General features: G+C 57.1%; 207 protein-coding genes, 1 pseudogene and 1 other annotated feature (1 of these 209 cut by a window edge). Of the genes and pseudogenes, 87 read left to right on the plus strand and 121 right to left on the minus strand.

Going from position 1 to position 230,686, the window contains the following annotated elements; all coding sequences use genetic code 11:
- Positions 1-130 precede the first annotated feature (130 nt).
- Positions 131-496 carry a DUF1801 domain-containing protein gene (locus ACJ8HA_RS09255; RefSeq protein WP_142590579.1) on the plus strand — a complete coding sequence of 122 codons (366 nt, stop codon included), beginning with the start codon at positions 131-133 and terminating at the stop codon, positions 494-496.
- Between the two features lie 51 nt (positions 497-547).
- On the opposite strand, the gene serS is transcribed toward ACJ8HA_RS09255, so the two are convergent.
- The 5 genes from serS to lrp all read right to left on the minus strand — a co-directional run bounded on the left by serS (position 548) and on the right by lrp (position 8,387).
- The gene (gene serS, locus ACJ8HA_RS09260; protein ID WP_089180737.1) at positions 548-1,840 is read right to left on the minus strand and encodes a serine--tRNA ligase; all 1,293 of its coding nucleotides are present in this window, start codon (positions 1,838-1,840) and stop codon (positions 548-550) included.
- 109 nt (positions 1,841-1,949) lie between these two features.
- Positions 1,950-3,236, minus strand: coding sequence for a replication-associated recombination protein A (locus tag ACJ8HA_RS09265; RefSeq protein WP_049208098.1), 1,287 nt, complete (start codon positions 3,234-3,236; stop codon positions 1,950-1,952).
- A 67-nt stretch (positions 3,237-3,303) separates the two neighbouring features.
- Positions 3,304-3,915, minus strand: coding sequence for an outer membrane lipoprotein chaperone LolA (gene lolA, locus ACJ8HA_RS09270; protein WP_004928303.1), 612 nt, complete (start codon positions 3,913-3,915; stop codon positions 3,304-3,306).
- A 197-nt stretch (positions 3,916-4,112) separates the two neighbouring features.
- A complete protein-coding gene (locus ACJ8HA_RS09275) occupies positions 4,113-7,772 on the minus strand; it encodes a DNA translocase FtsK 4TM domain-containing protein (protein ID WP_442515304.1) in 3,660 nt (1,219 codons plus the stop codon).
- A 120-nt stretch (positions 7,773-7,892) separates the two neighbouring features.
- The gene (lrp, locus tag ACJ8HA_RS09280; protein WP_004928318.1) at positions 7,893-8,387 is read right to left on the minus strand and encodes a leucine-responsive transcriptional regulator Lrp; all 495 of its coding nucleotides are present in this window, start codon (positions 8,385-8,387) and stop codon (positions 7,893-7,895) included.
- 654 nt (positions 8,388-9,041) lie between these two features.
- Between lrp and trxB the strand changes: the two genes are divergently transcribed.
- From trxB to infA, 7 genes are all read left to right on the plus strand, one after another.
- Positions 9,042-10,013: a thioredoxin-disulfide reductase gene (trxB, locus tag ACJ8HA_RS09285; RefSeq protein ID WP_049204246.1), complete on the plus strand. Its 972-nt coding sequence runs from the start codon at positions 9,042-9,044 to the stop codon at positions 10,011-10,013.
- Between the two features lie 76 nt (positions 10,014-10,089).
- Entirely contained in the window at positions 10,090-10,977 is an 888-nt protein-coding gene (locus ACJ8HA_RS09290) for a LysR family transcriptional regulator (RefSeq protein WP_089180735.1), read from the plus strand.
- Positions 10,978-11,070: 93 nt separating this feature from the next.
- The gene (gene gstA / locus ACJ8HA_RS09295) at positions 11,071-11,688 is read left to right on the plus strand and encodes a glutathione transferase GstA (RefSeq protein WP_049204244.1); all 618 of its coding nucleotides are present in this window, start codon (positions 11,071-11,073) and stop codon (positions 11,686-11,688) included.
- 175 nt (positions 11,689-11,863) lie between these two features.
- Complete coding sequence (cydD, locus tag ACJ8HA_RS09300; RefSeq protein ID WP_049204243.1) at positions 11,864-13,630, plus strand: heme ABC transporter permease/ATP-binding protein CydD; 1,767 nt, start codon at positions 11,864-11,866, stop codon at positions 13,628-13,630.
- A gap of 2 nt (positions 13,631-13,632) precedes the next feature.
- The gene (cydC, locus tag ACJ8HA_RS09305; RefSeq protein ID WP_043137717.1) at positions 13,633-15,372 is read left to right on the plus strand and encodes a heme ABC transporter ATP-binding protein/permease CydC; all 1,740 of its coding nucleotides are present in this window, start codon (positions 13,633-13,635) and stop codon (positions 15,370-15,372) included.
- A gap of 29 nt (positions 15,373-15,401) precedes the next feature.
- Positions 15,402-16,127 carry a leucyl/phenylalanyl-tRNA--protein transferase gene (gene aat / locus ACJ8HA_RS09310; RefSeq protein ID WP_025302262.1) on the plus strand — a complete coding sequence of 242 codons (726 nt, stop codon included), beginning with the start codon at positions 15,402-15,404 and terminating at the stop codon, positions 16,125-16,127.
- 105 nt (positions 16,128-16,232) lie between these two features.
- Positions 16,233-16,451, plus strand: coding sequence for a translation initiation factor IF-1 (infA, locus tag ACJ8HA_RS09315; protein WP_002211347.1), 219 nt, complete (start codon positions 16,233-16,235; stop codon positions 16,449-16,451).
- Between the two features lie 205 nt (positions 16,452-16,656).
- On the opposite strand, the gene clpA is transcribed toward infA, so the two are convergent.
- Together clpA and clpS are read right to left on the minus strand one after the other, a co-directional pair.
- Positions 16,657-18,936, minus strand: coding sequence for an ATP-dependent Clp protease ATP-binding subunit ClpA (clpA, locus tag ACJ8HA_RS09320; protein ID WP_025302261.1), 2,280 nt, complete (start codon positions 18,934-18,936; stop codon positions 16,657-16,659).
- Positions 18,937-18,963: 27 nt separating this feature from the next.
- Positions 18,964-19,284 (minus strand): ATP-dependent Clp protease adapter ClpS, encoded by a 321-nt coding sequence (gene clpS, locus ACJ8HA_RS09325; protein WP_141997706.1) that lies wholly within the window; start codon positions 19,282-19,284, stop codon positions 18,964-18,966.
- A gap of 355 nt (positions 19,285-19,639) precedes the next feature.
- On the opposite strand from clpS, the gene cspD reads away from it, so the two are divergent.
- Positions 19,640-19,861, plus strand: coding sequence for a cold shock-like protein CspD (gene cspD / locus ACJ8HA_RS09330; protein ID WP_004928349.1), 222 nt, complete (start codon positions 19,640-19,642; stop codon positions 19,859-19,861).
- 87 nt (positions 19,862-19,948) lie between these two features.
- On the opposite strand, the gene macB is transcribed toward cspD, so the two are convergent.
- Both macB and macA read right to left on the minus strand, forming a co-directional pair.
- Positions 19,949-21,895 (minus strand): macrolide ABC transporter ATP-binding protein/permease MacB, encoded by a 1,947-nt coding sequence (gene macB, locus ACJ8HA_RS09335; protein WP_049204241.1) that lies wholly within the window; start codon positions 21,893-21,895, stop codon positions 19,949-19,951.
- On the minus strand, positions 21,895-23,010 hold the full coding sequence (macA, locus tag ACJ8HA_RS09340; RefSeq protein WP_043137722.1) for a macrolide transporter subunit MacA: 1,116 nt from the start codon (positions 23,008-23,010) through the stop codon (positions 21,895-21,897). The genes macB and macA overlap by 1 nt, the downstream gene beginning before the upstream one ends.
- Positions 23,011-23,204: 194 nt before the next feature.
- Here macA and ACJ8HA_RS09345 point away from each other — a divergent pair, with 194 nt between their 5' ends.
- A complete protein-coding gene (locus ACJ8HA_RS09345; RefSeq protein ID WP_197828590.1) occupies positions 23,205-24,158 on the plus strand; it encodes a VirK/YbjX family protein in 954 nt (317 codons plus the stop codon).
- A 14-nt stretch (positions 24,159-24,172) separates the two neighbouring features.
- Here the strand turns inward: ACJ8HA_RS09345 and ACJ8HA_RS09350 are convergent, their stop codons facing one another.
- Positions 24,173-25,831 (minus strand): ATP-dependent endonuclease, encoded by a 1,659-nt coding sequence (locus tag ACJ8HA_RS09350; protein ID WP_025302257.1) that lies wholly within the window; start codon positions 25,829-25,831, stop codon positions 24,173-24,175.
- A gap of 187 nt (positions 25,832-26,018) precedes the next feature.
- Between ACJ8HA_RS09350 and ACJ8HA_RS09355 the strand changes: the two genes are divergently transcribed.
- The 5 genes from ACJ8HA_RS09355 to ltaE all read left to right on the plus strand — a co-directional run bounded on the left by ACJ8HA_RS09355 (position 26,019) and on the right by ltaE (position 32,816).
- Positions 26,019-26,915 (plus strand): lysine exporter LysO family protein, encoded by an 897-nt coding sequence (locus tag ACJ8HA_RS09355; RefSeq protein WP_025302256.1) that lies wholly within the window; start codon positions 26,019-26,021, stop codon positions 26,913-26,915.
- Between the two features lie 180 nt (positions 26,916-27,095).
- On the plus strand, positions 27,096-28,745 hold the full coding sequence (gene hcp, locus ACJ8HA_RS09360) for a hydroxylamine reductase (protein WP_149570458.1): 1,650 nt from the start codon (positions 27,096-27,098) through the stop codon (positions 28,743-28,745).
- A gap of 56 nt (positions 28,746-28,801) precedes the next feature.
- Complete coding sequence (gene hcr / locus ACJ8HA_RS09365) at positions 28,802-29,803, plus strand: NADH oxidoreductase (RefSeq protein WP_099817609.1); 1,002 nt, start codon at positions 28,802-28,804, stop codon at positions 29,801-29,803.
- A gap of 199 nt (positions 29,804-30,002) precedes the next feature.
- Positions 30,003-31,724 carry a ubiquinone-dependent pyruvate dehydrogenase gene (poxB, locus tag ACJ8HA_RS09370; RefSeq protein WP_089195715.1) on the plus strand — a complete coding sequence of 574 codons (1,722 nt, stop codon included), beginning with the start codon at positions 30,003-30,005 and terminating at the stop codon, positions 31,722-31,724.
- A gap of 75 nt (positions 31,725-31,799) precedes the next feature.
- A complete protein-coding gene (gene ltaE, locus ACJ8HA_RS09375; protein ID WP_043137739.1) occupies positions 31,800-32,816 on the plus strand; it encodes a low-specificity L-threonine aldolase in 1,017 nt (338 codons plus the stop codon).
- Between the two features lie 29 nt (positions 32,817-32,845).
- Here ltaE and ACJ8HA_RS09380 read toward each other — a convergent pair whose 3' ends face one another.
- Positions 32,846-33,541, minus strand: a complete 696-nt coding sequence (locus tag ACJ8HA_RS09380; RefSeq protein ID WP_025302251.1) for an N-acetylmannosamine-6-phosphate 2-epimerase — start codon at positions 33,539-33,541, stop codon at positions 32,846-32,848.
- The gene (locus tag ACJ8HA_RS09385) at positions 33,538-35,094 is read right to left on the minus strand and encodes a PTS transporter subunit EIIC (protein ID WP_025302250.1); all 1,557 of its coding nucleotides are present in this window, start codon (positions 35,092-35,094) and stop codon (positions 33,538-33,540) included. Before ACJ8HA_RS09385 ends, ACJ8HA_RS09380 begins: the two co-directional genes overlap by 4 nt.
- Before the next feature lie 167 nt (positions 35,095-35,261).
- Between ACJ8HA_RS09385 and ACJ8HA_RS09390 the strand changes: the two genes are divergently transcribed.
- Entirely contained in the window at positions 35,262-36,089 is an 828-nt protein-coding gene (locus ACJ8HA_RS09390) for a MurR/RpiR family transcriptional regulator (protein WP_025302249.1), read from the plus strand.
- Here ACJ8HA_RS09390 and ACJ8HA_RS09395 read toward each other — a convergent pair whose 3' ends face one another.
- On the minus strand, positions 36,090-36,437 hold the full coding sequence (locus ACJ8HA_RS09395; RefSeq protein ID WP_049208096.1) for a DUF1294 domain-containing protein: 348 nt from the start codon (positions 36,435-36,437) through the stop codon (positions 36,090-36,092).
- A 150-nt stretch (positions 36,438-36,587) separates the two neighbouring features.
- Between ACJ8HA_RS09395 and ACJ8HA_RS09400 the strand changes: the two genes are divergently transcribed.
- Together ACJ8HA_RS09400 and ACJ8HA_RS09405 are read left to right on the plus strand one after the other, a co-directional pair.
- Entirely contained in the window at positions 36,588-38,027 is a 1,440-nt protein-coding gene (locus tag ACJ8HA_RS09400) for a DUF2867 domain-containing protein (protein WP_025302247.1), read from the plus strand.
- 158 nt (positions 38,028-38,185) lie between these two features.
- Entirely contained in the window at positions 38,186-39,196 is a 1,011-nt protein-coding gene (locus ACJ8HA_RS09405; protein WP_004928393.1) for an NAD-dependent epimerase/dehydratase family protein, read from the plus strand.
- Here the strand turns inward: ACJ8HA_RS09405 and ACJ8HA_RS09410 are convergent, their stop codons facing one another.
- Positions 39,197-40,033 carry an N-acetylmuramoyl-L-alanine amidase gene (locus ACJ8HA_RS09410; protein ID WP_442515305.1) on the minus strand — a complete coding sequence of 279 codons (837 nt, stop codon included), beginning with the start codon at positions 40,031-40,033 and terminating at the stop codon, positions 39,197-39,199.
- A 187-nt stretch (positions 40,034-40,220) separates the two neighbouring features.
- On the opposite strand from ACJ8HA_RS09410, the gene ACJ8HA_RS09415 reads away from it, so the two are divergent.
- Positions 40,221-41,735, plus strand: coding sequence for a DUF3300 domain-containing protein (locus ACJ8HA_RS09415; RefSeq protein WP_442515306.1), 1,515 nt, complete (start codon positions 40,221-40,223; stop codon positions 41,733-41,735).
- Positions 41,736-41,784: 49 nt separating this feature from the next.
- Here ACJ8HA_RS09415 and ACJ8HA_RS09420 read toward each other — a convergent pair whose 3' ends face one another.
- The gene (locus tag ACJ8HA_RS09420) at positions 41,785-42,108 is read right to left on the minus strand and encodes a heavy metal-binding domain-containing protein (protein ID WP_004928400.1); all 324 of its coding nucleotides are present in this window, start codon (positions 42,106-42,108) and stop codon (positions 41,785-41,787) included.
- 159 nt (positions 42,109-42,267) lie between these two features.
- Here ACJ8HA_RS09420 and ACJ8HA_RS09425 point away from each other — a divergent pair, with 159 nt between their 5' ends.
- The 6 genes from ACJ8HA_RS09425 (at position 42,268) to artJ (ACJ8HA_RS09450) (ending at position 46,893) form a co-directional block, all read left to right on the plus strand.
- Complete coding sequence (locus ACJ8HA_RS09425) at positions 42,268-42,810, plus strand: lipoprotein (protein ID WP_043137760.1); 543 nt, start codon at positions 42,268-42,270, stop codon at positions 42,808-42,810.
- Between the two features lie 264 nt (positions 42,811-43,074).
- A complete protein-coding gene (gene artP / locus ACJ8HA_RS09430) occupies positions 43,075-43,803 on the plus strand; it encodes an arginine ABC transporter ATP-binding protein ArtP (RefSeq protein ID WP_016928352.1) in 729 nt (242 codons plus the stop codon).
- Between the two features lie 32 nt (positions 43,804-43,835).
- A complete protein-coding gene (gene artJ, locus ACJ8HA_RS09435) occupies positions 43,836-44,567 on the plus strand; it encodes an arginine ABC transporter substrate-binding protein (protein WP_060447493.1) in 732 nt (243 codons plus the stop codon).
- A gap of 8 nt (positions 44,568-44,575) precedes the next feature.
- On the plus strand, positions 44,576-45,292 hold the full coding sequence (artQ, locus tag ACJ8HA_RS09440; RefSeq protein ID WP_025159684.1) for an arginine ABC transporter permease ArtQ: 717 nt from the start codon (positions 44,576-44,578) through the stop codon (positions 45,290-45,292).
- Positions 45,292-45,960, plus strand: a complete 669-nt coding sequence (gene artM / locus ACJ8HA_RS09445) for an arginine ABC transporter permease ArtM (protein ID WP_025302241.1) — start codon at positions 45,292-45,294, stop codon at positions 45,958-45,960. Before artQ ends, artM begins: the two co-directional genes overlap by 1 nt.
- Before the next feature lie 198 nt (positions 45,961-46,158).
- Positions 46,159-46,893 carry an arginine ABC transporter substrate-binding protein gene (gene artJ / locus ACJ8HA_RS09450; RefSeq protein WP_015377297.1) on the plus strand — a complete coding sequence of 245 codons (735 nt, stop codon included), beginning with the start codon at positions 46,159-46,161 and terminating at the stop codon, positions 46,891-46,893.
- Positions 46,894-46,925: 32 nt separating this feature from the next.
- On the opposite strand, the gene rlmC is transcribed toward artJ (ACJ8HA_RS09450), so the two are convergent.
- From rlmC to ACJ8HA_RS09495, 9 genes are all read right to left on the minus strand, one after another.
- Positions 46,926-48,056, minus strand: coding sequence for a 23S rRNA (uracil(747)-C(5))-methyltransferase RlmC (rlmC, locus tag ACJ8HA_RS09455; protein WP_049205958.1), 1,131 nt, complete (start codon positions 48,054-48,056; stop codon positions 46,926-46,928).
- 69 nt (positions 48,057-48,125) lie between these two features.
- A complete protein-coding gene (locus ACJ8HA_RS09460; protein ID WP_049205956.1) occupies positions 48,126-48,605 on the minus strand; it encodes a YbjO family protein in 480 nt (159 codons plus the stop codon).
- Between the two features lie 104 nt (positions 48,606-48,709).
- Positions 48,710-49,555 carry a putrescine ABC transporter permease PotI gene (gene potI / locus ACJ8HA_RS09465; RefSeq protein ID WP_025302238.1) on the minus strand — a complete coding sequence of 282 codons (846 nt, stop codon included), beginning with the start codon at positions 49,553-49,555 and terminating at the stop codon, positions 48,710-48,712.
- Positions 49,552-50,514: a putrescine ABC transporter permease PotH gene (potH, locus tag ACJ8HA_RS09470; protein WP_038629107.1), complete on the minus strand. Its 963-nt coding sequence runs from the start codon at positions 50,512-50,514 to the stop codon at positions 49,552-49,554. The genes potI and potH overlap by 4 nt, the downstream gene beginning before the upstream one ends.
- A 24-nt stretch (positions 50,515-50,538) precedes the next feature.
- Positions 50,539-51,672: a putrescine ABC transporter ATP-binding subunit PotG gene (gene potG / locus ACJ8HA_RS09475; RefSeq protein WP_043137773.1), complete on the minus strand. Its 1,134-nt coding sequence runs from the start codon at positions 51,670-51,672 to the stop codon at positions 50,539-50,541.
- Between the two features lie 122 nt (positions 51,673-51,794).
- Complete coding sequence (potF, locus tag ACJ8HA_RS09480) at positions 51,795-52,904, minus strand: spermidine/putrescine ABC transporter substrate-binding protein PotF (protein ID WP_043137777.1); 1,110 nt, start codon at positions 52,902-52,904, stop codon at positions 51,795-51,797.
- Positions 52,905-53,310: 406 nt separating this feature from the next.
- Positions 53,311-53,790: a YbjN domain-containing protein gene (locus tag ACJ8HA_RS09485; RefSeq protein ID WP_004938666.1), complete on the minus strand. Its 480-nt coding sequence runs from the start codon at positions 53,788-53,790 to the stop codon at positions 53,311-53,313.
- 136 nt (positions 53,791-53,926) lie between these two features.
- Positions 53,927-54,829, minus strand: coding sequence for a 30S ribosomal protein S6--L-glutamate ligase (rimK, locus tag ACJ8HA_RS09490; RefSeq protein ID WP_025302234.1), 903 nt, complete (start codon positions 54,827-54,829; stop codon positions 53,927-53,929).
- A 33-nt stretch (positions 54,830-54,862) separates the two neighbouring features.
- Positions 54,863-55,177, minus strand: a complete 315-nt coding sequence (locus ACJ8HA_RS09495; RefSeq protein ID WP_025302233.1) for a YbjC family protein — start codon at positions 55,175-55,177, stop codon at positions 54,863-54,865.
- Positions 55,178-55,407: 230 nt separating this feature from the next.
- Here ACJ8HA_RS09495 and ACJ8HA_RS09500 point away from each other — a divergent pair, with 230 nt between their 5' ends.
- Positions 55,408-55,671: a GrxA family glutaredoxin gene (locus tag ACJ8HA_RS09500; protein WP_004938676.1), complete on the plus strand. Its 264-nt coding sequence runs from the start codon at positions 55,408-55,410 to the stop codon at positions 55,669-55,671.
- Between the two features lie 39 nt (positions 55,672-55,710).
- Here the strand turns inward: ACJ8HA_RS09500 and ACJ8HA_RS09505 are convergent, their stop codons facing one another.
- The gene (locus tag ACJ8HA_RS09505; protein WP_442515307.1) at positions 55,711-56,100 is read right to left on the minus strand and encodes an inner membrane protein YbjM; all 390 of its coding nucleotides are present in this window, start codon (positions 56,098-56,100) and stop codon (positions 55,711-55,713) included.
- A gap of 294 nt (positions 56,101-56,394) precedes the next feature.
- Between ACJ8HA_RS09505 and ACJ8HA_RS09510 the strand changes: the two genes are divergently transcribed.
- Positions 56,395-58,083: an aspartate:alanine antiporter gene (locus tag ACJ8HA_RS09510; RefSeq protein ID WP_049205954.1), complete on the plus strand. Its 1,689-nt coding sequence runs from the start codon at positions 56,395-56,397 to the stop codon at positions 58,081-58,083.
- A 476-nt stretch (positions 58,084-58,559) separates the two neighbouring features.
- Here ACJ8HA_RS09510 and ACJ8HA_RS09515 read toward each other — a convergent pair whose 3' ends face one another.
- The 4 genes from ACJ8HA_RS09515 to eco form a co-directional block, all read right to left on the minus strand.
- Entirely contained in the window at positions 58,560-59,303 is a 744-nt protein-coding gene (locus tag ACJ8HA_RS09515) for an ankyrin repeat domain-containing protein (protein WP_442515308.1), read from the minus strand.
- A gap of 89 nt (positions 59,304-59,392) precedes the next feature.
- Positions 59,393-60,166, minus strand: coding sequence for an ankyrin repeat domain-containing protein (locus ACJ8HA_RS09520; protein ID WP_281041569.1), 774 nt, complete (start codon positions 60,164-60,166; stop codon positions 59,393-59,395).
- Positions 60,163-61,644 (minus strand): phospholipase, encoded by a 1,482-nt coding sequence (locus ACJ8HA_RS09525; protein WP_089195709.1) that lies wholly within the window; start codon positions 61,642-61,644, stop codon positions 60,163-60,165. The genes ACJ8HA_RS09520 and ACJ8HA_RS09525 overlap by 4 nt, the downstream gene beginning before the upstream one ends.
- Positions 61,645-62,047: 403 nt before the next feature.
- The gene (gene eco, locus ACJ8HA_RS09530; protein WP_033642514.1) at positions 62,048-62,560 is read right to left on the minus strand and encodes a serine protease inhibitor ecotin; all 513 of its coding nucleotides are present in this window, start codon (positions 62,558-62,560) and stop codon (positions 62,048-62,050) included.
- A gap of 291 nt (positions 62,561-62,851) precedes the next feature.
- Between eco and ACJ8HA_RS09535 the strand changes: the two genes are divergently transcribed.
- Together ACJ8HA_RS09535 and ybjG are read left to right on the plus strand one after the other, a co-directional pair.
- Positions 62,852-63,586, plus strand: a complete 735-nt coding sequence (locus ACJ8HA_RS09535; protein WP_049205939.1) for a phosphatase PAP2 family protein — start codon at positions 62,852-62,854, stop codon at positions 63,584-63,586.
- Positions 63,587-63,591: 5 nt separating this feature from the next.
- Positions 63,592-64,197 (plus strand): undecaprenyl-diphosphate phosphatase, encoded by a 606-nt coding sequence (gene ybjG / locus ACJ8HA_RS09540; protein WP_025302225.1) that lies wholly within the window; start codon positions 63,592-63,594, stop codon positions 64,195-64,197.
- A 36-nt stretch (positions 64,198-64,233) separates the two neighbouring features.
- Here the strand turns inward: ybjG and ACJ8HA_RS09545 are convergent, their stop codons facing one another.
- On the minus strand, positions 64,234-65,070 hold the full coding sequence (locus tag ACJ8HA_RS09545; protein WP_049295313.1) for a hypothetical protein: 837 nt from the start codon (positions 65,068-65,070) through the stop codon (positions 64,234-64,236).
- Between the two features lie 213 nt (positions 65,071-65,283).
- Between ACJ8HA_RS09545 and deoC the strand changes: the two genes are divergently transcribed.
- The 4 genes from deoC to ACJ8HA_RS09565 all read left to right on the plus strand — a co-directional run bounded on the left by deoC (position 65,284) and on the right by ACJ8HA_RS09565 (position 70,620).
- Positions 65,284-65,964 (plus strand): deoxyribose-phosphate aldolase, encoded by a 681-nt coding sequence (deoC, locus tag ACJ8HA_RS09550; protein WP_089195707.1) that lies wholly within the window; start codon positions 65,284-65,286, stop codon positions 65,962-65,964.
- Positions 65,965-66,116: 152 nt separating this feature from the next.
- Positions 66,117-66,881 carry a DNA-binding transcriptional repressor DeoR gene (deoR, locus tag ACJ8HA_RS09555; protein ID WP_025302222.1) on the plus strand — a complete coding sequence of 255 codons (765 nt, stop codon included), beginning with the start codon at positions 66,117-66,119 and terminating at the stop codon, positions 66,879-66,881.
- A 979-nt stretch (positions 66,882-67,860) separates the two neighbouring features.
- Complete coding sequence (locus tag ACJ8HA_RS09560) at positions 67,861-69,159, plus strand: HAAAP family serine/threonine permease (protein WP_004938697.1); 1,299 nt, start codon at positions 67,861-67,863, stop codon at positions 69,157-69,159.
- A 93-nt stretch (positions 69,160-69,252) separates the two neighbouring features.
- Positions 69,253-70,620 (plus strand): L-serine ammonia-lyase, encoded by a 1,368-nt coding sequence (locus ACJ8HA_RS09565; protein WP_025302221.1) that lies wholly within the window; start codon positions 69,253-69,255, stop codon positions 70,618-70,620.
- Between the two features lie 54 nt (positions 70,621-70,674).
- Here ACJ8HA_RS09565 and ACJ8HA_RS09570 read toward each other — a convergent pair whose 3' ends face one another.
- The 9 genes from ACJ8HA_RS09570 to ACJ8HA_RS09610 form a co-directional block, all read right to left on the minus strand.
- Entirely contained in the window at positions 70,675-71,340 is a 666-nt protein-coding gene (locus ACJ8HA_RS09570) for a response regulator transcription factor (protein WP_049295312.1), read from the minus strand.
- Entirely contained in the window at positions 71,337-72,725 is a 1,389-nt protein-coding gene (locus ACJ8HA_RS09575; protein WP_193403096.1) for an FKBP-type peptidyl-prolyl cis-trans isomerase N-terminal domain-containing protein, read from the minus strand. The genes ACJ8HA_RS09570 and ACJ8HA_RS09575 overlap by 4 nt, the downstream gene beginning before the upstream one ends.
- Positions 72,722-73,144 (minus strand): hypothetical protein, encoded by a 423-nt coding sequence (locus ACJ8HA_RS09580; protein WP_060447509.1) that lies wholly within the window; start codon positions 73,142-73,144, stop codon positions 72,722-72,724. The genes ACJ8HA_RS09575 and ACJ8HA_RS09580 overlap by 4 nt, the downstream gene beginning before the upstream one ends.
- Positions 73,145-73,168: 24 nt before the next feature.
- Complete coding sequence (locus tag ACJ8HA_RS09585) at positions 73,169-73,723, minus strand: fimbrial protein (protein WP_060447510.1); 555 nt, start codon at positions 73,721-73,723, stop codon at positions 73,169-73,171.
- Positions 73,724-73,773: 50 nt separating this feature from the next.
- Positions 73,774-74,412, minus strand: coding sequence for a fimbrial protein (locus ACJ8HA_RS09590; RefSeq protein WP_038629099.1), 639 nt, complete (start codon positions 74,410-74,412; stop codon positions 73,774-73,776).
- Positions 74,413-74,483: 71 nt separating this feature from the next.
- Complete coding sequence (locus ACJ8HA_RS09595) at positions 74,484-75,248, minus strand: fimbria/pilus periplasmic chaperone (protein ID WP_089195705.1); 765 nt, start codon at positions 75,246-75,248, stop codon at positions 74,484-74,486.
- A gap of 81 nt (positions 75,249-75,329) precedes the next feature.
- A complete protein-coding gene (locus ACJ8HA_RS09600; RefSeq protein ID WP_075201352.1) occupies positions 75,330-77,864 on the minus strand; it encodes an outer membrane usher protein in 2,535 nt (844 codons plus the stop codon).
- 47 nt (positions 77,865-77,911) lie between these two features.
- Positions 77,912-78,448, minus strand: coding sequence for a fimbrial protein (locus ACJ8HA_RS09605; protein WP_025302213.1), 537 nt, complete (start codon positions 78,446-78,448; stop codon positions 77,912-77,914).
- A gap of 78 nt (positions 78,449-78,526) precedes the next feature.
- Complete coding sequence (locus ACJ8HA_RS09610) at positions 78,527-79,048, minus strand: fimbrial protein (RefSeq protein WP_025302212.1); 522 nt, start codon at positions 79,046-79,048, stop codon at positions 78,527-78,529.
- Between the two features lie 665 nt (positions 79,049-79,713).
- Between ACJ8HA_RS09610 and ACJ8HA_RS09615 the strand changes: the two genes are divergently transcribed.
- The 3 genes from ACJ8HA_RS09615 to ACJ8HA_RS09625 all read left to right on the plus strand — a co-directional run bounded on the left by ACJ8HA_RS09615 (position 79,714) and on the right by ACJ8HA_RS09625 (position 81,608).
- Complete coding sequence (locus ACJ8HA_RS09615) at positions 79,714-80,046, plus strand: hypothetical protein (RefSeq protein WP_025302211.1); 333 nt, start codon at positions 79,714-79,716, stop codon at positions 80,044-80,046.
- 232 nt (positions 80,047-80,278) lie between these two features.
- Complete coding sequence (locus ACJ8HA_RS09620; RefSeq protein ID WP_038630232.1) at positions 80,279-81,097, plus strand: fimbrial protein; 819 nt, start codon at positions 80,279-80,281, stop codon at positions 81,095-81,097.
- 19 nt (positions 81,098-81,116) lie between these two features.
- Positions 81,117-81,608: a fimbrial protein gene (locus ACJ8HA_RS09625; RefSeq protein WP_225735588.1), complete on the plus strand. Its 492-nt coding sequence runs from the start codon at positions 81,117-81,119 to the stop codon at positions 81,606-81,608.
- Between the two features lie 97 nt (positions 81,609-81,705).
- Here the strand turns inward: ACJ8HA_RS09625 and ACJ8HA_RS09630 are convergent, their stop codons facing one another.
- Complete coding sequence (locus tag ACJ8HA_RS09630) at positions 81,706-82,911, minus strand: serine hydrolase (protein ID WP_043137823.1); 1,206 nt, start codon at positions 82,909-82,911, stop codon at positions 81,706-81,708.
- A gap of 466 nt (positions 82,912-83,377) precedes the next feature.
- Between ACJ8HA_RS09630 and ACJ8HA_RS09635 the strand changes: the two genes are divergently transcribed.
- Together ACJ8HA_RS09635 and ACJ8HA_RS09640 are read left to right on the plus strand one after the other, a co-directional pair.
- Positions 83,378-84,745, plus strand: a complete 1,368-nt coding sequence (locus ACJ8HA_RS09635; protein ID WP_442515309.1) for a pyridoxal-phosphate dependent enzyme — start codon at positions 83,378-83,380, stop codon at positions 84,743-84,745.
- A gap of 12 nt (positions 84,746-84,757) precedes the next feature.
- Positions 84,758-85,903, plus strand: a complete 1,146-nt coding sequence (locus ACJ8HA_RS09640; RefSeq protein WP_025302206.1) for a trans-sulfuration enzyme family protein — start codon at positions 84,758-84,760, stop codon at positions 85,901-85,903.
- Positions 85,904-85,962: 59 nt separating this feature from the next.
- Here the strand turns inward: ACJ8HA_RS09640 and ACJ8HA_RS09645 are convergent, their stop codons facing one another.
- Positions 85,963-86,985 (minus strand): isopenicillin N synthase family dioxygenase, encoded by a 1,023-nt coding sequence (locus ACJ8HA_RS09645; RefSeq protein WP_089180718.1) that lies wholly within the window; start codon positions 86,983-86,985, stop codon positions 85,963-85,965.
- A complete protein-coding gene (locus tag ACJ8HA_RS09650; protein ID WP_072008235.1) occupies positions 86,930-87,166 on the minus strand; it encodes a hypothetical protein in 237 nt (78 codons plus the stop codon). Before ACJ8HA_RS09650 ends, ACJ8HA_RS09645 begins: the two co-directional genes overlap by 56 nt.
- A gap of 107 nt (positions 87,167-87,273) precedes the next feature.
- Here ACJ8HA_RS09650 and ACJ8HA_RS09655 point away from each other — a divergent pair, with 107 nt between their 5' ends.
- A complete protein-coding gene (locus ACJ8HA_RS09655) occupies positions 87,274-87,930 on the plus strand; it encodes an HAD family hydrolase (protein WP_025302204.1) in 657 nt (218 codons plus the stop codon).
- An 89-nt stretch (positions 87,931-88,019) separates the two neighbouring features.
- Positions 88,020-88,640: a glutathione S-transferase family protein gene (locus ACJ8HA_RS09660; RefSeq protein ID WP_043137833.1), complete on the plus strand. Its 621-nt coding sequence runs from the start codon at positions 88,020-88,022 to the stop codon at positions 88,638-88,640.
- A 13-nt stretch (positions 88,641-88,653) separates the two neighbouring features.
- On the opposite strand, the gene ACJ8HA_RS09665 is transcribed toward ACJ8HA_RS09660, so the two are convergent.
- Complete coding sequence (locus ACJ8HA_RS09665; RefSeq protein WP_442515310.1) at positions 88,654-89,754, minus strand: PQQ-dependent sugar dehydrogenase; 1,101 nt, start codon at positions 89,752-89,754, stop codon at positions 88,654-88,656.
- A gap of 131 nt (positions 89,755-89,885) precedes the next feature.
- On the opposite strand from ACJ8HA_RS09665, the gene ACJ8HA_RS09670 reads away from it, so the two are divergent.
- Positions 89,886-90,305 (plus strand): GNAT family N-acetyltransferase, encoded by a 420-nt coding sequence (locus ACJ8HA_RS09670; RefSeq protein ID WP_025302201.1) that lies wholly within the window; start codon positions 89,886-89,888, stop codon positions 90,303-90,305.
- 11 nt (positions 90,306-90,316) lie between these two features.
- Positions 90,317-91,300, plus strand: a complete 984-nt coding sequence (locus ACJ8HA_RS09675) for a magnesium and cobalt transport protein CorA (RefSeq protein ID WP_043137840.1) — start codon at positions 90,317-90,319, stop codon at positions 91,298-91,300.
- A 74-nt stretch (positions 91,301-91,374) separates the two neighbouring features.
- On the opposite strand, the gene ACJ8HA_RS09680 is transcribed toward ACJ8HA_RS09675, so the two are convergent.
- From ACJ8HA_RS09680 to speB, 4 genes are all read right to left on the minus strand, one after another.
- Entirely contained in the window at positions 91,375-92,187 is an 813-nt protein-coding gene (locus ACJ8HA_RS09680) for a nitrilase-related carbon-nitrogen hydrolase (protein WP_049207929.1), read from the minus strand.
- Positions 92,184-93,611, minus strand: coding sequence for a purine-cytosine permease family protein (locus tag ACJ8HA_RS09685; RefSeq protein ID WP_049205896.1), 1,428 nt, complete (start codon positions 93,609-93,611; stop codon positions 92,184-92,186). Before ACJ8HA_RS09685 ends, ACJ8HA_RS09680 begins: the two co-directional genes overlap by 4 nt.
- Positions 93,612-93,627: 16 nt before the next feature.
- A complete protein-coding gene (locus ACJ8HA_RS09690) occupies positions 93,628-95,013 on the minus strand; it encodes a sodium:solute symporter (RefSeq protein ID WP_049205893.1) in 1,386 nt (461 codons plus the stop codon).
- Between the two features lie 77 nt (positions 95,014-95,090).
- Positions 95,091-96,023: an agmatinase gene (speB, locus tag ACJ8HA_RS09695; protein ID WP_043137848.1), complete on the minus strand. Its 933-nt coding sequence runs from the start codon at positions 96,021-96,023 to the stop codon at positions 95,091-95,093.
- Positions 96,024-96,272: 249 nt separating this feature from the next.
- On the opposite strand from speB, the gene ACJ8HA_RS09700 reads away from it, so the two are divergent.
- Positions 96,273-97,178 carry a LysR family transcriptional regulator gene (locus tag ACJ8HA_RS09700; protein WP_025302195.1) on the plus strand — a complete coding sequence of 302 codons (906 nt, stop codon included), beginning with the start codon at positions 96,273-96,275 and terminating at the stop codon, positions 97,176-97,178.
- On the opposite strand, the pseudogene ACJ8HA_RS09705 reads toward ACJ8HA_RS09700, so the two are convergent.
- Positions 97,169-98,346: pseudogene (locus ACJ8HA_RS09705) on the minus strand (MFS transporter). The gene ACJ8HA_RS09700 and the pseudogene ACJ8HA_RS09705 sit on opposite strands and share 10 nt — an antisense overlap.
- Before the next feature lie 137 nt (positions 98,347-98,483).
- Here ACJ8HA_RS09705 and ACJ8HA_RS09710 point away from each other — a divergent pair.
- Positions 98,484-99,368 carry a LysR family transcriptional regulator gene (locus ACJ8HA_RS09710; RefSeq protein ID WP_442515311.1) on the plus strand — a complete coding sequence of 295 codons (885 nt, stop codon included), beginning with the start codon at positions 98,484-98,486 and terminating at the stop codon, positions 99,366-99,368.
- Between the two features lie 15 nt (positions 99,369-99,383).
- Here ACJ8HA_RS09710 and ACJ8HA_RS09715 read toward each other — a convergent pair whose 3' ends face one another.
- Positions 99,384-100,208, minus strand: a complete 825-nt coding sequence (locus ACJ8HA_RS09715; protein WP_127146388.1) for an SDR family oxidoreductase — start codon at positions 100,206-100,208, stop codon at positions 99,384-99,386.
- Between the two features lie 229 nt (positions 100,209-100,437).
- Here ACJ8HA_RS09715 and hisL point away from each other — a divergent pair, with 229 nt between their 5' ends.
- From hisL to hisIE, 9 genes are all read left to right on the plus strand, one after another.
- Entirely contained in the window at positions 100,438-100,485 is a 48-nt protein-coding gene (hisL, locus tag ACJ8HA_RS09720; protein WP_100396937.1) for a his operon leader peptide, read from the plus strand.
- Positions 100,461-100,587: a sequence feature (His leader region), on the plus strand. (Overlaps the previous gene by 25 nt.)
- 71 nt (positions 100,588-100,658) lie before the next feature.
- Positions 100,659-101,558, plus strand: a complete 900-nt coding sequence (gene hisG, locus ACJ8HA_RS09725) for an ATP phosphoribosyltransferase (RefSeq protein WP_015377256.1) — start codon at positions 100,659-100,661, stop codon at positions 101,556-101,558.
- A 4-nt stretch (positions 101,559-101,562) separates the two neighbouring features.
- Positions 101,563-102,870, plus strand: a complete 1,308-nt coding sequence (hisD, locus tag ACJ8HA_RS09730; protein WP_025302191.1) for a histidinol dehydrogenase — start codon at positions 101,563-101,565, stop codon at positions 102,868-102,870.
- A complete protein-coding gene (hisC, locus tag ACJ8HA_RS09735; protein WP_442515312.1) occupies positions 102,867-103,955 on the plus strand; it encodes a histidinol-phosphate transaminase in 1,089 nt (362 codons plus the stop codon). The genes hisD and hisC overlap by 4 nt, the downstream gene beginning before the upstream one ends.
- Entirely contained in the window at positions 103,952-105,019 is a 1,068-nt protein-coding gene (hisB, locus tag ACJ8HA_RS09740) for a bifunctional histidinol-phosphatase/imidazoleglycerol-phosphate dehydratase HisB (RefSeq protein ID WP_015377254.1), read from the plus strand. Before hisC ends, hisB begins: the two co-directional genes overlap by 4 nt.
- Positions 105,019-105,609: an imidazole glycerol phosphate synthase subunit HisH gene (gene hisH / locus ACJ8HA_RS09745; RefSeq protein ID WP_197818958.1), complete on the plus strand. Its 591-nt coding sequence runs from the start codon at positions 105,019-105,021 to the stop codon at positions 105,607-105,609. The genes hisB and hisH overlap by 1 nt, the downstream gene beginning before the upstream one ends.
- 5 nt (positions 105,610-105,614) lie before the next feature.
- Complete coding sequence (hisA, locus tag ACJ8HA_RS09750; RefSeq protein WP_025302188.1) at positions 105,615-106,352, plus strand: 1-(5-phosphoribosyl)-5-[(5-phosphoribosylamino)methylideneamino]imidazole-4-carboxamide isomerase; 738 nt, start codon at positions 105,615-105,617, stop codon at positions 106,350-106,352.
- The gene (gene hisF / locus ACJ8HA_RS09755) at positions 106,334-107,110 is read left to right on the plus strand and encodes an imidazole glycerol phosphate synthase subunit HisF (RefSeq protein WP_033637764.1); all 777 of its coding nucleotides are present in this window, start codon (positions 106,334-106,336) and stop codon (positions 107,108-107,110) included. Before hisA ends, hisF begins: the two co-directional genes overlap by 19 nt.
- A complete protein-coding gene (hisIE, locus tag ACJ8HA_RS09760; RefSeq protein WP_043137867.1) occupies positions 107,104-107,724 on the plus strand; it encodes a bifunctional phosphoribosyl-AMP cyclohydrolase/phosphoribosyl-ATP diphosphatase HisIE in 621 nt (206 codons plus the stop codon). Before hisF ends, hisIE begins: the two co-directional genes overlap by 7 nt.
- A gap of 73 nt (positions 107,725-107,797) precedes the next feature.
- Here the strand turns inward: hisIE and gndA are convergent, their stop codons facing one another.
- The 33 genes from gndA to galU form a co-directional block, all read right to left on the minus strand.
- A complete protein-coding gene (gene gndA, locus ACJ8HA_RS09765; RefSeq protein ID WP_025302186.1) occupies positions 107,798-109,204 on the minus strand; it encodes an NADP-dependent phosphogluconate dehydrogenase in 1,407 nt (468 codons plus the stop codon).
- Between the two features lie 146 nt (positions 109,205-109,350).
- Positions 109,351-110,067, minus strand: coding sequence for a glycosyltransferase (locus ACJ8HA_RS09770; RefSeq protein WP_080350752.1), 717 nt, complete (start codon positions 110,065-110,067; stop codon positions 109,351-109,353).
- A gap of 73 nt (positions 110,068-110,140) precedes the next feature.
- Positions 110,141-111,055: a glycosyltransferase family 2 protein gene (locus ACJ8HA_RS09775; RefSeq protein WP_164062723.1), complete on the minus strand. Its 915-nt coding sequence runs from the start codon at positions 111,053-111,055 to the stop codon at positions 110,141-110,143.
- Entirely contained in the window at positions 111,056-112,300 is a 1,245-nt protein-coding gene (locus ACJ8HA_RS09780) for a glycosyltransferase family 4 protein (protein ID WP_089195694.1), read from the minus strand.
- Positions 112,300-114,264 (minus strand): HAD family hydrolase, encoded by a 1,965-nt coding sequence (locus ACJ8HA_RS09785; protein ID WP_197812785.1) that lies wholly within the window; start codon positions 114,262-114,264, stop codon positions 112,300-112,302. Before ACJ8HA_RS09785 ends, ACJ8HA_RS09780 begins: the two co-directional genes overlap by 1 nt.
- A 24-nt stretch (positions 114,265-114,288) precedes the next feature.
- Entirely contained in the window at positions 114,289-115,263 is a 975-nt protein-coding gene (locus ACJ8HA_RS09790) for a methyltransferase domain-containing protein (protein WP_089180713.1), read from the minus strand.
- Between the two features lie 2 nt (positions 115,264-115,265).
- Positions 115,266-116,483, minus strand: a complete 1,218-nt coding sequence (locus ACJ8HA_RS09795) for an ABC transporter ATP-binding protein (protein ID WP_072070345.1) — start codon at positions 116,481-116,483, stop codon at positions 115,266-115,268.
- Positions 116,473-117,252 (minus strand): ABC transporter permease, encoded by a 780-nt coding sequence (locus ACJ8HA_RS09800; RefSeq protein ID WP_049295298.1) that lies wholly within the window; start codon positions 117,250-117,252, stop codon positions 116,473-116,475. Before ACJ8HA_RS09800 ends, ACJ8HA_RS09795 begins: the two co-directional genes overlap by 11 nt.
- 1 nt (position 117,253) lies before the next feature.
- A complete protein-coding gene (gene rfbD / locus ACJ8HA_RS09805; RefSeq protein WP_197812786.1) occupies positions 117,254-118,135 on the minus strand; it encodes a dTDP-4-dehydrorhamnose reductase in 882 nt (293 codons plus the stop codon).
- Positions 118,136-118,669, minus strand: coding sequence for a dTDP-4-dehydrorhamnose 3,5-epimerase (rfbC, locus tag ACJ8HA_RS09810; protein WP_142590608.1), 534 nt, complete (start codon positions 118,667-118,669; stop codon positions 118,136-118,138).
- Between the two features lie 553 nt (positions 118,670-119,222).
- Complete coding sequence (galE, locus tag ACJ8HA_RS09815; RefSeq protein ID WP_049295295.1) at positions 119,223-120,236, minus strand: UDP-glucose 4-epimerase GalE; 1,014 nt, start codon at positions 120,234-120,236, stop codon at positions 119,223-119,225.
- Positions 120,237-120,607: 371 nt separating this feature from the next.
- On the minus strand, positions 120,608-121,981 hold the full coding sequence (cpsG, locus tag ACJ8HA_RS09820) for a phosphomannomutase CpsG (protein WP_043142826.1): 1,374 nt from the start codon (positions 121,979-121,981) through the stop codon (positions 120,608-120,610).
- A gap of 12 nt (positions 121,982-121,993) precedes the next feature.
- Complete coding sequence (locus ACJ8HA_RS09825; RefSeq protein WP_043142822.1) at positions 121,994-123,418, minus strand: mannose-1-phosphate guanylyltransferase/mannose-6-phosphate isomerase; 1,425 nt, start codon at positions 123,416-123,418, stop codon at positions 121,994-121,996.
- A 274-nt stretch (positions 123,419-123,692) separates the two neighbouring features.
- A complete protein-coding gene (locus tag ACJ8HA_RS09830) occupies positions 123,693-125,069 on the minus strand; it encodes a TolC family outer membrane protein (RefSeq protein WP_025302177.1) in 1,377 nt (458 codons plus the stop codon).
- Between the two features lie 2 nt (positions 125,070-125,071).
- Positions 125,072-126,403, minus strand: a complete 1,332-nt coding sequence (locus tag ACJ8HA_RS09835; protein WP_025302176.1) for an HlyD family type I secretion periplasmic adaptor subunit — start codon at positions 126,401-126,403, stop codon at positions 125,072-125,074.
- Positions 126,404-126,455: 52 nt separating this feature from the next.
- Positions 126,456-128,228 carry a type I secretion system permease/ATPase gene (locus ACJ8HA_RS09840; RefSeq protein WP_025302175.1) on the minus strand — a complete coding sequence of 591 codons (1,773 nt, stop codon included), beginning with the start codon at positions 128,226-128,228 and terminating at the stop codon, positions 126,456-126,458.
- Between the two features lie 390 nt (positions 128,229-128,618).
- The gene (locus tag ACJ8HA_RS09845) at positions 128,619-131,624 is read right to left on the minus strand and encodes a beta strand repeat-containing protein (RefSeq protein ID WP_442515313.1); all 3,006 of its coding nucleotides are present in this window, start codon (positions 131,622-131,624) and stop codon (positions 128,619-128,621) included.
- A gap of 1,366 nt (positions 131,625-132,990) precedes the next feature.
- Positions 132,991-134,820, minus strand: a complete 1,830-nt coding sequence (locus ACJ8HA_RS09850) for a hypothetical protein (RefSeq protein WP_197823930.1) — start codon at positions 134,818-134,820, stop codon at positions 132,991-132,993.
- A 67-nt stretch (positions 134,821-134,887) separates the two neighbouring features.
- Complete coding sequence (locus tag ACJ8HA_RS09855) at positions 134,888-136,054, minus strand: hypothetical protein (RefSeq protein WP_197823929.1); 1,167 nt, start codon at positions 136,052-136,054, stop codon at positions 134,888-134,890.
- Positions 136,055-136,110: 56 nt separating this feature from the next.
- Positions 136,111-137,505 carry an undecaprenyl-phosphate glucose phosphotransferase gene (gene wcaJ, locus ACJ8HA_RS09860; RefSeq protein WP_049205980.1) on the minus strand — a complete coding sequence of 465 codons (1,395 nt, stop codon included), beginning with the start codon at positions 137,503-137,505 and terminating at the stop codon, positions 136,111-136,113.
- A 157-nt stretch (positions 137,506-137,662) separates the two neighbouring features.
- The gene (locus ACJ8HA_RS09865; protein WP_080287164.1) at positions 137,663-138,757 is read right to left on the minus strand and encodes a glycosyltransferase; all 1,095 of its coding nucleotides are present in this window, start codon (positions 138,755-138,757) and stop codon (positions 137,663-137,665) included.
- Between the two features lie 21 nt (positions 138,758-138,778).
- Entirely contained in the window at positions 138,779-139,828 is a 1,050-nt protein-coding gene (locus tag ACJ8HA_RS09870) for a glycosyltransferase family 4 protein (RefSeq protein WP_049205847.1), read from the minus strand.
- 55 nt (positions 139,829-139,883) lie between these two features.
- Positions 139,884-141,002, minus strand: a complete 1,119-nt coding sequence (locus ACJ8HA_RS09875; RefSeq protein ID WP_235211398.1) for a glycosyltransferase — start codon at positions 141,000-141,002, stop codon at positions 139,884-139,886.
- A gap of 43 nt (positions 141,003-141,045) precedes the next feature.
- Entirely contained in the window at positions 141,046-142,062 is a 1,017-nt protein-coding gene (locus tag ACJ8HA_RS09880) for a polysialyltransferase family glycosyltransferase (protein ID WP_049205843.1), read from the minus strand.
- 52 nt (positions 142,063-142,114) lie between these two features.
- Entirely contained in the window at positions 142,115-142,621 is a 507-nt protein-coding gene (locus tag ACJ8HA_RS09885) for an acyltransferase (RefSeq protein ID WP_072008281.1), read from the minus strand.
- A complete protein-coding gene (locus ACJ8HA_RS09890; RefSeq protein WP_238969193.1) occupies positions 142,618-143,856 on the minus strand; it encodes an oligosaccharide flippase family protein in 1,239 nt (412 codons plus the stop codon). Before ACJ8HA_RS09890 ends, ACJ8HA_RS09885 begins: the two co-directional genes overlap by 4 nt.
- Complete coding sequence (locus ACJ8HA_RS09895; RefSeq protein ID WP_049205839.1) at positions 143,857-146,097, minus strand: N-acetylneuraminate synthase family protein; 2,241 nt, start codon at positions 146,095-146,097, stop codon at positions 143,857-143,859. It lies immediately after the preceding gene.
- A gap of 3 nt (positions 146,098-146,100) precedes the next feature.
- Positions 146,101-146,790: an acylneuraminate cytidylyltransferase family protein gene (locus ACJ8HA_RS09900; RefSeq protein ID WP_043142452.1), complete on the minus strand. Its 690-nt coding sequence runs from the start codon at positions 146,788-146,790 to the stop codon at positions 146,101-146,103.
- A gap of 90 nt (positions 146,791-146,880) precedes the next feature.
- Complete coding sequence (wzc, locus tag ACJ8HA_RS09905) at positions 146,881-149,034, minus strand: tyrosine-protein kinase Wzc (protein WP_442515314.1); 2,154 nt, start codon at positions 149,032-149,034, stop codon at positions 146,881-146,883.
- 12 nt (positions 149,035-149,046) lie between these two features.
- Complete coding sequence (locus ACJ8HA_RS09910; protein ID WP_072008271.1) at positions 149,047-149,481, minus strand: arsenate reductase/protein-tyrosine-phosphatase family protein; 435 nt, start codon at positions 149,479-149,481, stop codon at positions 149,047-149,049.
- 10 nt (positions 149,482-149,491) lie between these two features.
- Positions 149,492-150,628 carry a polysaccharide export protein gene (locus tag ACJ8HA_RS09915; RefSeq protein WP_043142459.1) on the minus strand — a complete coding sequence of 379 codons (1,137 nt, stop codon included), beginning with the start codon at positions 150,626-150,628 and terminating at the stop codon, positions 149,492-149,494.
- A gap of 415 nt (positions 150,629-151,043) precedes the next feature.
- Entirely contained in the window at positions 151,044-151,946 is a 903-nt protein-coding gene (locus ACJ8HA_RS09920) for a sugar phosphate nucleotidyltransferase (protein WP_043142447.1), read from the minus strand.
- Between the two features lie 53 nt (positions 151,947-151,999).
- Entirely contained in the window at positions 152,000-152,896 is an 897-nt protein-coding gene (gene galU / locus ACJ8HA_RS09925; protein WP_049205978.1) for a UTP--glucose-1-phosphate uridylyltransferase GalU, read from the minus strand.
- 609 nt (positions 152,897-153,505) lie between these two features.
- Between galU and ACJ8HA_RS09930 the strand changes: the two genes are divergently transcribed.
- Positions 153,506-155,089, plus strand: coding sequence for a TerC family protein (locus ACJ8HA_RS09930; RefSeq protein ID WP_025302162.1), 1,584 nt, complete (start codon positions 153,506-153,508; stop codon positions 155,087-155,089).
- Positions 155,090-155,120: 31 nt separating this feature from the next.
- Here ACJ8HA_RS09930 and dcuC read toward each other — a convergent pair whose 3' ends face one another.
- From dcuC to udk, 4 genes are all read right to left on the minus strand, one after another.
- Positions 155,121-156,473, minus strand: coding sequence for an anaerobic C4-dicarboxylate transporter DcuC (dcuC, locus tag ACJ8HA_RS09935; RefSeq protein ID WP_442515315.1), 1,353 nt, complete (start codon positions 156,471-156,473; stop codon positions 155,121-155,123).
- A 172-nt stretch (positions 156,474-156,645) separates the two neighbouring features.
- Positions 156,646-158,478, minus strand: a complete 1,833-nt coding sequence (asmA, locus tag ACJ8HA_RS09940) for an outer membrane assembly protein AsmA (RefSeq protein WP_149570210.1) — start codon at positions 158,476-158,478, stop codon at positions 156,646-156,648.
- A 44-nt stretch (positions 158,479-158,522) separates the two neighbouring features.
- A complete protein-coding gene (dcd, locus tag ACJ8HA_RS09945; RefSeq protein WP_019454407.1) occupies positions 158,523-159,104 on the minus strand; it encodes a dCTP deaminase in 582 nt (193 codons plus the stop codon).
- Between the two features lie 125 nt (positions 159,105-159,229).
- The gene (udk, locus tag ACJ8HA_RS09950) at positions 159,230-159,871 is read right to left on the minus strand and encodes a uridine kinase (protein WP_004938922.1); all 642 of its coding nucleotides are present in this window, start codon (positions 159,869-159,871) and stop codon (positions 159,230-159,232) included.
- A gap of 230 nt (positions 159,872-160,101) precedes the next feature.
- Here udk and ACJ8HA_RS09955 point away from each other — a divergent pair, with 230 nt between their 5' ends.
- On the plus strand, positions 160,102-160,731 hold the full coding sequence (locus ACJ8HA_RS09955) for a phosphatase PAP2 family protein (RefSeq protein WP_025302159.1): 630 nt from the start codon (positions 160,102-160,104) through the stop codon (positions 160,729-160,731).
- Positions 160,732-160,776: 45 nt separating this feature from the next.
- On the opposite strand, the gene apbC is transcribed toward ACJ8HA_RS09955, so the two are convergent.
- Entirely contained in the window at positions 160,777-161,889 is a 1,113-nt protein-coding gene (gene apbC, locus ACJ8HA_RS09960; RefSeq protein ID WP_043142439.1) for an iron-sulfur cluster carrier protein ApbC, read from the minus strand.
- Between the two features lie 159 nt (positions 161,890-162,048).
- On the opposite strand from apbC, the gene metG reads away from it, so the two are divergent.
- The 8 genes from metG (at position 162,049) to sanA (ending at position 171,800) form a co-directional block, all read left to right on the plus strand.
- Entirely contained in the window at positions 162,049-164,076 is a 2,028-nt protein-coding gene (gene metG / locus ACJ8HA_RS09965) for a methionine--tRNA ligase (protein WP_049208866.1), read from the plus strand.
- A 221-nt stretch (positions 164,077-164,297) separates the two neighbouring features.
- Positions 164,298-165,365, plus strand: coding sequence for a sugar ABC transporter substrate-binding protein (locus tag ACJ8HA_RS09970; RefSeq protein ID WP_049205821.1), 1,068 nt, complete (start codon positions 164,298-164,300; stop codon positions 165,363-165,365).
- 131 nt (positions 165,366-165,496) lie between these two features.
- Positions 165,497-166,708: an MFS transporter gene (locus ACJ8HA_RS09975; protein WP_368908454.1), complete on the plus strand. Its 1,212-nt coding sequence runs from the start codon at positions 165,497-165,499 to the stop codon at positions 166,706-166,708.
- A 138-nt stretch (positions 166,709-166,846) separates the two neighbouring features.
- Complete coding sequence (locus ACJ8HA_RS09980) at positions 166,847-167,254, plus strand: CidA/LrgA family protein (protein WP_049208868.1); 408 nt, start codon at positions 166,847-166,849, stop codon at positions 167,252-167,254.
- A complete protein-coding gene (locus tag ACJ8HA_RS09985) occupies positions 167,251-167,946 on the plus strand; it encodes a CidB/LrgB family autolysis modulator (RefSeq protein WP_019454415.1) in 696 nt (231 codons plus the stop codon). Before ACJ8HA_RS09980 ends, ACJ8HA_RS09985 begins: the two co-directional genes overlap by 4 nt.
- A 137-nt stretch (positions 167,947-168,083) precedes the next feature.
- Positions 168,084-168,968, plus strand: coding sequence for a cytidine deaminase (gene cdd / locus ACJ8HA_RS09990; protein ID WP_442515316.1), 885 nt, complete (start codon positions 168,084-168,086; stop codon positions 168,966-168,968).
- 221 nt (positions 168,969-169,189) lie between these two features.
- On the plus strand, positions 169,190-170,887 hold the full coding sequence (locus tag ACJ8HA_RS09995; protein ID WP_025302151.1) for an NAD-dependent malic enzyme: 1,698 nt from the start codon (positions 169,190-169,192) through the stop codon (positions 170,885-170,887).
- Positions 170,888-171,056: 169 nt separating this feature from the next.
- Positions 171,057-171,800: an outer membrane permeability protein SanA gene (sanA, locus tag ACJ8HA_RS10000; RefSeq protein ID WP_004938948.1), complete on the plus strand. Its 744-nt coding sequence runs from the start codon at positions 171,057-171,059 to the stop codon at positions 171,798-171,800.
- A 126-nt stretch (positions 171,801-171,926) separates the two neighbouring features.
- On the opposite strand, the gene ACJ8HA_RS10005 is transcribed toward sanA, so the two are convergent.
- From ACJ8HA_RS10005 to ACJ8HA_RS10040, 8 genes are all read right to left on the minus strand, one after another.
- On the minus strand, positions 171,927-172,319 hold the full coding sequence (locus ACJ8HA_RS10005) for a tautomerase family protein (protein ID WP_043142430.1): 393 nt from the start codon (positions 172,317-172,319) through the stop codon (positions 171,927-171,929).
- 235 nt (positions 172,320-172,554) lie between these two features.
- Positions 172,555-173,565 carry a galactose/methyl galactoside ABC transporter permease MglC gene (gene mglC, locus ACJ8HA_RS10010; protein WP_004938953.1) on the minus strand — a complete coding sequence of 337 codons (1,011 nt, stop codon included), beginning with the start codon at positions 173,563-173,565 and terminating at the stop codon, positions 172,555-172,557.
- Positions 173,566-173,576: 11 nt separating this feature from the next.
- Positions 173,577-175,085: a galactose/methyl galactoside ABC transporter ATP-binding protein MglA gene (gene mglA, locus ACJ8HA_RS10015; protein ID WP_004938959.1), complete on the minus strand. Its 1,509-nt coding sequence runs from the start codon at positions 175,083-175,085 to the stop codon at positions 173,577-173,579.
- Between the two features lie 99 nt (positions 175,086-175,184).
- A complete protein-coding gene (gene mglB / locus ACJ8HA_RS10020) occupies positions 175,185-176,177 on the minus strand; it encodes a galactose/glucose ABC transporter substrate-binding protein MglB (protein ID WP_025302149.1) in 993 nt (330 codons plus the stop codon).
- Positions 176,178-176,441: 264 nt separating this feature from the next.
- Positions 176,442-177,479, minus strand: a complete 1,038-nt coding sequence (galS, locus tag ACJ8HA_RS10025) for an HTH-type transcriptional regulator GalS (RefSeq protein ID WP_173889043.1) — start codon at positions 177,477-177,479, stop codon at positions 176,442-176,444.
- A gap of 126 nt (positions 177,480-177,605) precedes the next feature.
- On the minus strand, positions 177,606-178,778 hold the full coding sequence (yeiB, locus tag ACJ8HA_RS10030; protein WP_442515317.1) for a DUF418 domain-containing protein YeiB: 1,173 nt from the start codon (positions 178,776-178,778) through the stop codon (positions 177,606-177,608).
- 79 nt (positions 178,779-178,857) lie between these two features.
- Positions 178,858-179,523 carry a GTP cyclohydrolase I FolE gene (gene folE, locus ACJ8HA_RS10035; protein WP_004938969.1) on the minus strand — a complete coding sequence of 222 codons (666 nt, stop codon included), beginning with the start codon at positions 179,521-179,523 and terminating at the stop codon, positions 178,858-178,860.
- Positions 179,524-179,766: 243 nt separating this feature from the next.
- A complete protein-coding gene (locus ACJ8HA_RS10040; RefSeq protein ID WP_043142422.1) occupies positions 179,767-180,924 on the minus strand; it encodes a YbfB/YjiJ family MFS transporter in 1,158 nt (385 codons plus the stop codon).
- 105 nt (positions 180,925-181,029) lie between these two features.
- Between ACJ8HA_RS10040 and ptrR the strand changes: the two genes are divergently transcribed.
- The 3 genes from ptrR to fghA are packed head-to-tail and all read left to right on the plus strand — an operon-like array spanning position 181,030 to position 183,962.
- Positions 181,030-181,950 (plus strand): putrescine utilization regulator PtrR, encoded by a 921-nt coding sequence (gene ptrR, locus ACJ8HA_RS10045; protein WP_049208871.1) that lies wholly within the window; start codon positions 181,030-181,032, stop codon positions 181,948-181,950.
- Positions 181,951-181,980: 30 nt separating this feature from the next.
- Entirely contained in the window at positions 181,981-183,105 is a 1,125-nt protein-coding gene (locus tag ACJ8HA_RS10050) for an S-(hydroxymethyl)glutathione dehydrogenase/class III alcohol dehydrogenase (protein WP_043142415.1), read from the plus strand.
- A gap of 14 nt (positions 183,106-183,119) precedes the next feature.
- Complete coding sequence (fghA, locus tag ACJ8HA_RS10055; protein ID WP_015377214.1) at positions 183,120-183,962, plus strand: S-formylglutathione hydrolase; 843 nt, start codon at positions 183,120-183,122, stop codon at positions 183,960-183,962.
- A 39-nt stretch (positions 183,963-184,001) separates the two neighbouring features.
- Here fghA and ACJ8HA_RS10060 read toward each other — a convergent pair whose 3' ends face one another.
- The 8 genes from ACJ8HA_RS10060 to ACJ8HA_RS10095 all read right to left on the minus strand — a co-directional run bounded on the left by ACJ8HA_RS10060 (position 184,002) and on the right by ACJ8HA_RS10095 (position 191,831).
- Positions 184,002-184,310 carry a CcdB family protein gene (locus ACJ8HA_RS10060; RefSeq protein WP_025302144.1) on the minus strand — a complete coding sequence of 103 codons (309 nt, stop codon included), beginning with the start codon at positions 184,308-184,310 and terminating at the stop codon, positions 184,002-184,004.
- Between the two features lie 2 nt (positions 184,311-184,312).
- Entirely contained in the window at positions 184,313-184,555 is a 243-nt protein-coding gene (locus ACJ8HA_RS10065; protein WP_079449478.1) for a type II toxin-antitoxin system CcdA family antitoxin, read from the minus strand.
- A gap of 81 nt (positions 184,556-184,636) precedes the next feature.
- Positions 184,637-185,545 (minus strand): glutathione ABC transporter permease GsiD, encoded by a 909-nt coding sequence (gene gsiD / locus ACJ8HA_RS10070; protein ID WP_442515318.1) that lies wholly within the window; start codon positions 185,543-185,545, stop codon positions 184,637-184,639.
- Between the two features lie 9 nt (positions 185,546-185,554).
- Complete coding sequence (gsiC, locus tag ACJ8HA_RS10075) at positions 185,555-186,475, minus strand: glutathione ABC transporter permease GsiC (protein ID WP_025302141.1); 921 nt, start codon at positions 186,473-186,475, stop codon at positions 185,555-185,557.
- A gap of 52 nt (positions 186,476-186,527) precedes the next feature.
- A complete protein-coding gene (gene gsiB, locus ACJ8HA_RS10080; RefSeq protein ID WP_025302140.1) occupies positions 186,528-188,063 on the minus strand; it encodes a glutathione ABC transporter substrate-binding protein GsiB in 1,536 nt (511 codons plus the stop codon).
- Positions 188,064-188,086: 23 nt separating this feature from the next.
- The gene (locus tag ACJ8HA_RS10085; RefSeq protein WP_442515319.1) at positions 188,087-189,961 is read right to left on the minus strand and encodes a dipeptide ABC transporter ATP-binding protein; all 1,875 of its coding nucleotides are present in this window, start codon (positions 189,959-189,961) and stop codon (positions 188,087-188,089) included.
- A gap of 19 nt (positions 189,962-189,980) precedes the next feature.
- Positions 189,981-190,937 (minus strand): isoaspartyl peptidase/L-asparaginase family protein, encoded by a 957-nt coding sequence (locus ACJ8HA_RS10090; RefSeq protein ID WP_025302138.1) that lies wholly within the window; start codon positions 190,935-190,937, stop codon positions 189,981-189,983.
- A gap of 357 nt (positions 190,938-191,294) precedes the next feature.
- Positions 191,295-191,831: a DUF924 family protein gene (locus tag ACJ8HA_RS10095; protein WP_089180699.1), complete on the minus strand. Its 537-nt coding sequence runs from the start codon at positions 191,829-191,831 to the stop codon at positions 191,295-191,297.
- Between the two features lie 157 nt (positions 191,832-191,988).
- Between ACJ8HA_RS10095 and moeA the strand changes: the two genes are divergently transcribed.
- Together moeA and moeB are read left to right on the plus strand one after the other, a co-directional pair.
- A complete protein-coding gene (gene moeA / locus ACJ8HA_RS10100) occupies positions 191,989-193,227 on the plus strand; it encodes a molybdopterin molybdotransferase MoeA (RefSeq protein ID WP_043143418.1) in 1,239 nt (412 codons plus the stop codon).
- Between the two features lie 2 nt (positions 193,228-193,229).
- Positions 193,230-193,985 (plus strand): molybdopterin-synthase adenylyltransferase MoeB, encoded by a 756-nt coding sequence (gene moeB / locus ACJ8HA_RS10105; RefSeq protein WP_049295269.1) that lies wholly within the window; start codon positions 193,230-193,232, stop codon positions 193,983-193,985.
- Between the two features lie 51 nt (positions 193,986-194,036).
- Here the strand turns inward: moeB and ACJ8HA_RS10110 are convergent, their stop codons facing one another.
- Entirely contained in the window at positions 194,037-195,629 is a 1,593-nt protein-coding gene (locus ACJ8HA_RS10110; protein ID WP_025302134.1) for an ABC-F family ATPase, read from the minus strand.
- 181 nt (positions 195,630-195,810) lie between these two features.
- On the opposite strand from ACJ8HA_RS10110, the gene ACJ8HA_RS10115 reads away from it, so the two are divergent.
- A complete protein-coding gene (locus tag ACJ8HA_RS10115; RefSeq protein WP_025302133.1) occupies positions 195,811-196,455 on the plus strand; it encodes a hypothetical protein in 645 nt (214 codons plus the stop codon).
- Entirely contained in the window at positions 196,452-196,667 is a 216-nt protein-coding gene (locus ACJ8HA_RS10120) for a hypothetical protein (protein WP_025302132.1), read from the plus strand. The genes ACJ8HA_RS10115 and ACJ8HA_RS10120 overlap by 4 nt, the downstream gene beginning before the upstream one ends.
- A gap of 86 nt (positions 196,668-196,753) precedes the next feature.
- On the opposite strand, the gene ACJ8HA_RS10125 is transcribed toward ACJ8HA_RS10120, so the two are convergent.
- Positions 196,754-197,665: an alpha/beta hydrolase family protein gene (locus ACJ8HA_RS10125; protein ID WP_238969187.1), complete on the minus strand. Its 912-nt coding sequence runs from the start codon at positions 197,663-197,665 to the stop codon at positions 196,754-196,756.
- 91 nt (positions 197,666-197,756) lie between these two features.
- Here ACJ8HA_RS10125 and ACJ8HA_RS10130 point away from each other — a divergent pair, with 91 nt between their 5' ends.
- Positions 197,757-198,188 carry a hypothetical protein gene (locus ACJ8HA_RS10130; protein WP_025302130.1) on the plus strand — a complete coding sequence of 144 codons (432 nt, stop codon included), beginning with the start codon at positions 197,757-197,759 and terminating at the stop codon, positions 198,186-198,188.
- Here the strand turns inward: ACJ8HA_RS10130 and cynR are convergent.
- A complete protein-coding gene (cynR, locus tag ACJ8HA_RS10135; protein WP_442515320.1) occupies positions 198,112-199,062 on the minus strand; it encodes a transcriptional regulator CynR in 951 nt (316 codons plus the stop codon). The two genes, ACJ8HA_RS10130 and cynR, sit on opposite strands and share 77 nt — an antisense overlap.
- 114 nt (positions 199,063-199,176) lie before the next feature.
- On the opposite strand from cynR, the gene ACJ8HA_RS10140 reads away from it, so the two are divergent.
- The 4 genes from ACJ8HA_RS10140 (at position 199,177) to ACJ8HA_RS10155 (ending at position 201,380) form a co-directional block, all read left to right on the plus strand.
- Positions 199,177-199,830 (plus strand): carbonic anhydrase, encoded by a 654-nt coding sequence (locus ACJ8HA_RS10140; RefSeq protein WP_049203432.1) that lies wholly within the window; start codon positions 199,177-199,179, stop codon positions 199,828-199,830.
- A 19-nt stretch (positions 199,831-199,849) separates the two neighbouring features.
- Positions 199,850-200,320 carry a cyanase gene (cynS, locus tag ACJ8HA_RS10145; protein WP_049208879.1) on the plus strand — a complete coding sequence of 157 codons (471 nt, stop codon included), beginning with the start codon at positions 199,850-199,852 and terminating at the stop codon, positions 200,318-200,320.
- Between the two features lie 233 nt (positions 200,321-200,553).
- The gene (locus ACJ8HA_RS10150; RefSeq protein ID WP_004939031.1) at positions 200,554-200,811 is read left to right on the plus strand and encodes a YjhX family toxin; all 258 of its coding nucleotides are present in this window, start codon (positions 200,554-200,556) and stop codon (positions 200,809-200,811) included.
- A gap of 62 nt (positions 200,812-200,873) precedes the next feature.
- A complete protein-coding gene (locus tag ACJ8HA_RS10155; RefSeq protein ID WP_060447547.1) occupies positions 200,874-201,380 on the plus strand; it encodes a GNAT family N-acetyltransferase in 507 nt (168 codons plus the stop codon).
- A gap of 32 nt (positions 201,381-201,412) precedes the next feature.
- Here ACJ8HA_RS10155 and ACJ8HA_RS10160 read toward each other — a convergent pair whose 3' ends face one another.
- Positions 201,413-201,910 carry an AAA family ATPase gene (locus tag ACJ8HA_RS10160; RefSeq protein WP_049295266.1) on the minus strand — a complete coding sequence of 166 codons (498 nt, stop codon included), beginning with the start codon at positions 201,908-201,910 and terminating at the stop codon, positions 201,413-201,415.
- 168 nt (positions 201,911-202,078) lie between these two features.
- Entirely contained in the window at positions 202,079-202,975 is an 897-nt protein-coding gene (locus tag ACJ8HA_RS10165; RefSeq protein ID WP_025302124.1) for a LysR family transcriptional regulator, read from the minus strand.
- A gap of 132 nt (positions 202,976-203,107) precedes the next feature.
- Here ACJ8HA_RS10165 and ACJ8HA_RS10170 point away from each other — a divergent pair, with 132 nt between their 5' ends.
- Entirely contained in the window at positions 203,108-203,839 is a 732-nt protein-coding gene (locus ACJ8HA_RS10170) for an isochorismatase family protein (protein ID WP_060447548.1), read from the plus strand.
- Positions 203,840-203,871: 32 nt separating this feature from the next.
- Here ACJ8HA_RS10170 and ACJ8HA_RS10175 read toward each other — a convergent pair whose 3' ends face one another.
- Positions 203,872-204,219: an antibiotic biosynthesis monooxygenase family protein gene (locus ACJ8HA_RS10175; protein ID WP_025302122.1), complete on the minus strand. Its 348-nt coding sequence runs from the start codon at positions 204,217-204,219 to the stop codon at positions 203,872-203,874.
- Positions 204,220-204,393: 174 nt separating this feature from the next.
- Here ACJ8HA_RS10175 and ACJ8HA_RS10180 point away from each other — a divergent pair, with 174 nt between their 5' ends.
- The 5 genes from ACJ8HA_RS10180 (at position 204,394) to ACJ8HA_RS10200 (ending at position 210,123) form a co-directional block, all read left to right on the plus strand.
- Positions 204,394-205,077 carry an ArsR/SmtB family transcription factor gene (locus tag ACJ8HA_RS10180; RefSeq protein ID WP_442515321.1) on the plus strand — a complete coding sequence of 228 codons (684 nt, stop codon included), beginning with the start codon at positions 204,394-204,396 and terminating at the stop codon, positions 205,075-205,077.
- 74 nt (positions 205,078-205,151) lie between these two features.
- Entirely contained in the window at positions 205,152-205,859 is a 708-nt protein-coding gene (locus ACJ8HA_RS10185; protein ID WP_025302120.1) for a glutathione S-transferase N-terminal domain-containing protein, read from the plus strand.
- Positions 205,860-205,989: 130 nt separating this feature from the next.
- Positions 205,990-207,417, plus strand: coding sequence for an alkaline phosphatase (phoA, locus tag ACJ8HA_RS10190; RefSeq protein ID WP_089180693.1), 1,428 nt, complete (start codon positions 205,990-205,992; stop codon positions 207,415-207,417).
- A gap of 461 nt (positions 207,418-207,878) precedes the next feature.
- Positions 207,879-209,459: a malate dehydrogenase (quinone) gene (gene mqo, locus ACJ8HA_RS10195; protein ID WP_049203423.1), complete on the plus strand. Its 1,581-nt coding sequence runs from the start codon at positions 207,879-207,881 to the stop codon at positions 209,457-209,459.
- Between the two features lie 205 nt (positions 209,460-209,664).
- Positions 209,665-210,123: a helix-turn-helix domain-containing protein gene (locus ACJ8HA_RS10200; protein ID WP_025302117.1), complete on the plus strand. Its 459-nt coding sequence runs from the start codon at positions 209,665-209,667 to the stop codon at positions 210,121-210,123.
- 58 nt (positions 210,124-210,181) lie between these two features.
- Here the strand turns inward: ACJ8HA_RS10200 and ACJ8HA_RS10205 are convergent, their stop codons facing one another.
- From ACJ8HA_RS10205 to ACJ8HA_RS10220, 4 genes are all read right to left on the minus strand, one after another.
- The gene (locus ACJ8HA_RS10205) at positions 210,182-211,219 is read right to left on the minus strand and encodes a fimbrial protein (protein WP_025302116.1); all 1,038 of its coding nucleotides are present in this window, start codon (positions 211,217-211,219) and stop codon (positions 210,182-210,184) included.
- A complete protein-coding gene (locus ACJ8HA_RS10210) occupies positions 211,216-213,777 on the minus strand; it encodes a fimbria/pilus outer membrane usher protein (protein ID WP_025302115.1) in 2,562 nt (853 codons plus the stop codon). Before ACJ8HA_RS10210 ends, ACJ8HA_RS10205 begins: the two co-directional genes overlap by 4 nt.
- Before the next feature lie 75 nt (positions 213,778-213,852).
- Complete coding sequence (locus ACJ8HA_RS10215; protein ID WP_025302114.1) at positions 213,853-214,581, minus strand: fimbrial biogenesis chaperone; 729 nt, start codon at positions 214,579-214,581, stop codon at positions 213,853-213,855.
- An 81-nt stretch (positions 214,582-214,662) separates the two neighbouring features.
- A complete protein-coding gene (locus ACJ8HA_RS10220; protein ID WP_041034152.1) occupies positions 214,663-215,220 on the minus strand; it encodes a fimbrial protein in 558 nt (185 codons plus the stop codon).
- 472 nt (positions 215,221-215,692) lie between these two features.
- On the opposite strand from ACJ8HA_RS10220, the gene ACJ8HA_RS10225 reads away from it, so the two are divergent.
- From ACJ8HA_RS10225 to ACJ8HA_RS10235, 3 genes are all read left to right on the plus strand, one after another.
- Positions 215,693-216,409 carry an EAL domain-containing protein gene (locus tag ACJ8HA_RS10225; RefSeq protein ID WP_016928483.1) on the plus strand — a complete coding sequence of 239 codons (717 nt, stop codon included), beginning with the start codon at positions 215,693-215,695 and terminating at the stop codon, positions 216,407-216,409.
- 21 nt (positions 216,410-216,430) lie between these two features.
- Complete coding sequence (locus ACJ8HA_RS10230; protein ID WP_004939094.1) at positions 216,431-217,021, plus strand: LuxR family transcriptional regulator; 591 nt, start codon at positions 216,431-216,433, stop codon at positions 217,019-217,021.
- Positions 217,022-217,207: 186 nt separating this feature from the next.
- Positions 217,208-218,833 (plus strand): FMN-binding glutamate synthase family protein, encoded by a 1,626-nt coding sequence (locus ACJ8HA_RS10235; RefSeq protein WP_060432723.1) that lies wholly within the window; start codon positions 217,208-217,210, stop codon positions 218,831-218,833.
- A 109-nt stretch (positions 218,834-218,942) separates the two neighbouring features.
- Here ACJ8HA_RS10235 and betA read toward each other — a convergent pair whose 3' ends face one another.
- From betA to betI, 3 genes are all read right to left on the minus strand, one after another.
- Entirely contained in the window at positions 218,943-220,610 is a 1,668-nt protein-coding gene (gene betA, locus ACJ8HA_RS10240; RefSeq protein ID WP_043137153.1) for a choline dehydrogenase, read from the minus strand.
- Between the two features lie 134 nt (positions 220,611-220,744).
- Entirely contained in the window at positions 220,745-222,217 is a 1,473-nt protein-coding gene (gene betB, locus ACJ8HA_RS10245) for a betaine-aldehyde dehydrogenase (protein WP_025302110.1), read from the minus strand.
- Positions 222,218-222,231: 14 nt separating this feature from the next.
- Positions 222,232-222,834 carry a transcriptional regulator BetI gene (gene betI / locus ACJ8HA_RS10250; RefSeq protein ID WP_025302109.1) on the minus strand — a complete coding sequence of 201 codons (603 nt, stop codon included), beginning with the start codon at positions 222,832-222,834 and terminating at the stop codon, positions 222,232-222,234.
- Between the two features lie 400 nt (positions 222,835-223,234).
- Here betI and ACJ8HA_RS10255 point away from each other — a divergent pair, with 400 nt between their 5' ends.
- Entirely contained in the window at positions 223,235-225,274 is a 2,040-nt protein-coding gene (locus ACJ8HA_RS10255) for a choline transporter (RefSeq protein ID WP_004939112.1), read from the plus strand.
- 44 nt (positions 225,275-225,318) lie between these two features.
- Here ACJ8HA_RS10255 and ACJ8HA_RS10260 read toward each other — a convergent pair whose 3' ends face one another.
- The 4 genes from ACJ8HA_RS10260 to ACJ8HA_RS10275 are packed head-to-tail and all read right to left on the minus strand — an operon-like array spanning position 225,319 to position 227,589.
- The gene (locus tag ACJ8HA_RS10260) at positions 225,319-225,789 is read right to left on the minus strand and encodes a YkgB family protein (protein WP_004939115.1); all 471 of its coding nucleotides are present in this window, start codon (positions 225,787-225,789) and stop codon (positions 225,319-225,321) included.
- 51 nt (positions 225,790-225,840) lie between these two features.
- Entirely contained in the window at positions 225,841-226,131 is a 291-nt protein-coding gene (locus tag ACJ8HA_RS10265) for a pentapeptide MXKDX repeat protein (RefSeq protein ID WP_442515322.1), read from the minus strand.
- A gap of 59 nt (positions 226,132-226,190) precedes the next feature.
- Positions 226,191-226,967 (minus strand): molybdopterin-dependent oxidoreductase, encoded by a 777-nt coding sequence (locus ACJ8HA_RS10270; protein ID WP_049295259.1) that lies wholly within the window; start codon positions 226,965-226,967, stop codon positions 226,191-226,193.
- Positions 226,968-226,977: 10 nt separating this feature from the next.
- Positions 226,978-227,589, minus strand: coding sequence for a cytochrome b/b6 domain-containing protein (locus ACJ8HA_RS10275; RefSeq protein WP_049295258.1), 612 nt, complete (start codon positions 227,587-227,589; stop codon positions 226,978-226,980).
- Positions 227,590-227,739: 150 nt separating this feature from the next.
- Between ACJ8HA_RS10275 and ACJ8HA_RS10280 the strand changes: the two genes are divergently transcribed.
- Complete coding sequence (locus ACJ8HA_RS10280) at positions 227,740-228,453, plus strand: response regulator transcription factor (protein WP_141997590.1); 714 nt, start codon at positions 227,740-227,742, stop codon at positions 228,451-228,453.
- A 3-nt stretch (positions 228,454-228,456) separates the two neighbouring features.
- Positions 228,457-229,923, plus strand: coding sequence for a sensor histidine kinase (locus ACJ8HA_RS10285; protein WP_025302103.1), 1,467 nt, complete (start codon positions 228,457-228,459; stop codon positions 229,921-229,923).
- A 13-nt stretch (positions 229,924-229,936) separates the two neighbouring features.
- Here the strand turns inward: ACJ8HA_RS10285 and ACJ8HA_RS10290 are convergent, their stop codons facing one another.
- Positions 229,937-230,686 carry the 3' portion of a heavy metal sensor histidine kinase gene (locus ACJ8HA_RS10290; RefSeq protein WP_442515323.1) on the minus strand. It continues 669 nt past the right edge of the window, so 750 of the gene's 1,419 nt are visible here — the last part of the coding sequence; the start codon falls outside the window, past its right edge — the gene reads right to left on this strand; it ends in the stop codon at positions 229,937-229,939.

Consider the following 230,686-nt stretch of genomic DNA (forward strand, 5'->3'; position numbering starts at 1 on the left):
CGCGCATCATGCCACTGGCGATAAAAAAGTCAATCGCCTCTTATCATTCCACCGCACGATTTGTTTCCGGCTAACCGGCTGAAAAAGCGCTATGCTCAGCGCAGAGCGAATTTGACGACGGAGAAGCAAGATGAGTCAGGCAAATGATGCGGCGGTAGAGGCCCTGCTGGCGGACATCGGCAGCACGCAAGGTGACCTGCTGGCCATTATGCAGCAGGTGCGGCGGATTGCTGCGGCGAGCGGCAACGGCGTAACCGAATCGGTCAAATACGGCGGCATCATGTTCTCGCATAGCCAATTTTTCTGCGGCGTTTTCGCCTACCGCAATCACGTCACGGTGGAGTTCGGCCACGGCTACCGATTGGAAGATCGTTATCACCAGCTCGAAGGCAGCGGCCAGTATCGGCGGCACATCAAGCTCCACTCGCCCGACGAGGTGAAAAGCAAGCATCTGGCGGACTACATTCAACAGGCTTATGCGCTGGCGACGGGCTGAATTCTCGACATAAAAAAAGCGCCCGCAGGCGCTTTTTTCGTGGTTTGCCGTTTAGCCGATGTATTCCAGGCCGCCCATATAAGGACGCAACACTTCAGGCACCTGAATGCGACCGTCGGCCTGCTGGTAGTTTTCCAGCACCGCCACCAGCGTACGGCCGACCGCCAGGCCGGAACCGTTCAGCGTGTGGACCAGACGCGGCTTCTTGTCGGCCTTGCTGCGGCAGCGAGCCTGCATGCGGCGCGCCTGGAAGTCCCACATGTTGGAGCAGGACGAGATCTCGCGGTAGGTGTTCTGCGCCGGCAGCCACACTTCCAGATCGTAGGTCTTGCAGGCGCCGAAGCCCATGTCGCCGGTGCACAGCAGCACCTTGCGGTAAGGCAGGTTCAGCAGCTGCAGCACTTTTTCCGCATGGCCGGTCAGCTCTTCCAGGGCATCCATCGAATCTTCCGGACGGACGATCTGCACCATTTCGACCTTGTCGAACTGGTGCATGCGGATCAAACCGCGGGTGTCACGGCCGTAAGAACCGGCTTCCGCACGGAAGCATGGCGTGTGCGCGGTCATCTTCAGCGGCAGAGTTTCCTCTTCGACGATCTCGTCGCGCACCAGGTTGGTCAGCGGCACTTCCGCCGTTGGGATCAGCGCGTAGTTGCTGCTGTCGGCTTCTTCTTCCAGCGGACGGGTATGGAACAGGTCTTCGCCGAACTTCGGCAGTTGGCCGGTACCGTACAGCGTGGCGTGGTTGACCAGGTAAGGCACGTAGGCCTCCAGGTAGCCGTGCTGCTCGGTGTGCAGATCCAGCATGAACTGGGACAGCGCGCGGTGCATGCGGGCGATTTGCCCCTTCATGACCACGAAGCGCGAACCGGTCAGCTTAACCGCGGCGGCAAAATCCAGCCCGCCGGCCATTTCGCCCAGATCGACGTGATCGCGCACCGCGAAGTCGTACTGGCGCGGTTCGCCCCAGCGGGCGACTTCCAGGTTTTCACTGTCGTCTTTACCATCCGGCACGGCGTCGTCCGGCAGGTTAGGCAGCGTCAAGGCGTAATCGCGGATCTCGCTCTGCAGCGTGTCCAGCTCTGCCTTGGCGGCATCCAGCTTGTCACCCAGCTCGTTCACTTCGCGACGCAGCGGCTCGATGTCTTCCCCACGCGCTTTGGCCGCGCCGATGGATTTCGATCGGGAGTTGCGTTCCGCTTGCAGCGTTTCAGTTTCTACCTGCAGAACTTTGCGGCGTTCTTCCTGCGAACGCAGCAGATCCAGATCGAGTTTAAAGCCTCGGCGAGCCAGTTTGACGGCGACTGCGTCTAGCTCATTACGCAGCAGATTGGGATCGAGCATGCTAATCCTGTGCTTGTTGTTATTGAAAGAAGTGTTGTTGTTCTATGCGGCTGATTTATAGCCGCATAAAAGAAGAGTGATACCCGCTAACCTTACCGCAACGGCCTCGCTAGCGGTAGCGTTTTGTCGGGCTATTTTGATCCTGCTCAGCCAGCCATGCCAACTTTTCGCCGATTTTCCCTTCAAGCCCACGCGAGGTCGGTTGATAGTAGCGTGTCTTGGCCATTTCGGGCGGGAAATAGTTCTCGCCGGCGGCGTAGGCGTTGGGTTCGTCGTGGGCGTAGCGGTACTCCGCCCCCAGCCCCATCTCCTTCATCAGCTTGGTCGGCGCGTTGCGCAGGTGCTCCGGCACGTCATAATCGGCCTGCTCTTTGGCGTCGCGCATGGCGGCCTTGAACGCGGTGTAAACCGCGTTGCTCTTCGGCGCGCAGGCCAGGTAAACAATCGCCTGCGCGATGGCGCGCTCGCCCTCTGCCGGCCCCACGCGGGTGAAACAATCCCAGGCGGCGATCGCCACCTGCATGCCGCGCGGATCGGCGTTGCCCACGTCTTCAGAGGCAATCGCCAACAGACGGCGCGCCACATAGAGCGGATCGCCGCCGGCGGTAATAATGCGCGCATACCAGTACAGCGCGGCGTCCGGCGCCGAACCGCGCACTGATTTATGCAGCGCGGAAATCAGGTCGTAATAACGGTCGCCCTTGTTGTCGAAGCGCGCGCTGCGCTCGCCTGAAACCTCTTTCAGCAGCTCCGGCGTCAGCACCCGCACGCCTTTGGCATCGATCTCCGCCATGTCCGCCATCATTTCCAGGCTGTTCAGCGCCCGGCGCGCATCGCCGCCCACCAGCTCGGACAGCAGGCGCCGCGTTTCCGCCGGCAACTCGACGTTCTGATTGCCAAAGCCGCGCGCCTTGTCGCTCATCGCCTGATCCAGCACCTGGCCGATATCTTCGGCGGTCAGCGCCTTCAACAGGTAAACGCGGGCGCGGGACAACAGCGCCGAGTTCAGTTCGAACGACGGGTTTTCGGTGGTGGCGCCGATAAAGGTGATGGTGCCGTCTTCGATGTGCGGCAGGAAAGCGTCCTGCTGGCTCTTATTGAAACGGTGCACTTCGTCGACGAACAGGATAGTGCGGCGGCCGGCGTCGCGATTTTGCCGCGCCCGCTCGATCGCCTCGCGGATCTCCTTGATACCGGAGGTCACGGCGGAGATCCGTTCGACATCCGCCTGACCGTAACGGCCGATCAGCTCTGCCAGCGTCGTCTTCCCGGTGCCCGGCGGCCCCCATAAAATCATCGAGTGCAGCTGCCCGGCCTCGATGGCGCGCGGCAGCGGCTTGCCGGCGGCCAGCAGGTGCTGCTGGCCGATATACTGCGCCAGCGTGGTCGGCCGCATACGCGCGGCCAACGGCTGGAACTCATTCTGGGAAAAATCGAGCGACAGATTATTACTCACTTGCACCTCACTGGCGCTGGTCGTCCAGCGTCACCCCCTTCGGCGGGGTAAATTTGAATTTGGCCGGATCGGCGGCGACGTTCTGCTGGCTTTTCAGCGTGTAGGAACTGCGCTGACCGTCCTGCTCCACCGCGGCAAAGCTGCGGATGGTACCGCTGTTGGTCACGCTGATGGCGAATTGCTTCAGGTTGCCGCTGGCAGACTTCGGCGTCAATTCGAAATCATCGCCCTTTTGCTTCACGTTGTACTGCTTCCAGTCGCTGGCGTTATTGCGGGTGATCAGCATAAACGGCGTATTGCCGGTGGCGTTCTTCAGCCAGGTCGCCGTCACCTGCTCGACGAACGGGTTGTAGAACCACAGGGTCTGGCCATCGGAAACCAGCACGCTCTCATCGGGTGACGTCATGTGCCAGTTGAACAGGTTCGGCCGCTTCACCCACAGCTCGCCTTCACCCTGTTGCACCGCGGCGCCTTCGGCGCTGGTCACGGTTTGCGAGAAGCTGGCGTGGAAACTGTTCACCTTCGCCAGGCGACTTTGCAGATCCTGTGCGGCATCGGCCAGCACGGAGGTAGAAGCGAATCCCGAAAGCAGACAGCAGGCAACTAACAGTTTTTTCATTATTCCAGATACCTTATGAAATGCGTTAACCGCAGGGCGACGCCGTGCGGGTCAATCAACCCTTTACTCCGTTACTTTACCTGAAGCCGGCGATCGGCCGGTAGGCCAATGTTCCGAGAAGAAACGGGTTTACGCTTCTTTGCACAAGGGCCGCTTAAGCGGCCCTTTCTTATTGAATTGCAATGGCTAAGCGACCATCAATCGTGCCGCGGCGGCGCCAGCACCTCGCGGTTGCCGTTGTGCCCCTGCTCGCTGACGATGCCCTGCGCCTCCATCTGTTCGATGATGCGCGCGGCGCGGTTATAGCCGATACGGAACTGGCGCTGTACGCCGGAGATGGAGGCTCGGCGTTTATCCACCACGAAATCCACCGCCTGGTCAAACAACGGATCCAGCTCTTCGTCGCCGTCCATCCCGCCACCGGCACCGCCCTCGCCATCTTCGCCGCCGCTGAGAATGCCCTCTTTATATTGGGGCCGCTCGCGCGCTTTCCAATCCTTGACCACCGCGTGCACTTCCTGATCGCGCACGAATGCGCCATGTACACGCACCGGGATCGAGGAGTTCGGCGCCAGATAGAGCATGTCACCCATACCCAGCAAGGACTCGGCGCCCCCCTGATCGAGGATGGTGCGGGAGTCGATCTTGCTCGACACGGTAAAGGCGATACGCGTCGGAATGTTGGCCTTGATCAGGCCGGTGATCACATCCACCGAAGGACGCTGGGTTGCCAGCACCAGGTGGATACCCGCCGCACGCGCTTTTTGCGCCAGGCGAGCGATCAACTCTTCAACCTTCTTGCCAACCGTCATGATCAGGTCGGCGAATTCGTCGACCATCACCACGATGTACGGCTCTTTCTCCAACACCGGCGGCGTGATGTCCATGCTGTCGGTCGGTTTCCAGAACGGATCCGGGATCGGACGCCCCATCGCTTCGGCCTGATCGACACGCTCGTTGTAGCCGGCCAGGTTACGCACGCCCAGGGCAGACATCAGTTTGTAGCGGCGTTCCATCTCACCCACGCACCAGCGCAACGCGTTGGCGGCGTCTTTCATGTCGGTGACCACATCGGTCAACAGGTGCGGAATACCTTCGTAAACCGACAGCTCCAGCATTTTCGGGTCGATCATGATAAAGCGCACTTCTTTCGGCGTGGCCTTATACAGGATGCTCAGGATCATGGCGTTGACCCCGACCGATTTACCGGAGCCGGTAGTACCGGCGACCAGCAAGTGTGGCATTTTGCCCAGATCGGCCACGACCGGTTCGCCGGAGATGTCTTTACCCAATACGATGGACAGCGGCGACGGATTGTCGCGGAAGGCCGGGCAGTCCAGCACTTCGCGCAGATACACCGTTTGCCGCTTGGCGTTCGGCAGTTCCAGACCGACATAAGGCTTACCGGGGATCACTTCCACCACGCGCACCGCCGAAGTCGACAGCGAGCGCGCCAGATCGCGCGACAGGTTGGAAATGCGCGCCGCTTTAACGCCCGGCGCCAGATCCAACTCGAAGCGGGTGATGACCGGCCCCGGCAGGATATCCACCACGTCGGCTTTTACGCGGTAATCGGCCAAACTGGCCTCCACCAGGCGCGCTTTCTGTTCCAGCGCGAAGGAGTCGACCGGCTCCACCTCTTTCGGCGCTTCGGTCAGCAGATCCAGCGTCGGCAGCGGCGTAGTCGGCTTCTGCAGCGGCTGATCGTTGCGCATCAGGAACGGGTGAATCAAGCTGTCCATCGCCGGGTGCGGCTCGGCCGGAGCTTGCTGAGGCTGCTGCTGCACCGGTTGCTGTGGTTGCTGATATTGCTGCTGCGACGGCTGTTGATACTGCTGTTGTTGCTGCGGCTGCTGATAAGATTGCTGCTGCGGCTGTTGGTATTGTTGCGGCTGCGTATGCGGTTGCTGGGCAGCCGGCGCCGCAGGCTCAAACTGGCCAAACGGCACGTCGTCCTCTTGCTCGCTTTGCTGTTCAATGCGCTCTTCAAGCTGTGGGGACAGCGTGAACATCGGCTCGCTCGGGCCATCGTCCACTAAATCCGCCATCGGCGAGAAGCTGAAAGCATTGCGGGTATCAACCGGGCTGGCGGCCGGCGCCTGCGGGGCAGTCTCTTGCTGGCCATAACGCGCCTGCTGCTGCTCGGCGAAAGCCTGACGCAGCGCAGCCTCTTGCCGCGCCTCTTCATCGTCCTGTTGGACTTCACCGTAACGTTGGTTCTGTTGTTCGGCGAACGCCTTGCTCAGCTCGGCTTCCTGCTGAGCCTGTTCATCATCCTGCTCCGGCGCGTAGCTTTCGCCATAGCGCTGGCTTTGCTGTTCGGCGAACGCCTGGCGCAGCGCGGCTTCTTGCTGCGCCTCTTCTTCCTGCGGGCTCACCGCCGTCGGCTGTTGAGGCTCCGCCTGGCGCTGTTCCTGTTCGGCAGCACGCTGCGAAGGCAGCTTGATGCCGTAGGAAGCCAGCTCACGACGGGTCGGAATACGCACCGGATTCGGCCGCGGCAACTCAGGGCCGATACCCTGTTTAACCTGAGAATTGCCGTCGCTGGTCGCCGTGAAGGCCGGCATAAAGGTCGCCGCCGCGGCGCCCACAGCGGCAGCGGCTGCCGTATCCAGTTGTGGCTTGGCGCCGGTGGCGCTGAAACCACCTGCTCCGCTGACGTCGGCACTGTCGCGCTGCGCGGCGGTAAAATCAAAGGGAGAACGCGCTGCCGGCTGCGGGGCCGGCTCTTGCCAATTGCCCAGGCGCGGCTCATCGTCATCCTGATAAGGATCGACAGGGCGCGTCGCCTTAGGCGCTGGTGTTTCTTCCGGGATTTCGAAGGAATACAGCGGCGGCGTGGCGTCTTGCGCCGGGGTGCTCACCGGGTGCTGATTGACCGAGGCCGGCGCGGCCGGCGCCACCGTTACCGACGGCGCCTGTGTGGCGATCGGCGCGGCAACGGGCTCGTGGATCTCTGCCTTCACCGCTGGTGCAGGCGAAGCCGCCGGCGCGATTGGCGCGGCGTCGGCTTCAACCTCACTATCGTCGGCTCGCAGGCCGCTGAGCAACGGATCGGCGGCGTCTTCCCCCGCCTCTTTGGCGCTTTCGGTGACCGAGGGTGCGGAGAACAGCACGTCGTCATCGGCAGCCGCGGCTCCGGCGGCGGTCGCCGCAACCGCTGCAGCGGCGCCCTTCCCTGCCTGCTCAGGCTCGTCGTCAACGTAACGCTCGTCATCCTCGAAATAGCGATCTTCGCGGCGTGAGCGATTGGTCATCACCGTCGCGACGCCCAACACCGCACCGCCGATCTTCTCGGCGATCACCAGCCAGGACCAGCCGGTAAACAGCGTCAGCCCCGCAGCCCACACGCACAGCAGCGCCAGCGTAGCGCCGATGCCGTTGAACCACGGCAACATGGCGTTGCTCAGCAGGCTGCCGATCACGCCGCCGGAAGCGAAGTAATAGAGATCGTCAACGTTCAGCGCCGCCAACCCGCAGGAGGTAAGCACTAACGCCAAGGTACCGATCAGGCGCAGGGAGAGCGCGAAATAGTCGACGTAGTCTTTGTTGCCGCGTTGGCGATAGGCTGCCCAGCACAGGATCAGCATGATCGGCGGTATCGCGTAGGCGAGCACCCCGAAGGTGAAGAACAGCGTGTCGGCCAACCAGGCCCCAACACCGCCGCCCAAATTGTGAATCGGCTCATGCCACGCGGTCTGCGACCAGCTTGGGTCAGACGGATTGAAACTGACCAACGCAGCCATGAGGTAAACGGCAAAAATCGCTACCACGATAAGCGCAGCCTCCAGCAAACGCCGGCCACTGCTGAGTCTTTTCAGGGTAACTTCTTTATCTTCTGTATATTCCTGGCTCAAGAAAGGCTCTCCAGGTTCCTGTTAGCTGACATAGCAACAGCGCCGAGAAGCTTCCCCGGCGCCGAAACTGTATGAATAAACAGGAGTGTAACCAATTTAATCAGGTTTTGCACCTGCACCTTACCGTGTTTTGATAACCAGACGGTTACTCTGTTTCACTTCTTCCATCACTACGTAGGTACGGGTGTCGTTAACCCCCGGCAAACGCAGCAAGGTTTCGCCCAGCAGTTTGCGGTACGCCGACATGTCCGGTACGCGGGTTTTCAACAGGTAGTCGAAATCACCGGAAACCAGATGACACTCCTGAATCTCTTCAAGCTTCTGCACTGCCGAGTTGAATTGCTCAAACACATCCGGCGCGCCACGGTTCAGCGTGATCTCCACGAAAACCAGCAGGGACGCATCCAGATAATGCGGGTTAAGCAATGCGGTATAGCCATGAATGAAACCCTGGCGCTCGAGACGGCGCACGCGTTCTAAACATGGTGTCGGGGATAACCCCACGCGCTTCGAAAGCTCGACGTTCGAAATACGCCCATCCTTCTGCAGCTCATTCAGGATGTTGCGGTCGATACGGTCGAGATCTTTACCCGGGCGTTTCTTGTTGTCTGCCATTATTATTGTCTCTCTTATTTTCTTCCGTGCACTTGCCACACCCTAGCCAACGTCAATGTGTAAGGGTTCGTTCCAAGCGAAGACCCGATGCCTGTCATGTGCTTCTTCACTACCATCATTCCACGCCGCGCAGCCTGTCTGTCCAACCCCGCGCGACGCCGGCAACGACGTTTAGGTCGAGAAAAAATCAGCAAACGCTTGCGCGCCCTGCTCCGCACATCCACCACGCATTGCCGCCTCGCGGCGCAAATACGTACGATTTGCTGGTGTTACGGGGATAATTTCTTCTTCCTATGATGTTTTCGCAAATGCGCAGCGGATTGTCAAAGTAAAAGAAGCAAAATCAGAACAACGTACCGTCATGAAAAGTCTGCATCCCATTTTTGGTTATGAATCGCTGGCAGATAAACCCCGGTAGGGAGCGGCTGAAGTCGCAGAATGCGCCGTTTTTGCGCGGTTGGCGATTCGGTAGCCGAATGCGGCTTTGATAAGGTAAATTTCTGCGTTCGGCGTACGATTTGCCGACAGCGGGCGCATTAATAGGCGACAACTATCATACAAATCGTTAACAACGTCGCCCGGCGCTTTTTTTAATGCGCCATTTTCCCTACAATCGGCTTCATTGTCCGCCATTGTGGAATAAAGAGGTTATTCATGGGCACGGCTAAACATAGCAAATTACTGATTCTGGGCTCCGGCCCGGCCGGTTACACCGCCGCCGTCTACGCGGCGCGCGCCAACCTGAGCCCGGTGCTGATCACCGGTCTGGAGCAAGGCGGCCAGCTGACCACCACTACCGAAGTGGAAAACTGGCCGGGCGACGCCGAAGGCCTGACCGGTCCGGCGCTGATGGAGCGCATGCGCGAACACGCGGAGAAGTTCCAGACTGAGATCGTCTTCGATCATATCAACAGCGTCGATCTGCAGCAGCGTCCGTTCCGCCTGTTCGGCGACAGCGGCGAATACAGCTGCGACGCGCTGATCATTGCGACCGGTGCCTCCGCCCGCTACCTTGGCCTCCCTTCCGAAGACGCCTTCAAGGGCAAAGGCGTTTCCGCCTGTGCGACCTGCGACGGTTTCTTCTACCGTAACCAGAAAGTCGCCGTGGTCGGCGGCGGCAACACTGCCGTTGAAGAAGCGCTGTACCTGTCCAACATCGCCGCCGAGGTTCACCTGATCCACCGCCGCGACAGCTTCCGTTCAGAGAAGATCCTGATCGACCGGCTGATGGAAAAAGTGAAAAGCGGCAACATCGTGCTGCACACCGACCATACGCTGGACGAAGTGCTGGGCGATGAAATGGGCGTGACCGGCGTGCGTATCCGCAGCACCAAAGCGGAAAACGAAACCCGTGAACTGGAACTGGCCGGCGTGTTCATCGCCATCGGCCACAGCCCGAACACCGGCATCTTCGGCGGCCAGCTGGAGCTGGAAAACGGCTACATCAAGGTGCAGTCCGGCATTCACGGCAATGCGACCCAAACCACCATCCCCGGCGTCTTCGCCGCTGGCGACGTGATGGATCACATCTACCGTCAGGCGATCACCTCCGCCGGCACCGGCTGTATGGCGGCGCTGGACGCAGAGCGTTACCTGGACGGCATCGCCGGCGCAGAAGTCTGCTAAGACGTTCTCTTCATCAGCGAAAAGCGGCTCTCGAGCCGCTTTTTTTTGTCTTCAGCCCCCAGGAGGATGCACGCCGATGCATAATCTTCTTCACTGGCGCTTGCTGGTTGCCGTCGCCGACAACGGCACCATCACTCAGGCTGCGGCGCTCTGCGGCATGACGCAGTCTGCCGCCAGCCAGGCCATCGCTCAACTGGAGACGATGCTGAGCACCCGGCTTTTGGTGCGCCAGCCACACAATGTCGTCCTGACCCAAAGCGGCCTGCAGATCGTCGCCCATGCCCGCACGATGTTGGAAGGACTGCGGGCCATTCAACAATGCGCGCAGCAAGCCGGTAATGCGCACGCGGGCAAAATACGCCTGGCCAGTTTCCCGTCGGCATTTAGCACGCTGTTGCCGCCGCTGCTGCGCAAGTTTCGCCGTCTGTATCCCGACATTGAGCTGATTACGCTCGAGGGCACCGACCACGAAGTGGAGAGCTGGTTAACATCGGCAACGGCAGACATCGGCGTGGTGCTCAATCCGGCACCGGAGCGGCTGTGTTTCCCTTTGGGGGAAGACACCTGGTTAGCGGTCGTGCCCAGCGCGCACCCGCTGGCGCGAGCGCGGCGGCCGGTGGCGCTGGATGCCCTGTTCCGGCTGCCTTTCATCCTGGCGACCGGCGGATGTGATGTGAATGCGCAAAGTTTGGCGCAGCAGTCGGGCCTGGCACTGGCCGATATCCGCGCCACCGTCAGCGACTGGCAAACGGCGTTGACGCTGGTCAGAGAAGGCACGGGCGTTGCGCTGATGCCCGCGTCGGTGATCCCGCCCGATGCGCTCGGAGTTTGCGCTCTGCCGCTCGTTGCGCCGGTTTATCGTCGTTTCGGCCTGGCCTGCTCATCCGAGGCGGCGGTCCTACCGCCCGTCCAAACCCTGCTGAATTACCTGCGCAAACAGGAGCAAACCCTGGCCAGTCGCTGAGCTAATAGCGGCTTTCTGAAATTTCCATTTTCCCGCCGGCATCCGCGTCGGCATGCTGTGGCAAGCGCTCTCATTGACCCACAAGGAAATAGCATGAAGCTGTATTTTGCTCCCGATGCCTGCTCGCTGGCCCCACATATCGTCCTGCGGGAATTAGCGATCCCTTTCACCCTGGTCAGGGTAAACAATCGCAGCAAGCGCTGCGCCGACGGTGAGGATTTCTATCGCATCAACCCAAAAGGTTACGTCGCCGCCCTGCAGCTGGACGACGGCAACGTGATCACCGAAGGCCCCGCCATCGTTCAATACCTCGCCGACCAGCGCCCAGAGAGCCGGCTGGCACCGCCACCGACGGCCTTTGAGCGGGTAAGGCTGCAGGAATGGCTTAATTTCATCACCAGCGAGATCCATGCCGGTGCCGCCCCCTTGTTCAATGATGCCCTGCCCGAAGATGCCAAGGCGTTGCTGCGCGACAAGTTGAGACGGCGATTGGGTTATCTCGCGCAAGCGTTGGCACAACAAACTTACCTATTGGGAACGTATTTCAGCGTCGCTGACGCTTATCTGTTTACCGTGTTGCGCTGGATGGCGCGCTTCGAGATTTCGCTGAGCGAGTGGCCACCGCTCCAGCATTATGTGACGCGGATCGCAGAGCGAGCGTCGGTGCGCGCCGCTCTGGAAGCCGAGGCCACGAGTGAGCAAGTCAAATAGTCGGTAACGCGTCTGTTATAGCCACATTTGGCCGCTTTATTATTTTCAGTCTGCCGGGTGACGAGGTAACATGGGACCTCGCTTGTTTGTCGCCGATTGCGCCAAACACTATTATTTAACAGTACGTTAACCCAGCCTGTAACAAACGGGCACCGGCGACGCAGACGCATATCTGATGAAAAAAAACAGACAGCAACAGTTAACCCGTTGGCTTAAAACCCAGAGTTCGTTGGCGCAGCGTTGGCTGCGCCTTTCCATGCTGTTGGGGCTGTTCAGCGGCCTGCTGATCGTGGCGCAGGCGTGGCTGCTGGCCAGCCTGCTGCACGCCCTGATCATCGAACATACCCCGCGCGAACAGCTGATCCCTTCGTTTATCTGGCTGGCCGCCGCGTTCGCGCTACGGGCGCTGTTAAGCTGGCTGCGGGAACGGGTCGGTTTCCTGTGTGGCCAGGTGATCCGTCAGCGCATGCGCCAGCAGGTGCTGGATAAACTGCAGCAGCTCGGCCCGGCCTGGATCCAGGGCAAACCGGCGGGCAGTTGGGCCAGCATCATCGTCGAGCAGATCGAGGATATGCAGGACTATTACTCGCGCTATCTGCCGCAGATGTATCTGGCAGTCTTCATCCCGCTGCTGATCCTGATCGCCGTCTTCCCGATCAATTGGGCCGCAGGCATCATTTTGCTGGCGACCGCGCCGCTGATCCCGCTGTTCATGGCGCTGGTCGGCATGGGAGCCGCCGATGCCAACCGCCGCAACTTCGTGGCGCTGGCGCGATTGAGCGGCAACTTCCTCGACCGCCTGCGCGGCCTGGACACCCTGCGGTTGTTCGACCGCGCGCAGGCCGAAACGGCGCAGATCGCCAAATCCTCCGAAGACTTCCGCAGCCGCACCATGGAAGTGCTGCGTATGGCCTTCCTCTCTTCCGGCGTGCTGGAGTTCTTCGCTTCGATTTCCATCGCCGTGGTGGCGGTGTACTTCGGCTTTTCTTACCTCGGCGAACTCAACTTCGGCAGCTACGGCCTCGGCGTAACGCTGTTTTCCGGTTTTCTGGTGCTGATTCTGGCGCCGGAGTTTTTCCAACCGCTGCGCGATCTCGGCACCTTCTACCATGCCAAGGCGCAGGCGGTCGGCGCGGCGGAAGCGCTGGAAACCTTCCTCAGCGCCGAAGGCGAGCAGATGGGCAACGGCACGCGGCAACTGCCCGCCGATCAACCGCTGACGCTGCAGGCGAACGCATTGGAAATCCTGTCGCCGAACGGCGTACTGCTGGCCGGGCCGCTGAGTTTCACCCTGCAACCGCAGCAGCGCGTAGCGCTGGTCGGGCTGAGCGGCGCCGGCAAAAGCTCGCTGCTCAATCTGCTGCTCGGCTTCCTGCCCTACCGCGGCTCGTTGACCGTCAACGGCATCGAGCTGCGTGAACTGTCCGCAGAAAACTGGAGGCAACAGCTGAGCTGGGTCGGTCAGAACCCACACCTGCCGGCGCAAACCTTGCGCGCCAATATCCTGCTGGGCTGCCCGCAGGCCGACGAAGCGCAGCTGCAGCAGGCGGTGGAACTCGCCTACGTCAGCGAACTGTTGCCGTATCTGCCGCAGGGGCTCGACACCGAAGTAGGCGACAACGCCGCCCGCCTGTCGGTCGGCCAGGCGCAGCGCGTGGCGGTCGCCCGGGCGCTGATCGGCCCGCGCCGCTTGCTGCTGCTGGATGAACCGGCCGCCAGTCTCGATGCCCACAGCGAACAACGGGTGATGCAGGCGTTGAATGCCGCTTCGCATCAGCAAACCACCCTACTGGTCACGCACCAGTTGGAAGACACCGAAGACTACGATCAGATCTGGGTGATGGATAACGGGCGCATCGTGCAACAGGGCGATTACGCCACCCTCAGCGCCCAGCCGGGCCTGTTCGCCACTCTGATCGCCCATCGCCGCGGGGAGCTTTAATCATGCGCGTTTTGCTGCCGTTTTTGGCGTTGTATCGCCGCCATAGCCTGCTGATTAGCCTGGGCATCCTTTTGGCGATCGTCACCCTGCTGGCCAGCATCGGCCTGCTGGCGCTTTCCGGCTGGTTCCTGGCCGCCTCTTCGCTGGCCGGATTGGCGGGCCTGCTGACCTTCAACTACATGCTGCCGGCCGCCGGCGTGCGCGGCGCGGCGATCTTCCGCACCGCCGGGCGCTACGCCGAGCGCGTGGTCAGCCACGACGCCACCTTCCGCGTGCTGTCGCACTTGCGAGTGTTCACCTTCAGCAAGATCCTGCCGCTGGCGCCGGGCGGCATCGCTCGCTTTCGCCAGGCCGACCTGCTCAACCGCCTGGTGGCGGACGTGGACACGCTGGATCACCTTTATCTGCGGGTGATCTCGCCGCTGATCAGCGCGGCGGTGGTGATCCTGGTGGTCACCTACGGCCTGAGCTGGCTGGATCCTGCGCTCGCCCTGACGTTGGGCGGCATTCTGTTGCTGCTGTTGCTGCTGGTGCCGCCGGTGTTCTACCGCGCCGGCAAACCGATCGGCGGCCAACTCACCGCGCTGCGCGGCCAATACCGTACCGACCTGACCGCCTGGCTGCAGGGGCAGGCGGAACTGGTGGTGTTCGGCGCCGTCAACGACTTCCGCCAGACGCTGAACGCCACCGAACAGCGGTGGCAACGCCGCCAGTGGCAGCAGGCCTCGCTGAGCGGCAAGGCGCAGGCGCTGATGATCCTCGCCAGCGGGCTGACGGTGACGCTGCTGCTGTGGCTGACCGCCGCCGGCATCGGCGGCGATACCCAGCCCGGAGCCCTGATCGCGCTGTTTGTCTTCGCCGCACTGGCGTCGTTCGAAGCGCTGATGCCGGTCGCCGGCGCCTTCCAGCACCTCGGCCAGGTGATCGCCTCCGCCACGCGGGTCAAACAGATCATCGATCGTCAGCCGGAGGTCACCTTCCCTGCCGTCGGCCCGGCCGCGGCCGATCGCGCTCAGCTCAGCCTGCAGCAGCTGAGTTTCACCTATCCCGATCAGCCGCAACCGGTGCTGCGCGACGTCACGCTCGAGGTCGCGGCCGGCGAACACATCGCCTTGCTCGGCCGCACCGGCTGCGGCAAGTCCACCCTGCTGCAGCTGCTGACCCGCGCCTGGCGCACCGACGGCGGCAAAATTCTGCTCAACGGCGAACCGCTGGAGGATTATGATGAAACCACGCTGCGTCGGATGACCACGGTCGTCAGCCAGCGAGTGCATATCTTCAGCGATACGCTGCGGGAAAACCTGCGGTTGGCCGCACCGAATGCCGACGACGCTCGCCTGAGTGACGTACTGCAGCAGGTTGGGCTGGGCAAATTGCTGGACAGCGACGGCGGGCTGAACGCCTGGTTGGGCGAAGGCGGCCGGCAGCTGTCCGGCGGCGAACAGCGCCGACTGGGTATCGCCCGCGCGCTGCTGCATCCGGCCCCGCTGCTGCTGCTTGACGAACCGACCGAAGGGCTGGACGCCGAAACCGAACAGCAGATCCTGGCGCTGCTGCGCCGGCATTGTCAGGGCAAGACGCTGATCCTGGTGACGCACCGTTTGTACGGCCTGGAACATCTCGACCGCATTTGCGTAATGGATGACGGCCAAATTGTCGAACAGGGCGATCACGCCACCCTGATGCGCCAGCAGGGCCGCTATGCACGCTTTCGCAACCGTATCAGCAACCTGGCGCCGTAATCGGCCCGTAGAGGACGCAGAGACCTTGTATGCGCATCGTTAAGCTTTCCCCCCAGTCGCTGGCGTTTCCCTCGCCTGAGGGCGCCCTGCGCGATCCCAACGGCCTGCTGGCGATCGGCGGCGACCTCACGGCGCCGCGACTGCTGGCGGCCTACGAGCGCGGTATCTTCCCCTGGTACTCGCCGGGGGAAGCGATTCTGTGGTGGTCACCCGATCCGCGTGCGGTGCTGTTCCCTGCCGAATTTCATCTCAACCGCAGTCTGAAACGCTTTTTGCGCCACGATCCGTTTCGCATCACGCTCAATCACGATTTCGCCACGGTGATTGCCGCCTGCGCCCACCGGCCGGATGAAGGCACCTGGATCGGCCCGGAGGTGCAGCGTGCCTATCAGCATCTGCATCGCCTCGGCTACGCGCACTCGGTGGAGGTATGGCAGGATGATCAACTGGTCGGCGGCATGTACGGCGTGGCGCAGGGCGCGTTGTTCTGCGGCGAATCGATGTTCAGCCGCGTCACCAACGCCTCAAAATGCGCATTGATGGCCTTTTGCCGCCATTTTGCCGCTTATGGCGGGGAATTGATTGACTGCCAGGTGCTGAACGCTCACACTGCCCGCCTTGGCGCGCGTGAAATTCCGCGCCGTCAATTTTTGCAGCAGCTCAGCACCCTTCAACGGCGGCCTTTGGCGTCGGCGTGCTGGGCGCCGCAAGTCATATCCCCACAGCCGGTTGAACCGCCCTCTCCAGTAAACTAATTGATGGAAACGGTGCAATGTTCACCGACACATCTTTACATAATGGGGGTTTTTCGGCATTATCTTGCCGGTTAAAAACTAAGGTAGTTAGACCTAGAGGATTCGATGGCCAAAGAAGACAATATTGAAATGCAGGGCACCGTTCTTGATACGCTGCCGAACACCATGTTCCGCGTTGAATTGGAAAACGGGCACGTGGTAACCGCACACATCTCCGGTAAAATGCGTAAAAACTATATCCGCATCCTGACGGGCGACAAAGTCACTGTAGAGCTGACCCCGTACGACCTGAGCAAAGGCCGCATTGTCTTCCGTAGCCGTTAATCGGCTCACCGCGCGCCACATGCTGGCGGCATCGAGGATGTAATCCCTCGGGAGCCCTTTCCGTTTACCCCCGCAGCGACGTTACACAACGGGTTGCAGGTGCGCAGGTAAACTGAGAGGGCTCACTCGTTTCTGTTGTACGGTGAATCTCACCCATAAAAAAAAGCGATGCCGAAGCATCGCTTTTTCTTTGCCTGAAGCGGCCTTAATGCACCGCACCCTCGTCCGCCTTGCGCTTGGCGGCACTGAGGAAGTGGTAGGTCAGCTGTTTCTTGTCCTTGTCCAGCTCGACCTTCACGGAACCGCCGTCCACCAGCGAACCGAACAGCAGCTCGTTGGCCAACGGTTTCTTCAGGTTTTCCTGCATGACGCGCGCCATCGGACGAGCGCCCATCGCACGGTCGTAGCCCTTCACCGACAGCCAGTCGCGTGCTTCGTCGCTCACTTCCAGCGAGACGCCCTTCGCATCCAGCTGCGCCTGCAGTTCGACGATAAACTTGTCGACCACCTGCTGGATCACCTCGGTAGACAGATGGTTGAACCAGATGATGTTGTCCAGACGGTTGCGGAACTCTGGCGTAAACACCTTCTTGATCTCTTCCATCGCGTCGGTGCTGTTGTCCTGCTGCACCAGACCGATCGATTTGCGTTCGGTTTCCCGCACCCCGGCGTTGGTGGTCATCACCAGGATCACATTGCGGAAGTCCGCCTTGCGGCCGTTGTTGTCGGTCAGCGTGCCGTTGTCCATCACCTGCAGCAGCAGGTTGAACACGTCCGGGTGCGCCTTCTCGATCTCATCGAGCAGCACTACCGCATGCGGATGCTTGATCACCGCATCGGTCAGCAGCCCGCCCTGATCGTAACCGACATAGCCCGGAGGCGCGCCGATCAGACGGCTGACGGTATGCCGCTCCATGTACTCGGACATGTCGAAACGCAGCAGCTCGATATCCATCGCCTTGGCCAACTGTACGGTGACCTCGGTTTTCCCGACCCCGGTCGGCCCGGCGAACAGGAAGGAACCGACCGGCTTGCGCTCGTGGCCCAGACCGGCGCGGCTCATCTTGATGGCTTCCGTCAGCGCTTCGATCGCCTGATCCTGGCCGAATACCAGCATCTTCAAACGATCGCCCAGGTTTCTCAGCACGTCGCGATCGCTGGCCGACACGGTTTTCTCCGGGATACGAGCGATGCGCGCCACCACGGATTCGATATCGGCCACGTTGACGGTTTTCTTGCGCTTGCTGGCCGGCATCAGTCGGCTGCGGGCGCCCGCCTCGTCGATCACGTCTATCGCCTTGTCCGGCAGATGACGATCGTTGATGTATTTCACCGACAGCTCCACCGCGGCGCGGATCGCCTTGGCGGTATAACGCACGTCGTGATGCGCTTCATATTTGGTCTTCAGGCCGTTGATGATCTGAACGGTCTCTTCCGCCGTCGGTTCAGTGATATCGATCTTCTGGAAACGGCGCGCCAAAGCGCGATCCTTTTCGAAGATGTTGCTGAACTCCTGGTAGGTGGTCGAGCCGATCACCCGGATCTTGCCGCTCGACAGCAGCGGTTTGATCAGGTTGGCGGCATCCACTTGCCCGCCGGAAGCCGCACCGGCACCGATGATGGTGTGAATTTCATCGATGAACAGGATGCTGTTCTGATCCTGTTCCAGCTGCTTGAGCAGCGCCTTGAAGCGTTTCTCGAAGTCGCCGCGGTATTTGGTGCCGGCCAGCAGTGAACCGATATCCAGCGAATACAGCGTGCAGTCCGCCATCACTTCCGGCACGTCGCCCTGCACGATACGCCAGGCCAGGCCTTCGGCGATGGCGGTCTTGCCCACGCCGGATTCGCCGACCAACAGCGGGTTGTTTTTACGACGACGGCACAGCACCTGAATCGCGCGCTCCAGCTCACGATCGCGGCCGATCAACGGATCGATGCCGCCCACACGGGCCAACTGATTGAGGTTGGTGGTGAAGTTTTCCATACGGTCTTCCCCTCCGGACTGCTCTTCGTTCACCGGGTTTTCCGCATTCGGCGCTTGGCCCGGCTCGTCTTTACGCGTGCCATGTGAAATGAAGTTCACCACGTCGAGACGGCTGACGTCGTGCTTGCGCAGCAGATAAGCCGCCTGCGACTCCTGCTCGCTGAAGATGGCCACCAACACGTTGGCGCCGGACACTTCGCTGCGGCCGGAAGATTGCACATGGAAGACCGCACGCTGCAACACGCGCTGGAAGCTGAGCGTCGGCTGAGTGTCGCGCTCTTCTTCGCCGGCGGGCAGCGTCGGTGTGGTTTGTTCGATGAAGGCTTCCAGCTCCTGGCGCAACGCGGCCAGATCCACCGTACATGCCTCAAGCGCTTCTCGCGCGGCAGGGTTGCTCAGCAACGCCAGCAACAGGTGCTCCACGGTCATAAACTCGTGTCTGTGCTCACGCGCCCTGGCGAAAGCCATGTTGAGACTGAGTTCCAGTTCTTGATTGAGCATAAGCACCTCCCCAATAGATTGCCTTATTCAGGCTTTTTCCAGCGTACAAAGCAACGGATGCTCGTTCTCCCTTGCGTACCGGTTCACATTGACGACTTTGGTTTCCGCCACCTCGGCGGTAAAAACACCACAGATCGCCTTGCCTTGATAGTGGACCGTGAGCATCAGTTGCGTTGCGCGTTCAATATCATAAGAAAAGAACTTTTGCAGAACGTCAATCACAAATTCCATCGGTGTGTAATCGTCGTTGTTAAGTATAACTTTATACATAGACGGCGGTTTTACCGCATCGATTTGTTTTTCTTCGGCCAAGTGTTCAAAATTTAGCCAGTCGTTGTTATTGCCCATCGCTGCTCATCTTCTCTGCTCTGCCCTCTGATATGGGGGCAGGTTTCGGTTATTCAAAGTGGGGATAGTTACTATTTTATCATCTTCGGCATCGTCCCGCCGCACTGTAACGTGCGCAAAAAAACGGGCCAATTGTGACTGAATCGTGGCAATAGCGTTACCTGCTTCAAACTTTGGTGAACTGCTCCCCGCCGACAAAAGCCGATCCCTTGACGCCCCGATCATTTGCTCTAGAGTGTAAATTCGTGGCTGGTGGTCTTTTAACCACCCCTTGTCCACCCTGCTACCCGCCTACGGCGGGTGCGAATTCAGTTATTCATCTCACTTAAAATAGCGTTGCGAGGGATGTAAAAGCATGGAGACGGGTACTGTTAAATGGTTTAACAACGCCAAAGGCTTTGGCTTCATCTGCCCAGCCGGCGGTGGCGAAGATATTTTCGCGCATTACTCCACCATCAAGATGGATGGTTACAGAACGTTGAAGGCAGGCCAGCAGGTCAGCTTCGACGTGCATCAAGGGCCAAAAGGGAACCATGCCAGTCTTATTGTGCCGGTGGAAAGCGAGGCGCTGTCCTAAACGCTTCCGGCAGCGTCGCGCTGCATTGACCCTGACTGCGATAAAAATGCCAGCCGCCGTGTGACTGGCATTTTTTATGCCTTTTACTTACTCGCGCGCCAGCGCATCGATCGGATTCAGCCGCGCGGCATTGCGCGCCGGCAGATAGCCGAACACCACGCCGATACCGGTGGAACAGAGGAACGCGCTCAGCAACGCCGCCGGCGGGAAGCTGATCTGCCAGCCCGGCAATACCAGCTGCACCGCCAGGCCGATGGCGAACGACAGCGTAATCCCCAGCGCGCCCCCCACCAGGCAGACCAACACCGCCTCGATCAAGAACTGTTGCAACACGTCGCCGGAACGGGCGCCCACCGCCATGCGGATGCCAATCTCGCGCGTGCGCTCGGTCACCGACACCAGCATGATGTTCATCACGCCGATGCCGCCGACCACCAGCGAAATCACCGCCACCAGCGTCAGGAACAGCTGCAGCGTGCGGGTGGTTTTCTCTGCGGTTTGCACCAGGCTGTCCATGTTATAGGTGAAGAAGTCCTTTTTGCCGTGGCGCAGCGTCAACAGGCGTGACAGCTGCTGTTCCGCTTCCTTGCTGTCGTAGCCGTCGCGAATGCGCACGGTGATCGAGTCGAAATAATTGTTGCCCATCAGCCGGTTGGCCATGGTGCTGTAAGGCACCCACACGTTCAGCGTCTTGCTGCTGCCGAACATCGACTGCTTCTCCTTGGCCACACCGACCACCGTCGCCGGCATGTTGCCCACCAGAATCACCTCGCCCACTACGTTCTTCTGGTGCGGGAACAGCCGCCGTTGGGTATTGGCGTCGATCACCACCGTCTGCGCCTGAGACTGCACCTGCATCGGATCGATGCCGACGCCCTGGGTAAAGCTCATACCGTACACGCGGAAGAACTGTTCGCTGACGCCGTTGACATTGGCCGCCGCGTCGACGTTACCCAGCCGCAGCCGCATGCTGCTGCTGATGCTCGGCGACAGCGCGCTGATATACGGCTGTTCGCGCAGCGCATCGAGATCGCCGTATTTCAGCGATTGCCTGTAGGTTGGATCGTCGTCGCCGAAGTCCTTGCCGGGGTAAATGTCGACGGTGTTGGTGCCGATCGATTTGATGTCCGCCAGCACCATCTGCTTGGCGGCGTCGCCGATCACCAGGATCGATACCACCGAGGCGATGCCGATAATGATGCCGAGCATGGTCAGCGCGGTACGCATCTTGTTGGCCGCCATCGCACGCCAGGCCATCACCAGCGCTTCGCGAAAGCGGCCGCCCATCTGCCGCCAGGAAGGCGCCGCGGCGGCCAGCGCCAGCGGCTTGGCCTGGGTATCCTCCGGCGGCGCCGGACGCGAGTCGGCAATGATTTCGCCGTCGCGGATCTCGATGATCCGTTCAGCCTGGCGCGCCACCGCTGGATCGTGGGTCACCAGGATCACCGTGTGGCCCTGGGCGCACAGCTGTTTGAGGATCGCCATCACCTCTTCGCCGGAGTGGCTGTCGAGCGCGCCGGTCGGTTCATCCGCCAGGATCACCTGCCCGCCGTTCATCAACGCGCGGGCGATACTGACGCGCTGCTGCTGGCCGCCGGAAAGCTGGCTCGGCCGGTAGTTAACGCGCTCCCCCAGCCCCAGGCGCCGCAACAGCGCCTCCGCCCGTTCGCGCCGCGCCGCTTTGCCCAGCCCCGCGTACACCGCCGGCACCTCGACGTTATGCGCCGCACTCAGGTGCGGCAGCAGATGATAACGCTGGAAAATAAAGCCAAAATGTTCGCGCCGCAGCTGCGCCAGCGCATCGTCGCTCAGCGTCGCCACATCCTGTCCGGCCACCCGATAGACCCCGGCGCTCGGCTTGTCCAGACAGCCCAGAATGTTCATCAGCGTCGATTTGCCGGAGCCGGAGGCCCCCATGATCGCCACCATTTCCCCGGCGTCGATGCTCAGACTGATCCCCTTCAGCACCTCCACCGTCTGCTCGCCGGAACGGTAGCTGCGGCGAATGCCGCTCAGCTGTAACAGCGCCGCCATCAGCCGGCCTCCACGCCGCCGCGGCTGACAATCACCTCATCGCCCGCCTCAAGCCCGCTGAGGATTTGCACATCGATATTGTTGCGCAGACCGATAGCCACCTCACGCTTCTCTTCCTTGCCCTGTTTCAGCACCGAGACGTGGTAGCGATTGTCGGCGATCTGGTCACCCAACGCCGCCAGCGGGATCACCAGCGCCTGCTCGACGCCGGCCAGCTGAATATGCACCTGCGCCGTCATTTGCAAGCGCAGCAGCCTTTCCGGGTTGGGCACTTCGAAACGCGCATAATAGAAGATGGCATTATTGACCTTTTCCGGCGTCGGCTGAATGTCTTTCAGCACGCCGTCGAAGCGCCGAGTCGGATCGCCCAGCACCGTGAACCAGGCCTTCTGACCCGGCTTGAGGTTAATGACGTCAGCCTCCGAGACCTGCGCCTTCACCAGCATGGTGCCGAGATCCGCCAACGTCAGAATGTTCGGCGCCTGTTGCGCCGCGATCACCGTCTGGCCCTGCAGCGTGGTGATCTGCACCACGTCGCCATCCATCGGGGCTTCGATGCGGGTGTAGGCCAGGTTGATCTTGGCGGTATCCAGGCTGGCCTGGTTGCGGGCGATCTGCGCATTGATGGTGCCCACCTGCGCTTTCTTCACCGCCAGCTGCGTCGCTGCCTGATCCAGATCCTGACGCGATACCGCCTGCAGTTTGGCCAGTGCCTGGTTGCGCTGCAGCGTGACCGCCGCCAATTGCTGCTCGGCCTGTGCCTGCAGCAGCTGCGCATGCAGCTCGCGCAGCGTCGCCTCGCCTTCGCGAATGCTGTTCTGCGCCTGTTGCGGATCGATAACCCCCAGCAACTGGCCTTTTTTCACCTTGTCGCCGATCTCGACATACAACTTTTCCAACTGCCCGCTGACCTGCGCGCCGACGTCAACCTTGCGCACCGCGTCCAGCTGGCCGGTCGCCAACACGTTCTGCTGCAGATCGCGCTTGGTGACCTTTACCGTTTTGAAATCGGTTGGCGCCGGATGGCGGAAGTGCCAAACGGCCGCCGCGGCAATCGCCGCAATCACCGCCAGTGCGAGTATCCAGCGGCGTTTGTGTCCTTTAAACCCTGTCAAAATTGACCTGCCTGTGCTTGTGAATATCGACCGCCCATTGCGGCGGCGGAGCTAAATTAGCACGCACCGTAGGGAATAACTAAACCTTAGCTCAACACAATGTGGAGACACGCCTGGTTACAGTTCAGCATTGAACTCTCGTTTAGTGAAGCCTTGATGAAATAGCGCCATTCAACACAGCCAAGGATTTCATCATGTCACAGCTCAGCTACCCACTCGCCTCCGCCCGGCCGCTTAACGGCTGGCAACTGATGACGGCGCTGATCAATGGCGAAAAGGCGCCAAGCAACGCCTGGAAAAAAACCTCGTTTCGCCTGAAGTTTCTCGGCCGCTCGCTGCTCAACTGGCGCACCACCAGCGGCCTGCTCAGCACCCTGGCCAGCAACCCACTGCTGGAGGAGATCCTGAGCGCGCAGCCGAACCTGCCGTGCAAGCTGCATCGCCCCTACCTGGCGGCCAACATGAGCAAGATCGAATGCCTGTTCGCCCTGCGCGATCATTACGATCTCATCGTGCAGCGCATGCCGCTAAAGATGCGTCTCGGCCACCTCGGCCCACAGCCTTTCGTGCTGGCCCGCGCGATGGGCAAAAGCGAAGCGCCGATCACGCTGGAACTGGCGGCGATCGACAAACTGAATAAGGAAGGGGAAGCCACGCTGCTGCTGCGCAACGCCAACGGCGTGATGCTGGCGGAGATCACCTTTGCGCTGATGCATTATCAGCAGCAGCCGACGCTGTTCATCGGCGGCCTGCAGGGCGCGAACCATGAGGTGCCGCACGCCGAGATCCAGCACACCACCAAAGAGTGCCACGGTCTGTTCCCCAAACGGCTGGTGCTGGAAGGCATTTGCACGCTGGCGCGGCACCTCGGCATCCGCCAGATCGTAGCCGTCGGCAATGCCACCCATATCTATCAAAACTGGCGTTACCAAAGTAAGAAGAAGGATCAACTGCACGCCGATTACGATCAGTTCTGGCTGTCGATGGGCGCCAAACCGCTCGACAACGGCTATTTTCTGCTGCCCGAGCGCATCGCCCGCAAACCTATCGAAGAGGTTGCCAGCAAGAAGCGCGCCGAGTATCGCCGTCGCTATCAGTTGCTGGACGAGCTGGAACAGGGATTGGCGGCGCATTTCTGCGCCCGATAACGCCCGGCGGGCCGTCAGTCCGCCCGGCCGCGCGCCAGCCAGATCACCCGTGAGAACATTTTCTTCAGCAGCGGCGGCACCGAGTCCGTGCCCCATTCGCCGGCCTGCATCGCGACCTCGATCGCCAGATCCGGCTTCGACGAGTGGTGGACCGCTTTCAGGATCACCTTGCGCACCGGCATCTGCGCGTTGATCGGCACCGACGCCATTCGGTGATAGACCGGGGCGAACCCTTCACGGAACATGAAGTGTTCCATGTCCGGCGCCGGCAGCGCGGTCAGCCGATCGCGTTCGTTGTCTTCATGATTGTCCAGCAGGCTGCGTACGGTGTTGGCGTACTTTTTGCCCGCCTCATCGCCGTCCACCAGCGCATGCCACTCGATGCCCATGCGGCGGGCGAAGCGCAGCAGCGGCTTCAGGCCGCACTGAGCGAACTCGATGACCCTCACCCCTTCTGCCTCGAAATGGTAGCCGCACTGGCGCGCCAGCTCGTTCAGCAGCCACACTTCGGTTTCGCCCTCCACCAGCAGCCAGCAGCGGGCGAACAGCGACGACGGCCGGTTGAAACGGATGTGAAACGCAATGCGCCGCCCGTCTTCGGCGCTCAACCCGCGCGGCCCGAGACGATAGGTCGCGACCCGGCCCGACTCGCGCACCAGCCGGCAGACGTGCTCCACCGGCACCAGCGACACCAATTCGCTGGAGTTGGTGGTGGTGATGCGCTGCAGCGGCAGCTGATTGAGCAGCCCCCAGGCCACCGACAGCATGATCGGGTGCAGGCGAGTTTCCGGGTCTTCCACCAGCAGCAGCGGCCGGGCATGGGGATCCAGCTTGACGTCGCCCTTGGCCTGCAACAGGGTGGAAAACATCCCGAGCAGGATCAGGCGCATGCTGCGGCTGTTCGGTTCGGCCACCATGCGGTTGATGCCGTCCAGCGCACGCCAGGCGTCCTGCTCCGGTTCACCGCCGCGGCGGCGTGGCCGCGCCACCTGCGAACTCTGCTCGGCAAAATAGTGCTCGAGCAACTGCTGCATCGCCGCCAGCCCCTGACGCAGCTCGCCGTTGGTCAGCTTCTGCGGATTGCGCACCAGCTCGCGCGTCAGCTGATCCAGCTGCTGCGCCAACGCCTGGGTATCGGGTTTACGTTCATCGCCGAGGCTGCTGGGGCGCAGGCGGCGAATAAAGCGCGCGTCGCGCAGGCGCAGTACCGGATGAATGCGGATGATGGCGTGGGCCAGCTGTTCGATATGGTGCAGTTGAAAGGCATTGCCGTCGGCGTCGAGAAAACCGCGCCAGGTGCACACCGTGCCGTCGTCGGCCAGCTCGCCCTCGCAGCGGTAATGAATGCGGCTCAGGCCATCCTCGCCCTTGACCCACAGCGGCGTCAGGTGGCGATAACGCGGTAGGTGCGCATGGCCGATGTCTTTTTCGCAGAAGGTGAACACCACCTGCAGGTGGCGCTCTTTGGCCGACTCTTCACCGGGGGGGAAATGGAAATCGTGCGCTTCAAACCGATACAGCTTCTGCTCCGGCGCCAGCAGCAGCGTCAGCGCATCCAGCAGGCTGGATTTACCCCAGGCGTTTTCGCCGAGCAACAGCGTGTTGTCGTCCAGCATCAGGGACAGCCGATTAATGCCGCGAAAACCTACAATTTCGATACGCTCCAAGAACATCCGCCGCCTCCCGTGCGCGCCGTCGCCTCTTCAATGAGGCGACCTTCACAGAGCATGGTCAAAAAACCCCTTGCAGGTCAAGCGGCCAGCGTCAAATCTGCCGCTTTACTCCGGCCGGGCTTTTGGTTAGCGTGTGCTCCTCGCCGCCGTTCGTCGCGCATCAAAACTCAAGGACACTCGTTGCACCATGTACTCAGGACTGTTGATTATTCTGTTACCGCTGATTGTCGGTTACCTCATTCCCTTACGCCATCGCCCGCTGCTGGTGCTGATCAACCGGCTGCTCAGTTGGATGGTGTACGTGATCCTGTTTTTCATGGGCATCAGCCTGGCGTTTATGGAAGATCTCAGCAGTAACCTGGTGCTGATCTTCCAGTACAGCGCGGTATTCTTCTTCTGCATTCTCTGCGCCAATCTGCTGTTGCTGGCGCTGCTGGAGCGGCGCATGCCGTGGCGCAGCAGCCATAAACAGGAAAAGCTGCCCTCGCGCGTGCATATGGCGCTGGAGTCGCTCAAGCTGTGCGGCGTGGTGCTCGGCGGCTTCCTGCTCGGCCTGACGCAGTGGCAATGGCTGCAGTTCGCCCATAAAGGCAGCGAATATGCGCTGATCTTCCTGCTGTTGCTGGTCGGCATTCAGCTGCGCAACAGCGGCATGACGCTGCGCCAGATCGTGCTCAACCGCCGCGGCACGCTGGTGGCGTTGGTGGTGACCGTCGCGTCGCTGGCCGGCGGCGCGCTGGCGGCGCAGCTGCTGGGGTTGCCGATCAAGGCTGGGCTGGCGATGGCCTCCGGTTTCGGCTGGTACTCGCTGTCCGGCATTCTGATCACCGACGCCTACGGCCCGGTGATGGGCAGCGCCGCGTTCTTCAACGATCTGGCGCGCGAGCTGGTGGCGATCATGCTGATCCCGACGCTGGTGCGCCGCAGCCGCTCCACCGCCCTCGGCCTGTGCGGCGCCACCTCGATGGACTTCACCCTGCCGGTGCTGCAGCGCAGCGGCGGGCTGGACATGGTGCCCCCCGCCATCGTGCACGGCTTCCTGCTGAGCCTGCTGGCGCCGGTGCTGATCGCCCTGTTCTCCTGATCCTTTCCCCTGGGGGCCGGCCGGCCCCCAAAGCGTAATCATTCCCATCCGCACGGCAAAATTGCGCTAAATCAAACTTGCCCGCAGTAGTCGCACAAAAGCCTTTTGCAACCCCGATCGCCGATCTATGCTTTCAAACAAGCATTATAAATGCAACTTTAAAAATAAAAGGAAGCGACTATGTTCTGTGTGCAATGTGAACAAACCATCCGTACCCCGGCAGGCAACGGCTGCTCGTATGCTCAGGGCATGTGCGGCAAAACGGCGGAAACCTCCGATCTGCAGGATCTGCTGGTGGCGGCGCTGCAGGGACTCTCCGCCTGGGCGCTGCAGGCGCGTTCGCTGGGCATCGTCGACCACGAGATCGACAGCTTCGCCCCGCGCGCCTTCTTCTCCACCCTGACCAACGTCAACTTCGACTCCCAGCGCATCATCGGCTACGCGCGGGAAACCCTGCTGCTGCGCGACTCGCTGGCCGCCCGTTGCCGGCTGCTGGATGCCGGCGTGCGCGTCGATCACCCGATGGCGGCGCTGCAGCTGGCCGGCAACGATATGCCTGCGCTGCTGCAGCAGGCGGCGCAGTTTGCCCTCAACAGCGACAAGGCCGAGGTCGGCGACGACGTACACGGTTTGCGCATGCTGTGCCTGTACGGCCTGAAAGGCGCGGCGGCCTATATGGAACACGCGCACGTGCTCGGCCAGTTCGACGAGCAACTCTATGCCGACTACCACGCCTTTATGGCCTGGCTCGGCACCCGGCCGCGCGACGTCGACACCCTGCTGAACAACGCCATGGGCATCGGCAAGATGAACTTCAACGTGATGGCGATCCTCGATCGCGGTGAAACCCAGGCCTACGGCGATCCGCAGCCCAGCGCAGTCAACGTGCGCCCGGTGGCCGGGAAAGCCATTCTGATTTCCGGCCACGATCTGAAAGATCTGCGCATGCTGCTCGAGCAAACCGAAGGGCAAAACGTCAACGTCTACACCCACGGTGAAATGCTGCCGGCGCACGGCTATCCGGAACTGAAAAAATTCAAACATCTGGTGGGCAACTACGGCAGCGGCTGGCAGAACCAGCAGACGGAATTCGCCAAATTCCCCGGCCCGATCGTGATGACCTCCAACTGTATCATCGATCCTAACGTCGGCAACTACGGCGATCGCATCTGGACCCGCAGTATCGTCGGCTGGCCGGGCGTCAACCATCTGGAAGGCGACGACTTCGGCGCCGTGATCCGCCAGGCTCAGGGCATGAACGGCTTCCCTTACACCGAGATTGAACACCTGATCACCGTTGGCTTCGGCCGCCAGACGCTGCTGAACGCCGCCGACACGGTCATCGACCTGGTGTCGCAGAAAAAACTGCGCCACGTCTTCCTGGTGGGCGGCTGCGACGGCAGCCGCGACGAGCGCAGCTACTTCACCGACTTCGCCCGCAGCGTGCCGCAAGACTGCCTGATCATGACGCTGGCCTGCGGCAAGTACCGTTTCAACAAGCTGGACTTCGGCACGCTAGAAGGGTTGCCGCGCCTGTTGGACGTCGGCCAGTGCAACGACGCCTACTCCGCCATCATGTTGGCGGTCAAGCTGGCGGATACGCTCGGCTGCAGCGTCAACGAGCTACCGCTCAGCCTGGTGCTGTCGTGGTTTGAACAGAAGGCGATCGTCATTCTGCTGACTCTGCTGTCGCTAGGGGTGAAAAACATCGTCACCGGCCCGACCGCGCCGGGCTTCCTGACCGACAACCTGATGGCGATCCTCAACGAGAAATTCGGCCTGCGTCCGATCACCACCGTCGAGCAGGATATTGCAGCGCTGCTCGCCTGATGCCGTTACGTTATGGGGCCGCCTGCGCCGGCCCCTTTGTTTTTTGAGGTGCCCCGATGACTCAACCCACTCCACTTTGCCCGAACCGCATGCAGGTGCATTCCATCCAGCGTGAAACCGCCGACGTCTGGACGCTGAACCTGATCTGCGACGTTTTCTACCCTTACCAGGCTGGCCAGTTCGCGCTGGTCAGCATTCGCAACAGCGAGGAGACGTTGCGCGCCTATACGCTCTCCTCCTCGCCTGGCCAGAGCCGCTTTCTCAGCATCAGCGTGCGCTGCCTGCCGGACGGCATCGGGTCGCGCTGGCTGACGCAAGAGGTCAAGCCCGGCAACACGCTGTGGCTGTCCGACGCGCAGGGCGAATTCAGCTGCGAGCGCCACCCGGCCGATCGTTATCTGATGCTGGCCGCCGGCTGCGGCGTGACGCCGATCGTCTCGATGTGCCGCTGGCTGACCGCTAACCGTCCGGCCTGCGATATCGCCGTGATCTTTAATGTACGCACCCCCGCCGACACGATTTTCGCCGATCAATGGCGCGCGCTGTGTGCCGCCCATCCGCAGCTGCGCCTGACGCTGATGGCCGAGCAGGATCTGCAACCCGGCTACCTCAGCGGCCGTATCGATGAACAGACGCTGCGGCAGGCGGCGCCGGATATCGCCGAACGCACGGTGATGACCTGCGGCCCTGCGCCCTACATGGATCAGGTGGAGCAGCTTTGTCGCCGGCTCGGCGTGCCGGCCGAGCATTTCCATAAAGAGCAGTTCCACACGCCGACGGCGCAGGCCGACGCCACCGAAGGACTGACGCTGCGCGCCGCGCGCCCGCTGCGCGAATTCCGCGTGCCGGTCGGCAGCACGCTGCTGGCGGCGATGGAGGCCCATGCCCTGCCGGTCAACGCCGCCTGCCGCGCCGGGGTGTGCGGCTCGTGCAAAACCCGCATCCTCGAGGGCGACTACACCACCACCAGCACCATGACGCTGAGCGCGGAAGAGATAGCGCAAGGCTACGTGCTGGCCTGCAGTTGCCAGTTGCAGGGTGACGTCACGCTGGCGTGATCCCCTGGCCCCATCGCCGCGATGGGGCATTTATCGGCAAGTTCCCCGTGGCCAGCCCAGTTACACTGCTTCCCGTCCTACGCTCTTTACCCTTCCTGACCGCATCTCGTCCACAGCCGGTAAGCTATGCTTGCAGTTGTTCTGCTGACACTCACCGGATCGAGTCCACATCGTTTTTCAAACCATGTTTGGGGGAACCATGAAGCAAACCGTAGCCACACTGATCGCCAAAACGCTGGATCAAGCCGGCGTAAAACGCATTTGGGGCGTAACCGGCGATTCGCTCAACGGCCTCAGCGACAGCCTGCACCGCATGGGCACCATCGAATGGCTGGGCACCCGCCATGAAGAGGTGGCCGCCTTCGCCGCCGGTGCCGAAGCCCAGCTCACCGGCCAGTTGGCGGTGTGCGCCGGTTCCTGCGGCCCCGGCAACCTGCATCTGATCAACGGCCTGTTCGACTGTCACCGCAACCATGTGCCGGTGCTGGCGATCGCCGCACACATTCCTTCCAGCGAAATCGGCAGCGGCTACTTCCAGGAAACCCATCCGCAGGAGCTGTTCCGCGAATGCAGCCACTATTGCGAACTGGTCTCCAACCCGGAACAGCTGCCGCGCGTACTGGAGATCGCCATGCGCAAGGCGATCCTCAATCGCGGCGTCTCGGTGGTCGTCTTACCGGGCGACGTGGCGCTGCGCATGGCGCCGGAAGACGCGACGCTGACCTGGCATACCCCGGCGCTGCCGCTGGTGCAGCCGCCGATGAGCGAGTTGAACAAGCTGGCGGAAACGCTGAACAAGGCGAAGAACATCACCCTGATGTGCGGCAGCGGCTGCGCCGGCGCGCACGATGAAGTGGTCAAGCTGGCCGAGCTGCTGCAAGCGCCGGTGGTGCACGCGCTGCGCGGCAAAGAACATATCGAGTGGGATAACCCCTACAGCGTCGGCATGACCGGGCTGATCGGTTTCTCCTCCGGCTACCACGCGATGATGAACGCCGACACGCTGGTGCTGCTCGGCACCCAGTTCCCCTATCGCGCGTTCTACCCCACCAACGCCAACATCATTCAGATCGACATTAACCCCGGCAGCATCGGCGCGCACTGCCCGGTCAACATGGCGCTGGTGGGCGATATCCACACCACCCTCACCGCCCTGCTGCCGCAGCTGGAGCCCAAGCGCGACCGGGCATTCCTCGACAAGGCGCTGGAGCACTATCGCAACGCGCGCAAGGAGCTCGACGGGCTGGCGACCGCCAACGATGACCAGCCGATCCATCCGCAATATCTGGCGCAGCAGCTCAGCCACTACGCCAGCGACGACGCCATCTTCACCTGCGACGTCGGCACGCCGACGGTGTGGGCCGCCCGTTACGTGAAAATGAACGGCAAGCGCCGCCTGCTCGGTTCGTTCAACCACGGTTCGATGGCCAACGCCATGCCGCAGGCGATCGGCGCCCAGGCCACCGCGCCGGATAAACAGGTGATCGCCATGTGCGGCGACGGTGGCTTCACCATGCTGATGGGTGATTTCCTGTCGCTGGCGCAGCTCAAGCTGCCGGTGAAGATCGTGGTGTTCAACAACAGCGTGCTGGGGTTCGTGGCGATGGAGATGAAGGCGGGCGGCTACCTGACCGACGGCACCGATCTGCATAATCCGGACTTCGCGGCGATCGCCAACGCCGCCGGCATCAAGGGCATCCGCGTGGAAAAAGCGTCGGATCTGGACGGCGCGCTGCAGGAGATGTTGGCGCATCCCGGCCCGGCGCTGCTGGACGTGGTCACCGCCAAGCAAGAGCTGGCGATGCCGCCGCAGATCAAGTTCGAACAGGCGAAAGGCTTCAGCCTGTACATGCTGCGCGCCATCATCAACGGCCGCGGCGACGAAGTGGTCGAGCTGGCGAAAACCAACTGGCTGCGCTAAGCCAGCTGCCCCGGTGAAATAAAGGGTATATGATGCCATGTACCCTTTTCCTCTCCCTTATATTCCAGGAACCCTATGCTTATCGATCTACGCAGCGACACCGTCACCCGCCCCAGCGCCGCCATGCGCCAGGCGATGGCTCAGGCAGAGGTCGGCGACGACGTCTACGGCGATGACCCGACGGTCAACGCGCTGGAGGCCGAGGCGGTGCGCCTATCGGGCAAAGAGGCGGCGCTGTTTTTGCCCAGCGGCACCCAGGCCAACCTGGTGGCGCTGCTGAGCCACTGCCAGCGCGGCGACGAGTATCTGGTCGGCCAACAGGCGCACAACTATAAATACGAGGCCGGCGGCGCAGCGGTGCTGGGCAGCATTCAGCCACAGCCGATCGAGGCTGACGCGGACGGCACGCTGCCGCTGGACAAGCTCGCCGCCGCCATCAAACCCGACGATATCCACTTCGCCCGCACTCGGCTACTGAGCCTGGAAAACACCATCAGCGGCAGAGTCTTGCCGCAGACCTACCTGCAGCAGGCGTGGCAATTTACCCGCGAGCGGCAGTTGGCGCTGCATATCGACGGTGCGCGCATCTTCAACGCCGCCGTGGCGCTGAACCTGCCGCTAAAAGAGATCGTGCAATACTGCGACACCTTCACCATTTGCTTGTCGAAAGGACTGGGTGCGCCGGTCGGATCGCTGCTGTGCGGCAGCGAGGCTTTCATCCAACGCGCGCTGCGCTGGCGCAAGATGACCGGCGGCGGGCTGCGCCAGGCCGGCATCCTGGCGGCGGCCGGTCTTTACGCTTTGGAGCATAACGTCGCGCGGCTGCGCGAAGACCATGACAACGCGGTCTGGCTGGAGCAACAGCTGCGGCAGATCGGCGTAGAGATCGCCGATCCCGGTGCGCAGACCAACGTGCTGTACCTGCGCCAACCGCCGGCGCTGGCGGCCAAACTCGGTCCGTGGATGCGCGAACGTGGCGTGCTGATCAGCAGCGGCCCGCTGACACGCATTCTGACCCACCTCGACGTCAGCCGTCAGGATCTGCAGCGGGTGGTCGAGCTGTGGCGGGAGTTTCTTCAGCAGCACGCCTGATTTCCCTCCCCGGTGCGCCGAGGAGCCTCTTATCGCCCGCCGATGGCGTCGACAAAGCGGCGGGTGATCTGTTGCGGGCGGGTAATGGCGCCCCCTACCACCACCGCATGCGCCCCCAGCGACAGGCAGCGCGCGGCCATCGCCGGCGTTTCGACATTGCCTTCGGCGATGACCGGCACCGATACCGCCGCCAGCACCGCACGCAGAAAGCCGAAATCGTTATCCGCCAGTCGGGCGCCCCGGCTTTCGGCGGTATAGCCATACAGCGTGGTGCCCACGCAGTCGAAGCCCAATCTGGCGGCCCCTTGCGCCTCCTCCAGGGTGGCGATGTCCGCCATCAGCAACAGCCGGGGATACCTGGCACGGATCGCGGCGACCAATGCCGCCAGCTGCAGCGACCCCGGCCGCGGGTGGCCGGTGGCGTCCAGCGCGATCATCTGCGGCGCCGCCGCCATCAACTCATCGATTTCACGCAGGGTCGGCGTGATATACACGTCGCTGCCCGCATAATCGCGCTTTATGATGCCGATGACCGGCAGCGCCACCGTGCGCATGATAGCGTTGACGTCTTCGACGCCGTTGGCGCGGATCGCCGCCGCGCCGCCTTGCTCAGCCGCCAGCGCCATGCGCGACATGATAAAATCGCTGTGCAGCGGCTCGTCGTCCAGCGCCTGGCAAGACACCACCAGGCGCCCCTCAATCTGCTGCAAAATGGAAAGCGTCATAAATCCAACAACTCCTCGACTTCGTTTTTAATGATGGTAACGTGCGGGCCGTAGATCACCTGAACACCGTTGCCGCGAACGATAACCGCCCGTGCGCCGCTGGCCTTCAGCCCACTTTCGTCCAGCAACCGGCTCTGCTTCACCGTCACGCGCAACCGCGTGGCGCAACAATCCAGTTCGACGATATTCTCTTTGCCGCCCAGCGCCGCCAGCACCTGCTGCGAGCGTTCGGTGCCCGTCATCACCGCTTCCGGCGCAGTTTCCGCCTCGCGCCCCGGCGTTTTAAATTTGAAGCGCAGGATCAGGAAACGGAACGTGAAGTAGTACAGGAAGAACCAAGGCACACCGACCAGCGGGACGTACATCCAGTGGGTTTTCGCTTCACCCTGCAGCACGCCGAACAGCATGAAATCGATAAAGCCGCCGGAGAACGTCTGGCCGATGGTGATATGCAGGATGTGAGCGATCATGAACGCCAGGCCGTCGAACAGCGCGTGCACCACGTACAGCGCCGGGGCGACAAACAGGAAAGAGAATTCGATAGGTTCGGTGATGCCGGTCAGAAACGAGGTCAGCGCCGCCGACAGCAACAGTCCGCCGACGCGTTTGCGGTTCTCGGGACGCGCACTCTGGTACATCGCCAGGCAGGCACCGACCAGGCCGAACATCATGGTGATAAAACGGCCGGACATGAAACGCGCCGTGCCAATGTAGAACTGCTGAGTATTCGGGTCGGCCAACTGGGCGAAGAAAATGCGTTGTGTGCCTTCCACCAGCTGTCCGTTGATCACTTCGCTGCCGCCAAGCGCGGTGGTCCAAAACGGTAGATAGAAGATGTGATGCAGGCCGAACGGCCCGAGCATGCGCAATACGAAGCCGTAGATAAAGGTCCCGAGATAGCCGCTGGCGTCTACCAGACCGCCCATGCCGAAGATCAACTGTTGGAAATGCGGCCACACCACCGTCATCAGGGCACCGACCGCCATCGCCGCCAGCGAGCTGACGATCGGCACAAAGCGCGAGCCGCCAAAAAAACCCAGGAACGGTGGCAGCGCTATCTTGTTATAGCGGCCGTGCAGATACCAGGTCACCAAACCGATGACCACTCCGCCGAACACCCCGGTCTCCAACGTCTGGATCCCGAGAATCGTTCCCTGCCCCACCGCGCCCGCGTTCTGCGTGGCCAGCGTACCGTTGATTTTCAACAGCGCATTGATGGTGGCGTTCATTACCAGATAGGCGATCAGCGAAGCCAACCCCGCCGTGCCCTTGTCGCTTTTGGCCAGCCCCACCGCCACGCCGACCGCGAACAAGACCGCCAGGTTGGCGAACACGATAGCACCGGCACTGGCCATCACGGTAAATATACTTTGCAACCAGCCGACATCGAGGAAGGGATACGCCTCGACGGTATTGGGATTGGACAGCGCACCGCCGATCCCCAACAGCAGGCCGGCCGCCGGCAGCACGGCGATCGGCAGCATGAACGACTTGCCGAACAGCTGGGCTTTTTCGAACCAACCGCCGGAGCGCGGCAACTCTGGTGTTGACATAAATTTTCCCCCGACATCATTTTTATGATGAAAATTTTTACCACATTGAAATTAATTTAATGAAAATTTTATTCATAACGATGATCGGCTTCACAATCCGTCGATTTCACTGGCGAGCCGCGGCGTCTTTCCGCCACAATAGAAACGGGAATACTCAGAAAGGTAACGTGATGAATACAGGCAACTTGTTATTGCGGCTGCGGCAGGATTTGGCGGGGTACAGCCCCACGCTGCAAAAGCTCGGCAACTATCTTCTTGCGGAGCCTTCCCGCGCCGTTTACCTGACCATCACCGAACTGGCGCGTGAAAGCGCCACCAGCGAAGCCAGCGTCACACGGCTGTGCCGCCATCTCGGCTGCAAAGGCTATACCGAATTTAAAATGGCGCTGGCCCTCAGCTTGCAACAAAGCCAGCCGGAAGCGGCGACGCGCCAAAGCGCGGCGGAAAATTTGGTGGAAGAGAGCGTACAGGCGCTGCGGGATACCGGCGCGCTGTTGGATCCGCAGGCGCTGCAACAGGCGGCGGATAGCCTGCAGCGTTGTGCTTCGGTGCAGATTTACGGCGTCGCCGCCAGCGCCATCATCGGCGACTTCCTGCACTACAAGCTGTTGCGCCTCGGCAAACCGGCGCAGCTGTTCAGCGACATGCACCGGGCGGCGATGAATGCAGCCTCGCTGAGTGAGCGGGATCTGCTGATCGTCATCTCCAGCTCCGGCTCAACCAAGGACGTGCTGCATGCGGTGACGTTGGCCAAAGGGCGCGGCGCACGCGTGATCGCCGTCAGCAATACCCAACGCAGCCCGCTGGCCAAGATGGCGGATACGCTGCTGGTGGCGGCTAAACCGGAAGGGCCGCTGACCGCTGGCGCCCTGCCGGCCAAGGTCGGCGCCATGCTGCTGGTGGAGTTGATGATCGCCGAACTGACCCAGCGCGATCCCGCCTACGCTCAGGCGATGCAGGCCACCGCCAGCGCGACTCTGCCGCTGCTGCTGTAGTCAGAAGATCCAGCGGCCGTAAACCCAGTACCACAGCCCCAGCACCGCCGCCAGATTGAGCGCCACGCTGAGGATGAACCAGGTTTTAAACGGCTGCTTCTGGGTTTTGTGGCGAAACAGCTGCTGTGCCGCCAGTGCGCCCAACCAGCCGCCCAGCGCGCCGAACAGCAACAGCGTCGCCTCCGGCACCCGTCGCCACCCTTTGCGCGCCGCCAGCTTATCGCCGCCGTAGATCAAAAACGTCAGCAGGTTGGCCAGCACCAACCACATCCACACCGGATGCGGCGAGAACAAACTGGCGATCAGCGCCAGACCCAGCAGGGCGTAACAAATCACATTGAGCTTCATGGCATCCGGTTTTTCGTGCGATAAGGGGCGCGTAGTGTGAACCTGCGCCAGGATGGATGCAACCGACTTATACCCATACAAAATGTGCATTTAAACCCTGAATTTGGCATCCTGTCGTTCTGCCAATCCTCTACCGCACAAGGCGGCCCGATGACACCCCAACGCGTACTGGTTCTTGGAGCCAGCGGCTATATAGGCCAGAACCTGATCCCGCACCTGATCGAACAGGGGCACCAGATTACCGCCGCCGCGCGGCGCATCGAGTGGCTGCAGGAGCAGAACTGGCCGCAGGTCAACTGCCTGTATGTCGATCTGTACCGCCCGGAAACTCTGAGCGCGGCGCTGTGGGAAATCGATACGCTTTACTATCTGGTGCACGCGATGGGCGACGGCGACGACTTTATCGAGAAGGAACGCCAGGCGGCGGAAAACCTGCGCGACGCGCTACGCAATGCCTGCGTCAAACAGGTGATCTTTCTCGGCGCGCTGCAGCCGAACGACGACAGTTCGCCGCACCTGGCGGCCCGCCGCCTGACCGGCGAGATCCTGCGCCAGAGCGGTGTGCCGGTGACCGAGCTGCGCGCCGGCATCATCGTCGGCCCCGGTTCGGCGGCGTTCGAAGTGATGCGCGACATGGTCTATAACCTGCCGGTGCTGACGCCGCCGCGCTGGGTGCGCTCGAAGTCCTCGCCGGTGGCGCTGGAGAACCTGCTGGTTTACCTGGCCGATCTGCTGGCGCACCCGGCGGAGGAACACCGCATCTTCGACGTCGCCGGGCCTGAATACCTCAGCTATCAGGATATGTTCAAACGCTTTATCGCCATCAGCGGCAAGCGGCGCTGGCTGATCCCGATCCCCTTGCCGACGCGACTGATTTCAGTGTGGTTCATCAGCCTGATCACCTCGGTGCCGACGCCGATCGCGCGCGCGCTGATCCAGGGCCTGAAGCACGATCTGCCCGCCGACGGCAAACCGTTGCAGGCCCTGATCCCGCAACGTCTGCACACCTTCGATCAGGCGGTCACCGCCACGCTGCAGCGCGAACTGGAGGTGGTCGATTCCGCCGACTGGGGCTACGATCCGGCGGCGCGGGCCCGCTGGCGCCCCGGCTACGGCTATTACCCGAAACAGGCGGGGTGTTCGCTCGACACCGCCGCTTCCAGCCAGGCGCTGTGGCAAACGGTGCAGCAGTTGGGGGGCGAGGAAGGCTATTTCTACGCCAATATCCTGTGGCGGATCCGCGCCCGCATGGACGACATGATCGGCAACGGCGTGGTCTATGGCCGCCCGGCGCGCGCGACCCTGGCGCTGGGTGACGAGATTGACGGTTGGAAAGTCATCACGCTGAAACCGCTGCGGCAACTGGCGCTGTTGTTCGGCATGAAGGCGCCGGGGCTGGGGCGGCTGAGCTTCACCATTACCGATCGCGGCGATCGCCGCACGCTGGACGTGCGCGCCTGGTGGCATCCGGCCGGCTTCAGCGGGCTGCTGTATTGGTTCGCCATGATGCCCGCACACCTGTTCATTTTTCGCGGCATGGCGAAGCGCATCGCGACGTTGGCCGAGAACCTGGACCGCCAACAGCGCTGAATGCCGTTCATTTGTCGATCAACCGCACAGTTTGCCGCTGTGCTTCGGGGCTTTCCGATTGCATAGCGCACGAAATCACGGAAGAATGGCATCTTATTTGCTGGGAGCGCCGCAAGCGCCCGCCGGTATTCCGATTTTGGGTGAGAATAGAGTCCGTTATGAAGGTATTGGTCACCGGTGCAACCAGTGGGTTAGGCCGTAACGCCGTTGAATATCTGCGCCGCCAGGGCATCAAAGTGCGCGCCACTGGCCGCAACCAGGCGATGGGCGGCCTGCTGGAAAAAATGGGCGCGGAGTTCATTCATGCCGATCTCACCAACCTGATCTCTTCGCAGGCCAAAGCGATGCTGGCGGACGTCGATGTGCTGTGGCACTGCTCCAGCTTTACCTCGCCCTGGGGCACCGAAGAAGCCTTCGAACTGGCCAACGTCCGCGCTACCCGCCGCCTCGGCGAATGGGCGGCGGCCTATGGCGTGGCGCAGTTCATTCACATCTCTTCCCCGGCGATCTATTTCGACTACCACCATCACCGCAACGTAACCGAAGACTTTCGCCCGCAGCGTTACGCCAACGAGTTCGCGCGCAGCAAGGCCGCCGGCGAGCAGGTGATCCAGCAATTGGCGCTGTCCAATCCGCAGACCCATTTCACCATTTTGCGCCCGCAGGGCCTGTTCGGGCCGCACGACAAGGTGATGCTGCCGCGGTTGCTGCAGATGATCAAACGCTACGGCAACCTGCTGCTGCCGCGCGGCGGCGCGGCGATGGTGGACATGACCTATCTGGAGAACGCGGTGCACGCCATGTGGCTGGCGACGCTAAAAGAAGATACGCCGTCCGGCCGCGCCTACAACATCACCAACCAGCAGCCGCGTCCGCTTCGCACCGTGGTGCAGCAGTTGATCGACGATTTGGGCATGAAGTGCCGCATCCGCTCCGTCCCCTACCCGATGCTAGACATGATGGCGCGCGGCATGGAGCGCCTGGGCAGCAAAAGCGAAAAGGAGCCGGTGCTGACCCACTACGGCGTCGCCAAACTCAACTTCGACCTCACGCTCGATACCACTCGTGCACAGCAAGAGCTGGGCTATCAGCCCATCGTCTCGCTGGAAGAAGGCATCGCGCGCACCGCCCGCTGGCTGAAAGACCACGGTAAGCTGCACGGCCTGTAATCAACGCGCCGCGCCGTACTTCACCAGCAGCGCATCGACAATCGCTTCACTTTCTGCATCCGGCTCGCCGCGCACATCGTCGGGCCGAAAATGCATCTGAAACGCCGCCAGCACGTTGCGCTGCTGCCGCGCATCCCACGACGGGTCTATCGCGTAACCGTAACGCGCCAGCTTTTCGAGCAGCGGCGCCATCGGTACCGGCGCATGGCGATCGCGCCCCGCCAGCAAACGCTGCACGTCCCGTTCATCCGGCCAGGCGCCGATGCCGGCCTGCGCCAGCTGCCGCCAGGGGAACAGCGGGCCGGGATCCTGTTTGCGCTGCGGCGCGATATCGCTGTGCCCCACCACGTCCTGCGGCTGGATGCCATAGCGTTGGATAATGTCGCGGCTCAGCGGGATCAGCACGGCGATCTGCTCCGCCGTATAGGGTTGCCAGTGGGTGAACAGCATGCTGCGGGTGAAGCCCTTGTTGACGATTTCGATGCCGATCGAGGTGTCGTTGAGGTTGCTGCGGCCGCGCCAGGCGCTGGTGCCGGCATGCCAGGCGCGCATCGCCTCCGGCACCAACCGGTACACCGTCGGTTTGCCGTGCTCGCGCTGTGGGTGCGCCGGCAGCAGATAATGGGCGCTGACGTGCTCGTCGGTCAGCGTTTTCAGCGATGAATGGAAGTCTTCCGCCGTGTAGTGCATCACCAAAAACCGGATGCGCCGATCGGCGCCCTGTGCCTGATGCAGGGTTTCGAGCTGGTAAGCGCCGCGATCGACGAGCGTATCCTGCTGTGGATTTTGGCACCCCGCCAACAGCGCGGCGGCGATAATCCCTGGCCAAATTTTCACTTATCCTCCTGATTATCGTCCGTGAAAGATGTAACGCGACGCGATTAACCTGTATCCAATCATCACGCTCATCGAGAAATGATGACAGATAGCGCCGATATGCAAGCGAGTATTTCTCCCGACTGGCGGCCTCTCCCGCCCATGATAGTCTCAAAGTATCATCTGCGCTGAAAGAGCGGAGTCGAACATGTTCACGCCACGCTATCTGTCCTGGTTGCTCTGTGCCGCCATGCTGCCGCTCAGCGGCTGCGATCGGCAAAAAGTCGCTGACGCGATGGGTGCAAGCGCACCGTCCCCGGCCGCGCCCATCGCGAGTGCCAGTACGCCGGCCTATACGCCGCTGACCGCCGACCAGCTGTACCAGTTGGTCAGCCCGGTGGCGCTGTTCCCCGACAAGCTGCTGGCGCAGGTGTTGGCCGGCGCGGGTTATCCTGACCAAATCAACGCCGCGGATGCCTGGCTGGCGCAAAACCGCGGGTTGCAACCGGCGGCGCTCAGCTCGGCGGCCGACGCTCAGCCCTGGGATCCCAGCGTGCGCGGCCTGGTGCAATTCCCCGACGTGCTCGATCAAATGGCGAAAAACATCCCCTGGACCACCGCCCTGGGCAGCGCCTACCTGAACGATCCCACCGACGTGATGAACGCCATTCAGGTAATGCGTCAACGGGCGGCCAGCCAAGGCACGCTGAAAAACACCCCGCAGCAGCGCATCGTCGTGGCCCCCACCACCCGTTACGTTGAGCAGCAGCCCGATCGCCAGCGCGTGGTAGCGGCGCCGGGCGAAACCATCGTCATCGAACCCAGCCAGCCGGATACGGTTTACGTCCCGCATTACGATCCCTGGGTGGCCTACGGCACGCCGATCCCAGCCTATCCGAGCTATCGGTATCAACCTTCGGGCTACAGTGGCGGCGACATGTTGGCGGCCGGCGTGATCAGCTTCGGTGTCGGCATTGCGGTCGCCTCATTGTTCAATCAGCACAACAGCGGCTGGCACAACTGGGATATGCGCTGGGACGATCGACGCCAACCGGTGGTCTACCGCGATGCGCCCTACGTATCGCATTCCACCACCGTGGTGAATCGCGTCACCAACATCAACCAATATAACAACGTGAACAATGTGAATCGCAGCACCCATACAGTGAATAACTACAACAATACGACCGCCGCACCGACGCCGCATTTCAACCCGCCGACGCCTAACGCGCAGCCGCACGTCGCGCCTGCGGCCCATGCGCCGATGACCCTGCCGACCTTTGCGCACACCCAGCCGGTAGCGGCCGCGCCGCACGTGCAACAATCGGTCAACGCGCCCCATGTACAGCAGCCGATGAGCATGCCAACGTTCACGCATGCCGCGCCGGCAGCGCCTCACACGCAGCAACCGATGGCCGTGCATGCGGCTCCGGTACAGACGCATCCGATGCAGGCCGTCGCGCCAGTGCATCAATCCGCCGTGCGGCCACAGGTTCAGGTCGCGCCGCACGTCGTTCAGCCGGGGACGCGCGAACCGGCCGCAACGCGGCATCCGACGATAGAACGCCCGTTGGCAGTGCCGCAAGCGCGCATCATGCCGCATCCAGCCCCGGCGCCGCAGATCCATCAGCCGCCCGTTCAGCCGATGCCGCATCGCCAAGCGCCGGCGCCGGTGAAACCGCAGGAACACCGCCCGATCGTCGAGCAGCACAAGGTGGGATGAACCTACAGGATGTCGCCCCGGCGGAACGGCCGGGGCGCGGGGAATGGCGTTAGCGGCTGACTTTCACCGCGGTGCCACTGACGGTCACCATCAGCATGCTGCCGTCTTTACCTACGGTTTCATAATCGATATCAATGCCGACCACCGCGTTGGCGCCCAGCTCTTTTGCCTGATCTTCCAGCTCTTCGAACGCAATCAAGCGCGCCTTGCGCAGCTCTTTCTCATAAGCGCCCGAGCGGCCACCGACGATATCGCGCACGCCGGCGAAGAAATCACGAAAAATGTTGGCGCCGAGGATCGCTTCGCCGGTGACGACGCCGCAGTATTCGGTGATGGTGAACCCTTCCAGGGTCGGGGTAGTTGAAAGCTGCATCAGAACTCCTTGTTTGATTAATTCAACGTATCTATGACCAGAAGATTGGCGTTATGTTCGCTTAATCAATGGCACGCAGTACGAATGCAAGGCCAAAAAACGCATTTATACTGTAAGCTATCGGTCTTCATGGTAGAGACTTTCACATAAGGTAATAAGATGAAAACAAAAACGATTGCGGCTGTTTTACCCTTAGCGCTGTTGCTGAGTGCCTGTACCACGGTGGAACCGGCATACAAGGATATCGGCACTCGCAGCGGCAGCTGTGTGGAAGGCGGCCCGGATACGGTCGCGCAAAAGTTCTATGACCTGCACATCCAGCAGGGCGCCGGCCTGCCGGACAGTAACCGCCTGGCGCAGCTGCAGCCCTATCTGAGCAAAGTGCTGTATCAGGATCTGGTCAGCGCCGGCCAGAACCCGGGCAAGCACCGGATAACCGGCGATCTGTTCTCCGGCAATGCGCAAGGGCCAAGCAGCGCCTCCGTCGCCAGCGCCTCGACCATTCCTAACACCGATGCGAAAAATATTCCGCTGCGCGTCGACTTAAGCTATCAAAAAGACGCCAACAGCACCGTGAACTGGCAGGACGAAGTGCTGATGGTGCGCGAAGGTACCTGCTGGGTGGTTGATGATATTCGCTACCTGAATGTTCCAGCACACGCCACCAACGGCAGCGTGCGCCAGGTGCTGGAAAACCAGTAACCCGCGATACCCCGGCCGACGCGGGCTTGCCGCGTCGGTCATCCCCGCCGTCAGTCAACAGCTCAAATTTCGTCCAATAGAAAAAATTTCGCTACCGATATCACAGCCTGCGCCACAAATCCCCTCCCTCGGCCTGAGTCGCGGTATCTTGTGCTAATCTTTTACTTTCCCGCCGCACACTCATAAATTTTAACGCACAAAGATTGCATAAGTATTCTGTGGAAGTTAACATTTGCGGCATCAATGTCTATTCAATTCTGGCGCATGAGTATTCAACTTAACGGTATCAATTGCTATTACGGCGCTCACCAGGCGCTGTTTGACATCACGCTGGATTGTCCAGCTGGGGAAACCCTGGTGCTGCTTGGCCCAAGCGGCGCCGGGAAAAGCTCATTGCTGCGGGTGCTAAACCTGCTGGAAATGCCGCGTTCGGGCCAACTGCAGATCGCCGGCAACCAATTCGACTTCAAACAGGCGCCGGGCGAGAAAGCCATTCGCGAACTGCGTCAAAACGTCGGCATGGTTTTCCAGCAATACAACCTGTGGCCTCACCTCACCGTGGTCCAGAACCTGATCGAGGCGCCTTGCCGCGTACTGGGTCTGACCAAGGCTCAGGCGATGGAGCGCGCCGACAAGCTGCTCAAGCGTCTGCGCCTGACCGACTTCGCCGATCGCTTCCCGCTGCACCTTTCCGGCGGCCAGCAGCAGCGCGTGGCGATCGCCCGCGCCCTGATGATGGAACCGCAGGTGCTGCTGTTCGATGAACCGACTGCGGCGCTGGATCCGGAAATCACCGCTCAGATCGTTAGCATCATTCGCGAACTGGCCGGCACCGGCATCACGCAGGTGATCGTCACCCACGAAGTGGAAGTGGCGCGCAAGACCGCCAGCCGCGTGGTGTACATGGAAAACGGCCACGTTGTGGAGCAAGGCGACAGCAGCCACTTTGCGCAGCCACGGACCACCGAGTTTGCCAACTACTTATCACACTAACAATTAACTTGCTGTAATTTGGGGATTTTGCGATGAAAAAACTAATAATCGCCGCCGTTCTGGCCGGCATCAGCGTTTCCGCCTCCGCAGCCGAAACCATCCGTTTCGCTACCGAAGCCTCCTATCCTCCATTTGAATTTATTGACGCCAGCAACAAGATTCAGGGTTTTGATGTCGATCTGGCCAACGCACTGTGCAAAGAGATGCAGGCCGAGTGCACCTTCACCAACCAGGCGTTCGACAGCCTGATCCCTAGCCTGAAGTTCAAGCGTTTCGATGCGGTCATGGCCGGCATGGACATTACGCCGGAACGTGAAAAGCAGGTGCTGTTCACTAAGCCGTACTACGATAACTCGGCGCTGTTCATCGCGCAGAAAGGCAAAATCGCCGACGTGGCGGCGCTGAAAGGCAAGAAGGTGGGCGTGCAAAACGGCACCACCCACCAGAAATACCTGACCGACAAGCACCCGGAAATCACCACCGTGCCTTACGACAGCTACCAGAACGCCATTTTGGATCTGAAGAATGGCCGCGTTGATGCGGTGTTCGGCGATACCGCGGTGGTCAACGAGTGGCTGAAGCAGAATGACGCGCTGGCGGCAGTGGGCGACAAAGTGACGGATAAAGACTACTTCGGCACCGGCCTCGGCATCGCGGTGCGCCAGAAGAATACCGATCTGCAGGGCAAGTTCAATGCCGCTCTGGACAAGATTAAGCAGGATGGGACCTATGAAACCATCTACAAAAAATGGTTCCAGCAGTAATACGCCCGATGAATGAATTACAACCTTTAGCAAGCGCCGCCGGCATGACCGTCGGCCTTGCCGTTTGCGCCCTGATCCTCGGGCTGATTCTGGCGATGCTGTTCGCCGTATGGGAATCGTCCCGCTGGAAAGCGGTCAGCTGGCTCGGCACCGCCTGGGTGACCGTGCTGCGCGGCCTGCCGGAAATCCTGGTGGTGCTGTTTATCTATTTCGGCTCGTCGCAGCTGCTGCTGATGCTCTCCGACGGCTTTACCCTCAACCTCGGTCTGTTCCAGTTGCCGATTCAGTTGGCGATAGACAATTTCGAAGTCAGTCCATTCCTGTGCGGGGTGATCGCTCTGGCCCTGCTCTATTCCGCCTACGCTTCGCAGACGCTGCGCGGCGCGCTCAAAGCGGTGCCGCAGGGGCAGTGGGAATCCGGCCAGGCGCTGGGACTGGGCAAGGCGGCGATCTTCTTTCGCCTGATCATGCCACAGATGTGGCGCCACGCCCTGCCCGGCCTCGGCAACCAGTGGCTGGTGTTGCTGAAAGACACCGCGCTGGTGTCGCTGATCAGCGTGAACGATCTGATGCTGCAAACCAAGAGCATCGCCACCCGCACCCAGGAGCCTTTTACCTGGTATGTGATCGCGGCGGCCATCTACCTGCTGGTGACGCTGTTCAGCCAATACGTCATCAAACGCATTGAGCTGCGCGCCACGCGCTTTGAGCGGGGGCCGGTCTGATGATTGAGTATTTACCGGAAATCCTCAAAGGGCTGCACACCAGCCTAACCCTGACCGTCGCCGCGCTGATCGTCGCGCTGCTGCTGTCGCTGCTGCTTACGGTGATCCTGACGCTGAAAACGCCGATCCTGACGCCGCTGGTCAAGATCTACGTGACGCTGTTCACCGGCACGCCGCTGCTGGTGCAGATCTTCCTGATCTACTATGGCCCCGGCCAGTTCCCGGCGATCCGCGACTACCCGTGGCTGTGGAACCTGCTGTCGCAGCCCTGGCTGTGCGCGATGATTGCGCTGGCGCTGAACAGCGCGGCCTACACCACGCAGCTGTTCTACGGTGCGGTGCGCGCCATTCCCGCCGGGCAGTGGCAGTCGTGCGAAGCGCTGGGCATGTCGCGCCGGCAGACGCTGCGCATCCTGTTGCCGTTCGCCTTCAAACGCGCGCTATCGTCTTATTCCAACGAAGTGGTGCTGGTGTTCAAAAGCACCTCTCTGGCCTACACCATCACGCTGATGGAAGTGATGGGCTACAGCCAGCTGATGTATGGCCGCACCTACGACGTCATGGTGTTCGGCGCCGCGGGCCTGGTGTACCTGTGCGTCAACGGCCTGCTGACGCTGCTGATGCGGCTGGTGGAGCGCCGCGCGCTGGCGTTTGAGCGCCGCAACTGAGACCGCCTCTCCCCATGAGCCCCGCCTCGTGCGGGGCTTTTTTTATCTCCGCGGTAATATTTAATCATTTATATTGCATTTTAATTCACTCGATGGCAGGGTTATCAGCAGGCGCACACGCAAAATACTCTGGCGATTACCAGTAAAAACAAACGATAGCGAATAATCACTTTCAGGATCCAGACAGGAGCTCTACGCATGAAAAAACTGCTGCTTGCCGCGACGATGTTGGCCGGGATGACCTTTAACGCCACCGCGGCCGAGACCATCCGCTTTGCCGCTTCCGCCACCTACCCGCCGTTCGAATCGCTGGACGCCAACAACCAGATCGTCGGCTTCGATATCGATCTGGCCAACGCGCTGTGCAAACAGATGCAGGCGCAGTGCACCTTCACCAACCAGGCGTTCGACAGCCTGATCGCCGCGCTGAAATTCAAGAAATACGATGCGGTGATTTCCGGTATGGACATCACGCCGGAACGCAGCAAACAGGTCGCTTTCACCCAGCCTTACTACGCCAACTCGGCGATCGTGATCGCGCAAAAAGGCAAGTTCAGCTCGCTGGCGGATCTGAAAGGCAAAAAGCTCGGCATGGAAAACGGCACCACCCACCAGAAATACATGCAGGACAAGCACCCGGAGATTAACACCGTCTCTTACGACAGCTACCAGAACGCCATTCTGGAGCTGAAAAACGGCCGTATCGACGGCGTGTTCGGCGACACCGCCGTGGTGAACGAGTGGCTGAAAACCAACCCGCAGCTGGCGCCGGTCGGCGAGCACATCACCGATGCACAATACTTCGGCACCGGCCTCGGCATCGCGGTGCGCCCCGACAACCAGGCGCTGCTGGCCAAGCTGAACGCCGCGCTGGACGCCATCAAGGCCGACGGCACCTACAAAGCCATCAACGACAAGTGGTTCCCGCAATAAGCAATAAGGCCCGGATAACCGGGCCTTATGTTTTATAAACGCCGCACCAGCAGCGTCAACACTTCGTAGTGCGCGGTATGCGGGAACATGTCGAACAGCTGCACCCGTTCGATGCGGTACCCCGGCAACGTCTCGATATCTTTCGCCATGCTCTCGGCGTTGCAGCTGGAATAGAGAATATAGTCCGGCGCCATCCGGCTCAGGTAGTCGCACAGCGCCTGGCCAATGCCGCGCCGCGGCGGGTTAACCAGCACCAGCTGTGGCACCTGGCCTTCGGCGGTGGCGAAGCGGGTGGAGTCGAGCGCCTGAAAATCTACGTGCAACAACCCTAACCGCTGCGCCGACTGGCGCGCGCAGGCGATCGCTTCCGCGCTGATTTCGATGCCGGTCAGCTGCGTTTGCGGCTGCGCGCAGTGCAGGCCGAAACCGCCGACGCCGCAGAACAGATCCCACATGCTGTCGATACCCAGCGCGCGCACCCAGTCGCGGGCGGTGGCATACAGCTCGGCGGCCACCTGCGGGTTGGTTTGGAAGAAGCTTTGCGGGCGGATGAACAACGGCACCTGATTGAACTGTTCCTCGAGCGCCTGCTGTTCGGTCAGCGCGATCTCGCGCTCCCCTTCCATGATCGCCATGTGCACCGGCTGAATATTGGCGGAGATCACCTTGAGCTGCGGCAGCTGCTGCTGCAGCCACGGCAGCGCAGCGCGCAGCTGCGCCAGCTTGGTTTCCGAGCGCAGCACGAAACGCAGCATCACGCCGCCGTCGAGCGTGCTTTCGGTCAGCAGCAGGTATTTCAACTCGCCGCGTTTGCGCGCCACGTTATACGGCGTCAGGCCGGCGCGGGCGATGAAGCTTTTCAGCACCGCAAACATCGGCGCAAAGCCGGCGGGATACAGCGGGCAGTCGCTCAGATCGACCGGCGTGCCGTCGCGGTGCAGCATGCCGAGCAGCGGGCGCTCCACGCTGCCGCTGACCACCATCTTGGCTTTATTGCGAAATGCGCTCAGCTCCCCCGCCATCGGCTGCAGCCACTGCGCGACGTCGCGCCCGGCCAGCAGCGAGTGCAGGTGATGCTGTTTGTCGGCCAGTTGCTGCGGATAGGGCTTTTCCAGCCACTGACAGGAACGGCAGGTACCCGCCGTATACAAAGCGCAATGCATGAAGATTACCGTGAAGTTCAGGATGACGAATTAAGGGCGCAGAGTTTACCACTCCGCACGCCTAAAATCTCACTTGCGCACGGTGAAGAAGCGGCGGCTGGCGGCAGGAACGAACAGCAACGCCAGGATCACCGCGTCGGGGATCTTTTGCAGGATCAGAACGTGCAGGATTTGGCCGCTGGTTTCCCCCTCCACGGTGAACACCTCGGGGAAGACGCTGCCAATGGTGGCCAACAGCAGGTAAAGCACCACGATGCACTGGCAGACCACATAGCCCCAGCGTCCCCAGTTGCGGCCGCGCATCACCGCAAAGCCACAGCTGATTTGCAGGCACAGCAGCATCAGGCCGGCCAGAAAGATAAAGGTAGAATCCCACGCCTGCGCGCTGGTGTTAACGAACTCCTGTGCGCCGTCGACGCCCAGTTCGCCCAACAACAACACCACGCTGATACACTTGATCGCCACCATGGCGGTGCCCGCCACCATCACCGGCACCGGCGCATCCGAAGTCGATCTCATTCCCTGCCCGCTTTTCAGCATGTCTGACATATCCGTGTTCCGCTACGACGCGCCACCAATACAGATGGCGCATGTAAAGTCAGGTAGTTAGTTGCAATACTTATTGATTGCAAAAATAGCAGGTTTGTTACGATTCAGCTACGGGCCGCCCGCTGCAATTCACGCGATCGCTGTTTTTCCGAGCGCGCCATAAACCACCAGGCGATCAGGCCGAGAATGCCCACCACCAGCAGGATCAGGCTGGCCAGCGCGTTAATTTCCGGATTCACCCCCATACGCACGCTGGAGAACACCAGCATCGGCAGCGTAGTGGCGCCCGGGCCGGAGACGAAGCTGGCAATCACCAGATCATCCAGCGACAGGGTAAACGCCAGCATCCAGCCAGAGATCAGCGCCGGCGCAATCATCGGCAAGGTAATAACGAAGAACACTTTCAGCGGCGGCGCCCCCAGATCCATTGCCGCCTCTTCAATCGAGCGATCCACCTCGCGCAGACGCGAGCTGATCACCACCGCCACATAAGCGGTACAGAAGGTGACGTGCGCCAGCCAGATGGTGAACATGCCGCGCTCCGACGGCCAGCCGAAAGCGTGCCCCATCGCCACGAACAGCAGCAGCAGCGACAGGCCGGTGATCACGTCCGGCATCACCAGCGGCGCAGTCAGCATAAACGCAAAGCCGGTCGAACCGCGAAAGCGGCCGAACCGCACCATCACCACGGCGGCGATGGCGCCCAGCACCACCGCGGCGGTGGCGGAGGCGGCGGCGATGGTCAGGCTGAGCCCCACCGCGCTGATCATCGCCGAGTCGTGAAACAGTTCGGTATACCAGCGCGTGGACCAGCCGGCCCACACCGTCACCAGCTTGGAACTATTAAAGGAGTAGATCACCAACATCAGCATCGGCGCATACAGGAAGGTAAAGCCGACCGTCAGGATGGCGATGCGCCACGGTGAACGCACTACCGGCAAGTTGTTCATTCCTGCCCCCCCATTTCCTTGTTCTGGTGTTTGTGGAACCACAAAATTGGCACGATCAGCAACAGCAGCATGATGGTGGCGACCGCCGAAGCCACCGGCCAGTCGCGGTTATTGAAGAACTCCTGCCACAGCACGCGGCCGATCATGATGCTGTCTGGCCCACCGAGCAGCTCCGGGATCACGAACTCCCCTACCGCCGGAATGAATACCAGCATCGAACCGGCGATGATGCCGCCGCGCGTCAGCGGCACGATGACGCTGAAGAAGGTTTTCAGCGGCCGGGCGCCCAGATCCAGCGACGCCTCCACCAGCGAGTAATCCAGCCGGATCAGCGCCGTGTAGATCGGCAGCACCATAAACGGCAGGTAGGAATAAACGATGCCGATATACACCGCCAGGTTGGTGTGCAGGATCACCAACGGTTGGTCGATCACCCCCAGCCACATCAGAAAGTTATTCAGAATGCCGTTGTTTTTCAGGATCCCCATCCAGGCATAGACGCGGATCAGGAACGAGGTCCAGGAAGGCAGGATCACCAGCAGCAGCAGAATGTTGCGAGTCGACGCCTTGCTGTGGGCCACCGCCCAGGCCAGCGGATAGCCGATGATCAGGCAGCACAGCGTCGAGACCGCCGCCACGCGCAGCGACTGCAGATAGGCGTCGATATACAGCGGATCGTCGGTCAGTTGCAGGTAGTTGGCGAAGTTGAGCGCGATGTTCAGCTTGCCGTCCACCCAGCTCATCAACTCGGTGTAAGGCGGCACCGCCAACGCCAGCTCCGCCAGGCTGATCTTGAACACGATCAGGAACGGCAGCATGAACAGCAGCGTCAGCCATAAATACGGCAATGCGATCACCAGCTTGCGGCCGTGAGCCATCAGCAGGCGGTGGAACAGCGCCTTGAGGGTGCCGGGCGTTTTGGCCGGCGGCTCCGGCGTGCGTTCAGAAAGCAGGGTCATATGGGTTACTCCTCAGCGGCTCCGCTACACCGTCAACACGACACAGCTGTCGGTTTCCCAGCACAGACGCACTTCATCGCCCCAGGTGGGCATCCCCTTGCGGAAACGGTGGCCGTTTTGCAGCTGGGCGCTGATAATCTGCCCGCTGTGCAGCTTCACGTGATAAATGGACAGATCGCCCAGGTAGGCAATGTGCGCCACTTCCCCTACCGCGAAGTTGCAGCCGTCTTCCGGCACCTGTTCGCACAGCAGGATCTTTTCCGGCCGCAGCGCGACCTGGATCGGCACGCCGTCCACCACCGAGGCGTCCGGATCTACTTTGATCGCATGGCGCAATCCGGGGCTTTGCAGGATCAGCGCATCGTCGTGGCGCTCCTGCAATACGCAGTCGAAGACGTTGACCGAACCGATAAATTCGGCGCTGAAGCGGCTATTCGGATGCTCGTAGATCTCTTCCGGCTCGCCGATCTGCACGAACTTGCCACGGTTCATGATGGCGATGCGCCCCGCCATGGTCATCGCCTCTTCCTGATCGTGCGTCACCATCACGCAGGTGACGCCGACGCGCTCGAGAATATCGGTCACTTCCAACTGCATGCGATCGCGCAGCTTCTTGTCCAGCGCGCCCATTGGCTCATCCAGCAGCAGCAGCTTGGGCCGCTTGGCCAGGCTGCGCGCCAGCGCCACCCGCTGCCGCTGGCCGCCGGAAAGCTGGTGCGGTTTGCGTTTGGCGTACTCCTGCATGTGCACCAGCGCCAGCATTTCCGCCACCCGCTCGGCGATTTCTGCCCGCGGCATTTTGTCCTGCTTCAGGCCGAAGGCGATGTTCTGCTCTACCGTCATGTGCGGGAACAGCGCGTAAGACTGAAACATCATGTTGATCGGCCGCTGGTACGGTGGCACGTGCGACATATCCTGCCCGTCGAGCACGATCTGCCCTTCCGTCGGCTGTTCAAAGCCGGCCAGCATGCGCAGTAAGGTTGACTTGCCGCAGCCAGACGGCCCAAGCAGCGCAAAGATCTCGCCCTTGTAGATGGTGAGGCTGACGTCTTCGACCGCATTCTGCCCGTCGAAGGTTTTGGTGAGGTTACGGATTTCCAGCAGAGGGGTGAAGACCTTCTGCGACTTGGCTTGAGGACGAGGGATGGCGTCGTTCAATCGGGGTGCTCTCCGGCGTAAAGCGGCACAAAACCACGGCGAGTGCCGTGGCCCAAAACAGCAGTGCAGGCGGGGAGCGCCCGCCTGCCGGTTTACCGACGATTGGGGGTATCCCCCCATCATCACTTCCCGCTTTTAACTTTAGTCCATGCGCGGGTAATGACACGATCCAGCTTCGGCGACTGCACGTTGAGCGTGAACAGCTTGGCGCGCAGATCGGCCGGCGGATAGACGTTCGGGTTCTCGCGCACCTCGGCCTTCACCAGCGGCGTGGAATCTTTCACCGCATTGGCGTAATAGACATAGTTGCTGATGCCCGCCATCACGTCAGGTTTCATCAGGAAGTTCAGGAACTGGTACGCGGCGTCTTTGTTCTTGGCGTCCGCCGGCATGGCGAACATGTCGAAGTAGGTCAGCGCCCCTTCTTTCGGGATCGCATAGGCCACGTTCACGCCGTTCTTCGCCTCTTTGGCGCGGTTGGCCGCCTGCATCACGTCGCCGGACCAGCCGATCGCCACGCAGATATCGCCGTTAGCCAAATCGTTGATGTACTGTGAAGAGTGGAAGTAACGAATGCTCGGCCGCAGCTTCAGCAGCAGATCGTTGGCCGCGCCGGTATAGTCCGCCGCATTGGTGCTGTTGGGATCCTTGCCCAGGTAGTGCAGCACGGTGGCGTAAACCTCACTCGGCGCATCGAGGAAGGAGACGCCGCAGCTTTTCAGCTTCTCGAGGTTTTCCGGCTTGAGGATCAGATCCCAGCTGTCGACCGGCGCGTCTTTGCCTAATGCCGCCTTCACCTTGTCGACATTGTAGCCGATGCCGGTGGTCACCATCAGGTATGGGATGCCGTATTTGTTGTCTTTGTCATTATGTGCAACCAGCTTCAGCATCTCGGGATCGAGATTCTTGTAGTTGGGCATTTTGCTCTTGTCGAGCGGCTCGAAGATGCCGGCCTGCGACTGGCGCTCGAGGAAGTTGGATGAAGGAACCACCAGATCATAACCGGTGCTGCCCGCCATCAGTTTGCCTTCCAACACTTCGTTGGAGTCAAAGACGTCGTACACCACTTTGATGCCGGTTTCTTTCTGGAATTTGGCCAGGGTATCCGGCGCGATATAGTCGGACCAGTTATACACGTGCAGCGTTTTCTCTTCGGCTGACGCCGTGACGGACGCGGCCATCAACAGACCGGCAACCACACCCGATAACCACTTTTTACGTTGGGTGACCATCCGTAACTTCCTCCAAAACAGGGTAAATCATAGAATTGAACTTGTATCTGCAGCGATACAAAACCTTTCCTGATTGAGCGCAATCGTTGCAACCGCGAAATGAATGGCTATGCATATGATTGCATGCGCCTTTTTGCACTGCCCTGCTCGCGTGGTTACAAGGGAAATCGCAAGCCCTTTGCAGAATCAGCAGCATAGCCGCTGCCATCGCAACCCGCCAGCCCCCAGGGTAAAAAACGCCATTTATCGATTTTTTATGCAGTTTTTCTCTATGTGATACGCCATTAACGGCACAAAAGACGAGAAAGATCGGGCGGCAAAGGCAAAAGTGCAGAATATTTTATTGCGGAAGGGAATAACGGCAGCATGCCGCCGGAGCGACGGCATGCTTAAGGTACGGCGAGGATCAGTGCAGCATCGGCTGACGCACGGCGCCAGCGGGGATCTCTTCTTCGTCACCCATAAACAGCAGATCGTTCGCCCGCGCCTCGAGGATCACCATCGAGACCTGCTCTTCGCCCTGCTGCATGAAATGAGTGAACTGCTCGTAGGTGATGCCCACCGCCACGCTCAACGACTGGCAGACGATCAGCTTCGGCAGGTTGTCGTCCTGAATGTCGACAAAGGCCTTGATGGTCAGCGAACTGGCGTTGATCTGGCTCAGGTCCGCCACCAGCGGGATCAGCGCGGTCGGCTTCACCTCGGCCAGCGCGGAGAACAGGATGACGTTGTCCACCAGATCTATCTTGGCGTCGAACACGCCGTCGAAGTTCTGCATGTGCGGCAGGTGCAGCGCCTGGCAGGAATCGCACTCAAAGAAAGAAATGCCCGACTGATCCAGCCAGCGCCGCAACAGCGCCAAATCGGGGACAATGAGTGAATCCATAATAACCAGCCTCACAATATTCAAAACGCGAAAAGGCGCATAGCTTACGGAATATTCACCCGATACGCCACGATCAATGCGGCTTAATTCACTAATTAAGATATTGCTCGGCGGGAAAAGCGCGCCGACCGCCCCGTCAACCACCGGATTTCAGGCGGAAGCCCGGCCGGCCGCGCTGCTCGATGTATTCGATCATCATGCCGGCAATGTCCAACCCGGTGGTGGTCTCCACCCCTTCCAGCCCCGGCGACGCGTTGACCTCCATCACCAGCGGGCCGCGCTCGGCGCGCAGGATATCCACCCCGGCGACGTCCAGCCCCAGCGTGTTCGCCGCTTTGACCGCAATCGCCCGCTCCCTGGCGGTGATGGTCACTTTGCGGGCGGTGCCGCCGCGATGCAGGTTGGAGCGAAACTCGCCGGGCTTCGCCTGCCGCTCGATGGCGGCCACCACCCGGCCGCCCACCACCAGGCAGCGCACGTCGCGCCCCTGCGCCTCGCGCACGTATTCCTGCACCAGGATATGGGCATTCAACCCGCGAAAGGCGTCGATCACGCTTTCCGCCGCCTGGCGGGTTTCCGCCAGCACCACCCCGATACCCTGCGTGCCTTCCACCAGCTTGACCACCAGCGGCGCGCCGCCGACCAGCTCGATCAGGTCGCCAGTGTCGTCCGGCGAATGGGCAAAGCCGGTGATCGGCAGATCGATGCCCTGCCGCGCCAGCAGTTGCAGCGAACGCAGCTTATCGCGAGCGCGGGTAATGGCCACGGATTCGTTGAGCGGGTAGCTGCCAAGCAGCTCGAACTGGCGCAGCACCGCGGTGCCGTAAAAGGTGATGGCGGAGCCGATGCGCGGGATCACCGCGTCATAACGCTCCAGCTGGCGGCCGCGATAGTGAATGGTCGGCGCCGCCGGGTTGATGTTCATATAACAGGAAAGCGGATCGATGATATCGATGCTGTGCCCGCGATCTTCCGCCGCTTCACGCAGCCGCTTGCATGAATAGAGCGTTCCGTCGCGAGAAAGAATGGCAATTTTCACTCGTCACCCCAAAAGCCAACGCCTGCCCGGCACTCAGGCGCGCGGATCGCGGTCCTGATTATCTTTCGATGCATCCGCATCTCGCGGTTTGCGGCGATCGTTTTCCGGCGGCAACCCGCCGCGCATCAGCGGGCCAAAGCCCTGCACCACGCGCCACACCAGAAATGCCGCCGCCGGCACCATCAACGCCACGCCGAGGAAAATCATGCCGACCGCCGCCTGCTGCGATGCCAGCCAGCCAGGCAGCTGCAGGTGGCCGTGAATGCTGAGGTAGGCCAGCACCAACATCACGATACCCAGCCCTTCCAACACCAGCACCGGGCGCGGTAAGTCACCGAATGAACGCATATTTTTCTTCTCCAGAAGGTCTGCCCCCAGTGTAGTGAATTCCCGCCGACGGCGACAGCCCCGGCTGACTAATTGGTTACATGAATCAGATTAACAGGTAATTCCTGCTTTTTTTTCATGGCCTCAACGGGCATAGTAGGCGCCATCTGACGCAGGTAATGACTTTTTCGGTGACGGGATGTCGTTGCAATAGCGAACCATTTATTGAAAATCCAATTAAGGAGCGTTGCATGTTTGCAGTAATCTTCGGGCGTCCTGGCTGTCCTTATTGTGTCCGCGCTAAAGAACTGGCGGAAAAACTGACTGAAGAACGCGACGATTTCAACTTCCGTTACGTTGACATCCACGCGGAAGGCATCACCAAGGCCGATCTGGAAAAAACCGTCGGTAAACCGGTTGAAACCGTGCCGCAGATCTTCCTGGATGAGAAGCACATCGGCGGTTGCACCGATTTCGAAGCTTACGCCAAAGAACACCTGAACCTGTTCCAGTAAGTTTTTGAACGACAAAAAAGGCGCTTAACGCGCCTTTTTTTATTGCCGCTGCCGCCGGTGCAGCTGCTGCAGTGTCTGCAACAGGCCGAGGGCGAACAGCATCAGCATCGCGCCGAACACGCACCAGAACACCGCGCTGGTGGCATAAGCCAACTCCTGCCAGAATGAATAGGACGGCGTCAGCCAGAAGTGGCGGATCAGCAGACACAGCGGCAGCGCATACAGCGCGCCAAGCAACGGGCAAAGCAGCCGCTTGCGGCTCGACAGATAGCTGGCGATCGCACCGGGGACAACGAACAGCAGCAGGCCGGTTTCCCCGTGGTGCTCATGATCCGTGCTGCCGAACAGGCCGATTTGCTGGCCGAGAAACACCAGGCTGAACAACAGAAAACAGCTGAGAATGCCCAGCCAATATCGATAACTCGTCATGCGAATTCTCCCCCGCCCAATTACCGCATCAATAGAAATCGGTCCGGCCACCCGTGAGGTGACGCTGAACCGAATTTTTTCCTTGGTCAAAAGAGAGTTAAATGCGCACGGCGGCGCAGGAAATCAGCTTTCTGTGCTGGCTGTCATCGGTCATAGCGTCTAGAATGAACGCCGCCGAACGATGGTTCGCTTCGCTTTCTGCTGGTGGTGATTTATGACGTCGTTTTAAGGCTGAATTTATCTCTTATAGTTATCTATATCAAGCACTTACTGGTAAACAATAAGTTATCCTCCGTGAACATAAACGTCGCTAGTTTGTTAAACGGTAACTACATTCTGTTACTGTTCGTGGTACTCGCACTGGGGCTGTGCCTCGGTAAACTCCGTCTGGGCTCCGTCCAACTCGGTAATTCCATTGGCGTTTTGGTGGTTTCCCTGCTGCTCGGCCAGCAACACTTCGCCATTAACACCGAGGCGCTGAATCTCGGCTTCATGCTGTTTATTTTCTGCGTCGGCGTAGAAGCCGGGCCCAACTTTTTCTCGATTTTCTTCCGCGACGGCAAAAACTACCTGATGCTGGCGTTGGTGATGGTCGGCTCGGCGATGGTGCTCGCCGTCGGTCTCGGCAAGCTGTTCCACTGGGACATCGGCCTGACCGCCGGCATGCTGGCCGGCTCGATGACCTCCACGCCGGTGCTGGTGGGCGCCGGCGACACGCTACGCAACACCATCGTCAACGGCCCGGCGCTGCTGGCGGCGCAGGATCATCTGAGCCTCGGCTACGCCCTCACCTACCTGATCGGTCTGGTCAGCCTGATCTTCGGCGCGCGCTACCTGCCGAAGCTGCAACACCAGGACCTGTCCACCTCTGCCCAGCAGATCGCCCGCGAACGCGGCCTGGACACCGACAGCCAGCGCAAGGTCTACCTGCCGGTGATCCGCGCCTACCGCGTCGGCCCCGAGCTGGTGGCCTGGGCCGACGGCAAGAACCTGCGTGAACTGGGCATCTACCGCCAGACCGGCTGTTACATCGAACGCATCCGCCGCAACGGCATTTTGGCCAACCCGGACGGTGACGCGGTGCTGCAGGTGGGCGACGAGATCTCGCTGGTCGGCTACCCGGACGCCCACGCGCGGCTGGACCCGAGCTTCCGCAACGGCAAGGAAGTGTTCGATCGCGATCTGCTCGACATGCGCATCGTCACCGAAGAGATCGTGGTGAAGAACAGCAACGCGGTGAACAAACGCCTGAGCCAGCTAAAGCTGACCGACCACGGCTGCTTCCTCAACCGCGTGATCCGCAGCCAGATCGAAATGCCGATCGACGACAGCATCGTGCTCAACAAAGGCGACGTGTTGCAGGTGAGCGGCGACGCGCGCCGGGTGAAGAGCGTGGCGGAGAAAATTGGCTTTATCTCGATTCACAGCCAGGTGACCGATCTGCTGGCGTTCTGCGCCTTCTTCATCATCGGCCTTTTGATCGGCCAGATCACCATACAGTTCAGCAACTTCTCGTTCGGCATCGGCAACGCCGCCGGCCTGCTGATGTCCGGCATCATGCTCGGCTTCCTGCGCGCCAACCACCCGACCTTCGGCTACATTCCGCAGGGCGCGCTGAACATGGTGAAAGAATTCGGCCTGATGGTGTTTATGGCGGGCGTAGGCCTGAGCGCCGGCGCCGGCATCGGCCACAGCCTGGGTGCGGTCGGCGGCCAGATGCTGATCGCCGGGCTGATCGTCAGCCTGGTGCCGGTGATTATCTGCTTCCTGTTCGGCGCCTATGTGCTGCGCATGAACCGCGCCCTGCTGTTCGGCGCCATCATGGGCGCCCGCACCTGCGCGCCGGCGATGGAGATCATCAGCGATACCGCGCGCAGCAACATCCCGGCGCTGGGTTACGCCGGCACCTACGCCATCGCTAACGTGCTGTTAACGCTGGCGGGTTCACTCATCGTGGTGCTATGGCCGGGCATACTCGGCTGATCGATTAGCGGGAGAGATGGATCGGCGATAAAAATATTTTGATTTTTTTGTCGCCGGCCAGAACTTTCGTTGGGGGCCGCAGTCTGAATTAGTGCCACTGCTTTTCTTTGATGTCCCCATTTTGTGGAGCCCGATAATCCCGCCTTTTAGGTTCAAGATTATCGGGTTTTTTGTTGCCTGAAACGGCCCGAAACACCCGTTGTCGCTGCCTCGTCGTCAGGCATAAAGCATCCTACCTCTGAGTGTCGCTTACGCCAGCGTCCCATCAATGTGCAGGTTTCAACATAGAAACGCTGCTTGTGGGTTTGCCACTGTTCAAAGAGATGGCGTCACAAACGGTACTTAACAACAGCACTCTCGTCGCTGTCGGCTGGGTGCTCTTTGGTGGCTCATCCCGTCATCTTCCTGTATGTCATCACGTCATGGTACTGCACCGGAAGAAGACCTGCATTGTCCCCCATGAGAGCCGAGGCGAACTAATTCACCTGTTTTATTTTTTCTTTAATTTTAATTAGCTTTTTTATATACGCATTGCTCTTATCCCCTTTATCTATCTCCGCAGAAATCAAAGAAAGGAAGTTGTCATTAAAATCATCTTTGGCTAAGGGGTTAGCGCCATGAGCCAAAAGAACCTCAATGTGCTCAGGGCAACTGTTATACAGCGCATTAATTAGTGGAGTTCTGTTCATAGCCCCTTTGATATTAACATCAGCTTTGTATGCAATTAATATCTTTAATGTTTCGGTGTTCGCCGCATCAAAACTTTCAAATATAATGGGTTGATTATGAACCTTATCTCTGGCATTTGGAGAGAGCCCGCCCTCTAACATAGCTTGTATCCATACGCCTTTATTCGCCTTCATAACAAATTCAGCGGGGCTACTCCCCCCCTCAGCTCTTGGCTGCAGTGGGTCTGCTCCCGCCTTGACCAGATCCGTAATGATCTTGAGCCGCTCTGGCGTGTTCTTGTCAAAGATAGCGTTATTTATCGCCCAGAATAATAACGTCATCTCCGCCTTGGCCGGCCGATTTAACGTTTCTTTGCTTACCGTCGGTAAAACCTTATCCAGCTTTTGCCTGTCACCCTCGTAGATGACGTTGGCGATGTCCAGCTGCTTCCCTTCAAAGTAATCCTGTGGTTGTAGATCCCTACCTTGTTCGCATCCCTGCATCATGAGCATCGACAGCAATATGATAATGATAAGAGCGCTGTGCCTCATGCCATCTCCATTTTTAACATAACCACGGCCTAACTTTGCTTTATTACCGTATCAGTATCCCTCTACCCCCTTGGGATACTGAGAACGGCTTATTTACTGACAGGGAGAGGTGGCCATTTCCCACCACGCTTAATTAGCTCGTCTCTGATGCGCTCAAGAGACTCTTTCGCCTCACTGCCGTCCTGACTCCTATTAATCAGCCGTTGAAGTTGATTGCCCATCGTCCAACCCGAGTTGCCTCTTATATCGCTATCGGCGCCTTTTTCTAATAGAAGAATGACATGGTCATAGGAGTGATAGTCTAAAGCATCGATGAGCAGCGTATCACCCAGTGAATTTCTTATATTTATATCAGCACCATGCTCCAACATGACCTCTAATGTTTCTGTGTTTTTTGCAAAGATGCTATTAAATATAATGGGTTGATTATGAACCTTATCCCTAGCATTTGGAGAAAGTCCGCCCTCTAACATAGCCTGTATCCAGATGCCTTTATCCGCTTTCATAACAAATTCAGCTGGGCTACCTGGCGTATTGGGTTGAGGCTGTAAAGGATCTGCGCCGGCTTTTACCAAATCAGTGATAATTTTCAGCCTTTCAGGTGTGGCTTTATCATAGATGGCATTGTTTATTGCCCAGAACAATAAGGTCATTTCTTCCTTAGCTGGACGATTTAAGATCTCTTTGTTTACTGATGATAACTGTTTATCCAACTGCGGCCTATCACCATCATAAATGGCTTTGGCAATGTCCAATTGCTGACCGTCAAAATAATCCTGCGGTTGTAAATCCATACCTTTTTCGCACCCTTGCATGATGAGCGTAGACACTACCATCGTGATAATGAGAATAAGTTTTTTCATATTCTTCCCTTGATTGTGGCAATGTCATCGTCTTTTTCATTTTCAATGCATTGTATCGCCTGGTCTATACCGTGCTTATCCAGCAGTGAGCCTGTTCCACCGGAAAGCGTGTGTTTTACTCCCACGGCGTCAGGCGCCAACAGGGACAACCGTTCTTTCGCCATCACCGCCGGCGGATAAAATTTGAGGTCTTTGGCATCCTCCCACAAATCAACCTCCTGCAGCTTGGTCAACAGTTCCCCTTTTACGCGATACGCCTGAATATTATCGACACTGCCTATTATAGAGCCGCCGTATTTTTCTACGGTTCCTGCATGCAATCCAGCGGCATTAAACGTCCAAGCTGGCTTGCCGCTGGCCATGGAGGCAGCAGACGCCATGCCACCGCCTAATGAGTGACCTGCAACGTCGATATTGGATACCTTTGAAATTTTATCGCCAATACCAACCGCTTTTTTGTAGTATTCAGAATTAAGCCCTATTCCCTGAGCACCGTTGTTTTTCCAGTCACTGAGATTTTTAATGCCTGATAAGTCACCCCTTATTAAGGCTTTTTGGGTTGCGCGGCTTATTCCCTCCGGGAATTCTGGTGCCCGCGATCCGCGGAATACCACCGTCGGGTTCATCGCCTTGCCAAAGACACTTTCGTCTGGCTGATAAACTCGGGCTAAAAAGTCAGGATTCATTGGTTTGTCATAAAGCATGTTACTGCTCAAACCAAGCCGGCCCAGCGCCCCATCATTGTTACTGATATCCTTCCAGCCTTCAGGGATGTCTATCGTGTCCTTGAGCGGGTTAGTGGTCTTATAGACATTCTCAGCCAACTTCGCCTTTTCGACCGCAACGTTGTTCTCCGCCAGGCGCTGTGCAGCTATGCGCGCATCCGGGTAAATGCTGCGGTTGCCTCGCCCTATCAGGTACTGGCGTTCTTGCCAGCGTTCTGCCTTGGTCAGCGGACGGATGGCCTGCACCGTGGCGGCAACGGTTGCTACTGCGGTCGCGATGGCTTGCTGCAGAGGGGGATTCCGGGACGTATTCTGCCTCGCCGGCAGCACCGTCGGTTTTGCCCGGTGGCCATAGCGGCTGACCATTTCTTCATAGCGGGCGATCACGCGCCCGATAGGATAAAAGGCGGGAAGAGAGCTGCCTGGGTAGCGCTGTAATCGGCCTTCCGCGTCGACGTAAAAAGCATATTTCGTCGGCGTCCAGGTGCCCATTCCCTGATCAATCGCCAGCAAGCCGCCCCGGTTGATCTCATCGAGCACGCTGCGCTTCACAGCCACGTCCTCACGATAACCGGTGACGCCAATCCCGGATTGAGTATTGCGGGTAATCGGATACCGGCTGCTTATCGATATGCCGGCTGCGCCGCCGAACAGATAATGCCGTTCCAGCTCATACCGCGCTGCTGTAGGGTTAAGTATCCTGGAAAAGCTTTCCGGCGCCGTGTGTTCAGAGGAGAAATGAATCAGTTTCATACGGCGCCAGCCCACTCGTAAGGTTCCGTGGTCGGCACAGACGCGCCATCACAGTGCAGCTCGCCAGATGGGCGACTTTTTCTGGTTTCGTAGAGCGTTAGCGAACGATAACGCATTGGATATCCTTATCTTCTGTGTCACGCCTAAATAGGGTATGGGCAAAATTATCACAATTCAGTAAAGATTTCTTTGCTCTATTTCTATACGCGCGCATCCTCTCCCATCCATGCAGCGGCGTGCTTCCTGTGCCCATGTGAAGAGCGTATTTCATTGCCATGTTGCGGCTAAAAGCCACGTCCGAAAGCAATCAGTCGAGTGTCAAAGATGCGGGAATGATAAGGAGACAGGAAGGAGAAAGGCTCCGCCAACCGGGAATGGCCAGCGGAGCGGCGTCAGGCGGCGGTTATTTCTGCTCAGCCTGACTTACGGTATCTTCGGCTTTCCAGATGCGGTATTTCACTTCCGCGTCTTTCGGCGCATACACCACGATCGGCAGGCGGCTGTTGTAACGCTGCATCGCGGCGTCGCCCAGGTTGGCGGCGATGAATTTCTTGGTCTTGGTGTTGTCCGGGCAGGCCATCATGGTCGAGGCCGGTTCAGACAGCTTCTCCAGCACCAGGTAGTCGTAACCCCAGCCGGACAGGGTTTTGGTCTCCAACGTGCCACCAATCATATGGCGGTTGCAGTCCACTTCCAGCGTCTTGCCGATCAGCAGCTCTACCTTGTAGTTCTCTTCGTGCTCTTGCTTCGGCAGGTAGATCACCTGGCGATTCATACCCTTCTCGGCTTTCGGGTAAGGCGCGACTTTTTCCAGCGGCTGTTTGCTCATGTCTGCGTCATCGCCAGAGGTCGCCGCCATAGCGCCAGCGGAAACGGCCATCAGCAGGCCGGAAAATACAACGGATGCCTTGTTCATGTTTTATCCCTACACTTTGTCAAATAATCCGTCTATAAACTAATACACTACCGCTAAGCTCGCCACAGGTTTAATCTTCTTTACAATAAGCAATCAATAGTGACAATCGCCTAATATAAACCGTTAACTGGAGCAATTAGCCAGCGCACCCTCGGGTTAAGACGAGAAAAACCAGTGATTACCTTCGTACAAGCAAGTGTATCAGATAGGGTTTTCTTACCGGCGGACTAAGGTTTTCTTAAGACAGAATTATTACAGTAACGTCATTCAATCCTGTCACTGAGCCTGCGCGTGAATCCAGAATCGTCATTAAATCAATCCTCAACGACACCGCAAATTAAGACAACCGCCCTTTACTCCCTGTCGGCATCCTTTTACCGTTGGCAAGTTTTTGGCCTGCTGATCAGCGGTTTGGTGTTTCTATGGCTCTCCCGTAACGAACAGCTGGACTGGGCGATCAGCAATTATTGGTACGATGCCGCCAGCGGGCATTTCCCGTGGCAAAACAATTATTGGCTGGATCTGATCAATCACCGCCTGTTGAAGCAGATAGTGATCGTAGGGGCGGTGCTGACACTGTTTTGGGGCCTCTATCGCCGCAGCGCGCGCCTGATCGTAACCATGCTGCTGATTGGTATCGGCCCGCTGGTGGTGGGCATTCTCAAAGCCACCAGCGCGCACTCCTGTCCGTGGGATCTGATTGAGTACGGCGGCAAGGCGATGTCCTTCCCGCTGTTCGGCACGGTACCGGCGCTGCCGGGCCCCGGTCGCTGTTTCCCCGGCGGGCACGCCTCGAGCGGTTTCGCGGTGATGGCGTTGTTTTTCCTGTTTTATCCGCAGCGCCCGCGCCTGGCCTGGTGGTGCTGGTGCGGCGGCATTGCGCTCGGCATGGTGATGGGCTTTGGTCAGATCATGCGTGGCGCACATTTTCTTACCCATAACCTGTGGGCGGGTTGGTGGGTTTGGTTAAGCCAGTTGGCTATTTATTGGATGATTAGCGGCTATTGGCGCCGCAAGATGAGGTAACGGTTATGGAGCAGCTAAACCATGTTCTTTTCGCCTGGATCAATGCGACCCCGGCGTCTCCCGAATGGATGATCGATTTCGCCACCTTTTTGGCGCGCGATCTTATCATTATCGTGCCGCTGCTGATCGTCGGCCTGTGGCTGTGGGGGCCGCAAAGCCAGCTGGTTTCACAGCGCGAAGTGGTGGCGAAAACCACGATCGCGCTGTTGTTCGCCATGCTTGCCGCCTCCGCTATCGGCGCGCTGCTGCCGCATGAGCGTCCGTTCGTCGCCGGCGTCGGCTATACCTTCCTGGCGCACGCGCCGGACAGCTCGTTCCCCAGCGATCACGGCACCGCCATCTTTACCTTTGCGCTGGCATTCCTGTTCTGGCACCGGGTCTGGTCCGGCGCGCTGCTGATGATTGTCGCCGCCGGCATCGCCTGGTCACGCGTGTACCTCGGCGTGCACTGGCCGCTGGATATGGTCGGCGGTTTCCTGCTCGGCCTGGTCGGCTGCCTGTTCGCGCAGCTGGTATGGAATCTGTTCGGTGATGTCCTCGCCGACAAGCTGTCGCGCCTGTATCGCTTCCTGTTTGCCTTCGCCATTCGCCGTGGCTGGGTGAAAGAGTAACCGCACAACATGACAGGGGCGTTACCGCCCCTGCTTTCACACCACGCCAGTAGTCACACAGAACGTCCGCGTTTTCCCCGCTCCCAGCATCACTCCTTCCTCCCCTTCTGGCGCATTCGGGCGGCAGTTCGCCGGCTGGATAAAAGCCAGAAGCCGCCTGTTGCCCTGAACGGCGATGCGCCGGAAACCATAGTTGAATTGTTCGGTGGCAAAACGCGTCACATAACGCCGGCCCTGCGGCGCCAGCATAAAGAATTCGGCCTGATCCACGTAGCGCGTCAGATCGTCGGAGCACAACAGTTCCTGCCCGATCGTATCCCCTAACAAAGCCGGCGTCGGCAGGTTCTGGCGGAATACCGCATCAGGAATGCAGTCATAGTTGAGGCTGCAAACATAGCGCAGCGGCTGCGGCCGCTCGGCCTGATTGGTGACCTTCATCTCTATGGCGAACTGCGCGCTCTGGGCCGCCAGACGCAGCGCCGGGCCGATGCGCCAACGCCCGCCCGCCCGCTCCCCCTCGCCGTGCAACGTCAGCTCATCGCCCGCCAGCTGGATCCACACGCGTTGCATCTGCAGCGGCTCACCGTCCTGATGCGGCCAGGCGGGATAGAACGCAGCGTCGTCAGCGCGCTTTCTGCCGGCGCCCCGCACGCTGCGGCGGCCCGACTTCAGCGAGTAACCGTCAAACTCAGCGTCCCAGATCGCGAGGCCCTGATACGGTAAAACCGTCAGCGCGCCACGGCAGTTCGCCAGCGTTAACATCGGCCCACGTTCTGCGCAGCGATGCGCGCTCACCGCAAAATCCGCATTGCGGAACAGTTCCTGCCGATGCGCCCCGAAAGCTTCAGGAGCCAGATCGATGTTGATCTTCATCTTTTTTCCCTCGACGTTTCGCCCGCGCAGGCCGCGAGCCACAAAATGTTATTTAAATAACAAATGAAACGCCTTTAAGCTATACCTATAACAGCATTATAGCGACGATCGGATCGACATTTTTTAAACAGCACTAGGTTTATCGGCATCGGAATGTTATTATTTTCACATTCCTCACTCCGTTTACTGTCTTAACCTCACTAAGGAACCGCGATGACCACCGAAAACATCGATTACGCCAGCTATATCGACCACACCCTGCTGGCCATGGACGCCACCGAAATGCAGATCGCCAAACTGTGCGAAGAAGCACAGCAGCACAACTTCTATGCGGTATGCGTCAACTCCGGCTACGTGCCACTGGCGGCCCAGCTGCTGCAAGAAAGCACCGTGAAAGTCTGCTCGGTGATCGGTTTCCCGCTGGGTGCCGGCCTGACCGTCGCCAAGGCCTTTGAAGCCAAAGCGGCGATCGCCGCCGGGGCGCAAGAGATCGATATGGTGATCAACGTCGGCTGGTTGAAAAGCGGCCTGCTGGACGAAGTGAAAGCCGATATCGCCGCCGTGCGCGAGGTTTGCGCGGCGATCCCGTTGAAGGTAATATTGGAAACCTGCCTGCTCAGCGATGCGCAGATCGTCCAGGTTTGTGAAATGTGTCGCGAACTCGATGTCGCCTTCGTGAAAACCTCCACCGGCTTCAGCACCGGCGGCGCTCGGGAAGAGCACGTCAAACTGATGCGTGAGACTGTGGGCAGCGAAATGGGCGTGAAAGCTTCCGGCGCCGTGCGCGATCGCGCCACCGCCGAGAAGATGATTAAAGCCGGCGCCACGCGCATCGGCACCAGCTCCGGCGTCGCCATCGTATCCGGCGCCCAGCCGGCGGCGGGCAGCTACTGATCGTCGGCTTGCCCTGACGGGCATGGCCATACACTCCGATGCGGGACAATACGGGCGGCTGATGCGGCCCGATATTGCCCCGCATTGTTGTGTTTAGCGCCGGAAATGCCGGCACGCCCCTTTACCTCTACTACCTGTGGGAAGACGGATCTATGGAAACGCGGCGCGAAGAACGTATCAACCGGTTAGTTCAGGCGTTAAAACGCGCTGACAAGATCCACCTGAAAGAAGCCGCCGCGCTGCTGGGGGTCTCGGAGATGACCATTCGCCGCGATCTGAGCGCCGAACCGGCGGCCGTGGTGTTGCTCGGCGGCTACGTGGTGACCGATCCGCGCAGCAACGGCGTGACCAACTACTTCGTTTCCGATCAAAAAGCCAAACAGGTCACGGAGAAACGGCGCATCGGCCTGCTGGCAGCGCCGCTGATCAATGAAAACGACACGGTGTTTTTTGACTGTGGCACCACCACCCCGGCGATCATCGACGCCATCGCCGACGAACTGACCTTCACCGCCGTGTGCCATTCGCTGAACACCTTCCTGGCGCTGCAGGACAAACCGAACTGCAAAGTGGTCCTGTGCGGCGGTGAGTTCAAGCCGAACAACTACATCTTTTCCAGCGTCAGCGGCCGTAACGAGCTCGATCATATCTGCCCGAATATCGCCTTTATCTCCGCCGCCGGCCTCAGTCTGCAGCACGGCGCCACCTGCTTCAACTTCGACGAACTGGAGATGAAGCATCGCGCGATGGCGATGGCGCAGCAAAAGATCCTGGTGGCAGACCACAGCAAATTCGGCAAAACCAAACCGGCCTGCATCGGCCCCCTGACACAATTCGATCGGGTGATCACCGACCGCCAACCGGCCGCCGACTTCCTGGCATTCTTCAACGACAACGCCATCGCTATCCGCTATTAATCCGCCTTCAGCGCCGTCATAACCGACGGCGCACCGTTTCGATATCCCTCTTTCCTTACCCAAAAATGAACAAATAATGCGCAATCAATTCGCGTTTTTCGCTTATCCGCACGCAACATCAGGTTAATAAAATGCAACAGCTCACCCGCGTGATTATTTTTTCGCAGGCTAAACACGCGGTCGGCTGGGTGAATTAACGGCTATTTATGGCTTTTATATGATAAATCGTACCAAAGGCCAGGAAGTTTAAATAAACGGCGGTTTACGCGATTGCAGCAAATCTCACCAATACCTGTTAGCTATCTGTTATTTATATGATGAATGGTTACGCATTTTTATCCGCTAACCACGTAAGTAATTTCCCTTCGTTACTAGCGGTGAATTTTAAATAAAAATCATTAAAAACAAAAAGATAAATTCAATTTACCTTAAAAACATAATGTGATCCACATCACTAAAACTGCTTAATCCGGGTTTTTCGCTAGATCCAAAACCACGCATAAAATATATTGCTCGGCTTGCTGCTGAGCACAGCGCTTTATCCGGCTAATTATTGTACAAGCCGCATAATCGCAGAAAATTTTATGAGAGCGTTCTCAGCACAAAATCTTACACAAATGTGCAACAAATGCGCGAAAAATCGATAAAAGAGCAGATAACTGCACATATTACGCATTTGAGAGCAGGATCACGGTTGTTTCTACTGTAAATCGTTATCTTGCCGCCAACAAAAATCGACAGGCAATGACCTGTCGGCAGCGGTAACGACTTTTATCACCCGTGACGGTGGAAAGTCTTTAGTGAATTACCCGGCGCTGTGCCTTGGTAATGAACACAATAAACAACCAGGGGGACGCCAAAACATCCCCGCAAGCAACACCTGATTCTTACCGCAAGCGTTGCCTGAATAGGACGTTTGACGGTTTAACCTTAAGTTTTGCCTTTTAATTTTAAATTCGTGTTCACTTCGGAGATATTTATGGACACTACACAGACCGGCACAATTGCCTCTGCGGCCTCGGGCTCCAGCAGTACCTGGCGTAAAACGGATACCATGTGGATGTTGGGCCTGTACGGCACCGCCATCGGCGCAGGCGTCCTGTTCTTGCCCATCAACGCCGGCATCGGCGGTTTGATTCCTCTGATCATCATGGCCATCATCGCTTTCCCGATGACCTTCTTTGCCCACCGCGGCCTGTGCCGTTTCGTGCTGTCCGGCAAAAATCCCGGTGAAGACATCACCGCTGTAGTGGAAGAGCATTTCGGCATCACCGCCGGTAAACTGATTACCCTGCTGTACTTCTTCGCCATCTACCCGATTCTGTTGGTTTACAGCGTGGCGATCACCAACACCGTCGACAGCTTCATTACCCACCAGTTGGGCATGACGTCGCCGCCGCGCGCCATTCTGTCGCTGATCCTGATCGTCGGCCTAATGACCATCGTGCGTTTCGGTGAGCAGGCCATCGTGAAAACCATGAGCATTCTGGTCTTCCCGTTCGTGGCGGTGCTGATGCTGCTGGCGGTATACCTGATCCCTAACTGGACCGGCGCCATCTTCGAAAACGTGTCGCTGTCCGGCAGCGGTACCGGCATGGGCCACGGCCTGATCATGACCCTGTGGCTGGCAATCCCGGTAATGGTGTTCTCCTTTAACCACTCGCCGATCATCTCCGCTTTCGCCGTCGCCAAACGCGAAGAGTACGGCGCAGACGCCGAGAAGAAATGCTCCCGCATTCTGGCTTATGCACACATCATGATGGTGCTGACCGTGATGTTCTTCGTGTTCAGCTGCGTGCTGAGCCTGACGCCGGAAAACCTGGCGGAAGCCAAGGCGCAGAACATCTCGATTCTGTCTTACCTGGCTAACCACTTTAACAACCCGATGATCGAGTACATCGCGCCGGTTATCGCCTTCGTCGCCATTACCAAATCGTTCCTGGGCCACTACCTCGGCGCTCGTGAAGGTTTCAACGGTCTGGTTGCCAAATCGATGAAGAGCCGTGGCAAAACCGTCAGCACCGCCAAGTTGAACCGCATGACCGCTATCTTCATGCTGGTGACCACCTGGATCGTCGCCACCCTGAACCCAAGCATCCTGGGCATGATCGAAACCCTGGGTGGCCCAATCATCGCCATGCTGCTGTTCCTGATGCCGATGTACGCCATTCGTAAAGTGCCTGCCATGCGCAAGTACAGCGGCCACATCAGCAACGTGTTCGTGGTTGTGATGGGTCTGATCGCCATCTCTGCTATCGTGTTCAGCCTGCTCGGCTAATCACGCCCGGCCGGCGCCGCTTGCGCGCCGGCCCTCCCGCACTCCCCCATTTCCCGTATTCACCGCCTGAAACCTGAAGAAGGAGGCGAGACCATGGTCAGCGTTTTCGATATTTTCAAAATTGGCATCGGCCCATCCAGTTCCCACACCGTTGGCCCGATGAAGGCCGGCAAACAGTTCGTCGACGATCTGATCGCCCACCAGCAGTTGCAGGACACCACCCGCGTGGTGGTCGACGTCTACGGTTCGCTGTCGTTGACCGGTAAAGGTCACCACACCGACATCGCCATCATCATGGGCCTGGCCGGCAACCTGCCGCACGACGTGGACATCGACAGCATCCCGGGCTTTATCCGCGACGTGGAACAGCGCGGCCGCCTGCCGCTGGCCAACGGCCACCACGAGGTGGATTTTCCGCTGCACGGCGGCATGAATTTCCACAGCGACAACCTGCCGCTGCACGAAAACGGCATGCGCATCCGTGCCTTCGCCGGTGAACGCCTGCTGCACAGCAAAACCTATTACTCGATCGGCGGCGGTTTCATCGTCGACGAAGAACACTTCGGCCAGTCCGCCGAGGGCGCCACGCCGGTGCCCTACCCGTTCAAATCAGCGCACGATCTGCAGCAGCATTGCAAAGACACCGGGCTGTCGTTGTCCGGCCTGGTGATGCAGAACGAGCTGGCGCTGCGCAGCAAGGCGGACATCGACGCGCATTTCGCCGACGTCTGGCAGGTGATGAGCGCCGGTATCGAGCGCGGCATCAACACCGAAGGCCTGCTGCCTGGCCCGATGAAAGTGCCGCGCCGCGCCGCCGCGCTGCGACGCATTCTGGTGACCGGCGACAAGAACAATATCGATCCGATGAACGTGGTCGATTGGATCAACATGTTCGCGCTGGCCGTCAACGAAGAGAACGCCGCCGGTGGCCGCGTGGTCACCGCGCCGACCAACGGCGCGTGTGGCATTATCCCTGCGGTACTGGCCTACTACGACAAGTTCATCCGCCCGGTGAACGCCAACTCCTACACACGCTACTTCCTGGCGTCCGGCGTGATTGGCGCGTTGTACAAGATGAACGCCTCGATCTCCGGCGCCGAAGTGGGTTGCCAGGGGGAAGTGGGCGTGGCCTGTTCGATGGCGGCGGCCGGGTTGACCGAGCTGCTCGGCGGCAGCCCGGCGCAGGTGTGCATCGCGGCGGAGATCGCCATGGAGCACCATTTGGGGCTGACCTGCGATCCGCTCGCCGGCCAGGTTCAGGTGCCCTGCATCGAACGCAACGCCATTTCCGCCGTTAAGGCGGTCAACGCCGCACGCATGGCGATGCGCCGGACCAGCGAACCGCGGGTTTGTCTGGATAAGGTGATCGAAACCATGTACGAGACCGGCAAAGACATGAACGCCAAATACCGCGAAACCTCACAGGGCGGGCTGGCGATCAAGGTCGTGGCCTGCAACTGATCGCCACGGCGAGGTACTTAAGGCGCCAGCCGGTGTGACTTGGCCGGCGCCGTTTCAATAGCGATCCTTTCCTGCCGCAACGCCGGGCTGAATACCCGCGCGAAGCCCCACAGCCCCGGGACGAGCGCTGTGCCGCAGCCAGCCGTAAAGTTCGGCATTACGCCGGAATCCCATTTTGCGCATGACGCTCATCTTGTGATTGCTGACCGTCTTCACGCTAATGTCCAGCATCCGGGCGATTTGCGTGACTCCCATCTCCCGCGTCATGCAGCGCATGATCTCTTGTTCGCGCAGCGTCAGGCCCCGGTGTTGGCATACGCAGCTCCTGCCACAGCGCAGTCTGCCCGGCCATTTGCTGCGCCGCTCCAGCTCGGCGCTCACCTGATACAGCGCCGAAACCAACGGCATATCGTGGTAGATGACGCCAGCCTCCAGCGAGCAGCGGTTACCGACGGTGCGTTTATGCCGTCCCTCCGGCGTTCGCAACGAGAAATACAGCGTTTTACGCCCCGCGGGCTGCGCCTCAGAGAGGTGACAAAAACAGCTTTGCACGCCGGGAGGAAAATAGCAGAACACCAAATCTGCTTCGTGAACCTGCCGCGCATCCACTAACAGCGTGCGCTTGCCGTAAGTGCTGAAATGCAGCGCCAGGGCCTCTTGCCAACCGGCGCTGAAGTATCGATTCTCATCAAATAGCGCGATTTTTATCATCGTGTTCATCCCTGTTCTCCCGCCGTGTCGGCTTCCCGTTTAACCGCCTGGACGCCCTTCGCCGGCGCCTGGCTGTTGTCGATGCGCAATTCATAAACCATGGTGGCGTTGGGCGGCACCTTCGGCGGGTAGCCGGTTTCACCGTAGGCCAGCGCCGGCGGCACGACCATCGTCAACGAGCCGTGGTTGTGCAGATGACCTATCGCCTCCCGGAACAGCGGCGGGTATTCGGACAGCGGTTGCGACAGCACCTTGCCGCTCAGATCCATATCCTGGATCACCGTGCCGTCGGTCAGCTTCTCTTTCACCACGACATCGACCACCGCCGTTGGCGCCAGCGCGCCCTCCCCGGCGTAATCCACCCGATACCAGAAGCCCATCGCCGACTGCTTTACGCCCTTTTGTTGACTGAACTGCGCCAGATAATCTTCATCGCGCCGCCGCTGCTGGTTAACGCGTTTCTCACGCGCGGCCACGGCGGCGGCATCCGCCTGCGCCGTCAGCGTATTCAGTTCATCCGGCGGCAGCTGCAAACGCCCCGCCACGCTGTCGATAACGCCCGCCAACAGGCTGTCGCGGTCCACCGGTACCCCCCAGCTTTGACGCTCCGTCATCAACCCCTGAATATCCCGCCCCAGCGCACTGCCCGCCGCATAGGACAACCGTTTCCGTTCATCCTTCAACTGCTCCGGCGTCATCTCCCATTGCAGCCGCTTACGCAACGCCAGCAGGTCTTCGCGCGCCTGCTGAGTCGCCTTCTGCTCACCGGCCCGCTTCTGCTCGCTTTCTTCCAACGCGGCGCGCAGAGCGTGCAACGCCTCCTGGTGCTCGCGTTGACGTTGTGCAAGCGTCTGTGCCGATGCCTGCGCGGCAGACTCAAGTTCGGTGACGCGCCGTTCGGCCTGCGCCGCCGTCGTTCTGCTTTTGGCGGTTTCCTGCGTCGCCTGACGCAACAGCGCCTCGGCGCGCTGCGCGTCGGGCGAACCTCGCCAGGCAGCGCCCAGCCCGGCAATCCACTGTTGAAGCGTCGACGAGTCCGGCAACGCTGCGACGGGTGGCGCCGCTTTCTCCGCCCGCAGCGCAGTAAGTTCCTGGCGCAACATCGTCAGTTCCATTCGCTGGCGCGCCAGCTGTTGGTCACGCGTCAATAATTCCTGGCTCAGCGTAAAAGCTTTGGCCGATGAAGCAGGCTGGTGGGTGTCCGGCGGACGCTTTGCCGGCTCACGCTTTTTTTGCCCCGCCTCGCGGTCGGCGGGCGCCGTGTTTTCGCTCTTCGGCGCGGTGTTCTGCCGTTGATACTGCTCGGCAAACTGCAGCAGCGCCGGCACGCCGTCGTCCGCCTGCGCGACGCCGGTGAACAGCAGAGCCGCACAGCCCAGCAGGCGCAGCCTCATTTAACCTGCTCCCCGCGATCCGCCAAGCCGGTCAACACCGCCTGATTCACCCCGGCGCACAGATAGTTGACCTTGTAGCGATACAGCGCATCCACCGTCTCCTGCGTGTCGCCGTTTACCCTGGCGCGCAGGTTGGCGTACTGCGAAGCGCCGCTCATCAGGCTGTCGAAGGCCTGTTTGTAGCGCTGATACTGTTTCTCGTCGATCGTGCGCAATGCACCCAGTTGCTGCTGGCACTGCCGCAGCTGCTCGGCCTCACGCTGCTTGCGCAAAGCCTCTTCTGACGGAGCTTGCACAGCCTGATTTTTGGTGTTCACGGCGGGCTTGCCCGACTTTTGGTTTTGACAGGCGGCGGCGCTCAACGCCAACAGGCACAACAGGCCCATGCGCAGGGCGCGATTGAGGAGCTTTATCATCATTGCGTTTTTTGTCCTTGTAGACGCTTATTCGTATTCCAACGTAAAGGTGGCCACCGCGCTGAAGGTGCCGCGGCCGATGGACTTCGTTTGGATGGCCTCCGGCTCCCCCTGCACATAGGCCTGCAGCGTGAGCGTGGTGTTGCCGGCATTCAGGCGGAATTTATCGCTGGCGCGATTGAGCGGCAGCGCCTTGCCGGTGCTGTCCTCCAGCCCGATGCCGATCCCCGAGGCCAGGCTGCCGGCATCCAGCGCCAACAGGCCGGGCAGTTTGGCGTTCTCGGTGCCGGTAAACGTAATGGCCACCGTATTGCCCAGGCTGAGATCGCATTCAGTCAGGTGCAACGCGAAGGTTTGGCTGTGGGTGCGGGTGTTCAGGTACAGGTATTTGTCGACGATGGTGCCGAAATCCAGTTGGATGTCCTCATCCCCCGGCTGAATGACGCACGGCTCGGCCACCAGCGTACCGTGAAAGCGCATGTTTTCCGCCGCAGCCGCCGGCTGCGCCATCATGCCGGCCGCCATGACCATGCCTGCCCCCAACAGCGCGCTTCGGCGCCGGTTCGTCTCTGTTGCGCGCATGACGCCACTCCCTTTGGTTGTGCTTGCGCCTACCAGGCGCAAGCGGCGTATTAGTCGTAATAAAGACGGAAATCGATCGCCGCGCGGTAAGCGCCGGCGCTCAGCGTCGCCGGGGTGCGCACCGGCGTCACCGTATACGTCAGGGTGTTTTGCCCCGGCGTCAGCAAGATCGGTTTGTTGCGCGCGCCGAGGCGGACCGGCAGGCCGCGGGCATCCGCCAACTGCAACCCCAATCCGGTGACGCCGGCCACCCTGACCAGACCCGGCGCGTCGTCATCCGTCGGCGCGGAAAACGCGACGGACACCGCAGGCTGGCTGCCGCTCCAGGCCAGAACCCCAGTCCAGGCGTCGCGGTTGCTCGCCGGCGCCCGCAGACAGTCTTTCAGCGTCAGCTCGAAGGCGACCGGCGTGCCGCGATCGCCCGGACGCTGGAAGTGCGCCGTTCCGGTCTCCCCCAGCCAAACCTCCTGACGAGCGGTGGTCATTTCCAGGCTGCAGGCGCTTTCCGTTAACGCGCCGTAGACGTGGAGCGTGCCATTCGCGCCCTCCACGTCCCAGTTGTCCACCGCGCGGGCCGGCGGCATCAGCATCAGCATCGTGCCTGCCGTCAGCGGTACCATCAGCGCGGCCAACACCGTCAGGCCGATAGTGCGTCGCTGATGACGTTCATAGGCCTTTCCCAACAGCATGGGGATCTTTCGTTGCATGATTCGTTCACTCCGCTGTGTTCACTCTGTCTTCCCTGCTTGCGCGCGGATCGTCATTTGGCGACCGGTACGACCTGGCAGGCATTGCCGCCGCAGCGGAAGTTCAACTGCGGCCGACCACCGTAATCGTTGATGTACGCCAGCGACGGGCCGCTACCGAGGCTCGCGGCGGAGACGTTCAGCGGGGCGCTGGCCTTCGGCGCCACCATCAACGGTTCAAAGCCGGCGGCCCCTTTCCCGCCCTTGCCGGCGCTCGCCTCAACGATCGTCACGTAATAAGGGGTCGGGTTGTTCACCACGTACTTGTCGCCCTGCCGGGTCAGCGTCAGCTGCTCCTGCCACGGTGCGGCGTTCTTTTTCGGGGCGAGCGCCGCCGGGCGATAAAACATTTTGATGCGCGTCTGCAACGCTATCTGCAGCGTGTTCGGCTTATTGCTGCGCGGCGGGATCTCGCGCAGATTGAAGTAATACAGCGTCTCCCTGTCCTGCGGCAGCTGACGTGCTGCCGGCAGCGACTGGATCTTCACCTGGCTCGGTTTGCCCGGCTCCACCCGCTGCACCGGCGGCAGCACGGTAAAAGGGTTTTGGATTTTGTTGCCGCGATCGTCTTCGATCCATCCCTGCGCCAGATAAGGCAACTGTTTGTTCTGGTTACTGATGTTGAGACTGACCGTTTTCAGGTCGCCGTCGAAAATCACACGCGTGCGATCCAGCGCAATGGCCGCATGAGCGGGCAGGCTGACCGCGCCGATCGTCAACGCGGCGACGAGCGGGCTCACAAGGAAAACGGTCTTTCTGGTCATAGTCAGATTCATCATGTCTTCACGGTTCCAGTCGGCCGGAAGCGGGCGAGCCCGCCCCGGCGGTTTAGCGGCGGAGCGCACTCCGCCGGGTGTATGTCAGTTGGCGTTCTCCGCCGGCTTGTTACCGGTGAGAGGACGGCAAGGCAGCAGCAGCGTATTCATCAACATTTCGGCCGGCAACGGCGCCGGCAGCTGGATTTCACACTGCGCCGCGCCGTTCCAGTGCACGCTCATGCGCTCGCCGGGGTTGAGGCCGGACAGGTAAACGCTGCCGCCGTCATTGATGATGCCGGTCTCCTGCTTACGGGCATTCAGCACCGTGGCGCCGAACGGCGGCTCGCTGCCGTCCGCCAGCTTGACGATCGCCATCGCCTTCTCGCCGGCAATCACTTCAAACTTGCGGTAGCCGATAGCCCCCTCGGTCAACGTGGCCTGCACCACCGAACGCGTCGCCTCGACGTTGTCGCTTAGGCTGTTGAGATCGATGCTGGCCTTATTGCGGTAGTAGCTGTTCACATCCGCCACCACCGCCTTGCCGTAACGGTTGGTCAGCACCGTACTGCCATAGCCACGTACCGGTACACCGGCGACGCCTTCGGTATCGAGCAGCAAGCGCGTGCCGCCCGGCGTATTGACGCGGTGCAGCACCGCTCCTTCCGCCGCCATCGTCAGGCCGCCCTGCGCGCCGATGCCGACGGCGCTGTACCGGCCGGCCTGGTAGCTGGCGTTGGCATTGATCTGCGCCATATCGCCCTGATGGCTGTAATACCCGCTGGCCGTCGCCCCACTGCGCGCGGCGCCTGCGCTGATCTGATAGTTGTTGTGTTCATCAACCCGGTTGTAGTACCCGACCCGATGGGCGTTCTCTTCGCGATCGAGCGTCATGTTGTAACTGAGCGTCCCGGCGCTGCCCCAGGGCAGCGACAGCGACAGGTACATCCCGTCGTCGTTGCGCTCGTTGTAACGGTTGCGATAGGCCGACAGCGAAACGCTGACGTTCTTGAAATCGCCGATATCGAAGTAGCGCGATACCATCAGGTTGTAACGATCGTTCGGCGCCCGATCCCAGTAGGTTTGGTGGCTGTAGTTGAGATAGGTGCTGAGCCCCAGATCGCGGAACTGTTTGTTGAAGGTGATGGTGTACATCTCCTTGCTCTTGCCGCTGCGTCCCCCTTCGTAACGCGCATCGAGGTAGTCCCCCATGCTCATAAAATCTTCCTGGGAGAAGCGGTAACCGGCAAAGGTGACCTGGCTGTCGTATTCATCGAAGTTCTTCGAATAGCTCAGCCGGTACGAACCGCCGGTCAGCGTGCCATCCTGCGGCAAACGCGCACGCGACTGCGTGGCATCGAACGACAGCGCCCCCAGCGCCATCAGATCGCGCCCGATCCCCAGCGACAGCGCGTTATAATCGCCGCCGGCGATGCCCCCACCGTACAACGACCAGCCGTTGCTGATCCCCCAGGAGAACTCGCCGGTGCCAAACATCGGCCCGCGCAGATGGTGCCCCCACTCCGACGGTTTGCCCGTCGCCAGCTTGTAACGCACCGTACCCGGGCGCGTCAGATAAGGGATGTTGGCGGTGTTCATCTTGAACTCCTGCACGCTGCCGTCTTGCTCTTCGACGCGCACGTCCAGCTCGCCGGAAACGGCGTCATTGATGTCCTGAATGCGGAACGGCCCCGCCGCCACCTGCGTTTCATACAGCACGCGCCCCTGCTGGCTGACCACCACCTTAGCGTTGGTTTTCGCCACGCCGGTCACTTCCGGCGCATAGCCGCGCAGGTTGGGCGGCAACATGCTGTCGTCGGATCGCAGACTGACACCGGTAAAGCGCAGACTGTCGAAAATGTCGGAGTTCAGGTAATCCTCACCCATCGTCAACCGCGAGCGCAGCGCCGGGATCGCCCGGTAGGCGTAATAGCGGCTCCAGTCGAACTGTTTATCGGTAGGCTGAGAAGAACCGGTCTGATGGTTGAGGTTAGCCTGCCAGTCGGCGCGCAGACGCCAGGCGCCCAGGTTGGCGCCGCCGGTGCCGTTGCCGCTCAGGCTGTAACTGCTGCCGCCTTTCTGGTGTTTTTGCGTTTGGGCGTTAACGTTATAGTCAAACAGCAGCCCAGGAATACCGTCATCCCAGCGCGAAGGCGGGTCCCAGTTTTCCGAGCTGTATTCCAGATAGGCCTGAGGAATGTTGAGATACAACGAGGAGCTGGCAAGATCGCCGCGGGCTTCCATCCCCGCCAGACTCGAGGCGTCAAGGCAACGGCCGCCGTGCGTCCAGTTCAGCGTGCTTAACAGTTTTTCTTTCAGCCCCAGTTGGTTGACCAATTCCGGCGAAAGACAGGCTTCGCTGCCTTTAGGATCGTTCTCAGGTGCCAAAAACGTTACCGGCTGTTCCGGCAGGTCGTTCTTATTGACGTGCACCACCATGGTATAAACGCCCGGCATGATGTAGCCGCTGCGCGTAAATTGGCTCAGATCGATATTTTTACGATCGTTGATGTCTAATACGTCAGTATTGAATTGAATAACGTCGGCGGCATAGACCAACGCGATCGGATTTCCCAGAGAAAGGGCAACACAGAGCCCCAAAGCTTGAAGACGAAATAACTTCCCTGCCGGTGAAAGCATAATAAAAGTCCTTTCAATAACGAATTAACCGTCAGTACGAGAAAAAATCAAAAATAATCCAGCTTAAAACGCACTGTGGAAAAATACGCTCCCGCCTTCAACGGCTGATGATTCGGCATCAACGTCATGGAATAATTCAGCACTCTATTTCCCGGTATTATTCCTTCCATCGGTAAGGGTTTCCCTGGAATAACCGGCGTGCCGTTGCTGTCTTTTATCTTCAATGCGACGCCGCGCGCCTCGCCCTGTACGCCAAACAGAGCGCCTTCCGCATAACCATCAAACGTGACCTGAAAGAATTTCCAATCAGGTTTGTTTTCCGGCCGTTCCAAAATGCAGTTGACCAATTCAATACTGAAAGGTTTGGTCATCCCCTGGCCGTCACGAATGATCTGCCCGAGAGGAAGAGTGTCCATATCGATCGTCTGATCGCGGCTGCCGGCGGCAATGGCGCAGGCGGTGTCGATAATGGCGCCGTGCATGTTGACTTTGCCCCACCCCTGCGCGGCGGAAGTTGCATAGCCGGGCGCAAACGCCAACGACGCCAAAAGAACGGCACCCGCTCGATTCCTTGGTAAAAACATCGCGACATTCCTTTGACAGGGAGATTCACCAGGCATGTGGCGAGCCCCATGCCTGGTTGATTAAGCCTTCGGACTCACTTACTGATAAGCCAGGGTGAAATCGGCTACGGCGGTGAAGTCGCCCGGAACGATGGCGGCGGAAGCTCCTTCGCCCTGCAGGTAGGCGGCGAAATGCAGGGTGTTGTTGCCGGTGTTCAGAGTCTGCGCGGTAGTCGCTTCACCCAGTTTGATCGGCTGGCCGTTGTAAGAGATAGCTACGCCGGCGCCGCTGGCGGTGCCCGCGATGCCCAGCAGATCCTTATCGGTAGACGATGCTACGCCGCTAAAGGTGGTTTTAACGGTTTTCAGGGTGGTGATGTCGCACTGCTCCAGCTTGATTTCAAACGGACGCGGGTTGGATTTGCCGCCGTTTTTCAACGCCACGTTGGACACCTGGCCCAGATCTACGGTCTGATCGATCGACTCAGGCGCAATAGAGCATGGCGCATCAATAATAGAGCCCGTGAAGGTGACCTTACCGTGTCCCTGATCGGCTGCCTGTGCAAAAGAACTTGCGCCAAATGCAATCACTGCAGCCATCATGATTTTGTTAAGTTTCATAGAACCTATATTCCTTATAAGAAAAAATGCATATTCCAATCAAGAAAAAGAGCCACAGGAAACCTGCTCGCGCTTATATGTGCGCAGCCCTAATTCTTTAGCATCTTGCTAGTTGGTTAACTGCCAAACCCCAAAGGCACCGACAATAAAAAAGTCGATAACGGCAAGTCTGCAGCGGCCCACCCATTAATGAATTCGCCCTATAAAAATAAACGAAATCACAACGAGCAGGGGCCAATACTTTCTAATCCGCCCTTCTTGTTCGGCGATGAATATTCTGGCAAATGCCTCTCAGCAAAAAAAGGCTTTTTTTGATCAAGGCGAACATTCGCAATTTATTTCCTAATTGAAGTTAATTTACTGTTATTTTTAGGCTCATAGATCGTAAAAAATACTTTTATAGAGCAATATCCTGTTTTTGCGAGATTCACAAGTAATCAGATCGCAAAGTGGCGCTTTGTGAATATAATAAACCAAAATTTTAGGTTTCTGCGTGACGCCACCCCTGCCTGAACATAGGTAAAAACGGGGCGGGCAACGCCTTTTTTTTCAATCCTGATAAATAGATAGGAATTTTCTTTGTTCGCGTTTTACCTCGTTGTTGGTAGGCGGCGAATGTTTGTTTTTTCTTAGGAATACGGCAATCGGAATACAGAGGAAGTGCTATGGAAGCGTTATCTCCGAAACAAAAGGAAATACGGCAATTGCAGCACGATCTGCTGCAAACATTATTCGCGCAATCGCCCCGTCAATGTCCCGTCGCCGGGCCGCCGCCACAGCAGCAGTGGCTCTCGACGCGGCAACTGGCCAATGCCGTCAACGTCGGTGTTTACCGGGCTCGACGGCTGTTATTGGATCTTGTCGCCCGACAAGAAGTGATTGTGACGGACGGCTCCATCAACAACTCGTTGAGGTGGTATCCCACCGCGTTGCTGGACGGTGGTGATAACAACGGCATACCCAACAAAGATGCATCTCACTCTCCTTTAACGGAATAAATAGGGCCAGCCGGCCTGATTGGCAATATTTCATTGCGGAGTAACGCCGCACACCATTTATATATATCGGGATATTATCGTGAGAAAAACAGCCCTGCTATTTTTACGTTGCTGCCTGGCACTCTCTTTCTTCCTGCTGCTTGGCAACGCCAACGCATTTACCTGCCGCACGTCCGATGGCGGACTGATTCCACCCGGGGGCTCGACCACGCCGGTTGACGTCCGGGTTCGCATCGGGCCGCAGCTTTCTTATGGCAAAAACGAAATCGTCAACGTCAGCCAGGTCACCTGTAAAAACGACGTCGCGAGCTGGTATGACTATCTCAAAACCGACAGTCCGGCGCTGTCGATGAACAGTGCGATTTTTGGCGCCATCGGCAGCGGTACCACCATCAACGGCAGCGACTATAACTCCCCGGTGCCTGCCGGCATCAGCGTACTCAGCCTCACCGGCTTGCAGACCCAGTCTGTCGCCATCCGGGTCTATATCGTGTTGAACCGTTTCCCAACGCCGGACATCAAGGTGAACAAGGGCGACGTCATCGGCCAAATCAACTTTATTCAGACCAACGATCAGCCGGGTTGTCCGCAGTGCGGCGTTTATCGCTGGCGCCTGATCGCCGACAACGACGCCTACTTCGTCACCACCAGTTGCACCATTAACAACGGCCAGCAGATTAATGTCGATTTTGGTCAGATCCGCCAGGACTTTCTGACTCAAAGCGCCAGCGATGCCCAGATCAAACAGGACAAAGCGCTCAGCTACCAGTGCGACGATCAGAGTGCGACGCAGGATATTCTGATCCGCATGGTCAGCGACGCCAGCGGCTTCTCCAGCGATTTTATCAAGACCACCAATCCTAACGTCGGCGTGGCGATGGTGTATAACGGCGCGGTGGTGAAACCCAACAATGCCTTCAGAACACGCATCGTCAACGGTCTGGGTAACGATACCGTGACCTTTGTGCCGGTGAAGAACAATGTCCCTTACACCAGTATCGCCACCGGTCCGCTGTCGGGCTCGGCCACGCTGATCTTCAGCGCACCTTGAGACGGGAGCCAGAATGAACATGACGATAAAAACGGGCTGCGCCCTGCTGTTGGCGCTGGAATTGATTAGCTCGGCCGCTCAGGCCGCCGATCAGGGCACCAAAGTCAACATCACCGCCACCGTAGTGGCGCCTCCGCCTTGCGTGATCAACGACGGGCGCACCATCGATATCGACTTCGGCAAGGTCGGCATCAAGCGCATCGACGGCAACCGCTATATGCAACGCATCGATTACAGCATCAAATGCGAGTTTCTGGATAACAGCCGCCAGCTGAAAATGAAGATCATGGGCGGCGCGGCGGCCTTCGACGGCAGCGTGTTAACCAGCAGCGTCAATGGATTGGGCATCAAGCTGTTGGCCAACGGTAAGGCCTTCGCCATCAATACGCCGCTGGACATCGACTACGCCAATCCGCCGACGCTTGATGCGGTGCCGGTAAAAAACAGCGCCGTCACCCTGGCGGAAGGCGATTTCACCAGCGGCGCCACCATGCTGGTGGACTACTTTTAATCACCGCGCCGCAGAAACTCGCGAAAAAAAGCCGCAACGTCTCCGTTGCGGCTTGGTCGAGGATGGTGCGCCCGGGGCGCTCCTTACATCAGGCTATTCAGCCGAAGATCCCGCCGAACCACTGGCTCAGCTTCATCATCACCATATCCCAGATGCGGCTGAAGAAGTTGCCCTCTTTCACCTCTTGCATCACCACCAGCGGGTGCTGTTCGATGGTTTTGCCGTCCAGCTGGAAATCGATGGTGCCGACCACCTGGTTTTTCGCCAGCGGCGCTTCCAGCGTCGGTTGGGTCAGCTTGTAGCTGGCCTTCAGGTTTTTCATCTGCCCTTTCGGAATGGTGACCGAGGCGTCTTTCGCCACGCCAAGCGGCACTTCGCTGACGTCGCCGAACCACACTTTCTGGGTGACGAACGGTTTATCGGCCTTGATCGGCGTCGCGGTTTCATAGAAGCGGAAGCCCCAGGTCAGCAGCTTTTCGCTTTCGCTAAAGCGCACGCGATCGCTCGGCGCGCCTAAAACCACCGAGATCAGACGCATCGGTCCGTCGGTAGCGGACGCCACCAGGTTGTGGCCGGCGCCGCTGGTGTAACCGGTCTTGATACCGTCGACGTTCAGGTTGCTGCTCCACAGCAGACGGTTGCGGTTAATCTGGCGGATCTTGTTGAAGGTGAACTCTTTCTCTTTATGCAGCGCGTATTCGTCCGGCACGTCGCGGATCAGCGCCTGACTCAACAGCGCCATGTCACGCGCGGTGCTGTACTGCCCTTCCGCATCCAGGCCGTGCACCGTCAGGAAGTGGGTATTCTGCAGGCCCAGGGATTTGGCATAGTTGTTCATCAGGCCAACGAACGAATCCTGGCTGCCCGCCACGTAGTCTGCCAGCGCGATGCTGGCATCGTTACCCGACTGGATCACGATGCCCTTATTCAGTTCCAGCACCGGCACCTGATCGCCCGGCTTGATGAACATCAGCGAAGAGCCGCGCAGCGCCGGGTTACCGGGCGCCCAGGCGTCTTTGCCGACGGTGACCATGTCTTCCGGCTTGATCTTGCCGGCCTTGATCGCCTGGCCGATCACGTAGCTGGACATGATCTTGGTCAGGCTGGCGGGATCGAGACGGGTGTCGGCATTGCCTTCGGTCAGCACCTTGCCGCTGTTGTAATCCATCAGAATGTAGGCCTTGGCGTCTACCTGCGGCGGCGCCGGCGGCTCGGCGGCGCGCACGGCCGGGGCAGCCAGCAACAGGATGCCTACGCTGAAGGTCAGTTTTTTCAGGGAAGTGGATAAGTTTTTTTTCATCATGACGTCGCCAGAGTGTCCATTCAAACCATTGAAATAGCGTTAACTTTCAAACATGTTCACGTTTTAAGCCAACCAGCGAGAGTGGCCCGGTGCGCGCATGCCGGCCGCAACCCCCTGCGGCGCCCATAGCGGGTAACACAACGCACCGAAAATGCCCTTGCTGTGAGTTTATGTGATTTATCTTATTTTTGCAGGGTTTAGCGTGAATTTTCAGCATTTTTACATAACTGTACGCAGGCCCCTGCTGATCGTTTAAAAAAACATCGTGACGCGCATTTTTGCACCCATCCACGGCTACACGGCCAAGCATCTGCACCGCTAAACATCTGCGCATCCATACGTCTAAAAAAGATTAATATATTCCATAATGGCATATAGAACCGTTATTTGTTCTTTTTAAAGCGCTTATCCTCAGCGCTATCATCCGCACAACGACTTTTATACCGAATAATCCTGGAGATGAGTCATGGCGATCCCCCATTCCGTCATCGAGATGATTGGCAATACCCCGATGCTGGAACTGACCCAGTTCGATACCGGCCCATGCCGGCTGTTCGTCAAGCTGGAGAACCAAAACCCCGGCGGTTCGATCAAAGACCGCGTCGCGCTGTCGATGATCGAACAGGCCGAGCGCGACGGCAAACTGCAGCCGGGCGGCACCATCATCGAAGCCACCGCCGGCAATACCGGCCTGGGGTTGGCGCTGGTAGCGGCGCTGAAAGGCTATAAGCTGCTGCTGGTGGTGCCGGACAAGATGAGCCGCGAAAAGATCTTCCACCTGCGCGCACTGGGCGTGGAAGTGCTGCTGACCCGTTCGGACGTCGGCAAAGGGCACCCGGCTTACTATCAGGATTACGCCAAACGCCTCGTTGGAGAGATCCCCGGCGCCTTTTATATCGATCAGTTCAACAACCCGGCCAATCCGGCGGCCCATACGACCACTACCGCGCCCGAACTGTGGCAGCAGATGGAGCATGACGTGGACGCTATCGTCGTCGGTGTCGGCTCCGGCGGCACGCTGGGCGGGCTGAGCCGCTATTTCGCCGACGTTTCGCCGCAGACGGAATTTGTGCTCGCCGACCCTGCCGGCTCTATCCTGGCGGACTATCTCGACCACGGCCACATCGGCGAAGCGGGCAGTTGGTTAGTTGAGGGCATCGGCGAAGACTTCGTCCCACCGCTCAGCGACTTTGACCAGGTCCGCCACGCGTACCGCATCGGCGACGCGGAGGCCTTTACCACCGCGCGCGATCTGCTGCGCAAGGAAGGCGTGCTGGCGGGATCGTCCACCGGCACCCTGCTGGCCGCCGCTCTGCGTTACTGCCGCGCGCAAACCCAACCCAAGCGGGTCGTGACCTTCGTTTGCGACAGCGGCAACAAATACCTGTCTAAAATGTATAACGACCACTGGATGCTGGAGCAGGGCCTGCTGAGCAAACCGCAGCACGGCGATCTGCGCGATCTGATCGCCTATCGCCACGACGAAGGCGCCGCCGTTTCCGCCGCGCCGGACGACACGCTGGCGATCGTGCACGCCCGCATGCGGCTGTACGACATCTCGCAGCTACCGGTGCTGGAAGGCGATCGGGTCGTCGGATTGATCGATGAGTGGGATCTGCTGAACGCCGTCCAGGCCGACGCCGCCCACTTCAGCCTGCCGGCCGGCAGCGCGATGACCAAGCAGGTCCAGACGCTGCAAAAGGAAGCCGGCTACGAGGAATTACAGGCCACCTTCAACCATGGCCACGTCGCGGTGGTGCTCGACGGCGAGCGCTTCCTCGGCCTGATTACCCGCACAGACGTGCTTAACGCCTGGCGCCAAAAATTACGTTAATAAGGACCCATTATGGCCAAGTTTGATACGTTGACCGTTCACGCCGGTTACACCCCGGACGCGACCGGCGCAGTGATGCCGGCGATTTACGCCACCTCCACCTACGCCCAACCGGCACCGGGCGAGCATACCGGCTACGAATACTCCCGCAGCGCCAACCCGACGCGCACCGCGCTGGAAAGCGCCATCGCCGAACTGGAAGGCGGCAGCCGCGGCTACGCCTTCGCCTCCGGTCTGGCGGCCTGCTCCACGGTGCTGGAGCTGCTCGATAAAGACAGCCACCTGATCGCGGTAGACGACCTGTACGGCGGCACCTATCGCCTGCTGGAAAAAGTGCGCAGCCGCACCGCCGGCCTGCGCGTGACTTACGTGTCGCCGGCGGATCTCGCCGGGCTGGAACAGGCGATCGAACCGGATACCAAAATGATCTGGGTCGAAACGCCGACCAACCCGCTGCTCAAGCTGGCGGATCTGAGCGCCATCGCCGCGATCGCCAAAAAGCATCAGCTCATCAGCGTGGCGGACAACACCTTCGCCTCGCCGTATCTGCAACGTCCGCTGGATCTGGGCTTTGACGTGGTGGTGCACTCCGCCACCAAATACCTCAACGGCCACTCCGACGTGGTGGCGGGCGTCGCGGCGGTGGGGGATAACCCGGCGCTGGCGGAACAGCTCGGCTTCCTGCAAAACGCGGTCGGCGGCATTCTCGATCCGTTCAGCAGCTTCCTGACGCTGCGCGGCATTCGCACCCTGGCCCTGCGCATGCAGCGCCACAGCGACAGCGCGCTGCGCATCGCCCAGTGGCTGGAGAGCCAGCCGCAGGTGGAAAACGTCTACTATCCCGGCCTGCCGAGCCATCCGCAGCATGAGCTGGCGGCACGCCAGATGACGCGCTTCGGCGGCATGATCTCGGTACGGCTGAAAGGCGACGACGCCTATGCGCGTCGGGTCATCCAGCGTTCGCGCCTGTTCACCCTGGCGGAAAGCCTGGGCGGCGTGGAAAGCCTGATTAGCCAGCCGTTCAGCATGACGCACGCCTCCATTCCGCTGGAACAGCGCCTGGCAACCGGCATCACGCCGCAGCTGGTGCGCCTGTCGGTAGGGATTGAGGATGTGGAAGATCTGATCGCCGATCTGCAGCAGGCGCTGGCGGAATAATCGCCTGAATCAATCGTCATCAGCCCGGCCGGCGCGCCGGGCTTTTTTGTGCCTGATGTTCAGACGCCGATGACGTCCCGATAAAAGCGCTGTGCCACATCGGGGTGGGAACGAATGCGGCCTTTCAGGTAGTTATACCCCACGTCGCGCAGCAGCGGATTGAGCGGATCGCTGGCCGGGCCCCGAGCCTGCGCCGCCAACGGCGGCGGCAGTTGATACAGCGGCACCACCGCGTCCAGCCGTGCGCCGAGGAAGAACGCGATCGACAACCTGTCGCGCCCTGCCGGCGGCGTCTCCACCCGATGCACCGTGGCGCGCAGATAGCCGTTGGTCGCCAGCTCCAGCAGCTCGCCGATGTTCACCACGAAAGTGTCTTCACGCGGCTGCGCGTCTATCCACCGCCCTTCGCTCACCTCCACCTGCAGCCCTTTTTGCGCGTCCTGCAGCAGGAAGCTGAGAAACCCGGAGTCCTTGTGTGCGCCAACGCCCTGTGCGCTGCCGGTAGCCTCCCGCCCCGGATAGCGGATCAGTTTGATGTGCTCGTTGGGCTTCTCGCCGTACAAGCGATCGAACGCCTGCTCCGGCAGCGACAGCGCCAAAGCGAAAGCGCGCAGCAGCCGCAGCGACATGGCGGTCATCGCCTGTTGCCACTGCAGCAGCAGCGGTTTCAGCGTCGGTAGCGCTGCCGGCCACTGGTTTGGCCCCTGCAGGCGCGCCCAGCGTGGCGTGTCGTCAGACAACGTCAGCGCCGGGCGTTCGGCGCCGATATCGAACTGCTCGCGCCAGTCAGGCTGCCCGCGCGTGAGCTCCGCCGCCGCCCGGTTGTAACCGCGAAAGTGCGGCGAATGCACCATCTGCACCGCCAGCTTGTCGGCTTCCGGCAGGGCGAAAAATTGCCGCGCGGCGTGCTGCAGTCGCGCATTCAACGCGCCGTCTACGCCGTGCCCACGCAGATAGAAAAAACCGACGTCGCGGGCCGCCGCGCGCAAATCGTCGAGAAAGGCGTGCCGCTGGCGCGCATCACCGTCAAGCTGCGAAAGATCCAGCAGCGGCAGCGTCTTCAGCGTCGTCAGATGCGTCATCATGCGGTTCCTCTTCTTCCCCGATCACGATCGGGCTGCCATACAGACGAATAATCAACATTGTCACTCCCCAGCGGGTAGCTGCATTTGCCCCATAGTTATCACCGCGCTCGCCGGAGCGGCCAATATTGTTGCGTTCTAAGTTATGCAAACGTTCAACAAACTGTCGCAAAACCGTCATCAATGTTTCTTATGCTCTGCGCAATTTCGCCGACGCCGCTGGCTGGCGATGGGCGCTATCCGCTATCCTGTAAACGACCTCATACCCTGCCTGCCGGAGAAATACTGATGGATTTAGCCTTATTCGACCTGGATGAAACCCTGATTGACGATGACAGCGCCAGCCTGTGGATCCGCTGGCTGGTCGGCCAGGGCTTCGCGCCGGCGGAGCTGGAACTGCAGGAGCAGCAGCTGATGCAGCTCTATTATCAGGGCAAGCTGTCGATGGAGGACTACATGCAGGCCACGCTGGCGCCGCTGACCGGCCTGAGCGTGCAAACCGTGGCCGGCTGGGTGCAACGCTACATTCGCCGCGATATCCTGCCGCGCGTCTATCCCGCCGCCCGTGAGCGCCTGCAGTGGCACCGCGAACGCGGCGACTGCATCCTGGTGATCTCCGCCACCGGCGAGCACCTGGTGGCGCCGATCGCCGAACAGCTCGGCGCCGACGATGCGCTGGCAATCGGCGTGGAAATCAGCGACGGTCGCTTCACCGGCCACACCTACGGCACCATGACCTACCAACAGGGCAAGGTGATCCGCCTGCAGCACTGGCTTGCGCAGCATCCGCACCTGAAGTTCGAGCACAGCCACGGCTACAGCGACTCTCTCAACGACAAGGCGATGCTGCAATTCGTCGACAGCGCCACGGTGATCAACCCCGACAGCGAACTGAGCGCGCTAGCGGCGGAGCACGGCTGGGAAGTGTGCCGCTGGGAGCGTTGATCGGCAGACAAAAAATGCCCTGCGGTGTGACAAAAAGCGCATTGTGGCGTAGGTATTAAGGGTCTTTAATCCGCTAACGGAGTTATCCCATGCTGACCATTTGGGGTCGTGAGAATTCGAACAACGTCAGGAAGGTGCTGTGGTGCGCCGCCGAACTGGGGCTGAGCTATACCCACATCAACGCCGGCGGCGCGTTCGGCAAGGTCAACGAAGAGAGTTACCGCGCGTTGAACCCGAACGGCCTGGTGCCGCTGCTGCAGGACGATGACTTCGTGCTGTGGGAGTCCAACACTATCGTGCGCTACCTGGCGGCGAAATTCGGCGACGCGACGTTCTATCCGCAAGATCTGCAGGCGCGCGCCGCCGCCGAGAAATGGATGGACTGGACCACCTCAACCATCGTTCCGGCCTTCACCATCGTCTTTTGGGGCCTGATCCGCACCGCGCCGGAGCTGCGCGACATGGCGAAAATAGAAGCGGCGACCGCCACGCTGGAAAAACACTTCGATATCATTGAACAGACGTTGGCGCACCAGCCTTACCTCTCCGGCGACGCGTTCGGCTTCGGCGATATCCCGCTCGGCAGCTTCGCCTACGGCTGGTTCGAGATGCCGATCGCCCGCCGCCCACGGCCGAACATGGAGCGCTGGTATCAGCAACTGCGCGCTCGCCCGGCCTATCAGCGCGGCGTGATGAGCGAGCTCACCTGATGCGTGCGGGGCGTTACGACGCCCCGACCTTCAGCAGCTTGCCGTCCCGTTCGTCCGTCAGCAAATACAGATAGCCATCCGGTCCGCTGCGCACCTCGCGGATGCGTTCGCCGCGATCGCCCAGCAGCCGCTCTTCCGCCACCACTTTGTCACCCTCCAGCGTCAGGCGAATCAGTTCCTTTTGCGCCAACGCGCCGATGAACAGCGAGTGACGCCAGGCAGGGAAGCGCTGCCCGTCATAGAACGCCATGCCGCTGAGGCCGGGCGAGACTCGCCAATAGTGCAGCGGTTGTTCGGTGCCGGGCACCCGCTCTCCTTTCGCCTCCGGGATCGGCTGGCCGGAATAGTTGATGCCGTAGGTGGCCAGCGGCCAGCCGTAGTTTTTACCCGGCAGCGGGATGTTGAGCTCATCGCCGCCGCGCGGGCCGTGCTCGTGTTCCCAGATCGCGCCGCTCCACGGGTTCAATGCCAGCCCTTGCGGATTGCGGTGGCCGTAAGACCAGACCTCCGGGCGTTTACCTGCCTGGCCGACCCAGGGATTATCTGGTGGTATCGCGCCCTCGGCGGTCAGCCGCACCAGCTTGCCCTGCAGTTTGTCGGTTTCCTGCGCCGTCGGCCGCTGGTTGTTTTCACCCAGCGCGATAAACAGGTAGCCTTGCCTGTCGAACGCCAGCTTGCCGCCGAAGTGATTGCCGACCGACAGCTTGGGCTGCTGACGGAAGATCACCTTAAAGTTCTCCAGCCGCGCGCCATCGTCGCTCAGGCGGCCATAGCCGACCGCCGTGCCGGCTTTGCCGCCCTCGCCCGGTTCGGCGAAGCTGAGGTATACCCGGCGGCTGGCGGCGAAGTCGGGGGCCGGCAACACCTCCAGCAGGCCGCCCTGCCCCTCGGCGTAGACCTGCGGCACGCCGGCGATCGGTGCCGACAGGCCTTTGCCCGGCTGCCATAGCCGCAGCCGGCCGGGCCGTTCGGTGATAAGCAGGCCTTGATCCGCCGGCAAGAAGGCCAGCGACCAGGGGTGTTCCAGGCCGTCCTGCAGTTGGCTGACCGTCGGCGCGGCGTGCAGCAGGCCGCTGCACAGCAGCAAACTGGCCAGCAGAGTCAATCGGGGCATGGTGTCCTCCTGGGGTGAAAATGACCCGTTTAGTGTAGTCTACTCAGCGGATGTGGTCGTTTGCATTACATTTCAATAGGTTGCCTTTTGGCCGTAGTGTGCTTAAGTTAACGCATCACCCAGGAGGAAAAATGGACATTACCGTTACCGACGCGATTGACGAACAAACCCTCGATGCGATCAGGCAAGGGCTGCGCGCTTACAACCTGCCGCATATCGACGCCAGCCACCGCAAGCCGCTCAGCGTCTATGCGCGCGACGAAGCCGGTACGGTGATCGGCGGCCTGACCGCCGAAACCTGGGGCAACTGGCTGAGCGTCGAGTGGCTGTGGGTGGCGGATACCCAGCGCGGCAGCGGCCTCGGTGGCCGGCTGATGCGCGCCGCCGAACGCGAGGCGCAGGCGCGCGGCTGCCGCTACGCTCGCCTGGATACCTTCAGCTTCCAGGCGCGGCCGTTCTACGAAAAACTCGGCTATCAGCTGCAAATGACGCTGAAAGATTATCCGGTGGAACATGAGTGTTATTTTCTCACCAAAACCCTGACTGATTAATGGATGGACGGATGGACAGCAAAAGCATGGTGGTGAACTGTGTGGCGTACAAAGCCGGCCAACGGCTGGGCGAAGTGACCATCGACGATATCAGCGAGGTGGTCAAACAGCCGGACACCTTCGTCTGGCTGGGGCTGCGGCAGCCGGAGCCGGCGTTTATGCGCAAGGTGCAGGAGGAGTTTGGCCTGCACGATCTGGCGATCGAAGACGCGCTGTGCGCGCATCAGCGGCCGAAGCTGGAAACCTACGGCGACTCGCTGTTCATCGTGGTGAAAACCGCGCAGTGGGGCGAACACGACGAAATCGAATACGGCGAAACCCACTTCTTCGTCGGCAAAAACTTTCTGGTGACGGTGCGCCACGGCGCCTCGCCCAGCTACGCGCCGATCCGCGCCAAGGCGGAAGAGAACCACAAGCAAATGTGCCACGGGCCGGGCTTTGCCCTCTATTCGGTGTTGGACTTCGTGGTGGATAACTACCGCAGCGTGGTGACGCGCTTCGAGAGCACCATCGAGAACATCGAAGCCAACATGTTCCAGTCGGAGTTCGATCAGGCGGCGATCGAGAACGTCTATACGCTGCGCCGACACCTGTTGGCGCTGCGCAACGCCGCGCTGCCGATGGATGAAATCTGCAATCAGCTGATCCGCCTGCACGAAGAGGTGATCCCAAAGGAGCTGCGCGCCTACGTGCGCGACGTGCAGGATCACGCGCATCAGGTGGTCAGCAACATCGACGACATGCGCGAAATGCTGACCAACGCCATGCACGTCAACCTGGCGCTGGTGACGGTCAAACAGAACGAAGTGGTGAAACGGCTGGCGGGCTGGGGGGCGATTTTGGCCATCCCGACGGTGGTCTTCAGCCTGTATGGCATGAACTTCGCCGATATGCCGGAGCTGAAGTTCCCGTGGGCCTATCACGCCACGCTGGGAGTGACCGCCGTCGGCTGCATTTTCCTGTATCAGAAGCTGAAGAAATCGGGCTGGCTGTAGCGCCCAAACGGCGGCTTTTCCCGCCGGCAAAGACGCTCTGCGAGGCAGCCGGATCCACCGGCCGCCCCGTTGCTTCAGTACAGCATCGGCCGTCGATCGCGATGCACGTGATTGTGGCGGCCAATGTGCTTGTCATCGGCTACGCCGATATCCATCGATGCCAGCACCATGCCTTCGCCCTCCAGGCTCTGCGTCAACGGATAGCCGTCGGCGTCGACAATCACCGATCCGCCGATCCACGCAACGCCGCGCTCCGTTTCGCAGCGATCGCACACCGCGATGAACAGCCGATTGACGGCGGCGTTGGCCTGCGCCTTCACCATCTCCGCCGGCCGTTCACCCTGCGGGCGCGGCGCCAGCGGCCAGTTGACCGGCGCGCACAGCAGTTGAGCACCGGCCAACGCCGGCAGCCGCACCCACTCAGGGAATTCGAGATCGTAACAGATCATCACCGCCAAGCGGCCAAAGCGGGTCTCGACGACCGGCGGTGGCCGATCGCCGGCGGTAAAGATCGTGCTCTCTTCATGCCACAGGTGGGCCTTGCGATAAATCGCCCTCACCCCCTGCGCATCGATCAATGCCGCGCTGTTGGCCACCTCACCCTCGGGCAGGCGCTCGCAGAAACCGGCGACGATCGCCACATCCAGCTCACGCGCCAGTCCCCCCCACAGGCTGAGGCTAGGCCCGTCTTCGGCCTCGGCCAACGCCAGCGCCTCCGCCTTATCGCGCAGCACGTAGCCGCTGTTCACCAACTCCGGCAACACGATGACGTTGGCGCCGTGCTGCGCCGCCCGGCGGATAGCCTGGGCGGACAGCGCCCGATTGTGCTCCGCTTCCCCTACCCGCAACGCTAACTGGCAGCATGCGACGCTGATTTTTTCCTTCACTCCGGTTCTCCTTCCAATAACCCCTCGCAGCGCAACGCCACCCGCCGTTCGGCTTCAAGATCGAGCTTACGGCACATTACGACATAAACGCTCCCGGCCACCAGCAGGCCGATCAGAAAAGCGATATCCGCACCTCCCAGTAAAACAGCAAAGGGACCGGTGTAAAAGCCCAACGTCATGAACGGCACCATCGCCAGCAGACCGACCGCGTAAGCCGTCAGACCGGAGCCGCCCCAGCGGCCGTAGATCCCCGACGGGTTGAAGATTTCACCTATCGCGTAATGCCCGCCGCGCACCACGTAAAAGTCCATCAGGTTCACCGCCGTCCAGGGCACCAGAAAATACAGCATCAGCAGTACGAAGGTATTGAAGCTGGCGAGATAGCTCGCCGGGATGGCCAACGCCACCGCAAACACCGTCATAGCGACGACGCCAATGCCGGCCATGCGTAATTTCAACGTTGGCGTCACTTTACGGAACGCGTCAATCGCGCTGAGGCTGGTCAGCATTGCGCCATAACAGTTGACCGCCATGATACCGACCAGCGAGGGCACGGCGATCAGCACGGCCAACGTGCCAAACCCAGGATAGACGGCATTACCCACCGCCTGTACGCTGCCGATCGCATCGGGGGCCGGTAAGGCTGAAGCCAGAAACGCGCCCAGCGACATCAGCCAAAGCGCCGATCCGGCCGCCCCCAGGTAAGTCCAAAAGATCACGTTGGCCGACGGCGTTTCATGCGGTAAATAACGCGAGTAGTCGGAAACGTACACTGCGTAGCTGATTTGATAGCCGGCGGCGGCAGACAGCTGAATCAAAAAGGCCGCCCACGAAAAATGCCCAGCGCCGACGACGGCGTCCATCCGCAGCGACAACACGGCGCCGACCGTCAGCACGCCGAACACTGCCATCATCACATAGGTCAGCCAGCGCTGCACCGCATGCAGCATGTCGTGGCCGACGATCGCCAACAGCACGGCCACCGCGATCAGCAACGCATACCAAGGCAGACGGTGGCCCGGCAACACCGTGTTGATCGCATCGGTCGCGAGAATAACGTTGAACACGTTGAAACCGATGTAAACAAACACCACGGCGGCAAAGGGAACGATGGCGCCACGCAGGCCGAATTGGGCCCGTGACTGGATCATCTGCGGCAGCCCCATGCGCGGCCCCTGATTGGCATGACACGCCATGAAGAACGTGCCGAACCCCACGCCGACGGCAATGGCCAGCATCGAATAAAGCGCGCCCAACCCCAACGCCGGGCCGCTGAAACCGACCACCATCGTCGTCAAAACGAAATTACCGGTAAACCAAAACGGCGCCTGATGCCAAACCTTGCCATGCCGCTCGTGACGGGGCACATAGTCTATCGAGCGCACTTCAATTTTTGGGCGTGACGCCACATTGCGATTGTTCATGTCCCACCTCGTCGTTTCAACGCTCGGTTTGCGGCTGCAGCTGCGCTGCCGGGCGGCTCAACAGGCTGCCCAACACGAAGGCGACGCCGCCGCCCAGCAGACCGCCGTAGATCGGGCTGTTGGCATCGATGCCGTGCCAGATCATCAGCCCTACCACACACAGGCTGCCGGTCAGCATGCTGGCAATCGCGCCGGCGCTGGTAGCGCGCGGCCAGAAGATCGCCCCCACCAACGGGATCAACATGCCCCCCACCAACAGGTTGTAAGCCAGCGTCAGCGCCGCCAGCACGTCGCGCACCACAAACGCCAGCCCCAGCATGACCACACCCATGAAAAGCGTGGTGAAGCGCCCGGCGGCCAGCCCGCCGGAAGGTTTGCGGCGGATGGCCGGCAATACGTCCTCCAGCGCGATGGTGGAAGACGCCAGCAAGCAGGCGCTGGCGGTAGACATCAGCGCCGCCAACGCCGCGGCGGCCACCAGCCCGCTGACGCCGACCGGCAACACCGCCTGCGCGATAGCGGCGAAGGCGCCGTCGGTGTTGCTGAGCGACGGCAGCACGATCTTGCCGGCCATGCCGATCAGCGCGCCGGTCACGCCGTACAGCACGCAATAGACGCCCGCGCCCAGCCCGGCGAAGCGCGCCACATTGGCGCTGCGGGCGGTGAACACCCGCTGCCAGATGTCCTGGCCGATCAGAATGCCGAAGAAGTAGATCAGGAAGAACACCAGAATGGTGTCCAGCCCGATCGACGACAGCTGGTAGTAACCGGCGGGCAGCAGGCTGGTGAACGCCTCCCAGCCGCCGGCCTTGACGATGCTCATCGGCATCAGCACCAGCATCATGCCGACGGTCATGATGATGAACTGAATGATGTCGGTCAGCGTCAGCGACCACATGCCCCCCAGCGTTGAATACAGCACCACCAGCCCGCCGCCAAGCAGGATAGACGCGCTGAACGACAGGCCGAACATCACCTGCATCACGCTGCCGATGGCGATGATCGAGGTCACCGCCACCATCAGGTCATACGCCAGCATGATCGCGCCGCTGGTGACCCGCGCGGCCGGGTGATAACGCCGCGACAGCACCTGGCTGACGGTATACAGCTTCAGTTTGAGCAGCGGCTTGGCCAGCGCCAGGCTCAACACCACGATGCCCAGCCCGAGCGCGCCGCACAGCCAGACACCGGAGATGCCGTAGGTGTAGCCGAGCTTGACGCTGCCGATGGTCGACGCACCGCCGAGCACCACCGCCGACAGCGTGCCCAGATACAGCCCCGGCCCCAGGTTGCGCCCGGCCACCAGATACGCCTCTTTGGAATTGGCGCGGTGAATGCCCATCCATCCCACCGCGCCTATCACCAGAAAGTAAATCACCACAACCAGCAGATCGAGATTCATGGGTACCTCCACTCCGTTGTTATTGTTATCAGGGGGCCCGACGCAACCGCTCCGCCGGTAGGGTCAGTACGCCGGCCTCAGCGGGCCGGCAGCACGCACAACATTTCAAACAGCAGGTTGGCGGCCAGCAGCGCCGTGTTACCGGAGCGATCGTAAGGCGGCGACACTTCCACCACATCGCCGCCCACCAGGTTCAGCCCGCGGCAACCGCGTACGATCTCCAGCCCCTGCCAAACCGACAGCCCGCCGACCTCCGGCGTGCCGGTACCCGGCGCAAAGGCCGGATCCAACCCGTCAATATCGAAGCTGAGGTAAACCGGCGCATCGCCCATCTGCTCGCGGATCTCCGCCATCAGCGGCGTCAGCGACCGGTGCCAGCAGGCCTCGGCCGGCACCACGCGGAAGCCCTGGCGCCGTGACCAATCGAAGTCATCCGCCGCATAGCCGCTGCCGCGCAGGCCAATCTGCACCACCTTTTCGGGCGCCAGCAGCCCCTCCTCAAACGCGCGGCGGAAGGTGGTGCCGTGCGCCAGCTGTTCGCCGAACATCTCCTCATTGGTATCGGAATGCGCATCGACGTGGATCAGCCCGACCGGGCCATGTCGGCGGGCGACGGCGCGCAGCACCGGCAGCGTCAGGGTGTGATCGCCGCCGAGCGTCAACGGCATGCAGCCGTGTGCCAGGATCTCGTGATAAGCCGCCTCGATGCGCTGCACGCTGTCCGCCAGGCTGTAAGGGTTGATGGCGACATCCCCCAGATCGGCCACCTGCAGCCGTTCGAACGGGGCGGAACCGGTGCCCATGTTGTAGGGACGGATCATCACCGATTCCTGGCGGATCTGGCGCGGGCCATAGCGGGTGCCACTGCGGTTGGAGGTGCCGATATCCAGCGGAATGCCGACAAAGGCGGCGTCCAGACCGTGCGCCTGTTCGGCGGCGGGCAGGCGCATCATGGTGGGAATACCGGCAAAGCGCGGCATGTCGTTACCGCTTTGGGGTTGGTTCAGCATGGCGTATCCTTGTCTTGATCTGCGATGAATTGAAACATTTGAGCAACATTCGCAGACTACCCCGTTGGCCGCCTCGGCTACCATTCCCGCTTTTGCATGTAAACATCGGAAAACGCGATGCAAATAACCTATTGAAGTATTGATTTTTATTTCAAATTCATGCCATAAGGAAGACCATATCTTCAGCGCCGCACCTATTTCTTCGATGTTAAAAATGGGTTAACCGGCCGACGTTCTGCGGAGGGGGCGATGCTCACCAACCTAAGCGATATCGATCTGAAACTGCTGCGGGTGTTCGTCGCGGTGGCGGAAGCCCAGGGCGTCAGCGCCGCACAGGAAGCGCTGTTGATGAACCAATCCACCATCAGCACCCACCTGGCCTCGCTGGAAACCCGGCTGGGTTTTCGCCTGTGTCAACGCGGCCGCTCCGGCTTCCGGCTGACGCCCAAGGGCGAACGCATGCTGATCGCCTGCCGCTCGCTGTTCAACGCCGCCCGCGACTTCACCCGGGTCAGCCAGTCGCTGAACGGCCTGCTGACCGGCGATCTGCAGATCGGTCTGGTGGATAATCTGGTTTCGCTGCCGGGCAATCCGTTCAGTCAGGCCATCCAACACTTCCAACGCCGACATCAGGACGTGCAATTGCAGTGCCGCATCTGTTCGCCGAACGAGATTGAACAAGGGTTGCTGCACCGGCAGCTCGATCTGGGCATCGGCTACTTCGGCCAGCAGCTGGAGGCGTTGCGTTATCAGCCGTGGCTGGAGGAGACGCAGGCGATCTACTGCAGTAGGGATCACCCGCTGTTCGCGGTAGAAGAACCGGGGCGCGAGCAGATTGAAAACGCGCGCTGGGTCAAGCGCGGCTACCTGCTGGCGCAGCAGCTGTGCCCGATCGCGCCGCCGCATCTGGCCGCGGTGGCCCACCATATGGAAAGCGTCGCCCATCTGGTGCTGAGCGGCACCTGTCTCGGCTATTTGCCCACCCACTACGCGGCGCGTTGGGTGGAACAGGGGCTGCTTCGGCAGTTGGGCGGTACGGCGCTCTCATACCGCGCCACGCTCAGCCTGGTCAGCCGCCCCGTCCAGCCCGACGAGGCGCTGAACGCGCTGCTGGAGGATTTGGCGCGCGCCGCACGCCCATCACCTCATCGCTGAGAGGCCAGCGCCCGATTCATGGCAAACAGCGTGCCGGTTAAAGACAGGACGAGTAATCCGATGATGGCCCAGGCGAAAGAGGGCGCCCCGCCCTTGTCGAGCAACATGCCGCCGACCGCGCCACCGGCTGCCACGGCGGTATTCCAGCCCGTCGTATACATGGACTGCGCCACGTCGGCCGCGCGACCGGAAAGGCGTGACAATGCCGTCTGCGTGAGGGTGGCGAAACCGCCGAAAGCCAAGCCCCAACAAGCCACGGAGAGATAGACCATCGGGATCATCCGTCCCCCACTCCCCAGCAGCACGGCAGCGAGAGCAAAGATGACGATACTCATCACCGTAAGAGATTGGACTCGCCGATCGACCAGCATCCCGGCGACGCCCAATCCGGCAATCGCGCCCAGCCCGAAGATAAACAGAACGATATCAACCCGCTCGGACAACCCCGACGGCTTGAGAAAAGGCTCCAGGTAGATATACAGAATGTTATGGGCAACGATAAAGGTGAACACCACGAACAGCACGGCGCGGATCCCCCGTTGCAAGAATACGCCGCTCAGAGACGGCCGATGCGCCTTAGCCTGGCCGGGGAAATCCGGCACGATGGCGATGATCCACACCACGAGCACCAGCGCCATCAACGTCATCAGACCAAAGGCGCCCTGCCAGCCGATGGCTCGGCCAAGCAACGTGCCGAGCGGTACGCCAAAGTGGCGCCGGCGCCGGAGATCGCAATAGCGCGGCCGCCAAGGTGGGCCGGTGACATGCGCACCGCATAACCGGCCAGCAAGGACCAAACGATGCCGCCGAAAACGCCGGCGAAGAAACGCGTCGCCAATGAGACGTGATAATCGTTCGACAGCGCCGTGACGAGGTTAACGATGGCAAAACCGCCGATCGCGCTCAACAGCAAGGGGCGGCGCCGCATGCCCTGCGTCAATGCGGTGAGCGGAATAGCGGCGACCAACGCGCCCACCGCATAGGCGGTGATGAACTGCCCCGCCAGGCTTTCAGATACATTCAAATCGCCCGCGATCGAAGACAGCACGCCCGCCGGCATGATCTCGGTCAGCAGCGTGATAAAAGCGGCCATCGCCAACGCCAGCAGGCCGCCCAGCGGCAACCGATCGATGCCCTCGGCAGGCGCAGATATCGTCGTTTGATTCATTAATCACTCCCCATTCAAAGATGTTTCCGCCCATCGCGGATGACGTTTGCATCATGCTGCCCACTCGCTGATAAAAGAAAAACAGGCTAAAGTGAACAACACTCATGACATAAAGTTCATCAATAGAATGGAAGCCTATGGAAAGTCTGGGTTCTCTCGACGTTTTCGTGCGGGTCAGTGAAAGCCGAAGTTTCACGGCGGCCGGGCAACAGCTGGGGATCTCCGCCTCGGCGGTCAGCAAGACCATCGCCCGGCTGGAGGAACGACTCAGCGTGCGCCTGTTTCACCGCTCTACCCGCACGGTCAACCTGACACCGGAAGGGGCCTTGTTTCTGGAAAGGTGCCGACGCATTTTGAGTGAGGTGAAAGAGGCGGAAGCCGAACTGTTGCAAACGCGGGGAACACCTCAGGGCAAGCTGCGCATCAGTCTCCCGTCGCTGGGCACGCTTTTCATGCCAAAACTGGGGGACTTCAAGCGCCGCTATCCTGAGATCGAGCTGGATATTGATTATTCGGATCGGCTGGTTGACGTGATTGAGGAAGGTTTCGATGCCGTTATCCGCAGCGGAACCCCGAGCGATTCACGGCTGGTTGCCCGCCGGCTGGGTACCTGCCGCAAGGTTTTCGTTGGCGCCCCGGGTTATTTCAGCAAAGTGGGTATACCGCGCAAGCCCGAGGATCTGACAAGCCATGCCCGTTTGCATTATCGCTTTCCCAGCACCGGCAAACTGGATGTCTGGCCGCTGGGAGACAAGACGGAGATGATCCCCGAACGGCCGGCCAGCATGGTGACAAATACCCTCGATCCGCAGGTATGCTTCGCCGAACAAGGGCTGGGCATCGCTTATTTGCCGGAGATCGCCGTGCGCAGACAGCTGGAACAGGGCAGCCTGGTGACGGTTTTGGATGACTACGACCGCGAGAACATGGTTTTTCATGTCCTCTGGCCGTCGGGCCGCCACCTGTCAGTCAAAATCAGGCTGTTCGTCGACTTTGTGACGAGCCACCTTTTCCCGCTTTAAACAACGTATGCCGCCTTAACTGACCGGCATACGCGCCGGATCGGGATACTGGTACTCAAAACCCAGCTCGTTGCAGATGCGGTTGCCGTCCACCAGCCGCTCATCCTGATCCGCTTCGTCGGCGAACTGCGGCGGCGCCAGGTGCAGCTGTTCGGCCAGCACAGGATAAAATTCGCGTTTGGCCGGATGATGCGGCGCGCACAGGTTGTACACGTGACCGCCCCTCGGCAGCTTCAGCAGCAGTTGGATGGCGGCGATGACGTCGTCCTGGTGCACCAAATTCACCCCCTGCGACCCGCCCTTCACGTCGAGTTTGCCCGCCAGGAAGCGGCCGGGGTGACGATCGGCGCCCACCAGCCCCGCCAGCCGCAGAATGTCCACCGAGGTGTTCGGCAATTCATGCAGCCAGCGCTCCAGCTCGGCCAACACCCGGCCCGACGGCGAGACCGGCCGCAGCGGCGATTCTTCGCGCAGCGTGCCGGCGGTTTCGCCGTACACCGAGGTGGAACTGGTAAAGATCACCCGCGGCACGCCAAAGGCCATCGCGCTGTCCACCAGCATGCGCACCGCATTGAAATAGTTCTCGCTGCCTTCGACGGTACGGCGAGCGGGCAGCGTCACCACCAGCGCATCCACGCGCAGCAGCGATTCCAGATCGTCCGGATCGCACACCAGCTCCGGCGTCAGCTCCAGTTGATAGCATTCAATGCCGCTCATGCGCGCGGCCTCGACGCCGTCCGGCGTGGTTTTGCTGCCGACCACATCATACCCGCGGCCCATCAGCGATAACGCCAACGGCATGCCCAGCCAACCTAAACCAATAATGGCTACCTTTTTCATCCTCTTCCTCTCCTGAAGATCGCAGCGCCCTGCCCCTAAGGCTACGCCACTGTACACGGCGATACAATCTGCCCGGCTTAAGGTTAGGTAAAGCCGTGTGTGGCTAATAACTCAACCTGTTTCAATAAATTAAATTTATGACGTTAAAAAAGGGTTGCACGGTGGACAGCGGATAGTTTAGCTTAATTGGCATACGGTTTTTACCGGCTTTTGATTAGAGAAAAACACCATGACACGCGTTCAGTTCAACCACCATCATCACCATCACCCTGACTAGTCTTTCAGGCGATGTGTGCTGGAAGACGGTTTGTTAATCTTCCAGTGGCGCGCAGAACGCAAGAGAGAGCCCTCGGAAGATTTCTTCCGAGGGTTTTTTTTTGGCTCCGGACAGACAGAAAAGAAAGTTTTTTACAATAAATTCATAAAATTACAGATTAAACAGAGGTTACCATGCTGGACAAGACACGTTTACGGATCGCAATGCAGAAGTCGGGCCGCCTGAGCGATGAATCCCAGGAACTGCTGGCACGCTGCGGCATCAAGATCAACCTGCAGCAGCAGCGTCTGATCGCCTTCGCCGAAAACATGCCGATCGATATCCTGCGCGTGCGCGACGACGACATCCCGGGCCTGGTGATGGACGGCGTGGTCGATCTCGGCATCATCGGCGAGAACGTGCTGGAAGAAGAGCTGCTCAGCCGCCGCGCCCAGGGTGAAGACCCGCGTTACTTCACCCTGCGCCGCCTCGATTTCGGCGGCTGCCGCCTGTCGCTGGCCACCCCGCTCGACGCCGAATACGCCGGCCCGCAAAGCCTGCAGGACGCCCGCATCGCCACCTCTTATCCGCACCTGCTGAAGCAATACCTCGACAAACAAGGCGTGCGCTTCAAATCTTGCCTGCTGAACGGCTCGGTGGAAGTGGCGCCGCGCGCCGGCCTGGCCGACGCCATCTGCGATCTGGTCTCTACCGGCGCCACGCTGGAGGCCAACGGCCTGCGCGAAGTGGAGGTGATCTACCGCTCCAAAGCTTGCTTGATCCAGCGCGACGGCGAAATGCCTGAAGCCAAACAGCAGCTGATTGACCGCCTGATGACCCGCATTCAGGGCGTGATCCAGGCGCGCGAATCCAAATACATCATGCTGCACGCGCCGAGCGAGAAGCTGGACGAGATCGTCGCGCTGCTGCCGGGCGCCGAACGCCCGACCATTCTGCCGCTGGCCGGCGCGCAGAATCGCGTGGCGATGCACATGGTCAGCAGCGAAACCCTGTTCTGGGAAACCATGGAAAAACTGAAAGCGCTCGGCGCCAGCTCGATTCTGGTGCTGCCGATTGAAAAGATGATGGAGTAACGCCATGTCGACCTTCAACACGCCGATCGATTGGGCAACGTGCAGCGCCGAACGCCAGGCCGAGCTGCTGATGCGCCCGGCGATTGCCGCCTCCGACAGCATCACCCGCACGGTGAGTGAGATCCTCGACAACGTGAAGGCCAATGGCGATCGGGCGCTGCGCGACTACAGCGCCCGTTTCGACAAGGCGGAAGTCTCGGCGCTGCGCGTCAGCGCCGAGCAGATCGCCGCCGCCGCCGCGCGGTTGGGTGATGACATCAAACAGGCGATGGCGGTGGCCGTCGCCAACGTGGAAACCTTCCACAACGCGCAGCGACTGCCGCCGGTGGACGTCGAAACGCAACCGGGCGTGCGCTGCCAACAGGTGACCCGCCCAATCGACTCGGTGGGCCTGTATATTCCCGGCGGATCGGCGCCGCTGTTCTCTACCGTGCTGATGCTGGCGACGCCGGCGCGCATCGCCGGTTGCCGCCGGGTGGTGCTGTGCTCGCCGCCGCCGATCGCCGATGAGATCCTGTATGCGGCGCAGCTGTGCGGCGTGCAGGAAGTGTTTCAGGTTGGGGGCGCGCAGGCGATCGCCGCCCTGGCGTTCGGCACCGAAAGCGTGCCGCGCGTGGCGAAGATCTTCGGGCCGGGCAACGCCTTCGTGACCGAAGCTAAGCGGCAGGTCAGCCAGCGCCTCGACGGCGCGGCCATCGACATGCCGGCCGGCCCTTCTGAAGTGCTGGTGATCGCCGACGCCGGCGCCACCCCGGCGTTCGTCGCTTCCGATCTGCTGTCGCAGGCCGAACACGGCCCGGATTCGCAGGTGATCCTGCTGACGCCGGACGCGGCGATGGCGCAGGCGGTGGCCGAAGCGGTGGAAAGCCAGCTGGCCGAGCTGCCGCGCGCCGACACCGCACGCCAGGCGCTGGCGAGCAGCCGCCTGATCGTAGCGCGCGATCTGACTGAGTGCGTGGCGATCAGCAACCGCTACGGCCCGGAGCACCTGATTATTCAGACCCGTAATGCGCGCGAACTGGTGGACGGCATCACCAGCGCCGGTTCGGTGTTCCTCGGCGACTGGTCGCCGGAGTCCGCCGGCGATTACGCCTCCGGCACCAACCACGTGCTGCCGACCTACGGCTACACCGCCACCTGCTCCAGCCTCGGGCTGGCCGATTTTCAAAAACGCATGACGGTGCAGGAGCTGACGCCGCAGGGCTTCAGCAACCTGGCCGCCACCATCGAGACGCTGGCTGCCGCCGAGCAGCTGATCGCCCACAAGAACGCCGTGACCCTGCGCGTCGCCGCCCTGAAGGAGCAAGCATGAGCATCGAAAAACTGGCGCGCGCCAACGTTCGCGAGCTGACCCCTTATCAATCGGCGCGCCGCCTCGGCGGTAAGGGCGACGTGTGGCTGAACGCCAACGAATACCCGATCGCACCGGAATTCCAGCTGACCGCGCAAACCTTCAACCGCTATCCGGAGTGCCAGCCGGCGCAGGTAATCGAACGCTACGCCGCCTATGCCGGGGTCAAGAAAGAGCAGGTGCTGGTCAGCCGCGGCGCCGATGAAGGTATCGAGCTGCTGATCCGCGCCTTCTGCGAGCCGGGCAAAGACGCCATTCTGTTCTGCCCGCCGACCTACGGCATGTACGCCGTCAGCGCCGAAACCTTCGGCGTGGAGCGCCGCACCGTGGCCGCCAAAGAATACTGGCAGCTGGATCTGCCGGCCATCGCAGACAGCATGGACAACGTGAAGCTGATCTACGTCTGCAGCCCGAACAACCCAACCGGCAACCTGATCGACCCTGACTCTCTGCGCAGCCTGCTAGAGCTAGCCAAGGGCAAGGCGATCGTCGCGGTGGACGAAGCCTATATCGAGTTTTGCCCGCAGGCCACGGTGGCCGGCTGGCTGAGCGACTATCCGCACCTGGCTATCCTGCGCACGCTGTCGAAGGCCTTTGCGCTGGCCGGCCTGCGCTGCGGCTTTACGCTCGCCAATGAAGATCTGATTGCCCTGCTGCTGAAGGTGATCGCGCCTTACCCGCTTTCGACGCCGGTGGCGGATATCGCCGCGCAGGCGCTGAGCGAAGAAGGTATCCGCACCATGCGCCAGCGCGTCACCGATATCGCCGCCACCCGCAGCTGGCTGCAGCAACAGCTGGAGAAATGCGCCTGCGTCGAGCAGGTTTTCGCCAGCGACAGCAATTACCTGCTGGCCCGCTTCACCGCCTCAAGTAATGTGTTTAAAAGCTTGTGGGATCAGGGCATTATCTTACGAGACCAAAACAAACAGCCCGGGTTGTCCGGCTGCCTGCGCATCACCATAGGCACCCGCGACGAATGTCAACGCGTGGTGGACGCCTTGTCCGCCCTACCCGGCGCCAACCCGACTCGCCAGGAGCCAATGTGAGCCAAAAAATCCTCTTTATCGATCGTGACGGCACGCTGATCGCCGAGCCACCGGAAGATTTCCAGGTTGACCGCCTGGACAAGCTGGCGCTCGAGCCAGACGTGATCCCTTCCCTGCTGGCGCTGCAACAGGCGGGGTATCAGCTGGTGATGATCACCAATCAGGATGGGCTCGGCACCGCCAGTTTCCCTCAGGAAACCTTCGATCCGCCGCACAACCTGATGATGCAGATCCTCAGCTCGCAGGGCATTCAGTTCGCCGATGTGCTGATCTGCCCGCACCTGCCGGCGGACAACTGCGACTGCCGCAAGCCGAAAACCGCGCTGGTGAAGGGCTACCTGGAACCCGGCGTGCTCGATACCGCGCACAGCTACGTGATCGGCGATCGGCCGACCGACGTGCAGCTGGCAGAAAACATGGGCATCCAGGGGCTGCGCTACCAGCGCGGCGTGCTGGGCTGGAAAGAGATCGTGCGCCAGCTGACCCTGCGTGACCGTCACGCGCGGGTTAACCGCGTGACCAAAGAGACGCAGATCGACGTCAACGTGTGGCTGGATCGCGAAGGCGGCAGCAAAATCAAAACCGGCGTCGGCTTCTTCGACCACATGCTGGATCAGATCGCCACCCACGGCGGCTTCCGCATGGAGATCGACGTCAAAGGCGACCTGTATATCGACGATCACCACACGGTGGAAGACACCGGCCTGGCGCTGGGTGAAGCGCTGAACAAGGCATTGGGCGACAAGCGCGGTATTGCCCGCTTCGGCTTCGTGCTGCCGATGGACGAATGCCTGGCGCGCTGCGCGCTGGATATCTCCGGCCGCCCGCACCTGGAGTACAAAGCCGAGTTCAACTATCAGCGCGTCGGCGATCTCAGCACCGAAATGGTCGAGCACTTCTTCCGTTCGCTCTCTTACACCATGGGCTGCACGCTGCACCTGAAGACCAAGGGCAAAAACGACCACCACCGGGTCGAAAGCCTGTTCAAAGTGTTTGGCCGCACGCTGCGCCAGGCGATACGCGTCGAAGGCAATACCCTGCCGAGCTCGAAAGGAGTGCTGTGATGAACGTGGTGATTTTGGATACCGGCTGCGCCAACCTGGCCTCCGTCACCTACGCGGTGCGGCGCCTGGGTTACCAGCCGGCGGTGAGCCGCGATCCGGAGATCGTGCTACGCGCCGACAAGCTGTTCCTGCCGGGCGTCGGCACCGCACAGGCGGCGATGGATCAACTGCGCGAACGCGATCTGCTCGAACTGATCAAAGCCTGCTCTCAACCGGTGCTGGGCATCTGTCTCGGCATGCAGCTGTTGGCGGCCAGCAGCGAAGAGAACGGCGGCGTGACGACGCTCGGCCTCATCGATACGCCAGTAAAGCAGATGACCGACTTCGGCCTGCCACTGCCGCACATGGGTTGGAACCAGGTGTCCGCGCAGGCGGGCCACCATCTGTTCCGCGGCATCGATGACGGCGCCTACTTCTATTTCGTACACAGCTATGCGATGCCGATATGCCCCAGCACCATCGCCCAGGCGAACTACGGCGAGCCCTTCACCGCCGCCGTGCAAAAAGACAACTTCTTCGGCGTGCAGTTTCATCCAGAACGATCTGGAGCGGCCGGCGCGCAACTGTTGAAAAACTTTCTGGAGATGTAGGCAGCATGATTATTCCGGCTTTGGATTTGATCGACGGCAACGTGGTGCGCTTGCATCAGGGCGATTACGGCCAGCAGCGCGACTACGGCAACGATCCGCTGCTGCGTCTGCAGGACTATCAACAACAGGGCGCGCAGGTACTGCACCTGGTCGATTTGACCGGCGCCAAGGATCCGGCCGCACGCCAGATCCCGCTGCTGCGCAAGCTGTTGGCGGGGGTTAACGTGCCGGTGCAGGTCGGCGGCGGCATCCGCAACGAGCAAGACGTCAGCGCCCTGCTGGAGGCCGGCGCCACACGCGTGGTGATCGGCTCTACCGCGGTGAAACAACCGCAGTTGGTGCAGAGCTGGTTCGAGCGCTACGGCGCCGACGCGCTGGTGCTAGCGCTGGACGTGCGTATCGACCCGCAGGGCGTGAAACGCGTGGCCATCAGCGGCTGGCAGGAAGATTCCGACGCCACGCTGGAACAGGTGGTGGAGCAGTTCCTGCCCTACGGGCTCAAGCACGTGCTGTGCACCGATATTTCGCGCGACGGTACGCTGGCCGGTTCCAACGTGGCGCTGTATCAGGCGATCAGCCGCCGCTATCCGCAGGTGGCCTTCCAGGCCTCGGGCGGCATCGGCAATCTGGACGACATCGCCCAGTTGCGCGGCAGCGGCGTTGCCGGCGTGATCGTAGGGCGCGCCCTGCTGGAAGGTAAATTTAGCGTTGAGGAGGCGATCGCATGCTGGCAAAACGGATAATCCCGTGCCTGGATGTTAAAGACGGGCAAGTGGTAAAAGGCGTGCAGTTCCGCAACCACGAAATCATCGGCGACATCGTGCCGCTGGCGCAGCGCTATGCGCAAGAAGGTGCGGACGAGCTGGTGTTTTACGATATCACCGCCTCGAGCGACGGCCGGGTAGTGGACAAAAGCTGGGTATCGCGCGTGGCGGAGGTGATTGATATTCCGTTCTGCGTCGCCGGCGGCATTAAAAGCGCCGAGGACGCCAGCCAGATCCTGTCTTTCGGCGCCGACAAGATTTCGATCAACTCACCGGCGTTGGCCGATCCTGAGCTGATTAGCCGCCTGGCGGAACGCTTCGGCGTGCAGTGCATCGTGGTAGGCATCGACACCTGGTTCGACAGTGAAACCGGCAAGTATCACGTCAACCAATATACCGGCGATGAGAGCCGCACCCGCATCACCCAGTGGGAAACCCTCGACTGGGTACAGGAAGTGCAGCGCCGCGGCGCCGGTGAGATCGTGCTGAACATGATGAACCAGGACGGCGTGCGCAACGGTTACGATCTGCAGCAGCTGCGCCGGGTGCGCGAGGCCTGCAAGGTGCCGCTGATCGCCTCCGGCGGCGCGGGCACCATGGAGCACTTCCTGGAAGCGTTCCGCGATGCGGACGTCGACGGCGCGCTGGCGGCGTCGGTGTTCCACAAACAAATCATCAATATCGGCGAACTGAAAAGGTTCCTGGTCGAACAAGGCGTGGAGATTCGCGTGTGCTGACAGAACAACAGAGAAACCAGCTGGACTGGGAAAAAACCGACGGCCTGATGCCGGCCATCGTGCAGCACGCCGTATCCGGCGAAGTGCTGATGCTGGGTTACATGACGCCGGAAGCGCTGGCGACCACCGAGCAGAGCGGTAACGTCACCTTCTTCTCGCGCACCAAGCAACGCCTGTGGACCAAAGGCGAAAGTTCCGGCCACTTCCTCAAGGTGGTCAGCATCACGCCGGACTGCGATAACGACACGCTGCTGGTATTGGCCAACCCGATCGGCCCGACCTGCCACCTCGGCAACAGCAGCTGCTTCCACCCGGCCGCCAGCGACTGGACGTTCCTCTATCAGCTGGAGCAGCTGTTGGCGGAGCGCAAGCACGCCGGCCCGGACAGCTCGTACACCGCCAGCCTGTACGCCAGCGGCACCAAGCGCATCGCGCAGAAGGTCGGGGAAGAAGGTGTGGAAACCGCGCTGGCTGCCACGGTCAACGATCGCGAAGAGCTGACCAACGAAGCCTCGGACCTGATCTATCACCTGCTGGTGCTGCTGCAGGACCAGGATCTGGATCTGAGCGCGGTGATCGGCCGGCTGCGCGAAAGGCATCAGAAAAAAGCGTGACGTTAAATCACGCGCAATAAAAAGCCGCCGGGCGTTAACCTCGGCGGCTTTTTTTATCGTTCAACGAGCGGGCTTATTCCATCCATTCGGTATGGAACACGCCTTCCTTGTCGATACGTTTGTAGGTGTGCGCACCGAAGTAGTCGCGCTGCGCCTGGATCAGGTTCGCCGGCAGTACCGCAGAACGGTAGCTGTCATAGTAGGCGATCGCGGCGGAGAAGGTTGGCGTAGGGATACCGTTCTGCACGGCGTAAGCCACCACGTCACGCAGCGCCTGCTGGTACTCGTCAGCGATTTGCTTGAAGTATGGCGCCAGCAGCAGGTTGGCGATATCGGCATCCGCCGCGTAAGCGTCGGTGATCTTCTGCAGGAACTGGGCGCGGATGATGCAGCCGGCGCGGAAGATCTTGGCGATTTCGCCGTAGTGCAGATCCCAGTTATTTTCTTTAGAAGCGGCTTTCAGCTGTGAGAAGCCCTGTGCGTAGGACACGATCTTACCCAGATACAGCGCGCGACGCACTTTCTCGATGAATTCGGCTTTGTCGCCGCTGAACGGCGCCACTTTCGGGCCAGTCAGCACTTTAGACGCGGCAACGCGCTGGTCCTTCAGCGAGGACAGGTAGCGTGCGAACACCGACTCGGTGATCAGCGACAGCGGTTCGCCCAGATCCAGCGAGCTCTGGCTGGTCCACTTGCCGGTGCCTTTGTTGGCGGCTTCGTCCAGGATCACATCGACCAGGTATTTACCCTCTTCGTCTTTCTTGGTGAAGATGTCTTTGGTGATGTCGATCAGGTAGCTGTTCAGTTCGCCCTTGTTCCATTCGGCGAAGGTTTCGGCCAGCTGCTCGTTGCTCAGGTTCAGCGCCTGCTTCAGCAGGGAATAGGCTTCGGCAATCAGCTGCATGTCGCCGTATTCGATGCCGTTGTGCACCATCTTCACATAGTGGCCGGCACCGTCAGCGCCGATATAAGTCACGCAAGGCTCGCCTTCCGCGACCGCAGCGATTTTCTCCAGGATCGGTGCCACCAGCTCGTAAGCTTCTTTCTGGCCGCCAGGCATGATGGAAGGCCCTTTCAGCGCGCCCTCTTCACCGCCGGAAACGCCGGTGCCGATGAAATTAAAGCCCTGGTCGGACAGTTCGCGATTGCGACGGATGGTGTCCTGATAGTAGGTGTTGCCGCCATCGATCAGGATATCGCCCTTGTCCAGGTGCGGAGTCAACGAGGCAATGGTTTTATCCGTCGCTTCGCCCGCTTTCACCATCAGCAGGATGCGGCGCGGTTTTTCCAGCGATTCGACAAACTCTTCTACGGTGTAATACGGCGCCAGATTCTTGCCCGGGTTCTCAGCGATCACTTCGTCAGTTTTGTCGCCAGAACGGTTGAAAATGGAAACGGTGTAACCACGGCTCTCGATGTTCAGCGCGAGGTTGCGGCCCATTACCGCCATGCCGACAACGCCGATTTGTTGCTTGGACATTTAGGAACTCCTGTCTGAGGATGACCCTGCCGGCAACGTCGGCCAGCAGGTTTTGTGATGTGGCACACATGTTAACTCAGGATTGAGCCGCGTGGGTAGTGATTGGTGCGATAGGTCGACACTCTCGTGAGGTTGATAAGACAATTTTATCTATTCAACGCTTGTTTCAAGCAAAAACGCAAAGCGCTGGTAACGTGCCAGATAAAATGTTTAGAAAAAAGTGAGCGACTGCGCATTTGAGCAAGATGCAATGCTTTAAATTGAGGCAAATAAACGACGTTTATCCCTAACTCCCGCCTCGCTCGCCAGCAAATGTCAAGATCTTCACAGTACATGTAGTAGCGCGTATCAAATCCTCCCAGCTCTCGATAACATTGGGCACTAAACAGCAAAAATGAGCCTGCCGCCCATTCAACTTCGGTATCCTGGGTAATTTTATTCTTGTCGTAGATAGACTTATTCTTCTGCACCAAGAATGAAACGACAAAGCTGCTAATGGTTGGAAAATGCCTTATCCCCTTGTCATAAAAAGTAAAATTTTTATCGTTGAAAAGATTGATCGCAACTATCGGGTATGAGTTATGTTCCGCATGCGACAGCAGCGCTGCCAGCACGGTCGGTTCGATAAAAACATCGGGGTTAAGCACCAGAAAGCGATCCTCATCTCGCATTCCAAGCTCTTGCTGGCACCAAGTGAAAATATAGTTATTGTTTGCGCCAAAACCCATAGGCTGATCAACAAGATAATGAATGCCAGAGTCCTGACAATATTCCTGAAGTTCACGCTGTGGCTTGTTATCTTTCAAAACAACAATGTAATTTTTTGAAGCCAGCAGTTTTAGGCATCCATCGGCAATGATCATGCTGCCATGACCGTGAGATATAACTGAAATGAAGCACCGACATGGCTTAACTAAAGATTCAGGCATAAAAACTCTAATATAAGAAATACAAGGAAACAGTTCTCGTAATGGTTGTTCTTGCAACCGCAAATTTTAGCAAGAAAAGCTGCCAAAGCATAAAGCGACGGGATCTTAACATCCTCTCCAAAAATTTCTTATCCTCTTTTTTGAGCCCCTTACCGTAAATCTCATAGAAACTTACCGCCTGCTCAATCACTAGCCGATTCTGATGTGCAACTGAGGACAGTCGCATAAATTTCGCCAGAATACGTTTCAATCCATAGCCACTGCTGCCAACCACGTTATTCGCATGTTGCCGATACTTGATCAAGCGTTCAGGAAGGAATACCAAGCGTCCAAAAGTGATGGCCAGCAATCCCAGCCACCAATCATGCATCAACATATGCTGACTAGGGCGAAGATACTTAAGCAATGCTCGATTCACCATCACTGTTGCACCCTGGATGCAGTTTTGGAAAATCAAGCGAGGGAACACCAACTGCTGTACAGGATTAAGACGCTCATTTTGTAAAAAAGAAGCGTTCAAGAAACGAAGTTCGCTATCGACTAATTCAGCATCTGAAAAGATCAATAAAGGCTGAGAATCATCTCCGATTTGGCTTACTACGCGCTGATAATGTTCAATCTTATCAGTTACCCAAACGTCATCCTGATCGCTTAAAAAGACGTTAGCTGCCGTCGTCAAAGAAAGCGCATGCAGAAAATTATGCGCGGGTCCTTTTGGACCCGCAACACGCTGCTGTACATCGAACTGAACTGATGTCGTTGCAGCGAAATCAGCAACTAATTTAAGCGTATTGTCCGTAGAACCATCGTCACTGACAATGATCCTTTGCGGACAGATTGTCTGGCTTACAATCGAGGCAAGCTGCTCGACAATGTAGCGTTCACCGTTGTAAGTACAAACTACAACTTCGTACTCAAACACTTATCGAGCTCCCGGCAGATAAGATTTTACCGTCCATTTTATTTTTCGAAGCAAGGAAAAAATCGCAGGATACTCACGATGCAATTTATTGATAACACGCTGACGAAAATGTGCATACCGATTTAGAGAGGGAATTCCCACCTGCCCACTCAACGGTACCTGACGCAAAGACTCCTCATAGAAGAGCCAAAAACGCTCGGTCTGCGCCTTAAGTAAGGTAACCGAGGTAATAACTCCCGATGCAATAAGCTGCTCGCATGCTGCTGCAAACTCTTTGGAACTGCTTTCCCAATCCGGCCACTTTTCAGCGGTAGCCAAAGCATTTGCTTTCAATTGAGCCAGCTCATTAGGGTTATCCTTAAGGCGATTTATAAATTCGATGATTTCTTGGTTTTGGCGGCTGAAAGATACCAGTCCATTGACATTATGCTCAATATATTCGTCGTAGCCGGTCACATCATAACTGATAGAGGTTCCACCGGTATGATAAATCTCCAACGGTGGGCCAAACATTCCTTCAACAGTGGAAAGTTTAACCAAAACATCGCAAGAGGCGTAAATACTACCGATCTCAGAAATTGGCACGCGGCTAAACAGGCGATCAACATTCGGGTAAGCGCCAATTTCTGTAGATGTGACAAACCAGACCTCATCAGCGCGAGACTGTCGGCATAACTCCACCGCAAGTTCCGTATTTTTAAAGCTAACGTTTAACGGACCTTCCACTAATACACGCAGCTTTTCAGGCGCTCGAGGCACTTTGGGTTTAATCCCATCGTTAAAATAATCCTTGCTTATCCCATTTCGGACCAATAACGCATCTTGGTCAAAATGCTCTTTAAGGTATTCTTTAATCCATGTTGCTTCAGTGATAAAATTAACTTGCAAACTGTAGGTAAGATCGACAAGCGTGCGTAAAGTTACCTCACCTTCCGGATAGAAACGCGATTCGATGGATTGAACAAAAAATGCATATTTCTTCGCATTGATTTTATGAAGATAAAATACAGTACGCCACCAGGTCGCAATAACCAGATCAAACTGTTTGTCAGCAGCTTCAGAATAATCCATCCAGGTCATTTTTTCTGCACCTGGAAACCACTGCAATCGCTTATCGTTCGGTTTATCCTCAGTGATAATCGTGATATCGTCACCATTCTTTCGCATACGTGTAGCATGCTCAAAAATGACATTAGTGCCGCCACTGATATCCGGACTCCATAGTAAAAAAGCAATTTTACTCATTATTTAGCCCCTTTAAACTTTATTCTTTTCACCAAAAAATAAGGATATTTCAAGTACCACACGCCATTCGCATGAAAATCCAAAGGTTTCCACCAAGCAGAACCAAGGGTATGTCTAGGATTTCTCACCAAGCGCTTAAAATAAGACAGAGGGGAGCGTCTGCTCTGCCCAAAGGAGCTAAAGTTGAATACTCCAAAATTCTCATAGTGTTTGATTAACGAAAACTTTTCTCGTTCGACCCGGCTCGGCAACATCACACCACGAAAGTAAAATTTTTTAACCGCTTTGCTGATCTCATGATCAGATAGCGAATAAGCACGCTCTATTTTTGCAAAACCATTGAACTGATGCAACGCACGCTCTTGGAATGGCGCTATTTGCTCATAGAAGAAAGCGAGCTCTGAATCGTTGTGGTCGAAAACAAAATTATCGATACTGTCGCCATATCGCTTCAGACTGCCATGCGATGCTCCCATAAAAACTTCAAAACCGGCACGGAACTCGTTAAACATATCATCACCGAGGCGTTGCCCCCACTGATGGTCAAACAGCAACCCCTCTTTAATATTATTCTTATGGGTTTCTGCCCCATCCAAAATGCCGAAATAATAACCAGAAATATTGCGCTGGGTCGCTTTTACCAAATTATCTTGAATACTGCCCTTCCAGCCAACATCAACTACATGAACCCATTCATCATGCTTTTCCGTCATCAACGAGTCACAGTAGTCATTAAGATAGACATTCTGCTCTTTACGCTCACGCTCGTAGATAGTCTTGAAGAATTCATCATCCATTAACGCAGAAAACGCTGGTAACCCGGCGATATTCAAGTGCTGCTCTTCAAAGTCCACCTGAGGGAAACGCACTTTAAACTCAGATACATAATCATCGAGATTAATGCTTTTCAAAAAGGCAGCCAGACTACATGAACCATACTGATATAATAATTTGTTGAATGTGCTACCGCCCAAAGGCCCTAATGAAGGTAGGTAGGTTGATCGACGCGACACATACATATAATGGCTAGTAATACGCGAAAAATCTTTCGGCAAGCTAGCTTGAAATTTATCAAATGCCTTTTGAAGAAACTCGCCTTCCCTTGCAAAAAAATAAACGTTTTTAGCGTTATTCATCACCAAAGACCAATAAAGCCGACGAGTGAATAAATAAATAGCACTACTTATCCAGTTGAAGTTGAAATTATCTTCAGCGATCACTTGGTTAACTTTATTCTCTACCGCAAGGCGCTCACGATCCGCCCGTAGGCTCTCATCATATCGGTGCTGTTCCACAGGTAAATGATGCGCAAACAGCCCTCTGGCTACCGACATCGCCACATCACTGTGCGCATTATCCCCCAACATGATCGTCTTTTTAACATCCAAACCTAATCTTGCAATAACCACGTCATAAGCTCGCCCTTCTTTCTTCGTTCGCTTATTTTCGCTAGAAACGAAGAATCCATCAAAAATATCATAGAATCCATGATGTTTGGCGAAATAGATAATTGACTGTTGGTCCAAATAAAAATCAGAAACCAGATAAATACGTCTACCTTTCGCTTTTTCAGCTCTCAGCATATCCAACGTTGCTACTATCGGTTTTTGCACCGATAGTTCAATAGCCAACTCTAGATCACGGCAAAAAGCGACGAAGGGCTCACTTTCAGGCAAGCGAACCACAATCTGTGCACGTTGAAGCTCATAATACAGGGCAAGCGACATATCGTCGTAACGGAACTCAGCGTCATCGCCTTGCATTTGACTACTGGCGCACAATCCCGCTTCGATTCTTAAACGTAGCGTATATAGCTCCTCTACGGATAGAGAAAGACGATATGAATCCACGAGAGCAGCAGCCCACTTACGTTTCACGACCTCAGGGTGACAACTACGCTCGACTACAGTATCAAAAAAGTCGACCAGAATGGTTTCGATATTATCGGCAATCGTGACAATCATTGTAGATATAATCCATTCACAGAGTTATTGGTTCGAATTTTGCTTTGAAACGCTTTCCAGCTGTTCCTTAAGCGACTGAATAATCCGCTCTGCCTCAGACAAAGCTTGATCACGAGAACGGACCATCTCTTCCGTGTCCCTGAATGCTTGCATTCTTTCTTCAGAGATGCGCTCTGCCTGTTCTTTATACCGTGTTACTTCATTGATTCTTTCTTCAGCTTCAAGCAACAACTGCCAACGTTGTTCAGCCAAGCGTTCTGCAAACTCTAAACTTTGGCGCAATGGGTAGACCAATTCTTGATCATATTCTATGCGACTCATACCTGTAAATAGCGTATTCTTATTATAAATAGCATCAGCATTAGATGAAATCGCAATGAAAGAGCCATTCATTACGTTCTTGTTTTTTGCATCAAATACCGTAGGCGGCATCTGTTGATCTTGAAACGTATGCACTATAGAGACGAGTTCTTGAGCGATAACAGCAATATCAACATGCGCGAATTGAGCTTGCAACAATGATTTCAGGGCATCCAAAGAGAAGGCCTGAATATGGTACGGGTTGGGCCCATACAAACTGACACAAAAATTCTCGTAATCTTTAGTTGGCACCGAGCAAATAAATACCCCATTTGGTTTCAACACGCGTTTGACTTCTGCAATCGCTAATTCAGGTTGCTCAAGATGCTCCAACGTTTCTAATGAGATAAATGTATCGATGCTACAGTCATCGAACGGCAAGGCTAAAATCGAACCGTGCTCAAAACGAGAATTCGTCGTATTATGCTCTTTTGCATAGGCGATCGCCTCACGATCAACATCCAACCCTGTATAACTAACTACAGCAGGGTTAGACAAGAAAATAGGTGCCGAATATCCGATACCGCATGCACAGTCAACCACAACTCCCTTGGCAAAACTGGCAACGTACTGATAACGCTGGTGATGTTCTTCTCTTAAAAACTGCAACTTAAGAAGATCGTTCTCAATCCGTTCCATACTTACCCCTTGGCCACCACAGACCAGCTATGTTCAATATCATAAATTCCAACGGCACTGAAGTTATCGGCTACAGAAAACTCACAGACCGGTACAGCTTCGTTAATTATCTGTATCCCATCTTGATCATTGACAGCTACTCGCCAGTTATAAATACCTGATAACAACTTCAATGCGGGGAAATCAATGGTCACTCGACCTTCCCGACTAAGGGGAAATGGTTCTAAGCCACGCATTGCTGTAGTCGTCCCACAGATATATACTCCATCTTTACGATAAAGATTAAAGACAAAGGTCAGCCCATCGAATTCCCCGTCACTTCCTTCATATTTATAATCGAAAGACAGTTTAACATTGTCGCCGCTTGCCAGCTCTGTTACTGAATTTCCAGACTGATCGAGAAGAGAGACATTAGCTATTTTTACCAATCTGCTACTTATTTCATTTTCAATAGCTTTATTTTCTGCATCTTGAGCTTCCACCACACTCTTCTGCATATCAGAAAGGTAATGCTGAACAGCAACATCTGCATTTCCAAAATAACGCTGCACACCTTTTTCAAGATATAGTGCACTATTACAAATATTGCGAACCTGATAATCATCGTGTGAAACGAACAGGATTGTACACCCATCGTTTCTGATTTCATTAAACTTCTTTACACATTTTCGCTGAAAGCGTGAATCTCCGACAGCAAGGATTTCATCTACAATTAATATCTCAGGATCGACATGAATGGCTGTTGCAAAGGCTAAACGTGCAAACATACCGCTCGAAAAAGTCTTAACCGGCCGTTCGAGAAATTCACCAATATCGGCAAAGCTGGCTATTTTATCGAAACGCTCCGTAATTTCTTTACGCGTTAGGCCCAGAAGAGAGGCGTTCAGGTAAACGTTTTCACGCCCTGTAAATTCTGGATTGAACCCAGCACCAAGCTCTAACAAAGGTGCAATACGCCCTTTAGTAAATACACTGCCGCTTGTAGGCGCCAAAGTCCCACAAATCATTTGCAACAGAGTTGATTTACCGGAACCATTGACACCAATAATACCGACTGTTTCACCTTTTCTAATCTCAAAGTTAACGGAATCCAGAGCGACAAACTCCCTGCCCTTAGCCCCCCGATAACCCAGCAAAGCCCCCAGACGCTGCATCGGGCTGGAATAAATCTGATAAACTTTACGCAAATTTTGCGCAGAGACAACAACATTAGAGGACATCAGCAAAGCCCCTCTTTACCTTTTTGAACCAAGTTATAGCTAATACGTACAGCATAATACTGATGCCCCAATAGAGTGCATACCCTTCAAGACTGAATAATTTTCCGTACAATACAACATCGCGTAAAGCTTCGACAATAAACGTTAACGGATTAATATAAATCAGCATGCGATATTGTTCTGGAACAGCAGTGATAGGATAAAATATAGGCGACATAAATAACATTAAGGCAATGATAACTGAGACAACCTGCCCCATATCACGAATATAAACACCTAGCGATGACAAGAATAATGAAATGCTATATGATAATAAAACCAATGGCAGAATGACAATAGGGACCAATAATGCCATTAGACTAACAGGTTGTTTTAATAAAACACAAAAAATGGCGAAAACAATACATCCCATAAAGAATTGGAATAATGCGCCAAAAACAGATACCCAGCACAAGGACTCAAGAGGGAATAAAACTTTTTTTACATAGCTGACATTATATACATATATCGTTGTCGCCTTGCCAAGGCACTCAGCAATAAAACCATGCGTCAGTAGACCGGTAAACATAATCAACGTGTAATTCTCTGTCGTTGTCAGCCCCCACTTGGCTTTAAACACAAAACCAAAAATAAAGCTATAGATAGAAAGCATAATCACAGGATTTAGCAGTGACCATACTATACCAAGACTGGTCCCACGATAGCGGCTCTCAACATCCCGCTTAGTAAGATTAAAAATCAAACCTGTATTTTTCAACAATGTCTTCATATTAATTATTCATCTGGTAAATAATTTTCGGAACTACTTTGTCTAGGCTCATTCGCCAATTGCTATTGCAGATCCCACGTTCACGATATATTTTTTCGCAGTTAAGTATCGCATGCTTAGGTCTTTTGGCCGCGCATTTATATTGTTCACTGTTAATAGAAGACAAAACCATAAATCTATAACTATCATCAAACAACTTAGCTAAAGAAAAAATCTCCGCAGCAAACTCATACCACGAGACAATCTTATCTCCACAGAAATGATATAGCTTGGGTTCATTAACCCCTTGGCTAATAATAGTGAGAATACATTTAGCTAAATCACCAGCATAGGTAGGACGGCCAAATTGATCGTTAATAATAGCAAGCGATTTACGTGTCTTTCCCAATTTAAGCATGGTATGCACAAAAGAGCTGCCATACTCACTGAATAACCAGGATGTGCGGAGCACCACGGCGCGTGAGCACGTGGTTAGTACGGCTTGTTCGCCAAGCAGTTTGGTTTGTCCATAGACGTTTAGCGGCCCCGTTGGTGAATTTTCACACAAAGAAATACCTTTTTCTGCGCCACTAAAAACATAGTCTGTCGAAATATGAATCAGTGGAATGCTTAGGCTCTCAGCAATCATAGCCAGATTAGCTGGACCGATAACATTTGCAGCCTCCGCAGCGATGATTTCTTCTTCAGCTTTATCCACTAACGTATAAGCTGCTGCATTTACAATGAAATCTACATTCAACGCCGCGACAGTTTGCTGAACTGCAGGCCAATCAGCAATGTCAAGTTGTTTGTGGTCTAGGCTAATGATCTGCCAATTGTCAGGCAATGTATCCGCCAAGCAATGGCCTAGCTGGCCATTACCGCCAGTTACCAGTATGCGCATTTAAAAAAGCTCGCTGAATAATTTGCCTTTAAGATCCTTCTCAGAAAGCTGAGGATGCTCTATCGGCCATTCAATCGCCAGTTCAGGATCGTTCCAGCTCAAGCAGTGCTCGTTCTTCGGATCATAGTAATCGGTGCATTTATAAGCAAAGTCGACTTCATCACTTAACACCAAGAAACCATGAGCAAGGCCAGGTGGGATCCAAAGCTGTTTCTTGTTGCCCTCAGACAGATTGATCCCTAACCACTGTTTGAAAGAAGGTGAATTTGGACGGATGTCCACCACGACATCATAGACCTCCCCTCTTAGGGTATAGACCAGCTTCCCCTGAGGGCGAGAGGTCTGAAAGTGTAAACCTCGCAGCACACCATGTGTCGAACGAGAATAGTTGTCTTGAACAAAATCATGTTCAATATCAAGTAGTTCTCGGTAGCGTTGCTTTTGGAACGTTTCGAAAAAGAAGCCACGCTGATCACCGAAAATCTTAGGTTCAATCACTTTGACGCCGGCAATCTTTGTATCAATTACTTTCATTTGACTACTCACTCACTCGGAATTTCCTACCCAACCAGTGTCTCCCTAGCGCTGCGTCATCCTGAATAAGCCGAGAACACCCCACATTGAACTATATTTAAATGGGTCTAAACGCCCTCTAAATCAACTTCAGATAGTTCGCTATTGAAGACATTGCAGGATAGCACAGTTTCCTCATTCCGTTAAAGCATCCTCCAGCATGCACTCAACCTACCTCTAGCGACCGCATTAGTAATAACAATACTCTAACATATCAAATCGTTAAGCGTTATAATGTCCGGCTTGACATAGAAATGATAGCTGGCTAATGATGATAGCGGACGCTAACAACGCGAAAAAACCATTCCTCGTTAATCTCATCGAGATAAAGTTAGTTTTAAAAAATTTTGTTAAAAGTAACATTTACTCGACAAAACTTAATATAGGATAACTCTGATGGTGATAATAAATTTTTTAATACATGAGACTGACTTAAATATAATGTAAAAAACAAGCATTCATATAATTTGGGTAAAACAGGTGTAATAAAAAATCACACCTGTTTCGGGTTACTTTAACGATAACCCCGAGGATTGTTCTTCTGCCAATTCCACGCATCACGCATCATGGCATCCAAATCACGGGTAGCCTTCCATCCCAATTCTTTGAACGCCAATTCTGGAGCGGACCAGCATTCTGCAATGTCGCCCTCTCGACGTGGTACAATTTGGTAAGCTACATTGCGACCTGAAGCCTTTTCAAAAGCATGGAGCATCTCCAACACAGAATACCCTACCCCAGTCCCCAGATTATAGACCGTAAAACCTTGGTGTTCATCGATGTGTTCAATCGCCTTGAGATGACCTTCAGCCAAATCCATGACATGAATGTAATCTCTGACACCCGTGCCATCCTGTGTCGGATAGTCGTCACCAAAAATTGACAGTTTCTCCAGTTTTCCGATTGCCACCTGAGCAATATAAGGCATCAGATTGTTAGGAATACCATTTGGATCTTCACCGATCATGCCAGATTCGTGCGCACCGACCGGGTTGAAGTAACGTAAGGCGGTAATGGAGAATTGCGGTTCTGCTTTAGCGAAATCTTGCAGAATTTGTTCTACCATCAACTTCGACGTGCCGTAAGGATTCGTCGTACCGCCAACGCGTGACGTCTCAGTCAAAGGAACTTGCTCTGGAGTACCGTACACCGTGGCAGAAGAACTGAAGATAAACTTATGCACACCCGCACGACGCATTTCCTCCAACAATACCAACGTGCCAGTGACATTGTTCTGATAATACTCTAGCGGCTTGCGCGTCGACTCTCCGACAGCCTTTAGCCCAGCAAAATGGATCACGGCCGAAATGGCGTGAGCCTCGAAGATACGGTGCAGACACTCAGCATCCAAGATATCGCCTTGGTAGAATTGAGCACTTCTGCCCGCGAGTTTCTCAACGCGACGCAGAGACTCATCGGAAGAGTTCGATAAATTATCTAACACTACGACATCTTCGCCATGTTCCAACAAAGCCAGAACAGTGTGAGAACCGATATAACCGGCCCCACCGGTGACTAAAACCGCCATAAAAACTCCTTACTCGCGCCCCTGGCGCTCAAGATGAACTGTCTTCTTTAAGCAATCAATTGATTTTAAACGAAGCTTGGACTCACGCACGCCTTTTCGATCATAATTGACCATCCATATGTCCCCAGAGTTCCCTTGGTACACTCGTTTTTGGCCAGCAAGTAAACAATCGGCCTGCCAGGAGGCTTTGACCTGGCTCCCTACAAAGAGGCTAAAATATTTAGCCGCGTTCTTGGTTATATCAAGAGAAAACCTCACTGCCTTTCTGAAGCATCCCAAGTGTGTGTGAGACAGAACATGGGGAGTTTAAGCCTTACAAAAAAAAAGAGCTGTTCAAGACAGCTCTACAGTGTGTTCCTTACGCGTCGCACTCAGTTTGACAACAGCGCCAAAATCTCGTCGGTTTTCTCTTGCATCAGCGCAACATCGGCACGAGATTCGACGTTAAGACGCACAACCGGTTCCGTATTGGAGGAACGCAGATTGAAACGCCAGCCTGCGAACGCCATGCTGATGCCATCGGTGTAGTCCACCTCATCGGCATGCGGTAAATAGTGTTGTTTAACGCTTTCGATTGACACGACAGGCTGAGCCAGCTTGATATTGATCTCACCGGAAGACGGGTAGGCGGCAATGCGATCCTGTACCAGTTGCCCCAGAGTTTGTCCCTTCACACTGACCAGCTCAGCGACCAGCAGCCATGGGATCATGCCACTGTCACAATAAGCAAAATCACGGAAATAGTGGTGAGCACTCATCTCGCCGCCATAAATGGCGTCTTCCGCACGCATGCGTTCTTTAATGAAAGCATGACCGGTTTTCGACATCACGGGTACGCCCCCGGCACCGGTGACCACATCGACGGTGTTCCAACTCAGGCGTGGATCGTGGATTATCTTCGCGCCCGGCTGTTTCTGCAAGAAGGCCTCCGCCAGCAAGCCGACGATATAATAGCCCTCAATGAAATCGCCTTTTTCATCGAACAGGAAGCAGCGATCAAAATCGCCGTCGAACGCAATGCCCATATCAGCGCCATGCTCTCGCACCGCATCGGCGGTATCCGCACGACACTCAGGCAGCAGTGGATTTGGAATGCCGTTGGGGAAAGAGCCGTCCGGCTGGTGATGCACCTTGATAAACTCCAGCGGCACACCCCGCGCCTTCAGTTGCGCTTCAATAGCATCGATCACATGCCCCGCAGCACCGTTGCCCGAGTTGATCACTAGCTTCAACGGTTTGAAATTTTTCACGTCTACATAGGACAGAATGTGTTCTACATAAGCCCCTAATACGTCCTGGCGTACGTAGCTGCCGCGCGTTGCTGTCGCTGCTAGCGCCTGAAACTGGTTTTTCTCCGCCAGCTCTTGGATCGCCCGTAACCCGGTATCGCCGCTAATCGGGCGAGAGCCCTCACGCACTAACTTCATGCCGTTGTAATCAATAGGGTTATGGCTGGCGGTGACTTCTACGCCACCATCAGTTTTTAAATAGGTTGTGGCGAAATAGATTTCTTCGGTACCGGTTAAACCGATGTCTATCACATCAGTACCCGCATCCTGTAAACCCTTCGCCAGCGCCAACTTCAGGCTTTCACTGGTTAACCGCACATCGCTGCCCAACACGATATTTTTGGGCTTTAAAAACTCGCCATAGGCGCGTCCAATACGATACGCGATGTCCTCATTCAGCTCTTCGCCCAGCTTTCCCCGAATGTCATAAGCTTTAAAACACGTCAATTTTTGCATTACCAAACCCTATTAAACTCTGCCATAGCGATCTTGCAAACGCTCAATATCATCTTCTTCCAGATAGTGCCCCGACCTGACCTCGATCATTTCCAAATCGATTTTTCCCGGGTTTTCTAGCGTATGGACACTGCCCGCAGGAATGAAGGTAGACTGATTTTCCGACAAGAAGAACTCTTGGTCATCAACGTTAACTCTTGCTGTCCCACTCACGACGACCCAATGTTCAGCACGGTGGAGATGGCGTTGTACTGACAAGCCTTCACCTGGCCGGACAATGATTTTCTTCACCTGGAAGTGCGTGCCGCTGTCGATGTCGCAAATCTTGCCCCAGGGACGATATGCGGTGGAATGCTGGCGAAAATGATGAAGATTGCGCTTTTTAAGCTCATCAACCACTTTCTTCACATCCTGCACTTTGTCCTTGTGAGCGATCAGCAAGGCATCATTGGTGTTGACCACGATCAGGTTTTCCAACCCAATGGTCGCCACCAACGCGGATTCAGAGGAAATGTAGTTGTCATTGGAATCGATCGAGATAATGTCGCCCACATTGACATTGCCCAAATGATCTTTCTTAGAAACGTCCCACAGCGAGGACCAAGAACCAACGTCACTCCAGCCAGCATCAATGGGAATCACTACAGCATCACGCGTTTTTTCCATCACCGCATAGTCGATGGAGTCGCTCGGACAGTGTTTGAAGATCGCTTGTTCAACCCGAATAAAGTTCATGTCGCGTTGGCTTTTAACCACAGACTGCTGGGTTGTGTTAAAGATGTCTGGGCTAAACTGCTGCAACTCTTGCAAAAACTTGGCGGTTTTGAACATGAACATACCGCTGTTCCAGCTATATTCACCGCTGGCGAGGTATTCTATCGCTTTCTCCAAACGTGGTTTTTCCACGAATGAATCAACCTTAAAGCAATCATGAGACAAGTGACTGCCGCGTTTGATGTAACCGTACCCGGTTTCCGGATGCTCCGGAATAATGCCAAACGTGACCAGTTGGTTGTTGACCGCAAAAGAGATTGCCGTCTGAATCGCCGCGTGGAAATTATCTACTTTCGTGATCAGATGGTCTGCAGCCAGCACCAAGAGCATGCTGTCTTCGTCTTCTTCCGCTGCAAGATGAGCGGCTAACGCCACTGCCGGCGCGGTATTGCGCCCTACGGGCTCTAAAATAATGTTGGTCGCTAATTGCCCAATTCCGCGCAATTGCTCGGCAACCAAAAAACGGTGTTCCTCGTTGCAGATAACCAGAGGAGCAGCAACTTCGATACCGGTCAGACCCGACAAACGCTGTAACGTTTGTTGCAGCAGGCTCACCCCGCTGTCATCAATAGATAAAAACTGTTTAGGAAACGATTCTCGCGACATCGGCCACAGACGACTCCCAGTACCGCCGGCCATAACCACAGGAATTAGTTTGGACATTATCTACCCTTTACTCAGCCATCGTTCTTACAAGGACGACGCCGCACGTCAGCAGCATCATTCTAAAATTCGTTCGATCATTAACCAATAGTTACACTTTGCGAAAAGCATGTATCCCTCTAACCTACCGTTCCTTAACAGAAAATTATGTATAGAAATAAACCAGGCAAGTATAAATACAGAAGGAACCACCAGCCGATAACATAACGTATTAACGCAAAAAAGAGCAGCATCGTGCTGCTCTTTCAGATTAATGCTCATAGTGAATATATTGCTAACGACTGCGGGCAAAATACTGCGCCACGCGCAGCACATCCTTCTCGTCCAACGTCCCTGAGTCGCTCAGCAAGGTAATCCAGGACTTGATGTAGGCGTACTTGGCGGAGGCCAGATCGCGCTGAGCGCTATAGAGCTGCTGTTCGGCGTTGAGCACGTCAACGTTGACACGTTGCCCGGCCAGCACGCTTTGCCGGGTCGCCGTCACCTGTGTGGTGGCAGACTGTACCGCCAGCTCATAGGCCGCCACCTTGGCGCGGCTGCTGATGCACAGATTGTACTGCTTGCGCAGATCGTTGAGCGTGGTGCCCGTCTGCGCATCCATTTCATACATCGCCTGGCCATAGCGCGCCGCCGCCTGCCGGGTCGACGCCGAAACGCCGCCGCCGGAATAAATAGGCATACTGACCTGCACGCCGATACTGTCGGTACGGTATTTCTGGTTAACCGTGTTATCGCTGCTGGAATCGTTTTCCGAATGCGAAGCATACAGCTGAACCTGCGGCATAAAGCCCGCCCGATTCCTTTCGACGTCATACTTCGCGGCATCCACGCCATGACGCGAGGCGGCCAGCACCGGGTTGTTCTCCAGCGCGATCTTTTGCCACTCTTCAAATTTGGACGGGATCAGCGGCGCCACCTTAAACTTGCCCGGCCGCAAAACCTGCAATTCATCCAGTTGGTTCAGCGGTATGCCGATAATCACTTCCAATTCGCGCTGCGCGGCGTCCAGCGCATCGCGCGCTTCGATTACCTGCGCTTCGGCCAGGCTGTAGCGCGCCTGGGTTTCTGATACGTCGGTAATGGTGCCTTCACCGGCGCTCATCAGGCGATCGTTCAAGGTTAACTGTTCCTTGTAAGCCGCCTTTTGCGCTTCGGCCAACGCGATTTGATCCTTGGAATAGGCCACTTCGACATAGGCGTTAATCACCCTAACAGCAAGATCCAGCAACTTACTGCGATAGCGCTCGTCCGACATCATCGTCTGCGCTACGCCGGCTTTGTAACGCGCGTAAGCTTCATAATCGAACAGCGGCTGCGTCAGCGTGATCGAACTGGAATAACTGCGATATTGTTGCCGCCGGGTGACCTCCGAAACATTGCCGAAAAAGTCGCTCTGCGGATATTTTTGCGTCTGCCAATTGCGCGGCGAATTCTGATAGTTCAACGACACTTTCGGCAGCAGCCCCGCCCTGCCGATGTTTTCGTTCTCATCTCCCGCTTCTTTCTCTTTTATAGCCGCCCGGAAGGTCGGGTCCTTTTCTAATGCCAGCGAATATGCGTCTAAAATCCCTATCGAATAAACCGGCGCAGATATCGCAAACAAAAGGGTGCCGATAACCAGACCGGCAGCCTGTCGTTTTGATTGAATCAAAATTATTCCTCGGTTAATGAAGTATGAGCGCGATCCAAAATAGGTTTAAACAGATAACTCAGCAGTGAGCGCGACCCCGTTTTCACGAACACCTCTACCGGCATCCCCGGCTTGATGTCCTCGCCACTGAGCATCTTCATGCCCTCCGGTGAGACCGTAACCTGCATCTGGTAGTAAGGCTCACCGTTGGCTTTGTCGACCAGACGGTCGGCGGAAACCAACGTGACCGTTCCCGGAATTTTCGGGGTTTTGTTTTGGTTGAAGGCGGTAAACATCAGATCCACCGGCAACCCGTTGTACACCTTATCGATCAGGTCGACTTTCAGGCGAGAATCCACCACCAGCGTCGCCTGGCTGGGTACAACGTCCATCAGGTGGTCACCCGCTCCCACGACGCCCCCCTGAGTGAAGATATTCAATCCGACCACGGTGCCGTCCACCGGTGAGGTGATGGCGGTGTTGCCCAGATCGAAATCGGCCATTTGCAGCTTATTGCGAAACTCACTGGCGTCCATTTGGGTTTGTGCCAGTTGCGTTCTGACCTCGCGTTGATAGTCGGCGAAACGTTGATCGATACGCTGCTGAGATTCTTGCAGCTGCTTTTGCAATTGGCCAATCCGCCCGACAGTCTCATCGATGCTGCTATTCACTTCGGCGAATTGACGCTGAACTTCCAGATAGCGATTGCGTGGCAGGTAGCCGTCCGCAGCCAGTTGCTTCATGCTGTTCATCTGTTCACGCAGGCTGGAAAGTTGGATCTGCTTGTTGACGCGTGAATCCTGCAGGCCTTTCAATTGGAAACGAATCCCGTCCATCGACTGCTTATAACCGTCAATTTCACTTTGCAGCCCCTGGCGGCGGGAAGCGAACAGCTGCGTTTGCAACGCGATAATTTCAGCCACACGCGGCTGATCCTTGATCTGGGTAAAAATGGGAGAAAAAGTGACGCTACTCAGACCATCGCGTTCGGCGAGTAAACGCCCTTCGGTGGCCAGCGTGGTGTAGTACTGGTCGCGCAGGGAATCGACCTGCGCCTGTGCCTGCACCTGGCTCAACTGCACCAGGACTTCACCGGCTTTCACCTTGTCGCCCTCTTTCACCGCGATATTTTTGATGATGCCGCTGGCCGGTGCCTGCACCGTTTTGCGGTTGCCGGAAACGGTTACCGATCCCGGTGATGCCACCCCTTTATCCAGGGGCGCAAACGCTGCCCAAGCCAAAAATCCGAACAGACCAATTCCCACGACCAGCCAGCCCATCCGGGTAAACCGCCGTTCATCCTGTGGGATCTCTTCAATATACGAGTCTTGCGGCTCGCCAATGTGCGTCGACATACCAACTCCTTTAAACTGCGGACGGCAATAAAGCCATCAGGCAATTCACGGCTTAATTAATTTGCGTTTTTGGGATATTGCCTTCATCTGGCTCAGAATTTACCGCCCTCACCGCTTGCTGAGGCTGTTGCGTCTGCGCTTTTTGCGCATTGGCTAACGCCTGAAGCACTTGTTGAGTCGGGCCGAACGCGTTGACGTTGCCATTCACCAAGAGCAACAGCTTGCTGGTCATCGACAGCAAATTGGTGCGATGGGTAATCAGAACCACCGTTTTATTACGTTGCTTGAGGAACATAATGGCCTGGTTCAACGCTTTCTCGCCTGCATCATCCAGATTGGAGTTAGGCTCATCCAAAACCACCAGCGAAGGGTCGCCGTACAGTGCGCGCGCCAGGCCGATACGCTGTTTCTGCCCACCGGACAGCCCAGCGCCACCGTTGCCGAGCACCGAATCATAGCCGTTCGGGAAACGCAGGATCAGTTCGTGCACACCGGCCAACTTAGCAGCTTCAATGACCTTCTCTGAGTCGATCTCGTTAAAGCGAGCGATATTCTCGGCGATAGTCCCGGCAAACAGCTCAATGTCCTGCGGCAGATAGCCGATATACGGCCCCAACTCATCCTTGTTCCACTGATAGATGTCAGCATTATCCAACCGAACAATCCCTTCACTGACCGGCCAAATGCCGACCAGCAAACGAGCCAGCGTCGATTTCCCCGATGCGCTCGGGCCAATGATCCCCAGCACGTCACCAGGCTGAATGGCAAAACTCACGTTATGCAATACCGCATCGCCTTTGGATCCCGGCGGCGTGGCGGTGACGCCTTCTACGGCAAGCACCCCTTCCGGACGCGGCAAGGACATACCGGTACCACGTTGCGGGTGCGTTTCCAGCAGCTTAACCAACCGGCCATAAGAAAGCTTCGCCGCGCTGTAGCTCTTCCAGACGTTAATAACCTGCTCAATCGGCGCCAGCGTTCGCCCCATCAGAATGGAGCCGGCAATCATCATACCGGGCGTGATGTGCCCATCGATAGCCAGCCACCCCCCCAGCCCCAACACCAGTGATTGCAGCGACATGCGCACAAACTTGGTGATCGACGTGACCCGCGATGCGCGTTCGCTGGCGATTCGTTGGCTGTTCAAGAATCGCTGGTGCAGACCGAACCACCGGCGTTTCAGGTTAGGCAACATCCCTAAAGCCTCGATCACTTCGGCATTTCGCAGATTGGTGCTGGCCAACGTACCGGACATAATCGACAGCTTGCTGGCTTCCGCCAGCGGCTTTTTCGACACCATTTCGTTGATCACCGCCAATGCGATCAACAACAGTGCACCGACCAGGGCGAACAGCCCCAACCAAGGGTTAAAGAGGAATATCACCAACAGATAGATCGGAAACCACGGTGCATCAAAGAAGGCGAACAGCGCGCTGCCGGTGAGGAATTGGCGCAGATTGGTCAAGTCACTCAGCATCTGGCCGGCGTCAGAAGAACCGTTTTTCAGATTCGCCTCGTAGGCCGCAGTGTAGACTCGCGTGTTGAGACGCATATCCAGCTGACTGCCGATACGGATCACCACCATGCTGCGCACGTATTCCAACAGCGACATCATGCCGAACATGCCCAGCATGATCAGCGTCAGCATCAACAGCGTGATTTCATTACGCGAAGGAAGCACCCGGTCGTAAACCTGGAGCATATAGATAGAAGGAACAAGCATTAATAAATTAATAAATGCGGTAAATATGCCAACGGTCCAAAAAACCTTACTGCGAGTCCGTATAACATCCGCAATTTCATTGCGCGGTATAAATTGATTCACTTTCTGCCCTTACATCATGTGCACTGTCAGTCAAAATCCGCATTGGACTCTTATAAGGAAAATCCTAAAAAGGGAAAAATAGAATAAATCCTAAAGAACCCCCACCCCAGACATGCTCGAGACTGCAGATACTTTTTCTAACTATAGGTAGAGAAAGCGGATATCAGCAAGGCCGTAAGCAAAAAAAATCGCCTCACGAACTACAGAAAAAAACAAATGAAAACAGTGAGGTAAATAGTAGACAGGGCAACGCGAGTTTAGTACGAAAGGGAATAAATTAGAGATAATGACGTAGTTCACAATTTTCAAAGAATACGGGGTGTTTACACACCCCGTATTATTGATTGACTAACAGTTTCAATGGGCATTATAACCCACTGGAATTCATACTTACGCGTAGTGCAGAGTATCCACCAATTGCTGGTGGTTTTGCCCTGTCAGGTATACCACGGTATCGTTGAGGTCCAGCGTGTGGTTATCGTTGTTGTCGATAATTACATACGAGCTTGCAGTGTTACCGCCACCGCTGAATACAACGGATGCCACACCCACTTTCGCCGTCAGCGAGTTGCTGCTATCCAGACCCAAGATACCACCCAACAGGCCGATAACGCCGTTGGTCAAACCGCCCACCAGTGTCCCCAACAACGCATCCAACGTGTCGGCAGAGCGCGTACCGTAGTTCGCTACCGCAGTGCCGCTGGCGTCATCGGAAATAGTCAGGCCGCCATGGTTCACGTCGACAATCGAGTCCTTGAGGCTATTAAAGTCCTTGATGGTCACACCCGCCTGCGTGTTACTCGCCTTGATGTCATAGGTGTTGGCACCTGCGCCACCGGTCAGCGTGGTGTTGCCAATCACGCCCAGGGTATCGGCAGCACTGGAGCCTTCTACGGTCATCTGGTAACCGTTCAGGCCCAACGCCGTCAACACCGGCGCCAACAGGTTGGTGGTAATGACGCTCAGCGGCAGAATGTTCAGCAATTGAACGATGATACCGTCACCGGTACCGCCATGGCTGGAGTCGAGATTCAGACCCCCGGTGTTGGTGGACGCATTGATATCACGCACGTTGCTGAAACCGCTGCCCAACGTCAGATCCAGCGCGTGATCACCGGTCACGTTGATGGTCTGAACCTGCGCATTGGTGCCGCCCAGTGACAGAATGTTGTCAAAGCTGCCGGTACCGCCTGAGGCCACGTTCACCGTGGTCAGAGCGGTGCCCAACAAGGCGCTGCTGCTGCTGTTAAGGGTAATGGCGCCGGCATTCACATTGGAAGAACTCACCGCATCAAAGTTGATATTGAAATGATCGGTGGCGTTCTGCACGAAGGTGAAGTTCAGCGTACTGGCGGAAGTCGCGTCCCCTTTCACTTCCAACTGCGCGGCGTTGCCGCCGGCGGCGTTAATGACGTTGACGTTAGCCAGACCGGAGATCACGAAACCTTGTGAGCCCAGGTTGGTGGCCGCCGCGTTCTGCGTAACCGTGCCGCCCGTGGTGCCTTCCACCGTAGATGTGCCGTTGGTCAGGCCAAAGTCAAAGGTGTGGGTCGGCGTTGTGACGCTGGTGGTGGTCGGTGAACCGATTAGCGGAGTCGTAATCAGCGTACCGACGGACTTGCCGATATAGCCGGTCAGGTCAATTTTCTCAAAGTTCGAGAAGTTGTTGGCGTTGCTGGTCACTGTACTGGTGCGAACGCCCAGGGCGTTTTGGTTGGTTACTACAGTTTTGGTGATGAAGTTGGCGGAGATGGAGTCCGTACCCGCACCACCATCAGCCTTAACCGTGTTCGCGACAGTGTTCGCCCCACCGGAAACCCCGTTGCCCACCCAGTGCAGGCTGTCGTTGCCGGCGCCGAGGTTGAACTGTGCGGTACCGGTCGCGATGTTTGCCGCCGATGTGACAACTACGTCATCCGCACCCGAACTGGCGTTCAGGATGACGTTGCCGTTATTCACGGTGATATCTACACCTGGATTAACACCATTGTCAGACAAGTTGACCGTTGCTGCGCTGGTGCCGTTGATGGTCAGATTCGCCAGATGGTCGGCGAACTTCAGGTTCACGATGCTAGCGGCATTGGCGTTCAGTTGAACATTCGTCAGTACCGCTGTTTCGGCGTTGCTGATTTGATGCGATGTGCCGGTGTTGACGGTGCCGGTTGCGTTACCGCCGGCGGCTGTTGCCGTCAGAGACGCAGCGGTTTTGTACAGCAAGCTGGTACCGATGTCGTATTCAAAACCATGCTGTTGAGTTACGGTTGTGACGTCAGTGGCCGTCGAGTTGCGCAGGTCGTTGATAATAGCCTGAGTAATCAGTGCCTTATCCGTCCCAAGCGAGCTATACGCCAAAAGCTGTGCGGCTGTCGCAGCGACACCGTGTACCCCAGTGTAGACATGTTGTATAAAGTCATCACCCGTTAGTTGGGCACCTTTCTTCTGAAACTCGCTTGACTTCAATATGGTCCCAATAAATCCCTTATAAGTCATCGCTCCTTTCGATAAATACTTACTCCAATCATCTAATCCACGAGCATCAATATCACGCTGCGGAACTGCGAGATAAACGGCAGAAACCTGCTCTTGATAACTTAATGAAGGCAGCTGCCCTGGTTGATAGCTGATAGTCGCGCTATTGAAATGTTGCTGCGCGGTAGTATCGCCTGAAGCAACAGTACCACGAAGAGAATCAATAACTTGAATCAGAACTTCTGCACGAGAAGTCCCTCCTGTCAGTTCAGTGACATAGTTAGATAATTCGGTCGCTGAGGGAGACCTTTCGTAACCCCATTTAAATAAACGAATCACATAATCGGTATTGCTAAGAGAAGTCAGATTTGCAGAGAAAATTATTTCTTGCGCTACCTGGACAAAGGTTTTCGTACCGGCATTAATCGCCGCCCCATAGTTGTTTATGCCAAGTGCTGATTGAGCCGCACCCGTAACATAATAGATAGCCTGCACGTCTGAGGCGCCTTGCCCAAGGGCAGCGGCGCTTACCGACGGGAACAGAACAGCATTTACTTGCTGATCAAGACTAGTCTGCGCAGCGGATAGAGTAGAATCAAATCCCGAATAATCAAGAACCTGATTTACAACTTTAGCCATAGCCTCTGCAAGAGTACTACCCGTCAGGTAATCTTGCAGGGTTGAGGTGGGTGCAGCAGAGCCAAAAATTTTTGTATAAACAATTTGTAAAGCATTTAAATCTGACAAGCCGTTAAAGAGGGCTACACCATCCGCAGAAGTCAATAACGTAGTGACATATGCTGAGGCTGAAAGTTCACCTCGCTGCAATTGCGCACCTATTGAGTCGAACGTAGCGTGTGACGCGCTTTTCCCTAAAACAGCGTATAAAATAGCTGCTGCTTCTTTCTGATACGCCAATGAAGCCATGATTCCCCCCTTAGAGGACTAACTTGAGAAGCCATAAAAAAATCGGAAGCATAAAATAGATATAACTCATTAATAATGCAGCTAAACATGCATTCCGACTGGTTATACCCAAACAAAGACAGCAAAGCTGTCTGAATTAAAAGAAAGGATAAGATTCAGGTTATGTCAAGGTAGGCGACGAAAGGTTTTAGCAAAAAAACCATACAAAGACAACGGATAAAACTTTTCGCACAAAATTCCTATAAATTAAAAATCTATAGAAAACACTGAGATCACATAAAAAACAACAAAATAGTTATAAAAAAAATTAGAAAGAATTTAAGAAGAAATTGAAACCATAGGACTATGCAAATACACAAAAAAACTGAGCATCACCCCCCTGAAATCAGCACAATGAATTACTCCTAAGAAATTATACTCAAGTTATATTTTAGATATAGAAGAGGAATAATTCATAACCTTCACTGAAAAACAAGTAGCAAGTAAATAATTAGTAAGCATATAAAAAATTCATTATTATAATTCAGGGGCAGAAACACAGAACCCCACGGAAACGAACTTGACCTTCTGCCATGCTACCGCAAGGAGTGAACACTGCGCCGAGAATATACTTTTATCGATGACATAACCCCCACGAAACTATTTAACGACGGAAAGAGTGTCGCTTCCCGCCTAGTGCCAAAGAAATTGCCTGCTCCTCTCTGATAGAGGAGTGAACACCTAAAGGGTTATATAAATAACTTTTGACAAAACTTTGTTATCAGCTTAATTACGATGAGCTGTTGCCTCTCTCTAAAAGCATGTAATATATGGCATTAAATCATGAACAGAATTTAAATAGAAATGGAAAATAGTAAAAAATGGATGGGCAATAACATCTCTATTGAGATAAAACAAAGGAGGGGCTAAAAGAAATAAATTGCAAACGCTAACCGACGATTCGCCTCGTATACAAAGTAAATCTTGATAAATTTATGGGTAGCTTAGAAAAATGATCACAACAGAGAGGAGATACATCATCAGTATCAAGGGGAAACCGCTATCATTGGGGATGGCGAAACACAGGAAATATATTATAACTTACGAGGGGGGCGGAATAGCGCTATCAATCTTGCCATAGAAATATACGAGAGAACAATGCGTTAGCAGGAAAACTCTCTCGTCAAATTAGCATTGGATAATCTTTAGAGACAACAAAATGTAACAAGCCCATTAATTCAGCATAAACTTAAACAAGCAGAAATCAATCTTCAACGTATTCCTCCGTATTGAATTGCCTTACACATCGCTCAACTAATAAAAAATCATAAAACACAGGGATATCGGGAAATTAGATAATATTTAATATCACTAAAAATGAAAATATTTACTCATCTATTTTACCAAAACCTTTCCAAATCCCCGGACTGCCAGCTTCAACACAAACCCACCCCATGAAACTACCACTCTGTGGTAAGGAGTTATCGATAACATCACCAACAGAAAAGTGGCCGTTCTTTGGAGGCCCAGGCAGTAATAAGCGTCTTATCGGTGGGATAATTACGCGTGACTCTACGCCAAGAACGGTAAATCTACCGAAGACGTTATTATTTAGCCACATCCCATCTTTTGAACCAAATTTGACATCACCTGCAACCATGCAGTCATCAATTAGCACATTCGGTGCTTTTGAATCAATAAAAATATCCCCCTCAATAATAGAAGAAATAACTCTTAGCCTCAATTTCTTTGAGCCAGACTTGGCAAAAAATGACTTTTTGATACGGCAGTTCTCAAGAGAAACGTCACCATCAAGGTTTGACCAGTTAATTGAATTAAAGATGCAATCTTTGAAAATTTTAAACCCCGAGGTGGATATTGCATCAACCGTATCAATAGTTACATCTTTGAAAGTGAACCTGCTATTAGTCCCTGTTTTTATTTGTATATTTTTCGCCGGGCTGCACCTATGCGAATCAATATAAAATTCACCATAAACATGCTTCAAAAGATATTTAATTTCATCACTTCCTCCGCCACTAACTTTAATTGTCCCTTTTCTCTGCATAAATAGAGTACAGCCCTCAGTACCAGAGACATCCCAATGTGCATTATATTCAGCATGCAAGTTAACGAAATAGTTTTCTATGCCGCCGGCAAAGTCACAAATAGGTGAAACAGGGTTATCTTCCCATTGGCAATCATTAAAACGAAGATAATTGCAATCATCTTTAAGTGATGACATTATAACAATTGGACTAACCAGCGTTTTAGACTCATCAAAGCCATCTTTTAAATTGGCTCTATCGCCAGATGTTCTTCCACAATTGAAAACATCAACTTGTTCAAAAACAGAATCTTGGCATTTATCGATAAATAGTCCCGCACCATCAAACCCCTCCAGAGTAACCTGCTCTAGACGCATTGCATATTGATATTGCAGAAAAAAACCATGACACTTGCTCAAATTTCCAATGAGTTGAATATTGCTAATGGACACAGCACGAAAGCCAGGACTTTTAACAGATTTATCAGATTTCCCAGGAAAATGAAAAACACCGAAATTTTCGTAGCCTTCATTCATGCGAACATCAATGACCGTGCCCCCTTTCTTGCCAAACCCATCTATCTTGGCCCCAGAGTCTAAAGGAAAGATAATTGGTGTTTTAACTACCAATTTTCCTCTCGGCAAAACGATTCTACGATTGCTGGAAAAATTAATAGCGCGAGTAATCGCCGGTCCATTATCATCTTGTATATCGCTAATCCCAAAATAACTGCCTAAGATAGGCTCATCGTTTGAAAATACTCTTTTCCAACGTTTACCATCATCTGTAACAATTACCATCCCTCCATCATCAGGAGAAGTGTTGTCATCTGCATCGTAATAGAACTCCCCACCTCCTGAATGTTGAGATTGCACGGACGGCTTATGGTTAGCGACTACGCTTTTCATCACGGAATTAACTGCAGTAGTACCTGACGATGAATAATAGCTGAGTACATTTATTCGTTGACCAGGACTGATTGGAGACAGTTTCTTTAAGCTTCCAATATCAGGGCAATTACCAGCTGAAGAACCGGCACTTGCATTTTTTATTGAATCATCAGCAAGGGCATTTTCTGTCCTTGAAATAGCAACAATGGAAGCCAATGCCATAACGACACCGCTCTTGAGTGATTCTCTCTTAGAAAAATCAGGGTTACTTTTCTTCATTTTCTGACTCCAGAATAAATTTATTGGTCTTGTCCCCAGAGAGATATCAACATACTAACAAGCAGCTTTAAATGAGATCACTCCTACTTTTTGTGTGATTTGAGTATATATAGTAATAGGTCAGTATTATAAAACTATCAACAGTAAAGAATGTTACAGTGGCAGTAAAAAGAACCAAGATAACAACATCATAACTATCTAACTTCAAATACATACAGAAAAATATTATTGCGATGAGACCAATAACCCCCATCTCCATGGCAACACCTAGAAGTCCAACATTTGGCTTGAAACCGAACCCCCCCAAATAATCCACAATAGGCTGATAGTTGGTAAAACATTCGTATTCTTTTCCACACCCAATTAAGAAGCTCGGTACATTCATATTCAAGACTAAATATGATGCAGAAAAGCGATGTGCTATAGATTGATTTTCGTAGAAAAAGGCAGGAACACCGACATTGAGATAGTTGGCGATCGAAACGAAAACGACAATGAAAAGTGAAAAAGTGAGCACAACAGGAATTTTAGCCAATATACGCCGAAAAGGGTAAACAGCTGCTATAAGAAAAAGTATAACTGAGGCCTTAGACAAGCTGAAAATATATCCTAATGCAAATAATACAATCTCCCAAGCCCTTAATTTAAAATCTCTTAGTCTTATCATAAACGAGATGATTAATAGGGAAACAAAAAAACCAGCCTCTCGTGATAACCCCGACATTCTTGGCAACAGAAAAACTTCATATTGGTTAGTAAAAGTTTTAGTTGCATAGTCACCCCATATTGCAATCGATATTGCCTTTGGTCCTATTGCAGCAGAATAGTTTGTACCAGCGAATTCATATAAGGAAAATTGTAAAATACACCAGAGAACGGAAATGAGCATACAGACATATATTTTACTAAAAACAGGCTTTCCTATTTTATGAATATATGCAACACCCAATACAAGAGCAAATGTCTTGATGACTAAATCGTACCGCCAAAATGCCAAGCACAAGACAGTCCACACACAAAAAAACAATAAAATCTTTAAAGATACTGTAGACAATTTTCTTATAAACTCATAATCCATGAAAACCAAAGGAATCCAAAGATACAAAGTCACATCGCCCACGTAAGGGTTGAAAGGTGTAGCGATGAAAAAGAAGGCAATCCCCCACCTCAGAATATTTAGGAAAAATCTTTCCTTTTCGCTACTATCAACGATAGCGTGTGTTGTAATACTCATTGATTCATGCTCTCATAAAGAAAATTTTCTTATAATATACTAACCACAAATCACAATCAATAAGCTGATTTATTTATAAATCCTTTAAAGACTGTAAGAAAAATAATTCGAATGTCGAACCAAACGCTCCAATTCCTAATGTAATCGAGATCATATTCAACTCGGCTCTGCATTTTGTCTAGAGTGTCCGTTTCACCTCTCCATCCATTTATCTGGGCCCAGCCAGTGATTCCTGGTTTAACTTTATGACGCAGCATATAACCTTTAATTAGCTTTCTGTATTGTTCATTATGCGCTACTGCATGTGGACGAGGTCCAACAATAGACATGTCCCCCATCAAGACATTTATAAATTGCGGAAGTTCATCAAGTGATGTTCTACGTAAAAAACCACCAACAGCAGTAACCCTAGCATCACCTTTTTTTGCCTGGACAACTTTATCTCCATTTTCCATAACACTCATGGATCTAAACTTCCAAACCATTATAGATTTCCCATCCATGCCATAACGTCTCTGTTTGAAGATAATCGGTCCTGGAGACGTGAACTTAACAAATATCGCAATCAATAAAAGAACGGGAGAAATAAAGATTAATATTGCAAGCGAAAGTAAAATATCCTCGACGCGTTTTATTATTTTATTGACACCGCTGATTGGCGTATCAAAAAGGGAAACTACAGAAACTCCGTTTATTTCTTCGCTACGCGACTGTAGAATATTAAAAGTAAAAACATCTGGTATAAGCATAACCGAGCAAGTTGTATCAGATAATTCAGCCACAGTATCCTTGATTAAACGTTCTTGCTCCATTGGCATCGCAATATAAATTCTATCAATCCGGCCATCTTTTGCATCCCTGATAAGCTGTTCTAAATCACCACATTTTTCAACTTTCGTGTCTATAGAGTCATATTCGTCATCATATATTCCGAGAACTTTGAAGCCCATCCAATGAGCATCATTTAAAGTTTCAGCTAGCTTGATACCTACAGGGAGTGATCCCATGATCGCAACATTACGGGTGTTAAACCCCATATTGCGCATATAGCCAAGCAATAAACGAATAATCGAGCGAGAAATTATCAAACCACAACATGCTAAGAGGTACCATTCAGCATATAGCGTTAAATCACTATAAAAACCATCGATAAAAGATATAATACCAATAGTCAATAAAACACTTAAAGACCAGTTTTTTATGATAAGTTGAATCTCTAAGGCAACACGGACCCCACGCCACGAGCGATAAAACTCGGTTATACCACCTGCCATTTGAAATATGACGATTGATATCAATACTACAACCCAATGCTGCATGGTAAATACATTGCCTGACAGCTTGCATGCTAAATAGAGACAGAGGCTTATAATGATAATATCTGAAAACCGCTGTATCATTGAAGTTAGAGATGCATTAGATTGTAGAGCACCACGACGAAAACCATTCATAGCTGTTTGCCTATTAACCAACATAGTATAACTCCTGCCCCAGTACCTGTCAGATTAAAAATATAATTTTTACAAAACAGAAGAATACATTTTATATCAGAAGAATCGCGTTCAATCTTTCTATTACAGGAAAGATATCTTCGTTGCGCTTTAAATATCATGCACCAAGATCAAGGTACACTTTTTTGGTTGCTGCAATCATCTTGTCCGCCGTAAATCTCTTACTAAACGTATCTCTTGCTGCATTCCCCATTCTCTGCCATTCCTCTCTTGATGTACTTTCGAGTATATGACATAGCTCCTCCGTTTGCTCAGGAGAAAATAACCGACCATTTATGTGATCGTCAACGACCTCGGGGAAAGAACTACAGTTACTCGCTAAAATAGGTAATCCATAGCTCATTGCTTCCAATGGAACCATTGCAAAACCTTCCCATCGGCTTGGTATTAGCAATACATCAGCGCGACAGAAATGTGGTGCCAATTGTTCAGCGGATAACCAGCCGGCATATGTGGTCTGCGGAAGATCTTGAATCTTATCATTTTCATTTTCAAGCACAAAATCGCCGACAACTGTCAAATGGAATGCTTTTCCTTCTAATTGGCGCATAGCTTTGGATAAAATATCAAAACCTTTTTGGTAGTCGAACCGACCAACAAAAAGAAGTTGAATAAGCTCATTACTTTCAAAGGAATTGACTTTTTTAGCGTAATTGTCATTACTCGGAACGCCATTATGAACGACGACCAGTTTATTCTCATTAAGCCCCGCATCAACAGCTATTTTCTTTTCACAATGACTGACACAAATGACCACATCAGTTATAGGAAGCAATAGTTTTTCGATGACAGTATATATACGTGATTTAAATCGAGATACTGTCATCATAAATGCGAAAGCATGCGGGCAATATATTACTTTTGGGCGATAGATTGGCCAGAGAAGAATCAACGACAATCGTCCTAAAGCACCAGCAAAACTACTATGCAAATGAACCACCTTTGGTCGATGTTTCAATACAACTCTCGTAAATATAAAGAAAAACTGTAGAAAACCGCGAATCCCACGCCCTAATCGAGGAAAAGATTTTATCGACCTAGAGTCAACACCATATAGTTCTGAAGCTTGGTCAGCAGGAACTAAACAACAAATGTTTTCCTGCCCTTTATCAGCAATCTGACTTTTTGCCAACTGACGAAGGACCGTAGCCACTCCCCCCTTGATTGTTTCTGCTGCATGAAGAACTCTCATCAAATCTCCCAGTAATATTTATTATAAATATTGTGAAATTATTTTATCAACTGCTTGTGCCGATTTCCCCCATGAGAAGCGACGTGTGTTTTCAAAACCCAGCCTTATGAGCTCCTCGCGGACAGAATCATTGCAGACGATCGTTTCCATTGCAGTAGCGATTTCATCAATTTTGTAGGGATCAAAATATAAGGCACTCGTCCCTAGAACCTCAGGAATCGACGCAGAAGAAGAAGCTATAACTGGACACCCGCAAGATTGAGCCTCGAGAGGAGGGATCCCGAACCCTTCATAGAAAGATGGGAAAACAAATGCTGTAGCATTCTGATATAATTTAACAAGTTCCAGGTCATCGACACGTCCCAAAAACTCTATATTTGAATTAGTATTCTCGGCGCTCGCATACATCTGCTTATTGAAGTTATCAGCAGAGCGTCCAATAATCTTTAATTTAATATCAATTTTATCGTCTAACATGGCAAAGGCTTTTAACATGCCATGAAAATTTTTATGGTAATTAGGGGAGGATACAGCAAGAAGGTATTTTTCTTGTCTATCTGAATCAGTCGTCTTAAATTTGTCAGATGACGCATTATAAACAACTGATATTTTTTCCTTTTCCACATTGAAAGCTTTGGCTATCTCACCCTTAGAAAACTCACTAACCGTAATAATCTTCCGGCTATTTTTTAGCATAATAGGAATGATTAAGTTATAAATATAACGGAATTGTCTAGAAAAACTCTCAGGATATCTCTTGTAGGTAATATCGTGGTGTGTGACGATTTGATTTCTATAGAATAAGGGGGCAGTACTGCACAGGTTAAGTAACGGTGGAGAGCCAATACTTTTAAGATATTTTGGGAGATCGATTTGTTCCCATAAATGACCATGTTTTTTTCCAATCACCTTGAGTTCAAAAGAAGGATCAGCCTCAATCTTCAATTTCTCATCAGGAACGAGGAAAACCACATCGCCTCTGATTGCATTCAAACTTCGAGATATCTGTTCTGCGAAACGCTGTACGCCCGTCATATCCTGCGTAAGAAACCTTGCATTAATATAAAGCATTAAAGGCACCAATTATTAATCATTATTAAGGGAGGTTTAAATATCACGGTTGACATCAATATAGTTCGATATATTTCCCTGCAATATATTTTATATCAAAATCCAGAACCGGATTTACATTAAATGTAGGATGAGTCATAAGGTAGCTAATATTAAAGTCTTGGATGGGGAATATATTATCATAAAGTTTTGCTATTTCAGCCACCCCTCCCGTAAAATTAGTATAAACAACTTTCCCTGCATTGGCGGATTCAGCAACTGCCCGTCCAAATGGTTCGTTCCATTTATTAGGCAGAACCACAACATCAATCGACGCCATAAAATCCTCTACCTTAATAAAACCCATCGTTTTTATATTGCTGGCAGATGCTAATATTTCTAATTCATTACCTTCAGTATCATTACCGAAGCGCCCTGCGGCATAGAAATCAATACCTTTGGTATTTCTATATTTTGCAGCTAACGAACAATAATCATCAAACCCTTTGTCTCTAGTCAATCGTCCAATGAAGCCCACCCGCACATTTTCATGATTCTTTTTATCGCTTTTAAAATCAATACATGAAATAGGATTATAGATATATGCATGAGTAGAGTTAATGCCAAATTTATTTGACCTATGAAGCTTAGAAATATACTCACTGATACCCACAAAACAATCAACATTTCTACTGCATATTTTTTTCACAGCAGAAAGTAGTTTTACTCCAATACTATTAACATCAACATTATTACCCGACTTAAACAATGTACTGTTCGGATGAAAAAGATAGTAATCTCGCGTGGTGTGGACTATTTTTATTTTTTCTTTTTTAGCTGCTTTCCAAACAGAAACTGAAAAGCCACTTAAGTTGTTTGTATGTACAACATCAGGTTTTATCCTGGCCAATTCTTTACCAACAAGTGACATCATCCAAGGGTTGTACATGTCAATGATATGCCATGCGAGTTTTATTAATCGCCCTTTCCTACCATTGGAAAATGGCCAGTAAATATTTTTTAGAGGAAAATAAAAAACACGAACACCATTTAGAGTATCTTTCAATATATCACTGTGGTCGTGCAAACAAAAGATAGTCACATCGTGACCATTACGGATTAACTCCTCTGCCAGCAGTTGAACAGAAACTTCAGCACCACCTACTTTATAAGGAGCATAAAGTGTATTGATCATGACAATTTTCATAGCCTACCTATTTAAGCGTGGAAGAGTTTAATCAAAGCACCTTGTTAATCAGTTCAATGTTGGCATTATTATATCGAGAATAATTATCGTATATACAGCCGACAAAAGACTTCCACTCTGGGGACAAATTAGCCTCATTGATAACGTAAGACGTTATTTTTATCTTATCCCCGTAGATCATGATCAAATTGTCGTATAAAGAAGAATAAAACCCAGCAATCGAAGACACATTCTCTTTTTCCATTAAAGGATACACTTCGAAAGGAAAGTCAAATCTTTTCACTTTGACAAGCTCCGATATCCTTTTTATTTTTTCAGCTCTTTCTCTACGATGTGGGACATAATAAAAAACAGATTCAGGCTTTGAATTCAATAAGTCTTTTATCATATTTAATGTTAATTGAATATCATCAACCGATGTTACTCCGGCCTCAAAAAGTGGTGACCCAATAATAAACACTTTATTATCGTTACTGGGTAAGCTTGCTAGCTTTCTTTTATAATTTTCGTAACAGTGCCTTATGACAACATCACTCTTCTTGACTTTTTCTTCAATGTTATATACGGAAAAGAATGTGATTTTTTCGAACTCATTGTTAACCATACCAATGGATTTCAAGAAGAAAGACTTGATAATTTTTCGCGGACTAATTCCCTCCTCTCGATTTATTCTTAGCGTCGCCGTCCCATCATCAAGAAGAACAATGTTTCTTTTTTTAAATTTTCCGGCTAGCATCCAGAAAACACGCGCACGGTATTCTCCTGCAATAAGAGTGACTCTGTTTTTATTTATTGAATTTTCACCAATTCCTTTAAGAACACTTTTGATCTTAAATGAGTTTTTTAGAGTTCCTTCCACATCAATAGTAACCAATTTTTTGTACTTAATCATATCCACTATATTCATGATCTGATTATAATTAAGTGCAGAGTTTTCGGTTTTTTTATTGATAATCAAGATCTCCAGACTTATATTTTTAGCATCCAAAAACTCTATTAAATTAAACGCCTGCAATGGCGATTCGATATACGCAATATAAGCATCCATAATTATTTCACCATAGCACTCATTCAATTGTTATTTTTAGCCTTAAGATATATCAGTGGAATTTTTTTTCATCACGTAATTTTATATAATGCTCAACATCTCGTTGAGAAAACACTTTTGCCGGATGTCCTCCTGCAATAGCAAACGCAGGAACATGCTTAGTTACGACACTGCCTGCCTGTATGATCGCACCTTCACCAATTGTAACACCTGGAAGTATAATCACATTGACTCCAAGCCAAACATTATCACCGATAATAACATCCTTGATAATATAAGTACTATCGTATGGGATAGCATTGCCGTGGTGATTATGATTTTCCGTAATTAAAATGCATCCAAATCCACAATGAAAATTATCCCCGATGGTAACATTCCCTTTACCAATAACAGTAAGACCATTAGAGTTAAAATTATCACCCAATTTTGTTTTATTATTGACAATCGTCAAATAATTAACCTTCGGATTTTTACCGCAACTTTCCACCATGTTTACAACTTTTTGGCGATATATTGCTTTTTTTCTATTCCTAAGCCAACGTTTTAGAACTGCTATCATTTTATCTGAGACCTCCGTAACTCTCGCCTTCCACAAACAATAGTGACAACGCAGGCGAAAAGACTTGATAACGTGTATACCAAGCAAAAATACTCTACTCTTATCTCTGTCACAGTTATGATGAAGATACCAATCAAATGTGTAATCATCGACCCCATAGTGATAATTGAAATGACTTTATTTTTGCGGTAATAAAATAAAGAATGAGTAAAAACATAATAGATAGATAAGAATGCAGTTCCCGGAAGAAGAATATTAAAGTAATAAATCGCGCTGTTAAACTCAGTTTCAAATAGGTAAGGAAAAACAAACGGCAAAATGACAAAATACGCTACACAAGCGATAATCACCAAGCCTGTATAGCCATACTGAATTAATTCCACGCCTTTAAAATCATTCGCTTTAAGCTTGCGATAAATGAAAGGTTGGAAAGCCTGGTTGATTACGCCGAAAAAGAGCATAACGATAGAGGTTAGCTGAAACGCCAAACCATAAACCCCGACTACCGCTGTACTCATGTAGTGGGCTATGAAGAACCGATCTACAGAGGATTTAATCCAATAACTGCCGTGATGCGGCAATAGGGATACCCCGTAGCTAATGATTTCCTTATAACGCTTGCGCACCGGTTGGAACACACTGCGCTCAACCGCTATTTTTCTGTAAACAAAGAACTCATAGGCCAACTGAATACTGAAAAATGATGCCGCTATCGCTATCAAACGTTGTCCTGGCGTCGCCGCTATCATCTCAAAAAGAGCGATCGTGAATAAAACGTTGAATGCGGAAAGCAAAAATTGTCCGATAGCAGCAACTTTATAGGTCTGACTAATGCGCAAATGCGATAAATTGATAAAGTTCAGCGCCTGTGCCAGAGAGGCTAAAACAACCAGAAAACCATCGCTGAAAGAAACTGATATCTTGGCGACCAGTGTGACAATGTAGAATATAGCCATCAATAGCACGCTCGAAGCGAAAGCTAAGGTGATGTTATCTCTACGAAACACCAGGGAGCTCCCTTCCCCCTCCTGAATGTATTTGACCGGCAACAGACCTTGACCACTGAACGAAATGAAAATGATCAAGATCTGAATAACGGACAAATAAAGAGTCAGCGCGCCGTACCCCGACGCGCCAAGGTGTGCTGTCAAATAAGGCAATATGATGAAGCCGATGACCTTGCCGAGAATATCCCCTACCGACAAGGCCGCAGCCCCCATAATGGCTTTACTCATTTACAGATACTTTTCCAGGAAGTTAAGCGCATGCCAAAACCCTTCTCCTTGGTTTTTGTGCCCCTGCCACACTTCAGGAATAAACTGCGCTCCCGGCGCATGACAACGCAGATCATCAGCCAGCTCGTCAAAGTTCACATCGCCTTTACCGATCTGTACCCCTTCACCGTCCACTCCCAAAGCATCAACAATATGCATATGTGCGGTGTAAGGACCGACCTTCTGGGTAAAGTCATGCAGATCCCATTGGTAGTAATTGCAAGCCATCATAGAATGCGACGTGTCATAGCAGATGCGATAACCGTATTTTTCACAGAACGCTTTAATCTCGTCCGGATCAACAAACAGGTTATGATAGCTCTGACCACCAAAGTGCCATGGGAACGGAGGCATCGTCTGGATGATGATTTCAACGCCTTCTTGATTGATTTCACCCAAAGCCGCGCCAATGCGGTCGTACATCGCCTGGCGTGACTCTTTTGGCAAGAACCCGGTGGTATTGAAACCGCCCGCATTAACCACGATGACAGGACGCTCAGTTTTCGGGAAATATTGCTTCAACGCGCGAGTCACATCACAGACACGCTGCAACTGTTTGATCGAATGAGCAAGATAAACTGGATCATCCGTCGCCAAGTCTAAAATGTGATCGTTGGCGAACAGCTCAGGGCTATGTACCGCAAAACCGATATTTTCAGCGCCGGAGAAGAATTCAGTCAAATCCAGCTCCATGTCCTGATAGCTCAAATGGAACTCGACGAAATCCAGATTGGATTTATTCTTCAACTTGCCGTAATCGTGATAGCGCACAGGAATGCCGAACGGACGATTGAAATCATAGTCCTTGGCTTCTATCGCCACGTCATTCAGATCCGACTCGTAGAAATACCCTCCTTTTTCGTGGTCACGATTGGCTTTCTTACCGACCAATTGCTCCAGATATAGAGGCTGCAGGCCCTGGCCCGGACTCTTCACTTCAACCATCTCGCGAGTGATGATTTCACCTTTTTTCAGATCGCGATTGATAATCAAACTTTTTGCCAGAGTTTCGCGGTTGATCATTTCCCCTTGGGTAATAGTACGTTCGCCGGCGTTGCCCATGGACTCTTCAACTTCGCGGATACGTACGACCATCTCTTTGAACTCAGGAGGTAACAACGACACCTTGTGGTCGTTGCCTTCCATGGATTTGTCGATAGTGAAGTGTTTTTCGATCACTCTGGCGCCCAATGCGGTCACGGCGATCGGCACTGAAATGCCTCGCTCATGACCAGAATAACCGACCAGACAGCCCGTCACCTGCTGCAGACGCTTGATATAGGCCAGGTTGACGTCTTTAAACGGGGTCGGATAAGTAGAGTTGCAATGCAGGATCACAAACTCGGCACCTTTCGATTTCAAGAAGTCCACCGAGCTTTTAATTTCAGCTTCGCTGCACATGCCGGTAGAACAAATCAGCGGTTTGCCCGTAGCGGCCAACGCGGCCAACATTTCGTGGTTAGTGAAGTCTGCGGAAGCAACCTTATAACCTTCCATGCCATAGTCTTCCAACACTTGCAAGCTCTTCAGATCCCAAGGGGTACACAGCGGGGTCAGCCCCTTCTCCTTGCAATAATCGAACACTTCAATCAATTCTTCATTGCTAAGCTGGAATTTTCTCAGCAGATCCAGCGTGTACTGCGCGCCAAGATCGGCGGATTTGTCTTTATCGTTGCCGCCCTTATACAAAGAACTCAGATCGCGCATTTGGAATTTGACGCAATCGGCGCCCGCGTCAACCGCCAGGTCAACAAGATGCTTAGCCAGCTTAATGTCGCCATTATGGTTGTTGCCAATTTCAGCAATAATGTAAGTCGGCGAGGTCTCCGTGATAGTGTGTCTGCCAATCGTCAGACCTTTTTCGCTTTGCAGAGCAACGGCGACCAAACGACGATAATCGTCAACCAGTGGCAGAACGTCAACGCCATTCGAAAACAGCGATTCAATCTCATTACGTGGCGCATCCACTTTTTTATAGCGGACATTCTGATTCATCACTTCCGAAATTTCGCGGCTCAGGTCGAAATCGCCGTTAGTTATCCAACGGCGGAAATCGCCGTCCGAGAAAGAGCCGCACAGCTTGCCGTCTTCGGTGACGACAAAAATAATGCGTTTTTTATTCGAGTTGATTTTTTCTAAGGCTTTAATGATTGATTCGGTTTCAAACACTAAAAAGTCAGATATTTTTTTCTGAATTAACATGAATTATCTCCCACTCCAATTTTTCAAAATCACTTCAACAACCGCCCAGTCCAGCATGGTGTCAATTTCAAAACTTTCCTCTTCAGACATCTTATGCGCTACAACTTTGCCACCAAGACGATTACCGGTGCTGAGGAGAATTTCGCTTTTCGTAACGTAAATTGAACCATTTTCTTTGAGTTTAATACTTTCAGGCTTAATATCTTGCCGGCGCGGACGGTTTAAGTAATCGTAATAGGCTTTCGGATTATCTTCATTTTCCCACAAGAAATGCCAAAACTCACAAACGCTCAGCAATGAATCGGCTTTCTTTTCAAGAATCTTTCCGATTGCAGAATCAATCGCATCATCTTTGCGAACAGGAGAGGTAGCCTGCAACAAGACGGTATACTCAGGGTGATAATTCTCATTTTCAGCCAACCACTCCAGCGTATGCAAAAGTGCGGGCTCAGTCGCAGCGGTATCGTTCGCCAGATGGGCCGGACGCATAAAGGGGACTTCCGCGCCATATTCTCTTGCTATCGCAGCGATATATTCACAATCTGTTGAAACAATGACACGATCAATACTCGAAGAATTTAATGCCTGCTCTATGCTCCAAGCGATTAATGGCTTACCTGCAATTTCTTTAATATTTTTTTTGGGAATACCTTTCGACCCACCCCTTGCTGGAATAATTGCAAGATTACTCATTTTTTCTCCAAATATTCTGTATTATTAATTCTTCATTGAACTAAAAGCTCCTCTATATGAGGAGCTTTATTAATTTAAGAGAAGAAGAAATTACTTATACTCGTAAGCGTAATAGCCGTAAGCGTCACCGGATTTATTTTCAACGGCATTAAGAATAACACCTTTAATCTCGGTACCATTCTGTTCGAAACGACGAATACTCACTTCAATTTCTTTCAGTGAATTTATACCATGACGCGCAACAAGCAATGTTGTGCCTATGTTTCGCCCAACAATAGCTGCATCCGTAACCGCAAGGATAGGCGGCGTATCAACAAGCACTATGTCATAGTGTTCGCTTGCCCATGTTAAGAGTTCGGTTAACCGTTTATGCATTAATAGCTCAGATGGGTTTGGTGGGACTTTACCCCGAGAAATAAAGTCTAGACTAGATAACTCTGTCTTTTTAATTACGCTTTCGACAGACGTTTGACCTGATAAGAAATCTGAGAGCCCCATACCTAACTCACAACCTAACAGGCTATGTGCATAACCTTTACGCATATCAGCATCTATAAGGAGGACTTTTTGCCCAGCCTGTGAAACAACAGCAGCTAAGTTTAAACTTACAAACGTCTTACCGATATTCGGGCTAGCACCACATATCATCAACACATTATTTTTAGCTTCAATCATCGCAAAATGCAGGCTAGTACGTAGACTACGTACAGCCTCAATCGCAAGGTCTGCTGGGTTGCCTACAGCAAGCAACGAGTCAACATTAGCTTGATTCTTTCTTTGTCCTTTATTGAGGATAGAGCTATCTTTCTTCTGTTGCCATTCAGAAAGAGGAATACTCGCGTACACATTAATGCCTTGCTGTTCAAGTTCCTCAGGACTTTCTATCCCTCTGTGAAGCATATTTTTCAAGACTACTACAACAACTGAAAGCACACCGCCAAATAAAGTAGCAATAATGATGATTAGCACTTTTCTTGGTTTTACCGGTTTAGGGGCAGCCTCCGCAGAGTCAATAATGCGGACGTTACCAACGGTACTGGCTTTAGTGATCGAGAGCTCTTGCTGTTTATTCAGCAATTGCATATAGATTTCTTTCCCAGCATCAACATCTCGTGTTAAACGAAGTATTTCCTGCTGGGTTTGAGGCATCTTGCTAACACGTTTATTCAACTTATCTTTTTCTTGCTGCAATGTCGAGCGCTTCTCCATCAACGCTCGATATGCTGGGTGCTCTTTCGTATAAAGCTTGGATATTTCAGCCTCTTTGAAAGTAAGCTCATTCAATTGAGCTTCCACACCAACAATTGTATCCAGAACAGATTTTGCCTCTAAAGACAAATCGACAGAATCATTCTTTTGGCGAAAACTATTAAGTTTATCCTCTGCAGAATTTAACGACTCTCTGACTAATGGTAATTGATCTTTCAGAAATGCCAAACTACGAGCGGCTTCTTCTGATTTTCTTTCTACGTTTTGTTCAAGATAATTACGACTTATGCTATCTACAATTTTTTTAATTTGAACAGGATCATCACCATTATAACTTATTGACAGAACACCTGTGTCTTTCCCTTTATCTTCAACTGTCAGATTGTCTAAAAGGTTTAATGTTGCAGAAAGTTTTGACAGTTTTTCAATTTCAAAAACAACTCCCGGAGCGGATTCTATCCCACTGACAAGTAGAGATATATTACCACCTGACGCCAACTGCCCTACTCGGCCTTTAAATAAAAAATCACCATTCTTTGAAATGGTATAATTTTCTTTATCGACTACTGTCAATTCGATGTCAGCATCAGCTAGTTCAGGTGGTACACTTAACCGCGATAATGCGATTTGCCCTGGTTCTTCCCCCATCAGCCTAGCCCAACCGCGTCCGAATATAGGGAAATATTTCTGATTCGCGATCGTATCTAGATGCAGATCACTTACCGTTTTACCCAAAATCATCCGTGAAGTTATCAGCTCGATTTCCGTTGACGACGCAGGTTGTGCATCAGGAAGCATTTGAGTCAGGTCATTAACAAGCGAATTACCATCACTCCTTTCCACCTGAATTAATGCGTCGGCTCTATATATTGGAGTGGCAAAAAGACTATACAGGATTCCCAATACACAAAACAAAGTTGTGAACCCTAAAATCAACCAGCGATGATCAAAAAGGATACTAATCAATCTGGCTAAATCTATCTCATCATTGCTTTGGCTAGCTGGAAGCTGGCCAGCTTTACTGTTGTTAGTCATGTTGTTCTCTATTCAACGGTTTAAAGCATCAGCCCATTTCTGAGCTGATTCTGCAAGCAAATTGTAGGCATATTCAAACGCCTCAGGACTTTTCCTATAAGGATCAGGAATATCTTTTTGCCCTTGCCAGTGTGCAAAAAGCATTGTCTTCCCTCTTACTTCAGGAATGAGCCTACATACAGCATCTACATGTCCCCTTTCCATTACAAGAATGAGAGAATATTCTTGACACATACTCTTTGTAAGCTGCCGAGCCACATGACCCTCAAGAGAAATACCGTTCTTACTGGCTATCAGTGCCGCTTGATTATCAGCACTGTGTCCAACTAAAGCATGTATACCTGCGGAGGCAATATTTTTAGCCGGACACAGTTTTTTAAGCAAAGCCTCGGCCGTCGGCGAACGACAGATGTTGCCTACACAAACTACCAAAATGGAATCAAACATACTCTATGCCCTATGGCCAATTACGAATGCGCAATGTACCTTCAGTCAGGTCATTGAAGCTCGATATTGTAGGTGCCAGCTGACTGATAACACGGTTCCAACGGACAATCGGTGCTGCAGTAACATAGACGATATCATAAGGCTGAAGTTGGAATTCCGCCCCCATAACCATGGCTGTCGCATCAGCCATGTTCAACTGATAGATATCAGCTAATTTGCTACCCTGTGTACCATGGAGAGGTCGGATGACAAACACACCGGTTGCATCTGCAGTCGTTTGGCTTATCCCATTGGTATTACCTAAGGCCTCTGTGAGTGTCATACCACTCCGATCCATTTTCAGTGTCGCTGGTGTTTTGACTTCACCCATAACAAATATCTTAAGATCGTCATTTCGAGGAATATAAAGAATATCACCCGGGTACAATAATCTGTTCTGCGTAAGATCGCCGTTTTGCATCATTTTCTGCAAAGACAGGCGCTCTTCTTTACCATTGTGAGTGAGCACAATATTACGCCAATCAGCATTTTCCGTCAGGCCACCCGCGACGTTAATTGCATCAAGTACCGTCAAGGGAACATTAGTGATAGCTTGTTGCCCTGACTTCGATACCTCACCAGTAATGTAAGCTTTCTGCGAACGAAACGCAGCTATATTGACATCGACCTGAGGGCTTTCAATATATTGAGAAAGCCGACTTGCTATTTCAGAACGAACCTGGGTCGCAGTTTTTCCCGCTACACGAACTTTACCAATATAAGGATAAAAAATTGTACCATCCGATTGGACCCAGTTCCCCGTATCGCTAGCGCTTCGGTATTGGCCTGCTGGTGTAGTCAACTCCGGGTGATCCCACACAGTCACATTAAGGACATCACCAATACCGATATGATATTCGTAGCTACGAAGTGCTTGTTCAAGCAACGCATTCGGCTGAGCGACTACTCGTGGGGGACGAAGCTTGTCAATTAACTTTGGCGTAACCGGATATACATTCACCAGTTCATCGATATTAAAATCACTATCCTCTTGTTTTACCGTGTCTTTTCCTGATGTGTGTAAATGCTGTCCGGGAAGGATAGTACAACCACTGAGGATACCGACGGATACAAGTATCGATATAATTTTCAATTTTCTTTTTGCCATCGAGTTATCATCACTTTCAAGTATGTGTTTCAACAAAGCTGACAAGATAATCCTATCTAACCTTGTCAGAGCTGATTTGCAATCTAACGAAAATTCCAAGTACAAAGTCATGTGAATACTGGTCTGTAGCATTCGTCAAGACGTGCACTCTCCCGTCATTGAGCTATCGTTGAAGTGTCAGAAGATAGTATTAGGATGGGAAGAGTGGTCGCCATCCTGGCAAATCAATTACCACGTCTAACACTGACATTCGCATCCAAAGTCTACGAACTGCCGTCTGGCCGTTATCTCTTTCAATCTGGTGCAGACTCAGGGTGAAAAAAATCTAAACAATACCGGCCACTGGAGGATTTTAATATAAAAACCACTCATGCGAAATGCTGGCGTTTAAGGCTAAGCCCCTCACTATGAGGATTTATAACCTCTGAAACGCCAACTTTTCTGCCCACTCGCGGAAGGCTTTACCCTGCGTAGGATGGCGCAATCCGTAAGTCACGAATGCCCGCAGATAGCCCATCTTCTCACCGCAATTGAACGACTCACCAACCAATTCAGTGGCCTCTACTATTTGCTGCTGAGTCAGCTCAGCAATAGCATCTGTCAGCTGAATGCGTCCCCAAGCGCCCGGCTCAATTTTCTCGAGAATAGGCCAAATATCCGCAGATAGCACATATCGCCCAACGGCTGAGTAGTTTGATTTTAGCGGAACATCGCGTCCCGGCTTCTCGATTATTGAACTGATACGTGAAGAATCGCCAGGTTGCAGTGCGTTATTCTCACATTCGACAACAGAATACTCACGCAGAGTATGCTCGTCGACCGTTTGAACCAGTATCTGGCTATGGCCCGTTTCTTCGAAACGAGAAATAAGATGCGGCAAATTATCTTTTCTCAGGTCAGCCTTGGCATCGTCAAGCAAAACATCTGGCAACAGAACAACAAACGGCGAATCACCGACCAACGGTTTAGCGCAGAGAACGGCATGTCCCAGTCCTTTTGGTTGCCCCTGGCGAATGTGCATCAGCGTCACGCCTTTTGGCGTTATCGACTGCACTTCATCCAACAGCTGCCGCTTCACACGGGCCTCCAGCATCGCCTCCAGCTCGAATGAGGTATCGAAATGGTTTTCGATGGCGTTCTTGGAAGAATGCGTCACCAGGATGATCTCTTTGATCCCTGCCGCGACGCATTCGTTGACAATGTATTGAATCAACGGTTTATCAACGATTGGCAACATCTCTTTCGGAATCGCTTTGGTCGCCGGCAGCATGCGCATGCCCAATCCGGCAACGGGAATAACCGCTTTCAACTTCGTCATGGTAAACCTCATTCATTCTCGTGTTCGCTCTCAGCCGCGGTGGCGACAACCTGTTACTTTCCCAACGTCTGCTTCAACCAGTGGCTGAAATTCTCACCTTCCGAACCGTGACGCAGACCATATTGCACAAACGCCTTCATATAACCAAGCTTGTCACCGCAATCATGGGATTTACCGCTCATATGGAACGCTTCCACCGTTTGCTCTTTCATCAACATCGCGATCGCGTCGGTCAGTTGGATCTCGTCGCCTGCACCAGGAGCGGTCTTTTCAAGCAGCGGCCAAATTTCTGCTGAAAGTACATACCGGCCGACAACCGCTAAATTGGAAGGTGCATCCTCACGGGCAGGCTTCTCAACCACCGCCGTCATCGGTGCGCTTTCTCCAGCAGCTATCGTCGCGCCTGCGCAATCTACCACACCATATTTGGACACATCTTGTTCCGGCACCGGTTCAACCATGATTTGGCTATAACCCGTATCATCAAAACGTTGGATCATTTTAGCCAGATTTTCTTTACGCAAATCCGCCGTAGAATCATCCAATAAAACATCGGGTAACAGCACAACGAAAGGAGAATCACCCACCATTGGTTTGGCGCAAAGCACCGCATGCCCCAACCCTTTCGCCTGTCCCTGACGCACCTGCATCACGGTAACATCCGGCGGACAAATACTTTGCACTTCACTCAGGAGCTGACGCTTCACGCGCGCTTCGAGCATGGCCTCCAGCTCAAAAGAAGTGTCAAAATGGTTTTCAATCGCGTTTTTCGATGAATGCGTGACCAATACGATATCTTTAATCCCCGCCGCGACGCATTCAGCAACAATGTACTGGATTAAGGGCTTATCGACCACGGGCAACATTTCTTTAGGAATAGCCTTGGTCGCTGGCAACATACGGGTTCCCAAGCCCGCAACGGGGATCACTGCCTTAAGTCTTGTTTGCATTTTCATTCCAATTCATCGTAGCGCTGCACTCACCTGTGCAGCGTGAACAAGGGGATTCAATCAGGCACGCTACCGCCCTTGGCTTGCAGCTACCAAAGTACTGTATTGACGCATCCACCCACGTCATTGTATGAGCCAGTAATTTTTATGCAAAACGGCACTCATTCTTCGTTTGAACTGTCATGCTGTTCACAAAAAAATAAAAAAATCGGTGCCTTTATAACCAAACGATGTTAGTTACTGCCGTTATATGACTAAGATTCTTATACTAATGCCTAAGTGATACAAGCCTTAGATCCCCCCAGCCAGCCGTTTTCAGAATAAGACTACTCATGCCACATACCGATAAGAATCATAGTTGAAGAAAATTGTTTTAATATTTTGATTTAAATATATTTAATAAGACGTTTCTTTTCTGAGCGCATGGCATCCCGGCAGATATTTGCTCCCTCGGCCCTTGATTCCTTGGGCCACTCGGCGCCGATCGATGTTTACGGCAATACGCCTGTGCTGATCCACGTCCTCCCGATTAAAGTTGAATTTTGCCGCCTCAACGCCCATCATTCCCGTGCGGCATAAGCCGTAGAACTTACAGGTGAAATTGGGCGTATGGAATGGATCGCTGATCCAACAATTTGGGCCGGCCTGGCCACTTTGGTCGTGCTGGAAATCGTGCTGGGTATAGACAACCTTGTCTTCATCGCCATTCTGGCGGACAAACTACCGAAACAACAACGAGATAAGGCCCGTGTCGTCGGTCTGTTGCTGGCGCTGGTCATGCGTCTGGCTCTGCTCGCCTCCATATCGTGGCTGGCGACGCTGACCAAACCGATGTTCATCGTCGCGGAGCACCCCTTCAGCGGCCGCGATCTGATCATGCTGGTCGGCGGGATATTCCTGCTGTTCAAAGCCACCATGGAGCTCAATGAGCGGCTGGAAGGCAAGGATGAAGAGCAGCATGGCGCGCGCAAAGGCGCACGTTTCTGGCCGGTCGTGGCGCAGATCGTGGTGCTGGACGCCGTCTTCTCGCTCGACTCGGTGATCACCGCGGTCGGCATGGTCGATCATCTGGCGGTGATGATGATCGCGGTCTGCATCGCCATCGGTCTGATGCTGCTGGCCAGCAAGCCGTTGACACGCTTCGTCAACGCTCACCCGACTATCGTTATCCTGTGCCTGAGCTTCCTGCTGATGATTGGCTTTAGCCTGGTGGCGGAGGGCTTCGGCTATCATATTCCGAAAGGCTACCTCTACGCAGCGATCGGCTTCTCGGTAATGATCGAGGCGCTGAACCAGCTGGCGCAGTTCAACCGCCGTCGCTTCCTGTCAAAAGTGCGGCCACTGCGCGAACGCACCGCCGAGGCGGTGTTGCGTATGCTGAGCGGCAAACATGAAGAAGCAGAAGTCGACAGCCACTCCGCCAACCTGCTGGCCGATAGCGACAGCGAAAGCGGCGAGATCTTCAATCAGCAGGAACGACGCATGATCGAACGCGTACTCGGCATGGCGCAGCGCACGGTCAGCAGCATCATGACCTCGCGTCACGACGTCGAATACCTTGAGCTAAACGATCCGCAGGAGAAGCTGACGCAGTTGCTGGAGCGTAATCAGCACACGCGCATCGTGGTGGTGGAAAGCAGCGCCAGCGACGAACCGCTGGGCGTCATCCATACTATCGACGTCCTCAAACAGCAGTTGGCACAAGCGCCGCTGGATCTGCGCGCGCTGATACGCCAACCGCTGATCTTCCCGGAGCAGCTCACGCTGTTAAGCGCCCTGGAACAATTCCGTCAGGCGCAGACGCACTTTGCCTTTGTGGTTGATGAGTTCGGCTCCGTCGAAGGCATCGTCACCCTGACGGACGTGATGGAAACCATCGCCGGTAACCTGCCGGAGGCCGGTGAAGAGGTGGACGCACGCCACGACATTCAGCAAAACGAGGACGGCAGCTGGATCGCCAACGGCTATATGCCGCTGGAAGATCTGGTGCTGTACCTGCCGATGCCGCTGGAAGAAAAGCGCGAATACCACACGCTGGCGGGGCTGCTGATGGAGCACAGCCAGCGTGTGCCGCAAGAAGGCGAGCAAATCAGAATCGGTGACTACCTGTTCGAACCGTTGGAGGTCAACAGCCACCGTATCCTGAAGGTGAAGATCACCCCGCCGCCTCCACCGGAGGACTACGAGGTTTAGCATTGAGGCCGGGCATCCCCCGGCCTTTCTTTTACTGGGGAACCAGCAGCTCCGTCGCCACGATCACCACCACCAGCCCGACAATCACCGGCACCGAAGTGCGTTTTACCACGTCGAACGGCGAGATTTTCGCCATGCCGGAAACCGCTACCACCACACCGGAGACCGGTGACAGCGTGCGGCCGAGGTTAGACGCCTGCAGCATCGGGATCACCAGATAGGCCGGATTCACGCCCATCTGCGCCGCCAGTTTCGGGATCAGTTCGACAAACGCATAGAACGGCGCATTGCCGGAACCGGTGGTCATGGCCGCCAGCATGGTGATCACCACCAGCACCAGCATCATGATCAAACCGCCGGTGCCAAACGACTGCGCAAGGCCAATCAGCCCGCTGATAAAGCCGACGGTACTCAGCCCCTGCGCGAAGACACCCGCGGCCACCAGCAACATCACCACGCTGGCAAAAGCGTCCGCCATGCCGCGATAGGCTACCTCCAGGCCGCTGAACACCTGTTTGGCACTGAAGCTGCGCACAAACTCGATCACGGCCGCCAGCAGCATGCACCCTACCAGCACGGTAATGATGTGCAGCTCCGGCCCCCATTTTCCGTCGAAGATCAGCACGCCAAGGATCGGCGTAAACGGCAATATCGCGTAGAACCCCGGCGCATGCGTTTTGATTTCGCTGACGTCCATGATGTGATGCTGTTCATTGTTCTTTTTGTCGAGGTAGCGCTGCCAGAAAAAGTGCGCCACGGCCATACAGACGATGGCGGCAATCGAGATAGGCAGCGTGGTTTTGAACGCAAAGTCCACCAGCGGCATCTCCGCCGCCTTGGCTGCCAGCACCACGTCGCCGGAGGTCGGTGCCAGAATAATCGCCGCCGGCGAAGCACAAATGGCCGCCGCCGCCCCGCGGCTAATGCCGACGTTCACCATCAATGGGAACAGCGTCGCCATCAGCAATACGCCGAGGCCGGTGGCGGAAGAGACCGCCAATGACATCAGGCAAGCGACAAAGTATGCCGCCACCATCAGCAGATAAGGCGAGTTGATCATCTGCAACGGGCGTGAGGCCAGCTTGACCACCACGTCGTTAGCGCCGATATACGTCATGTACGCGGCAAAGCCGCACAGCATCATGATCATCATGCCCAGATCGCCGCCACGGCTCATCAGCAAAATCTTGACGTATTCGATCATGTCGGTCGCGCGCCAGCCGGTTGAGGTGGCGCCGGACGGCAACAGCGTTTTCCCCATCAGGGCACTGATGCCGAGCAGCAGCAGCCCCCCCACCAACAAAACGCCGGTAGCGGAATATCCCTTGATGATGTAACGGCCCACGCCCGCCGCGACTGCGGCGCCAATAAGAAGCTCTATCATGTTTCCTCAACTCGTCATGTTTTCGCGCTCAGGCGCATAGTCATAGCAGAACAGCCCTTACTCTGCACAAACTGCGCGCGAGCCTTCATGACCTTCATCAAGGTAACGGAGAGAAATTACCGCGGGAATCTCGATATTGACGCGGGCCACAATGTGGCCCGCGTCGTAGGGATTACAGTTTGTCGAGCAGCTTCTTCAGATCCTGGCCTTCGCGCGAATCCTTGTTCTTTTCAGCCCACTTGTTCAACGCATCCTTGGCCCGATCCTGCAGCGTTTTTCGCAGCACTTGATCGACTTGCAGTTGATAATTCAGCTGTTGCCAAGGCCCGTAAACCCGCAGCGGGATCGGCGTTTTTTGCAGTTGTTCGATCAGCTCGCCGCGCCCTTGCCATCCGCCGGTGACGCGCACGTTAAGCGCCATATCGCACTGCTTGCCCGGCATATCGATGCTGCCGGCGCCGGTCAGCGCCAGCAAAGGAGAATCCGCCGTCAGACCGCTGAGCTTGACCGTGCCTTGATTCAGGCTGGCCTGCGCAGAGACGCTTTTGACCTCGGTATAGCGCTGATAGCTGTCTTGCCCGCGCACGCTGTTATCGTTGCGCGCCACCGCCTGTTGGATCAGTTGCTGAATGTTCAGGCCGTGCAACTGCGCATCCTGCATCGCCAGCTGCGCCGTACCGCGCCAGCGGTGCTCAAATGACTGTGAAGAAAGACGATCGCCGGTCAGATCCCCTTTCATGCTGAATTTGCCGGTCAGCATCTGCGGCATGTCGAAGGCTTTGAGCACCGTGCCGAGTTCAACCTGGTTCAACGTCGGCTGCACGCTGATCACCGGTTTATTACCGCGCGCGTCCAGCGAGCCCGGCAAGGAGAAATCACCGCCGGCCAATTGCCCGACAAGTTTATGCAGCGTCAGTAGGCCGCGTTGATTATCCGCCGCGACGGCTAACTGGGTAACGTTCATACCGCGGTAGGTCAACTGCGCCGCCTGCAGATTCAACTGTGCATTGAAATTGCGCAGCGCTTCCAGGTTCTGCTGCCGATCGTCAACCTGGCTGGCGATCACCGGCGCGGCGGTCACGGCGGGCTGCTCGGCGGTATTAGTGCTGGATTGCCAACCGGAAAGCGCGTCGAGATCGAGATTAGCCGAATTCAGATTCACCACATAGCCAGGCACCGTCCCGAGGCTGGCGCTGATATCGCCGGCCAATTGGCTGTTATTGGCACTGACGTTCAGTTGGCTGATGGCAATCTGCGCTGGCGTCTGCTGATAGACCACCTGTGCATTGCCCTCTCCCTGAATACCGCCATTAAGAATATCCGCGCCCACCAGTTGGTAATTGAACTGAGTCACTTTGGCGCCGATCTGGCGTGGGAACTGCTGTAGATCGACATCGGCCGCCATGCTGAAGGTCAGGTCACGCTGATCGCGGTTAACCCGACTGGAAAGTTCCAGCTGCGCCTGCCGTTTCTCCGTTTGTTGCAGAGTGAGATTGATATCCCGGACATTGATTTGCTCGTTGTCGGCGCGCTGCCAAACCAGCAGGCTGTCCACGACCCGTAGGTTGTCGATATCGAACTTCCAGGCCGCGTCTGCCGCGTCAGTACCGCTACCGGCGGGTGCGATCGGGGCGTCCACCTGAGAGTGCTCTTCACTGTCGGGCGTGAGGCGAATGACGGCATTTTTCAGCATCACCTGTTTAACAAACAGCTGATGCGACAATAGAGGCAATAGTTTGACATCGAGGCGCATGTTTTCCGCGCTCACTACCGGCGCCTTGGCACCCGGCGCGGTCAGCGTCATGCGCCCGGCCAGAATGCTGAGCTGTGGCCAGATATGCCAACGTAGGTCGCCTTCGAGCGTCAGTTGGTAGCCGCTCTTCTGTTCGACCTTTTTGACCATGTAACCGCGAAAATCATTCGGATTGACCAGCAGTACCAGCGCGGACATCCCCGCCACCACGACCACCAATAAAATCGCCAATGTCGTCAGTAATCTTCTCATGCCACCCTCTTGTCAGCGCCACACCGACGGTGCATCCCGCGCCGTTAGTCCTTGTCGATTCGACTGGCTACTGCGCCCTGCTGATCGCGATATTTTGCGTCCTGCCGGCTGTTATAAGGCCGGGCCGCCGGGCCGGACAACGGCTCAAAGCTCAAGGCGCCAATCAGCATCCCCGGCCGCAGCGCCAGCGGCAACTTGCCGGAGTTGTAAAACTCCAGCACGATGCGCCCATGCCAGCCCGGATCGATACGGTGCGCAGTGACGTGTACCATCAGCCCCAGGCGCGCCAGAGAAGAACGGCCGTCGAGCCACCCCACGAGATCGTCCGGCAACGTCACGGATTCGAACGTCACCGCCAGGGCCAGCTCGCCGGGATGAAGGAAGAACGCCTCGCCTTCCGGCAGGACAATCTCGTCGCTCATCACGCGATCCAACGCGGCGCTGACTTCGTCTTTCGGTCCGCTAAGATCGATAAAAGGCGCGGTATGGCCACTGAACACGCGGAACTGATTGCCCAAGCGGACATCTACTGTGGCCCCGTTGATGCGTTCGAGCGGCGGGCGCGGGGAAATCACCAGTTTCTCGCTATCCAGCCAGGCTTCTATATCGCGGTCACACAGTCTCATGTCTCTCTTCTCCATCAAAACGCATAACTAAACAAAAATTGCCACACAACGGGCGAAAGGTCTACGCCGGGGTGCAAATAGTTGGCCGCCGGCCGGAAATGCACATTTCCGGCCATTAAGGGGCATTATTCAAAGAATTGGCTGATTTTGGCTTTCAGAATATCGATCGCGATGCGGTTTTTGCCACCGCGCGGGACGATGATATCGGCGTATTGTTTGGAAGGTTCGATAAATTGCAGGAACATCGGGCGCACGGTCTTCTGGTATTGCGCCATCACCGAATCCATCGAGCGGCCGCGCTCGTTGACGTCGCGCTTCATGCGGCGCATCAGGCAGATATCCAATGGCGTGTCGACAAAGATCGAGAAGTTCATTTCCTGGCGCAGGCGGATATCCGTCAGCAGCAAGATCCCTTCCAGAATAATGACTTTTTTAGGTTCCAGGTGGACAGTTTCTTTCTTGCGCGTGTGTTCGGTGTAGCTGTACAGCGGCAGCTCGATCGCCTTACCGGCCTTCAGCATCTGCAGATGCTGGAACAGCAGGTTGTGATCCATGGCGCTCGGGTGGTCGTAGTTGGTTTTGACCCGTTCTTCCATGGTCAGGTGAGTCTGGTCTTTATAGTAACTGTCTTCTGGAATAACGCCGATGTGCTCATCGCCGACCTGCTCGCGGAGTTCGCGGTACAACGTGCTGGCGATAAGGCTTTTTCCGGAGGCAGATGCGCCAGCTATACCAATAATGACGCACTGATGCGGATTGTCAGTCATAAAATTAAAGACCTGATTTCATAGTGTGAAGGGGGGAACTAAAACGCGACAATTATAGGGAGTCGCCGGGGTTTGCGCCACTGTATATTGCGCAACGGCGGGCGAATTCGGGCTGTCACGCCACGGGCAAGCGGCATTTTAAGAATCTCACGCCTAGGGCAACGCGCCGTAACGGGTTACACTCCACGGCGCTGACTTTTGCTCCCCGCCCCCTTTCATCGGAGATTGATGTGCTGGATTGGTATTTTCTGACTTTTTTCGGCGACAGCATGCTGCTGCTGCCCTGCGCGCTGATTCTGTTTTTGTTGCTGATCGCGTCTCCCGCCACTCGCGCGGCAGGCTGGCAATGGGCGCTGATCTTCGGTTTCACCGGCGGGCTGGTCTGCCTGTCCAAACTGGCCTTTATGGGCTGGGGCATTGGTAGCGCAAGTTATGACTTCACCGGATTCAGCGGCCATTCAGCCCTCGCGGCAAGCATCTGGCCGCCATTGCTTTGGACGTTGACCGGTCGCTTTTCCCACCCCATACGTAGCATCGCTTTACTGACCGGGTGGATATTACCTTTCGCCATCGGCGTTTCGCGGCTGGAAATTCGCGTGCACTCGGTATCCGAGGTGATCAGCGGGCTGATTTTAGGCTACCTGGCCAGCGCACTGTTCCTGTGGTTGCAGCGGAGCAAAACGCGCCCGCATCTCTCTTGGCCGCACTTCGCCATCGCGCTGGCCTTGCCATTGGCGCTGATGGGACAGCGGCAGCCGGCTCCCACCCAGGGATTGCTGGAGCATATCGCCAAAACGCTGGCACAGATCGAACGTCCTTATACCCGGGCAGATTTGCACAACCCTGCCCGCATCCTATAAAAAAACCCGGCGTTTAAGCCGGGTTCTTGCATTGCGATAGGCTGATTACAGCGCGCGGAACGCAATCTCTGTCGGGATCGCCTCGCCCTGCCAATACATCTGCGCAGCCACACGGCCGGCCAATTGACGATACATGTCGGCGAATTCGCTGTCCGGTCGGCTGATCACCGTCGGCGTACCGCGATCCAGATCTTCACGCAGCGAAATATGCAACGGCATCTGCCCCAGCAGACGACTGTTGTATTTCTGCACCAGCTTCTCGGCGCCACCGGTGCCGAAAATCGGCTCATGGTGACCGCAGTTGCTGCAGATATGCACGCTCATGTTCTCCACGATGCCCAGCACCGGCACATGCACTTTCTCGAACATCACGATGCCCTTGGCGGCATCCAGCAAAGCGATATCCTGCGGGGTGGTAACCACCAGTGCGCCGGTCACCGGAATGTTCTGCGACAGCGTCAGCTGAATGTCGCCGGTACCCGGCGGCATGTCCAGCACCAGATAATCCAGATCCGGCCACAGCGTATCCTGCAACAGCTGCATCAGCGCCTTACTGGCCATCGGTCCGCGCCACACCATAGCATTGTCGTCGGTCACCAGATAGCCGATAGAGTTGGTCGCCAGGCCGTGCGCCATGATTGGTGCCATATGTTGACCGTCCGGCGAAGTCGGCCGCTCGTGTTCGGTGCCCAGCATATTGGGGATCGACGGGCCGTATATGTCGGCGTCCAGAATGCCGACCTTGGCCCCTTCGGCGACCAGCGCCAGCGCCAGGTTGACGGCGGTGGTGGATTTCCCCACCCCGCCTTTACCGGAGCTGACGGCGATGATATTGCGCACGCCTTTGATACCGGCCTGGCCGTTGGCACGCTTCAGCGTCGTGATATCGTGTTTAAGCTTCCAATCGATGGCGCTGGCGCCGGTCACGCGCAGCAGCTCGGGGCCAACGCTTGCCTGCAGCGCTTCAAAGCCGCTCAGCCAGGCAAACGGCATCGTCAGTTCGATATGCAGCACATCGTCCAGCAACGCGCAGTGATGGATAGCCTTCAATGCGGTCAGGTTGTTTTTCAACGTCGGGTGTTCAAAGGCGGCCAGTACACCGGTCACCAGGGCGCGCAGAACTTCGGGGTTGGTCTGCTCAGGGGATTTTGCGTTCATCCCGGCTCCTTGATTTTGAATGGGTAGCTTCCGGCTAAGCATATCAGAACTGCCCGGCGGCTGGCGCGTATAACCTGCAAGAAACCGCCCTAGCAGCGAAGGGCGCGATCGGTTAACATCGAAGGCCCTTTTATTCATTACAGAAAGCAAGTTCTCACTATGGCTCAAGTCGCGAAAAAATTATTGGTGACGTGCGCGCTACCGTACGCAAATGGTTCCATCCATCTCGGCCACATGCTCGAGCACATCCAGGCGGATATCTGGGTGCGTTACCAACGAATGCGCGGCCACGAAGTGCATTTCATTTGCGCGGACGACGCGCACGGCACGCCGATCATGCTGAAAGCGCAGCAGCTGGGCGTAAAACCGGAAGAAATGATCGCGGAGATGAGCCAGGAGCACCAACAGGATTTCGCCGGCTTTGGCATCAGCTATGACAACTATCACTCGACCCATAGCGATGAAAACCGTGAGCTGTCCACCCTGATTTACAGCCGCCTGAAAGAAAACGGTTTTATCAAGAACCGCACCATTTCTCAGCTGTACGATCCGGAGAAAGGTATGTTCCTGCCGGACCGTTTCGTGAAGGGCACCTGCCCGAAATGCAAATCGCCGGACCAATACGGCGACAACTGCGAAGTGTGTGGCGCCACCTACAGCCCGACGGAACTGATCGATCCGAAGTCCGTGGTTTCCGGCGCGACGCCGGTAATGCGCGACTCCGAGCACTTCTTCTTCGATCTGCCGGCCTTCAGCGAAATGCTGCAGGCGTGGACGCGCTCCGGCGCGCTGCAAGAGCAAGTGGCGAACAAGATGCAGGAGTGGTTCGAATCCGGCCTGCAGCAGTGGGACATCTCCCGCGATGCGCCTTACTTCGGCTTCGAAATTCCGGATGCGCCGGGCAAATACTTCTACGTCTGGCTGGACGCACCGATCGGCTACATGGGTTCCTTCAAGAACCTGTGCGACAAACGCGGCGATCTGGACTTCGACGAGTTCTGGCGCAAAGACGCCACCACCGAGCTCTATCACTTCATCGGCAAGGACATCGTCTACTTCCACAGCCTGTTCTGGCCGGCGATGCTGGAAGGCAGCAACTTCCGCAAACCGACCAACCTGTTCGTGCACGGTTACGTGACGGTGAACGGCGCCAAGATGTCCAAGTCGCGCGGCACCTTCATCAAGGCCGGCACCTACCTGCAGCACCTCGACGCCGACTGCCTGCGCTATTACTACGCCGCCAAGCTCTCTTCACGCATTGATGACATCGATCTCAATCTGGAAGACTTCGTGCAGCGCGTGAACGCCGACATTGTCAACAAGGTGGTGAACCTCGCTTCGCGCAACGCCGGCTTTATCAACAAGCGCTTCGGCGGCAAGCTGGCCGACAGCCTGGCCGATCCGGCGTTGTACCAGACCTTCGTCGACGCGGCGCAGAGCATCGCCGAAGCTTATGCCAGCCGCGAGTTCAGCCGTGCAATCCGCGAAATCATGGCGCTGGCCGATCTGGCCAACCGTTACGTGGATGAACAGGCGCCGTGGGTGGTGGCGAAGGAAGAAGGCCGCGACGCCGATCTGCAGGCCATCTGCTCGATGGGCATCAACCTGTTCCGCGTGCTGATGACTTACCTGAAGCCGGTACTGCCTTCACTGACCGAACGCGCCGAAGCGTTCCTCAACGCCGAGCTGAGCTGGGACGCAATCCCGCAACCGCTGCTGGGCCACCAGGTGAACGCATTCAAAGCGCTGTTCAACCGTATCGATCTGGATAAGGTCAGCGAGATGGTCAACGCCTCGAAGGAAGACATGGCCGCCGCCAAACCGGTGACCGGTCCATTGGCCGATGATCCTATTCAGGAAACCATCACCTTCGACGACTTTGCCAAGGTAGACATGCGCATCGCTCTGATCAAGAGCGCCGACTTTGTCGAAGGCTCCGACAAGCTGCTGAAACTACAGCTGGATCTGGGCGGCGAACTGCGCCAGATCTTCTCCGGCATTCGCTCCGCTTACCCGGATCCGAAAGCGCTGGAAGGCCGTCTGACCATCATGGTCGCCAACCTGGCGCCGCGCAAAATGCGTTTCGGCGTTTCGGAAGGCATGGTGATGGCGGCGGGCCCTGGCGGGAAAGAGATCTTCCTGCTGAGCCCGGACAGCGGCGCGCAGCCTGGTATGCAGGTCAAATAACCGCACCGGTGCGTAACATCGAGGGTCGAGCTTGCTCGGCCCTTTTTTAATGTCTCAAACCCGACGTTATAAGCAGTAAGAAAAAGTCATAACCGCTCTGATTCCCTCGCCTGCCGCATCTCGCTATGATGCTCCGCAACAACAAATAGACGTCCAGACAGAAAGACTGCTATAACAGACCTTCACCGGGATCGTTTCCCTGCTTTTTGGAGCCTATAATAATGAAAAACGTCAAGACTTCGCTGCTCGCCCTCAGCCTGCTGGCTGCCCTGCCGCTGCAGGCAGCGGAAAACGCCGCCGTGCCAGCTGCCATCGCTCAGCATCAGGGGCCGGTGCGCATCGCGGTGATCCGCAACCTCGGTTCCGACGACAACACCACGCAATTTTTGGCGGGTGCCATCCAGGAAGGACGCAAGCTGGGCTTCAAGGTGGACACCTTCCTCAGCAACGGCGACGACGCGCGCTTCCAGGACTTCGTCAACCAGGCTATCAGCCAGAAATATGACGGCATCATTCTCTCACAGGGGCGAGCCCCCTATTCCACCGAGCTGGTCAAACGCATCGCGGCGGCCGGCATCGCCGTCGCGGCGTTCGATACCGACGTCAGTGGCAGCGTTCCCGGCGTCACCGTCTCGCAGCAGGACGACGCTTCGCTGGCCAACGCCTCCTTCGGCCAGTTAGTGAAGGATTTCAACGGCCAGGCCAACATCATCAAACTCTGGGTAGCCGGCTTCCCACCGATGGAACGCCGCCAGGCCGCCTATCAGCAGCTGCTGAAACAGCATCCGGGCATTCACGAGCTGGAATCGATTGGCGCGGTTTCATCCGACGTGCAGGGCGATACCGCCAACAAGGTGGGCGCGGTGCTGGCGAAATACCCGAAAGGCAAGATCGACGCCATCTGGGGCACCTGGGACGCCTTCACTCAGGGCGCTTACAAAGCGTTGAAAGAGAACGGCCGCACCGAGATCAAGCTGTACAGCATCGATATCTCCAACCAGGACTTGCAGCTGATGCGCGAAGCCGGCAGCCCGTGGCAGGTCAGCGTGGCGGTGGATCCGAAGCTTATCGGCGCAGTCAACGTGCGCCTGGTGGCCAACAAGATCGCCGGGGAAAGCACGCCGGACAGCTATCAGTTCAAAGCGACGGTCATTCCGCAGGCGCTGCTGCTGGCGCAGCCGGGGCCGGTCAACGTCGCCGGGCTGGCGAAGATCATCCCCGGCTGGGGCAGCAGCAGCGACTTCGTGCAACCGTGGTTCGCCACGCTGCAGGCCGAACACGGTAAATAATGCTGTTTTTGACGAGGCTGCCGACGCAGCCTCTGTTTTTAAACTAATTTTCGGCTTCCCCCTTCCGTCCTCGCCAAAATACGCTATGTTATCTGCATCGCCCAATAACTGTATGCATAAACAGGCTTCGAATGAAGGGATTCCCCTCGCTGATTAACATGCTGCTGGCCAGTTCGCTGGTGTTGACCATCGGCCGCGGCGTGACGCTGCCGTTCATTACCATCTACCTCACCGAGCATTTCCATCTGCTGCCGAAGAGCGTGGGCGTGATCCTGGGCGTCAGCCTGACCCTCGGCATCCTTGCCAGCCTGTACGGCGGCTATCTAGTGGACAAATTCAGCAAGAACCGCCTGATCCTGCTGTCGATTGTATTGTTTGCGCTGAGCTTCTTCGCCATTCCCTGGATCCCGCGCCCCGGCGGCGTGATCGTGGTGCTGGCCATCTTGCATACCTGTTATTCGGTGCTGAGCATCACCATTAAGGCCTGCTTCGCCGACGGGTTGCCGGTTGAGCAGCGCATCAAGGCTTTTTCAATCAACTACACGCTGGTCAACGTCGGCTGGGCGATCGGTTCTGCGCTCGGCGTTCTGGTGGCCGGGCTTAGCCCGCTGCTGCCGTTTTACCTGTCGGGCGGGTTGGCGCTGGCGACGGTGGCGGCGCTAAGCCTGCGCTTGCGCGGTCGGCAACAGCGCGCAACGCCAGCCGCCGCACCGGCCGCGCTCCCCAACTTCCGCCAGACGCTGACAATCCTGCGGAGCGATCGGCGGCTTATCTACTTCACCCTCGGCAGCACCCTGGGCGCCGTGGTGTTCGGTCAGTTCACCGGCTATCTGTCGCAGTATCTGATCACCGTCTCCAGCGCCGAGTTCGCCTACAAAATCATCGGGCTGGTGATGATCGTCAACGCCAGCATGGTTATCGCCCTGCAATACCTGCTCAGCCGCGGTATGCGCCAGGAAAACATGCTGCGCTGGCTGGTGCTGGGCACGCTGTTTTTCATCGTCGGGCTGCTCGGTTTCATGGCGGCCGGCCAGGCGGTCTGGCTGTGGCTGGCGGCGATGGCGGTGTTTACCCTCGGCGAAATCATCGTGATCCCGGTGGAATACATGTTCATCGACTTTATCGCGCCCCCGCACCTGAAAGGCAGCTACTATGGAGTACAGAATCTCAGCGCGCTGGGCGGTGCCATCAACCCGGTACTGTGCGGAGTGCTGCTCAGCTATGCCGCGCCGCCGTTAATGTTCGTGATGCTGGTCGGCGCCGCGCTGCTCAGCCTGCTGTTTTTCTTCCTCGGCCACCGGCTGGCAGAACACGCGGCGGCAGCGGCCGAAGACACGCGCTGAACCCGCGCGTGGCAGCCATTGCGGGCTGTCAACCCGCCGATCGGGTATGGCACCCATAGCGATAATTCATGGTGCGATCTGTGGCATGGCTCACAGTTTAATTGTATGATGAATGCAGCAATTAAACGGGGAAAGACAATGGCCAACGTGCTCACACTGTGCTGGAAATACCTGAGAGCCCTGCTCCTCATCTACCTGTGTCTGTTCGTCGGCAACGCAGTGGCGGCGCTGCTGCCGTTCGCCATTCCCGGCAGCATCCTCGGCATGCTGCTGCTGTTCGCCCTGCTCTCTACCCAGATCCTGCCGGCCAAATGGGTTAAACCCGGCTGCCATTTGCTGATCCGCTACATGGTGCTGCTGTTCGTGCCGATCGGCGTCGGGGTGATGAAATACTATGACCAGATCGTCGCGCATCTAGGCCCGCTGGTCATCTCTTGCCTCATCAGCACGCTGATGGTGCTGGTGGTGGTCGGCTATACCTCACACTATTTTCACCGCGAGCGCCGCATCGCCGGTAAGCCCGACGATACGGAGGGCAACTCATGATCCATGAAATCTGGTGGTCGCTGCCGCTGACGCTGGCGGTCTATTTCGCCGCGCGCTGGCTGGCGCGCAAACTGAACATGCCGCTGCTCAATCCGCTGCTGGTGTCCATGGCGGTGATCATCCCGCTGCTGCTGCTCACCGGCATCCCCTATGAGCGCTACTTTCAGGGCAGCAAAATCCTCAACGATCTGCTGCAGCCGGCGGTTGTCGCGCTGGCCTTCCCGCTGTATGAACAGCTGCACCAGATCCGCGCGCGCTGGAAGTCGATTATCGCGGTGTGCTTCATCGGCAGCCTGACCGCCATGATCAGCGGCGGCGCCATCGCCCTGTGGCTGGGCGCCACGCCGGAAATCGCCGCCTCTATCCTGCCGAAATCGGTCACTACGCCAATCGCCATGGCCGTCGCGGACTCGCTCGGCGGTATTCCGGCGATCAGCGCAGTCTGCGTCATTTTCGTCGGTATCCTCGGCGCCGTGTTCGGCCATACGCTGTTCAACCTGTTGAAAATCACCACCCACTCTGCGCGCGGCCTGGCGATGGGCACCGCATCCCACGCGCTGGGCACCGCACGCTGCGCGGAGATGGACTACCAGGAAGGCGCATTCGGCTCGCTGGCGCTGGTGATCTGCGGCATCATCACCTCACTGCTGGCGCCGTTCCTGTTCCCGGTGCTGCTGCATCTGTTCGGCTGAATACGACGAAACTTGCGATACATCTCGCATTTATTTATTTCATTGCATTAATTTCACCAATTAAGAGACATTAATCACACTTTAATGTCTCTGGCCTGCCTAGAATGTTACCCCGTTAACTCGTAGAGAGACCTTCTATGCATCCGCGTTTTCACACCGCTTTCAGCGCACTGCCCGCGACACTGCAATCCGCCCTGCGGCCCTATCTGGACGCGCCTGACTTTCCGGCGATGTTCACGGCCGAGCAAGCGGCGGCGATCCGCACAGGTTGCGGGCTGGACGATGATGCGCTGGCATTCGCGCTGCTGCCGCTGGCGGCGGCCTGCTCGTTAACCCCGATATCGCATTTCCACGTCGGCGCCATCGCGCGCGGGCAAAGTGGCAACCTCTATTTCGGCGCCAATATGGAATTCAGCGGCGCACCGCTGCAGCAAACCGTGCATGCGGAACAGTGCGCGGTTACCCATGCCTGGCTGCGCGGTGAATCGGCGCTGGCCTCGGTCACCGTCAATTACACGCCGTGCGGTCATTGCCGCCAGTTTATGAATGAGCTGAACAGCGGCGGCGAACTGCAGATCCGTCTGCCGGGCCGCGCGCCGGCTACGCTGGCGGACTATCTGCCGGACGCCTTCGGCCCGAAAGATCTGGATATCGCTTCGCTGCTGATGGACAAGGTCGATCACGGTCACCAGCTGGCGCTGGACGACGCACTGACACAGGCGGCACTGGCGGCGGCCAATCAGAGTCACGCACCGTACAGCAACACCCACAGCGGCGTGGCGCTGGAAACGACAGACGGCATTATCTATGCCGGCCGTTATGCGGAAAACGCCGCCTTCAACCCTAGCCTGCCGCCGCTGCAGGCCGCGCTGATCCTGCTGAACCTCTCCGGCGGCGATTGCCTGAACATTCGCCGCGCCGTACTGGTCGAGCCGCAGGAGGCGATCCTCAGCCAGTGGGACGCCACCCGCGCCACCCTGGCGGCGCTAGGCTGCCAGAACGTCAGCCGCGCCACTTTCTAAGCGCACCACGGCGGGGCCATCCGGTTCCGCCGTTAACAGCCCCGCCCGCCAAATACAATGCCCCGACGCCGCAAGAAACACTTTCTTTAGTTAAAAAATCATTTGATTGTCGATAATTACGCCAACCTGGTTCATCATCTGGCAACAAATGCTGTACATCTTCTCTTTATCTCTTAGGATCGTCGGCAATAAAGTTATCTGATACGTGAAGAGTAAAACTGATGGAACTAGAATACGAAAGCAAACGCCCGCTCTATATCCCTTACGCCGGCCCGATTCTGCTGGAATTTCCGCTGCTGAACAAAGGCAGCGCTTTCACCGAGGAAGAACGTAGCCACTTCAACCTGCACGGCCTGCTGCCGGAGGCGGTGGAAACCATCGAAGAACAGGTGGAACGCGCCTACCGTCAGTATCAGGATTTCAAGAACGATAACGACAAGCACATCTACCTGCGCAACATCCAGGACACCAACGAAACCCTGTTCTACCGCCTGCTGGACTCGCACCTGAGCGAGATGATGCCGATCATTTACACCCCGACCGTCGGCGAGGCCTGCGAACACTTCTCCGATATCTATCGCCGCGCGCGCGGGCTGTTCATCTCCTACCCGAACCGCGATCGCATCGATGACATGCTGCAAAACGCCACCAAGCAGAACGTCAAGGTGATCGTGGTCACCGACGGCGAGCGTATCCTCGGCCTGGGCGACCAGGGCATCGGCGGCATGGGCATTCCCATCGGCAAGCTGTCGCTGTATACCGCCTGCGGCGGCATCAGCCCGGCCTATACCCTGCCGGTGGTGCTGGACGTCGGCACCAACAACCCGCAGCGCCTCAACGATCCGCTGTACATGGGCTGGCGCCATCCGCGCATCTCCGGCGAGGAGTACCACGCCTTCGTCGAAGAGTTTATTCAGGCGGTCAAACGCCGCTGGCCGAACGTACTGCTGCAGTTCGAAGACTTCGCACAGAACAACGCCACCCCGTTGTTGAACCGCTATCGCGACGAGATCTGCTGCTTCAACGATGACATTCAGGGCACTGCCGCGGTGACCCTCGGCAGCCTGATCGCCGCCAGCCGCGCCGCCGGCAGCCAGCTGCGCGATCAGACCGTCACCTTCCTCGGTGCCGGTTCCGCCGGCTGTGGCATCGCCGAGCAGATCATCGCGCAGATGAAGTCCGAAGGGTTGAGCGAAGACGAAGCGCGCGCCCGCGTATTCATGGTCGACCGCTTCGGCCTGCTGACCGACAAACTGCCGAACCTGCTCGATTTCCAGAGCAAGCTGGTACAGAAGAGCGACAACCTGACCGGTTGGGAAACCGCCAGCGACGCCATCTCGCTGCTGGACGTGGTGCGCAACGCCAAGCCGACCATTCTGATCGGCGTTTCCGGCCAGCCGGGGCTGTTTACCGAAGAGCTGATCCGCGAAATGCACAAGCACTGCGAACGCCCTATCGTGATGCCGCTATCCAACCCGACCTCGCGCGTGGAAGCCCGCCCAGAAGACATCATCAACTGGACCGACGGCGCCGCCCTGGTCGCGACCGGCAGCCCGTTCGCACCGGTGAGCTATAAAGAGCAGCTGTACCCGATCGCCCAGTGCAACAACTCCTACATCTTCCCGGGGATTGGCCTCGGCGTGCTGGCCTCCGGCGCCACCCGCGTCACCGACGCTATGCTGATGGCCGCCAGCCGCGCGCTGGCGGACTGTTCGCCGCTGGCCACCGACGGCCACGGCGCACTGCTGCCGAATATCGACGATATTCAGGGCGTGTCGAAGTGCATCGCCATGGAAGTGGGTAAAGCGGCGCAGCTACAGGGTGTGGCGATCGTCACCTCCGAAGACGCGCTGTCGAAAGCCATCGAGCACAACTTCTGGCGGCCGCAGTACCGCAGCTACAAACGCACCTCGTTCTGATCAACGCGCTGAAATGACCCAGCCCGGCTCCGCCGGGCTTTTTTGTGCGGCAAAACCGCCGAAAAATGCGGCGTTGCGCGTGCTTCAGGCGGTTCGCGTCTTGCGTCGATCGGTCAGGTAAAGTAGCCTTGATCCATCTTTTTCAGCCCGGCGCGCGTAAGGCAACAACATGTGGAAACGCCTGATCATCAGCCTGTTCATCATCATTGCGGTGTTGATGGGTTCGGCTATTGCGCTCGATCGCTGGATCAGCTGGAAAACCGCGCCTTACGTCTACGACGAACTGCAGGAGCTGCCGCACCGCCAGGTTGGCGTGGTGCTCGGCACGGCCAAGTATTACCGCACCGGGGTGATCAACCAGTACTACCGTTACCGCATTCAAGGGGCGATCAACGCCTATAACAGCGGCAAGGTGAAATACCTGCTGCTGAGCGGCGACAATGCCCAGCAAAGCTACAACGAACCGATGACCATGCGTCGCGATCTGATCGCCGCCGGCGTGGCGCCGAGCGATATCGTGCTGGACTACGCCGGCTTCCGCACTCTAGACTCCATCGTGCGCACCCGCAAAGTGTTCGACACCAACGATTTCATCATCATCACCCAGCGTTTCCACTGCGAGCGCGCGCTGTTCATCGCCTTGCACATGGGCATTCAGGCGCAGTGCTACGCGGTGCCGTCGCCGAAGGACATGATGACGGTGCGCGCCCGCGAGATCTTCGCTCGCCTGGGTGCGCTGACCGATCTGTACATCCTCAAGCGCGAGCCGCGCTTCCTCGGCCCGCTGATCCCGATCTCCGCCATGCACACCGTGCCGGAAGACGCCCAGGGTTATCCCGCCGTGTCACCGGAACAGTTGGTGGAACTGGAGCACAAGCTGAAAGAAGAGAAGCAGAAAGCCAAACAGCCTTAATCATCCGGCAGAGGGTTTTACACGCGTCCCCAGCAATACGCTAAAAGGGCGTATTATCCGAGAAATACGCAGTGTTAACGAATACCGGATGATTTGCGTAAAGCACTCTCTACGTACGTTGACAGCTTATTGCGACATAGAAAGCGGCGATGCCCTTCTGCCGCCGCCGAATGAACTATTCAAACGATCCAGTTCAATGAAAAGGACCATCAAATCATTGCTGTCCAGTCCAATCAGGGCGAGTTCCTGTACCAGTGATTGCAAGAGCAATTGTTTGCGGGCATCAGGGGAACCAGAGGAAAGCATGGCTTCAATCAACACGAAGTTAGCGCTGCGGGGGGATTCCAGATCGGGATAAGTGGGGTCCACATATAAATCGTCTTCCCCAAGACGGATAAAGCGCTGGAATTGATCGTTCGCAGGATAGCCGGTTTTTACTACCGCCGCGTGAATAGCTGATGAAATTCTTTTCTTATCAAGCGTATTACGACTTTTCAGCGTAATGGTAAATACAGGCATAGTTTGCTCCCTGAGAACGGTAGATAAAAGCAGTTTACTGGCTTCATGTCATGTGGGTAGCCCGAAAACTGTGTCACGCTGTAACCAACCCAACCTCAAGATCGGGCAATTCCCTTACCCGAAACAACCCAGCCAGCCATTGCCAAATAATGCCTTACTGTTTTGCTGCGCCCTGCCTCCTAGAATGCAACAAGGCCGGCAATAGGCCGGCCTTGTTGTCTGTACTGCGGTAAACCTACTTCTTCTTGGCGTATTTCAACGAGTCCAACGCCACGGCGAAGATGATGATGCTGCCCTTGATGATGTATTGCCAGTACGGGTTGATGCCGATATAGGTCAGGCCGTAGTTGATGACGGTAAAGATGATCACCCCGGTCACCACGCCCCACACCGTACCCACCCCGCCGGCAAACGAGACGCCCCCCACCACGCAGGCGGCGATGGCGTCCAGCTCATACATAAAGCCGAGGTTATTGGTGGCGCTGCCGATGCGTCCCGCTTCCAGCAAGCCGCCGAAGGCGTAGAACACGCCGGACAGCGCATAGATCATGATCAGGTTCAACGGCACGTTGACGCCGGACACCTTAGCCGCTTCCGGGTTGCCGCCGATGGCGAAGATGTTCTTGCCGAAGCGGGTCTTGGTCCACAGGATCCAGACGAATATGATGGCGATCAGCGCGTAAAAAGTAATGTACGACAGCTTAAAGTCGCCGAAGCGCAAGAAGCCCTGGGCAAAGGTGGAAAACTTCGGATCGAAACCCGCGACCGGCGACGCGCCGACCGAATCGTAATACAGCGAGTTGATGCCGTAGACGATGATCATGGTGCCTAAGGTGGTGATGAACGGCGTCACGTTGAGATAGGCGATAATCAGGCCGTTAACCAGGCCGATCACCGCGCCGACCGCACACACCAGCAAGATGACCAGGGGAATCGACCAGGTTTCCATGTGCGGGAATACCTTGTTGACGTTATCCATCGACTGCAGCAGCGTGGCCGCCACCACCGCCGCCAGCCCCACCTGCCGCCCGGCGGACAGGTCGGTGCCCTGAGTCACGATCAATCCCGCCACGCCCAGCGCGATGATGATGCGCACCGAAGACTGCGTCAGGATGTTGCTCAGGTTCATCAGGCTAAGGAAGGTAGGATCCTGAATGATGATGATGGCCAACAGCACCAGCAACACCACGTAAATGCCGCCTTCCTTGAAATAGGTAAATAAGGTTTTTTTATTTAGCGCGTTCATAATTCCGATCCTTAAAGGTGCAGGGAGGCGAGACGTAAGATTTCATTTTGCGAGGTCTGTTTGGTGTTAACGATGCCCGCAACCTGACCATTGCTCATCACCAAAATACGGTCGGTGATCCCCAAAAGCTCCGGCATTTCGGACGAGACGATAATGATCCCCTTGCCCTTCTTCGCCAGTTCGGTCATCAGCTGATAAATCTCGAACTTGGCGCCCACGTCGATGCCGCGCGTCGGTTCATCCAGCATCAGGATCTCCGGCTGCGTCAGCAGCCAGCGGCCGATGATCACCTTCTGCTGGTTGCCGCCGGACAGCGAGCCGATATGGGTGTGATGCCCCGGCGTTTTCACCCGCATGGCGTCGATCACCCACTGGGTGTCGCTCTTCATCCGCGCGTTATCCAGCAGGCCGAGCTTGTTTTTATAATTGCGGATATTGGAGATCAACGAGTTGAAACCCACATCGAGGTAAGCGTAAATCCCGGTGGATCGGCGCTCTTCGGTCACCAACGCAAACCCGTGGTTGATCGCTTCGTTGGCACTGTGGTTGTCGATCGCCTTGCCGTGCAGCTTTATAGTGCCCGCCACCTTTTCACGAATGCCGAACAGCGTCTCGACGATGTCGGTGCGCTTGGCGCCCACCAGCCCGGCGATGCCGAGGATCTCGCCCTGGTGCAGATCGAAGGACACATCGCGGATCGAAGGCTGGCGCAGCGATGTCAGGTTCTTCACCTCAAGGATCACCTCACCCGGCGTGTTTTGCCTGTCCGGGAAGCGCTGGCTCAGCGAGCGGCCGACCATCATGGCGATGATCTTGTCCATATCCAGCCCTTCCAGCGGCTGGGTGGCGATCCACTGGCCATCGCGCAGCACCGTTATCTCGTCGCACAGCTGGAAGATCTCTTCCATCTTGTGCGAGATATAGACGATGCCGCAGCCGCGTTCTTTCAGCTTGCGGATGATGGTGAACAGATGATTGACCTCTTTCTCCGTCAGCGAAGAGGTCGGTTCATCCATGATGACGATCTTGGCGTCGTAGGAAAACGCCTTGGCGATCTCGATCATCTGCATCTGCGACACCGACAGGTTGCCCACCTTTTCGCGCGGGTTGATGTCGATATCCAGCTCGTCAAAGATCGCCTGGGTGTCTTTGAACATCTTGTCCTGATCGACGAACAGGCCTTTGGTCGGATAGCGCCCCAGCCACATGTTGTCCATCACGGTGCGTTGCAGCACCAGGTTCAGCTCCTGATGCACCATCGAAACGCCGTGTTCCAACGCTTCCTTCGAGCTCTTGAAATCGATTTCCCTGCCCTGAAACACAATGCTGCCGCTGTCTTTTTTATAAATGCCGAACAGGCATTTCAGCAACGTCGATTTCCCCGCCCCGTTCTCCCCCATCAGGGCGTGAATCGAGTGCGGACGGACGCGTAAATTGACATTGTCCAAAGCTTTGACGCCGGGAAATGACTTACAGATATCCGTCATTTCCAGCAAAAATTCGCGTGAGCTATCGGCCATAAATACACCTGGCTTAACGATCTTGCAGTCGTAAACATCCCCGCCGGCGGTATCCCTGGTGTTGGCGCCGCAGGCGGGGTCTTAGCGGGATCTCAATTCTTATTTAACGAACTGAGACAGGTTGTCTTTATCTACGCCGACGTAAGGGATACGCACGACTTTATTTTCGACTTTATATTGGGTGCCTTCGGTGGCCGGTTTGCCTGCCGCCAGGTTTTTCGCCAGCTCGAAGGTGGCTTTCGCCTGGTTGTCGGCGTCGTTCAGCACCGTGCCCGCCATCGCGCCGGATTTCACCAGCGCCAGCGCTTCAGGCAGCGCATCGACGCCGAACACCGGGATACTGGTCTTGTTGTGCGCTTTCAGCGCTTCCACCGCGCCCATTGCCATAGCGTCGTTGTTGGCGATCACCACTTCAATCTTGTTGGCATTCGGGCCGGAGAGCCAAGCGTCCATCTTGTCTTTCGCCTGCGCGGTATCCCACATCGCGGTATCCATCTGCAGCTGCTGGGTCTTGATGCCTTTTTCGTTCAGCGTCTTCACCACGTAGGTAGTGCGCGCTTCGGCATCCGGGTGGCCCGGTTCGCCCTTCAGCAGCACGAACTGGATCTGGCCGTCTTTGTTCAGATCCCAGGCCGGGTTGGCTTGCCAGTGTTTGGCGATCAGCTCGCCCTGGATCACGCCGGACTCTTTGGAGTCGGTGCCGACGTAATATGCCTTGTCATAGCTGTCCAACGCCTTGCGGGAAGGTTCTTTGTTGTAGAACACCACCGGGATATCGTTTGCGCGCGCCTTATCAATAACCACCGGTGCCGCGGCCGGGTCGACCAGGTTGATCGCCAGCGCTTTCACGCCCTTGGCCAGCAGCACGTCGATCTGATCGTTCTGTTTGGACTGGTCGTTCTGCGAGTCATTCATCAGCAGAGTGACGTCCGGCGAAGCCTTGGCATCTTTCTCGATCGCCTTGCGCACCACCGACATGAAGTTGTCGTCGTATTTGTAAATCGTGACGCCAATACGGGTATCAGCATGGGCTGCGGCGCCAAACATCATGGCTGCGGCCATGGCGGCCAGGGTGAAAACCTTCTTATTCATTGTCAGTCTCCGGTTCTGTGTAGGGTATTACTCGTCTTTGAGCCAATGGTCACCGGCAGTGCGCACACCCCAGGCCAGGCGATTTCCACTCAACACCTGTCGTCCGTGGATCTTGTTATTTCCGAGAAATGCTGTGTCAGCGCGAGATAAAGGTTGCAGCGGCAAGGGCCTTTGCGCCGGAAAACGCCTAGAGCATAGACGGCGTGATGTTAATATTCTGTGAATTTTCTCACAGATTGAAAACGGTTACACAGGATTAAATCGTCAGAGAGTGACCGTCACCTCACTTTGCCAGGGGGCGACAGAATGGCGCCGCACCAGCGTCGGCATGAACAGATGAGCGGCCTGCGGCTCCGCCAGGCCTGCTGCGCCCTGCAATGCTAGCTCGGTGGCCAGCGTGGCCATCGAAACGATCGGGTAACGCACCGTGGTGAGTTTGGGGCTGGTGTAACGCGCGATGGGAATGTCGTCGAAGCCGATCAGCGAGAAATGCTGCGGTACCGTGATACCGTTTTCTTTCAGCACCGCCATGGCGCCGGCGGCCATGGCGTCGTTGTAAGCGAACACCGCGCTCAGCTGTAGATTACGCCCCAGCAGTTCCACCATCGCCGCCTCGCCGCCCTGCAGATCCGGCGAACCGTACGCGCGCCAGTTGTCCGGCGTGGCCAGCCCGGCGGCGGCCATCGCCTGCGCATAGCCCCGCTGGCGCAGCGGCCCGTCTTCTATCGGGTGATTGGAGCCCAGGTAGCCGATGCGCCGATGGCCCTGCGACAGCAAAAGACGCATTGCCATTTCCGCGCCGCAGACGTTATCCAGCCCGACGCAGCGTGGCTCATAGCCGGGGATAATCCGATTGATCAGCACCATGCCCGGCACCTGCTCCAGAAAGCCGATCAGCTCGGCGTCGCTCAGGGCTTTGGCGTGAACAATCAGGGCATTACAGCGCTGACGGATCAGCACTTCGATCGCATGGCGCTCTTTGTCCGCCTGATGATAGCTGTTGCCGATCAGCAGGTATTTGTGGTGTTTCTGCGCCACCGTGTCAACCGCTTTCACCAGCGCGCCGAAGAACGGATCGGAGACGTCCATCACCACCACGCCCAGGGTATCGCTGCTTTGGGTCGCCAGCGCCTGCGCATTGGCGTTGGGGCGATAGCCCAGATCCGCCACCGCCTGCAGCACCTGCTCGCGCGTCTCCTTGCTGGTCAGCGCGCTGTGGTTCAACACGCGGGAGACGGTCGCCACGGAGACCCCGGCGCGTTTCGCCACGTCGCGAATGGTGATCGGATGAACTGGAGGCATGCGGGATCCTGAAATCGGGGTAGTGACCGGTGGCGCTATCCTACCCCGATTGGCCCGCTGCTCGCGTGAATTACGTCACAGGAAAGAAAACGTTTACATACATTTTTTTAACCTGCCGATCGGCACTCATTTCAGCGTTTTGGGCTCCGCTTCGCCGGCGGCCAGCTGCGTCAGCTTGCGCCACAGCCACTCCATCGGCCCCTGAGCGAAATAACGCAGCCACAATACGGAAAACGCCAGGTTGGCCAGCCAGACCAGCGGCACGAACGCCAACAGCTGCAGCCGGTCGAACTGCTCATAGAGACCGAAGCGATAAAACAACGTGGTGCAGATCAGCGTTTGCAGCAGGTAGTTGCTCAGCGCGATGCGCCCCACCTGGCTCAGCCAGTGGGCGATGCGCAGGCGTGACAGTGCGGGCCAGAAACCGTAACACAGCGCCAGATAGCCCATCGCCTGCAGCGGGGCGCCCAGCTCACGCGGCACCTGCAGCAGGAAACCGCTCCAGCGATAGTCCCACTGCACCTGCCATTGCAGCGCCACCGCCGGCAGCTGGATCAGCACCGAAAGCGGCAGCAGCCACGCCGCCTGCCTCAGGTAATAGCCGGATGAGTAGCTGCCGCGCAGCCAGCCGCTGCGCATCAGCCCGGCGCCGAACAGCATCAGCCCCGCCAGCTCCCAGCCATACTGCGCGCCGATGGCCAGCAGGCTGGACGAGAGCAGATCGGCGCGGCTGCGCCAGGCTTCGAAACCGCCCTGCAGCCTCCAGAACTTCTCGTACTGCAACTCCGCCACGCCCGGCTGCCAGAAGCTGCCCGGTTCACCGTGCGAGATAAAACCGAGCAGCAGCAGCACCGCCACGCCGATCAGGTAGAGCACCACGCCGGTTTTCACCAGTTGGAAAGTTTCTTTGGCCTCGCGGATCATGCGCCAGCACACCAGGCCGATCAGCCCGTAGGCCAGCAGAATATCGCCGTCCCACAGGAAGATGGCGTGCGCGAGGCCGAACAGCACCAACCACGACAGCCGCGCGCGGATCCAGCTTTTGCCGCGCCGCAGCAGCATTTGCAACCCGGCGCCGAACAACAGCGCGAACATCGCCAGGAACTTGGCCTGGGCGAAGAGATCCAGCAGCGCCCAGGTCCAGGCATCGCGCGACGACGGCATCCCCAAATAGGCCGGGTTGAGATAGGCGGCCTTCGGCAAGCCGAAGGCGCTGATGTTCAGCAATAAGATGCCGAGGATGGCGATGCCGCGCACGCAGTCCAGCGTAGCGATGCGCGGCAGAGGATGACTGTTCATTTTTTATCGCTGTCTTCCGCTCATGAAAAAGGCGCCCGCAGGCGCCTGTTATGCTATTGCGAGTCGCCCCGCAACGCCATCACCCCTGGTGATGACGCACCGCGCGCAGGAACTCCTGGCGGGTATTCTGGCTGGACTTGAACAGCCCCCCCAACGAGGTGGTGGTGGTGGCGCTGGTCGCGTCGCGAATGCCGCGCGCCTTGACACAATAATGGACCGCGTCGATCGATACCGCCACGTTATTGGTACCGAGCAGGGTCTGCAGCGCGACCAGGATCTGCTGGGTCAGACGCTCTTGCACCTGCGGACGCTGGGAGAAGAACTGCACGATGCGGTTGATCTTCGACAGACCGATCACCGAGTCTTTCGGGATATAGGCCACGGTAGCCTTGCCGTCGATGGTGACGAAGTGGTGCTCGCAGGTGCTGGTCAGCGTGATATCGCGCACCGTCACCATCTCATCCACTTTCATCTTGTTCTCGATGACGGTGATTTTCGGGAAGTTGGCGTAGTCCAGCCCGGAGAAGATCTCGTCGACATACATTTTGGCGATGCGATGCGGCGTTTCCGCCAGGCTGTCGTCAGACAGATCGAGATTCAGCAGCTGCATGATTTCAGTCATGTGCTCTTTGATACGACGCTTGCGCGTTTCGCGATCCAGCACTTCCCCGCGCAGCGGTGTCTCCAGACCACGCTCTTCCAGTGCCGCATGCACCAGCGCGGCTTCTTTACTTAATGATGTCATGTATTTGTTCTCCTGCGGACGGAACCCGCCGGCGGCCTGGTAGGGCGTGCGGCCGGCGAATTGCTTGCTCTCGTGACGGCAGAGTTTTCGTGATGGATAACGTGAACCCGGTCAAGATTTTGCCCCACTGTAGATGAGAGCGCGGCGATTATCCAGTGATTGTGCTTCATCCGCAGGTGAAATATTCGCATTTAGCACAATCAGGCCGGCTGCGGGATCCCGCTTTTTTTGTATGGATTTTAATCAGCGCATCGCCGTTTTTTGCGCCAATCGCCGCGCCGGGGTATTCACTACCAGCGCACCGGCCACCAACAGCGCCGCCACCGCCACGTACAGCGCCGGCTCCAGCCGATGAGTCATGGCGGTCGACAGCGCCGACAGCATCGGCCCGACCAGTTGGCCGATCGCATAACCGGTGGTCAGCAATCCAGCCATGTAGCGCGCATGGCGCGGCGCCAGTTCACGGCCGTGCTGAAGGGCGAGCTGCACCACGCAGAGGAAGCCGCCGCCGGTCAGCACCGCCCCGAGCGCCAGGCCGGCCACGCCCGGCACCGCTTCGGCGCTCAGCACGCCCAACGCCTGTATCCACAGCGTGATCGCCAACCGGGTCTGGGTAGTTAGCCGATGGCGGGTCAGAATGCCGATGACAATCCCCAGCACCGCCGCACCGCCGAACACCGGCCAGACAAACTGCGCGAACAGGCTGGCGGGAAAGCGCGCCGCCGCCATCTGCGACAAAAAGGTCGCCGGCAGGATGTAGCCGAAGCCGGCCAGGCTATAGCTCCACACCAGGCGTTTGAGCGCCGGCGTCAGCAGAAGCGGCTCCGGGGCCACGTCCGGGCGATGCAGCTCGCCGCTGCGCGGCAGAAAGGCGCTAATCCCCCCGACCAGCACCAGCGCCAGCCCGCCATACACCAGCCAGGCCTGCGCCGCCGTCAGCCCCAGCGCGTTGATGCCCACCGCCAGCATGCCGCTAAGGAAGATGCCGGCGCCCGGCCCGGCGAATACCGCCGCGCTCAGCGCCGGCCGGCCGTAGTGCGCCAACCGCTCGTTGGTCCAGGCCGCCACCAGCACCATCGCCCAGCCGCTGGCCCAGCCGATGACGAAGCGCAGCGCGCCGTGCGTCCATGCATCCTGCGCCAGCGCCGACAGCAGCGTCAGCGCCATCGCGCCCCATACGCCCAGCCACAGGCGCCGCTCGACGTGGCGCGTGGCGCGCATCGCGTCGTAGGCGCCGCACAGGTAGCCCAAATAGTTGATCGCCGCCACCAGCCCGGCGCCGGTGAGGCTGAACTGATGTTCCGCGATCATCAGCGGCACCTGCGGGGTGAAAGCGAAGCGGCCAATGCCCATCGCGACGATCAGCGCGGCAAAACCGCTCAAGGCAATACGTAAAGCCATACCGGTATCCAAAAGGTTAAAAGAAAGTTGCCAGTATCATGCCGCAGTATTAAACTCACAAAAACTGAATAATAGTTATCAAGTTCATCACGAAACGAGAATATTATGGATCTGACCCAGCTTCGCATGTTCTGCTGCGTAGCGGAAACCGGCTCGGTCGCCCGCGCCGCCGAGCAGCTGCACCGCGTGCCGTCGAACCTGACCACCCGGCTGCGCCAGCTTGAGCAGGAGCTGGGCGCCGATCTGTTTATCCGCGAAAAACAGCGCCTGCGCCTGTCGCCGATGGGCCATAACTTTCTGTGCTACGCCAACCGCATCCTGGCGCTGAGCGACGAGGCGATGAGCATTACCCACGCCGGCGAACCGGCGGGCAACTTCGCCCTCGGTTCGATGGAGAGCACCGCCGCCACCCGCCTGCCCTCGCTGCTGGCGGCTTACCACCAGCGTTTCTCGCAGGTTTCGCTGTCGTTGACCACCGGCACCTCCGGCGAAATCGCCGATCGGGTGCGCGCCGGCACGCTGGCGGCGGCGCTGGTCGACGGCCCGGTGCCCTATGACGAGCTGAACGGCTGCATCGCCTATCCTGAACATATGGTAGTGATCTCCTGTCTCGATCACGCGCCGATCCACAGCGCCAAAGACGTCAACGGCGAAACGCTGTTCGCCTTTCGCGCCAGCTGCTCCTACCGCCTGCGGCTGGAGGCCTGGTTCAAGCGCGAAGGCGCGCGGCCGGGGCAAATTATGGAGATCCAGTCCTATCACGCCATGCTGGCCTGCGTCGCCAGCGGCGCCGGGCTGGCGATGATCCCGCATTCGGTGCTCAGCCTGCTGCCGGGCCATGAGCGGGTCCGGGTTCACACTCTGCCACCTGACGTGGCCGACACCGCCACCTGGCTGCTGTGGCGCCGCGACGCGTTCGGGCCGAACGTGCGCGCGCTGAAAGAATTGATTATTGAACAGACGGAAATCGCCGCTGTTGATGAAAGCACCCCCAACGATTTATCAGACGTTATCGATATCGCCTGATTTAAAAAGAAAACCACTGAGGAGACTATGATGGAGATGATCAAAACCCGCGCCGCCGTTGCCTGGGGCCCGAACCAGCCGCTGAAGATCGAAGAAGTCGAGCTGATGCCACCACAAAAAGGCGAAGTGCTGGTGCGGATCGTCGCCACCGGCGTTTGTCACACCGACGCCTACACCCTGTCCGGCAAAGATCCGGAAGGCGTGTTCCCGGCAATCCTCGGCCACGAGGGCGGCGGCGTGGTGGAAGCGGTCGGTGAAGGCGTCACCAGCGTGGCGGTCGGCGATCACGTGATCCCGCTCTACACCCCGGAGTGCGGCGAGTGCAAATTCTGTAAATCCGGCAAGACCAACCTGTGCCAGGCGATCCGCGCCACCCAGGGTAAAGGCCTGATGCCGGACGGCACCACCCGCTTCTTCAAGGACGGCAAGCCGATCTTCCACTACATGGGCACTTCCACCTTCTCCGAATACACCGTGGTGCCGGAGATTTCACTGGCGAAAATCAACAAGGAAGCGCCGCTGGAAGAAGTGTGCCTGCTGGGCTGTGGCGTCACCACCGGCATGGGCGCGGTGATGAACACCGCCAAAGTGCAGCCGGGCGACACCGTGGCGATCTTCGGCCTGGGCGGCATCGGCCTGTCGGCGATCATCGGCGCGCAGATGGCCGGCGCGGGCCGCATCATCGGCATCGACATCAACACCAGCAAGTTCGATCTGGCGCGCAAGCTGGGCGCTACCGATCTGATCAACCCGAAAGACTATGACAAACCGATTCAGGACGTGATCGTCGAGCTGACCGACGGCGGCGTCGACTTCTCCTTCGAGTGCATCGGCAACGTCAACGTGATGCGTTCCGCGTTGGAGTGCTGCCACAAGGGCTGGGGTGAATCGGTGATCATCGGCGTCGCGGGCGCCGGCGAAGAAATCTCGACCCGGCCGTTCCAGCTGGTCACCGGCCGCGTCTGGCGCGGCTCGGCATTCGGCGGCGTCAAGGGCCGTTCGCAGCTGCCGGGCATCGTCGAGCGCTATCTGGACGGCGAATTCGCGCTGAACGACTTTATCACCCACACCATGGGGCTGGAGCAGATCAACGAAGCGTTCGATTTGATGCACGAAGGCAAATCGATCCGTTCCGTCATCCACTTCGACAAATAAGCCAGGAGGCAGAGATGACGCTGTCATTGGAACTTCTCGAAGAGCACCGCATGTTCGGCGGCTGGCAACAGCGTTATCGCCACGCGGCGCAGAGCCTGAATTGCAACATGACATTCAGCATCTACCTGCCGCCGCCGCGCGATGACAACCCGCCGCCGGTGCTGTACTGGCTGTCGGGGCTGACCTGCAACGACGAGAACTTCACGTTGAAGGCCGGCGCGCAGCGCATCGCCGCCGAGCTGGGCCTGGTGCTGGTGATGCCGGACACCAGCCCGCGCGGTGACGAGGTGCCGAACGACGAAGGTTACGATCTGGGCCAGGGCGCCGGGTTCTACCTGAACGCCACCCAGGCACCGTGGGATCGCCACTTCCGCATGTACGACTACATCAGCGCCGAACTGCCGGCGCTGATCGAACAGCACTTCAGCGTCAGCGATCGTCAGTCGATCTTCGGCCACTCGATGGGCGGCCACGGCGCGCTGATGATGGCGTTTCGCAATCCGCAGCGCTTCCGCTCGGTATCGGCGTTCGCGCCGATCGTCAACCCGTGCCAGGTGCCGTGGGGCCGCAAGGCATTCACCGCCTATCTGGGCAGCGACGAGAGCCAGTGGCTGCAGTACGACAGCTGCCATCTGCTGGCCAGCGGCGCGGAGAAAATGCCGGTCCTTATCGATCAGGGCGATGACGACCAGTTCCTGGCCGATCAGCTGCAGCCGGCGCGGCTGGCCGAACTGGCGCGCCAGCGCGACTGGCCGCTGACGCTGCGCATTCAGCCGGGGTACGATCACAGCTACTTCACCATCGCCACCTTCGTGGAAGATCACCTGCGCTTCCACGCCGAGCACCTGTTCCGCTAATAAAAAAATCCGGGCGGTTATTAACCCGTCCGGATTTATTCAAAAGCCATCAATCAGAAAATCGATAGCGGCTTTAATTTGATTCCTGTGCTCATTGACATTACCAACGGCCTTCCCAATCTGCGAAATACGTACGGCAGCCATCTCATGCGTCATAACAAGAAACTTTTCGCCGTTGACCTCAATCTCCGGGCATAAACGTGCAGAAATTTTAACCCTGACGTTATCCAAAGCATAAAGGGGGATCATTAACCGGGTCGAGAGGACATCAATAAGATCGCTTTGAACGTCCAGTAAGTAGGGATAGGCTGATGCCGGATACGTATTGTCATATACGGTAAATTGCATATTTAAAATGTCCGATATTCATCAGACAACAAACCATTTTCTTCAGTGATACGATTAAGCTCTTCTAACGCCGCGCGATTTTGCTCGCGCCACTGTTGAATCTCAATATCCCTGACGCGGACGCTCAATGCGTCCGTCAATACGGATGACACATTGACGCCCAGGGATTTTGCGCGCTGGAAAAGATCGCGATCGATGGTTACGTTGACTGTCTTTTTCGTCACATTGCTATTTGCCATATCCATACCTCATCCCTGTAATATACACGGGTCAAATTTTCATCAATTATACTCGTAAAACAGGGGTATGCCAATTCAGCGATGCCCTCACCCCTTCAATTTGGGATCGAGCGCGTCGCGTAATCCGTCGCCCAACAGGTTGAACGCCAGCACGGTGATGAATATCGCCAGGCTGGGGAAGATCGCCACGTGCGGCGCGATCACCATATCGGCGCGCGCTTCGTTGAGCATCGCCCCCCACTCCGGCGTCGGCGGCTGGGCGCCCAGGCCCAAAAACGACAGGCTGGCGGCGGTGATGATCGAGGTGCCGATGCGCAGGGTGAAATAGACCACGATCGAAGACAGGGTGCCTGGCAGGATGTGCCGCAGGATGATGGTCCAGTCCGAGGCGCCGATGCTGCGCGCCGACTCGATATAGGTCAGGTGCTTCAGCACCAGCGTATTGCCGCGCACCAGGCGGGCGAAGGCCGGAATGCTAAAGATCGCCACCGCGACGATCACGTTGGCCATGCCGCTGCCCATGATCGCCACCACGCCGATCGCCAGCAAAATGCCGGGAAACGCGAACAGCACGTCGCAGACGCGCATGGTGAGGCGATCACACCAGCCTTCATAGTAACCGGCCAGCAGCCCCAGCAGGGTGCCGATCGCCCCGCCCGCCAGCACCGAGAACACCCCGGCCGCCAGCGAAATGCGCGCGCCCATCAGGATGCGGCTGAAAATATCGCGTCCGAGGGAATCCACCCCCAGCCAGTGCATCAGCGAAGGCCCTTCGTTCAGCCGGTCGTAATCGAAATAGTTTTCCGCATCGAACGGCGCCAGATAAGGCGCCAGCAGCGCCGCCGCAATCAGCAGCAGCACCAACAGGCCGGCGACCAGCGCCGCCCGCTGGCGGCGAAAACGCCGCCAAAACTCGCCCCACGGCGTGCGTACCGCGTTGGGGTCGATAAGCGGCATCGCCTTCAGTGCGGCGTTGCGCCGCCAATGCTTAATCATGCCGCCTCCTCATTGGTAACGAATCGCCGGGTTGATCGCCGCGTACAACATATCCACCAGCAGGTTGATCAGGATGAACTCCAGCGAGAACAGCAGCACCTCGGCCTGGATCACCGGGTAATCGCGCATCTCCACCGAGTCCACCAGCAAGCGCCCCAGCCCCGGCCAGTTGAACACCTTCTCCACCACGATCGAACCGCCGAGCAGGAAGCCGAACTGCAGCCCCATCATGGTCACTACCGGGATCATCGCGTTGCGCAGGCCGTGTTTCATCACCACCACGCTTTCCCGCACGCCCTTGGCGCGCGCGGTGCGCATGTAGTCCTCCTGCAACACCTCGACGAACGAAGCGCGGGTAAAACGCGCCATCACCGCCGCCACCGCCGCCCCCAAGGTGATAGAAGGCAGAATGTAGTGCCGCCAGCTGTCGGCGCCCACCGTCGGCAGCCACCCCAGCTCGACCGAGAACACCTGCATCAGCAGCATGCCGAGCGCAAAGGCCGGGAACGAGATCCCCGATACCGCCAGCGTCATGCCGAGACGATCCGGCCAACGGTTACGCCACACCGCCGACACCACGCCGATCGCCAGGCCGAACGCTACCGCCCACAGCATGCTGGCGACGGTCAGCCAGAAGGTCGGCATAAAGCGCGAGGCAATCTCTTCGCTCACCGGGCGCTTGGACACCATCGAGATGCCGAAGTCGCCCCGCAGCGCGTTGACGAAAAAGTGCGCGAACTGCTGCGGCAGCGGCTTATCCAACCCCAGATCCTTGCGCACCAGCTGCACCACCGCCTCGTCGGCCTCCGGCCCCGCCGCCAGCCGCGCCGGATCACCCGGCAGCAGGTGGACGAACAGGAACACCAGCACCGCCACGATCAGCAGCGTCGGGATCAGGCCCAGCAGTCGTTTCAGAAAATAATTGAGCATCTCATTCCTTCCCCCACCTGCCGCCGTCTGGCCGCAGGCGGGGATGGGCGCCTTATTTCAGATCGGCGTTATCAAAGTTGAACGAGGTATCCGGCATCACGTAGAAGCCGCTCAGCTGTTTGCTGTTGGCCGACAACAGACGTTCGGTTGCCAGGAAGATCCAGGGCGCGTCGGCCCAGATGCGATCCTGTGCATCCTGATACAGTTTCTGCTTCTCGGCGCGATCGGTGGTCGCCAGCGCGTCGGTCAGATCCTTGTCCACCTGCGGGTTGCTGTAGAACGCGGTGTTGAACTGCTTCGGCGGCGCCGCCTGGGTGGAGAACAGCGGCGACAGCGCCCAGTCCGCTTCCCCGGTCGAGGCCGACCAGCCGGTGTAGAACAGCCGCACGCCGGTGTCTTTCACCCCGACGCTCTCCACCTGCGCCGCGCGCTGCCCGGCATCCATCGCCGTCACCGTCACTTTCACCCCCACCTGCGCCAGCTGCTGTTGGGTGAACTGCAGCACTTTCTGCGCGGTGCTGTGGTTGTGGGACGACCACAGCGTGGTGGTGAAGCCGTTCGGGTAGCCGGCCTCTTTCAGCAGCTCGCGCGCCTTGGCCGGATCGTACGGCCACGGCTTGTAGCGGGCGGCGAAATCGATGGCCGGCGGCACCGGCCCTTCCGCCGGCACCGCATAACCGGCGAACGCCACCTTGATCAGCGCGTCCTTGTTAATCGCGTAGTTGAGCGCCTGGCGCACCTTCGGGTTGTCGAACGGCTTTTGAGTGACGTTCATGCTGATGTAACGCTGCAGGATCGACGGCGCAGCCACCACGTCCAGCTTGGCGTTGCCCTCCAGCACCTTGGCCTGCTCGTAAGGGATCGGGAAGGCGAAGGTCGCCTCGCCGGTCTGCAGCATCGCCGCGCGGGTGTTGTTATCCACCACCGGGCGCCAGGTGATGCTGTCGAGCTTCGGCAGCCCCGGCTGCCAGTAGCCGTCGAACTTCTTCACCTTGACGAAATCGGTCTGGTTCCAGGTCACGAACTGATACGGCCCGGTGCCGACCGGGTGGAAACCGATCTCTTTGCCGTATTGCTTCAGCGCCGCCGGGGAGATGATCGCCGCCGCCGGGTGCGCCAGATTGTTGACGAACGCCGAGAACGGCGCCTTCAGCACGATCTTCACCGTATTGGCGTCCACCGCCTCGGTTTTGTCGATCATCTTGAACAGGTTGTAGCGCTTGAGGTGGCTGTCCGGGTTACTGGCGCGATCGAGGTTGGCCTTCACCGCCTCGGCGTTGAACGCGGTGCCGTCGTGGAATTTAATGCCCTGACGCAGTTTGACGGTATAGGTCAGGCCGTCTTTGCTGACCTCATAGCTGTCCGCCAGCACGTTCACCAGCTTCATGTCCTTGTCGAAGCCGAACAACCCCTGATAGAAAGACTTGGCCACCGCCTGCGACAGCGTGTCGTTGGCGTCGTAAGGATCAAGAGTGGTGAAATTGGACGCCACGGCAATCACCGCGTCCTTCGCCGCCCAAACCGGGCCGGTTCCCGCCGCCAGCAGTATGGCGGCCAACAGCGCATTGCGTTTGAATGTGTGCTTCATGTCGCTTGTCTCTCCTGAGGTCTTTAAAAAGCACCGGCGATCGGGTGGCGGGCGACAAAGTGCCCGGCGCCAACCTGCACCAGCGGTGCGGTAACGGGTTCATCGCCCAGTGCGCGCACTGGGCTCGGGATCTCATCGGCCGGCAGCGGCTGCCGTTTGTGGGCATGAGCGGGATCGGCTACCGGCACCGCCGCCATCAACTTGCGGGTATAGGGGTGCTGCGGATTGTCGAATACCGCCTGCCGCGGGCCGATCTCGACAATTTGCCCGAGGTACATCACCGCCACCCGGTGGCTGATACGCTCCACCACCGCCATGTCGTGTGAAATGAACAGAAAAGCGATGCCGAACTCACGCTGCAGATCGAGCAGCAGATTGACGATCTGCGCCTGAATCGACACGTCCAGCGCCGAGACCGCTTCATCGGCGATCACCACTTTCGGGTTCAGCGCCAGCGCGCGCGCGATGCAGATGCGTTGGCGCTGGCCGCCGGAAAATTCGTGCGGATAGCGGCGCGCATGCTCCGGCTGCAGACCGACGCGTTCCAGCAGCCAGGCCACCCGCCGTTCCGCCTCACGGCCGCACATCACGTTGTGCACCAACAGCGGCTCCATGATGGAGAAACCGACCGTCAGGCGCGGATCGAGCGAGGCGTAAGGATCTTGAAAGATGAACTGAATATCGCGCCGCAGATGCTGCAGCGCCGGCCCCTTCAATTGGTCTATCCGCCGCCCGGCGAAGGTGATGGTGCCGCTCTGGCTGTCCACCAGCTTCAGCAAAGCGCGCCCGGTGGTGGACTTACCGCAGCCGGACTCGCCCACCAGCCCCAGCGTCTCGCCAGGGTAAAGATCGAAACTGACGTTTTCTACCGCGTGCACCCGGCGAGTGACCCGATTGAACAACCCCCCGCGCAGATCAAAACGCGTGACCAGATGCTCCACCCGCAGGATCGGCGCAGCGTCTGGCGGCACGGTATCCTGCGGCGCCGTATCCCCCTCGCCATCCGCCAGCGGAAACTTCGCCGGCAGCGGCCGATCGGCCATCTCCCCCAGCTTCGGCACCGCCGCCAGCAGCGCCCGGGTATAGGCCTGTTGCGGCGCGGCGAATAATTCACGCACTCGATTCTGTTCCACCTGCTCGCCGCGGCGCATCACCAGCACCCGGTCGGCTATCTCTGCCACCACGCCCATGTCGTGAGTGATGAAGATCACCCCCATCTGCATCTCCTGTTGCAGCACGCGGATCAGCTGCAGGATCTGCGCCTGAATGGTGACGTCGAGGGCGGTAGTGGGTTCATCGGCAATCAGCAACGCCGGTTTGCAGGAGAGCGCCATGGCGATCATCACCCGCTGGCGCATGCCGCCGGAAAGCTGATGCGGGTAGCGCCCCAGCACCTCTTTGGCCTCCGGAATGCGCACCAGATCGAGCATGCGCAGCGCCTCCTGACGCGCGCTGCGGTGGTCCATGCTCTGATGCAGGCGCAGCGATTCGGCGATCTGCTCGCCGACCGGAAATACCGGGTTGAGCGAGGTCATCGGCTCCTGGAAGATCATCGCCATGTCGGCGCCGCGCACCGTGCGCAGCGTGCTCTGCGAGGCGTGCGCCAGATCGAGCAACGCGCCGTCGCGCCGGCGCAGCGTCATGGCGCCGCTGGCGATGAGCCCACCGCCCTGCTCCACCAGCCGCATCAGTCCCAGTGAAGTCACCGATTTGCCAGAGCCGGACTCACCGACGATCGCCAGCGTCTCGCCGCGATCGAGATCGAACGACAGGTTGCGCACCGCTTCCACGGCGCCGTCCGCTTGAGGAAAACGGATGCTCAGATCGCGCACCGTCAGCACCCGCTGCGGCGGCAATGACAACCCGTCGCCGGCGGGCCGGAATGAAACGTCGGTCATACACCCTCCCGGTGAACGCTTAGCGATAAATCCCGACGGACGGCGCATCGCCGACATAACCAAAACCGCGATACATCCCCTCGCAGTTAAACGGCAGCGCGATATTGCCGTGGCGATCGACGGCGATCATGCCGCCGCTGCCACCCAGTGCAGGCAGCTTCTCCATCACCACCCGATCGCTGGCCGCCTGCAGGCTGAGGCCGCCGTATTCGATCAGGGCGGAGACGTCATAGGCCGCCACGCCGCGCATGAAGATCTCGCCAGTGCCGGTGCTGGAGACCGCCACGGTGGCGTTGTTGGCATAGCAACCGGCGCCGATAATCGGCGTGTCGCCCACTCGCCCTGCCTGCTTGTTGGTCATGCCGCCGGTGGAGGTGGCGGCGGCAAGGTTGCCCAGCGCATCCAGCGCCACCGCGCCGACGGTGCCGAATTTGCGATCGGGATCGAGCGGATCGCCGGCCTGTGCCGCGCCGTCGTGATCGAGCAATACCCGGCCCTGCTCCGCCTGGGCGCGGTGCAGCTGATCAAAGCGTTCTTGGGTAAAAAAGAAGTCGGGGGTAACCATTTCCAGGCCGTGGGCGGCGGCAAACTTCTCGGCGCCTTCGGCGGCAAACAGCACGTGTTCGCTGTTTTCCAGCACCGCGCGCGCCGCCAGCACCGGGTTGCGGATATGGCTGACGCCAGCGACAGCGCCGGCGTCGCAGGTGCGGCCGTCCATCACGCAGGCGTCCAGCTCGTGGGTGCCCTGATGGGTAAACACCGAGCCTTTGCCAGCGTTGAACAGCGGGCACTCCTCCAGCAGCCGCACCGCTTCGGTCACCGCGTCCAGCGCGCTGCCGCCCTGTGCCAATACCGCCTGCCCGGCGGCCACGATCTCGGACAGCGCCTGGATATACTGCCGTTCTTTTTCCGCACTCAGCGCCGCCCGGGTAATTGCGCCCGCGCCGCCATGAATGGCAATCACTGGTTTGCTCATTTGCCTGACACCCTGTGTTAATCCCGCCGTTGCGCAGCGAATAAGCTGAGCGCGGTATCATTATTATTCAGTCTTTTTCGACTCTATTTAGTCCTACAGTGGAAGTACAGCATAACGTCCACGTCCCGCTTTTAGCGTAGCGCGCTTAGACCATTTCGCACCTTGAAATAGCTTATTGGAATAAAAACAGCAGGTTATAAAAAGCAGTAAACCGCTGATAGTGCGGCTGGGATTATTGGTAATTTCGCGAGAGGAAATAGCGGTAGAGCGTAATGAAATAAACGTTCGCGCTGAGTCACGCTTATTGCGGCGCCCGGCCTGCTGTTTTTACCCGGCCGGGCGCAGATAATCCAACGATTAAAAACCCGAGCCGGGCTGCCGTAAAAAGGCCTCTTCTTCCGGCGTGCTGGTGCGCCCCAATATCGCATTGCGATGCGGGTAGCGGCCGAAACGATCGATGATCGCCTTATGCCGCAGCTCGAACTCCAACTGGTCACCGTTATTGAGCTCGGTATACAGCACCAGCGCCTGCTGGTGGATCAGCGGCGATTCCGAATGCATGAACGGTAGATAGAGAAAACCTCGCTGCTCGCGGCTCAGCCGTTCGCACTCGCCGCTGCGGATCGCCTCCTGCGCGAGAATCAACGCCATGCCGTCGCAGGCAAACGACTGCGGCGTGCCGCGGAACAGGTTGCGGCTGAACTGATCGAGCACGATCACCTCCGCCAGGCGTCCTTCGATGGTGTCACGCCAGTGCGCCAGCTCCCCCGCCGCCGCCGCCCGCCAGATTTCGCCGAAACGGCTGTGCAGCAGACGATCGAAATCGTCGTCCTTTTTGAACCACATCACCGGTTCGATCTCGTCGAACCAGAACTCGATAACCTGTTTATGCATCATGATTCTCCTCTGTTTTACCCAGTTTATACCCGTTCGCGCTTCCGGCGCAGTGCGAAAGATGGCGGGCATAACCCGTTCTCCCCCCCGGCGTTCTCTGCCATAATACCCGCACTTTGTCGCTATCAATGCGCACCCTGATTACGGAGTTCCCCTTATGGATCATTGCCATACTTCCGATCTCATCTCCCTGGAGCAAGCGCTGGAAAAAATGCTCGGGCAGATCGCCCCGCTGCAGCAGACCGAATCCGTCGCCCTGACCGCCGCCGCCGGCCGCATCACCGCCGCCCCGGTGGTCTCGCCGCTCGACGTGCCGCCGTTCGCCAACTCGGCGATGGACGGCTATGCGGTGCGCCTCGCCGATCTGGCGGCCAATGCGCCGCTGCCGGTCGCCGGGAAAGCCTTCGCCGGCGCGCCGTTCGACGGCCAATGGCCGGCCAACAGCTGCGTGCGCATCATGACCGGCGCGCCGATCCCGGCCGGGGCGGACGCGGTGGTCATGCAGGAACAGGCCGAAGTGAGCGACCAGGGCGTGCGTTTTACCGCCCCGGTAGAAGCCGGCCAGAATATCCGTTTGGCGGGTGAAGACATTCGCCAAGGCGCCAGCGTGTTGCCGGCCGGCGTGAAGCTGGGCGCCGCGCAGCTGCCGCTGCTGGCCTCGCTCGGCGTCGCCGAAGTGCAGGTAATGCGTAAGCTGAAGGTCGCGGTGTTCTCCACCGGCGACGAACTGCAGCCGGTCGGCCAGCCGCTGCAGGCGGGCCAAATCTATGATACCAACCGCTTCGCGGTGCGCCTGATGCTGGAGCAGATGGGCTGCGAAGTGCTCGATCTCGGCATTATCCGCGACGATCGCGATGCGCTGCGCGACGCCTTCACACAGGCGGACAGCCAGGCCGACGTAGTGATCAGCAGCGGCGGCGTCTCGGTCGGCGAGGCCGACTACACCAAACAGATGCTCGACGAACTGGGCCAGGTCAGCTTCTGGAAGCTGGCGATCAAACCCGGCAAACCGTTCGCCTTCGGCAAACTGGGCCACGCCTGGTTCTGCGGCCTGCCGGGCAACCCGGTTTCCGCCGCCCTGACCTTCTACCAACTGGTGCAACCGCTGCTGGCGAAGCTGGCCGGTCACAGTGACTGGCGCCTGCCGCCGCGCCTGCGCGCACGGGCGCTAACCCCGCTGAAGAAATCGCCGGGCCGCCTCGATTTTCAGCGCGGCGTGTTCAGCAGCAACGCCGCGGGTGAACTGGAGGTCAGCACTACCGGCCACCAGGGCTCGCACGTCTTCAGCTCCTACAGCCAGGGCAACTGTTTCATCGTGCTGGAACGCGAACGCGGTTCGGTGGCGGTAGGCGAAACGGTGGAGATCGAGCCGTTCAACGCCCTGCTGAGGAGCTGAACATGCTGCCGGAATTGACCGACGCCGAAGCGCTGCGCTACAACCGCCAGATCGTGCTGCGCGGCTTTGACTTCGACGGCCAGGAGAAGCTGAAGGCCGCCCGCGTGCTGATCGCCGGGCTGGGCGGGCTGGGCTGCGCCGCCGCGCCATATCTGGCGGCGGCCGGCGTCGGCCATCTGGTGCTGGTGGATTTCGACACCGTCTCGCTCTCCAACCTGCAGCGCCAGATCCTGCACCGCGACGATCGCATCGGCCAGAGCAAAGTCGCCTCCGCCAGGCAGGAACTGAGCGCCATCAATCCGCATATTCGCATCGACGCCATCGACGGCCGTCTGGAAGATGACGCGATCGCGGCAGAGATCGCCGCCTGCGATCTGGTGCTGGACTGCACCGACAACGTGGCGGCGCGCGACGCCCTGAATCGCCTGTGCCACGCACAGCGCAAGCCGCTGGTTTCCGGCGCGGCGATCCGCATGGAAGGCCAGCTCAGCGTATTCACCTATCAGCCGGGCGAGCCCTGCTACCGCTGCCTGAGCCGGCTGTTCGGCGACAGCGCCCTCACCTGCGTCGAAGCGGGCGTGATGGCCCCGCTGGTCGGTACTATCGGTACCCTGCAGGCGATGGAAGCCATCAAGCTGCTGGCCGACTATGGTCAGCCGCTGCGCGGCAAGCTGTTGATGTTCGATGCGATGAGCATGCAGTTCCGCGAGATGAAGCTGCCGAAGGATCCGCACTGCGAAGTGTGCGGCGGGGCGTGACGGATAAAAAAAGGGCGGGATAATTCCCGCCCTGATGCGTTACCGCGAGGGTTACACGATGCCCTGGCTGCGCAGATAGTCTTCGTAGTTGCCGGTAAAGTCGATCACCTTGTTCGGGGTGATTTCCAGAATCCGGGTCGCCAGCGAGCTGACGAACTCACGGTCGTGGGAGACGAAGATCAGCGTGCCTTCGTACATCTCCAGCGCCATGTTCAGCGATTCGATGGATTCCATATCCAGGTGGTTGGTCGGTTCGTCCATCACCAGAATATTCGGGCGCTGCATCATCAGCTTGCCGAACAGCATGCGGCCCTTCTCACCACCGGATAGCACCTTCACGCGCTTCTTGATGTCGTCCTGGCTGAACAGCAAACGGCCCAGCACACTGCGCACCGCCTGCTCGTCGTCTTTTTCCTGCTTCCACTGGCTCATCCAGTCGAACACGGTCAGGGTGTCGTCGAACTCGTATTCGTGATCCTGCGCGTAATAACCGATACGGGCATTTTCCGACCACTTCACGGTGCCGCTGTCCGGCTGCGCGTCGCCCACCAGCGTTTTCAGCAGGGTGGTTTTACCGATGCCGTTGGCACCCAGCACCGCGACCTTCTCGCCCACTTCCACCATCAGGTTCAGCTTGTTGAACAGCGGGCCTTCGTCGAAGCCCTTGGTGAGCGCTTCCACTTCCAATGCGTTACGGAACAGCTTCTTGTCCTGCTCGAAACGGATGAACGGGTTCTGGCGGCTGGAGGCTTTCACCTCTTCCAGTTGGATCTTGTCGATCTGGCGGGCGCGCGACGTGGCCTGCTTGGATTTGGAGGCGTTGGCGCTGAAGCGGCTGACGAACGACTGCAGCTCGCTGATCTGCGCTTTCTTCTTGGCGTTGTCCGCCATCAGACGCTCACGCGCCTGGGTGGCGGCGGTCATGTATTCGTCGTAGTTGCCCGGGTAGACGCGCAGCTCGCCGTAGTCCAGATCCGCCATGTGGGTGCAGACCATGTTCAGGAAGTGACGGTCGTGCGAGATGATGATCATGGTGCTATTGCGTTCGTTCAGCACCTGCTCCAGCCAACGAATGGTGTCGATGTCCAGGTTGTTGGTTGGTTCGTCGAGCAACAGGATTTCCGGATCGGAGAACAGCGCCTGCGCCAGCAACACGCGCAGCTTGAAGCCCGGCGCGATTTCGCTCATCGGGCCATAGTGCTGTTCCACCGGAATGCCCACGCCAAGCAGCAGTTCGCCGGCACGCGCTTCGGCGGTATAACCGTCCATTTCGCCGTAGGCCACTTCCAGGTCGGCTACTTTATAGCCGTCTTCTTCGCTCATCTCCGCCAATGCGTAGATGCGGTCGCGCTCTTCCTTCACCGCCCACAGTTCGGTGTGACCCATGATCACGGTGTCCAGCACGCTGTACTGCTCGAAGGCGAACTGATCCTGACGCAGTTTACCCAGGCGCTCGTTCGGATCGAGGAACACGTTGCCGCCGCTCGGCACCAGATCGCCGCCGAGGATTTTCATAAAGGTGGACTTGCCGCAGCCGTTGGCGCCGATCAGGCCGTAACGGTTGCCGCCGCCGAATTTAACAGAGATGTTTTCAAACAACGGCTTACTGCCGAACTGCATAGTGATGTTGTTAGTGCTTAACACAGCGCTCGCTCTTTATACATAGGGAATGTGATTTGGCGCGCATTATGCCACAACGGGGTGCAGAGATCGCGGGAAGTTTCGGTGACATTTTGAGCGTCAGGCTGGTGCCGTTTGCCGGTGGGCATTGGCTTGCGTACAAAAAGTCTGCTAGATTCGGCGGTTCATATTGAAAAGGATTTCTATGAAAAGCGCAAAGCAGATAGCCAACGACATGGCGGATGCCGTAAACATTGACAGCAATTTAGTGCGCGGGTTTGCACAAGGTTTTATCAGCGTACCGGTCGATTTCTACTACCTGGGCTACGACTATATTGATACTGAAAACAGATGGTTAAACTCGCAAGATAAAGAGCGATTTATCAGACTCATCAAGTCAGGCCTGGCCAATAAAGCAAGCATCGAGAAAGTGGCTCATATCTTCATCGAAAACTTCGCCAGTAAGGTCAAGTTTGAAGATGTTAAGGACATGACCATAAGAACATCAGGCAAACTCATCGGCAAATTCGCCTTTAATCAGTTAGCCACCGCAAACATGGGATATATATTCTCTAAACAAATCATCCCACGGCTTGTCTCCGGTGTTGCCGTTGGCTCAATTCTCACCGCTGGGGCAAGCATATCGCGCTCTGTCTATACATCACGCGACTTGAGGGCAAGAAACTCACGGATGTATGATCAACTCAGACGCCTGGGAAACCTCGATCTGCTGTACTTTCTGTTAGAAAACAAAGTCCGACCATTCGAGGATGCCGTCTCGGTTTGGGAAAAAGATCGAAAGAAATTCAGCCAAATTTGTCAGTACTTTTTTGCAAAGGTTAACGTATGAAGAACTTTATGCTGGCGGCTTTATCCAGAATTATTCAGGGCATTGGGTGCGGCGTTGTGGCCCTCTCGCTGTTAGCCATTGTCTGGTTCATGTTTTATTCCGACGATAGTTTTAAGTATCTGTGGGTTGCGACCTCCATAGCTGGAATTTTCTTAGGGTATTTCATTTTCAGGTTTGCGGTTAAAAAAATACACGACGGAAGCCCTGATTAAATAACATTGTGTTCAATTGAGCAGCAGATCACTCAGTCCAAAGAAACTCGCGTCAATTATTACATAGTTTGTCCTAATACCGACGCTCAGCGCAGTTGCTTCTCCAGCCACGCGCGCATATCCGCCACCACCCGCGTCATTTCACTCTCGCCATTTTCGCGCCGCATCACATGGTCTAAAGCCGGATAATTCAGGTAAGTGATATTCGTTTTGCCGTCGGCCCGCAGCTCGGCGATCATTTTCCCGACCGCCCCCGGCGAAACGGCGCGATCCTGGTCACCCTGCACGATCAGCACCGGCGTCTTGATGCTGCGCAGGGTGGCAAGCTGATCGATGTTCAGCATGCCATGCCACCAGGCATAGCCATGATCGCTGGCGTTCAGGGGGAACGGCGGCGCCGTCAGCACCTGTTGTAAAAATGCGTTCAGCCCGGCTTTCTCTTCTTTTGGCGCGTCGGCCACGCTGTGGCGCACATCGTCAATAAACCAGCGTCCGCCGCCGCTGAACGCGAGGGTGGCGTCAACCAGGCCCGAGGAGGCCGTCACCAGATTGGCGATCACCGCCCCTTCGCTGCCCCCCAACACCGCGACCTTTTGATAGCCGTTGCGCGCAATCACCGCCTGCAGCACCTGGGTGACATCGCTCACCCGCCGCTGCGGCGTATCATGCTGCACGAAAGCATCCGGGCAATCCTGCCGCGGTACTTCTTCGCGGTACGGCAACCGGTCGTCGATGCCGTATTTCTCCACCGTCAGCAGGTCTGCGGCGGGTAACACCTGCCGCATCGGCGTGACCAGGCGGATATGCCGCACGCTGTTGCAATCCGAGCCTTGCAGGATCACCAGCAGCGCCGGCGACGTCTCCCCAGGCACGGCGGCATCCAAATAGTAACGAATGCTCGATTTGTCTTCCCGCAGCAGCGTCAGCGCTGCAGATTGCGCCATCGCCAACCCGCTCCACAGCGCCAATACGCTCAGCATGCCTGTCGCCACTCTCATCACTTGCTCCTCTTCCCTGTTGCGTTCGGTTAATTCGTCTTTTCTGGTCTACGCTTCATGCCAATCACGTTTCTGACAGGGAAGCCTTACCATGCCACACCTCTATAACACCGCACTGCTGATCGGCGCCGCGCTGAGCACCATCGCCGCCCTGCTGCATATTTGGGTGATCGCCGCCGGGCCGCGCGGCTATCGGCTGTGCGGCGCCGGCGATCGCTTCATTAAGGCGGCGGAAGCGGGTAAAAAGTTCCCGGCTGTCGTCACCGCCGGTATCGCGCTGATGCTGTTTATTTGGGCGCTGTATGCGCTTTCCGGCGCGGGCCTGATCGCGCCGCTGCCACTGCTGCGGCCCGTGCTGTTTATCATTACCTTCATCTACCTGTTGCGCGGCGTCGCCGGCCCCTTCGCCCTGCGCGATACCGGCCGCAGCCAGCGTTTTATCGTCGTCAGCTCGCTGATTTGCCTCGGCTTCGGGCTGGTGCATCTGCTGGGGATGACGCAGCGCTGGAGTGCGTTGGCGTAACGCCCTGTTGCTGCAAAACGGCGATAAACGCCTGCGCGGCGGCGCTGCGGTAAGCGCCTTTGCGCTGCAGCCATACCGCCTGTCGCACCGGCATGGCGTTGGCCAACGCCACTTTTTTCAACTGCCGGTTCTCGCGTGCAATGGCGGCTGGCAGCAGCGTGGCAAGCTGCCCGCGCCGCACGATCTCGACGATGGCGCCCAGCGCATTGGCCTCTACCGCCACCTGCGGCCGAAACCCCTGTTGCGTGCAGTAGCGATCGATAAACTGCCGCGTGGCGAAGTCGCCACTCAGCAAAGCCAGCGGCAGATGTTGCCACTCCGCCAGCCTCAGCGGACGGCGATGCGCCGCCAGGGGATGATCGGCGCCGACCATCAGCTCCAGCGTCTCGCTGAACAACGGCGTGGCTTCTACCTCCGCCGACTGCGCCATCTCGAAGGCGATCCCCAGGTCCAGCCGATCCTGCGCCAGCAGCGCCTCGATCCGCTCTTGCGCCATCTCCTCAATGCTCAGGGTAATCCCCGGGTAGCGGCGATAGAACGCATCGATCGTCGGCCCCACCAGATAGGCGGTGAAGGTTGGCGTCATCGCCAGCCGCAAATGGCCGCGCGCCAGCGTCGCCACGTCATGGATCGCCCGCGTGCCGGCGTCCAAATCCTGCAGCGCCAGCCGCGCATAGCGCATCCACGCCTCACCGGCGTCGGTCAGGCGCACGGCTCTGCCACTGCGATCGAACAACGGCGCTCCCAGTGCGTCTTCCAACTGCTTGATCTGCTGGGACAACGTCGGTTGCGAGACGTGCAACGCTTCGGCGGCGCGGGTGAAGTTGCCCTGTTCGGCAACGGCCAGAAAATAACGGATGTGTCGCAGCAGCATAGCGCCCCAGCTATTAGTAAAACCTATAGCCAGCATTATAAATGGGTCTTAGACCCTATAGCCAGAAGCGTTCATCATGCCGCCATCGCATAACGACACCCAATGGAGAAACGGATGAAAGAGGTGATTGAAGGCTTCCTGAAGTTCCAGCGCGAAGCCTTTGTTGAACGCACGGCGCTGTTTCAGCAGTTGGCGACCCGCCAAAACCCGCGCACCCTGTTTATCTCATGTTCCGACAGCCGCCTGGTGCCGGAGCTGGTCACCCAGCGCGAGCCGGGCGATCTGTTCGTGATCCGCAACGCCGGTAACATCGTGCCTTCTTTTGGCCCCGAACCCGGCGGGGTGACCGCCTCGGTCGAGTACGCCGTCGCCGCGCTGGGCGTAGAAGACATCGTGATCTGCGGCCATTCCGACTGCGGCGCGATGACCGCCATCGCCACCTGCCAGTGTCTGGATCACCTGCCGACGGTCGCCGGCTGGCTGCGTTACGCCGATTCCGCCAAGGCGGTCAACCAGGCTTATCCGCACGCCTCCGACGCAGCCCGGGTCGCATCGATGGTGCGCGAAAACGTCATCGCCCAGCTCAACAACATCAAAACACACCCTTCCGTCGCCCTGGCGCTGGATCAGGGCCGCCTGGCGCTGCACGGCTGGGTCTATGACATCGCCAGCGGCGCTATCGAGGCGCTGGACGGCGAAACCCGCCGCTTCGTGCCGCTCGCCACCCATCCCGAGGTGACCGCCACCCCGGCGATCGCCCGTTTTTAAGCCCACAAAAGGAGTCAACATGACACACTCTCTGCACAACACCGCCCCGCGCGAAGCGCTCACCGACACCATCATGGCCGCCAAGATCCGCCATAATCTGACGTTCGAAGCGCTGGCCGAGGGCACCGGTCTCAGCCTGGCGTTTGTCACCGCCGCCCTGCTGGGGCAGCATGCGCTGCCGGAACCGGCGGCGCGCACGGTAGCGGCCAAGCTGGGGCTGGACGAAGAAGCGGTGCTGCTGCTGCAAACCATCCCGCTGCGCGGCAGCATTCCCGGCGGCGTGCCAACCGATCCGACCATTTATCGCTTCTATGAAATGCTGCAGGTTTACGGTTCCACGCTGAAAGCGCTGGTGCACGAGCAGTTTGGCGACGGCATCATCAGCGCCATCAACTTCAAGCTGGATATCAAGAAGGTCGCCGATCCGGACGGCGGCGAACGCGCGGTGATCACCCTGGACGGCAAATACCTGCCAACCAAGCCTTTCTAATTGGCCTTTCGCCGGCGGCCCGCGCTGCCGGCAAATTGACAGCCAACCTGCCATTGGCTACATTAACTGCGCTTAAACGCCGCCCTGGCGTTTTTCACTGCCCGAGGCCTGTATGTTGGAGATTGTAACCACCCGATAGTCGCTTCCTTGCCGTATGGCGAGGGACTCTGACGTATCCGACGCGCGTTTGCGCGGGGATGCGCGTATCTGGGGTTATTACAGGATCTCCCAACATGAACATTTCCAAAGCGGAACAACGCGTGCTGCACGTGTTGGCCAAAGGCGGCTATATCGCCTTCACCCGCAACGACGCCGGTCGCGTCACCCACGTCGAATGCTACACCCGCGAAGGGCTCGGCCTGGCCGACTGCTCGCTGGCCGTCTTCACCAAGCTCAAAACCAAACGCCTGATCCTCTCTCGCCAGGGGCGCCCTTATCGCGTCACCTTCGCCGGGCTCAAGGCCGTGCGGGCGCAGCTGGATAACCGTTAATCATCGATGCCGGCCGGGCAGGCAGCCCGGTCGGCACAGCCTTATTTAATCAGGATACAACCATGAACATCACGTTACGCCACGAAACGCCGGCCGACGTCGGCGCCATCGCCACCCTGACCGCCGCCGCGTTCCTGCATGCCGAGCACAGCAGCCACACCGAGCAGTTTATCGTCAGCGCGCTGCGCGCGGCAGGCGCTCTCACCCTGTCGCTGGTCGCCGAGCAAAATGGCACACCGATCGGGCACGCGTCCATCTCGCCGGTCGTACTCAGCAACGGCGCCGCCGGGTGGTACGGGCTGGCGCCGGTATCGGTGCTGCCGGCCTGTCAGGGCCAGGGGATCGGCAGCCGACTGATCCGCCGGCTGCTGGCCGAGCTGCAGGAACGCGGCGCCGCAGGCTGCGTAGTGCTGGGCGATCCGAACTATTACGGCCGTTTCGGCTTCCAGGCACAGACCGCGCTGACTCTGCCGGGCGTGCCGCAAGACTACTTCCGCGCCATCGCCTTCCAGGGCGCGCTGCCGTGCGCGGAGGTCACCTTCCACAACGCGTTTAACGCCGAAGCCTAACCCTGTTGCCGGCGCCGTCATGGCGCCGGTTTTCAGTCCCGTTCGCCATAACGCAAGACGGTCATCCCTTCCTCTTCCGCCGGGGGAACAAAGTACTGCGCCAGGCGCTCAAACTCCGCTTCGCTCAGGGCAAACGGGTGCTCGCCGCGCGCATTTCTCAGCGTTATCCGGCTCAGGCACTGCGCATGGCTGACATCGAGAAAGTGCAGGCAGTGTGCGACGCCGGCCTCCTCCGCCAAGGCTTTGGCCCAGCGCCGCCTGTCCGGCGTATTCATCGGAAAATCGAGCGCCACGGACCAACCGCCGCGCAGCAGCTGAACGAGGTGCCCGCCCAGCGCCCGCCGCAACCGGTCAGAACAGCGCGCGTAGTCTTGCAGACTGGCCATCTCCTGTTCATACAGCGTCGCCAGCCACGCATCTTCGCTCAGCAACAGCGTTTGCGGTTGCTGCGCCAAACTCTGCGCCAGCGTCGATTTGCCTGCGCCGGCCTTGCCGCACATCAGGTGTAAAACTGCAGGGTAGGTTTGCATGACGTTCTCCGGTCGTTGCCGGAAGGGGATAAAAAAACCCGCCTGCCGGCGGGTTTTTATTGGCGACACACGCGCTATCCCACCCTCTGGAGAAGGGTGATAATAATTTGCGCGAATGGGCGGTAGGATTTTTTCATAGCTAATGAATATGACAACCGTGCACCGTTGTCAATTCGCCGTCATCAATCCCTGTTCTCGCACAAACTCGGTGAATAAACTCACTTTCTGCTGCACATGCCGGCGCGTCGGGTAAACCGCGAAGACCTGATGCACGTCGGCAATCTGTTCAGGGAACAGCTGCACCAGTCTGCCGGCAGCAATCTCGGGATCCGCCACAAACGACGGCAGCGAACCGATGCCCAGTCCCGCCACCAGCATATCCCGCAGCATCAGGCTGTTGTTGGCGATCAGCCGGGGAGTGAACGTCACGCTCAGGCTCTCCTCGCCGGCGGTGAACTGCCACTGCCCCGGTTTTTCCGCCAGGGAATAGGCCAGACAGCTGTGCCGCGGCAATTCATTGGGCGTTTGCGGCACGCCGTGCTGCGCCAAATAGCCGGGCGCGGCGCAAATTCGCTGGTGCACGTCACCCAGTGCCCGGGCGCTGAGGGAAGAATCCGGCAGCCGTCGGCGAATGCGCAAGGAAATATCGAAACCGGCCGCCACCACGTCCAATACCCTGTCGTCCAGCGTCAGTTCCACCTGCAGCTGCGGATAACGTTGCATAAACGGCGGCAGCAGCGGCGACAGCACCGTCAGGCCGAACGAGAGCGGCGCATTGACCCGCAGCGTGCCGGAGACCTGCTGCGCGCTGGCGGCAACCGTCTGCTCCAGCGCGTCGAACTCGCCAAGCAACCGGCAGGCTTCCTGGTAATAGAGCTGCCCGGCTTCGGTCAGGCTCATGCTGCGGGTGGTGCGCACCAGCAACAGCGTCCCCAACCGACTTTCCAACTGCTTAATCTGCTTGCTCAATGCCGCCGGCGTGATCGCCAGATCCTCCGCCGCCTTATAGAAACTGTTGCGCTCAACCACGCGGCGAAAGGCGCGCATCGTCAGTAGCACGTCCATATTACGTCCTTCAGGTTAATTATTAATTCAATAAACCATAGATTATTAACCAAATAAATATCAGTAGACTTCATTCAACCGCTTCCCTGAGTGGGACGTGAATTTAATCTACTGATAATCATGGAGTTAATAATGAAAAAGACCCTAATCGCCCTGATGCTCGGCCTGAGCGCCGCCACCGCCCCCGTCGCCGCGCTGGCGCAATCCCCCGCCGCCGATAGCCGCCAGGCGGGTTATGTGCAACCGCTGACCGCCGACAACAGCCTGTTGCTGCTGGTCGATCTGCAGGACATGTTCGGCATGACCATTTCCTCTATCGATCAAACCAACCTGGTGAATAACGCCGCCGGCATCGCCAAGGCCGCCAAGGTGTTCAACGTGCCGACCATTCTGGCCTCGGCCAACGCCAAAAGCTTCGCCGGGCCGGTATTCCAGCAGGTGACGCAGGCACGCCCGGATCTGCAGGTGTACGATCGCACCGCCATCAACGTCTGGCAGGATCGGCGCGTGGTGGATCTGATCAAACAATCCGGCCGCAAGAAAATCATCATCGGCGGGCTGTGGACCGCCAGCTGCGTGATGCTGCCGGCGCTGTCCGCTCTGGGCGAGGGGTATGAGGTCTACATATTGTCGGACGTCACCGGCGACATTACGCCAGATAGTCAAAACAACGCCATGCAGCGCCTGATACAGGCAGGCGCCACCCCTATCAACTGGGTGGCGTTGATGCTGGAATGGCAGCAGGACTGGAGCCGCAAGGCCACGGCGGGGGGCGTATTGCAGATCGCCCGCGACCACGGCGCCGCCTGGGGAATGGGCGCCCGCTACGCCGGGGCGATGAAGGTGGGCAGCGAAGCGAAATAAACGGGTGAAAGCCCGCCGTCAGCGGGCTTTTTTCAGGTGCGGTGATAGCAACGGCTATCCTGCGGCGCCTGGTCGCGTCTCTCCAGCCCGTAATCCCGCACCACCTCCGCCACCCGCAGCCGGTACTGCGCCAGCACCTCGCCACGGCCGCGCGCCTGTGCCGCGCGATGCTGCTCGAGATTGCGCCACTGCTGCACCGCCGCCTCGTCGCGCCAGAAGGAGAGCGACAGCAGGCGCGCAGGATCGGCCAGGCTTTGAAAGCGCTCGATGGAAATGAATCCGTCGATCTGCGCCAGCAGCGGCTTCAGCTCCGCCGCCAGCGCCAGATAGGTATCACGCTGCCCATCAGCGGCCTGCAGTTCAAAAATCACGGCGATCATTATCGTCTCCTCTCACGGTAAAATTCCGGTACGCGCGCATGGTAAGAATGGCGCCACCGCACCGATTCCAACGCCCGCTCATCAATATCCAGCGAACGCAGACGCACTGCACCAGAGTGCGATAACCACAGGTTAGCGATGGACGCGCAGTCATACTTCGTCTAACCTCGAAGTATGCATAACATCGACATTGAAGATCGTTTAGCGGCGCTGAGCGCCGCCATCGCCGACCGCACCCGGGCGCGCATGCTGTGCCTGTTGATGGACGGGCGCGCCTACACCGCCACCGAGCTCAGCGCGGCGGTCGAGGTCGCCCCGTCCACCGCCAGCGCGCATCTGGCGAAACTGCTGGAGCAGCGGCTGATCGCCTGCGTCAAACAGGGGCGCTACCGCTATTTCCGGCTGGCCGGGCAACCGGTGGCCGCAGCGCTGGAAGGCTTGATGGCGCTGGCGGGCGTACCGCGCCCGTCGGTGAAAAGCAGCACGCCCACCACGCTGCAATATGCCCGCACCTGCTACGACCATATGGCGGGCGAGGTGGCGGTGAAGCTGCACGATCGGCTGCATGCGCTGAACTGGCTGACCGGTGAAGAAGACTACCGATTAAGCGACGCCGGTCAGGCCGCGCTGACGCGGCTGGGCGTCGATTGCTCCCCCGCGCCCACTCGCCGCCGTTTCGCCCGCGGCTGTCTGGACTGGAGCGAGCGCCGATCTCACCTCGGCGGCGCGCTGGGCGCCGCGCTGTTGGCCGCCTTTATCCAACGCGGCTGGATCCTTCGCCGGCTCGACAGCCGCGAGCTGCAGCTGACCCCCGCCGGTAAAAAAGCGCTGGCCGCACATTTTGACCTCACGGTGTAACCCGGCGACAGGGTAGTTTTACTGCAATACTCTAGGGGTACGCTTAAGCGACCCCGCCAACCCGAGGAGTTTCCATGCTCGATTCCACCCAATTCCCGATCGTCAAACGCTGGCCGGCTCAGCATCCGGAATGGCTGCAGCTCTACTCTCTGCCGACGCCGAACGGCGTCAAAGTCTCCATCATGCTGGAAGAGATCGGCCTGCCTTATGAAGCGCACCTAATCGACATCGGCAACAACGAAACCTGGACGCCGGAATTCCTGGCGCTGAATCCGAACGGCAAGATCCCGGCGATCATCGATCCCGACGGCCCCGGCGGCCGGCCGCTGCCGCTGTTCGAATCCGGCGCCATTCTGCTCTACCTGGCGGAAAAGAGCGGCCGCTTCCTGCCGCAGGATCCAGCCCAGCGTTATGAAACCATTCAGTGGGTGTTCTTCCAGATGGCCGCCGTCGGCCCGATGTTCGGCCAGCTCGGTTTCTTCCATAAATTCGCCGGGCGCGAATATGAAGACAAGCGGCCGCTGGAGCGTTACAAAAACGAATCGAAACGCCTGCTTGGTGTGTTGGAAACGCGCCTGGAGGGCCGTGACTGGATCATGGGCGCAGACTACACCATCGCCGATATCTCGCTGCTGGGCTGGGTGCGCAACCTGATCGGCTTCTATGAGGCGCGCGATCTGGTGGAGTTCGACAGTTTCCCGCGCGTCGCGCAGTGGCTGGAGCGCGGTCTGGCGCGCCCGGCGGTGCAGCGTGGGCTCGCTATCCCGGCGCGCGCGGCCTGATTGTCAAACGGGATGGCCGCCGGGCCGTCCCGCCTTCCGCTGTCATAAAATTGTCATCCCTCTGCTCTACTCTCCTTTCGTAACAATTTGATGTTATTTACATTGTTGTATTACGACAAGGAGCTTACCCATGCAACCTGCTGTATCCCTGATCGCCGGCGCCGTGCTGTCCGCCCTGCTCTGTTCCTCCGCCATCGCGGCGGAAACCTCGGCCAATGCCGATGGCCTGACCGAGCGCGCCGCGCGCGGCCCCCTCACCGAGCCGGGCGGCGCCCGTCGCCTGGCCGGCGATCAGACCGCCGCGCTGAAGGCGTCGCTGTCGGACAAAACGGTGAAAAACGTGATCCTGCTGATCGGCGACGGCATGGGGGATTCCGAGATCACCGCCGCGCGCAACTACGCTGAAGGCGCAGGCGGTTACTTCAAGGGCATCGACGCCCTGCCGCTGACCGGGCAATACACCCACTACTCGCTGGACAAGAAAACCCACAAGCCGGATTACGTGACCGACTCCGCCGCCTCGGCCACCGCCTGGGCCACCGGGGTGAAAACCTATAACGGTGCGCTCGGCGTGGACGTGAACGGCAAAGACCAGCCAACGCTGCTGGAGATCGCCAAGGCGGCCGGCAAGGCCACCGGCAACGTCTCCACCGCCGAGTTGCAAGACGCCACGCCGGCGGCGCTGGTGTCGCACGTCACCTCGCGCAAATGCTACGGCCCGGAAGAAACCAGCGAGAAATGTGCCGCTAACGCGCTGGAAAACGGCGGCCGCGGCTCGATCACCGAGCAACTGCTGAAAACCCGTGCCGACGTCACGCTGGGAGGCGGTGCGAAGTCCTTCAACCAGCTGGCGAAAAGCGGCGAATGGCAAGGAAAATCGCTGAAGGACCAGGCGGCGGCACAGGGTTATCAGTGGGTGAGCAACGCAGATGAACTGCAGGCCGTTACCCTGGCCAATCAGCAAAAACCGCTGCTGGGCCTGTTCGCCGACGGCAACATGCCGGTGCGCTGGCTGGGGCCGAAAGCCAGCTATCACGGCAACCTCGACAAGCCGGCGGTAACCTGCGAAAACAACCCGGCGCGCACCGCGGCCACGCCAACGCTGGCGGCGATGACCGACAAAGCGATCGCGCTGCTGAAAGACAACCCGAACGGCTTCTTCCTGCAGGTCGAGGGGGCGTCGATCGATAAGCAGGATCACGCCGCCAATCCGTGCGGGCAGATTGGTGAAACCGTCGATCTGGACGAAGCGGTGCAAAAAGCGCTGGCCTTCGCCCGCGCCGACGGCAACACGCTGGTGATCGTCACCGCCGACCACGCGCACTCCAGCCAGATCGTCGCCGCCAACGCCAAAGCGCCGGGCCTGACCCAGATACTGACCACCAAAGACGGTGCGCCGATGACCCTCAGCTACGGCAACTCGGAAGAAGAGTCGCAGGGGCATACCGGCACTCAGTTGCGCGTCGCGGCCTACGGCCCGCACGCCGCCAACGTGGTGGGATTGACCGATCAGACCGATCTGTTCTTCACCATGCGCGATGCGATGGGCATCAAGTAACCGCCAGCTGAACGATGGCCGCTCGCAACGGCGGCCATTTATGATTGGTTACCGATAGGTATTTGCAATTTAACCGCAATTATTGTGTGATAACGAAATAACGTTTAATTGCGTGACAATTAACCCCTTAAAATAACGCGGTTATACGGCCTTTCTTCCCTCTCTGTTTATTCCTGCGACAGCAACCGCCCTATTTTTGCTTATATTCATTTTTTTTAGTTACAAAAGTAGTTTTTAACATTCTCGCAAACAATAATACCCCGCCAGTAACGTGAACCGATCAATTTGCATCCGGACGGCCTGCAATAGTTCACTTTTCGTTAAATACCCTATTAACAAAAAGGCATTATCGCTGCCTATCGGCTCACGCCGGGCGGTCGGCTTCATTATTTTCCAGGGTAACTCCCGCTAAATTCTTTCACCTGCAATGAGTAGAATTTACACACAAGAGATTTAATTCAATGAGAAAATTACTCGTCCTGATTTTCAGTCTCAGCCTGTTTAGCGTTACGCAGCAGGCGGCGGCTGAAGAGAAGAATAAAACCGTCGACGTGGTGTTGATCGGCGGCGGCATCATGAGCGCCACCTTGGGTACCTATCTGCATGAGTTGGAGCCGACCTGGACCATCGACATGTATGAGCGCATGAACGGCGTAGCAGAAGAGAGCTCCAACGGCTGGAACAACGCCGGTACCGGCCACTCCGCCTTTAGCGAAATGAACTACACGCCGGAAAAAGCCGATGGCACCATCGACATCAGCAAGGCGGTGAAGGTCAACGAGTCTTTCGAAATCTCTCGCCAATTCTGGTCTTATCAGGTGAAAAACGCTGTCCTGAAAGATCCGAAATCCTTCATTAACAGCGTGCCGCACATGAGCTTCGTGTGGGGTGACGACAACGTCAACTTCCTGCGTAAACGCTACGCGGCACTGCAGCACAGCACCCTGTTCCGCGGCATGGAATATTCCGAAGACCCTGCGCAAATCAAGCAGTGGGCGCCGCTGGTGATGAACGGCCGCGATCCGGCGCAGAAAATCGCCGCGACCCGCATGCCGCTGGGTACCGACGTCAACTTCGGCGTGATCACCCACCAGTTGGTTGACGCGCTGAGCGCCAGCGACAAGTTCAAGCTGAACCTGAGCCACGAAGTGCGCGACATTAAGCGCAACGCCGACCAAACCTGGAGCGTGACCGTTGCCGATCTGAACCGCGACGGTAAAGAAACCACCGTTAACGCCAAGTTCGTGTTCATCGGCGCAGGCGGCGCGTCCCTGACCCTGCTGCAGAAATCCGGCATCCCAGAAGCCGACGGCTACGGCGGCTTCCCGGTCGGCGGCCAGTTCCTGGTCACCACCAACCCGGAGATCGCCAACCAGCACCTGGCCAAAGTGTATGGCCTGGCCAGCGTAGGTTCGCCGCCGATGTCCGTGCCGCACCTGGATACCCGCATGCTGGACGGCAAGCGCGTGCTGCTGTTTGGGCCGTTCGCCACCTTCTCCAGCAAGTTCCTGAAGAACGGTTCGCTGTTCGATCTGATGCACTCGCTGAGCACCTCGAACCTGATGCCGATGACCCACGTCGGTCTGGATAACTTCGATCTGGTGAAATACCTGGTCGGCCAGCTGATGATGAACGACGACGATCGCTTCGCCGCGTTGAAAGAGTACTTCCCGGACGCCAAGCAGGCAGACTGGAAGCTGTGGACCGCAGGCCAGCGCGTACAGATCATCAAGAAAGACGCGGATAAAGGCGGCGTGCTGCAGTTCGGCACCGAAGTCGTCAGCTCTGAAGACGGCAGCATCGCCGCTCTGCTGGGTGCTTCGCCGGGCGCTTCTACCGCTGCGCCGATCATGCTGCATCTGATGGAAACCGTGTTCAAAGACAAAGTGGCGACGCCGGAATGGCAGAGCAAGCTGAAAGAGATCATCCCGTCTTACGGCCACAAGCTGAACGGCGATATCGAGATGACCAACAAGATCCGCGGTTACACCAGCAGCGTGCTGGGTCTGAACTACATTGAAGTGAAACCGGAAACTAACTGATTTTCCATCGCTTCCTACTGATAAGGCCGCTTTATGCGGCCTTTCTTTTATCCCCCTGCCGTTCAAAGAGCATTTTTGGCCACCTTTTTACCCCCGGTTTACCCTTGCGTAACGGCGCACTCACGCCTATTATCAAAGCATATTCTTGGATAATTAAGCTAAGTCACTGTGACCTGAATGTCGTTTTTGCGGGAGAACTAAAACCATGGATCGCGTCAATATCATTCACGATTTACTAGACTGGATTGAAACTCATCTGGACCAACCGCTGCTGCTGGATAACGTCGCCGCCAAGTCGGGCTACTCCAAATGGCACCTGCAGCGCATGTTCCGCAGCACCACCGGCCACGCGCTCGGCAGCTATATCCGCGAGCGGCGCCTGTCGCAGGCGGCGCAGGCGCTGCGCTCCACCCCGCGTCCGATCCTGGATATCGCCCTGCAATACCATTTCGATTCTCAGCCTTCGTTCTCACGCGCCTTCAAGAAACAGTTCGGTAAAACCCCGGCGGTGTATCGCCGTACCACCCGCTGGGATGTTGCGGAGTGGCCGGCACAGCCGATAGAGGCGCAGGCTGAATCGCACCATGATGCCCCCACGCTGCCACGCTGGTACGCCGGCAAACCGCCGGAAGGCGTTTGCACCAGCTGGATGGGGCTGCGTTAATCGATAACGCAAAAAAGCCAATGGATAAAACCCATTGGCTTTTTCGTCGGAACGCGACTTAGTTGTACTCGATGGTAAAGGTGGCGGTCGACTTGATATTGCCGCCTTTAATCGTCGAACCGGTGCGATAGTAGCGTGCCTTCAGCGGCAGCGTTAAGGTATTGGCCTGGTTGGGAATGGTACGTCCGGCATTGACCGCATCGCCATTTTTGATCGGCTGGGTCGTATTGCCGGTCAACAGCTGGACGGCAACACCGGATGCTGTGTTGGCGCCAGGCTCGGATTTGATCACCCCAGGTGCATTGGAAGCATCCTGCGTATAGTCAAAACGCACATTGACGATCCCTTGTCCCGCACTGCCTGGCAACAGATCCTCACCAACGCCGCCAACGCAATTGATATTGATATCAAATGCTTTTTCACCCTGCGTTGAACCTACGCCGCCAAACGAGGCTGCAGTGACAGTATCCAGATTAACCACCTTGTTCTTGGAACCGCTGTCCACGTTGCAAGTCGACGTCACGATCGTCAGGCTGTTGGCATCGACGATCGATTCCAGCATCGGCAATCCCTGACCGGAACCATCCATATAGTAAGTCGTGTACTTGCCTGGGACCAGTTGGCCGGTGCCGGTTTGCGCGGCGGTTTTCACAATGTCGATCTTAAAGTAACCGCCATTCAGGTTGACGGTTGTATTACCCCGTAATGCCAACGTGTGGGGATAATAAGTACTTATTGTCCCCGCTTCACGGTATAAACGAATCCCGATACCTGGAATATTGGTGCTCCATACATTGCTGAAGCTCGTCCGGCTGCCCTGGAGGATCTGCCCAATCGCGCTACCGCCGTTATAACAACGACCATAACCGGAGACCGGGTTAATCGCGAACTGACCGGTGACCAAGGTGTCTCCAACCTGGCTGCTTGGCGTAACCAGCACGCGCCCAAGCTTCATGTTGATCACCTGCGCCTTGTAACCATTATTAACGTAACAGGCGGCGTAAGCGCTCTGGCCGCCCGCCATCAGCAGTCCGAGCAGCATCAGGCATTTCGCTGGCGCTTTATTCAGCGGTGGAACACGCGTAAACTTTATCATTTGCAACTCGCTTCAATAATTTCGTAGTCAGGATTATTGCTTTGCGCCTTGGCGCTATAGCTGACAGAGCACTGCTGCGTTGGCTGTGTGCCCCACTTAATCTGCAACAAACCTTTCTTAGCTTCGGTACGCAAGTAGATGCGACTGCCCTGCCCAACAATGCCGACCACCTGATTACGGGTATCCAGCACTTCAGCGCCAAACGGCAGCGCGTTGCCATCAGGGCCGAGCGCATGAATGATCAATGCCTGGCCTTTCGTTGTTTTGAATTCCAACCGGGCAACCGCGCCGGCATATGGCGCAACCTGTTGGCTGCTGCTTTCCAATTCAACATCGCGTGACATGCCGCTCGGATCGAGCGTTACGCTCGTCATGCGATATGGTGCAACATAAGGAACCACAGCATAACCGTTGTCATCGATACGAACGCCTGGCGAGTTGGTCACAATCGCGCCAGCGGCGTCTGGCGCTTCCACCAGCACCATGGTCTGTCCGCGTTGCGGTGTCAGCGTGACGCCGCCGCTATGGGCAACCACGCTGCCCGATGCACCGATCGACGACTGACGGTAATCTTTACCATAGCTGTAGGACCCGTTCATCGTGGCGAAACGGCTACGGTATTCACCGCTCACGCTGCTGTTGGTGCCGCCTGAACGATCGTTGGCTAACGTAGCGCTATAGCTGATGTTGTTGTCTTCGCCGGTTGAACCATTCATGCCCACACGGCTGCTGTCGTAACCGTTGTCGGTGTAGCCCAGTGAACTGTTCAGGCTCAGGGTTTGCGAACCGACGCTGAATGGAATCGACAGTGTCAGGTAATAACGAGTCTCATCTCGGTTATACATATCCGAGGTGCGCATGGCGGAAAGGCCATAGGTCACGCGACCATAATAGTTGTTATAGCCCACCTGGTACTGCTTGGTGCTCCCGCCACGGTTCCAGTAGTCGCGTACCGAACCGGTGATGTACAAGGAACCGTAATTGTCGCCCAGCCCTTGGTTCAGCGTCAGCTGGTATTCGCTACGCTGGCGGTTAACCGCATCTGCGCTTAAACCCTTGCGCTCATTGTCACGGGAGTAGACGGCATCCTGCAAAGAGAGGTAGCCGGAAGTCGAATAGCGATAAGCAGCGATCGTGAAGTTGGTGTTGGTTTCGGTCATCAACTTGCTATAGCTGAGCTTATAGCTCTGGCCTGATTGGTCGCCCTGCTTCAAGCGGGTATTGGACTGAGTGACGTCCAGCGCAAATGCGCCAACCGGTGTCGCGACCGCGCTGCCCACCAGCACTGCACCATAGCCATCGCTGACGATCCCGCCTGTGTATCCCGTAAGAATGTTGGTAAAACCGCGCTGATAAGTCGCCTGGAACATGTCGGGTTCCTTGCTTAAATTATCATCGCGTACTCGACCCGCAGTGATGGCATAACGCTGAATACCTGGACGAAGCATCTGCGCTACCGAAGCATAGGGAACGCTGAACTGGCGTTTGCTGCCGTCGGCCTCGTTAATGGTGACATTCAGATCGCCGCCGTAACCCGTAGGGTAGAGATCGTTGATGATGAACTCGCCCGGAGCGACGGTAGTTTGGTAGATCAGCTGGTTATTCTGACGTACTTCCACCAGGGCGTTGCTTTGCGCGACCCCACGCACAACCGGCGCATACCCGTTCAATGAATCAGGCAGCATGCGATCGTCCGTGGCGATCTGCACGCCGCGAAAACCGATGGAGTTGAAGAAATCACCGCTGGTGTAACTGTCGCCCAACGTCAGCATGCCGCGGATAGACGGCATTGCCCGCTGCGCGTAAGTCGCGGTGTTTTGCCAATGGGTGCTGTCGTTAGAACGCCAGTTCACGTTGGAATCGTGACGCAGCTGCCAACCCGCCACGTTTAACCCGGCATTCAACGTTAAATATGCATTAGTTGAATCGGAGTTGCTGCCGTTGGCAGAGCTGTGGGTATTGAACGCATTGAAATTATACGACAGGCTGCCGGCGGTAATACCGCGATCCCAGAAGCGCGGATCGACATAACCGCGAGCGCTGCGGCGCAGCGCCGCCTGAGGGATGCTGATATCCATGCGCAGCGTACTGGTGTCCAAGCGGTAATAGGCTTCCGGTACCCATTGAGTCAGCGTTTTGCACGTCTCGGTATTAACGGCAGGATCCCCGCTCATTGTGGCGGTATCCACACCGAACTCATCCAACGACAGTAAGCTAAAACAGGTATCGGCGCTGTTTTTCCCCGGCACGTTTTTAAAGTCGATACTTTTTTTGCCTTTCCACTCGCCGTTCACATACACGTCGAGCGAATATTTTCCCGCCAAGATCGGGTTACCATCACGGAAGCGTGAAAGATCCACGCCCTGCGCTTCCCCAATCAGGAAGCTGCTGTTAAAAGTCGCTTCAACCGGTGCTGCCGGCTTTTTGCTATCGGCAACCCCCTCCGCCCAAGACGTCGCAGGGGCCGCCAGACAGAGCGCGCTACCGGTTAACAGCAGAATCGATTTATAATTGGACAGCGCCATTTTAACAGCTGCAGAGATAGGTAACTCTTTCATATAAAGCATTCCTTTACCAAATTAAGCTCGCCCTCTGAAATAAATTGCTCTGGGCCTGAGGCTCTGTTCCAAGAGTTACTTTTGCTTATTCTTAGTACGGGACACGCGTCCGCCAAAATCATTAATAGTGGTGTAGGCAATGTCAGCAATGCGCGCGCTGTCGCCGGAGAACGACAATGTCTTTTCCTGTCCGGGTGCCAGCATGTCGCCGTGCGGGGCCAACGGCACACGTTTTTGGTTCACGACAGCATTAATCTCGGTAAATGACACATAGTACGGCGTTGGGTTTTTCACGCTGACGCCCCCAGCGCTGAAGCTCCACTGCAGTTTTTCCGGCGCATCATTCGCTTCTCCCGCCAGACCGGTCGGCCGATACAGCAGTTTTACGCGGGTACGGAATGCCACCTGTAAAAAGTTTTCAGGTGCGCCATTGTTTGCCCCGGTTGGTGCTGGCGGGATCTCCAGTACGTTCAACCAAAACAAGGATTCTTTGTCTTGCGGCAAACTCGCCGTGGTCAATGAAACGCGCAGCGCTTGGCCGGTAGCCGGTTCAACACGGCTGATTGGCGGTGAAACGATAAATGGCGCTTTGCTGTTTTCTGGTGTGGTTTTTGCGTCGCCTTCATCAATCCAAGACTGAATAAGTGCCGGTGAAGCACCATTATTTGATAATTGGACGGTAACTTCCCGTTGCTTTCCCGGATAAATAATACGAGTACCGTTAATAATGACACTGGAAAAAACGCTGCTACTGAAAAGCATGGCGCTCAGCAATATGCTGTATTTTTTAAATGAGTTCTTCATTATCTTATCGCTACGGTAAGGGAAAACGGTGGGGGCATAACTCCCCCACCCGAATAAGAATATTACTTAAAGAAATATTACTTACTGGTAAATGATGGTGTACTGAACGCTAGAAGTCACATCACCAGCGCCGGCAGCGTTGGTAGCGTAATATTCAGCGTAGTAGTTCAGGTCAGCAGAGTCGCCTTCGTTAGCAACGGTAACCCACTGGGAGTTATTCTGCGCACCATTAGCACCAGCAGCCAGGATAGGCAGGAATTGGTTGTTGCTGCCCAGAAGCTGGATCTGCACGTTAGTTGCAGCATCAGTCTGCGCCTGGTTGTTCAGACGGCCAGTATTGAAATCAACAGTAGCGCCCGGTTCGAAATAAGTAGCTACCTGGCCTTTAGAGCATTTGGTCAGGTTGATCGCGAACGGAGTACGGCCAGCAGTTGCGCTCTGAGTTGCCAGAGTAGAAGCAGAAACAGTTGGCAGAGTTACGGTGAAATCTTTACCGCCTGGGGTGCTGATAGTACAAGTTTGGTCAGTCACTTTACCGTTGAAAGTAATAGTCCCGTCAGCAGCTTGAGCAGAGAAAGAAGAAATAGCAGCAGTGCTTACAGCCAATGCCAATACAGCAGACAGTTTAGAGATTTTCATATTTAGACTCTCGATGAATTAATACGCTTATAAAGTACATTCAGCGATGCTACTCCTTGTCAGGAATGAAGCCCGATGAATCCATTGCCGGACGAAATATAGACTAAGCATATTCTTAATGTTAAATCGTTTAAAACATTCATAAGGCCCCTCTTGATAGGAATAAACTATCGGAGGATACCTATCGATCGATGTTGACGATTCATATGAATAGGAATAATCTGTGTTTGGGAAAGCTTCAGAGTTCAAGATTTTGCATTAAGGCCTGAAAATCAGAATATTATCCCAAATATTTACATTTAGTAACATATTGCGACGTTTGGAATTTGGCACGAATTACGCGTTCAATGGTCTGTCGACACGCTTCGGCCATCCTGACGTTTTAAATAAGAAATTTACCAATAAACTTGGAGTAACTTTCTTTTTAAGCATTTAAAATCAACAAGTTAAATATCAATCCAAGGATTGGGAAATGAGCGGTTCTTTCAGAGAGAAAAATAACGGTATTAATTATGTTTTTCAGCCAATGTTCGCGAAATCGGGACAATTGCTGGCCGTTGAATGTCTGTCTCGCTTTACGTTTAATAGCGAATACGCCCATTTTTCTCCTGAACAGTTCTTTCGTCACGCCGACAGCGCCACCCGGATTGAGATTTTGATGGATCAGATCAATCTGATCGATAAATACAAACACTGGTTTCATGAAAACCAAGTGATAGCCACTTTGAATGTTGACGATTATTCCCTGCAATCGCTGGCGAATACTCACTTTGCCGAAAGAATTAATGCCCTGCGCTGTATTCATTTTGAGATCAGCGAGAATTCAACCCGGCTGGTGAAAGATCGCGTGCACGGCGATCCGTCATTGAATAGTTATTCATTTTGGCTCGATGATTTTGGTTCTGGCTATGCGGGTTTTTCCGCGTTGTACAACAGCCAGTTCCGCTTCGTTAAGCTCGACCGTTTTCTGCTTTGGGACTTCATGAAAAAGTCCGGCGGCGAGGGCTTGATGCGCGCGTTACTGCGCTTTTTTTACCTTAATCATTACAAGGTAATTATCGAAGGAGTTGAAACTCCCGAACACAAGAAATGGCTGGATGAAATGCCATATTACGCACTGCAGGGAAAGCTGTGGAAGGAATCCAGCATCAAGGATTTGAACTCGCTTCTTACAGCTGAATACTTTTAACTCGGTATTGGTGTTTGCCCTATGTCTAAAAACAACGTTCTTGTGATTAGTGAGTGTAAGTACAGCTATGTTGGCCTGTCGGTGCTGCTAAAGAAACACTACGGCGCGTACGATATCCGCCTGTTTTCCGATTTCATGCACGGCGGCGCCAAAGCAGAGAAGATCACCAAGCACGATATTGCGCTGATTTTCACCTCGCAAAACCTGGAACAGAGCGTCAACGTGATCGAAAGCCTGGTGTCCCTGCATCAGCAGTACAACAGCAAGACGCGCCTGCTGGTGTTTTATGACGACGAGCGGGTAGTGAAACTGTTGTCGATCCTGGGGATTTCCGTCGAGTTGGTCTCCACCCGCATTCCGCTTTATTCGCTGCAGGAAAAAATCCAGCGGCTGCTGGAAAGCAAGGAACCGGGCGGTATCCGGGTGCAGAAAACCCGCGAGCTCAGTCCGGCGGAAAGCGACGTGATCTTCAACCTGCTGCGTGGCGACAGCCTGCTGCACATTGCGGAAAAGCGCGGCACGCACCCGAAAACCATCTTCTCGCAGAAATACAGCGCGATGAAAAAACTGCGGCTGCGCAGCATGAGCACCATCTTCGTCGCCGGCAAATAAATACCCAGGCTTGTTGCGCGGTTCGCCGCGCGGCAACCCGCCCCCCCTTCCGTCACGTTAAATTAATGTAACAACTGGCGACAAAGCAGCAACAGACACACAACATCCCCTCCTGTTGGTTACGATTTGCACACGGATTATCCGTGAGTCATGTCGTGTGGATTAAAATAAACATCAGGAGATGTTATGAAGTCGTCCTTATTCAGCCGCTATACCTGCTTTGTGCTGAGCATCTTGCTCACCCTGGTTTTCTTGATCATGATGCACAATCATCCGTGGTTCTGGCTGCCGGCCCTGGCCTGCGGTTGCCTGATGGTGCTGGGTATCTACGATCTCACGCAGCAACGCCACGCCATTTGCCGCAACTACCCGATCATCGGCCGCTTGCGCTTCTTCTTCGAGTTCATCCGCCCGGAACTGCGCCAGTATTTCCTCGAGCAGGACAATGAAGAGATCCCGTTTTCGCGCACCCAGCGCACGCTGGTGTATCGCCGAGCGAAAAACGAGATGGGCGACAAGCCGTTCGGCACCCTGCTGGATGTGTACCAAACCGGCTATGAGTGCATCGGCCATTCCATGCGGCCGGTGGAAGCCGCCGATCCGACCAGTTTTCGCGTCACCATCGGCGGCGCCGACTGCCGCCAGCCCTACTCCGCGTCAATCTTCAACATTTCGGCGATGAGCTTCGGCGCGCTCTCCGCCAACGCCATCCGCGCGCTCAACCTCGGCGCGGCCAAAGGCAACTTCTACCACGACACCGGCGAGGGCAGCATCAGCCGCTATCACCGCGAAAACAACGGCGATCTGGTGTGGGAGCTGGGCAGCGGCTATTTCGGCTGCCGCACCGCCGACGGCCATTTCGATCCGCGCCGCTTTGCCGAACAGGCGCAAAGCCCGCAGGTGAAAATGATTGAAATCAAGCTCAGCCAGGGCGCTAAACCCGGCCACGGCGGCATTCTGCCGGCGAAGAAGGTGGATGCGGAAATCGCCGCCACCCGCGGCGTGCCGGAAGGCATGGATTGCATCTCGCCGGCCTCGCACAGCGCCTTCACCACCCCGCTGGAAATGATGCAGTTCATCCAACAGCTGCGCGAGCTGTCAGGTGGCAAACCGGTCGGTTTCAAGCTGTGCATCGGCCACCCGTGGGAGTTCGTCGCCATCGTCAAGGCGATGCTGCACACCCGCATTCTGCCGGACTTCATCGTGGTGGACGGCAAGGAAGGCGGCACCGGCGCCGCCCCGCTCGAACTCTCCAACTATATGGGCATGCCGCTGCGCGAAGGGCTGCTGTTCGTGCATAACACGCTGGTGGGCTGCGGCCTGCGCGACCAAATCAAGATTGGCGCCAGCGGCAAGATCATCAGCGCCTTTGACATCGCCAGCGTGCTGGTGCTCGGCGCCGACTGGGTGAATTCGGCGCGCGGCTTTATGTTCGCCGTCGGCTGCATCCAGTCGCAAAGCTGCCACACCAACCACTGCCCGACCGGCGTCGCGACGCAAGATCCGCTGCGTCAGAAGGCGTTGGTGGTGCCGAACAAGGCGGAGCGCGTCTATCACTTCCATCAAAATACGGTGAAAGCGCTGGCGGACATGCTGGCGGCGGCCGGCGTCAGCCGCCCGGAGCAGCTGACCTCGCACCATATGCTGCGCCGCATCACGCCGACCGAGATCAAGGTATACGCCGATATCTATTACTACCTGGAGCCGGGCGCGCTGCTGCAGCCGGAGATCAAAAGCGAGTTCTACGCCCGCATGTGGCGCATGGCGACGCCCAACAGTTTCGATCAGGCAATCTCGCTGCCGGCGGCATGATGGGATAAGGAATAAAAAGAGAGTTGCCCCCTCGCCTTGGGGAAGAGCATATGGAGAGGGGTTGCTTGCTACGGCGGCCCTCCCCCTCAACGGCGAGAGGGCGTGTCGGTTACTGCTTGCGCACCGGCGCATCGCCGGCGACGTAGTAGTCGGCGGTGCTGCGCGGCAACGGCGCGCGCTGTCGAATGCGGTCGGCGATCTTTTCGGCGATCATGATGGTGGTGGCGTTCAGGTTGCCGGTAATGATCAGCGGCATAATCGACGCATCCACCACCCGCAATCCTTCCATGCCGTGCACCCGGCCCTGGCCGTCGACCACCGCCATCTCGTCCTCGCCCATCTTGCACGAGCAGGACGGGTGGAAGGCGGTTTCGGCGTGCTCGCGCACGAAGGCGTCCAGCTGCTCGTCGGTCTGCACCTCTGGCCCTGGGCTTATCTCGCGGCCGCGGTATTCGTCCAGGGCCGGCTGCGCCATGATTTCGCGCGTGATGCGGATAGCGTCGCGGAACTCCTGCCAATCCTGTTCAGTCGCCATGTAGTTGAACAGAATGCTCGGGTGCTGACGCGGATCTTTCGATTTCACCTGCACCCGGCCGCGGCTCGGCGAACGCATCGAGCCGACGTGCGCCTGGAAGCCGTGCTCTTTCACCGCGTTGCTGCCGTTATAGTTAATCGCCACCGGCAGGAAGTGATACTGAATGTTCGGCCAGGCGAACTCTGCGCGGCTGCGGATGAAGCCGCCGGCCTCGAACTGGTTGCTGGCGCCGACGCCGGTGCCGTTGAACAGCCATTCCGCGCCGATCTTCGGCTGGTTGAACCATTGCAGCGCCGGGTACAGCGACACCGGTTTCTTGCAGGCGTATTGCAGGTACATCTCCAGGTGGTCCTGCAGGTTTTCCCCGACGCCCGGCAGATCGTGCACCACGTTGATGTCCAGGCTTTTCAGCAGCGCCGCCGGGCCGACGCCCGAACGCTGCAGAATTTGCGGCGAGGCGATGGCGCCGGCGCACAGCAGCACTTCGCGGCGCGCTGTGGCGTGAGTCAGCTGATTGCTGTCGCCCTGCAAATACTTGACGCCCACCGCACGCTTGCCGTCGAACACGATATGGTCGGTCAGCGCATGGGTGACGATTTTCAGGTTCGGCCGCGAACGCGCCTGATCCAGATAACCGCGGGCGGTGCTAGCGCGGCGCCCTTTCGGGGTCACGGTGCGATCCATCGGGCCGAAGCCTTCCTGCTGGTAACCGTTCAGATCGTCGGTGCGCGGATAGCCCGCCTGCACGCCGGCTTCCACCATGGCGTGGAACAGTTCGTTGTTACCGGCCTTCGGCGTGGTGACGCTCACCGGGCCATCGCCGCCGTGGTAATCGTTCGGGCCGATATCGCGCGTTTCCGCCTTGCGGAAATACGGCAGGCAGTCCAGATAGGTCCAGTCTTCCAGACCCGGCGCCTTGGCCCAGTTGTCGAAATCCATCGCGTTGCCGCGAATATAACACATGCCGTTGATCAGGGACGAACCGCCCAGCCCTTTGCCGCGGCCGCATTCCATCCGGCGGTTGTTCATGTGCGGCTCAGGATCGGTTTCATACGCCCAGTTATAGCGGCGGCCCTGCAGCGGAAACGCCAGCGCGGCCGGCATCTGAGTACGGAAATCCATCCGGTAATCCGGGCCGCCGGCTTCCAGCAGCAGCACGCTGACGTCGGCGTCCTCGGTCAATCGGGTGGCTAACACGTTGCCGGCGGAACCGGCACCGATAATGATGTAGTCAAATTCCATTCATTATCTCCTTACTTTATAGGCCTGCACGATGCGAAAACGCGAAGCGCTGCTCCGCAGCAGGCGGTGTATTTGGCTCTCGAGGAGTGTCGGCCGCAGCCAACGCGGCTGCGGCTCGAAAGGCGACGGGAAGATCAGAATACCGAGGCGTATTCGCCCAGCTCGACCTGCACCGATTTGATCTGGGTGTAGTGCTCCAGCGTGGTCAGGCCGTTTTCGCGGCCGACGCCGGACTGCTTATAGCCGCCGACCGGCATTTCCGCCGCCGACTCGCCCCAGGTGTTGATCCAGCAAATGCCGGCTTCCAACTGGTGGATCACGCGGTGTGCGCGGGCCAGATCGTGGGTCACCACGCCCGCGGCCAGGCCGAAGGTGGTGTCGTTGGCGCGGCGCACCACTTCCTCTTCGCTCTGGTAGCTGAGAATGCTCATCACCGGCCCGAAGATCTCCTCACGCACGATTTCCATCTCGTCGCGGCAGTCGCTGAATACCGTCGGCGCCACATAAGCGCCCTTGCCGAATTCGCCATGGGTGACGCGTTCGCCGCCGCACAGCAGGCGCGCGCCGCTGTTCTTGCCGCTTTCGATAAAGCGCAGCACCGACTCCATGTGCGCGAAGCTGACCAGCGGCCCGAAGTTGGTCTGCGGATCGGTCGGATCGCCGAGGCGAATGCGCTTCACGCGTTCGAGGATCTTCGCCTCAAACTGCGCCTGCAGCGCCGCCGGCACAAAGACGCGGGTGCCGTTGGTGCACACCTGGCCGGAGCTGTAGAAGTTGGCCATCATGGCGATATCGGCGGCGCGATCCAGATCGGCGTCGTCGAAGATAATCAGCGGCGACTTGCCGCCCAGCTCCATGGTGACTTCCTTCAGCGTCGAACCCGACGCGTTGGCCATCACCTTCTTGCCGGTTTTCACCCCGCCGGTGAAAGAGACTTTGGCGATGCCCGGATGGTCGGTCAGGTACTGCCCCACCTCCGCACCGCTGCCGGTCACCACGTTGAACACGCCGTCCGGCAGGCCGGCTTCGGTGTAGATTTCCGCCAGCTTCAACGCCGTCAACGACGTAACTTCACTCGGCTTGAAGATCATCGCGTTACCCGCCGCCAGCGCCGGCGCGGACTTCCACAGCGCGATTTGAATCGGGTAGTTCCAGGCGCCGATGCCGGCCACCACGCCCAGCGGTTCGCGGCGGGTGTAAACGAACGAAGTGTCGCGCAGCGGGATCTGCTCGCCTTCAATGGCCGGGATCAGGCCGGCGTAGTACTCCAGCACGTCAGCGCCAGTGACGATATCCACCGCGGTGGTTTCCGACATCGCTTTGCCGGTATCCAGCGTTTCCAGCGCCGCCAGTTCATCGTTGCGCTCGCGCAGAATATCCACCGCGCGACGCAGGATGCGCGAACGCGCCATCGCCGTCATCGCCGCCCACACCTTCTGCCCGCTGGCCGCGCTGGCCACCGCACGATCGACGTCTTCAGCGCCGGCGGACTGGACTTCAGCCAGAACTTCGCCGTTCGCCGGGTTAATGGCGTTGAAGGTTTTTCCAGCGGTGCTGTCTACATAGGCGCCATGAATATAGAGCTTCTGCAAGCCAAAACGGGACATAGGATCTCCTTGAGTTAGCCTCCGGGCGGCGTCTGCCCCCGGAGTTGGAACGTGATGTATTCGGTCGTGAGCGTCAACGCCTGCGACTGATTGAACGCCGAGCCGCGCAGCGCGCTGCGCAGCCACAGCCCATCGATCAGTGCCGCCAGCCCCTTGGCCGCCAACCGCGCCTGCGGCTGCGGCATAACGCGGCGAAACTCGGCGCACAGGTTGGAATAAAGCCGGCGGCCGTTCACCTGTTGCAGCCGGTTGAGCTGCGGCTGGTGCAGGCTGCTGGCCCAAAAGGCCAGCCAGGTCTTCATCGCCGCGCTGTTGATCTGGCTGTCGTCGAAGTTGCCGGCGACGATCGCCTGCAGCCGCGCCGCCGGGCTGTTATCGGTCAGCGCCTGCAACCGCAGCTTCACCGCCTCGCCCAGATGGCTGATCAGATAGCGCATCGTGGCTTCCAGCAGGCCGTTCTTGTCCTTGAAATAATGGCTGATGATGCCGTTGGAAACGCCGGCCCGCCGCGCGATCTGCGCGATGGTGGCGTCATGCATTCCCACTTCGTTTACCGCGGCGAGCGTGGCATCAATCAACTGCTGCCTTCTGATTGGCTGCATTCCTACCTTTGGCATATTTCGACTCTCACAAAACCGACTTCGGCCTTATCTCAGCGGGCAAATTTCACTGCCGTTTCGCCCGTGATTCAGGTCATCATGAGGACTATTAAACTTTTTTTTGATTGAACGTTCAATAAAAATTGCATATATTTTATTGCCGCCTAGTTAAAAATTTGTACTATCTGGTTGTGGAACTGGCTGATTTTTGTGAGGTAATTAACGAATCTGACCAAAATCAGTGGCTGTAAGCGGTTCCCGCCACGAAGCGCTCCGGTGCTTCAGCAACAGGCGAAAGCGGCGTTTTTCAGGCCATTCCCATGGGGATGGTCGCCGCCTTCATTCGCCCGTTTTCCGGCGGCGCCAACGCGCCCCGAAATGCGGAGCGGCACGATTTTACTCAGTTCAGAGGATGACGATGACAACACGCGAAACCTCCTCCAAACCGCAGCAGGACCGCCTCAACCCTGTGGTTTTCTTCACCTCGGCGGGGCTGATCCTGGCCTTCTCGCTGATGACCATCTTTTTCACCGACTTCTCAGGGCAGTGGATCACCCGCACGCTGAATTGGGTGTCGACCACCTTCGGTTGGTACTACCTGCTGGCGGCGACGCTGTACATCGTGTTCGTGGTGTTTATCGCCGCCTCGCGCTTCGGTTCCATCAAGCTCGGGCCGGAACAGTCCAAACCGGAGTTCAGCCTGATGAGTTGGGCGGCGATGCTGTTCGCCGCCGGCATCGGCATCGACCTGATGTTCTTCTCGGTCGCCGAGCCGGTGACCCAGTACATGATGCCGCCGGAAGGCGACGCGCAAACGCTGGAGGCCGCGCGCCAGGCGATGGTCTGGACGCTGTTCCACTACGGCCTGACCGGCTGGTCGATGTATGCGCTGATGGGCATCGCCCTCGGCTACTTCAGCTATCGCTACAATCTGCCGCTGACCATCCGCTCGGCGCTGTACCCGATCTTCGGTAAGCGCATCAACGGCCCGATCGGCCACAGCGTGGACATCGCCGCGGTGCTCGGCACCATCTTCGGCATCGCCACCACGCTGGGCATCGGCGTGGTGCAGCTCAACTACGGCCTTAAGGTGCTGTTCGAGATCCCAGAAAACCTGACGGTGCAGGGCTCGCTGATCCTGCTGTCGGTGATTATGGCCACCATCTCGGTGACTTCCGGCGTCAACAAGGGCATCCGCATCCTGTCCGAGCTAAACGTGCTGCTGGCGCTGGGCCTGATCCTGTTCGTGCTGTTCTTCGGCGACACCGAGTTCCTGCTCAACGCGCTGGTGCTCAACGTCGGCGATTACGTCAACCGCTTTATGGGCATGACGCTCAACAGCTTCGCCTTCGATCGGCCGGTGGAGTGGATGAACAACTGGACGCTGTTCTTCTGGGCCTGGTGGGTGGCGTGGTCGCCGTTCGTCGGCCTGTTCCTGGCGCGCATCTCGCGCGGGCGCACCATTCGTCAGTTCGTGGTCGGCACGCTGATCATACCGTTCGTGTTTACCCTGCTGTGGCTGTCTATCTTCGGCAACAGCGCGCTGTACCAGATCATCCACGGCAACGCCGAGTTTGCTCAGGAAGTGATGCAGTTCCCGGAACGCGGCTTCTACAGCCTGCTGGCGCAATACCCCGGCTTCACCTTCAGCGCCTCGGTGGCCACCATCACCGGCCTGCTGTTCTACGTCACCTCGGCGGACTCTGGCTCGCTGGTGCTGGGTAACTTCACCTCGCGCCTGGCCGATATCAATAATGATGCACCGAACTGGCTGCGGATTTTCTGGTCGGTGGCCATCGGCCTGCTGACCATCGGCATGCTGATGACCGACGGCGTACCGGCGCTGCAGAAAACCACGGTGATCATGGGCCTGCCGTTCAGCTTCGTGATCTTCTTCGTGATGGCCGGGCTGTATAAATCGCTGCGGGTGGAAGACTACCGCAAGGCCAGCGCGCTCAGCACCCTGGCGCCGGTGCCGGTCTCCAGCCACGATGTGCTCAATTGGAAACAGCGTCTGTCGCGGGTGATGAACTACCCGGGCACGCAGTACACGCAGAAAATGCTGGATAAGGTCTGCCGCCCGGCGATGCAGGACGTGGCGCGCGAGCTGGAGTTGCGCGGCGCGAAAGTGGAGTTCAGCGAAGTGCCGCCGACCGAAGACGAGCGCCTGAACCACCTGGAACTGCTGGTGCACCTGGGCGAGGAACAGAACTTCATCTATCAGATCTGGCCGATGCGCTACTCGGTGCCGGGCTTCACCTACCGCGCCCGCTCCGGTAAATCGCACTACTACCGGCTGGAAACCTTCCTGATGGAAGGCACACAGGGCAACGACCTGATGGACTACAGCAAGGAACAGGTGATTGGCGATATCCTCGACCAGTACGAGAAGCACCTGAACTTCCTGCACATTCATCGCGAAGCGCCGGGGGGCACCCTGACCTTCCCGGATATGTGACGGTCGAGAAATAACCAGAGGGCGTAGCCAGGCTACGCCCTTTTTTATGCCTGCTCAGCCGGCAAATCGGCCTTCAGCAGCACCAGGGAGCCGGCCAGCAACACCAGATCCTTGATTAAAAAACTGGTGGCCCCGGCCATGGCGGGAAAACCGCCGGCGGAGGGCTCCCAGGCACCCGGCGTGGAAAAGATCAGCGTCAGCGTGGTCAGGTAGGTCACCGTCGATCCGATCGCCCCCAGCAAACCCAGCCGCCGCGACCAGAACCCCGCCAGCAACAGTAAACCGAAGCTCCATTCGGCGACGCCCAATGCATAACTGGCGCCGCGAATGCCGAACGCCTGATGCATCCAGCTCAGCAGCGGGCTGTTGCCGATCAGAGGCACTAACCCCTGCGCTTCGTAATCAAACCATTTGGCGTAGCCGAAGGCGGCGAAGATCACCACCAACGCCGCACGCATAAAGATAACGTCCCCGTTCGAGCGCCGAAAGCGCCGCAGCCATGTCGCCAGCATCATCCTCTCTCCTTATGTTGCCCGCGGCCGCTTGCGGCCGCGGGGTGAGGCGGCTTAGTGCCCCATCGCATCCTTTTTCATCTCGTCTTTCTTCATACCGTCTTTGGCCATACCGTCTTTCGCCATACCCTCTTTTTTCATGGCGTCTTTGCCCATTTTGTCTTTCTTCATGCAGTCCTTGCCCATGCACTCTTTCTTCATCCCATCTTTCGCCATGCCGTCGTGCGACATCTGGCTCATGCCGTCCTTTTTCATCGCGTCTTTGCTCATGCCGTCCGCGGCGTTGGCGCCGGCCACACCCAGCATCAGCGCGCTACACATCATGATTGCGAATAACTTTTTCATGGTATTTCCTTCCGTCATGTCAAAGGCACCGGAGTGCCGGAGAATGGCCGGCGGCCGCCTCAGCTGCCGCCAAACCAGTTGTAACCCTGATCTTCCCAGTAACCGCCCGGGAAGTGGTTGGTGACCTCGATCACCTGAATGTGCTTCGGATTCTTGTAGCCCAGCTTGGTCGGCATGCGCAGCTTCATCGGATAGCCGTACTTGCGCGGCAAGATCTGGCCGTCGTAGGTCAGCGCGATAATCGTCTGCGGATGCAGCGCGGTGGCCATGTCGATGCTGGTGTAGTAGTCATCGGCGCATTTGAAGCTGACGTAGCGGGCGCTCAGATCCGCGCCGATCGCCTTGAGAAAGGTGGCGAACGGCACACCGCCCCACTTGCCGATGGCGCTCCAACCCTCAACGCAAATATGGCGCGTCACCTGGCTGACCTGCGCCATCCGATGCAGCTGCGGCAGGCTCCAGGCGCGCTTGTCCTGCACCAACCCCGCCACTTCCAGCCGATAGTCGTCGCCGTTGATGTCCGGCGCGTCCTCCTCGGCGTAAAAGGCGTTGAACGGGAACGGCCGGGTGATCATCGATTCCGGGTAGACCGGCGCCAGGCGATCGCCGTTGAACAGCCAGCCCTGCACCCGATCATTGAGGCGCGACATGCGGCTTAGCGCCTGCTCGACGTTGGCGTTGTCGCTGAGATCGCAGCCGGTGAGCATGGCGATGCCGCCCAGCGTCAGGCCATTGCGCAAAAAGCGGCGGCGCGAAGGCGCGCTCAACAGCCGCTGCGCTTCTTTGACGATCGCCTGCCCTTCGCCGATCGTCATGATCTGTTTATCCTTTTTCATCGTGAACTCCTTAACGCCCGCGCAGCATGGCCAGCAGCGTCCGCGGCACCAGCGCCACCATCACCAGATGGATCGCGACGAAGACCACCAGCGCAGACATGGCGAAAAAGTGGATATAGCGCGCCGCCTCATAGCCGCCGAGCAGCGTGCGCAGCAGCGGAAACTGCACCGATTTCCACAGCACCAGTCCGGACAGCGCGCTTATCACGCCGAGGAGCATCACCGACAGATAGGCCACGCGCTGCACCATGTTGTAGTGGCGCAGGTCGGCGTGCTGCAGCCTGCCGCGCAGCGCCGCGCCGACATCGGCGAGAAACTGCTTCGGGCTGAGCGGCCAATATTTGCGTTTGAAGCGCCCGCTGGTGAGGTTCAGCAGCAGGTAGCACAGCCCGTTGATGCCAAACAGCCACATGCCGGCAAAGTGCCACTGCAGCGCGCCGCCCAACCAGCCCCCGAGCGTCAGCTCGTTGAAAAAGCTGAAGTTGAACAGCGGCGAAGCGTTGTAGATGCGCCAGCCGCTGGTCACCATGATCAGCATCGCCAGCGCATTCAGCCAATGCGTCAACCGCAGCCACAGCGGATGTACGGTCTGTCGTTGTTCCGGAGTGAGGGTGAGGCTCATAAAGATTCCTGCCAGCTAACGATGCGATGAGCCGAGTATTCCCCGGATTTGTTCCCCAAGACCTCACGCAAAGTTAAATAAAATGTGATAACTCCACCGGTGGGGGTTGTGTAGACTTCAGAGAGGATCGGGCAATCAGCGGTAATGAGAATGGAAAAGCCAAAACGAATTTTGATCGTCGAGGACGACGGCGACATCGCCGAGCTGCTGCAGCTGCATCTGCGTGACGAGGGTTACGCCATCAGCCACGCCGCCGACGGCAATCAGGGCATGGCGATGCTGGAACAGGGCGGCTGGGATGCCCTCATCCTCGATCTGATGCTGCCGGGCGTGGACGGATTGGAGATTTGCCGCCGGGCGCGCACCATGACGCGCTACACGCCGATCATCATCACCAGCGCGCGCTCCAGCGAGGTGCACCGCGTGCTGGGGCTGGAGCTGGGCGCCGATGACTATCTGGCCAAACCCTTCTCCATGCTGGAGCTGGTGGCTCGAGTCAAGGCGCTGTTTCGCCGCCAGGAGGCGATGAGCCGCAACCTGCGCATGGACGCCGGCGTGCTCAGCTTCAACGATCTGACCATCGACCCCATCGCCCGCGAAGTGCACCTGCATCAGCAGCCGGTCGAGCTGACGCCGCGCGAATTCGACCTGCTGTACTTTTTCGCCCGCCATCCGGGCCAGGTGTTCTCGCGCCTCAGCCTGTTGAATCAGGTCTGGGGCTATCAGCACGAAGGGTATGAGCACACCGTCAACACCCATATCAACCGGCTGCGCATCAAGATCGAGCGCAACCCGGCGGAACCCGAGCGCATCCTCACGGTGTGGGGCATGGGCTATAAATTCGCGGCCACGCCGCATGAGTGAGCCATGAAAAACCTTACGTTAGCGCAACGCCTCACGCTGATCTTCACGCTGCTGATCGTCATCGGCTGCGCCTTTTCCGGCTGGATGCAGGTACGCAGCAGCACCCAGTACAGCCAGGCAGTGATCCAGCGCCTGTCAGGCAACCTGGCGCAGCATATCGCCGACAGCAATCCGCTGCTGGGAGTGAACGGGCCGGATCCGCAGGCGGTGCATACCCTGTTCGACCAGCTGATGGCGGTGAACCCCAGCGTGGAGGTTTACCTGCTCGACAAACAGGGCGCGATTATCGGCAATGCCGCGCCGGCCGGGCATCTGAAGCGGCAGCGGGTCGCGCTGGCGCCGCTGCAGGCGCTGCTCGATGGCGCGCAGATGCCGGTGTATGGCGACGATCCGCGCAGCGCGGACGGGCGCAAGGTGTTCAGCGTCGCGCCGCTGAAGGTCGACGGCCGGGTCGAAGGCTATCTGTACGTGGTCTTGCTCGGCGAAGAGTACACGGCGCTGGCCAGCAACGCCCAGTTCAACTCGGCGGTCAGGATGGCGCTGTGGACTTCTGGGTTGATGGTGCTGTTCAGCCTGCTAGCCGGCGGTTTCGCGTTTTATTGGGTAACGCGCCCTATCCGTCGCCTGACCCGCCAGGTCAGCGCGCTGGACAGCGGCGGCATTGAGGCGGTGCAGGCCTACGCGGCGCTGCCTGCAGTACCGGCCGGGCGCGACGAAGTCAGCCAGCTGCAACAGGCCTTCCACCGCATGGCGCAGCGCCTGGCCGAACAATGGCAAACGCTGGCGCAGCAGGATCGGCTGCGGCGTGAATTCATCGCCAACGTCTCGCACGATCTGCGCACCCCGCTCACTTCGCTGCACGGCTATCTGGAGACGCTGTCGGTTAAGGCCGCCACCCTGAGCGAAGCCGATCGGCGGCGCTATCTGGAGATCGCGCTGGCGCAAAGCCGCAAGGTGGGCAAGCTGGCGCAGGAGCTGTTCGAGCTGGCTCGATTAGAGTATGGCGTGGTGAAGCCGCAGAAAGAGCCCTTCTCCCTCAGCGAGCTGTTGCAGGACGTGTTCCAGAAGTTCGAGCTGGCGGCAGAGGCGCGCAACCAGCGGCTGCACGCCGACATCGCTCCCGGCATTCCGCCGGTGTTCGCCGATCTCAGCATGATTGAGCGGGTGCTGACCAACCTGTTGGACAACGCCATTCGCCATACGCCGCCCGGCGGCGACATCGGCGTGCGGCTGTGGCGGCAGGACGATCGGGTCATGGTCCAGGTCAGCGACAGCGGCCCCGGCATTCCGCAGACGCTGCGCGCCGATCTGTTCGTGCGCCCGTCTGTCCTGAGCGGCGCCCGGCGCCCTTCCGGCGGACTGGGGTTGATGATCGTGCGGCGTATTCTGCAGCTGCACGACAGCGATATTCAGCTGATCGAACAAGCGCAAAGCGGCGCCTGCTTCCGCTTCGCCATTCCGCCGCGTTAACACGGCACAACGGTTATTGTGCGATCGGGAACCGCAGGCTGAAGAGGATGTTGGCGACAGGCGCGCGCCCGATACATTCGGCGCGCACCTCACCGCCGTGCAGCGTCATGATGGCGCGCACGATAGACAGCCCCAGCCCACTGGCATGATTGCCGGCGCTGCGTGCGGGATCGGCGCGATAGAAACGATCGAACAATTTTTCCAACTGTGCCGGCGCGATCGGCTTCCCCTGATTGATGACCTGCACCCACCAGGCATCGGCGCGCCGTTCAGCCCGCAGGACGATCAGGCTGTTTTCGTCGGCATAACGCACCGCGTTGGCCACCAGGTTGCTCAGCGCCCGCTGGAACAACATCGCGTCCGCCTCCAGCGCGCCTTCCCCTTCGCAGCTCAACGCAATGCCGCGTTCTTCCGCCAGCCCTTCGAAATAATCCGCCACCCGCCGCAGCTCCAGCGCCACATCCAGGCGGCTGTAGTTCAGCGCAGACTGCGCCTCGCCGGCGCGCGCCAGAAACAGAATGTTTTCCACCATGCGGGAAATGCGCTCCAGCTCATCCATATTGTTCGACAGCAGGGTTTCGTACTCCTCCACGCTGCGGGGCTGGTAAAGCGCCACCTGGCACTGGCCCATCAACGCCCCTACCGGCGTGCGGATCTCATGGGCCAGATCGGCGGAAAATTGCGTCAGCCGCTGATAGCCTTCATTCAACCGATCGAGCATCGCATTGAACGAACGGGTCAGCTGCTGCAACTCCTTCGGCGC

This window comes from Serratia sp. CY33802 (genome assembly GCF_052169095.1).
GTDB classification, from domain to species: Bacteria; Pseudomonadota; Gammaproteobacteria; order Enterobacterales; family Enterobacteriaceae; genus Serratia; species Serratia bockelmannii.

What these genes read in the sequence shown, in the direction of transcription:
- hisG (WP_015377256.1), top strand. Translation starts at nt 100,659, where the DNA reads ATGCTGGACAAGACACGTTTACGGATCGCAATGCAGAAGTCGGGCCGC.
- ACJ8HA_RS09690 (WP_049205893.1), bottom strand. Translation starts at nt 95,013, where the DNA reads ATGAATCTCGATCTGCTGGTTGTGGTGATTTACTTTCTGGTGATAGGC.
- hisA (WP_025302188.1), top strand. Translation starts at nt 105,615, where the DNA reads ATGATTATTCCGGCTTTGGATTTGATCGACGGCAACGTGGTGCGCTTG.
- hisD (WP_025302191.1), top strand. Translation starts at nt 101,563, where the DNA reads ATGTCGACCTTCAACACGCCGATCGATTGGGCAACGTGCAGCGCCGAA.
- rlmC (WP_049205958.1), bottom strand. Translation starts at nt 48,056, where the DNA reads ATGCATTGCGCTTTGTATACGGCGGGTACCTGCCGTTCCTGTCAGTGG.
- gndA (WP_025302186.1), bottom strand. Translation starts at nt 109,204, where the DNA reads ATGTCCAAGCAACAAATCGGCGTTGTCGGCATGGCGGTAATGGGCCGC.
- ACJ8HA_RS09350 (WP_025302257.1), bottom strand. Translation starts at nt 25,831, where the DNA reads ATGTTCTTGGAGCGTATCGAAATTGTAGGTTTTCGCGGCATTAATCGG.
- deoC (WP_089195707.1), top strand. Translation starts at nt 65,284, where the DNA reads ATGACCACCGAAAACATCGATTACGCCAGCTATATCGACCACACCCTG.
- ACJ8HA_RS09265 (WP_049208098.1), bottom strand. Translation starts at nt 3,236, where the DNA reads ATGCGGCCGACCACGCTGGCGCAGTATATCGGCCAGCAGCACCTGCTG.
- ACJ8HA_RS09825 (WP_043142822.1), bottom strand. Translation starts at nt 123,418, where the DNA reads ATGTCCAAACTAATTCCTGTGGTTATGGCCGGCGGTACTGGGAGTCGT.
- ACJ8HA_RS09505 (WP_442515307.1), bottom strand. Translation starts at nt 56,100, where the DNA reads ATGACGAGTTATCGATATTGGCTGGGCATTCTCAGCTGTTTTCTGTTG.
- ltaE (WP_043137739.1), top strand. Translation starts at nt 31,800, where the DNA reads ATGCTTATCGATCTACGCAGCGACACCGTCACCCGCCCCAGCGCCGCC.
- dcuC (WP_442515315.1), bottom strand. Translation starts at nt 156,473, where the DNA reads ATGATAGAGCTTCTTATTGGCGCCGCAGTCGCGGCGGGCGTGGGCCGT.
- ACJ8HA_RS09970 (WP_049205821.1), top strand. Translation starts at nt 164,298, where the DNA reads ATGAAAAACGTCAAGACTTCGCTGCTCGCCCTCAGCCTGCTGGCTGCC.
- potF (WP_043137777.1), bottom strand. Translation starts at nt 52,904, where the DNA reads ATGGTCACCCAACGTAAAAAGTGGTTATCGGGTGTGGTTGCCGGTCTG.
- ACJ8HA_RS09595 (WP_089195705.1), bottom strand. Translation starts at nt 75,248, where the DNA reads ATGATGAATCTGACTATGACCAGAAAGACCGTTTTCCTTGTGAGCCCG.
- ACJ8HA_RS10150 (WP_004939031.1), top strand. Translation starts at nt 200,554, where the DNA reads ATGAACATTTCCAAAGCGGAACAACGCGTGCTGCACGTGTTGGCCAAA.
- ACJ8HA_RS09605 (WP_025302213.1), bottom strand. Translation starts at nt 78,448, where the DNA reads ATGTTTTTACCAAGGAATCGAGCGGGTGCCGTTCTTTTGGCGTCGTTG.
- ACJ8HA_RS10095 (WP_089180699.1), bottom strand. Translation starts at nt 191,831, where the DNA reads ATGCATAAACAGGTTATCGAGTTCTGGTTCGACGAGATCGAACCGGTG.
- yeiB (WP_442515317.1), bottom strand. Translation starts at nt 178,778, where the DNA reads ATGAACAGTCATCCTCTGCCGCGCATCGCTACGCTGGACTGCGTGCGC.
- ACJ8HA_RS09385 (WP_025302250.1), bottom strand. Translation starts at nt 35,094, where the DNA reads ATGTCAACACCAGAGTTGCCGCGCTCCGGCGGTTGGTTCGAAAAAGCC.
- ACJ8HA_RS10235 (WP_060432723.1), top strand. Translation starts at nt 217,208, where the DNA reads ATGAAGTCGTCCTTATTCAGCCGCTATACCTGCTTTGTGCTGAGCATC.
- ACJ8HA_RS09895 (WP_049205839.1), bottom strand. Translation starts at nt 146,097, where the DNA reads ATGTTAATTCAGAAAAAAATATCTGACTTTTTAGTGTTTGAAACCGAA.
- betB (WP_025302110.1), bottom strand. Translation starts at nt 222,217, where the DNA reads ATGTCCCGTTTTGGCTTGCAGAAGCTCTATATTCATGGCGCCTATGTA.
- ACJ8HA_RS10225 (WP_016928483.1), top strand. Translation starts at nt 215,693, where the DNA reads ATGAGCGGTTCTTTCAGAGAGAAAAATAACGGTATTAATTATGTTTTT.
- phoA (WP_089180693.1), top strand. Translation starts at nt 205,990, where the DNA reads ATGCAACCTGCTGTATCCCTGATCGCCGGCGCCGTGCTGTCCGCCCTG.
- ACJ8HA_RS09670 (WP_025302201.1), top strand. Translation starts at nt 89,886, where the DNA reads ATGGACATTACCGTTACCGACGCGATTGACGAACAAACCCTCGATGCG.
- ACJ8HA_RS10265 (WP_442515322.1), bottom strand. Translation starts at nt 226,131, where the DNA reads ATGAAAAAGTTATTCGCAATCATGATGTGTAGCGCGCTGATGCTGGGT.
- fghA (WP_015377214.1), top strand. Translation starts at nt 183,120, where the DNA reads ATGACGCTGTCATTGGAACTTCTCGAAGAGCACCGCATGTTCGGCGGC.
- cydD (WP_049204243.1), top strand. Translation starts at nt 11,864, where the DNA reads ATGAAAAAAAACAGACAGCAACAGTTAACCCGTTGGCTTAAAACCCAG.
- ACJ8HA_RS09910 (WP_072008271.1), bottom strand. Translation starts at nt 149,481, where the DNA reads ATGTTTGATTCCATTTTGGTAGTTTGTGTAGGCAACATCTGTCGTTCG.
- ACJ8HA_RS09520 (WP_281041569.1), bottom strand. Translation starts at nt 60,166, where the DNA reads ATGAAAAAACTTATTCTCATTATCACGATGGTAGTGTCTACGCTCATC.
- ACJ8HA_RS09975 (WP_368908454.1), top strand. Translation starts at nt 165,497, where the DNA reads ATGAAGGGATTCCCCTCGCTGATTAACATGCTGCTGGCCAGTTCGCTG.
- ACJ8HA_RS09800 (WP_049295298.1), bottom strand. Translation starts at nt 117,252, where the DNA reads ATGAAGACATTGTTGAAAAATACAGGTTTGATTTTTAATCTTACTAAG.
- hisF (WP_033637764.1), top strand. Translation starts at nt 106,334, where the DNA reads ATGCTGGCAAAACGGATAATCCCGTGCCTGGATGTTAAAGACGGGCAA.
- ACJ8HA_RS10005 (WP_043142430.1), bottom strand. Translation starts at nt 172,319, where the DNA reads ATGCCTGTATTTACCATTACGCTGAAAAGTCGTAATACGCTTGATAAG.
- ACJ8HA_RS09425 (WP_043137760.1), top strand. Translation starts at nt 42,268, where the DNA reads ATGAAAACAAAAACGATTGCGGCTGTTTTACCCTTAGCGCTGTTGCTG.
- rfbC (WP_142590608.1), bottom strand. Translation starts at nt 118,669, where the DNA reads ATGAAAGTAATTGATACAAAGATTGCCGGCGTCAAAGTGATTGAACCT.
- ACJ8HA_RS10260 (WP_004939115.1), bottom strand. Translation starts at nt 225,789, where the DNA reads ATGATGCTGGCGACATGGCTGCGGCGCTTTCGGCGCTCGAACGGGGAC.
- hisC (WP_442515312.1), top strand. Translation starts at nt 102,867, where the DNA reads ATGAGCATCGAAAAACTGGCGCGCGCCAACGTTCGCGAGCTGACCCCT.
- ACJ8HA_RS09920 (WP_043142447.1), bottom strand. Translation starts at nt 151,946, where the DNA reads ATGACGAAGTTGAAAGCGGTTATTCCCGTTGCCGGATTGGGCATGCGC.
- ACJ8HA_RS09395 (WP_049208096.1), bottom strand. Translation starts at nt 36,437, where the DNA reads ATGAAGCTCAATGTGATTTGTTACGCCCTGCTGGGTCTGGCGCTGATC.
- apbC (WP_043142439.1), bottom strand. Translation starts at nt 161,889, where the DNA reads ATGAACGCAAAATCCCCTGAGCAGACCAACCCCGAAGTTCTGCGCGCC.
- hisH (WP_197818958.1), top strand. Translation starts at nt 105,019, where the DNA reads ATGAACGTGGTGATTTTGGATACCGGCTGCGCCAACCTGGCCTCCGTC.
- ACJ8HA_RS10215 (WP_025302114.1), bottom strand. Translation starts at nt 214,581, where the DNA reads ATGAAGAACTCATTTAAAAAATACAGCATATTGCTGAGCGCCATGCTT.
- poxB (WP_089195715.1), top strand. Translation starts at nt 30,003, where the DNA reads ATGAAGCAAACCGTAGCCACACTGATCGCCAAAACGCTGGATCAAGCC.
- moeA (WP_043143418.1), top strand. Translation starts at nt 191,989, where the DNA reads ATGGATCATTGCCATACTTCCGATCTCATCTCCCTGGAGCAAGCGCTG.
- ACJ8HA_RS10255 (WP_004939112.1), top strand. Translation starts at nt 223,235, where the DNA reads ATGACAACACGCGAAACCTCCTCCAAACCGCAGCAGGACCGCCTCAAC.
- artP (WP_016928352.1), top strand. Translation starts at nt 43,075, where the DNA reads ATGAGTATTCAACTTAACGGTATCAATTGCTATTACGGCGCTCACCAG.
- cydC (WP_043137717.1), top strand. Translation starts at nt 13,633, where the DNA reads ATGCGCGTTTTGCTGCCGTTTTTGGCGTTGTATCGCCGCCATAGCCTG.
- ACJ8HA_RS09355 (WP_025302256.1), top strand. Translation starts at nt 26,019, where the DNA reads ATGTACTCAGGACTGTTGATTATTCTGTTACCGCTGATTGTCGGTTAC.
- ACJ8HA_RS09855 (WP_197823929.1), bottom strand. Translation starts at nt 136,054, where the DNA reads ATGAGTATTACAACACACGCTATCGTTGATAGTAGCGAAAAGGAAAGA.
- ACJ8HA_RS09545 (WP_049295313.1), bottom strand. Translation starts at nt 65,070, where the DNA reads ATGAAGATCAACATCGATCTGGCTCCTGAAGCTTTCGGGGCGCATCGG.
- ACJ8HA_RS09515 (WP_442515308.1), bottom strand. Translation starts at nt 59,303, where the DNA reads ATGAGGCACAGCGCTCTTATCATTATCATATTGCTGTCGATGCTCATG.
- ACJ8HA_RS09625 (WP_225735588.1), top strand. Translation starts at nt 81,117, where the DNA reads ATGACGATAAAAACGGGCTGCGCCCTGCTGTTGGCGCTGGAATTGATT.
- ACJ8HA_RS09255 (WP_142590579.1), top strand. Translation starts at nt 131, where the DNA reads ATGAGTCAGGCAAATGATGCGGCGGTAGAGGCCCTGCTGGCGGACATC.
- folE (WP_004938969.1), bottom strand. Translation starts at nt 179,523, where the DNA reads ATGACATCATTAAGTAAAGAAGCCGCGCTGGTGCATGCGGCACTGGAA.
- ACJ8HA_RS10155 (WP_060447547.1), top strand. Translation starts at nt 200,874, where the DNA reads ATGAACATCACGTTACGCCACGAAACGCCGGCCGACGTCGGCGCCATC.
- ACJ8HA_RS09380 (WP_025302251.1), bottom strand. Translation starts at nt 33,541, where the DNA reads ATGACGCTTTCCATTTTGCAGCAGATTGAGGGGCGCCTGGTGGTGTCT.
- ACJ8HA_RS10065 (WP_079449478.1), bottom strand. Translation starts at nt 184,555, where the DNA reads ATGGATATGGCAAATAGCAATGTGACGAAAAAGACAGTCAACGTAACC.
- ACJ8HA_RS10050 (WP_043142415.1), top strand. Translation starts at nt 181,981, where the DNA reads ATGGAGATGATCAAAACCCGCGCCGCCGTTGCCTGGGGCCCGAACCAG.
- ACJ8HA_RS10160 (WP_049295266.1), bottom strand. Translation starts at nt 201,910, where the DNA reads ATGCAAACCTACCCTGCAGTTTTACACCTGATGTGCGGCAAGGCCGGC.
- ACJ8HA_RS09665 (WP_442515310.1), bottom strand. Translation starts at nt 89,754, where the DNA reads ATGCCCCGATTGACTCTGCTGGCCAGTTTGCTGCTGTGCAGCGGCCTG.
- ACJ8HA_RS10040 (WP_043142422.1), bottom strand. Translation starts at nt 180,924, where the DNA reads ATGGCTTTACGTATTGCCTTGAGCGGTTTTGCCGCGCTGATCGTCGCG.
- ACJ8HA_RS09610 (WP_025302212.1), bottom strand. Translation starts at nt 79,048, where the DNA reads ATGAAACTTAACAAAATCATGATGGCTGCAGTGATTGCATTTGGCGCA.
- mglC (WP_004938953.1), bottom strand. Translation starts at nt 173,565, where the DNA reads ATGAACGCGCTAAATAAAAAAACCTTATTTACCTATTTCAAGGAAGGC.
- ACJ8HA_RS09415 (WP_442515306.1), top strand. Translation starts at nt 40,221, where the DNA reads ATGTTCACGCCACGCTATCTGTCCTGGTTGCTCTGTGCCGCCATGCTG.
- ACJ8HA_RS09560 (WP_004938697.1), top strand. Translation starts at nt 67,861, where the DNA reads ATGGACACTACACAGACCGGCACAATTGCCTCTGCGGCCTCGGGCTCC.
- gsiC (WP_025302141.1), bottom strand. Translation starts at nt 186,475, where the DNA reads ATGCTCAATTATTTTCTGAAACGACTGCTGGGCCTGATCCCGACGCTG.
- ACJ8HA_RS09875 (WP_235211398.1), bottom strand. Translation starts at nt 141,002, where the DNA reads ATGATCAATACACTTTATGCTCCTTATAAAGTAGGTGGTGCTGAAGTT.
- cynS (WP_049208879.1), top strand. Translation starts at nt 199,850, where the DNA reads ATGACACACTCTCTGCACAACACCGCCCCGCGCGAAGCGCTCACCGAC.
- ACJ8HA_RS10060 (WP_025302144.1), bottom strand. Translation starts at nt 184,310, where the DNA reads ATGCAATTTACCGTATATGACAATACGTATCCGGCATCAGCCTATCCC.
- galS (WP_173889043.1), bottom strand. Translation starts at nt 177,479, where the DNA reads ATGCCTCCAGTTCATCCGATCACCATTCGCGACGTGGCGAAACGCGCC.
- artQ (WP_025159684.1), top strand. Translation starts at nt 44,576, where the DNA reads ATGAATGAATTACAACCTTTAGCAAGCGCCGCCGGCATGACCGTCGGC.
- wzc (WP_442515314.1), bottom strand. Translation starts at nt 149,034, where the DNA reads ATGACTAACAACAGTAAAGCTGGCCAGCTTCCAGCTAGCCAAAGCAAT.
- mglB (WP_025302149.1), bottom strand. Translation starts at nt 176,177, where the DNA reads ATGAATAAGAAGGTTTTCACCCTGGCCGCCATGGCCGCAGCCATGATG.
- trxB (WP_049204246.1), top strand. Translation starts at nt 9,042, where the DNA reads ATGGGCACGGCTAAACATAGCAAATTACTGATTCTGGGCTCCGGCCCG.
- ACJ8HA_RS10200 (WP_025302117.1), top strand. Translation starts at nt 209,665, where the DNA reads ATGGATCGCGTCAATATCATTCACGATTTACTAGACTGGATTGAAACT.
- ACJ8HA_RS09500 (WP_004938676.1), top strand. Translation starts at nt 55,408, where the DNA reads ATGTTTGCAGTAATCTTCGGGCGTCCTGGCTGTCCTTATTGTGTCCGC.
- ACJ8HA_RS10125 (WP_238969187.1), bottom strand. Translation starts at nt 197,665, where the DNA reads ATGAGAGTGGCGACAGGCATGCTGAGCGTATTGGCGCTGTGGAGCGGG.
- ACJ8HA_RS09715 (WP_127146388.1), bottom strand. Translation starts at nt 100,208, where the DNA reads ATGAAAAAGGTAGCCATTATTGGTTTAGGTTGGCTGGGCATGCCGTTG.
- potH (WP_038629107.1), bottom strand. Translation starts at nt 50,514, where the DNA reads ATGACCCTGCTTTCTGAACGCACGCCGGAGCCGCCGGCCAAAACGCCC.
- ACJ8HA_RS09700 (WP_025302195.1), top strand. Translation starts at nt 96,273, where the DNA reads ATGCTCACCAACCTAAGCGATATCGATCTGAAACTGCTGCGGGTGTTC.
- clpA (WP_025302261.1), bottom strand. Translation starts at nt 18,936, where the DNA reads ATGCTCAATCAAGAACTGGAACTCAGTCTCAACATGGCTTTCGCCAGG.
- ACJ8HA_RS09565 (WP_025302221.1), top strand. Translation starts at nt 69,253, where the DNA reads ATGGTCAGCGTTTTCGATATTTTCAAAATTGGCATCGGCCCATCCAGT.
- ACJ8HA_RS09870 (WP_049205847.1), bottom strand. Translation starts at nt 139,828, where the DNA reads ATGCTTTATATTAATGCAAGGTTTCTTACGCAGGATATGACGGGCGTA.
- galU (WP_049205978.1), bottom strand. Translation starts at nt 152,896, where the DNA reads ATGCAAACAAGACTTAAGGCAGTGATCCCCGTTGCGGGCTTGGGAACC.
- ACJ8HA_RS09780 (WP_089195694.1), bottom strand. Translation starts at nt 112,300, where the DNA reads ATGAGTAAAATTGCTTTTTTACTATGGAGTCCGGATATCAGTGGCGGC.
- ACJ8HA_RS09770 (WP_080350752.1), bottom strand. Translation starts at nt 110,067, where the DNA reads ATGATCATTGCCGATGGATGCCTAAAACTGCTGGCTTCAAAAAATTAC.
- ACJ8HA_RS10185 (WP_025302120.1), top strand. Translation starts at nt 205,152, where the DNA reads ATGCTCGATTCCACCCAATTCCCGATCGTCAAACGCTGGCCGGCTCAG.
- ACJ8HA_RS09630 (WP_043137823.1), bottom strand. Translation starts at nt 82,911, where the DNA reads ATGATGAAAAAAAACTTATCCACTTCCCTGAAAAAACTGACCTTCAGC.
- mqo (WP_049203423.1), top strand. Translation starts at nt 207,879, where the DNA reads ATGAGAAAATTACTCGTCCTGATTTTCAGTCTCAGCCTGTTTAGCGTT.
- ACJ8HA_RS10220 (WP_041034152.1), bottom strand. Translation starts at nt 215,220, where the DNA reads ATGAAAATCTCTAAACTGTCTGCTGTATTGGCATTGGCTGTAAGCACT.
- ACJ8HA_RS09890 (WP_238969193.1), bottom strand. Translation starts at nt 143,856, where the DNA reads ATGAGTAAAGCCATTATGGGGGCTGCGGCCTTGTCGGTAGGGGATATT.
- metG (WP_049208866.1), top strand. Translation starts at nt 162,049, where the DNA reads ATGGCTCAAGTCGCGAAAAAATTATTGGTGACGTGCGCGCTACCGTAC.
- ACJ8HA_RS09600 (WP_075201352.1), bottom strand. Translation starts at nt 77,864, where the DNA reads ATGCTTTCACCGGCAGGGAAGTTATTTCGTCTTCAAGCTTTGGGGCTC.
- ACJ8HA_RS10275 (WP_049295258.1), bottom strand. Translation starts at nt 227,589, where the DNA reads ATGAGCCTCACCCTCACTCCGGAACAACGACAGACCGTACATCCGCTG.
- gstA (WP_049204244.1), top strand. Translation starts at nt 11,071, where the DNA reads ATGAAGCTGTATTTTGCTCCCGATGCCTGCTCGCTGGCCCCACATATC.
- cpsG (WP_043142826.1), bottom strand. Translation starts at nt 121,981, where the DNA reads ATGCAAAAATTGACGTGTTTTAAAGCTTATGACATTCGGGGAAAGCTG.
- ACJ8HA_RS09835 (WP_025302176.1), bottom strand. Translation starts at nt 126,403, where the DNA reads ATGTCGACGCACATTGGCGAGCCGCAAGACTCGTATATTGAAGAGATC.
- ACJ8HA_RS09795 (WP_072070345.1), bottom strand. Translation starts at nt 116,483, where the DNA reads ATGTCCTCTAATGTTGTTGTCTCTGCGCAAAATTTGCGTAAAGTTTAT.
- hcp (WP_149570458.1), top strand. Translation starts at nt 27,096, where the DNA reads ATGTTCTGTGTGCAATGTGAACAAACCATCCGTACCCCGGCAGGCAAC.
- ACJ8HA_RS09660 (WP_043137833.1), top strand. Translation starts at nt 88,020, where the DNA reads ATGCTGACCATTTGGGGTCGTGAGAATTCGAACAACGTCAGGAAGGTG.
- ACJ8HA_RS10130 (WP_025302130.1), top strand. Translation starts at nt 197,757, where the DNA reads ATGCCACACCTCTATAACACCGCACTGCTGATCGGCGCCGCGCTGAGC.
- ACJ8HA_RS10180 (WP_442515321.1), top strand. Translation starts at nt 204,394, where the DNA reads ATGCATAACATCGACATTGAAGATCGTTTAGCGGCGCTGAGCGCCGCC.
- ACJ8HA_RS09640 (WP_025302206.1), top strand. Translation starts at nt 84,758, where the DNA reads ATGGCCAAGTTTGATACGTTGACCGTTCACGCCGGTTACACCCCGGAC.
- ACJ8HA_RS09590 (WP_038629099.1), bottom strand. Translation starts at nt 74,412, where the DNA reads ATGCTGTTGGGAAAGGCCTATGAACGTCATCAGCGACGCACTATCGGC.
- ACJ8HA_RS09345 (WP_197828590.1), top strand. Translation starts at nt 23,205, where the DNA reads ATGTCACAGCTCAGCTACCCACTCGCCTCCGCCCGGCCGCTTAACGGC.
- ACJ8HA_RS09570 (WP_049295312.1), bottom strand. Translation starts at nt 71,340, where the DNA reads ATGAACACGATGATAAAAATCGCGCTATTTGATGAGAATCGATACTTC.
- ybjG (WP_025302225.1), top strand. Translation starts at nt 63,592, where the DNA reads ATGGAGCAGCTAAACCATGTTCTTTTCGCCTGGATCAATGCGACCCCG.
- rfbD (WP_197812786.1), bottom strand. Translation starts at nt 118,135, where the DNA reads ATGCGCATACTGGTAACTGGCGGTAATGGCCAGCTAGGCCATTGCTTG.
- ACJ8HA_RS09400 (WP_025302247.1), top strand. Translation starts at nt 36,588, where the DNA reads ATGACACCCCAACGCGTACTGGTTCTTGGAGCCAGCGGCTATATAGGC.
- potI (WP_025302238.1), bottom strand. Translation starts at nt 49,555, where the DNA reads ATGAACAACTTGCCGGTAGTGCGTTCACCGTGGCGCATCGCCATCCTG.
- ACJ8HA_RS09635 (WP_442515309.1), top strand. Translation starts at nt 83,378, where the DNA reads ATGGCGATCCCCCATTCCGTCATCGAGATGATTGGCAATACCCCGATG.
- ACJ8HA_RS09710 (WP_442515311.1), top strand. Translation starts at nt 98,484, where the DNA reads ATGGAAAGTCTGGGTTCTCTCGACGTTTTCGTGCGGGTCAGTGAAAGC.
- ACJ8HA_RS09650 (WP_072008235.1), bottom strand. Translation starts at nt 87,166, where the DNA reads ATGACGGTTTTGCGACAGTTTGTTGAACGTTTGCATAACTTAGAACGC.
- ACJ8HA_RS10270 (WP_049295259.1), bottom strand. Translation starts at nt 226,967, where the DNA reads ATGAAAAAGGATAAACAGATCATGACGATCGGCGAAGGGCAGGCGATC.
- macB (WP_049204241.1), bottom strand. Translation starts at nt 21,895, where the DNA reads ATGGCGGCGCTGTTACAGCTGAGCGGCATTCGCCGCAGCTACCGTTCC.
- ACJ8HA_RS09420 (WP_004928400.1), bottom strand. Translation starts at nt 42,108, where the DNA reads ATGCAGCTTTCAACTACCCCGACCCTGGAAGGGTTCACCATCACCGAA.
- clpS (WP_141997706.1), bottom strand. Translation starts at nt 19,284, where the DNA reads ATGGGCAATAACAACGACTGGCTAAATTTTGAACACTTGGCCGAAGAA.
- ACJ8HA_RS09675 (WP_043137840.1), top strand. Translation starts at nt 90,317, where the DNA reads ATGGACAGCAAAAGCATGGTGGTGAACTGTGTGGCGTACAAAGCCGGC.
- lolA (WP_004928303.1), bottom strand. Translation starts at nt 3,915, where the DNA reads ATGAAAAAACTGTTAGTTGCCTGCTGTCTGCTTTCGGGATTCGCTTCT.
- ACJ8HA_RS10280 (WP_141997590.1), top strand. Translation starts at nt 227,740, where the DNA reads ATGGAAAAGCCAAAACGAATTTTGATCGTCGAGGACGACGGCGACATC.
- ACJ8HA_RS10230 (WP_004939094.1), top strand. Translation starts at nt 216,431, where the DNA reads ATGTCTAAAAACAACGTTCTTGTGATTAGTGAGTGTAAGTACAGCTAT.
- galE (WP_049295295.1), bottom strand. Translation starts at nt 120,236, where the DNA reads ATGGCGGTTTTAGTCACCGGTGGGGCCGGTTATATCGGTTCTCACACT.
- udk (WP_004938922.1), bottom strand. Translation starts at nt 159,871, where the DNA reads ATGACTGACAATCCGCATCAGTGCGTCATTATTGGTATAGCTGGCGCA.
- cynR (WP_442515320.1), bottom strand. Translation starts at nt 199,062, where the DNA reads ATGCTGCTGCGACACATCCGTTATTTTCTGGCCGTTGCCGAACAGGGC.
- cdd (WP_442515316.1), top strand. Translation starts at nt 168,084, where the DNA reads ATGCATCCGCGTTTTCACACCGCTTTCAGCGCACTGCCCGCGACACTG.
- ACJ8HA_RS10120 (WP_025302132.1), top strand. Translation starts at nt 196,452, where the DNA reads ATGAAGAACTTTATGCTGGCGGCTTTATCCAGAATTATTCAGGGCATT.
- aat (WP_025302262.1), top strand. Translation starts at nt 15,402, where the DNA reads ATGCGCATCGTTAAGCTTTCCCCCCAGTCGCTGGCGTTTCCCTCGCCT.
- gsiD (WP_442515318.1), bottom strand. Translation starts at nt 185,545, where the DNA reads ATGATTAAGCATTGGCGGCGCAACGCCGCACTGAAGGCGATGCCGCTT.
- ACJ8HA_RS10085 (WP_442515319.1), bottom strand. Translation starts at nt 189,961, where the DNA reads ATGACCGACGTTTCATTCCGGCCCGCCGGCGACGGGTTGTCATTGCCG.
- ACJ8HA_RS09850 (WP_197823930.1), bottom strand. Translation starts at nt 134,820, where the DNA reads ATGAAGAAAAGTAACCCTGATTTTTCTAAGAGAGAATCACTCAAGAGC.
- ACJ8HA_RS09460 (WP_049205956.1), bottom strand. Translation starts at nt 48,605, where the DNA reads ATGTCAGACATGCTGAAAAGCGGGCAGGGAATGAGATCGACTTCGGAT.
- hcr (WP_099817609.1), top strand. Translation starts at nt 28,802, where the DNA reads ATGACTCAACCCACTCCACTTTGCCCGAACCGCATGCAGGTGCATTCC.
- deoR (WP_025302222.1), top strand. Translation starts at nt 66,117, where the DNA reads ATGGAAACGCGGCGCGAAGAACGTATCAACCGGTTAGTTCAGGCGTTA.
- asmA (WP_149570210.1), bottom strand. Translation starts at nt 158,478, where the DNA reads ATGAGAAGATTACTGACGACATTGGCGATTTTATTGGTGGTCGTGGTG.
- ACJ8HA_RS10170 (WP_060447548.1), top strand. Translation starts at nt 203,108, where the DNA reads ATGAAAAAGACCCTAATCGCCCTGATGCTCGGCCTGAGCGCCGCCACC.
- betI (WP_025302109.1), bottom strand. Translation starts at nt 222,834, where the DNA reads ATGCCAAAGGTAGGAATGCAGCCAATCAGAAGGCAGCAGTTGATTGAT.
- ACJ8HA_RS09930 (WP_025302162.1), top strand. Translation starts at nt 153,506, where the DNA reads ATGGAATGGATCGCTGATCCAACAATTTGGGCCGGCCTGGCCACTTTG.
- ACJ8HA_RS09845 (WP_442515313.1), bottom strand. Translation starts at nt 131,624, where the DNA reads ATGGCTTCATTGGCGTATCAGAAAGAAGCAGCAGCTATTTTATACGCT.
- ACJ8HA_RS09585 (WP_060447510.1), bottom strand. Translation starts at nt 73,723, where the DNA reads ATGCGCGCAACAGAGACGAACCGGCGCCGAAGCGCGCTGTTGGGGGCA.
- ACJ8HA_RS09900 (WP_043142452.1), bottom strand. Translation starts at nt 146,790, where the DNA reads ATGAGTAATCTTGCAATTATTCCAGCAAGGGGTGGGTCGAAAGGTATT.
- dcd (WP_019454407.1), bottom strand. Translation starts at nt 159,104, where the DNA reads ATGAGACTGTGTGACCGCGATATAGAAGCCTGGCTGGATAGCGAGAAA.
- ACJ8HA_RS10165 (WP_025302124.1), bottom strand. Translation starts at nt 202,975, where the DNA reads ATGGACGTGCTACTGACGATGCGCGCCTTTCGCCGCGTGGTTGAGCGC.
- ACJ8HA_RS09865 (WP_080287164.1), bottom strand. Translation starts at nt 138,757, where the DNA reads ATGAGAGTTCTTCATGCAGCAGAAACAATCAAGGGGGGAGTGGCTACG.
- ACJ8HA_RS09485 (WP_004938666.1), bottom strand. Translation starts at nt 53,790, where the DNA reads ATGGATTCACTCATTGTCCCCGATTTGGCGCTGTTGCGGCGCTGGCTG.
- ptrR (WP_049208871.1), top strand. Translation starts at nt 181,030, where the DNA reads ATGGATCTGACCCAGCTTCGCATGTTCTGCTGCGTAGCGGAAACCGGC.
- ACJ8HA_RS10205 (WP_025302116.1), bottom strand. Translation starts at nt 211,219, where the DNA reads ATGATAAAGTTTACGCGTGTTCCACCGCTGAATAAAGCGCCAGCGAAA.
- ACJ8HA_RS09615 (WP_025302211.1), top strand. Translation starts at nt 79,714, where the DNA reads ATGGAAGCGTTATCTCCGAAACAAAAGGAAATACGGCAATTGCAGCAC.
- ACJ8HA_RS09405 (WP_004928393.1), top strand. Translation starts at nt 38,186, where the DNA reads ATGAAGGTATTGGTCACCGGTGCAACCAGTGGGTTAGGCCGTAACGCC.
- ACJ8HA_RS09785 (WP_197812785.1), bottom strand. Translation starts at nt 114,264, where the DNA reads ATGATTGTCACGATTGCCGATAATATCGAAACCATTCTGGTCGACTTT.
- ACJ8HA_RS09985 (WP_019454415.1), top strand. Translation starts at nt 167,251, where the DNA reads ATGATCCATGAAATCTGGTGGTCGCTGCCGCTGACGCTGGCGGTCTAT.
- speB (WP_043137848.1), bottom strand. Translation starts at nt 96,023, where the DNA reads ATGCTGAACCAACCCCAAAGCGGTAACGACATGCCGCGCTTTGCCGGT.
- lrp (WP_004928318.1), bottom strand. Translation starts at nt 8,387, where the DNA reads ATGGCAGACAACAAGAAACGCCCGGGTAAAGATCTCGACCGTATCGAC.
- ACJ8HA_RS09525 (WP_089195709.1), bottom strand. Translation starts at nt 61,644, where the DNA reads ATGAAACTGATTCATTTCTCCTCTGAACACACGGCGCCGGAAAGCTTT.
- ACJ8HA_RS09495 (WP_025302233.1), bottom strand. Translation starts at nt 55,177, where the DNA reads ATGCGTTCATTCGGTGACTTACCGCGCCCGGTGCTGGTGTTGGAAGGG.
- ACJ8HA_RS09655 (WP_025302204.1), top strand. Translation starts at nt 87,274, where the DNA reads ATGGATTTAGCCTTATTCGACCTGGATGAAACCCTGATTGACGATGAC.
- ACJ8HA_RS09290 (WP_089180735.1), top strand. Translation starts at nt 10,090, where the DNA reads ATGCATAATCTTCTTCACTGGCGCTTGCTGGTTGCCGTCGCCGACAAC.
- ACJ8HA_RS09885 (WP_072008281.1), bottom strand. Translation starts at nt 142,621, where the DNA reads ATGATAGCAGTTCTAAAACGTTGGCTTAGGAATAGAAAAAAAGCAATA.
- ACJ8HA_RS10140 (WP_049203432.1), top strand. Translation starts at nt 199,177, where the DNA reads ATGAAAGAGGTGATTGAAGGCTTCCTGAAGTTCCAGCGCGAAGCCTTT.
- ACJ8HA_RS10090 (WP_025302138.1), bottom strand. Translation starts at nt 190,937, where the DNA reads ATGAGCAAACCAGTGATTGCCATTCATGGCGGCGCGGGCGCAATTACC.
- ACJ8HA_RS09995 (WP_025302151.1), top strand. Translation starts at nt 169,190, where the DNA reads ATGGAACTAGAATACGAAAGCAAACGCCCGCTCTATATCCCTTACGCC.
- ACJ8HA_RS09915 (WP_043142459.1), bottom strand. Translation starts at nt 150,628, where the DNA reads ATGGCAAAAAGAAAATTGAAAATTATATCGATACTTGTATCCGTCGGT.
- ACJ8HA_RS10175 (WP_025302122.1), bottom strand. Translation starts at nt 204,219, where the DNA reads ATGATCGCCGTGATTTTTGAACTGCAGGCCGCTGATGGGCAGCGTGAT.
- wcaJ (WP_049205980.1), bottom strand. Translation starts at nt 137,505, where the DNA reads ATGAATGGTTTTCGTCGTGGTGCTCTACAATCTAATGCATCTCTAACT.
- ACJ8HA_RS10285 (WP_025302103.1), top strand. Translation starts at nt 228,457, where the DNA reads ATGAAAAACCTTACGTTAGCGCAACGCCTCACGCTGATCTTCACGCTG.
- eco (WP_033642514.1), bottom strand. Translation starts at nt 62,560, where the DNA reads ATGAACAAGGCATCCGTTGTATTTTCCGGCCTGCTGATGGCCGTTTCC.
- artM (WP_025302241.1), top strand. Translation starts at nt 45,292, where the DNA reads ATGATTGAGTATTTACCGGAAATCCTCAAAGGGCTGCACACCAGCCTA.
- ACJ8HA_RS10210 (WP_025302115.1), bottom strand. Translation starts at nt 213,777, where the DNA reads ATGAAAGAGTTACCTATCTCTGCAGCTGTTAAAATGGCGCTGTCCAAT.
- ACJ8HA_RS09645 (WP_089180718.1), bottom strand. Translation starts at nt 86,985, where the DNA reads ATGACGCATCTGACGACGCTGAAGACGCTGCCGCTGCTGGATCTTTCG.
- gsiB (WP_025302140.1), bottom strand. Translation starts at nt 188,063, where the DNA reads ATGAAGCACACATTCAAACGCAATGCGCTGTTGGCCGCCATACTGCTG.
- sanA (WP_004938948.1), top strand. Translation starts at nt 171,057, where the DNA reads ATGTGGAAACGCCTGATCATCAGCCTGTTCATCATCATTGCGGTGTTG.
- moeB (WP_049295269.1), top strand. Translation starts at nt 193,230, where the DNA reads ATGCTGCCGGAATTGACCGACGCCGAAGCGCTGCGCTACAACCGCCAG.
- ACJ8HA_RS09790 (WP_089180713.1), bottom strand. Translation starts at nt 115,263, where the DNA reads ATGGAACGGATTGAGAACGATCTTCTTAAGTTGCAGTTTTTAAGAGAA.
- ACJ8HA_RS10115 (WP_025302133.1), top strand. Translation starts at nt 195,811, where the DNA reads ATGAAAAGCGCAAAGCAGATAGCCAACGACATGGCGGATGCCGTAAAC.
- cspD (WP_004928349.1), top strand. Translation starts at nt 19,640, where the DNA reads ATGGAGACGGGTACTGTTAAATGGTTTAACAACGCCAAAGGCTTTGGC.
- ACJ8HA_RS09580 (WP_060447509.1), bottom strand. Translation starts at nt 73,144, where the DNA reads ATGATGATAAAGCTCCTCAATCGCGCCCTGCGCATGGGCCTGTTGTGC.
- ACJ8HA_RS09980 (WP_049208868.1), top strand. Translation starts at nt 166,847, where the DNA reads ATGGCCAACGTGCTCACACTGTGCTGGAAATACCTGAGAGCCCTGCTC.
- betA (WP_043137153.1), bottom strand. Translation starts at nt 220,610, where the DNA reads ATGGAATTTGACTACATCATTATCGGTGCCGGTTCCGCCGGCAACGTG.
- ACJ8HA_RS09880 (WP_049205843.1), bottom strand. Translation starts at nt 142,062, where the DNA reads ATGGATGCTTATATTGCGTATATCGAATCGCCATTGCAGGCGTTTAAT.
- infA (WP_002211347.1), top strand. Translation starts at nt 16,233, where the DNA reads ATGGCCAAAGAAGACAATATTGAAATGCAGGGCACCGTTCTTGATACG.
- mglA (WP_004938959.1), bottom strand. Translation starts at nt 175,085, where the DNA reads ATGGCCGATAGCTCACGCGAATTTTTGCTGGAAATGACGGATATCTGT.
- artJ (WP_060447493.1), top strand. Translation starts at nt 43,836, where the DNA reads ATGAAAAAACTAATAATCGCCGCCGTTCTGGCCGGCATCAGCGTTTCC.
- ACJ8HA_RS09575 (WP_193403096.1), bottom strand. Translation starts at nt 72,725, where the DNA reads ATGAGGCTGCGCCTGCTGGGCTGTGCGGCTCTGCTGTTCACCGGCGTC.
- serS (WP_089180737.1), bottom strand. Translation starts at nt 1,840, where the DNA reads ATGCTCGATCCCAATCTGCTGCGTAATGAGCTAGACGCAGTCGCCGTC.
- artJ (WP_015377297.1), top strand. Translation starts at nt 46,159, where the DNA reads ATGAAAAAACTGCTGCTTGCCGCGACGATGTTGGCCGGGATGACCTTT.
- ACJ8HA_RS09685 (WP_049205896.1), bottom strand. Translation starts at nt 93,611, where the DNA reads ATGAACAATCGCAATGTGGCGTCACGCCCAAAAATTGAAGTGCGCTCG.